Below are 226,237 nucleotides of genomic sequence, written 5' to 3'. Positions count from 1 at the left end.
GTGTTCCCGTCGTCTGCGCCGTCGCCGTCCGCTTCCGTTTCTCGTCCCAGAAGCTCGTCGCGTTTCTTCTCGCGGATGGATTCGAGTTCGTCGTCGCTCATCGCTCGTCGTTTGGGGTCCCACCGATTTAACCGTTGTGCGAAATCCACACAATACCGGTTGCGGCGGATTCGACTCGGATTCGTCCCGGGAGCGCGGGAAAAGAGGTGGGCTTAACTGCCGCCGCCGACACCCCCCGCTAAGGGATGGAGACCGAGCACCTCCGCGCGGCGCTGGAAACCGCCGGCCTGTCGCAGTACCAGGCCGCCGCGTACATCGCGGTGCTGGAACTCGGCAAGGCCTCGGCGGTCGAGATCGCCGAGGCCTGTTCGGTGCCGCAGGCCCGCATCTACGACGTCCTCCGGGACCTCGAAGCCGCAGGCTACATCGAGACGTACGAACAGGACAGCCTCCACGCCCGGGCCCACGACCCCGGCGAAGTGCTCGCCAACCTCCGCGAACAGGCCGCGACCTTCGAAACCGCGGCCGACGAGATCGAAGAGCGCTGGGAGCGCCCGCCGGTCGACGACCACATGGTGAGCATCGTCAAGCGCTTCGACACGGTGCTCGACCGCGCCCGCGACCTCGTCGCCGACGCCGACAACGAGGTCCAGTTGTCGGTGTCGCCCGAGCAGTTCCGGGCGCTCCGGCCGCAACTGGAGCGCGCTCGCGAGAACGACGCGGTGGTGAAGGTATCGATACACACCACCGACCCCGCGACGGTCCCCGACCGGGACGCCTTCGCCGACGCGGTGAGCGAGGTCCGTCACCGCAAACTCCCCTCGCCGTTTCTGGCCATCGTCGACCGCACGAAGGCCTGCTTCGCACCCCACGACCGGTCGGTCAACCAGTACGGGGTGCTGGTCGACGACTACACGCTCACCTACGTCTTCCACTGGTTCTTCCTCACGTCGCTGTGGGAGGTCTGGGACGTGGTGTACTCTTCGCGCTCGACCGAACCGCCCTTCGAGTACACCAACATCCGGGAGTGCGTCCGCGAACTGAACTCGCTGCTCGCCGACGGCGCGACCGTTCGGGCGACGGTTCGGGGGTACCGGACCGGCGGCGGCGACCCCTGCGAGATTTCGGGCACCATCACCGAGGCCACCTACGCGGGCGTCTCGACCGACAGCGAAGAGGGGATTCCGCTGGCCCAACTGGCCGGGAAGGTGACCGTCCACCTCTCGGGCGACGACGGCACCGAGTACACCGTCGGCGGATGGGGCGCGTTCGTCGAGGACGTCGAAGCGACCCGAATCACGGTCGAGTCGGTCGAGACGCCCGAGTGAGTCGCCGCGTCCGGGGGCGAGACGAGGTTCGGAAACGATGTTGACGTATGTGTGGGAAGAAGGCAGAAAACCCGCGATCTTAACGCAACTTCCCCAGAAACGACGAAATAACGCGGGGAAAACGCCGGTAATCCTGCCGTTTCTCGTCGGTACGTGCCGGCTATAGTCGGCCGGCAATTTCTGCCGGCCGTTGACCGGCGAATAACAATGTATCGTTCGGTGGTTGCGGCGTTCATGGTAGGGATAGCGGGCGGAACGACGACCGGAGACGCCCTCGCGTCGATGGCCGAGGACCTCGACGACGAGGAGTGGTACGAAACCGAGCGTTTCGAACGCGGAGACGCCGGACTCGCGCTGGTCCACCACGGCGAGAAGGACCCCGGCGGCCACGCGACGTGGGAGGGCAAGGCCGGCGCGGGGGTCCTCTACGGCGCCGTCTCGAACCACGACCGCCTCGGACTGTCGGTCGCCGACATCTTCGAGCGCGTGCTCGACCGTCCCACGGTCGTCCTCCCGAAACTCAGCGGCCCATTCCTGCTTGCGGCGGTGGACCGCGACGGCGAACTGCTGGTCGCCTCCGACAAGGTCGGCACCCGGGAATGCTACTACGCCGAGACGCCCGACGGCCTCGCGGTGAGTTCGGACCTCGGCGCGGTGCTGGCCCGACTCGACGACTTCGAGGTCGACGCCCGGACCGCTTCGGACCTGCTCTCCTTCGGCTTCGCGTTCGGCGACAAGACGCTCGCCGAGGAAGTCACCGCGCTCTCGCCGGCGTCGATGCTCCGCTACCGCGACGGCGACCTCTCGGTGAACCGCTACTGGGAACCCACGTTCGCCCGACTGCCGGAGGAGGGGTACGTCGACCGGACCGTCGAAACGTACCGTCAGGCGGTGAGCGACGTCTCGGACACCGTCGACGGGAAACTCGGCCTTTGGCTGTCGGGCGGACTCGACAGTCGGACGATGGCCGCGGTGCTCCGGGAGGAGTACGGTCCCTTCCGGACGTTCACCTACGACTCGAACCCGCCCGACGAGTCGAACCTCGAACCCGCCCGGCAGGTCGCCGACGCCCTCGGGGTGGACAACGACCTCGTGCTCGAAACGCCGGACGGCTTCGAGCGCGACTACCGACGGTCGGTCCGGGCGACCGACGGGATGGTACCCCACCAGAATCTGGTCGCGCCCGCGTTCGTCTTCGACGACCTCCACAGTAAGGTGGACGTGATGATGGAGGCCGCCCCGCAGGGCGAGTTCCTCGGCGAGGAGATCTGGACCTCCCACCTCGACGCGCCCTCGGCGACGAAGGCGTTCCTCTCGACGCTGGAGTTCCGCCGCCAGTCGCCCGCGACGGTCCGGTCGCTCCTCGCCGACGACGTCGACCCCGACCGCTCGGTCCGGGCCGCCGTCTCCGAGAGCACCAAGTCGTCGGTTCCCGGCCGCATCATGGACACTTGGTTCCGAAACTTCCCAAAGAACAGCCACTTCCGGGGCAACAAGCCGGTCCGGAGCCAGGTCGGCATGCGCGTCCCGTTCGCCGACGGCGACTTCCTCGACCAGTCGGCGAGCATGCCCTTCGAGCGGTTCCGCCGGGGGACGGTGCCGTTCTCGGGCGGTAGAATCCCGCGGTCGATGTCGCCATTGAAGCGCGAGGTGCTGATGAAACTCGACCACGACCTCGACGACATCCGCTACGAGCGCACCGGAATGGCGCCGTCGCGGCCCCTTCCGCTCCAGGACGCGGGGTACGTCGCCAAGCAACTCCGCTGGCAGTTCCTGACCGGCCGGCCGGCCCGCTGGTCCGAGTGGTCCCGTCGGAACGGCGACGTCCGCGACACCGTCAACCGGTGGCTCGACTCGGCGGCCGACCGCGACCTGTTCGACGGCGACGCCGTCGAGGAGATTCAACGCGCTCACTTCTCGGGCGAGGACAACGAGTGGGGCGCCATCTCGGGCGTGCTGAACCTCGAAGTGTGGATGCAGGAAGCGCTGGACTGACGGTCGAGCGTTCGCTCGAACAGGGAATTTCCGAAAACCCCGCCCGTTCGCGACGAAACGTACTCGCGGTAAACGTCTAACGCGACCGCAACCACAACCGCGACTGCGCACACCAGGAGTCCGGAGGCTTTCGAGGTGGTCCTCGTCTCGTCGATTCCCGAAACTGATTAACAGCGAACCGAACCTTCCCACCGACCCATCTAGATTGCTCGTGCCCGTACGTTCATGACGCCCGACGACAACCACGGTCCTATGCCCGAACCACTCGAAACGGAGGACTTCTACGACCTGCGCCGGCCCGTCGACGTCGCCGTCTCACCCGACGGCGACCGCGCGGCGCTGGTCGTCCACGAGTTCGACGCCGAGGCCGACGAGCGTCGGTCTTCGCTGTTCGTCGTCCCGACCGATGGCTCTCGCCCGCCCCACCGCCTCTCGCGGGCGTCCGACGCGAGCGCCCCGAAGTGGAGCCCCGACGGCTCGAAACTCGGCTTCCTCGCCGCTCGCGAGACGGACGCCGAAATCGACGTATCTCGACCTCCGGCCGACGCCGAGAACGCGGGCGAGGACGGAGACGCCGGCGGGGACGAAGACGAGGGCGAATCGGACGAGAACGACGCGAACGGAGCGAACGGTCCCGACGACGACCCCAAATCCCAGGTCTGGACGTTCGACCTCGAACTCGGCGGCGACGCCAGCCAGGTCACCGAGTTCGAGGAGGGCGCGAGCGACTTCGACTGGGGACCCGACGGCGAGCGCGTCGTGGCGGCGGCCCGCGACCCGACCGACGACCAGCGCGAGTACCTCGAATCCCGGCGCGAAGACGACGGTCCGGTCGTCACCGAGCGCCTCCAGCACAAGTACGACGGCCAAGGGTACCTCGACGACGTGACCACCTACCTGTTCGTCGTCGACTGCGAAACCCGCGAGGCCGAGCGACTCGACGACGCCCACGCCGACCGCGGGGCGTGGCTCCCGGCGTACGGGATGCAACCGCGGTGGTCGCCCGACGGCTACCGCATCGCGTTCCTCTCGAACCGGACCGAGCGACCCGACGACAACTACGTGCTCGACGTCTACACCGTCGCGCCAGACGGCTCCGACTGCCGGAAACTGACCGACTCGACGCTCACGGCCTCGGGAGTTCGCTGGCACCCGGAGGGCGGCCGCCTGGCGTTCGCAGCCAAGGACGCCGAGAATCGCTACCGCCCGGCCGAAGTGTACGCGAACCGGAATTCGGAACTGACCGACTACGAGTCGCGGTCGGGCGACCTCGACCGGACAGTCGCGGGCTTCGGCGCTCTCGCGTGGGACGGCGACGACGTGCTCGCGCCCGTCGGCGACGAGGGGCTGACTCGCCTCGTTCGATTCCACGAAGACGGCAACCCCGAGCGCGTCTTCGAGGCCCAGGGCCGCGACCGGACCGTCGTCGGCTTCGACGCCGCCGGCGGGACTGCGGTCGCGCTCCTCTCGGACCCTCGCGAGGGAGTCGACGCCTACGCGGTCGCGGTCGACGCGCTCGGCGGTGAGGAATCGGAAGATGGCGAGAACCACTCGGAGCCGACCCGACTCACCGAACTCAACGCCGACCTCCTCGCCGACCGCGCCCTGCCCGAGTGTCGGCGAATCACGTACGAGTCCGACGGCGAGGAGATAGAAGCCCTCGCGTACCTGCCGCCGGAGTTCGACCCCGACGAGGACGACCCCAGACCGCTGGTCGCGTCCATCCACGGCGGCCCGGTCGCCTACGACGCGCCCGAGTTCAAGTTCGAGTACGCCTACTTCGCCGGGCAGGGCTACGTCGTCCTCCGGCCCAACTACCGCGGGAGTTCGTCGTACGGCCGGACGTTCAGCGAGCAAATTCGCGGCGAGTGGGGACCCCGAGAAACCGCCGACGTGCTCGCGGGCGTCGAGGAACTGGTCGACCGCGGGTGGGCCGACGGCGACCGCTGTTACGCCACCGGTTTCTCCTACGGCGGCATCACCACCGGTTACCTCGTGGCCGAAACCGACCGCTTCGCGGCGGCCGCGGCCGAACACGGCGTCTACGACTTCCGCTCGGCGTACGGCACCGACGACTGTCACGTCTGGTGGGACAACGACTACGGCGTGCCGTGGGAGAACCCCGAGGCGTACGACGCCTCCTCCAGCATCACCGACGTGGGCGACGTCGAGACGCCGCTGCTCGTGACCGCGGGCGGCGAGGACTGGCGGTGTCCGCCCTCCCAGTCTGAGCAGTTGTACGTCAGCGTCAAGAAACGAGGCGTCCCGGCGAGACTGGTGGTCTACCCCGACGAACACCACGCTATCGGCGACCCCGACCGCGCGATTCACCGCCTCGAACAGCTATCGGAGTGGTTCGAGCGCTACGACTGACCGAAAATCCGTCTCAGTCGTCGAACGGCCCGAGGCCGAGGTCCCGCTGGAGTTTCACTCGTCGGAACTCGACGAGGTGGTACTGGGTCGCCAGCACCGCCGCGGCCGCCATCACCACCGCAAACATCCCCGTCCGGGTCACGGGGACGCCGTGGACGTAACCGTTCACCAACTGTGCCGCACCGATGAAGACGGGGAAGAAACTCGCTAACGCGGTCCGGACCGGCAGTTCGCGGAACATCTCCCAGAACGTGACGTTGTTCTCGACGGCCATTCGGTAATCGCTCCTTGACCGAGTCATCGGCCGCGGTCACATCATCTTTCCGCATCCGCGTTCTGACCGGTCATCCGCGAGTGACGACACACCGCCGGGGAATCTCCCGGCGGGAGGGTTCGACCGGCACGCCGGCCGTCCGCGGGAGCGCCGGGGCGCTTACGGCAGTCCCATGGGCGAAGTCGTCGTCGAGGGGGTCCGCTCGGGTCCGTAGACGAGGTGACAGCCGTCGGCGTGAACCTCGACGCGACAGCCCTGGACGTCGAAGACGACTCGCCCGCCGGTGCGGGGCGCACCGTCGTGACGGTCGGCGAACAACTTGTCGAGCGCGTCGGGGTCGACGGCGTCGTAGAGCGTTGGGCCCTCTCCGACCGGGTCGCAGTCGCTGATCTCCGAGACGGCGGCGACGATGGCCGCCGTCAGGTCGAGGTCGTCGGTCGTCTCGACTCGGTACGCCGCTCGGCCGTCTCGGTCGAACTCCGGCACTCGCTCCGTGAGTGTTGCGTCGTCGTGCATGGTTTCTCTCGAACCGTTTTCCGCGATCGGTTTACGCGTGAGTCGGAGTTATGAAATAAATAATTCACGATTCGAGGTCGACCGAGCCCCTCTCAGACGCCGTCAACGCCGTCGTTCGGCGGCTCCCGGGCGACCGACCTCGGAAACGACCGATTTCCCGTCGGACGATTTGGAGGTTCGGCGATCCGTCTCGCCCAGCCTCGATTCGCGTTCGCCCGGGGTCAGCGTCGCTCCCGTCGATAGTCCGGGAGCGTGTCGTCCTGCAAGACCGCCGTGCGGCCGCCGTCGACCAGCAGGTTCGTCCCGGTGACGTAGCCGGCGTCGTCGCTCGCGAGGAACGCGACGGCCCCGGCCACGTCCTCGGGGTCCCCGAGGCGGCCGACGGGGTGGACCGACTCGAGTTCGGCGCGCTCCTCGTCGGTCAGGTCGCTCTCGGTGCGGTCGATGGCGACCCAGCCTGGGTTGACGGTATTCACCCGGATGTCGGGACCCAGGTCGAGCGCCATCGCGCGAGTCATCCCGTCGATACCGGCCTTCACGGCGTTGTAGGGGAACATCTCGGGCATCGTCAGGAGAGCGTGGTTCGAGGAGACGTTGACGATGGCTCCCTCGTCCATGTGCGCGACCGCGCGCTTCGCCGCGAGCCAGTAGGCCCGGAAGTCGGTTTCGACCACGAGGTTCCAGTCGTCGAGAGTCGCCTCGGTCACCGAGGTGTTCGTCTCCACCCCGGCGTTGTTCACCAGCACGTCGAGTCGGCCGTACTCCTCGGCGGTGGCGTCGACGAGTGCCGCGATGTCGTCGGGGTCGCGCATGTCGGCCCTGACGAACGTCGCGTCGCCGCCGTCGTCCCGGATTTCGGCGGCGGTCGCCTCGCCGTCTTCCTCGGTGCGGCCGGTGACCACGACCGACGCCCCTTCGCGGGCGAATCGTTTCGCGATACCCTCGCCGATGCCCCTGGTCGACCCGGTGACCAGCACCGCGGAGTCGTCGAATCGGTTCATATACTCTCGTCTGTAACTCTCCGGAGCGGCGTGACGTAAAAGACGGTGTTTGCGTGCACGAGACGGGATGTCCTCGTGAGCATCTTCGCGGAGTTACAGACGAGAGTACACTCGCACCTCCGCGGCCCGGGGTTTCACTCCTTCGTCCCGCCGCGCGCTCGGGCCGACCGGCGTCGGGCTATCCGACGCCGGTCGGCCCGAACACACGCTATTCGGAATCGCTCACTGCCCGCCACGCTCAGGGCCGCTTTCCGCCGGAGCGACGAGACGAACTCGAACCGCCGCCTCCGCCGCGGCTACCGCCGGTGCTTCGACTACTCCGTCTCGGACTCCCACCACCGTCCGGACTGGCGCCCTTGCGACCGCCGGCGGCTCCCCGACTACCTCCGCTTCCGCGACCTCCGTCCCCTCGACCGCTACCGCCGGACCGACCGCCTCTCGACCCAGGCCGCGTCACCGCGAACGTCGACCCCCGACGCTTCGTCGGACCGCCCGCCGACTTCGCGGCGTTCGCCCCGCCGCGTCCGGTTCCGGACCCCCGTCCACCGCGTCCGGCCGCAGGTTCCCCGCTTCCGGATTGCGAGTCCGGCCCCACGTCGCCGACCGGAACGACCGCCCCGCCCGACGAGACGTTCGAGGCGATCCAGTCGAGGAACGCGTCGGGGCTCCGCGACTGGGTCCAGATGGCGCCCGGCCCCTCGAACTCCACGACCAGTCCCTCGCCGCTCAACAGCGTCGACTTCAGCCCGCCGACCTGCCGGACCGAGTAGTCGACCGAGGCGTCGAACGCGACGACGTGGCCGGTGTCGACGGTGTACCGGTCGCCTGCGGCCAGCGGAATCCGGTCGATGGCGCCGAAACTTGAGAGGAACGCGGTGCCGGGGCCGGTCAGCCTGAGTAGGAACAGCCCCTCGCCCGCGAAGAAACTCCGGAAGCCGCCGAACTTCGTGTCGAGTTCGACGCCGGGCGTCCCCGCGAGGAACGAACTCGACTGAACGAACACCGACTCCTGGCCCAGTTCGCGCTCGACGACGTCGCCGGGGAGTCGGGGCGCGAACGTCACCGACCCCGGCTCCCTGGCCGCGAAGGTGTTGACGAAGAACGACTCGCCGCCCAGCACGGTGCGTTTGAGCGACCCCAGCAGGCCGCCGCCAGTCCCCGTCTCGAGGTCGATGCCGGCGGTGTGGCCGAGCATGGCGCCGGATTCGGCTCGAATCGCTTCCCCGCGGTCGAGCGCGACCTTCAACTGCGCGAAGGTCGGTCGGTACGAAATCTCGTGTCGCATCGGACGCGGTACGACCGCGACCGCCGTTACTGTGGTGGCACCCCGGAGTCGACGAACCCGGAGCGCCCGTCACTCCCGCGTCAGAATCATCGCGGCGTCGTCAGCCGGTTCGCCGACGCTCGCCTCGAACTGGGCGGCGTGGGCGGCCTTCAACCTCGTCAGTTCCGCCTCCGAGAGGTCCATCCGGTCGCCGAACTCGTCCCAGACGTGGTCCCGAACCGAGAGGTAGTAGGCCGTCTCGTCCCGGGCCACCTGCGGGTCCTGGTGGAACCTCGTCCGGTACTCGTAGACCAGACCGTCGACCGACAGTCCCTCGAAGTCCTGGACCGCGCGCTGGTGGCGCGCCACCAGCGCGCGGTCGTCCTCGTCGGTCACGTCTGGGAACGCCGCCAGCGGGTCGTCGGGCATCTCACCACTCCGCGACGCTTCCGTCGGCGTGGCGCCAGACGGGGTTGTGCCAGTTCACCTCGCCCGCGCGCTCGCGGACGACGTCCTCGTCGATTTCGATGCCCAGCCCCGGCCCGTCCGGGAGTTCGACGTACCCCTCCTCGTACTCGAAGACGGCGGGGTCGGCGAGGTAGTCGAGGACATCGCTACCCTCGTTGTAGTGGATGTCGAGGCTCTGCTCCTGGATGAGCGCATTGGGTGTGCAGGCGTCGACTTGCACGCAGGAGGCCAGCGCGATAGGGCCGAGCGGGCAGTGGGGCGCGAGCGCCACGTCGTAGGCCTCGGCCATGCTGGCGATCTTCTTGACCTCGGTGATGCCGCCGGCGTGGCTCAGATCGGGTTGGATGACGTCGACCGCGCCCGACTCGAACACCTCCTTGAAGTCCCACCGCGAGTACATCCGCTCGCCAGTCGCGATGGGCGTCGTCGTGTGGGCGGCGATCTCGGGAAGGGCGTCGTTGTGTTCCGGCAACACCGGCTCCTCGACGAAGAACGGCTCGTATGGTTCGAGCGCCGCCGCGAGGCGCTTGGCCATCGACTTCGCGACCCGGCCGTGGAAGTCGACGCCGATGTCGACCCGGTCGCCGACCGCCTCGCGGACCTCCGCGATTCGCGCCTCGGCCTCGGCGACCGCGGCCGGCGAATCGACTCGCTCCATCTCGGGCGTGGCGTTCATCTTCAGCGCGGTGAAGCCGGCGTCGACCTTCTCGCGGGCGGCCGCGCCCACGTCGGCGGGTCGGTCACCGCCGATCCACTGGTAGACCCGCACGCGGTCCCGGGCGCGGCCGCCGAGCAGTTCGTAGACCGGCGCGCCGAAGTGCTTGCCCTTGATGTCCCAGAGCGCCTGGTCGATGCCCGCGATGGCCGACATCAGCACAGGACCGCCCCGGTAGAACCCCCCGCGGTACATCGTCTGCCAGTGGTCCTCGATGCGGAGCGGGTCCTCGCTGAGCAGGTAGTTGTCCATCAGTTCCTCGACGGCCGCCCGGACGGTGTGTGCCCGACCCTCGACGACCGGTTCGCCCCAGCCGACGAGGCCGTCGTCGGTTTCGACGCGCAGGAAGAGCCAGCGCGGGGGCACCTCGAACAGTTCGTAGTCCACGATCTTCATCGTCCCGGGCTACGTACCCCCTATCGGTAAATCCCGGTGATGACGCGTCGATTCGCCCGACTCGAACGACTCGCCTCGGCCGGCCGCGAACGGACACAATTATAACTCCGCCAAGTGAAAATTACAATCGATGGACAAGCTTGAAGGCGTCTCGAGCGAGACCCTGCGGGAGAAACTCGCCGCGGCCGAGAGCCCGAAGGCTGCAAAGCGCCTGATGGTCGCGCTCGCGTACAAGGACGGCGTGGCCGTCACGACGCTGGCCGACCGCTACGGCATCCCGAAGTCGACGCTCTACTACTGGCTCGACCGCCTCGACGAGAAACCGCTCGACGCCGCCGTCGAGGACGACGAGCGACCGGGCCGACCGTCGGAACTCGACCGCGAGCAACGACGCGAACTGTTCGACGCGGTCGCCGACGACCCCCGGGCGTACGGCTACGACGCGGCCGAGTGGACGCCCGAACTCGTCCGGCACTACGTCAAGCGCGAATTCGGCGTCTCCTACTCCGTCGGGCACATCCGGCGACTCCTCCGGGAGGAGGACGTCAATCCGGCGTAGTTCGGTGTAGCCCGGCGTAGTTCGGCGTAACCTTGCGTATTCCGGCGAACTTCGGTCGTCTCTCTGCGCTTCGGTCGCCCCGCTCCTCTCGTCCCGTTCCGCTTCCGCGGTTTCACCGTCGCCCGATTCGTCGGCCGCCGACCAGCGCGGCCGCCAGGAGCGCGACCAGCGCGGCCGCGACGCCGAATCCGGGCACGCCGCCCGCGGTGCCGCCGCTGGCGGTCGCGGTTTCGGTGTCTCCGTCGAGGGCGTTTGCGGTCGTCCCGCTCGTCGTTTCGGCGCCCGCGGTTCCGCTCCCGTTCGCCGACACGAATGGTCCGACCCGGACCAGCCAGCCGTCCTTGCCCGCCGCGCCGTCGCCGGAGGTCTGGCCGGCGAGCACGTAGCCGCCGTCGTGGGCGCGAACGTGGGGCCACGGCTTGTCCCACGAGTCGGTGCCGACGTAGGTCGACGCCCGGGCGTTGCCCTCGGCGTCGGTCGCGAGCAGGTAGCCGTCGGCGCCGCCGACCGGCCCGGCGGTCGAACTCCCGGTGAACAGGTAGCCCGAGTCGGTCCGCATCGCCGAATCGAGCCACTGGACGCCCTCGCCGCCATGGCGGCGCTCCCACGCCTTCGTCCCGTCGCCGTCGAACTTCACCAGCCAGCCATCGCGCGGCCCGGTGCTGTTCGATTCGGTTTCGCCGACCACGACGAGTCCGGAGTCGGCGGGCGCGGCGGCCCACACGTCGTCCCTGTTCGCGCCGCCGGCGGTGGCGCTCCACGCTTTCGCACCGTCCGCGCCGACCTTCAGCGCCCACGCGTCGTCGCTGTCGCCCTCGATCTTGCCCGCGAGGTAGTAGCCCGCCGAGTCGTTCGCGGGGACCACGTCGCGGACGTAGCCCGCGTCGTAGCCCTCGGGCGGCGCGTAGCTTCGCGCCCACGCCCGCGAGCCGTTCCGGTCGAGTTTCATCGCCCAGCCCTCTGTCCCGTCGCCGCGGGTCCACCCCGCCAGCACGTACCCCGAGTCGTCGGCTTCGAGCACGTAGAACGCGCCCGGCCCGGGCGTGCGCTCGCTCCGGCGCTCGCCGCCGGGGCCGAGTTCGAGGATCCAGCCCTTCGCGCCTCCCTCGCGGTCGGTGCGGCCCGCCAGCACGTAGCCCGAGTCGGTCTTCGCCACGCCGTAGAAGCGGTCGGTGCCCGACCCGCCGAACGTCTTCGCCCACTGCCGGTGGCCCTCGGCGTCGACCTTGACGACCCAGCTGTCGCGGTCGTCGCCGCCCTTCCATCCCGCGAGCAGGTAGCCGCCGTCGTCGGTTCGCACAACGTCGGCGAAGATGTCGTCGCCGCTCCCGCCGTAGGTCCGGCGCCACCGCTCGGTGACGTTCTGCGAGACCGCGTCCGTCACCGCCGGCATTTCGCGGAGCGCCTCTCGCTCGGTGGCCTCGCTCGACGCCGTAACTTCGTTCGACTTCGTGGCCTCGTTCGACTCCGCGGCCTCCCCCGTCGAGACGGGCGCGTTCGCGGCCGCGGCCGCGAACGCGCCCGCTCCGGCGACGCTCCCGCCGACGAGGAGCGCCGCCAGCAGAAGGTGTACGTATCTTTTCATGACCTGTTCGCGTTTCGGGCCGGAAGCGAGTTTGTTATGGGCCGACTGTCGTACGCCTCGGGGCGCCTGCCCGGTCCGTCCGGCGGTGCCTGTCGCGGCGTAGGCTCGGCCTGACGCCCCTGCGGGGCGCCGAGCGGTCGCCGTCGAATTCGAAGGCGGTAAATCCGCCGCGGGCGACGGTCGGGACGTGAACCGGACCGTGCTCCTGCTGGCCGGCGTCGGCATGGTGTCGTGGGGCGTCTGGGCGGTGTTCGCGGAGTTCGCCACCGAGACGCTCGCGCCCGAGGTGGCGATGGACGTCTCCTACGTCGCGGGCGTCTCGGTCGCGGTCGGATACATCCTCGCGCAGGGGTACGCGCCGACGCTCTCGGGCGCGGGCGTCGGCTACGCCGTCGCCGGCGGCCTGGCCTCCGGCGTCGGGTCCATCGCCTACTACACGGCGCTCCAGCGCGGGTCGACCGCGCTCCCGACCACCGTCACGGGCCTCTACTTCGTGGTCGCGGTCGGCATCGGCATCGCGCTCCTGGGCGAACCCGTCGACGCCCGCGACCTCGCCGGCATCGCGCTCGCGGTCGGCGCTGTGGTGTTGCTCTCGTCGTAGCGCCTTCCTTCATTTTGGGTGGGACGTCGTTGCTGTGCGCTGTCGACTCACACTCAACGTTGAGGGAGGAGAGACCGAACGCAACCGGAATCACAACTGCGACCGTGGCCGCTCTGACTGCGACCGCCTAGACTGCGACCGCACACTCTACATATGAGAACCGCAACCGCACCGCGACCGCCACACGCCTCCCCAGCCGATTCCTTCGCGCCTTCGTCGCTCAGTCATCCCTCGCACGGTCGCACCCTGCCGGGTGCGCCTTCGCGCGCCGAAAGTACCATCGAAGGTGCGCGAAACTGGCTTTTGACGTGGCGCGCGGAAACGCGGCGCCTCGCGCCGCGTTCGCGTGAGGGACGACCGAGAGAGCGCCTCGGAGAGGCGCGAACGAGGGAGTCGGTTGGGGAGGCACGTGGCTGCGGTCACTCATTTGTGGAGTGTAAGTAGCGGCCGTATTCCTCTTAGACAAGTCGTGTTCCTGGCGGTCGTATTCTTTCTAACCAAGTCGCGGTCACTCATTTGCATCACGATTAGCTAGCGTCGCACGTCGGTAGAACCTGAAGTTGCTACCACTAAAGAGAAAGACCGCGTGACGGCTTCTCGACCCGAGACGTGGTTTCGCACCGTCTTCTCGTACCCTCCGTTTCCTAGTCCCGTTGCCAGGCCGGGGGCGCGCGCCCGATGCGACGAAGTAGCGCCGGATAGCCGAACGCGACCAGGAGCGCGACCCCGACCCGCAGAACCAGGCTGTCGATGCCCAACTGGATGAGGACGATGACGATGAGGAAGTACAGCAGCATCATCACCAGAAACTGCGTCACCAGTTGTCGCCACGCGATGGCCATGCGGGAACTGACGTTCCGGGGATAGATAAGTGTGCAGTGCGATAGCGATGCGCTTCGACGGCGTCGAGGGTCCGGTCACGTCGTCACGCCGAGGTGGCGGTCCATCACCTCCTCGTCTTCCCGGAGCTGTTCCGAGGTGCCGTGGTAGACGATTTCACCCCGGTCGAGGACGTAGTGGCGGTCGGCGAGTTCGAGCGCGACCTGAACGTTCTGCTCGACCAGCAGCACCGAGATACCCTCGTCGTTGAGGTCGGCGACCAGTTCCTCGACCCGCCGGACGACGTAGGGCGCGAGTCCCTCGGTCGGTTCGTCGAGCATCAGCAGGTCGGCCCCGCCGACCAGCGCCCGCGCGATGGCGAGCATCTGCTGTTCGCCGCCCGAGAGCGCGCCGGCGAGCCTGTCGGGGTGCTCGCCGAGGTTCTCGAAGGTCGCGAGCACCTCATCGATGGACCTGCGCTCGGCGGTTTCGCCGCCGCCGAGCCGACCCACCCGGAGGTTCTCGCGCACCGTCAAGCCGGGGAACACCCGGCGCTCCTCGGGGACGAACGCGACGTTCCTGCGGACCGTCTCTTCGGGCGAGAGCCGGGTCACGTCCTCGCCGCGGAAGGCGACCCTGCCGGCCGTCGGTTCGACGCTCCCGAGAATCGACCGCAGCGTCGTGGTCTTGCCCGCGCCGTTGCGCCCGACGAGCGAGACGATCTCGCCCTCGGCGACGCAGAGCGAGACGCCGTGGAGCACCTCCGTCTCGTCGTAGCCCGAGACGAGGTCGGTCACGTCGAGGAGCGGGTCGTCGGGGCAGGCCCCCGCGTCGAGGCGCGAGCCCCGCCGGTTCTCGCCCGTCATTCTCGGACACCTCCGAGGTACGCCTGCTGGACCGCGTCGTCGTCGGCGATGGCCTCGGGCGTCCCGGTCGCCAGCACCTCCCCGCGGTTGAGCACCGTGATGGCGTCCGAGACGCTCATCACGAGATCGATGTCGTGCTCGATGAGCAGCAGGGTCCGTCCGGCCAGCACGTCGTCGATGAGTCGCATCGTGCGCTGGGTTTCCTCGCTGCCCATCCCCGCTGTCGGTTCGTCGAGCATCACGAGGTCGGGGTCGGTCGCCAGCACGAGGCCGAGTTCGAGTCGCCGCCGGTCGCCGTGGGCCAGCGCGTGGGCGTACTCGTCGGCCCGGTCGTCGAGGCCGATTTCGGCGAGCACCTCGTCGGTCCGTCTCTCGACCGACTCGAACCGCCGGGTGGGCGTGAGGAACTGCCGGACGAGCGGGATGTCGTCGTCGGCGACCGACTGGGCCGCGAGCCTGACGTTCTCCCGGACCGACAGGCCGCCGAAGACGGTGCTTATCTGGAACGACCGGCCGATGCCCCGTCGCACCCGGTCGTGGGGCGCGACGTCGGTCACGTCCTCGCCCTCGAAGAACACCCGGCCCGCCGAGGGGACGAGCGCGCCGGTGATGCAGTTGAACAGCGTGGTCTTGCCCGCGCCGTTGGGGCCGATGACGCTCCGGAACTCCCCGCGCTCGACGGCGAGGTCGACGCCGTCGAGCGCGGTGAAGTTGCCGAACCGCTTGGTGAGGCCTTCGGTCCGGAGGACGGGGTCCTCCGGGTCGGCGGCGGTCGGTTCGGCGACCGCCGCCGAACCATTCCCATCGGCCGGGTTCGCGTCGGCCTCCTCGTCGCTCGCCGCCATCACTCGTTCACCTCCTCGGCCAGCGTCTCGTCGCTCCGCGAGTCGCCGGGTCGGGGCCGACGACCTGCGACCTCGAAGACCTTCTCTGGCAGCGACACCAGTCCACGCGGGAGCGCGACCACGAAGACGACGAAGACGGTTCCCAGCACCAACTGCCAGTGGCCGGTGTACGACGACAGCACGTCCTGGAAGCCGATGAACACGCCCGCACCGACCATCGGACCGTAGAGGGTGCCCATCCCGCCGAGCACCGTCATCACGATGACCTCGCCCGAGTTGGTCCAGTGGAGCAGCGACCGCGCGACGTAGCCGTTGTGGATGCCGAAGAGGCCGCCGGCGAGTCCCGCCAGCGCCCCGCTGACGACGAAGCCGCGGCGCTTGTAGGCGGTCACGTCGTAGCCGATGAACTCGGTGCGGCGCTCGCTCTCCCGGATGGACTGGAGCACGCTCCCGAACGGCGCCCGCATCATCCGGCGGGCCAGCAGATACGACCCGACCACGACCACCAGCAGGAAGTAGTAGAACAGCGCGTCCTCGCCGACGACCGGTATTAGCTCGGCGATGTCGTCGAGTTCCATGGCGACGCCGCCGATACCGTAGACGACGTCGGCGCCGAACAGGCCGTCGCTCCCGCCGGTCCACTCGAACTTCACGACCGCGTTGTAGAACAACTGGGCGAACGCCAGCGTGATCATCGAGAAGTAGACGCCCGAAACCCGGATGGAGAAGTAGCCGATGACCCACGCGATGACGGCGCAGACCGCCACGGCGGCCGCAAGCGCGACGAACGCCGAGGTCGTGACGTGGAGCAACACGAGCACCGCGGCGTACGCGCCGGTGCCGTAGAACAGCGCGTGACCGAGCGAGACGAGTCCGGCGTAGCCCATCACGAAGTCGAGGCTGAGCGCGAACAGCGCCCAGATGAGCACGTCGGTCATCAGCGTCACGGCGTACTCCGAGTAGAGTACCTCGGTTCCGAGCGGGACGAGCGCCAGCAATCCGACCACGGCGACGCCGAGGCCGAACCGCTGGCGGTCGGTGAGCACACCGCCGCCTCGCCCCGTGAGTAGTTCGCCCTCGTCCTCGCCGCCGTCGCTCTCGCCGAACAGCCCCTCGGGCCGGACGAGCAGGACGAGAATCATGAGCAGGAAGACGACCAGACCCTCCAGGAAGGGGACGTACGTCCGCGCGAGCGTCTGGACGACGCCGACGCCGAGGCCGCCGACCACCGCGCCGCGGAAGCTACCGAGGCCGCCGAGCACGACGATGACGAACGCCGGGATGATGACCGAGTTCCCCATCCCGGGGTTGACGTTCTGGTGGGCACCGAGGACCACGCCCGCCGCCGCGGCCAGCGCCGCGCCCGCCGCGAAGACGAGGGTATAGTAGCGGTCGATGTCGATGCCGAGGTTCCGGACCATCTCGCGGTCCTCCGAGCCGGCCCGGACCACGAGGCCGAACCGGGTGTTCTCCAGCGCCCACCAGGTGGCGAACGCCAGCGCCGCCCCGAAGGCGATGATGAAGTAGCTGTACAGCGAGTTCGTCACGCCGAACAGGACCACCGGCCCGTCGAGTATCGCGGGCGCGGCGAACGACTTGGCCTGTTTGCCCCAGACCAGCGTGATGAGGTCGTTTACGATGAGCACCAGCCCGAACGTCAGCAGGATGTGGTAGAGCGGGCTCCGGTCGTACAGCGGTCGGAGCGTGAACCGCTCGATGACCGCGCCCACGACCGCCACCAGCAGCGGCGCGACGAGGAGCGCGACCCAGAAGCCCAACCCGCCGAACGGCGCGGCGACGGCGAACGCGAAGTACGCCCCGAGCGCGAACAGTTCGCCGTGGGCGAAGTTGATGACGTCCATCACGCCGAAGATGACCGAGAGGCCGGCGGCTATCAGGACGTACACCATCCCGATGGTCAACCCGTTCAGCAACTGCTCTGACAACCCCGTGAGGCCGACCATGTTAGAGGTCGCAGTTGACGCTGTCGCAGGGCGGGATGGCGTTCTTGCCCTCTATCTTCGAACGGAGCTTCACGTCCGCCATCTTCCCCGAACTCGATTCGACGAGTTCTCCGGCCCACACGGGGTTCAACGCCTGGTGGTCGCACTTCCGGAACTGGTTCTGGCCGAACAGGCTCGGCACTTGCAGTCCCGGAAGCGCGTCCTTGACCTCCTCCGGGTCGTTCGACCCGGCCTCCTTGATACCGTGGGCGGTCATCCGGATGGAGTCGTAGGCGACCCGGGCGAAGTTGTCGGGCTCCGACCCGTACGCCTCCTTGTAAGCCGAGACGAAGTCCTGGTTGTCGCCGGTGTCTATCTTCGGGACGTACCGCACGCCGCCGTAGGTGCCGACGGCCGCCGGCCCGAGCGCCCCGCGGACGACCTGGAACGTCATCGTCGGGCTCATCAGCTTCACGTTCTGCTTGAGCCCCTGGTTGGCGGCCTGCTTGACGAACTTGATGAGGTCGCCGCCGGTCATGCCCAGCACCGCGACCTCGGCGTCGGAGTTCGATATCTGGCTGATGTACGACCCGAAGTTGCTCGCGCCGAACTGCGACTTCGAGACGCCGGCCTCCGTGAAACTGCTGTTGGCTTTCTTCATCCGCGAGCGCCACTCCCTGAGCACCGAGTTGCCGTAGGCGTAGTCGGCGACGTGGAACCACACCTTCGTCCCGAGGTTGTTCACCGTCCACGGCGCGACGCCCTCCGCGACCTGGGCGGTGTTGGTTTCGGCCCGGAAGACGTACTCGTTGCACTTCTCGCCGGTGATGGGCAGGGCGGCCGCGCCGGGGTTGTAGATGACCTCCTCCTTGGCGGCGAAGGAGTTGAGCGCCAGCGCGGTCGAACTCGAGATGGCGCCCATGATGTACTGGACGTCGTTCTGGTCGACGACTTTCTGGGCCTTCCGGGTCCCGACCGCCGGTTTGGCCTCGGTGTCGTCGTAGACGGCCTTCACCTGGAAGCCGAACTGGTCGCTCTGGTTGACGTGCTTCACCGCGAGCTTCGCCCCCTGGCGCTGGCCCTGGGCGAGGCCGCCGTACGGGCCGGTCATCGGGCTGAGGACGCCGTAGTTCACCGTCCCGATGTCCTGCGCGGTTCCGGACCCACCGACGCATCCGGCGAGTCCGCCGACTCCGACCGCCCCCGCGAGGCGAAGGAAGGTCCGCCGCGATCCGATCGTGTTCGTCCGTCCATCGTTACCGCGGCACGTGGTTTCGTGACCCATACCGGTAAGGCGGAATACTGCATAATAAATCATCGGCTCGAATGTGACGGTAGGTCTACCTTACAAGAAGTCCGAATCGGACGGCAGGAAGGTTCTCTGTCGGTGTGAACGCGGTCGGCTTCAGGGCGAAGATGTACCGCCGACGACGGACGAGCGAGGAACGTCGCTCACTCGAAGTGCGGCACGACGTCCTCGCCCAGTCGCTCGACGCACTCGACCATCGCGTCGGTGCCGATGCCGGGGTGGTAGGTCCGGAAGACGAAGTGGATATCGTCGCCCAACGCCTCACGGTACTCCTCCAGTCCGTCGATTACCTGCTCGGGCGTGCCGTAGATGGCCTGGTCTTTCAGTTCTCGCACGCGCTCGTCGGGCAACTCCTCGACTTCCTCGCCCGAGAATATCTCGGCGTAGCGCCGCTGGATGTAGAGGTAGCCCTCCTTCATCGCCTCCCAGGCGTCCTCCTCGGAGTCGCCGACGAAGCCGTGCTGGAGCACGTAAATCTGGAAGTCGTCGTCCGCGTCGCCGGCCTCGTCGGCGTCCACGCGCAACCCTTCCTCCGCGCGGACGTTCCGGATGTCCTCGACGCGCTTTCGGACGCCCTCGACCGAGAGCGCGGAGGGCGCACACCACGCGTCGGCGACCCGGGCGGCCCGGCGGACCGCGGGTTTGGCCGACCCGCCGTACATGACGGGAATCTCCGAGTCGGGCTTGGGGGTCACCGTCGCGTCGGGCGAGACGTCGTGGAACTCGGCGTCGTAGTCGAGCGGGCCGGGCGACCACGCCGCCCGGAGCAGGTCGGTGGTGTCGGCCAGTCGCTCGACGCGTTCCTCCCGGGGGACGCCGAACTGCTCGAACTCCTCGGGGTTCGAGCCGATGGCGAGGCCGAGCGTGAGTCTCCCGTCCGAGAGGAGGTCGACCGTCGCGGCGTCCTCGGCGAGTCGCACCCCGTCGTACAGCGGCGCGAGCGCGATGCAGGTGCCGAGTTCGACGTTCTCGGTTTCGGCCGCCAGCGCCCCGAGCGCCGGCATCGTCGCCGAGAGGTAGCCGTCCTCGGCGAAGTGATGCTCGGAGACCCACGCGCTAGCCAGTCCCGACTCGTCGATGGCCCGCCCGAGGGCCAACATCTCGTCGTAGAGTTCGGCCATCGAGCGGTCGTCGTCGGGTCGTCGCTGACAGGTGAACAGGCCCGTCCCGATTTCCATACCGGAACGTCGGCCGGCCGGGCCTTAATGCTTTATAAGGTATGAGTCGGCGGAGCGGGAAACTCGCCGACGGTGACGAAGTACGGACGTCCGAGAATCGGCTCTCACGACCGGCGTTCGGTTTGACTGTCGCCCCACGCAGTTCCTACAAGCGAGTAACCGATGACGAGGAAAGCGAACGAAAGTATCCCTGCCGACAGCAAGAACAGGGTGCTGACCATCCCCAGTTGAGTCGGAACCCGGACCACGGGAAGAAACCCTACTCGTTCGATGGTCCACTCCGGCCTGCGGACTAAACGCGGGTTCGTCCGCCAGGCGTTCCACAGTACGAAGAGAAAACCGCTCGTGGTCCAGAGGGCCGACGCGACGAGCCAATTCTTGACGTAGCGGTAACTGAAGACGAACCGCGATACGCGCCGTATCCCCTCCGTAGAGACTGCGGTCCCGCGGTCGGCGTAGTAAGCCATCATCGCGGGCGTGAGATACAGTCCGAACAGTAGCGAAGCGACGTACGCCAACCGCAGTCCCCCTTCGATGCCGTGTGGGTCGCCGGCTAGGTACGCGGACGGAACCGTGTTCGTTGCGACGGCGACGTCCTGCAGGATTCGGAGGAGGTCCCGGGAGACACCGCCCGCTCCGCCGATTCCGATTCCCAACCAGTCCACGAGAGCGGTGAAGTAATCCTCCGAAAGCGCGTCGATTCCGAAGAGGTCGAACAGCGAAACGAGGTAACTGTCCGAAGCCGACTCTCGGAAGCCGTCAGTCGTGATGAAGAACACTTCACCCATGTAAAACAGGGTGAGCAACGCCGGTAGGTGACACGTCGTCCATATCGCGAGGCCCGCGAGTCCGTCGACTGTCAACTCTTTCAACCCCCCGATTTCGGGGACGGACGTTCGGCGATTCGCGTTCACCTCTACGACCTTGACCAGGTATCCGACGACGAAGAAGACGAAGAGGACGTTCCCGGTCGTGACGAGAAATCCGCCGAGGAGTAGCGTTCTCGCTTTCGCAGAAAACTCGGCAGACTCCGAAATCAGCCGTCGGCTCATCCTTCGTCTCCGACCGCGTCGGACTCGCTTTCGGTCTGGATGGTGGCCCACACTCGTCCGATTATGGTGAAAGATGCGACCAGGAAGCAGAACGAGAAGATAGAGAAGATGGTGACGATAGCTTCGGCAAACACGTTGCCCAGTCCGAGAAACCCGTATCTTCGGCCCGTACTCCAGACGGCATTCGAGAGGGTGTTCGCCGTCAGCGGAAGGAACAGGTATCCGACTAGCCAACTGAGGAGAAAGAACGGCCACGCGAGTACGTACCGTCTGTCCGTGAGGATGGTACGGAGCGAGGTGAAGTCGAAACCGTCGAAGAAGTTACTACGGGTGGACAGTTTCATCAACGCCGCCGGAGTGACGTACCAGACCAACAACAGTAACAGGAAGCGGTCCCACTGAACTGCGATTTGGTCGAAAATGGGTCCCGGAATTTCGTCGCGTTTCTGACCGATGATGCCCAGCGCTTCACCTCCGTACGGGACCAGAATCGCCAGTATACCTCCACCCGCGAGCAGCACCAAGAACGCGGCCATGATCTTCCCGCTTTCTACCGTTCCCCGCTCTTCGAGCGTGATGCTTATTATCGGAATAGAGAGGTACACCGACCAAATGCCGTACGCCTTCACTCCGTCCCAGAACATCACACGCCACTCCGAGAACGACGGGTACCCCTTCTCCGCTCGCGTCGAACGACGGAGAACGCCGATCAGGTACCCCCAGACGAAGATCAACGGGACGACCGTGACGGTCCCGTAGTACCAGAGGAACCCCCCGAGCAGCGCAGTCTTGACCTGCTCCTCCAACTGCTCGAAATAAGGCGCAGGCGTTCGCCGGCCGTCTTCCCCCATCTCTCCCGACGTTCTGCTATAGAGCTTCGATTAGTCTTTTCGGCCGTCTTCTGACAGTTTGGGCGGCTTTCGTTTCCGCGCGGTTGCCCGGGCAAGAACCCCTTTTTCGCCGCGAGGTATCGCCGACGTCAGACGGCCCACCGGGGCCGACAGCGCCGTCAGTGCTCGATGGTCGTGATCTCCTCGACGGGCCACTGGCTCAGTATCTCGACGCCGTTCTCGCGGACGACGACCATCTCCTCGACCCGGACCCCCTGGCGGTCGGCCGGTCGCATCGTCTCGACGGCCATCGTCATCCCCTCCTCGATCTCGATGGGGTGGTCGGGCGAGATGCCCCGCCAGATGAGCGGCACTTCGTACAGTTGGAGGCCCAGTCCGTGGGCCCAGTGGTTCGTCGTCATCTCCCAGAAGTCCTCGGCGCCGTACCAGTCCATGTGCTCGCCCTCCTCGTCGGGGAACCCCTCGCAGATGTCGTCGGTGGTCGCGCCGGGTTCGATGCGTTCGAGCACGTCGTAGAGGTCGTCGCGGGCCTTCTCGTAGGCCTCCCGCTGGGCCGCGGTGGGTTCGCCGACGCTGAAGGTGCGGTAGTAACACGACCGGTAGCCCATGAACCCGATGTTGTAGAAGTCGGCGTAGACCAGGTCGCCGGGCCGGATGACGCGGTCGGTCGTGTTGGCCTGGTGTTTGGGCCAGGTGTTCGGCCCCGAGGTGACGTAGCCGCCCTGGACCATCGCGCCGAGACGCCAGAGTTCCTTGGTCGCCTCGCCCCAGACCTCCGACTCGCGCATGCCGGGCTTGGCGGTTTCGGTGATGCGCTGGAAGCCGGCCTCGCAGAGCGCCGCAACCATCCGCAGGCACTCGATCTCGTCGCGGGTCTTGACCTTCCGGGCGTCCTCCATCACCTGCGCGCACTCGCCGGGACGGACGTCGACGTCCCGGTCCTCGAACTTCGAAATCAGGGCCTGATTGCCCACGTCGATGCCCATCGGCTCCTTCTTCACGCCGTACTCGTCCATCGCTTCGACGATCAGGTCGGCCATCTTGCCCTTGAGCCAATCGCGGGCCGAATCTCGCCCGGAAGCGCGGGGGACGTTGCCCAGGCCCGGCGCGGCGTACCGAATGTCGTCGAGCCACGGACAGTTGAACCGCTGGTTGCTCGCGTGGTCGGCGGTGTCCCAGTGGACCACGTCGCCGTCCTCCGTGAGGAGGGTGTAGTGGTCGGCGCCGCTCCCGCCGGTCATGGCGAGGCCGGTCACGTACCTGACGTTCGGGTCGTTTATCAGGAGCATGCTGCCGAGGCCGGCCTCGCGCATCCGTTCGACGGCGCGTTCCTTGCGCTCGGCGCGCATCCGCTGGAAGTCGATGCGCTCCTCCCAGTCGACGCCCATCGTCCCGCGGGTACCTTCCATGAAGTCGCGCTGATAGAAACCCATGCACTCGGTTACTTCGAGAGCGATAATGAAAGTAGGTGAAAGACGGCGGGCGACGGACCGGGACGTTCGGCCGGACTGGGGTTACCGGAAGTGGTCGGCGACGCTCAGGAGGTACACCACGAGTATCACGTCGAGTATCAGCGCCAGGGGTTTGAACGTGACGAGGCTGAGGAACGCGCTGAGGCCGTAGGAGACGAGCGCCCACTTGTACCCCCAGTACTGGAGCGTCCAGAGGCCGTAGAGGACGAGTATCTTGGCGACGACCAGCGCGAGCATGAGCAGGCCGACGCCGGCGAACGGCCCGCCGCCCATCACGCCGAGCGCCTCGAACAGCGAGACGGTCGCGCCGAGGAACCCGATGACGCACAGAATCGTCACGCCGAGCGGTCGCGACCGCGAGCGTCTACCGTAGGTGGAGGGAATACGGTTGGATTTCCGAGGGGAACGTCATAAGTTTTCGGTCGGCGAGCGGTTCACTCCGGTGACGGGTCCTCCGGACGTTTTATGAACGTACCGCTCGACGCAACACGTACCATGTACAAGCACGTGGCCCTGCTCGTCCGCCAAGAAGGGATGTCCCACGAGGAGTTCGTGGACCACTGGCAGAACGAACACACCCCAATCGCCAGGGAGATAGAGGGCGTCGTGCGCTATCAGACCGTCCTGCCGACCGACCCCGAGAACGCCGAGTTCGACGGCCTCGCCGAACTCTACTTCGAGGACCTCGACGCGCTCCACGACGCGCTGGGGAGCGAGGGAAGTCGGGACTACGACCCCGAGAAGGGGAAGGCGAAGGAGGCCCGCGAGGACGTGAACAACTTCCTCGACATCGACCGCCGCCCGCGGTTCATCGGTGAGGAGGTCATCCAGAAGGACGAGGTCGACGGCGACACCGACGGCCTCTACAAGCACTCGGCGTTCCTCGTCCGTCAGGACGGGATGAGCCACGAGGAGTTCGTCGACTACTGGCAGAACAACCACACCCCCATCGCCCGGGAGATAGAGGGCGTGGTCCGGTACGCCACGGTCCTCCCCACCGACCCCGAGAACGCCGAGTTCGACGGTATCGCCGAACTCTACTTCGAGGACCTCGATAAACTGTACGACGCGCTGGGAAGCGAGGGGAGTCGGGACTACGACCCCGAGAAGGGCAAAGCGAAGGAGGCCCGCGAGGACGTGAACAACTTCCTGGCCATCGACGAGCGTCCGCGGTTCATCGGTCGGGAGCGACTGGTGAAAGACGAGACGAGCGAGTGAGAAGCGCGGGAACCGGCGAGTGAGTGCCGGGGCGTCTCAGTCGTCGTCGCCGGGAAGCGGGCGGAGTACCCCGTACCAGAGACGGTAGGCGACTTCCCCGAAACTCCCGCCGATCGAGAGGTTGCGACTCACGCTTTCAGATCGCGGGAACACTCGAAGGCTGACGATTCCCCACAACACGGCGATTATCACGCTGCGCAAGCGCTTCGTTCGGATGTCGCCGATGTCGCGGTCGTACGCCCAGGTGTAGGCGACCTGCAGTCCCATCCCCGCGACCAGCCACCGCGGGGAGAGCGGAACCGGTTCGCCGTCTTCGTCGGTGGTACGTCGCAACGGGACAGTTGGAACGGAAGCGCCAGAATCTCGCCTAAGAAGACGATTCGCGCCCACGTTCGTCGGGAAACCATACTGATTGTAGGACTTTTGACGATATAGCTGTTCTGTCGTCCGTCTCGTTATTCGGTCGTCCGGTCCGTTTCGTCCCCGTGGAGTGGCCGAACGAACGGAGTCGGAACGCTGCGGTCGGCCCCGGCGCGCCTCGTCAAAACCTCGCCACCGTTCACTCGCCCACCGACCACGTTCGGAGACGCGACCGCTCGGACCGCGAACGACCCCCGAAACGCGAACCATTACGTGCCGCGGCCGAGACGTTCGACCCATGACTGGCGACCGGCCCGACTACGAAACCCAGGTGCGCGAGGCGTTTCCCGAGATCGAGGACGTCGAGAGCGAGTCGCTCCGCGAGCGGATCGTCGAGGCGTGGGTGCTGGCGCTCGAACGCGGCGGTTGGCGGGACGTCCACGACGTTCCCTACGCCTGGAACATCCACGACGTGAGCAACGTCGAGCACGTTCGCGGGGTGACCCGAATCGCGGCGAAATCCGCGGAGGAACAGCGGGAGTTCCACGGCGCCGACCCCGACGAGGACGTGATACTGGCGGCCTGCCTGCTCCACGACGTGGGCAAGTGCTACGAGTACGTCGACCACGTCGACGACGAGAAACTGCTCGAACCGGACCCGACCTACGCCGCCGAGACGATTCCCCACTCGCTGTCGGGGTACGCGCTGGCCCACGAGGTCGGCTGTCCGCTCGCGGTCCAGCGCGCGATTCCGCACTTCCTCGGCGAGGTCCCCGAGCGCACGCTGGAGGCCGAACTGGTCAAGAGCGCGAACTCGGCGTCTTCGAACGCCATCACGCAGTCGGCGATGGGCATCACCCTCCAGGAGTGGGTCGAGCAGTACAGCCAGACCCAGTAGACGTTCGGGGCCGGCCCCCGAATCGGCCGGCGGTGGGGGCCGGCGGCGAGGACCGCCGCGCGGCGGTCCTCGCCGCCGACGAAGGGCGCGTTCGCGACGACACTTTTGGACGTGGCGCTCGTAGCCCGCACGGACCATGCGACCCAGCGAACTCACGACGTTCGTGGAGGGCCTGCTCCACGAGGAAACCCAGGTGACCGAGCGCGGCCTCGACCTGACGGCGGCCGAAATCTACGAGATCGCGGAACCCGGCCGGGTCGACTTCGGCGGCGGCGAACTCGAAGACGCGAGGCTCGAACCCCACGACAAGGAGTGGCGCGACGAGGACGACGACTACCGATGGTGGCACCTCGACGGCGGCCAGTACCTCTTAGAGTACAACGAGTCGTTCGCGACCGACCGACGGCTGACGGTCCAGACCCGCGACGAACTCCGCGAGCGCGGCGCGTTCCACCCCACGCTGGAGGTGCAGGAACTGCGGCGGGTGCCGCTCTCGGTCGCCGCCGGAGGTCTTCGCATCAAGGAGAACGCCCGCGTCTCGACGCTGCTGTCGCCCGAAGAGGGGGCCGAGTGATGTACGAGAAGACCAGCCTCTCGGACCTCGAAACGCGCGAGGTCGAGGACGTCGAACCCCGACTCAAGGCGGTGGGCTACGAACTCCGCCCGGAGAAGATGCGCCCGAGCGTCTGGGAGTTCGAGGCGGGCGAATCCAACAACCGACACCGCCAGCGCGAACAGGAGGAACTCTACTACGTCGTCGACGGCGAGTTCTCGATGACCGTCGAGTCCGAGGCGGGCGACCGGGATACCTTCGACCTCGACGCGGGGGACGTCGTGGTCGTTCCGCCCGAATCGTGGCGCCAACTGGAGGCGAAGGAAGCCGGGACCGTGCTGGTGGTCGGCGCACCGAACGCGAAGGACGACGCCGTCACGGAGGAGTGAATCCCGGAGTCGGTGAACGTCTCTGTTCGGGTCCGGACTCCGCTTCTACGCCACGAACCCGATGAAACCGTACCGCCACTGAGCGCGCCACGTCCGAGGTGCATTTCGACACTTCGTCCTCGGGTGTAGGCGCGAACCGGCGTCTTCGGGAGCGAAGCGAGTGAGCGAATCGGCTGGGAAGGCGTCTCGTTTACGTCTGCGACTCAGCCCTGGGTCGTCCCACAGTCGGTGCAGGTGAGTTCGAACCTGCCGTCTCCCATCGCGACGTCCTGGGTCGTCTCGGCCTCGCAGTCGGGGCAGTAGGCTCGCGACTGGAGTTCGTCCCAATCGTGGCTCGCGCCCGGAGCGCCGAGCGCCCATCCGACGACGGTTTCCTCGGCGTCGTTGTACCCCTTCTGGAACTCGCCCGGCGGGAACCGGATTAACCCGCCAGATTCGACCGTCACCGTCTCGCGGTCGAGGCCGACCTCGAACGTCGCAGTGCCCTCCTCGACGTAGAACACCTCCTCCTAGTCGTGGTGGGTGTGCAGGCCGCCCGAGAATGACTCGCCCGCCTCCAACTGAAGTAGTTCATCGCGAAGTCGTCGGTGCCGAGCGCCCGCGAGACGGGTTTCCGGACGCTGTGGATCTTCATCGGGTTGCGCTCGTTGTCGACCTCCTCGACGGCGACTTTCTCCATGGCCGCGATTTCGAGACTGTGAATGTAAGTGATTTGGGTCGAAGGGACGGTTGAGGTTCTCGACACTGTTAGACGACGCAACTACCATCTCGTTCGCTCCCTGCTAACTCGTTCTCGAAACCCTGCACGCTCACGTTCAGCGAACGCTTCAGCGGGATAGTCTCGTGCCTCGCTTCGCTCGGCGCTCCGAACGTCACGGACGACGTCACGGAGGAGCGAGTCCGAAAGCGGGTGGACGTCCGGGTCGGCCGAATTCGCGGTCCTCTTCGACGACTGCCGCGTCGAAATCTCTCGCGGCGAAACCGAAACCGCACTACGACGGTGAGTCGACGAGCGGAGACAGATTCAAGGCGGTTCCCCTGCCAGTACCGAGACGTGATACGGTCGTTCGACGGTACGACTCCGGAAATCGCGGACTCCGCCTACGTCGACGAGGCGGCGGTCGTCATCGGCGACGTCGTCGTGGCGGACGACGCCAGCGTCTGGCCGAACGCGACGCTCCGGGGAGACAGCGGTCGCATCGTCGTGGGAACGCGGGCGAACGTCCAGGACAACGCCGTGCTCCACGAGGCGGCCGCGCTCGAACCCGACGCGACGGTCGGACACAGCGCCATCGTCCACGACGCGACGGTCGCCGAGGGCGCGCTCGTCGGCATGAACGCGGTCGTCCTCGACGGCGCCCGGGTCGGCGAAGGGGCCGTCGTCGGGGCCGGAGCGGTCGTGACCGAGGGCACCGAGGTGCCGCCCACGACGCTCGTGACGGGGGTTCCGGCCGAACCGAAGGCCGAACTCGACGACCTCGATACGACCGCGACCGCGGCACACTACGCGGAACTGGCGAAACGGTACGAAGCGACGTCCGAACGTCTCGACTGAACCACACCGCCGCAACCTCAGTTCGGAGACGCGGGCGCACGGCCCGGCCGGGCCGTGCGCCCGATGTTTCGCAGTCCGAATCTCCGGTTTCCGGAACGACGCCGGACGCCGATTGAAGCGCTCGACCAATTACGACAGAACTAGCATAGCCACTCTACGCTCACTATCAATCGAATCGCTTGTCAATCCTTCGATTTCACGACTCGACTCAGGACGAGGCGGCCGGACGGCACAAACGCGGACGCCCGACGTGCTCGGCGTGCCGTGGCGACTCGACCCTCTGCCGTCGGTCAGACGATACCCGACGGGCCGAGGAGCGCCGCGCCGAGCGCGCAGGTCCTCGCCGTACAGCAGGCGGCGACCAGAATCGCGGTGAACGGGTAGGTTAGCAACATCTGGAACCGAACCGCCCGTTCCGTCGACACGGCGAGGCCGGCGACGCCGGCCAGCGCCGGAAACGCCGCGGCGGTCGCGGCGGCGGGCGGAAAGACGCCGACGGTGACGAACCCGCCCACCAGCACCGACGCGAACGTCAGGACGGCGGCAGAGGCGACGGCCGCGGTTTCCTCGCCGACCGCGACCGGCACCGTCCGCTTGCCGATGGAGCGGTCGAAGGCGTAGTCGAGGCGGTCGACCGAGATCTTGACGCCCGAGAGCAACACGACGAACACGACCGCGACGGCGGCGACGAGCGCCGAGAGCGTCGTCGCCTGGGCGAGATATCCGCCGACCAGGACGAGTCCGATTCCGAGGGGGTAGTCGGTCGTGACCGTGAGCGGGTGAACGTCGAGGTACGGCGCGTGAAACGCGGCCAGCAGCCACAGCGGCGCGGTGACGACCGCGGAGGCGGGTCCCGCCGTCGCCGCGAGTCCGCCGAGCGTGACCAGGAGAACGAGGGTGGTCGCGGCGACGGCCGACCGGTTCCCCCGGCGACTCAGCTTCGGTTCCTCTTCACCCCGCACGTGGGCGTCGACGTACCCGTCGTTCAGATGCGCCGCGTACAGCGCGAGGCCGACCGCCGCCGCGTGGAGCGCGGCCGGCAGGGGTTCGAAGGTCGGGGCCAACAGCCCGCCGACAGCCGACATCCCGACCGCCGGGAGCATGAACGCGGGCCGAACGTACGCCGCCAACCCGCGGAGCGTTCGACGTGACGGACTCGCGCTCATCGTGAACCCGCTCGAATCCCACCGACAAAAAGCCTGCTCTCGCTCGCGCGACCCGCCCGTCCTCCGCCGGACTTCGGTCGACAAAACCTTTAATATCGATTGAAGGAACTGTGACGTACTGGCAATGCGCATGGATTACAGGCGGGTCTTCGAGCGGACGGTCCGGAATCACGGGAGCGACACCGCGGTCGTCACGGACGACGGCCGCGAGTTCACCTATCGGGAGTTCGACCGCCGAACCACCCGGTTGGCGAACGTGCTCCAGGAGCGACTCGGCTCGGTGCCGTGCGCCGTCCTCGCGCTCAACGGACCGCCGGCGGTCGAGTCGATGCTCGCCGGCATCAAGCGCGGCGTCGAGACGGTCCAACTCCCCTTCCGGGGTCGCGCCGGCGAACTGGTGACCATGGCGGAGACGGCGGGCGCCCGCGGCCTGGTGTTCGACGACGCCAACGCCGACACCGCCGTCGAGATGCTCGACCGCGGCGAGTTCGACGTGGGCCTTCACGCCGGGGAGGCGACCGTCGAGCGCGACGACGTCGTCTCCTACGAGGCGGCGCTCGCCGACGCGGCCGACGACCTGGCCGACGAACTCCCGGTCGCCGACGATTGTGCGGTCTTCTACACCAGCGGGACGACGAGCGTGCCCAAGGCCATCTCGTTCGACCAGCGCCAGATGTGGCTCGGCGCGATGCAGGTGGTGATGGAGCACGGTATCGACGAGACCGACGTCGCGCTCGTGACGACGCCCTGGTACCACATGGTGACCTCCGACGCGTGGCTCTACCCCCACTTCCTCGCGGGGGCGACCGTCGTCCTCCACTCCAGTTTCGACCCGACGGAGGCGCTCGAACTTATCGAGGACCACGCCGTGACCGGACTGCTCGCGGTGCCGACCCAGTTGACCGCGCTCAACGACGTCCAGGCCGAGGCGGGCTACGACGTCGACTCGCTGACGTACATCCGGACGGGCGGCGCCATCGTCACCCCTGAACTCGTCGAACGGACGAAGCGGCTGCTCACCGAGGGCGTCTACAACACCTACGGCATGACCGAGGCCGGTCCGGACCTGGCGTTCGCCCATCCGTCGGCTCAGGACGACCACCCCGGCACCATCGGCAAGGAATCGTTCTCCTGGGAGATTCGGGTCGTCGAAGCGGCGCCCATCACCGAACACCCCGACCCGACCGCGACGGTCGACCCCGGCGAGCGGGGCGAGATCATCGCCCGCGGGCCGGGGATGGCCGAGGGGTACATCGACAACGACGAGGCCGAGCGCAAGAGCTTCTTCGACGGCTGGCTCCGGACGCGGGACGTCGCGCGGGTCGACGAGGACGGCTACCTCTACGTCGTCGACCGGGTCGACAACATGTTCACCAGCGGCGGCGAGAACGTCTACCCCGCCGAGGTCGAGCGGGCGCTGGAGGACCACGACACCGTCGAGGAGGCGTGCGTGGTGGGCGTCGCCGACGACCACTGGGGCAACGTCGTCAGCGCGGTCGTCGTCTGCGACGGGTCGGCCACCGCGGACGACTTCGAGGAGTTCTGCCTGGCCAACGACTCGCTGGCCGACTTCAAGCGCCCGCGCGAGTACGCCATCACCGACGAACCGCTCCCCCGAACCGACACGGGGACCATCAAGCGCGAACGAATCCGCAGCGAGCACTTCGAGTAATCCACCTCCGGGCGCGTGTTCCGCTTCCGTGCTCGCACTCCTTTTGGCTTCCCGTTTTCACGTCACCCGTTTTCGCGTCACCGTTCCGTTCCTCCCTCGACGCACGCAGACACCGCGGACCTCGGCGATGCGGCGCGGCTCCGCTTGAGGTAGGCTTATACCGCCGTGCCGAATACTACGTGCCAGACGATGACACTCCTCGAAGTCGACGGGATCGACGTCGCGTACGGAAACGTGCAGGTCATCTGGGACGTGAGCTTCGACGTCACGGAGGGCGAGACGGTCGCGCTCCTCGGGGCGAACGGCGCGGGCAAGACCACGGTGTTGAAGACCATCTGCGGACCGCTGGCGCCGACGGCCGGCGACATCCGATTCAACGGCGAGTCGATCGCCGACCTTCCCCAGGACGAGGTCGTCCCGAAGGGCATCACCCACATCCCGGAAGGCCGGGAGATCTTCCCCGACAGCACGGTCCGCGAGAACCTCAAACTCGGCGCCTACGCCAAGCGCCGGGGGATGGACGACCGACTCGAAGACGTGTACGACATCTTCCCGCGGTTGCAAGAGCGGATGAAACAGCGCGCGGGCACCCTCTCGGGCGGCGAACAGCAGATGCTCGCCATCGGCCGCGGCCTGATGAGCGACCCCGACCTCATCCTGCTCGACGAGGCGAGCCTCGGCCTCGCGCCGGTGCTCGTCGACGACGTGTTCGACGCCATCGAGCGCATCAACGAGACCGGGACGACCGTCCTGCTGGTCGAACAGGACCTCGAGAACGCCCTCCGCATCGCCGACCGGGGGTACGTCCTGGAGTCGGGTCGCATCTCGCTGACCGGCCCGGCCGCGGAGCTATCCGACGACGAGCGGGTCAGAGCCTCCTACCTGGGCGCATAGTTTCGGCCGGCGTCGAGATTCGAGGCGAGGCGCGAAACGGAGAAACGACCGCATTCTCTCGAAACCGAGTCGACTTCGCAAAAATCCAACCGCGGAGAGAGCGAACGCGAGGGAGAGCGCGGCTCAGTCGTCCGACGAGCGACCGTCGACCGACGGTTCGCCGGAGGCCGGCGGCCGCTCGTCAGACGTCCGGTCGCGGACGAACCCGTAGAGCCCACCGGGGAGGAAGATGACGAACAGGATGATGAGCGCGCCCTCGACGCTCGTGGCGAGTCCGCCGACGATGGAGCTGAGGAAGTTGTCGAGGACGATGAACAGCGCCGCCCCGAGGAGCGGGCCGGCCATCGTCCCCATCCCGCCGAGGATGACGACGACCAGCGTGTCGATGGTCCAGACGACGCCGAGCGTGGAGTCGGGACTGATGAACGCGGTGTACTGGGCGTAGAGCCCGCCGGCGAGGCCGGCGAAGAACGACGAGAGCACGAACGCGAACATCTTGTACTTCAGCGGGTTGACCCCGAGACTGCTCGCGGCGCTCTCGTCGTCGTGGATGGCCTTCATCCCCAGGCCGGGTCGGCTCTCGACCACCGCGTACGTGACCACGACGGTCACCAGCGTGAGCGCCAGCGCCACCAGGTACATCACGAGGTCGTCGGGACCGCCGGTGATGAAGTAGCCCGTCGACCCGCCGGTGTACTGGCGCTGGTCGACCAGGATGAGCTGGATGATGGTCGCGAGCGCGAGCGTTCCGATGGCGAAGTAGTGGCCGCGGAGCCGGAACATGATCGGGCCGACCAGCAGCGCGAGCAGCGCGGCGACGAGCGCGCCGACGAATATCGCGACCAGCGCCGGCTGGGCGATGCTCTCGGGCAACCCCGCGCCGCTGGGCGAGACCAGCCAGGCGGTGACGAACGCCCCGAGTCCGAAGAAGGCGGCGTGCCCCAGCGATATCTGACCCGCGTAGCCTGCCAGCATGTTCCACGAGACGCCGAGCATCACCAACACCAGCCCGGTGAGCACGATTTCGGTGATGTAGGGCGTGGTCACGAGCGGCACGGCCGCAAGCAGCAGGACCACCAGGGCGGCTCCGACCTTGCCGCGCCGGCCCGCCGCCGCCCATCGGTCGGCGACCGGGTCCATCATTCGGAACCACCGCCGGTGCCGAACAGCCCCTGGGGCCTGACGAGCAACACGAGCAGGAAGATGGAGAAGGTGATGATGTCGCGGTAGCTCCCGCCGAGGTACAGCGCGCCGACGTTCTCCGAGACGCCGAGGAAGAGTCCGCCGACCAGCGTCCCGATGACGCTACCGACGCCGCCGAGCACCACGACCGCGAACGCCTTCAGCAGGTACGACCACCCGACGTACGGGTCAACGGGGAACAACATCGATAGCAACGCGCCGGCCGCGCCGGCGAGCGCGGTCCCGACGCCGAGCGTTATCAGGTAGATTCGGTCGGTGTCGATGCCCATGTAGCGGGCGGCCGTCTTGTTCTGGGCGGTCGCACGGATGGCCTGGCCGGTTCGGGTGTACCGGAGGAACAGCCACGTGAGGAGGATGAGCACCACCGACACGACGAAGGTGACCGTCCGGGGAAACGAGAAGAACGCCCCGGCGACGGTGAAGCCCGAGCCCGCGATGCCGATGTCGGTCGACTGGGCGTCGCTGCTGAGGAAGAATTGGCCCAGGTTCTGCAGCACCAGTGCGAATCCGAAGAGGACGAGGATGGGCTGTTCCATCCCTTCGTCGACCACCCGGTCGAGCAGCACCTCCTGGAGCGCCACCCCGAGCGCGAACAGGACGACCATGGCCACGAACATCCCGACGAGCGGGGTGAGCCCGACCGACGAAAAGAGAATGACCGCGACGTACCCGCCGACCATTAGCATGTGACCGTGGGCGAGGTTCACGATGTCCATGATACCGAAGACGAGCGAGAGCCCGAGCGCGGCGACGGCGTAGATACCGCCGAGGAGAAGCCCGTTTACCACCGTCTGTGTGAGTAAGTCACCTGCAATCATATCTCATCGTCTACTGGCCATGTACTGACTCATACGTTAAAACAGTTGAGGTACGGTCGGCCTCCGCGGCGACGAACGGACGCGCCCGCGGCGACGCGTTCCGGTCACCGAAAGCCTCTAAGCCGGAACCCGTGTAGGTCCTTCGCATGGGAACGCCAGCGCGTATCCTCACGACTCACATCGGGAGTCTTCCGCGAACCGACCGACTGATGGAACTGTTACAGCGCCGGGACGCCGGCGAGACGGTCGACGCCGACGAGTTCGACGAGGCCGTCGAGGAGGCCACCCGCGACGTGCTCCGTCGACAGGCCGCGGTCGGTCTCGACGTCGCCAACGACGGCGAGCAGCGCCGCCCCGGGTTCAACATCTACGCCGAGCGGCGGATGGCGGGGTTCGGCGAGGAGGGAACCGCGCCCCGATGGGCCGACCTCCAGGAGTTCCCCGACTACGCGCGGAAGGCGTTCGAGGGCGTCAAGGCCGACGTCAGGCGACTCCCCAAGGCGGTCGAACCGGTCCGCTACGTCGACGACGGCCCGATTCGGGAGGAACTCGACGTCCTGTCGCGGTTCGTCGAGGCCGAGGACCTCGACTTCGAGGGGACGTTCGCGACCTCCGTCTCGCCGGGTCAACTCGCCGCGACGTTCCCGAACGACCACTACGACTCCCACGAGGCGTACGTCTTCGACGTCGCGGAGGCCATGGCCACCGAGTACGAACTGATCGGCGAGTCCGAGGCGACGCTCCAGGTCGACGCCCCCGACCTGCTGGGCGAGCGCCACCGCAGTTACCAGGACCAGTCGCTCGCGGAGTTCAAGGAGACGGTCCGGACCGGCGTCGAGGCCATCAACCGCGGACTGGCGAACGTCCCCGCGGAGAACGTCCGACTCCACGCCTGCTGGGGCAACTACGAGGGACCCCACCACCTCGACGTCGAACTCGAGGAGATCCTCCCGCTGCTCTACGAGGCCGACGTGGGCGCGCTCTCGCTCGAACTCGCCAACCCCCGACACAACCACGAGTACCGGGCGTTCGAGGAGCACCCGCTGCCCGACGACACCGTCCTGATTCCGGGGGTCGTCGACGTCAAGACGAACGTGGTCGAACACCCCGAACTCGTCGCCGAGCGAATCGAGCGGGCGGCCGACGCGGTGGGCGACCCCGCGCGGGTGATGGCCGCGGCCGACTGCGGATTCGGCACCCTGGTCGGCTGGCGGACCGTCGACCGCGAAATCGCGTGGACGAAGCTCGAATCGCTGGTCGAGGGTGCCGCCGTCGCCTCCGAGCGACTCTTCTGACCTCGACGCCCACCGGGCGTCGGGGTGACCCGTGTACTCGCACACCTGGGCATTCGCACCGACCGCTTCGTCGGCTTCCGCGACCCCTGGAGAGCGGTCCGTCCTTCGGCTGTCGACTGTTAGCCCTTCACACAACCGTTAAGGTTCACCTCGCAGACGTAACGGTATGCAGGACCTGCGAGCGTTCGACCGGGCGGTGACCCGCCACGGCGACCGGACCGCCATCGTCGCGGAGGACGGGACGACGTACAGCTACGCGGAACTCGACCGACGGACCGACGCGCTCGCGAGCGCGCTCGACGAGCGCGTCGGCGGCGCTCGCACCGCGTCGCTGCTACACAACGGGCCGGCGGCGGTGGAGATGATGCTCGCCGCCCAAAAGCGAGGCCAGGCCAACGCTCAACTGAGCTTCCGGGGGTCGGCCGGCGAACTCCGCCGGATGATCGAGTCGGCGGAGGCCGAGGCGCTGGTCTTCGACGCGGCCCACGCCGAGATGGCGCGGGCGGTCCTCGACGAGTCGGACCTCGAGGCGGCGCTGTCCGTCGGCGCGGCCGACTCCGCCCCCGAACGGCCGGCCGTCGACCGGTACGGGCGGGTCGTCGAGCGCGACGTCGACTACGACGCGACCGAGGACCCCGACGCCGAAACCGCGATTCTCTACACGAGCGGGACGACGCGCAGGCCGAAGGCCACGCTCCAGGACCAGCGGCGCGCCTGGCTGGGGGCCTCGCAGGTGGTGATGGAACACGGGCTCGAACCGAATGACGTCGCGCTCGTAACCACCCCCTGGTACCACGACGTCACGACGGTGGCGTGGATATACCCGCACCTCCAGGTCGGCGCCACCCTCGTTCTGCAGTCGTCGTTCGACCCGCCGGAGACGCTCGCGCTGCTCGACGAACGTGAGGTGACCGGGCTGCTGGCGGTGCCCGCACAACTCGACGCGCTCATCGAGGCCAAGAACGGTGGGTCCTCCGACCTTTCGGCGCTCTCGTACATCCGAACCGGCGGGGCCGTCGTCTCTCCGTCGCTGGTCGAACGGACGCGCGAGCACTTGACGGAGGGCGTGTACAACACCTACGGCCTGACCGAAGGCATCGCCAACCTCGCTCACGCCTACCCCGACCAGCAACTCGACAATCCGGGAACCGTCGGCCACGCCTCGTTCAACTGGGAACTGCGGGTGGTCGAGGCGGTCGGTCCCGACGAGACGCCCGACCCGTCCGCGACGGTCGACCGCGGCGAGAGCGGCGAACTCCTGGGACGGGGTCCCTGCGTCGACGGCTACCTCGATAGCCCGGAGGCCGAGGCGAAACTGTTCGTAGGCGACGGCGAATGGTTGCGGACGATGGACGTCGCGCGGGTCGACGAGGACGGCGGCCTCCACATCGTCGACCGGGTCGACAACATGCTGCTCAGCGGCGGCGAGAACGTCTACCCCCAGGAGGTCGAACTCGCCCTCGAAGACCACCCCGACGTGCGGGCCGCCGCGGTCGTGGGCGTTCCGGACGACGACTGGGGCGAACGCGTGGCCGCCGTGGTCGTCGGCGAGGGACTCACCGCGGAGGTGCTCGACCGCCACTGCAAGGACCACGACGACGTGGCGAACTTCAAACGTCCCCGCTCGTACGCGGTCACGTCGGACGACCTGCCCCGCACCGACACCGGGACCCTGAAGCGAACCGAGATACGCGACCGTTTCTTCGGCGACCCGTGACCGACCGGCCGCCGAAGAAACGGTCGCGATGACCGGCGGTCGGCCGTTCGACCGGGTTCGCGACGCACTTACACGAAAGAATGGGTAGGAAGGCGAAATTCTTATTATACGGCGAGAGTACTCTCGGATGGGTATGACATCTCATAGCAGGCGCAGGTTTCTGGCAGCGATGGGTGCTGGCGGCATCACCTACACGGCCGGTTGTACGTCGTTCGGCGGCAGCGGTGGTGGCAGTAACAAGATCACGATAGCGGCGACGGTTTCGAAGTCCGGGTCGTTCTCCTCGGCGGGCACGGACGTCGAGGAGGCCTACAAACTGGGTGAGAAGGTGATCAACGACAACGGAGGCATCCTCGACAAGGACGTCGAACTCCACATCGAGGACGACGAGAGTACCCCCGAAGGCGTCCGGAAGGGCCTCCAGAAGATCGTCTCGAACAACGACGTCGACATGATCTGGGGCACGTTCGGGAGCCTCCTGGTTTCGTCGGCGGCCGCCTACGCGGAGAGCCAGGAGATTCCGATGCTGAGCGCCAACTTCGCGTACATGAAGCCCCACCTGAAGGAGGGTTACGACTGGACGTTCGCGCCGTTCTCCAAGAGCCGGGACATGGCCAACAGCGCGCTCGCCATCGGCAACAAGGCGCCGAAGGGCCAGCGTCCGAAACGGGTCGGCATCTGGCAGACCAACACCGGCTGGGGTGCCGAACTCGGCGAGGTCTGGACCAAGAAACTCGAGAACAACGGCTACAAGGTCGTCCTCAACGAGAAGTACCAGCCCGGGTCGAACGACTTCTCCTCGCTCATCACCAAGTCCAAGAGCGCCAACGTCGAGTTCCTGCTCAGCAACCCGATTCCGCCGGGCGGAATCACGGCCATCAAACAGATGCGCTCGAACGGTTTCCTCCCGAAGATCGCCATCCTCGAACGAGCGGCGACGACGTCGAGTTGGCTCGACGCCACGGGCAAGGCCGGCCGAGAAGTCGTCTGCGGTCCCGGCTGGGTCCGCGGACTGACCGGCAACGGGAACAAGGAGATGCTGTCGGCGTACCGCGAGCAGAAAAACGTCGACTCGGGCGCGTACCCCTCGCCGACGGTCGGCTGTTCGTACAACGTCACCCAGACCGCGAAACAGGCCTACGAGGCCGCCGGGTCGACGAAGAAGTCCGACGTCCGCGACGCGCTCCGGAACAACAAGTTCCACACCGTTATCGGGGACTTCTCGTTCGACGAGAACGGGATGCCGGTCGAGGGCGACCTCGCGCCGCCGACGGGCCAGTGGCTCGACGGCGACCTCCGGTTGGTCCACCCGGACGTCGACAGCGAGGCCGCGGGCGACTTCAAGTACCCGTTCACCCCCTGGGGCGAGCGGTAACCGCACTCTTTCTCCAAGGCAGACTCCCGTCGTTCCCGCGCCCCGGCGCGACGTCGGCCGGCCCGCAGGCGACCGGTGCGCCCCGTCGTCGGCCCGTACGGGGTAAGTTTATGCGAGTGGGTGGTCAATTGCCGCCAAGATGGCACTACTCGAAGGCGAGCACCTTACCAAGCGCTTCGGCGGTATCGTCGCCGTCGAAGACGTCTCGTTCTCCGTCGACCGTAACGAGGCGGTCGGGCTCATCGGGCCGAACGGCGCCGGCAAGTCGACGCTCTTCAGGCTCATCACCGGGGTCCACGAACCCACCGAGGGACGGGTGACCCTCGACGGCGAGGAGATCACCGGGTTGGCGCCCTACGAGATCTGTCACCGCGGGCTGGTCAAGACCCACCAGATCGTCCGACCGTTCGAGAACATGTCCCTCCTCGAGAACGTGCGCGTAGGTGCGGAGTTCGGCGGCCGCGAACACGACGACCCCGAGGAGCGGGCGTACGAGTCGCTGGAGTTCGTCGGCCTCGAAGCGATGGCCCACGACGAGCCAGACGAACTCAGCGTCGGCGCGCTCAAGCGACTGGAGATCGCCCGCGTGCTGGCGACCGACCCGGACGTCCTGCTGTTCGACGAGGTCGCCGGCGGTCTCGACCCCGAGGAGACCGAGGACATCGTCGAACTCGTCCGCGACATCAGAGACCAGGGCAAGACCGTCTTCCTCATCGACCACGTGATGCGCGCGCTCATGTCGGTCAGCGACCGGGTGTTCGTCCTGGACAACGGTCAACTCATCGCGAAGGGTACCCCCGAGGAGATTCAGAACGACGAGCGCGTCATCGAGGCGTACCTTGGCGAGAGTGCACGCGACGACGCCGCGGACCCCGGCGCCGCGGCGGGGGACTGACCCCCGAGGAACACGCGTCGCGGTCGCGCCAGCGGCCGCGGTTGTCCATCGTCCCTTCCTCGTTTCGTCTCGTCCCGCGGGCGGTATCGTCCGGTTCGAAGCATCTTCCCATTCCCGAAACTACAAGACGCCTCCGTCGGTGCCTCAACGTAACGCCGACTCACCATGACGAACCTACAGGGTTTCCTCGACCGCTTCGCGCTCGACGTCGACCCGTCGTGGCTCTCGGTGCCCGTCGGCCTCCTCGCGATGGGCGCGGTGTTGCTCTACGCGCCACTTTCGGGCGACGCCGCGACGATGCTCGCCATAACCGTGCTGTGCATCAGCCTCTGGGTCGGCGCGCCCGTCGCGCCGTGGTTCACCGGCGTGGTCTGTCTCGGCCTGGTCGGCGCGACGTTCTCGACCGACCTCGCGCTCGTCGGCTTCCGCTCGCCGGCGACCTGGCTCGTCGTCTTCGGCATCCTGCTGGGCGAGGCGACCCGCCGGAGCGGACTCGCGAAACTGGTCGAACGACGGGTGCTCCGCGCCACGCCCGCCCGCGTCACGGGCGACGCCGTGGCGGTGTACCGGTACATGCTCCTGGCGCTCTCGCTGGCCGGGTTGGTCATGGTCGTGCTGGTCCCCTCCTCGCTCGTTCGGGTGCTCATCCTTGGTCCCATCCTCATCTCGGTCGGCGAGGTGTTCGACGAGCGGCGGCCCCGCGTCGGACTGTTCCTCGGGCCGCTGTTCGTCACCTACTACGCCGGTTCCGGCGTCCTCACCGGTTCGCTCGGCAACATCATCATCACCGGGCTGGTCGAATCGAACGCCGGCGTCTCCATCGGCTGGGTCCAGTGGTTCGTCTGGCTGGCTCCCGTGATGTGGATCGGCCGGGCGATCGCCGTCGTCGCCATCGCGTACGCGCTCTACCGACCGCGCAATGCGACCGCGCTCGGCACGACCGACGTCGACGCCGACCGGACCGTATCGACCGACGCGCGGCGCATGCTGGCGTTTCTCCTGGTCGGCGTGGCAATCTGGGCGACCGACTCGGTACACGGACTCCACCCGCTGTACGGCGCGCTCGCGGTGACGCTGCTGGCGTTCGCTCCCCGCATCGGCGTCGTCGGGCCGGACGCGGTTTCGGACGCCAACTTCTCCATCATCTTCTTCCTCGGGGCCATCTTCGCGGTGGCCGAGGGCCTCCGGCAGACGGGGTTCACCGACCTCGCGGCCCGGGCCGTCCTCTCGTCCCTCCCCCGGGACGCCTCGCTGGTCGTCGTGCTCGCGTTCGTCGTCGTCACGGCCATCGCGCTGACGTTCCTGATGGAGGGGTTGGCGGTCGCGAGCGTGCTGACCCCGGTGCTCGTCTCGTTCACCGCGAGCGCGGGCGTCCCGCTGGTCCCGGTGGCGATGACCGAGGCCATCGCGCTCAACACCTACTTCTTCCCCTACCAGTCGGCGGTGCTCGTCGGCATCCTCGGACTCGGCATGGTCGACGCCCGGGAACTGGTGAAGATGGCCGCCGCCTGCTCGCTGGCGACGCTACTCGTCCTGTTGCCGATCCAGATTCTGGCGTTCGCCGCCGCGTTCTGACCGCGGCTCGTTCCGTCCCGTCCTGGCCCGAGCGAAATTCGGCCGACGCGGTCGCCGCGTCGGCCGAATTTCGCTCGACCCGTGGGGAAGATATATGTGAACAGCAACCACACGATAGTTCATGGCGGCACTAGATAGCGACCAGTTCGCGAAGCGGCTGGGCCGAAAGTCCGAACGGGCGGCCAAACACCTCGTCGACCGGATGTACGACGACGACTCGCGGGTCGAGGGCGAGCAACTCGTGGGGATGCTCAGGTCGTTCATGTGGAACGAGTTTTACTTCGGCACCTACCCGCCGGCCAAGCAGATGAACGAGGTGTACGAGCGCAACGACCGGGACGTGAGTCGGGACATCGACATCGTCATCGAACTCGCGAACATGGCCCGCGACGAACTCAAGCACGCAAAGCTGTTCTCGAACCGCATCGAGGAACTGGGCGGCAACCCCGACATCCGCGACTACACGCCCACCGAAGCCCAGGTCGAGATGTTCCACCGGGTGTACGACCACGACGACCTGGTGAGCCTGGCGGCCTGCCAGCAGATGGGCATCGAGCGATTCGTCCCGATCATCTTCCAGGCGCTCGTCGACCACGACGTCGTCGACGACCGGACCAAGGAGGTGCTCCACTCCGCCGACCTGGACGAGCCAAACCACCTCAACGTCGGGCGGAAGATAATCCTGCGGTTCGCGGACGACGAGGAGGTCCAGCGCCGGGCCGACGAGGCCAACAGCGCGGCCATCGAGGCGATGTACGACATCTACGGGCTGGAGTACGACCCCGAGGTGGTCCACTGACATGGCCGACGACCCGTCGGAGTACGTCTACGTCGACCCCGAGAATCCGCCCGCGGTCGAACTCACCGGCATCGACGAGCAGTCGGCGCTCGGCCTGGCGAAACTCGCCGACCTCGGCGTCGTCGAGTTCGACACCGAGACCCGCGACGGCGAGGAGGTCATCACGGACTGCCGAATCAACGTCCGGTACCTCTCGACGATGGCGACCGAGTTCCACGTGGTCGAGCGACGCTACGGCGACCGCTGGGAACTGGGAAGCTGGGACCCCGAGATTCGCGTCCTCGACTGAGTTCCGCCCGAATCGCACCCGGCGGGACCGCCCGCCGGACTCCTCCGCCGACTGCTCGTCTTCGCTTCGGAACTACTCCTCTTCGCTCCGTAGCTTGTAGCGCATTATCTTCCCGCTGGGGTTGCGCGGGAGTTCCTCCAGGAACTCGTACTCGCGGGGGCGCTTGAAGTTCGCGAGACCGTCGTTGTCGAGACACCACTCCTCGAGTTCCTCGACCGTCAGTCCGTCGTCGGCGACGACGAACGCCTTCACGATTTCGCCCCACTCCTCGTCCGCGACGCCGACGACGCCCACGTCTCGAATCTTCGGGTGCGAGGCCAGGACGTCCTCGACGTTGGCCGGGTGGATGTTCTCGCCGCCGCTGATGAGCATGTCGTCGGCCCGCCCCGTGATGACGATGTTGCCGTCGTCGTTCTCGTAGGCCGCGTCGCCGGTGAAGAACCAGCCGTCGCGGATGACCTCGGCGGTCCGCTCGGGCTTGTTGAGGTAGCCGTCGAACGCGACCGGCGAGTCGGTGTTGACGATGAGTTCGCCCTCTTGGCCCGCTTCGACCTCGTCGTCAGGGTCGCCGTCGACGTCGACGATTCGGGTCTCGTAGAAGACGTTGGCGGGGCCGGTCGTCGACGGGTCGTCGTCCGGCCCCAGGCCCACGTACGCAGTCGTGCCGTACGCCTCCGTGGTGCCGTAGAGGTTCGCGATGTGGTCGGGGTCGAACGTCTCGACCACCCGGTCGAAGAGGTCCGAACTCATCGGCGCGCCCGAGTAGCCCACCGCCCGGACGCTGCTCACGTCGACCTCGTCGATGGCGTCGGTGCCGAGGTACTGGCTGAATATCGTCGGCGCCTCGTGGAGCGCGGTGACGCCCCACTCGGGAATGGCGCGGACGCACGTCTCGGGGTCGAAATCCGGCATACAGAGGTAGGTGCCCGAGACGCCGAGGGCGTCGCAGAGGACGCCGTGGAGCCCCACGGTGTGGTACAGCGGCATGACGCCGATTATCGTCTCGCCGAGGTAGTAGCGCTGGCCCATGGCGTTGATGAGCGCTCGCGCGGTGGTCGCGCGGTGGTCGAGCGGAATGCCCTTCGGGTCGCCGGTGGTCCCCGAACTGTAGAGGACGACGCTCGCGTCCTCGCTGGTCGCGTCGATCTCCGGTTCGTCGGCGGGCGCGTCGAGCAGCGCGTCGAACGGAATCGCCTCGGCCGACGTGTCGTCGCCGACGTAACACAGGTCGCAGTCGAGCGAGTCGGCCGCCGCCTCCACCGCGTCCCTCGAGAGGGCGTCGTAGAGCAGGAGGTCGGCGCCGGAGTCCCGGACGTGGTAGGTCACCCCGTCGGCCGCCACTCGGAAGTTGAACGGGACGGCGACGACGCCGACGAACTGGGTCGCCAGGAACGTCATCACGTTCTCGGGCCGGTTGCCCATGCAGACGGCGACCCGGTCCCCGCGTTCGACGCCGTGTTCGCGCAGGCCGTTCGCGAGCGCGTACACCCGCTCGGCGAGTTCGCGGTAGGTGAACTCCCGCTCCGAGCCGAGGTCCACGACCGCCGCCTTCTCCGGCGTCCGGGCCGCCGACTGCCTGAACAGTTGCGGAAAGAGCATACGTGGGTACAGAGAACACGTGTCACATAAAGTGCTGGGTTCGTCGGCGCGTCGATTCTCCCGCACGTCAACTTATTTAACCCCGGTCCGGGATTGGGGAAACATGGCAACCGGTCGATTTACCGACGGGACCGCCGGGTCGCTGTACGAACCGCCGGACGTCGACGACGAGACGGAGCGGCTCCGCCACGAGCGGGACTTCTGGCGCGGCCTGTTCGACGACCTGGCCGCCCAGTTTCCCGAACCCATCGTCGTCGTCGACGGCGAGGGGCGCATCACCCACTGGAACGACGAGCAGGCCGAGATCATGAGCCTCCCGCGGTCGGCGGCGGTCGGGAAGGCCGCCAACGAGGTCATCGGCACGGAGGACGTCGAGGAGACGCTGGCCGAGGAGATAGCCCGCACCGACCGGGTAGTCCGCGAGGAACGGATCCGCTCGGGGACCAATCCCGACGGCGAGCGCTGGCACGTCCGGGCCGCCGGCGTGCCGCTCCACGACCAGGAGGGCAACTCGGTCGGCGCCTTCGAGTTCGTCACCCGCGTGACGGAACTCGTCGAGCGCCGCCGCACCGTCCAGGAGACCCAGCAGCGCATCAGCGAGGAGGTCGAAACCGCGGTCGAGGGGCTGCTCGGCTCCTCGGAGGAGGTTTCCGACAGCAGTCAGTACATCGAGTCGACCGCCGGCGAGCAGGTCGAGACGCTCGCGTCGGTCCGCGACGAGGTCGAGTCGCTGAGCGCGACCGTCGAGGAGGTCGCCTCCCAGGCCCACGAGGTCAGCGAGCGGAGCGACGAGATGACCGACCACGCCGAGGCCTCCATCGACGCCACCGACGACGCGCTCGAACTGATGGACGACGTGGCGGGCGCGGCCGACGAACTGCAGGGCAACAGCCGCGAACTCGAAGACCAGGTCGACGAAATCGACGACGTGGCCGCGGTCATCGGCGATATCGTCTCCCAGATCAACATCCTGGCGCTCAACGCCAACATCGAGGCCGCCCGGAGCAGCGGCAACTCCGACGGCTTCGCGGTCGTCGCCGACGAGATCAAGGAACTCGCCAACCAGTCCCAGGAGGAGGTCGACGCCATCGACCGCACGCTCCGGGAGGTGGCCGAGATCGTCGAGCGGACCGCCGACAGCATCGAGACGACCACCGAGCGCATCGACTCGGCGACCGACAACGTCGCGGACGTCCGGGACCACCAGGACGACATCCTCGTGTCGGCCCGGGACACCGCCCGCGGGATGACCGAAATCGTGGAGGCGACCGACGAGCAGGCGGCCAGCGCCGAGGAAGTCACCGCCATGCTCGGCGACGTGCTGGCCGACATCCGGGAGGTCGTCGACGAAATCGGCGAACTCGCCGCGGCGAACGAAGCGCAAGCCGACCGGGTCCGGGACGTCCGCGACCGGGTTCGGGAGGTCGAAGCCGACCTCGACGAAACCTTCGAGTAGGACTGCGCTCGTTCTCGTTCTTGTTCTCGTCTGGTCGCCGTCTACGATGCGTCGGACGTCCCCGCCGAGCGAAAAGACGGTGACCTCGTCGAAGCCGAGATTCGGCGGTGGACCGTAACGCGCGACGCGCTGGTGAGCGGCGACGACCGGCGCGACCGCGCTGCGGACGAGGAGTAGCGACGGCGAACGGCTTGCCGTCGAATTAGGGGAGGTAGCCCAGCCAGTTGACGGCGTGGACGAACGCCGCAGCGATTGGGACGAGGATCGCCGTCCGCAGGAGGAAGAGCACGACGGTGTCCCGGAACCGGATGGGGACGTCGTTGAACATGTCCATCATCATCGGCGCCGAGGCGGCGAAGAAGATGATCTGGGAGATGGCCACGATGGCGACGAACAGCCGCGCGGTCGCGTCGGCGTTGGCGACGACCGCGGCCGCCGAAACCTGCTCGATGCCGCTGATGAGGATGGCCGACGCGACGAGCTGGGCGTCGGGGATGCCGAACGCGGCGATGACCGGCGCGATCGGCGTCGCGATCACCTGGAACACGTCGGTGGTCGCGATGAGCAGGAGGGTGGCCGTGCTGATCGTGAGCACCGTGCCGAGGATGACCGCGGTGACCTTGAAGCCGTCGACCAGCCCCTGGGCCGCCGTCGGGAGAATCCGGCCGTCCTTGGCCTCCTCCATCGCCTCGCTGATCGCGAACTGGAGGTAGTCGACCGGCGACCCGGAGAACGCCGCCTCCGGCGAGGGCTCGGTGACGTACTCGGTCGGGACGTTACTGAGCGGCGGAATCCGGACGAGGACGGCGCCCGTGACGACGATGGCGATCAGCCACCCCAACAGGATGATCGGGAAGATTTCGAGCAGGCCGAGCGTCGAGACGATGACGCCGACGAACCCGATGCTGACGGGGGCGAAGCAGGTGGCGATGACGAACACGTCGCGCTTGTGGTAGCCGCCGCGGTGGAAGACGTTGTACGTGACGTAGTAGCCGACGGTGAACGCCCCGATCCAGGAGGCGATAGAGTCGAGCGCCGCCCGGCCGGGCAGTCGGAAGAGCGGCCGCATGAACGGCCGGGCCAGCGTGCCGATGAACTCCAGGCCGCCGAGTTCGACCAGCAGGTTGACGAAGACCGCCCCGAGCGGGATGATGACGACGACGCTCAGCAGGATGGTCCCCCAGACTAGCCCGCCGACGGTGGGCTGGTGGAGGACGCTCGGCCCGAGTTCGAGGAACAGCACCACGCCTATCGGAATCGCCGCCACCCGCAACAGCAGGAACAGCGGCGACGTCTCCCAGTACCCCACGTCGAGCCGTTCGGCCGTCTCCTCGTCGAGCGACAGCAGGTCGCGACGGTGGAGCTCCGTCACGATAGACAGCCCGGCGCCCGCAGTTATCATGAGCAGGCCGACCACCCCGACCAGCGTCGGGAAGGCGGCCGTGATGGCGCTGGCGACGACGTCGAACGGGACGGTGACCTGTCCGTTCCACGTGACCGGCACGAGGAAGAAGAACACCCCGAGCCCGAACGCGATGAGGAACCGTATCCCCGGCAACAGTTCGAACTCGGTCGGGTCGACGTCGTTGATGGTCGTCACGTCTTCGAGCTCTTCGCCCGGCGTCCAGGTTTCCTGGTCCGGAGACTGCCATAATTGTTTATCGAACATACTCGCACCGTCTACGTACCGGAGTAAAAATTTTGGCCCCGTTCGAGGAAGGCGACGAACCGCGTGGCGCGAGCGCGGGCCCCTACGGCGACTCTCATCGACGCCCACCCCCGGTTTTATTATCGAGTGCGGGGAACTCTCGATAACGGATGAGCGACAGACAGACGAACGCGGAGACGCCGCTCGCGTCGGTTTCGCAGGGTGGCGGGGCGAGTTACCTCAGCCAGGACGACCTGGAAGTCCCCACCCACCGAATCGTCGCGCCGGACGGCTCGTACGACGAATCGGCGGTCCCCGACCTGGACGACGAACAGTTCCGCGACCTCTACCGCTGGATGGTGACCGACCGGGTGTTCAGCCGCCGGATGGTGAGCATCCAGCGCCGCGGGGAACTCGGGACGTTCGGCTCGACCAGGGGACAGGAGGGCAGCATCGTCGGCAGCGCCTACACCCTCGAACCGGACGACTGGCTGCTGGTCGGCCGGGCGTGGACGCCCACGTTCATGCGCGGGGCCGAGATGGAGGACATGATCAAGTTCTGGCGCGGCATCGAGGAGAGCCAGAAGGCGTTCGCGAAGCACAACTGCCAGGTCGCCATCTCCATCGGCTCGCACCTCCCGCTCGCGTCGGGCATCGCGTGGGGGATGCGGCTCGACGGCGCCGACGCCGTCACGACGGCGTTCCTCGGCGACGGCGCGACCAGCACCGGGGCGACCCACGAGGCAATCAACTTCGCGGGGGCGCTCGGCGTGCCGGCGCTGTTCTTCTGCCAGAACAATCAGTACGCCATCTCGACGCCGTTCGACCGGCAGACCGGCGCGAACACCGTCGCCCAGAAGGCGCTGGCCTACGGCATCGACGCCATCCGGGTCGACGGTCAGGACGTGCTCGCGGTCTACGACGCGGTTTCGACCGCGCGAGAGCGGGTCCAGCAGGGCGAGCCGGCGTTCGTCGAGTCGGTGACCTACCGGCTCGACGCTCACACGACCAGCGACGACCCCACGCGCTACCGCGAGGACGAGGAGGTCGAGCAGTGGGAGGACCACGACCCGATCGAGCGCTACCGGTCGTTCCTGCGGGCCGAGGGCCTGTGGGAAGAGATCGACCACGACGCCGTCGTCGACGAGATCGAGGCCGAGTTCGACGCGGCGCTGGAGGCCGCGAACGCGTTCGAGGAGCGCGACGTCGAGGAGATGTTCGCGCACGTCTACGACGAACTGCCGCCGGAGTTGCGTCGGCAGTTCGAGGAGTTCGTCGACCTCCTCGAGCGCCGCCCCGAGATGTACGACCACGTCGAACAGCGACCCAAGGGATGACCATGCAGGCAACTATCGTCGAAGCCGTCAACGACGCACTGCACACCACGATGGAGGCCGACGACCGGGTCCTCGTCTTCGGCGAGGACGTCGCCGAGAGCGGCGGCGTGTTCCGGGCCACCGACGGACTCCAGGAGTCGTTCGGCCGCGAACGGGTGGTCGACACGCCGCTGTCGGAGATCGCCATCGTCGGGGGTGCGACCGGGCTCGCCATGTACGGCTACCGGCCGGTCGCCGAGATACAGTTCTCCGGATTCCTGCCGCCGGCGTTCGACCAGCTGGTGACCAACGCCTCGCGCATCCGATGGCGGACTCGGGGCGAACTCACCGCGCCGATGGTGGTCCGGACCCCCTACGGCGCCGGCGTCCGGGCGCTCGAACACCACTCCGAGAGCCTCGAAGGGGCCTACGCCCACATCCCGGGCCTCCATGTGGTCGTCCCCAGCACGCCCTACGACACCAAGGGGCTGCTCGCGAGCGCCGTCCGCGACCCCGACCCGGTGCTGTTCATGGAACCCAAGCGCATCTACCGGTCGTTCCGCGAGGCGGTCCCCGAGGACGACTACGAGGTGCCCATCGGCGAGGCGGCGGTCCGCCGCGAGGGGACCGACGTGACGGTCGTCTCGTGGGGGTCGATGATGCCCCCGACGCTGGAGGCGGTCGACGAGTTGGGCGTCGACGCCGAAGTGATAGACCTCCGGACGATATCGCCGATGGACGCGGAAACCGTGGTCGAGTCGGTGAAGAAGACCGGCCGGGCCGTGGTCGTCCACGAGGGACCGCGGAGCGCCGGCGTCGGCGGGGATGTCGTCGCCCGCATCAACGACGAGGCGCTGTACTACCTCGAAGCGCCGGTCGAGCGGGTGACCGGCTTCGACACGCCGGTGCCGCTGCTGTCGATGGAGGACTACTACTTCCCGCACCCGCCGCGGATCGCCGACGGCATCGAGCGCGCGCTCTCGGCGTGAGACGCGAAGCCCGGACCGCGCCGTCTCTACTTCTCGCGGACGTTTCGGGTCGGTCGAGAAAGCGGAGTTCCGAGCGGTTCGAATCGACGGCCGACCGCCGGGGCTCAGTCCTGGCCGCCCTTCTGGACGTCGACGTCCTCGAACCGGACGTCGCGCTCTCGGACGTCGACGGTCATCGAGCCGACGTTCTCGATCGCTGCGTCGACGGTGTCGCCGTCGGAGAGCGCGCTCACGCCCTCGGGCGTCCCGGTGGTGATGACGTCGCCGGCTTCGAGCGTCGCGCCGATGGAGGCGTACTGGACGACGTCGGCGCAGGTGTACACCATGTCGCCGGTGTTCTCCTGCTGGCGGGTTTCGCCGTTCAACTGGAGTTCCATCTCGAGGTCCTGGGGGTCGCCGACCTCGTCGGGAGTCGCCACGCACGGGCCGATGACCGTGAACGTGTCGTAGGACTTGCGGTTCGAGCGGTCCTGGTCGCCCCGGACCGAGATGTCGAGCAGGACGGTGTAGCCGAAGATGTGGTCCCAGGCCTCCTCGGCGGAGACGTCCTTCACGTCGTCGCCCATCACGAACGCTAGTTCGATCTCGTGGTCGGTCCGGCGGTCCGAGAACGGCAGTTCGATGCCGTGGTCCGGCCCGACGACGCTCGACGGCGCCTTGAGGAAGTAGCCCTTGTCCTCGATGGTGAACCACTCCTCGGTGGTGATGTCGCGGTCCGACAGCGCCTCCTCGATGTGGTTCTCGTAGTTGAGCGGCGCGGCGATGACCTTCCCCGGCCGCTGGACCGGCGATTTGAGTTCGACGTCGCCGCGGTCGTGGTCGGGTTCGGCGTCCTCGTACTCGCTGGCGTCGTAGTCGCCGCGGATGTACTCGCGCAGCGGGTCCGAGGAGTCGATGCCGAGGCGGTCGGTCAGGTCGACGACGCCCGTCCCGTCGTCGGTCAGCAGTCCCAGGCGGTCCTCGTCGTAGTGGACGAATCGCATACCGACATATGCGCACAGCGCACACATAAAGGATGGCGTTCGGGCGACGGCGGCGGTCCGGGCCGGGTTCCGCGGTTCGACGCCCCGGCCCTTCCCGTCGAGTCGGCCCCTCAGAGCGGATACTCCCGGCGGTCGTGCTGGAGCGACACCCACCGCTCCTCGGTGAACTCCCGCATGATGGCCTCGCCGTTGTAGCGGCCCAGCCCCGACCCCTTCACGCCGCCGAACGGGACGTGAGGTTCGTCGTTGATGGGCTGGTCGTTGACGTGGACCATTCCGGCCTCGACGCGGCCGGCGACTCGCTTCGCCCGGTCGAGGTCGGCGGAGATGACCGACGCGGTGAGGCCGTAGTCGGTGTCGTTGGCGAGTTCGACCGCCTCCTCGTCGTCCGAGAACGGGATGACCGGCGCGATGTGGCCGAAGTGCTCGTTGCGCGCGACGGGCATGTCGTTGGTCGCGTCGGCGAGCACCGTCGGCTCGACGAACAGGTCGTCGCTGTCGCCGCCCGCGACGACGCGAGCGCCCGCCTCGACGCTCTCTTCGACGAACCGGAGCATCTCGTCGCGCTGAGACTCGTTGATGACGGGGCCAACGTCGGAGCCTTTCGCGGGGTCGCCGACCGTCAGCGCCTCGGCGCGGTCGGCGAGGCGCTCGACGTACTCGTCGTACAGCGACTCGTGGACCAGGTGGCGGTTGATGGAGATGCAGATCTGGCCCTGGTGGAAGAACGACCCGAAGACGCCCGCGTCGACCGCGAGGTCGAGGTCGGCGTCCGCCAGGACGAGTTGCGGGTTGTTGCCCCCGAGTTCCAGCGCCGGTAGCGCGAGGTTCTCGACCGCGTTCTGCGCCACGCGCTTGCCCACCTCCGTCGACCCGGTGAACGAGACGACGTTCGCGTCGGGATGGGAGGCGACCGCCTCGCCGGTTTCGGCGCCGTTGCCCGGGACGACGTTGAGGACGCCCGGGGGAAGGCCGGCCGCCTCGAACACCCGGGCGAGCGCCAGACCGCCGGCGATGGGCGTCTCGGGTGCGGGTTTGAGCACCACGGCGTTGCCGAGCGCGACGGCGGGCGCGACCGCCCGCATCGAGAGGTGGAACGGGACGTTCCACGGCGAGATGACCCCGACTACGCCGACCGGTTCGCGGTGAATCTCGTTCTCGCGGCCCGGGATGGTCGAGTTGGCGTGAGTGCCCTGCGCCCGTGTCGGGAAGGTCGCGGCCTCGGCCATCATCCCGGGCGCGAGCAGGTCGAGTTCGACGTGGGCCTTCGTCAGGGTGCTCCCGCCCTCGGCAACCAGGACGCCTTCGAGGTCCTCCTGGTGCTCCTCGACGACGCCCATCGCCTTCTGGACGACTTCCGCCCGCACCTGCGGCGGCTGGGCCGCCCACTCGGGTTGGGCCTCGCGGGCGGCCGCGTAGGCCTCGTCGACGTCGGCGGCCGACGCCTTCGGCACCGACGCGATTCGCTCCCTCGTCGCGGGGTTCTCGACGTGAATTCGGTCGTTGTCGGGTGCTCGCCGCCACTCGCCGCCGACGAAGAGTCGCTCCCAGTCGCCGTCCGTGTCGAATCGTGCGCTCGCTTCTTGCGCCATAGCGTCACGATGGGTGGTATACCTTATCAAACCTAGCGTTTCTTAGGTGAAGTCGCCGCGCTCCGCCCGACATCCCCGACGCCGGGCCGATTCGGTGTGGCGCGTGCGTGGTCCTCGCAAGGAAAATAACTAATACCCCGAACTCGTCGTTCAGAGTAGAATGAGTTCTGATAACGGTAGCAGCGAGGCTCCTGTCATCGTCGCCGGCGCAGGCCCGACGGGAATGACCGCCGCGCTCGCCCTGCAGGCTCGCGGCGTCCCGGTCACCATCCTCGAAGCCGACCCCCAGGACCGAGAACGCCCCGGCAGTCGCGCCATCTTCGTCCACGGGGCGACGCTCCAGACTCTGGAGCAGAACCACCCCGGACTGGGCAAGCGGCTCGCCGACGAGGGTATCATCTGGTCGACGCGCCGGACGCTCTGGCGGGGTAAGGAGGTCTTCTCCCGGACCTACTCCAACCCCGGCGGCTCCGGCGACCTCCCCCACTTCACCAGCCTCCCGCAGGTGTGGACCGAGGACTTCATGCTCGAAGCGTTGGAGGACGTGGGCGTCGACGTCCACTGGGACTCGCCGGTCGAGACCGTCGAGTCGTCGGCCGACGGCGTCCGGGTCGTGACCGAGGACGGCGAGGAGTGGGAAGCCTCCCACGTCGTCGGCGCCGACGGCGCGGGGTCGACGGTCCGCAAACAGATCGGCGCGGAGTTCGACGGCGAGGAGTCGAAGAACTCCTTCATCATCGCCGACGTCGAGGAGGACCCCGACGACCCCCGCGACCAGGAGCGGGTGTTCCACTACGACCACCCGGCGGTCGACGGGCGGAACGTGCTGCTCGTGCCGTTTCAGGGCGGTTGGCGCGTCGACATCCAGTGCAAGGAGTCCGACGACCCCGAGGCGATGGCCAGCGAGGAGAACGTCGCCGACCTCGTCGCCACCACGCTCGGCGAGCGCTACCGCGACCGCGTCACGTGGGTGTCGACCTACCAGTTCCTCCAGGTCACCGCCGACACCTTCGTCGACGACCACCGGCGGGTCCTGCTCGCCGGCGAGGCCGGCCACCTGTTCGCCCCGTTCGGCGCACGCGGAATGAACTCGGGCATCGCCGACGCCGTCGCGGCGGCGTCGGCCATCACGGTCGCCCGGCAGGCCCGGGTCGATTCCGTCGCCCGCGCCGAAGTCGAGGAGTACGCCGCCCGGCGCGAACAGGCGGCCGAGTGGAACAAGGACGCCGCCGGCCAGGCCCTCGAGTACCTTCAGGGCGACAGCCCGGTGACCAAGGCGAAAAAGCGCGCCGCCGCCGAACTGTCCGACTACATCGAACGCGCCGGCGAGTGGCTCGACGACGCGCCCTACGGTCCCCACGGCAGTCCGCCGACGTCGGTGGGTCAGTACTGACCGCTTCGCTTCGGTGCTGACTCCCTCTCGTTCTCCGTTTTCCGTTCTCTCCTTCTTCTGCACCCGTCTCGCGTGAGAAATGGCGGAACCGGCCAAAAAACGACGAGTGCCGCGACCGTGAGGACCGCCCGCGGGCGGTCCGGTTACGACGACGGCTGGGCTTCGGCGTAGAAGTTGAACGCCTCGAACACGGGGCGGTCGGTCATGCCGAGCAGGATGGCCTCGCCGTCGGGTTCGTGGTGGTGGACCTCGTCCGGCGGCACCACGAAGATGTCCCACTTGCCCCACTCCAGGGCCTCGTCGCCGACGTGAGTCGCGCCCTCGCCCTCGATGACGAAGTACACCTCGGTCGCGTTGTGGAAATGCGGGTCGGTCGCCTCCTGGAGCAACTGGGCCCGGAACGACATCGTCGGGAACAGCGGTTCTTCGCCCGTTGCGGGGTTGACGTACGCCAGACTGTAGCCGTCGTGGGGGTCGGGTTCGTCGTTGTCGGCGCGCTGGCGGAGCGACTCCAGCATCTCGTCCCAGCCGAAGCGGTACGGCGGCGTCGCCTCGCGGATGCCCTCGAACGGCCCCGGAATCGAGCCGTCGTCCTTCTCGTTCGCGGGTCGGCCGCGGCCGTACTGCGAGTCCCAGTAGCCCTGGGTCTTCGTGACCGGCTGGCGTTCGAGTTCGTGATTCTCGAACGCCTGGCGCTTGTTGAGCGAGTCCAGGAACAGCGGCAGGTCGAGCACGTCGAGCCACGCGGCCGTCTTGTCCGAGTCGTTGACGTGGTCGTGCCACTCCCACTGGGGCGTCGTGATGAGGTCGTTGTCCCGCATCGGGAACTCCTCCCCTGCGACGACCGTCTTCATCTCCTCGGCGCCGTCGATGGTAAACCGGAGGGCGTTCGCGGAGTGTCGGTGAGAGGGCGCCGTCTCGCCGGGCGAAACCGTCTGGACGCCGACGTAGATGGTGTTCGAGATGGCGTTGCCGATGGCGGTGTTGATGGGGACCGCCACTCGGCGCTGGAAGCCCGGCGGCAGGTCGGCGATGGGGACGTCCTCCTCGATGCTGTCGATGGCGGTCTGGATGTCGTCCCACTTCCAGATGTCGGGTTCGAGGTCGTCGATGACGTTCCCGAAGTCGTCCTCGACCTCCCACAGCGGGCGGAGGCCGTGGTCCTCGAGGATGCTCCGGGTTCCGGAACTCAACTCCAAGAGCTCCTCTGGGTCTTGCTGGGCCATAGTGAATAGTTTGCACACGTTCAACATAAGTGTAGTGGACACCCGCCGACGGAAGCGTCGTGCCGGCCGTTCGAACCCCCGACTTCGACCCGATCTGACCGTCGCGCTGCGGAGGCGTCCCCGCGGCTACGTCTGGGCGTCGAACACTTCGCCGGAGGGGAACACCGCCCGGCAGTCCTCGCACACCATCTGGCCCTGGATGGCGTACTCCCAGAGCTTCCCGCCGCAGCTCAGACAGTCGAAGTGGGCTCGGACGAACGGGTTCTCCTCGGCGTAGATGTTGTCGAATTCGGCCATGTACGTACGTGGCGCCGGAAGTCCCAAAAACGTGTCGTCCGCGTCAGCGTTCCGCCGTTAGTCGTCGGCGTACGCCGCCATCGCGGTCCGGAGGTCGTCGGGTAGCTCCATCGACCCCCCGCCGCCCGTCCGGGCGCAGACCCGCTGTTCGTACCCCGAAAACGCCACCTCGCCGTCGCGGCGGGCGACGTAGTCGAACCTGACGCTCCGGTCGCCGAGCGTCGGCGTGAGTTCGACGGTGACGCGGTCGCCGGCCTCTACGGGCTTCTCGAACTCGAAGTTCATCTCCACGAGCGGCAGGCCGAACTCCCGCTCGCCCGAGAGCTCCCAGAAGGGAAAGCCGATCTCCTCCATGAACATGTCCGAGGTTTCGTGGAGGGCGTCGACGATGCGCGGGTAGTGGGCGATGCCGAACGGGTCGGTGTCCGAGAACCGGACGGTCCAGACGCGGTCGTACATCTCAGGCCTCCTCCTCCAGCACCACGAGCGCGTCGAGCGCGACCGCGCCCTCTGCGGTGGCCAGCACCGGATTCACGTCGATTTCGGCCACGGCCTCGTTCTCGACGACGAGGTCGCCGACGGTCGCGACGACGCCAGCCAGCGCCGAAACGTCGGCCGGCGGCGTCCCGCGGTAGCCGCGGAGTAGCCGCGCCGCGGTCAGTTCCTCGATGGCCTCTCGGGCCTCGGTTTCGTCGACCGGCGCGAGTCTATGGCTGGTGTCCTCGAACAGTTCGGTGAACACCCCGCCGAGGCCGGCCAGCACGACCGGCCCGAACGAGGCGTCCCGCAGTCCGCCGACGATGACCTCGGTCCCCGCGTCGGTGTCGAGCGCCGCCTCGACCAGCACGTCGGCGTCGATGTCCGCGTCGGCGGCCGCCTCGAAGATGCGCTCGGCAGCCTCCCTGACCGCGTCCCGGGAGTCGAGGCCGACGGCGACGCCCGCGCCGTCGGCCCACTCGCTCTTGTGGGTGACCGCGGGCGAGGAAACCTTGACGACGACCGGGAAACCGAGGTCGGCGGCGGCGTCGGCCGCCGCCTCGGCGTCGCCGGCGACCGCGAACTCGGGCGTTCGGACGCCCGCGTCGGCTAGCAACGTCTTGGCCTCCGCCTCGGTCAGCGTCGTCCGACCGTCCTCGCGGGCGGCCGCGATAGGGTCGGACTCAGACATCGGCGCTCACCTCCTCGCTCCCGTCGGTCGAAGCGAAGTCGGCGAACCTCGCCAGCAGCGCCGCGGCGTCGGCGGCGCGCTCGGGCGACGTGAACGTCGGCACGCCCGCGTCCCTGAGCGCCCGGAGTTCGTCCTCGGTGGCGTCGACCGGCCCCTCGGTGGCGAACAGCACCGGCTTGCCGACCCGGTCGGCGAGGCCGTCGAGCGTCTCGACCGGGAAGCCGAGCGCCTCCTCGAACAGTTCGAAGACAAGCACCACGTCGACCGCGTCGTCCTCGGCGACCGCCGTCACGACCTCCCCGAACTCGGGCATCGGCCGGCCGGTGTCGACGGGGTTGCCGGCGTAGGTGATGCCCGGCAGGATATCGCCGACCCGCTCGCGGGTTTCCTCGCCGAGGTCCGGGAGCGTTCCGCCGCCGCGCTGGACGCGGTCGGCGACGATGATGCCCGGACCAGCCTGCGCGGTGACGACGCCGACGTTCCCGCCGGCGGGCGGTGGCGACTTCGCGAGCGCCTCGCCCGCGTCGAACAGCGCCAGCGTCGAGTCGACGGTCGGGACGCCGTACTGGGCGAATCCGGCCTCGTAGAGTTCGTGGTCGCCGGTCAGCGCGCCGGTGTGGGATTCGGCGAAGTCGCCGACGTCCGACTGCCCGACCTTGTATGCCGCGACCGGGGTCGTCGCTTCGCGGCACGTCTCCATTAGCTGGCGGCCCCTGTCGGTCCCCTCAACGTGGAGGACGATGGCTCCCGTCTCCTCGTCGCCGTCGAAGAACGAGACGGCCTCCTCGAAGCCGACGTTCGCGCGGTTGCCGAGGCCGACCATCGCCGAGACGCCGCGGCCCTCGCGCATCGCCTGGAAGGCGAGGGTGTGGGCGACGCCGCCGCTCTGGGCGACGATGGCGACGTCGCCCGGCGGCATCCGCTCGACGCCGCCAGCGAAGGAGGCGAACAGGTCGCGACTCGGGACGACGAACCCGCTCGTGTTCGGCCCCAGGAGGGCGAGGTCGTGGCGGGCGGCGATGTCGGTTATCTCGGCCTGCAACCGCTCGCCGTCCTCGTCGGCCTCGGCGAACCCGCCGGCGTAGATGACCGCCCCGCCGACGTCGGCCCGGCCGCACTCTTCGAGCACGTCCGGGACGACCGGTGCGGGCACGCACAGCAGCGCGAGGTCGACGCGGTCGTCGACGTCGGCGACGGATTCGACGAACGCTTCTCCGAAGACGGTCCCCGACCCCGACGGGTTGACGGGGTAGACTCGCCCGCCGAACTCGACGGCGTTGGCCATGGCCTCGTAGCCGATCTTCCCTTCTGTCTGGGAGGCCCCGATCACCGCGATACTCTCGGGCCTGAAGAGACGCTCAACGTTCACGCTTCACGGTATTCGGAACGCGACCATAACGTTTCCCCCGAGTCGGCCTATTCCGGGGGTGACCGCGGCCGGCCCTCCGCAACCGGCGTCAGTTCGGCTTCCCGGCGAACTCCACGAATCGTTCGAGTTTCTCGCTCGCATCCGACGCGACGCTCGACCCGTGGTAGACGAGGCCGACGTCGAACTCGTAGTCGAGCAGTCGCTTGAGGTTCGCGTCGGCCTCGTTCACGTCCTCGGAGAAGAAGCCGGGCGGGAGGACGAAGTACCCCTCGGGTAGCCCGCGGGCGTCGGCGCCGAACACCGCGTCGCCGAGCACCGCGACGCCGGCCGCCTCGTCGACGAGCACGTGGTGGTCGGACGTGTGCCCGGGCGTGTGGACCGCGACGAACCGGCCGACCTCGTCGCCGTCTCCGTACCGGCGGTCGGGGGCGTACTCGCCGCCGACCTCGGTCCCTTCGGGGACCCAGGTTTCGAGGTCGTACCGGTCGGCCAGGCCGGCGAGGCCGCCGACGTGGTCTGGGTCGCCGTGCGTCACGACGAGTCGCTCCGGCGCGACGCCGAGTTCGTCGAGTCGCTCGGCGACGACGTCGGTCGTGTCGTCGAACGCCGCGTCGACGAGCGTCGGGACGTCGCCGTCGAACAGGAACGTGCGGTAGCGACCGCCGTTGTGGTTCGCGATGCTCAGGTCGTAGACGCCGGGTGCGATCTCTTCGATCATCGTCGCGTGACTGCGTCCGCGAGCGCCAAAGCGTTTTTCGAACCGACGGTGCGTTCCGGCTCCGACGCGCGTTCGGACCGGTCGTTCGGCCTCGACGAACGGGTGTGCGATACGTTACCCGTACGCCAGGCTCAGTTCGATGTCGTTCGTCAGCGCCGACAGTTGTTCGATGAGTTCCGTCTCGCAGCGTTCGCGGGTCATCCGGTGGGCGGGGCCGGCGATCGCGATGGCGCCGCGAATCCGGTCTTCGAACAACAGCGGGACGCTCACCGCGTGGATCCCCTTCAGGTCCTCGCCCAGGTTGAGCGCGTACCCCCGCTCGCGGACCGCTTCGAGTTCCGCTTCGAGTTCGTCGCGGTCGGTGATGGTATTCGGCGTCCGCTGGGGGAGTCCGTGGCGTTCGAGGACGTACTCGAGTTCGGCGTCGGGGAGGTGTGCCAGGATGGCCTTGCCCGCGGAGTTGCTGTGCATGTACGCCCACGAACCGATGAGGGTGTTCTCGTCGATGTCGGTCTGGCCGGCACAGCCGTAGAGGTACATCACCTGGCCGTTCTCGTGGACGACCAGCCACACCATCTCGCCGGTCGTCTCCGCGAGTTCGTCGATGATGGGTTTGGCGGCCTCGTAGAGTTCGAACTGGTTTCGAACGTACTGTCCGTAGTTGAAGAACTCCAGACCGAGGTGGTACTCGTTCCCGCGCTTGACGACGAATCCGCGGTCGCGTATCGTCGAGAGGTGGTCGTGGACCGTGCTCTTCGCGACGTCGAGTCGGTTCGCGAGTTCGGTGACGCCCGCCCCGTCCGACGCGCGGAGCTGTTCGACGATGGAGAACAGAGTCCCGTCCGATTTCACCGTGCGCCCGCCACCGTGTTGTTCACCCATACCACGAACTGGTGCGGGACGGCTACTAAAATTGTCGGGAATCGCGGAGTCGACCGAGTCCCTGTCGCGCCCGACTAGCGAATCCGAACCTGGGACGAATCGCACGACGCCGGTCACTCTCGCAGAACGTTCGGTGACACCGAACGGATTTTCCCCCGCTACCATAACAATCCTAATGTTGTTATAGAAATCGATGATAGGGATAAACTCCGAAACTACGACGAATAATCATGCAGTCGCGGCGGTCGCCCCGTTCGGTGACACCGAACGCCTTCGCGGGTAATCGTCCAGCGTCGGCGCTCGAAGCAACCGGTCCTCGCCGAGGCGGAATCGGTGGCTACCGGTACCGACGTCACGGCGGTCTACCGTCCGACCATCGTTGCGGAATTGCGGCGTCGCACGTGACGCAGAACTCCAATCAGAAAGCTAAAGATGCAACTCCGAAGAAGTAAAATACGGCAAAGAATATAAAACTACGGGGGAGCCGTCGACCTGAAACGCGTCGCCACTTTCGGGTCCGTCGTTTCTCCGTCGTCCCGTTCGGACCTCGCTCCACTACTCTCGCAGAAGGAGTGCCGTCAGCGGAAACTCGCTCGCCTCGCTGCCAATCACTCCACGGGGTCCAGTCCGTTCTCCTCCCGCAGGACGTCGATGTACTTGCGGAAGCCGGCTTCGAGGTCCAACTCGGGGTCGTAGCCCAGGTCCTCCTGGGCGTCGGTCATGTCGAGTTTCTGGGTCCAGGGGAGTTCGCCCTCGTCGCTGACCTCGATGTCGGCGTCGGGCAGTATCTTCTGGACGGTTTCGGCGGCCTCCCGGATGGTCGCCGTCTCGCCGCGGACGTTGTAGATGCGCTGGCCGAGGTCGGACTCGGGCGCGAACGCCGCCTTCCGGAACGCCTGGGCGATGTCCTCGACGTGCTGCCAGTCGATGACCTGGTCGCCGTACTCCACCGAGAACGACTCGCCGAGCGCCGGTTTCTCGACGATGTTCGCGAGGAACGCCGACCCGCCGGTTTCGCGGTACGGGCCGTAGGCCACCGTCGGCCGCAGGCCGACGTGGCTCAGGTCGTGATCCTCGAAGTACACCTTCGCCTGGTGCTCGTTGTACTCCTTGGTCGCGCCGTAGAGCGTGTCGGGGTAGACGAGGTCCTCCTCGTCGACCCAGTCGTGGTCGTAGTTCGACGGCGGGGCGTAGACCGCGGCCGAGGAGGCCCACGCCACCCGCTCGACCTGGTCGTCGAAGGTCCGGGCGGCCTCGAAGACGTTGTTCGTCCCGAGGATGTTGACCTCCGCCGCGCCCCGGGGGTTCTCGCGGGCGAGCGAGGTCAACAGCGCCGCGAGGTGGACGATGCGGGTCGCCCCGCTCTCCTCGACGGCGCGGAAGACGCTCGTCGGGTCGGTGAGGTCGCCCCGGACGGCCTCGACGTCGTCGGCGACGCCGAGTTTCTCCAGGATGTGCGTGTCGGTCGAGAGGTCGAAGGCGACCACGTCGTGGCCCGCCTCGGCGAGGTCCTGGGCGACGTACGACCCGATGAAGCCTGTTCCGCCGGTGACGAGTACCGTCTCGCTGTCGGTCATCGCTCGCAAATGTGTCCGGCATCGTAAAAAAAGTGCAGTACCCTCGACCGCCGCCGCGTGGGGCGCGGCCGCCGTCGGCGGCCGCGCCCCGCGAAACCGCCGCGATGCGGCTCCTCACGACAGTTACGGCGAGAACGCCCGCAGCGAGGATTCCGTATCGAGGCCTTCAGAAACCGTCTTCTCCTCCCGCTGTTCCCGCGGCGTCGTCTGGGTGGCGAGCACGTATCGGTCCTCCGCCGGAACCGGCCCGCGGCCCCGGGTCCCCGTCCGGGTGAGCGTCCACTTCTCGTCGCCGGACTCCCAGTCGAGGGCGTGGACCGCGACGGTCTGCTCCGAGGGAGTCGTCCGGAGCGCGTGGACCGCGCCGTTCGCGACGACCGGAATCGTCCCCTGGACGAACTTCCGGGGGGCGAGGCGCGTCCGCCACGTCTCGGTCCCGTCGGCGAGGTCGAGCGCGAGGACCCGGCCTTCGAGGCCGGCGACGAAGACGGTGCCGTGGGCGACCGCCGGCCGGATGACCGCCTCGTCGATGCTGCCGTATTGCCACCGGTGCGTCCCGTCGCGCTCGAAGACCTCGACGCCGCCGAACGACGCCCGGACGAGTTCGTCGGCCGTGGCGACGACCACGCCGCTACTGACGCCCGCCCCGTCGTCCGGTTCGTGTCGCCACTGCTCCTCTCCGCTCGCCGCGTCGAGCGCGACGAGTCGCCCCGCTCCGGAGAACGACGCGTACAGCGTCCCGTCGGCGAGCGCCGGCTGGCTAATCCCGCCCGAACCGAGGTCGACGCTGCGTTCGGTCGTCGCCTTCTGTTCCGGGTATCGCCACCGCTCGGTGCCGTCGTGGTCGAGCGCGACGATGACGCCGTCGACGACGCCGCAGACGTAGACCCCGTGGTCGCCGACTATCGGCGGGTCGTTCACGGACGTCTCGACGGCCGTGTTCCAGAGGACCGCACCGGACCGCGCGTCGACCGCGGTCGCGCTCTCCCCGGTGGCCAGGTACAGCGTTCCGCGGTGGTAGACCGGCCGGAGGTTGTCGAACGGGGCGCTGAACTCGTACGTCGTCTCCAGCGAGGTCGACCACCGACGCGACCCCGACGCGAGGTCGTACGCCTCGACGGTCGCGACCGGCGCTCCGTCCGTGAGGTCGCCGCGGGTGACGTAGACGGTGTCGGCGACCACGGTCGGCGTCGTCAGCGGCCCTTCGAGTCGCTTCCGCCACTCCTCTGAGGGTTCGGCCGCCGGCGCGTCCATCGTCCGGTTGTACCCCGCGTGGCCGGCCGTCCGGCCGGGTTGGGCCCACGAGGATTCGGACGCCCGCGGACCGCTGGCGGGGTCGCGCGGTCGCGCCGCGGTCGTCTCCGAGCGCCGCGCGGTTTCGGTGGCCGTCGTCCGGCCGCCGGGGAGGGAGCCGACGCATCCGGCGAAGAGCGCGCTTCCGGCGGTAGCGATGACTGCTCGGCGGGAGGGCGTGCGGGGACACATATCTCAACCGATTCACAAGACCGGTAAGTGCTTTCTGGTAGCCCGCCCGCACTCACCGGTCGCTGACGTCTCGCCGCCGTCGACGGGCGGGCCGGTCGGTGTCACCCGTTTTTCCGGGAGCGAAGCCTACTTGTCGTCACCTCCGGCACTTCGAGACGAAACACCGTGGGGATCCTCGACACTCCCGGACGCGCGCTCGCCGACGAGGGCGTGACCCGCGAGACGCTGCTCGTCGTGGCGCTGGTCGGCGGCGCGGAGTTCGTCAACCACACCTACCTCGTGCTGTTCCCGCCCATCCTCACCATCCTCGCCGACGAGTTCCACGTCTCGCTCGCCGCGCTCGGCGTGGCGATGGGCGTCCAGGGCGCGGCCAACGCCGCGTTCCAGTTGCCCTTCGGCTACCTCTCGGACAACTACGACCGGCGACTCGCGTTCGGCCTCTCGCTCGCCCTCGGCACCGCGGGCGTCTTCGTCGTCGCGCTCGCGCCCACCTTCGCGGTGCTCGTCGCGGGCCAGGCCCTCCTCGGTATCGGTGTCGCCGGCCACCACCCAGCCCACTTCCCGATACTCGCCGATGCGACGCCCGAACACCTCCGCGCGCGGGCGTTCAGCGTCCGGGGCTTCCTGGGGAGTCTGGGCTTCGGCGCGCCACCGGTGCTCGTCACGGCGATGGTCGGCGTCTCCGGCCTGACGTGGCGTCACGCGGTCGGGGCGGTCGGCGCCTTCGGACTGATCTACGCCGCGGTCACGCTCGCCACCTTCCAGCGGTACGTGAGTCGGGACGTGACGGCGCCCGAAGTCGAAGCCGACTGCTCCGACCCCGACGCTCCTGGATTCGGGGAACCCGGACCCGGCGACCGCGACGGCGCGGCTGCGCCGTCGCGGTCGCCGAAACCCGCCTCGAAACTCCGCGCGGCGGCCCGCCGCGGCTACTCCGGCGCGCGGCGCGAACTCCGCGCCGTCCTGGCGTCCCCGGCCGTCCTCGCGCTCGCGGCGCTCGCGCTCGTCGCCTCCACCGCGAGCTGGGCCGTCACCTCCTACGCGGTGGTGTTGCTCCGTGACGGCTACGGACTCGGCCTCGACGCGGCGAACCTCACCCTCTCGGCGATGTTCGTCGTCGGCGCGGTGATGGTGCTGGTCGGCGGCGACCTCTCGGACCGCTTTTCGCCCGGCCCGCTCATCGTCGGTAGCTACGCCGTTGTCGTCCTCTTCGTCGGCGCGCTGGCGACGATGGCGATTCCGGCGCTCGCGGCGGTGGCGTGTCTCCTCGTCGTCGGCGGGACCCGCGCGCTCGCGGGTCCCGCCCGGTCGAAACTCGCCGACGCGGTGTCGGCCCGCGCCGACCTCGGCCGCAACTTCGCGGTCATCACGGTCGGCACCATGACCGGGAGCGCGCTCGCGCCGCCGCTGTTCGGCGCGCTCATCGAGGGGCCGGGGTTGCAGGTGGCGTTCGCCGCCATCGCGGCGATGACCGCGCTGGCGGTTCTCGTCACGCTGTGGGTGCTGTATCGGCACGGGGGCGGCCGAGCGCGGGCGACCGGAGCGACCGAGGCGGAGTAGCGCCTAGGTCCGTCTCCTGTACCGAATCGGGAGCGACTCGACGCCGTAGACGAACGAACTCCGCGTCGGCCGGAGTTCGTCGGCGTCGAGCCGAACGTCCTCGACGCGGTCCAGTAGCTCCGTGAGCCCGATCTTGGCCTCCAATCGCGCCAGCGGCGCGCCGAGACAGTAGTGGGTGCCGTGGCCGAACCCGAGGTGCTGGTTCGGCGAGCGGTCCGGCCGGAACGCGTCGGCGTCCTCGAACCGCCGTTCGTCGCGGTTGGCCGACCCTAGCCAGACGACGACGCGGTCGCCCTCCTCGACGGTTTCGCTGCGCATCTCCACGTCTTCTGTCGCGACGCGGGTCATCGCCTGCACCGGCGACCGATAGCGGATTACCTCCTCCAGCGCGTTCGTGGGTCCGCGCTCGTCGCCCCGGAGGCGCTCGAACAGGTCGGCGTCCGCGTCGGCGAAACACCGGACTGCGTTCGTGATGAGGTTCGTCGTCGTGATGTTGCCCGCGATGAGCAACAGGATGCACATGCCCAGCGCCTCCTGCTCGGAGAGTCGGCCGCCGTCGCTCAGCTCCGCGGTGACGATTCGGGACATCAGGTCGTCCCGCGGGTCCTCGCGACGGTCGGCGATCATCTCGAAGAAGTATTGGGCCATCTCCATCTGCGCCTGCTGCTGGCGCTGGACGTACTCCTCGTCGCCCTCCTCGTCGCTCGCCGCCTCGACGAGGGTGTCCGACCACGCCTTGAACCGGTCGCGCTCGTCGGCCGGAACGCCGAGCAGTTCGGCGATGATGGTCACCGGGAGCGGGTACGCGAGGTCGTCGACGACCTCCAGTCGGTCGCCGCCGCGCTCGACGGCGTCGTCCAGCAGGTCGGCCGCCAGTTCCCGGAAGTGGGGTTCGCGCTCGCGGAGCGCCCGGGGCTGGAACTCCTCGTCGACGACGCCGCGGAGTTCGTCGTGGCGCGGCGGGTCCTGGAACAGCATCGTGTCGAATACGAGGCCCTCGCCGGGGTTGTCCGGTTCCACGAAGTCGCTGGCGAGTCGGGGATTCACCGAGAAGGTTTCGTCGTCGTCCAGAATCCGCTTCACGTCGTCGTACCGGAACACGTCCCACGACCGGCGCTCGGGGTCGTACCTGACGGGGTCGTCCTCGCGCATCTCCCGGTACCACTCGAACGGTTCGAGCCAGGATTCCCGGCCCTCAAGTTCCTCGGGAAACGCCTGAAGCCCCTGCGGATTGGCGGAACTCATGCGCACGCCCTACGCGCTCGCGGGGCAAAACGGTCCGTATCGGTCGGGAATCCGAGCGTTCTCCTGGCGGTTTCCTCCCCTTCGGCGGTGGTCGCCCTTAACGCGGAGCGGCTCGCTTCGACGCGCTCGGGGTCGGCTCCGTTCGCGACGGCGACGCCTCGCGCCGGCGCGAGGCGTCGCCGTCGCCGCACTCCCGTCACCGCATTCCTGCCACCGCACCTTGCGGTCACCGCGTCCGTGGCATCCCGTCGTCCCTCGTTCGGACCGTCAGTCCCCGCCGTCCTCGCCGTCCGACTGGCCCGTCCCGCCGGTTTGGAGCCGCCGCTCGGACTCCGTGGCAATCTCCACGAAGGCGTCGTCGAACAGCAGCGGCTTGTACTCGAAGTCGCCGAACAGGTCGATCTGGTCGTCGTAGTGGTCGGCGGTCGTCCCGTCGGGCGCGACGTAGCCGTCGTTGCCCGGCGGGAGGACGTTCTCCGCGGTCGGGTCGTCGCTCAACTTGACGAAGTGGTTCTCGGTGCCGCGGTTGAGCCACGGCATGTCGCCAGCGTCGCCGACGCCGATGGGCATCCCGAACAGCGCGAGGTTGTCGAGTTTCGCGACGCGGGCAGGTTCGCGCCACAGCGGCGGCGGCCCGTCGAACTTCCCGTCGAGTTCCGCCACCGCCGACCGGAACGCGGCGACGAACTCGTCGCCGGGGTCGCCCTCGACGTAGTGGGCCCCCAGCGGGAGCGCCGTCTCCTCGGGGTGGAGCACCCGCATGAGCGTCCCCCGCCCGTAGTCGTAGTTCAGGAAGTAGGAAGCCGGCTTCCACGCCGTTCCGAGGGTGTCGGCGAAGACGTTCTCGAGCACTTTGGGGAACGTCGCGTTCCAGACGGTGTAGCCCGCGGGGTACTCGCCCATGTGGTCGCGGCCCGACCCCTGCCGGTAGTGGTCCCAGCGTTCGAGTTGGCGCTTGGCCTGCCGCTCGATGCGGTCTAGGTCGGCGCCCTCCAGCGCCGCCAGCAGGGCGTCTCGGAACCGGATGGACCGGAGGTCCACGAACGCGATGTCGTACACCACGTCCTTCAGGAACTCGTAGTCCAGGCTCCCCTCCTCGTCGAGGCGCCGCTCCACGAGGTTGATAATGCGCTGGACGCGGTGGTCGGTGCTCCAGGAGTAGCTCAGGTCGCCGTTGTTCCAGTCGGGCGCGGGCTTGTTGTTCCACTGGGCGGCGTAGCCCGCGGGCGGGTTGACGCTGTACGGAACCTCCCCGTCGGCCGCCCTGAGGTAGTCGTCGTCGGTCAACTCGTACTTCGTCCCGTCGGCGGGTAACCGCGTGTCCCACTCGACCGCCTCGGCGTCCGGATACCGGCCGAGGTGGAAGTAGCCGATATCGCCGCTCTTGCCGGCCCACAGGAAGTTGAGCGCGTAGTCGCACCGCCGGGCGGCGTCCCCGAACTCCTCGGCCGAAGACGCGAACTGGGCCTCGTAGAACGCCCGCCAGCAGTTCATGTGCCTACCCGCGTACGACTGAGTCTGGGCGACGGCTTCGCCTTTCTCTGGCTGCCACTGAGTCACGACGCCGTGTCTGGTGAGCCGAAGCGCGAAGGGGACGTCCTCGGCGCCCTTCACCGGAATCGTCTGCTCGCGGGTTTCGACCTCGTGGCTCTCGCCGCGGAACTCGTAAGTGGCGGGTCCGGACCCCGAGGCGTCTATCGACTCGACGAACGTCTGGATGCAGTTGTCGATGCCGGCGGTCGAGGTGAACGCGCCGTCGCGGTTGCGACCGAACATCACGAACGGGTAGCCCGCCACGGTGCTGCCGGCCACGTCGAAGTCCGGCCCGTGCAACCCGACCTCGTACATCACCGACGGCGTGTTGAACCCCATCTGCGGCCCGCCGAAGAGGAGCGCGTCGCCGCTCTCGGTGACCTCGCCCTGCACCGCCAGCGCGTTGCTCCCGTACTTGATGGGGAGGCCGAGGTCGTCGAGGCCGGTCGCCAGCGTCCGAATCCGCTCCATCTCGGCCTCATGGACGCCCTCGGCGTCGGCCGGAACTCGGAATTCGCCGCCCGTGAGCCGGTTGGTCGGCGCGTTCTGGCGACCGGTCGCGCCGCGTTCGGGGTGCTCTCTACTCGCCGCCCGCCCGCTCGGCTTCGATTTCGCGCCGCCGGCGGGGGTGTACGGCGGGCGGTAGACGTCCTCGGGTTGGACGGTGGACGTGGGCGCGCCGGGGTCGTTGCCCCAGTTCAAGTCGCCGAACAGCTCCATCGCCCGCCCGCGACTCCCCTTCTCCTCGGTCAGCGCGGCGACGACCTGCGCGCCGAGCGTCTCGAGCTGGAAGCCGCTGAAGAACGCCATGCTCGCGACGAACATCCCGGCGACGTCTTCCGTCTTGAACGGGTCGGGTTCGAAGCCGTTCTCCCGGAACCCCCTGTGGAACTCCAGCTCCTCGGATTCGCGGACCTCCTCGACGTACCGGTTGATGCCGTCCCGGAACGCTCCGAGGACCTCCCGCTGGTCGCCGGTCAACTGCTCCTCGAACTGCGCGTCGAGCGGCTCGCCCGCGGCGGTGTTGCGACGGGCCTCCTTGTCGAAGTCCACCCACTTCTCGCCGAGGACTGCCGACACCGTGCCGTGGTAGTACCGCCGGTACAGTTCCAGCTGGTAGAGTCGGTCCTCGGCGGTGACGTAGCCGTAGCCGAAGAACGTCGGCGCGCGGTCGTCGGCTCCCCTCGCGTAGACGTGCGGGACGCCGTACCCGTCGCGCCTGACGGTGACCGTGTCCGGTTCCGCTCCGTCCCGTCGCTCGTATCCGAGCGTCGTCTCGGCCACGGCCGCGGTCCCGGCCACCCCCGCGCCGGCCCGGAGCACGTCGCGCCTCGACACCTCGAATCGTTCGCTCTCACCGCCGTCGTGCTCCTCCTCGCCGCCGTCTCGCTCACCGTCGCCGTCCCTTGGCATGACATACCGGACCACGGTGTGCGGTAAATATCCTCGGACGAATGCGGGCGTTCGGACGGCGCGCTCGCCCGCTTACTCGTGGAGTCCGCCGACCTCCGCGTAGAACGACGACTGCAGTTTCTCGGCCATGTCCTCCTTACGGTCGATTCGCACGTCGATGACGGTCGGGGCGTCGTTGTCCTTCCCCTCGGCGAGCGCGACGGCGAGTTCGTCGGGCGTCGTCGCCCGGATGCCCTCCGCGCCGAAGCCCTCGGCGACCGCCACGAAGTCGGTGTCGTGGAACTCCACGCCCGCGATGTCGCCCTCGGACTCCTGCATCTGGCGGACCATCCCGAGGCTGGTGTCGTTGAGCACGACGAAGGTGGGCGCGACGCCCTGCTCGACGGCCGTCTCGACGCTCGTCATCGTCATCGCGAACCCGCCGTCGCCCGCGACGCCGATAACGTCTTTGTCGGTCGTGAGCGCCGCCGAGACGGCGGCCGGGGTCGCCCAGCCCATTCCGCCGACGCCACCCGACCCGAAGTAGGTCCGGATTCCCGGCGTCTGGAGGTAGTTCAGCAGCCAAAAGCGGTTGTTCCCCGAGTCGGCGGTGACGATGGTGTCCTCGTCGACGACGGCCTCTATCTCCTTGACCGCGCGCTGGGGCTTGATGGGCGCGGCGTCGGAGTCGCACTCGGGCGCGTGGAACGACTCGCGAGCCTCTGCGGCCCGGTCGCGCGCCCAGTCGTCGTCCGAACTCCCCGCCGCCTCGCGCGCGCTCTCGGCCGCGGCCGAGAGCGCGCGCAGGCTCTCCTCGGCGTCGCCGATGAGGCCCACGTCGGCGGGGTAGACCCATCCGGCGTTCCGGGTGTCGATATCGGCGTGGAGGATGGTCTGCTCGTCGGGGCGGATGAACGACGACGCCTGCCAGTTGGTGTCCATCGGGTTCATCCGACAGCCCACGACCAGCAGGACGTCAGCCTCGCTGACCACCTGGTTCGCGCCCTCGTGGCCGAACGAGCCGATGACGCCCGCCGCGAGGTCGTGGGTTTCGGGAATCGTCGACTTCCCGAGGTAGGAGGTGGCGACGACGGCGTCGTAGGCCTCGGCGACCTCCCGGAGTTCGTCGTAGGCCTGCGCGGCGTGGACGCCGTTGCCCGCGATTATCACGGGGCGGTCGGCGTCCGCGAAGGCTTCCGCGGCGGCCTCGACGTCCCGCTCGGTCGGCGCCGAGTCCCAGTTGCGGACCTGCTCGTCGGCGTCCCACACGGGCGGCATCGGGTCCTCGGGCACCTCCGCGGTGATGGCGTCGCCGTCGAAGATGACCGCGGTCGGGCCGGGCCGGCCCGCGGTGGCGTGCTTGAACGCCAACTGGACGCTCCGGAGCGTCTCGGTCGGCGAGCGGGGGAACCAGTGTTCCTTGGTCACCCCGTCGAGAATCTTGGGCAGGTCGAGGCCGCCGTAGTCGCCCCTGGCCTGCTGGTAGGGCGCGAGCGTCGAGTAGTCGCCGCGCTCGCTGGCCTCCGTGAGCACGACCATCGGCGACGACGACAGGCGGGCCTCCATCTGGCCGATGGTTCCCAGACTCCCTATCCAGGGTCCCTGTCCCGCGAGCACGCCCGGGTTCTGCGTGAGCCGACCGTGCATCTCGGCCATCACGCTCCCCTCGCGCTCGTCGCGCGGGCGGACGACCCGAACCTCGGAGTCGGGCAGTTCGTCCAGCAACTCGATGACCCGGCCGCCGGGGTAGCCGAAGACGAACTCGACGCCCAACTCCTCCAGTTGGTCGACGACGGCCTCGCTGGTTTCGGTCATCGGCGGGCCTCCCGGGCGAGCGCTCCGAACGCGGACGGTGGCGTGGGCATGGTTGTCTCCCTGAACGTCTCGGGCGGGCGACTTTGGTCTATCGCTTCCCGGAGGTGTCTCAGCCGCTCGGAGCGGTCGACGCCTCCGGGTCGAGTCGCGCGGCGAAGAACGTCCACGCGTCCTCATCGCCCCCCGAGTCGTCTCCTTCTGTGCGGTCGTCGCTCTCCTCGTCGTCCGATTCGAACGGCTCAGGGACGCCCCACTCCTCGACGACGTCGAACCCGGCGTTCCGTAACTGGTTCCGGGTCGCCCGTGCGCCCGCAATCTCCCACTGCATCTCGACCCCGCCGTCGAGCCAATCGGGGTTCTCGCCGACCCACTCCTCGGTCCCCTCGCAGAGCAGGACGCGACCGCCCGGCCGGACGACCCGCGCGAACTCCTCGACGACCGTCGGGTGGTCGGCTAGCGGGACGTGGATCAGCGACCAGTACGCGACGACGGCGTCGAACGCGTCGTCGTCGAAGGGGAGCGCCGTCATGTCGCCCCGGGCGAGCGAAGCGCCGGGGGCGTTCGTCCTCGCCAGCCGCAGTTGCTCGCGCGAGAAGTCGACGCCGACGGCGGGTCCCACGGCGTCGAGTCGGCGCAGGACCGGCGTCCCCTGTCCGCATCCGGCGTCGAGGACGCGGGGCGACTCGGGGAGCGAGTCGAGGAACTCCGCGAGAACTTCCGTCCCGCGACCGCCCTCGGACCGCTGTGCGGCGTAGGTTTCGGCCAACTCGTCGTACGCCCGGCGGACGGCGTCTCTCTCGACCATCGGTGACACGTACTGAACCGCCGCTGTTGAATCTTGCCCCGAGTCGGCCCTCGCCGGTCGTCCGTCGTTCGCTCGCCGGTCGTCCGTCGTTCGCTCGCCGGTCGTCCGTCGTTCGCTCGCCGGTCGCCCGTCGTTCGCCCGCCCGACGCTTCCGCCGGTTCGCCGACTTCGGGTAGGGTCGCCCGTCTCGACTGCGGAACCTAGGACTTACTCCGTGACGCCCTTGGGTGTGTCGCTCAGGGTCGGTTTCTCCCGTTTGATTTCCCCTTTGTGTGTCGACGACCTACAGTCCACCACCGATGCCCACTGACCTCTCGATAGACGCCGATTGGAACGCGCTGTACGTCGACGGCGAGTGGACCGACGCGCGAAGCGACGAGGCCATCGAGGTCGAGGACCCGTCCACCCGCGAGACGGTCACCCGCGTCCCGGCGGCTACCGAAGCCGACGTCGACGCCGCGTACGAGGCCGCGGCGGCGGCCCAGACGGAGTGGGCCGAACAGCCGCCCGCCCACCGCCAGCAGGTCGTCCAGCAGTTCCTGCAGGCGTTGCAGGACCATGATGACGAGATAATCGACCTCCTCGGCCACGAGGCCGGCGGCTCGCGACTCATGGGCGAGACGTCGATCCAGATCGCGTCCGACCACGCGAGCGAGGCGGCGACGCTCCCGCGCCGGATGCGGGGCGAACACGTCGACTCGAACATCCCCGGCAAGGAGAACCTCGTCCTGCGCGAACCGAAGGGCGTCGTCACCGTCATCTCGCCGTGGAACTTCCCGCTCAACCTCTCGATGCGGGCGGTCGCGCCCGCCATGGCCGCCGGCAACGCCGTGGTGCTCAAGCCCGCGACCAACACGCCCATCACGGGCGGCCTGCTCTTCGGAAAGTTGTTCGGGGAGGCGGGCCTCCCCGACGGCGTGCTGAACGTTGTCACCGGTCGCGGCTCCGACATCGGCGACCGCGTGGCCGGCCACCCCGAGAGCGACGTCGTCTCGTTCACCGGGTCGACCGAGGTCGGTCAGCACGTCGCCGGCATCGCCGCCGAGAACCTCGCCGTCCCGGCGATGGAACTGGGCGGTAACAACGCCTTCGTCGTCACCGCCGACGCCGACCTCGACCGCGCGATAGACGGCGCGACGTTCGGGTCGTTCGTCCACCAGGGACAGGTCTGTATCTCCATCAACCGTCACATCGTCCACGAAGACGTCTACGACGAGTACATCGAGAAACTCGTCGAACGCGCCGAGAGCCTGCCGACCGGGAGCGCCCACGACGAGGACACCGTCGTCGGTCCCATCGTCGACGAGTCCCAGCGCGACGAGATGCTGGAGTACGTCGAGGAGACGGTCGACGCCGGCGCCACGCTCGAAACCGGCGGCGACACGCTAGCGCTCGACGGCGTCGACGATTCGCTCGTCGTCGAACCGACGGTCCTCTCGGACGTAACCAACGACATGGCGGCGGCGTGCAACGAGCACTTCGGCCCCATCGCGCCGGTCATCCCGTTCTCGGACGTCGACGAGGCGGTCGAGATAGCTAACGGCACCGAGTACGGCCTGTCGGGCGCCGTCCACGCTGGCGACCTCGAAACCGGAAAGCGGATCTCCAAGCGCATGGAGACGGGGAACGTCCACGTCAACGACCAGCCCATCAACGACGAGGCCCACGTTCCCTTCAGCGGCATGAAGGCGTCCGGGATGGGTACCTACAACAGCGACGCGTTCCTCGAGGAGATCACCGAGATGAAGTGGATCTCCCTCCAGCACGAAGCGCGCGACTACCCCTTCTGAGGGGGTCGCGGGGAACCGGCCGGACCGAGCGACGATGGCTACCTTTTTCTCGCCGGAACGTCCGGCGATTCGTATGGCAGACGACGCCACCCTGACGCTCCTGCGCCACATCCGATTCCTCCTCGTCGTGCTCATCACGCTCGTCGGTGTCGAGGTCTTGGGCCCGCTCGGCGGGTTGGCCGTCCTCGTCGTCTCCGTGACGCTACTCGCGTTCGACTGAGTCGTGCGCCCGGGCGGAGATTTATTAGCTCCGCCTCAATTGTTGGAAAAGTGAGCATCGAACCTGTCGAACTGACGGTCGGCGACGAGACGTACGACGGACGGCTGAACGTCCGGGACGGGGACGCCGAGGAGGGCGTCGTCGTCGTCCCCGGGGCGGGACACGGGCCGTTCGGCGACATCTTCGACGTCGTCGCGTACGAACTCGCCGGCACCGGCAGGCGAGTCCTCCGGTACGAGAGTTGGGAGAACCACGAGCAACTGGAGCGCAAGACCCTCGCGGAACTGCACGCCGAACTGGACGCCGCGGTCGAGTGGTTGGTGTCGAACGGGTGTTCGACGGTTCACGTCCTCGCCAAGAGCTTCGGCGGCGGCGTCGCGCTGACCCACGTCCCGGACGCCGTCGAGTCGCTTATCCTGTGGGCGCCCGCAGTCAAGTTCCCGGTCGACCCCGCGGACGCCAACGACCCGGACGAGACGGTCGAGGAGAGCGGCAGCCTCCGGGTCGGCATCGCGAGCCTCGACCGCGTCGACGTTCCGGTGCGGATACTGTGCGGGACAGACGACCGGGGCGTCTCGCTCGACGACTGCCGGCGCATCGCCGACGCCGTCGCCGACGGCGACGTGTTCGAGATTCCGGGCGAGAACCACTCGTTCAACGAGAACCGCACCGAGGTCGTCGACCGGACGCTGGCGTGTCTGGCCGAGCGGTGAACGTCGCCGACGCCGACCGGCCCCGGGCGGCCGCCCGCGCCGCGAGCGAGGAGCCGATTCAGTCCCGGTGAGGGTCGGCTTCCGGGGCGTCGGACGAGTCCGACGCCCCGGAAGCCGACTCGGCGAGCGCCCGTAGGTCCGAGACGGTGTCGACGTCCCGCCGGACGCCGGGGTCGTCGACGTCCACCCGCGCCACCGGTTCGGACTCGACTAACCGCCGGCCGCCGCGGTCGCCCTCGACCGCCGCCAGCGCGTCGAAGTACCGGGCGTCGAACAGCACCGGGTTGCCGCGCTCGCCCTCGTAGCGCGGGACGACGATTCCCGGCTCCTCGCCGTCGGCCGCGCGCCCCTCGCGGTAGGCCGCGGCGAGCGCGTCGACGGTTTCGACGGACACGAGGGGCATGTCGCCGAGCGCGAACAGGACGGCGTCGGCGCCGCGCTCGCGCGCGAGCGCGGCGGCCCGCCGGACCGACGCGCTCTGGCCGCGCTCGTAATCCGGATTCGCGACGATTTCGACGCCGGACGGAAGCGCGGCCGCGACCCGCTCGCGGTCGTGGCCGACGACGGCCGCGACCGCGTCGAGTCGAGCGTTCAGGAGGGTCCGGGCGGCGCGGGTCACCACCGGCTCGCCGTCGAGGTCCGCCAGTAGCTTGTTGTCGGCCCCGACCCGGACGTCGGTGTCACCCTCGAACCGCGACCCGGTTCCGGCGGCCAACAGCGCGCCGAGTATCACGTCTTCGAGTGGGCGCCGGACGCTGAAAGGTGTTCTGACGGGCGGTGGGCGGACGCGTGGCCGTGCCGGGACTCAGACGCGCGACCGAACTACCTCGGCGACCGCCGCACTCGTCTCGGGCGTCGCCCGCGCTTGCGCCGCTATCTCGAAGTACCGGCTCAACTCGCGAGTCAGCCACTCGACGCGGACTCCCCCGTCCGTCCTGTTCTCGGCAGCTCTGGCGATTTCGCGGTCGGCGTACCCGATACCGTCCGCGACCTGGAGCGTGCGGCGGTCGAGCAACGGGTGGGACCGCGAGTCGCGGACCTCCTCGACCGCCGCTATCGCGGCCCGGCGAACCGCGCGCACGTCGTCGGCGCTCTCGACCGTGAGGCGCCCGCCGTTGGACGCGCGCTCTCGGAGGCGTTCGAACGCCCGGATGCGCACCAGCGTCTCGTGGACCGAGAGGACGACGCTGGCGCGCCGCCCGGTCGCCCGCTCGTCTTCGAGTCCGTCGGCGTAGTCCACGTCGCCGAGTTCGTCCAGGGCGTACGCGACCGGGGTTCCCACGACGGCCCGGTCGAGCAACGCGAGGAGGTTTCCGGAATCGCCGTTCGGGAGCCCCTCGCGGCGGTCGGCGAGCGTCGAAGTCAGCGCCTCCCCGGCGGCCTCCAGTCCCGAGCCGATCTGCCGCGGGTCGGCGAGCGACGCGAGGTACCGGTCGTACAGGTATTCGGCGTCGGCCAGCGCGGCGCGGGCCGATTCGACGTCGCCGGCGAACTTACCGACCGCGACCGGGTTCTCTCCGGCGCGCCGACCCGAGGCTCGCTCGTCCACGCGCCGCAGGCGATGGTTGGCGAACGCCACCAACTCCTCGACCTGCGCGTGGGCGACCACCGCGCGAACCGGTCGGTCGCCCACGTAGCGCCACCGGCGCTGGAAGGCGTCGAGGTCGGCACGGACGCGCGGAATCGTCGCCCGAACCTCGGCCGCGGCGAGCCCGGCGTCGATGGCCTCCCACGCCGCCGCCACCGCCCGGGCGCGTTCGCGGGCGCGGCGGAGTCGCTCCATCGTCTCGACCCGCGTCTGCTCGTCGAGCGCCGTCCGGAGTTCGGCAGTCGCCTCCTCGTGCATTCTCGTCAGCTCGGCCCGTATCGCGCCGTTGGGTACCTCCCGCGAGTCGAACGGCGCGGGCACCGAGGAGAGTTGCTCACGGACGCGGGCCGTCGTCCGGTCGAGGTACGAACGCTCGATCTCGACCGGCGCGGGCTCGGGTACCGTCGGCGCGTCGCCCGAGACCGCCTTCCGTAGCGCCGTAGCGTCAATACTCGCTCCTTCGTCGCCGGAGCCCCCGCCGAATCCACCGCACCCCGCGAGTGCGGCGCTCCCCGCGAGCGCGAGAAATCCGCGCCGGGTAGGAGCGGGGCGGTTCCGTGTCATCGCCCGTCCTCCGTGGGCTCGGTCGTGGTCGCAGTTCCGTTTGCGGGCGCGGTTCCGTTCACCGTTCCGCTCGGCGCTTTCGTCTCGTTCGCCGTTCCGGTCGAGTTCCCCGCCGACTTCGGGCCGAAGTGGGGCGCGTCGGCGGTCGTCTCGGATCGCTCCGGACGCCTCGACTGACACCCGTTGCTGCTCCACCCCGAACCGTGACTGCGCACGTTGCTGGGGTCGAGCGCTTCGGGGATTCGAATCAGCGTCGAGACGGTGTCCTTCGCGTCGGCGCGGCAGGAGACGTCGGCGGCCCGGTAGTAGCTTCCGTACTGGGTGTGGATGTCGTCGCTGGCCCACTCGACGTTGCAGAGTTCGAGCGTGAAACACTCCCGAACCGGCCGCGACTCGACGTACACCGTCTCGGTTCGGTAATCGGTTTCGTTCACGAACTGCTCGGCTTCCTCCGCTCCGTCGACGTCGGCGAACCGCAACCGCGCCGCGGTTTCGGCGTCGGCGACGAATCCGCGGTCGTCGCGTCGCTCCCGCTCGCCTCCGCTCGCCGCGCCTGCCGACGAACCGTCTGCAGACGCGGCGGTGGTTTCGGGGGCGAACCACACCGGCGGTCGCTCGACGGTGTTCCGGAGGACGAGGTGGTCGGGGACCGATTCGGCGTCCTCGCGGTCGGGCGGGACCGACCGCGTGGCGGTCGTCTCGCCGTGCATCGACCGACCGCATCCGGCCAACCCTCCCAGCAGGGCGGCCGCTCCGTGGAGGACGCATCGTCGCGTTCGGGGGACCATACTCCTCGCAGGTAGTTGACAGCCGATAACTCTTGGGTTCGGCGCCCGGGCGCCGCTAGGGGTTCGGCCGGACCGCGGTCCATTCGCGTCGATTCCGACACCGGTGCAGATTCAGGAGACGGAAACCGAATGCTGAACCCCCTGACCGCCGCGCTCCGAGTTTCGGAGCGCGACGAACCGTGCGTCGAAACCCTAGCTCCGTTACAGGTTCACAACGCTGAAGTACGGTCGATGACGACGCCGAGTATGGCAGGTACGCGACCGATGCTGTTCAGCATCGCCGTGATTCTCGTCAGCGGATTCACCCTCGTCCACGACCTGATTCGGTACGGGCGGGAGTACGGGCCGAACACCGAAATCGCCCAAATCGGCATGATGGCTGGCCTCCTCATCAGCCTTTTCGGAGTTCTCTACGGTGCCTCTGCCACTGGTTCCTCGGCGAACGGAGAACAGGGCGAGTAGGACATCACAGACTCCCAAATTCACCTTCCGGATGAATTGCTTCCGGAGAGCGGTCTTCAAAAGCCGATGTGCGACGTCGACCCCGGCATGTCGTCGTCCCGGTCATCGCCGTCGCCGTCGCCCTCGTCGATGCCGCCCTCGTGGACGAACTCGACGTCGTCGTCGGTCAGGTAGACGTTCCCGAGTTCGACGGTCACGTCGACCGAAACCAGCGTCGTCCCGGCCGCCTCGCCGTTGTCGCAGTGGCCCGAGCAGTTGTCGAACATCGACCCGTGCTTCGGGCAGACCACCTCGCCGTCGCGCACCGCCGCGCCGAACCCTCTGTCGAGGCGCTGGGCCTCGTGCGTGCAGCGGTTCACCCAAGCCTCAACGTCGTCCTCGCCGCAGGGCAACAGGATGACCTCGTCGGGTTCGTCGTACTCGTCGTGAATCGTGAACAGCCACGAGCGATTCTCGTGGACCGTTTCGACGGTCGTCAGGTGCGTTCGGTCGGTCACGGTCGTGCTAACGGACCAGGGCGATTAATTCCTGACGACCGTCGGTCGACCGGTCGGCGCACTCTCGGCGGGCACCGCTCCCGTTTCCGTTTACGTAAACGCAAACAGAGATTCGCCGAAGACGGTGGCGGAAGATGTCGGAAGCGTCACTTCGCGAACGATTTAAGCCGTCGCCCGACGTCCGTCCCGTCATGTCGAACGTGGACGACGAAACCCCGGACGGCGACGAGGACGACGGACTCACGGGCGCGGGAATCGGGGCCGGCATCGCGGTCGGGGCGGGTATCGGGGTCGCGCTGGGGGCGGCGACCGGTGATATGGGGCTGTGGCTCGCGGTCGGTATCGGGGTGGCGCTCGGCGCAGCCTTCTCACAGCAGAAGTAGCCTCAGGACGCGTTCCTCGCCCGCGACGTTCTGTTCTCGACCGAATGGCTTTAATGTTCTAGGGGGAATGGGGGTTAACGTGACCGGTACACCGATGTTCGGCCGGTACGCGGCCGCCGCGACCGTCGGCAGTCTGTTCGTCGCCTACGGACTTCGGGAGTTCCTCCGGGCGTTCGGCGGGGGGTACTACTGTTGCAACCACCTCTGGTTCGGGTTCGTGGGTACCGCCACCGCGCTCGTCGGGTGGGTGGTGCTCCTGCTCGCGCTCTACGGGCCGTACTACCGGACGAAGTCGTAGGCGTCCGGCAAAGACGGGCTATTCCGGCGCACTCGCGCCGAATCCCCGACCGCCGACCGTTCACTCCAGCGACGCGTCGGCGTCCGGTTTCGCTTCAAGTTTCGACTCGGCGGGTTGGCCCTCGCGGGCTTTCTCCTCCAGGTCCTCGAAGAAGTCGTTGACGAGTTTGTGGGTGACGCTCCCGAGCGCGCGCTGACCCAGGCTCGCGATCATGCCCGAAACCTCGGTCCTGGCGGCCCAGTCGACGCGAGTGCCGCCCGAATCGGTTTCGACCAGCGCCATCTCGGCGACGAGGTCGAAGGCGTTGCGCGAGGCGTTGCCGTCGGCCTGCATCTCCAGTAGTTCGGGCCGGTCGGCCTTCGTGACCACCGCGTCGACGTCGAAGGTGGGCTTGACGCTCCCGACGCCCACCGCGACGGTCGCGGTGAGTTCGTGGGGCGACCGCATCTCGATGCTGTCACACCCCGGCGCGCATTCTGCGAGCACGTCCGGGTCGGTGAAGTACTTCCACAGTTCCTCTCGGGGCAGGTCTGACTCGAAATCGCCGTCGAATTCCATCATCGTTGTCTGTCTCCGTTACGCGTCGCTGCGGGTCGAATCGCCGTCCGTCGCGCGTTCGTAGGACGTTTCGAGCGAGCGCTTCGCGTACTCGCCCGCGACCTCCTCCTTGAACTCGCGGTCGGCGTGCATCTCGGCTTCGGGGTCGGCGGCCTCGGTCGCGGCCGCGGCGGCCGCGTCGAGCGTCTCCTCGGAGAGCGGTTCTCCTTCGAGGGCCTCCTCGGCCGCCTCGACACGGAGCGGCACGTCGGCGGCGTTCGCCAGCGCGAGCCGAACTTCCTCGATTACGGGGTCGTCGGCGTCGGGGTCGTCGACCCGGACGACCGACGCCGCGCTCACGGTGGGCCAGGTCTGTGCGGCGGGCTTGAGTTCGAGGAACGCCATTCCGGTCCGTTCCGGCGGGAAGGGGTCGGTCGGCACTCGCGCGGCCGTGATGATCTCGTCCTCGCCGAGGTCGGTGAACATGTACGCGATGAAGTAGTCGGCGACGGGGACGCTCCGCGTCTCCTCGGCCGACGCGAGTTCGAGGGTCGCGTCGAGCGCGAGGAGCGCCGCGGGGTAGTTGCCCGCCGGGTCGGCCTCGCCGACGCTCCCGCCGAGCGTCCCACGGTTGCGGACGCTCGGGCCGGCGATCTGCGCTGCGGCCTCCGGCAGCATCGGCAGACGTTCGGCCAGCAGGTCCGAGCGCTCGATGGTCCGGTGGGTCGTCATCGCGCCGACGGCGATATCGCCGTCGGCGCGTTCCTCGATTCCGTCGAGTTCCTCGACGCCGCCGAGGTCCACGATGTGGTCGGGCGTCGCCAGTCGGTTCGCCATCACGATGCCGAGCGACTGGTTGCCCGCCATCAGTTCGGCGTCGCGGTGCTCGGCGAGGAGGGCGGTCGCTTCGGCGACCGTGGTCGGTCGGTGGTATTCGAACGGTGCCGGTTTCATGGGTGTGTCGGGTGGTAGTCGGCTGGCGGTTCGCGTGCGACCGGGAGCGTCGGTCCGGTCGCAGACGCCGTCGTCGAGACGATACCGGACTATCAGGTAGGGTCCTAATAAATGTTGGCGTGAGTTCACGTACCGAGGCGTCCCCCGGGGGGTCGGTTTTGCCGACTCGCGTCGAGCCGGATGCGGTATAAAGCCGGTCGAAGGAGAATCGTGCCCGCGACGGAGGGACAAAATTATATCTCGCCTGGCGAAAACGACCCCGTATGGCCGACCTCCTGCCCTCGAACCCGGACCCCGACGTCGGCGAGGACACCGACCCGCGGGTCATCGGCGTCGATAGCGACGACGCCGACGCCCTGCTGTCGGCGCTCCAGTCCGACACGGCCCGCGACATCCTCGCGGCGCTGTACGACGAACCCGCGACCCCCTCCGCCGTCGCCGAGGCGGCCGACACCTCCATCCAGAACGTCCGGTACCACCTCGAAAAGCTGGAGGACGCCGACCTCGTCTCGGTCGCCGACACCGTCTACTCCGAGAAGGGCCGTGAGATGAACGTCTACGCACCCGCGGCCAAACCGCTGGTCGTCTTCGCGGGCGGCGAGGACGACGCGCCGGGCCTGGAAGCCGCGCTCTCGCGACTGCTCGGCGCGCTCGGCATCCTGGGGCTGTCGAGCCTCCTCGTGCAGCGGCGGTTCGGCCGGCCGGGCGAGTGGCTGAACGTCGGTTTCACGGGCGCGAGCGGCGACGCCGCGAAGGTGACGACGGGTGCGGACGCCGGAGACTACCAGCTATCGAAGGGCGCGAACGCGACCGCCGACGCGACGACCGGCGCGAGCGGCGGTTTCGACGACCAGTCGGTCACCGTCACCGATATGACGCGGACCACCACCGAGCGGGGCGGCGACGCGGCGACGGAAACTGCGGCACGGACGACACAGGCGGCCACGGAGACGGCCGCGGAGGCGACGCGGACGGCGGCCGAGACGACGCGCTCGATGGAGGCGACGACGGTCGCCGACGCCGCGCGCGAAACCACCACCGCGATGGCCGACGCCGGCGGAACCGAGGCCCTGTCGTCGCTCCCGCCGGGGCTTGTGTTCTTCCTCGGCGGACTGGTCGTGCTCGTCGGGGTCGCGGCCGGAATCCACCTCCGCGGTCGCTGACACGTCCTCGTCGCCGCCCGTTCCCGGTCGCCACCCGACGCTCGCTTTCGGTTTCCCCGACGTTCGTCCTCTCCCGGTTCGGATATGTGGAGTGACACCACACTGTACGTCCGGAAACAGTGGCTATTTTATATTGGAACGCGGTAGATACGGATATGGCTCAACTGCTCGAGAGTCGGGAGAAGGGGAAGGACGTAGACCTTTCGCGAGAGGCCGAACGATTCGATTCGCGGCTCTTCTGCGGCCGGTGCGGCGAACGGTTCCAGTCCTCCGAGGCCACCGACGACGGCTGGTACTATCGATGTCCGAACGAGGACTGCGACGGCGAAGGCATCCACGAGGACCTCTACCCCGTCAAAGACGTCCTTCCGTCCACACACTGACGACGAACCGACGACCAACCAGAGGCTACCACACCGCCACGGCCCTGACGGGCGCTCCGTCCGCTCCCGACAGCGCGAGCGGGTAGGCTCGGACCTCGAAGCGGTCGGGCAGGCCGCCGAGGTCGCACAGATTCTCCACGACGAGTTGTCCCCCGCCGAGCAGTTCGCGGTGGGCCGGCACCCCGTCCGGTTCCGCCGACGATTTCGCTTCCGCTCTCTCCGTTTCCGACGTTTCGTTCCCGCCCGACGAGGGTGTGGGGTCGGGACTCAGCGCGTCGAGTCCCACGCTCAGGCCGCGGTCGGCGCACCACGCCGCCGCCTCCCTGTCTAGATACGGGTGGTCGAAGTAGCGGTCGGTGCCCCAGTGGGCGTCCCACCCGGTCCGGACGACGAGGAGGTCGGCGGTGCCGACCTCCTCGTCGTCCGCTTCCCCGTCGTTCAGTTCTCCGTCGTCGACCTTCGATTCCAGTTCATCGCGCCGAATCGGCTGGCGCGCGCCCATCCCCGAACAGTCGACGAGTCGCGCGTCGAACGCGAAGCGGTCGACCGCGAACTCGTCCAGGTCCTTCCCGTCGCGTTCGGTGTGGCTCGGCGCGTCGACGTGGGTCCCCGAGTGGCTGCCGAGGTGGAGGTCGGTGACCCGATAGCCGTCTTCGTCGTGGGTCGCCGCGGGCGAGAGTCGGACCGGCGGGTCGCCGGGGTAGACCGCGGTCGATTCGTCGAGCGGGTGGGTGAGGTCGCGGGTGGGCATCCGTGCGTGCGTTCGTGACTCTCTGCTTTCGTCCTTGGGAATCTGTGGAACGCCAGTACGTCTGTGTCTATCCTGCTGTTCGTTGTCGGTTCGTACAATGCGCCGATCGTAGACTAGGGCGACTCGAACGCTCCTACTCGCCGGGCCCTGTTGCAACCCTCACTTACCGATAGAATCGAACCGGTTGTACACAATTCATCGAGACGACTTATCGGTGGATTATTAACCGCCTTTTTGTCAGTTTCAGAGGTGACGGTTCAGAAAGCCCTCCTCGTCGAGTTGTTCGCGATCCTCTACGTCCTTTGGGTCGGAATCGGCCTGATAGAGGGACAGACGTGGACTTCGGAGACGGGATTCCATCTCGGATTCGTTATCGGCGTTCTCGGACTCTGTTATGGACTCGCCGATGGCGTACTACACTCGTGAGAATTACGGGAAGTCACATGATTCAAAAATGGAAACAGCGTCTCACAGGACTGGCTGAGTCGGCCAACGCTGTCACTGTAATCGGTGCGTTACTAACTACCGCCGTGCTTTGTGCCGGAATCGGATTCGGAATCGCCTCGTCGGGTATCCTCGATTCGCCGGACACCGGACACGCACCAAAACGAGCCCCGGAACAGGTTCTGAACGTCGAAGGCGGACAAGCCAACGTGACGGAAGACGAGACGGTAGCCAACCTCGACCTCGTTCTCTCGAAGGGGCGGAAAGGAGTCGACCTATCAGCGGTGTCCATAACGTGGAACGGGCCGAACGAATCGACCACGCTCGTCTCCGGGACGGAACGACAGATGAACGCCCGGAGTGCCTCGGTCAAGACCGGAGAGAGCCAACAGTTCTACATCTCGCCCGGCCGTGACACTGACAACTCGTTCCCCACGTTGAACGCAGACTCGGACCGATCTAGGCTCGAACTCAATGCGACTGCTATCCGAGGTCGACCGCTGACAGCGGGTCAGACCGTGGCGCTCAAATTCACCACCGCTGACGGTGGCTCCGTCGTCTATCGAATCGGACTTCCGAACTCGCTAGAAGGAAAATCGGACGTCGAAATTTAAGCCCTGAATATTTTCGGTCTTCACGAGAACGAGAACCTGGCCAAAATGATCGCTGAACTCACTTCGAAAGCGTTGGCAGCCGAGCAGGATGGAGAGTTAGAGACAGCAGCAAAGCTTTACGCGTTCTGTTCGTTTCGCGGGTTAGCCGAATCTAACTATCGTGATTGTCCGCAAATGCGTCGCGGATTGACTCACATGTTAGAGTCTATCAGCTCTGATGTTCGCACCAGCAATTTTCAACGGGCCCAGGTTCATCTTCGGATGACGGAGCCAGTCTTCTATCTTCTTCTCGAAACGTCTTCCGAACGGACTATCCAGGGATTAGCATCTGAGTGGCTCGGGGACGCCTATTTTATGCTGGAAGATGATGCAGCATTCGAACATTACGAACAAGCCCTAGAAATATTTCAGGAGATAAGCCTGCAGAACCGTCTCTTTTGGGGAGCGGAACCGGAGTTCGACAACGCCTATGGAGCTCTCAAGGAGTTTCTATCGAATTACGGAATCGAATATCCAAACGAGTACACGATAGAATTTGAACAACGTGTTCGAACGAAGATTGAGGCTCTGCAGACGGAATTTAATTCGTAACCACAATCCAACCGAACGTTGAAATTCCTCTATGTACCCTACTGATGCGTCAGGTGGTGTTCCTCAACCGTGTGCATCGTTCGTCGTGGCTGCAAGCCACTACGCGGTACTCGTTAAATTGGAACGCGGGAGAAGTGGACCGGCGCAGGTGCCATACCGGTCATGCTGGTCAGTGATATCAGACGATGATCAAATTTGACCTTGAAAACGAATGGGACGGTTGGAGCGGAATTGGAATTCCTGACGACCTGACCGTAAAGATACGTACTGCGTCTGAATCGCACGTGTTGGAGACATCTCTGATGGGATTGTTCGAACTATACGGATACGTCTTGCACGAAGAACCCGGTGAACTACTCGTCGGGACCGGTTCGACCATCCGGATTATCGGGGATGACTCAGGGGTAATATTCGAAGCAAATCGTCTGAGTGTCCAGACGACGTTCGGAGAACTGCGAGAAAATCTGAAACAACTGCTGAGAGAAGTGTTTGCAGCAAAAGACGTGAGAGAAGGCCCTGACGAGCGGGAAGACGCCATCCGATACGCAGAAAAGCAAGTCCACGATAAGGGCATCGGGTACGATGTCGGAGTACTCTACGAGCAACTGACGAGTTGACTAATCAGTAACGGTGCGGAATAAGTGGTCTTGGTGGAATCGATGACGATACGTCTGTGCCCATTCCGAACATGGAGAAACAAGGTCGTTCACGCCGCTGACCGAAGCCAAGGGACGGGAACAAACATGCGGGATGGGTTCAACGAAGCCCAATGCGACCCGTTATTGAAAAGTAGGGTAGTCAGGACCGATGGGTGAATTCGCGCTCTTCTCCCCGGATACGTTCAAATGCAGCTTCGAGACACCGGAGATCGAGCCAGTGGACGTGCGTACGAGGGCTTCCTCTTGGAGTTCTCGCGACGCTCCGAGTGCCGCCGACTCATCGACTTCCAAGATGCCACCCGGTATCGTCCATGCCTCCTGATAGGGAGACTGGGCACGTTTGACGAACAGAGCCCTGTCGCCGTCGAGGGCGACGACGCGGGCGACCGGAACTGGATTCTGAAAGATACACTCCTGGCACGTCGGACAGAATCGTCGCTCGCGTTCTTCGAACGATCTGGTTACGAGCACTGCCCCACAATACGGGCAGTAACTCGGCTTTCGTTTGGTCATCTAATTTGCTCGTGTAGACGTATCGGACTCCATGCTTAATTTCTAGGAATTCATGCTCGAGAACTGCCGAATGGGCCCGGGTACTCAGTAGAACTCCCAAAACCTATCACCTATTGATGGTTTCAACAAGGCCAATTAAGTAGTGATATGGAGAAAACGATAGAGTTTGATGAAGTCCTCGAGGAAATAGACGAGGGAGAAACGAAGTGAGAACACCGATGGTCGAATTCCAGCTAAAAAGAGTACTCGAAGTCGCAGATTGGGTTCGCGTGACGAGTGGCATGGCCCCCGACGAAATCGAGTACGTCATAAGAACACCCCAAGGAGTCAAAATAGAGAAATCTGACTCTCTCGTCGTCTTGACCAAGCTTTACGGTTGTGCACAGAAAGAAGTTCCCTCGGCGGAATATCCCGTTTCAGAATTCTACACGGTTGTCGAAGATGGGGACCAGATTGAAATCGGACGATGGGACATGGACGAACCGATAACTACGACCTACGAGGAACTCCGAACATCTTTAGAGCCGTTTCTAGCCGAGATATTTTCTACCTTGAATAGAAGAAACGGATGCCAGAAACGTCGGGAAGCGATAGAGTACATGAATAACCAGTCAGGGCTTGACTTCGGACAGCTCTACGAGCGGCTCATGAACCAAACAGGAAGGTAGTCTATGGTCAGAGAACAAATCCCTATGCATCGCGGTTCGACAAGAAATTCGGCCAAAATACTCTCTTAAAACCGGAGAACGACTCACATGATAGAGTTCGAGTTAAAGTCCATGTCATACGGATGGTACGGGTCAGATGTGCCCGATAACATCGAGTTTGTCATTCGAACGGAGGATGGCAGACAGTACGATATGAGTGCCTCATTGCAGCAATTAGCTGTCCTTTACGATAGTATCGTCAATCGAGCCGCGCGTAATTTCTTCATAGGAGCAGGTACATCTGTCGAAGTGCAGGACTTAGGAGAGAAACTTAAAGTCCAGATGGGGAGAACGACCCTGACAGGAAGTGAAAGTCTCCTCCGCGAGCGAATAGAGCACCTCCTGAAGGGGGTATTCAAAAACGCAGACCAGGAAGATCCGTCTGCTAGAGAGCGGAACCTACACCAGATAAACAATCACCTGCAGGAATTCTACGGCGGCTTCGACTTTGAATCACTCTATCAATCGCTCAGTAGTGGCAACTAAATTTAAAAATCTTCACACGCCGATTTCACGTTAGTGACATAACAGAGATTAGTGCGTGTCTGGAACAAAAGAAGACCTCCTCTCGTCGCTCTCGGAACTCGCTGTCCCGTTCCCCAACGCGGACGAACTGACGGCTACGGACCTGCCCGACGGGTTGCGCTCCCGGCTCGACGACGCGACGGTCATCGGACTGGGCGAAGCCTCACACGGTACGGAGGAGTTCTACGAACTGCGGTTCCGGCTTATCCGACTGCTCGTCGAGGAGTTCGGGGTCCGGGCGGTCGGCATCGAGGCCGGGTTCGACCCCCTGTGTCGGGTCAACGACCTCATCGTGTCTGGCGAGGGTGACATCCGATCGCTTCTCGTCGAGATCGACGACTACCGCACAGTGAAAACCGAGACGATGGCCGACCTCTTCGAGTGGCTGCAGTCGTTCAACGCCTCTCGCCCGCCCGAGGACCGCGTCTACCTCTACGGCTTCGACATGACGATCATCGAGAACGCGACAAACGGGCTCCGGTCGTACCTCGAACGCGTCGATGCTGACGTCGAGGAATCCATTCTCGCGGACCTCGACACCATGACGACCGGCTACGACTCCGACGACGAGCGCCAGGCGCTGGTCGAAAGTGCACGGCGAGTGCACTCGACGCTGAAGCCGATGCTCGACGCGAACGAGTCGGCGTGGGTCGAGGCGGATTCGCGTCAGGCGTACGAACGCGTCCGCCACCGGCTCCACCTCATCGACCGCCAGCTGGAGGCCCACGAGCGTGACCACGAGGGGCGGATGGCACTCAGAGACGAGACGATGGCCGAGACCGTCGAGTGGATTCACGACCGCTCGACGGGTCCGGTCGTCCTCTGGGGACACAACGGCCATCTCAACCGCGGCAGACACGTCCTCGGCGAATGGGAGGTGGACGTTCGGTCGATGGGGGAGTGGCTCGCCGACTCGTACGGGGAGAGATACTGTCCGGTCGGATTCGAACTCGGTGCCGGGACGGTGGTCGCGTTGGACGGCAGGACGGAGGACATCGTCGAGCATCCCATCCCCGACCCGCCATCGGGGTCGATTCCGGACGTATTGGGGCAAGTCGATGAGCCGCTGTTCTACCTGTCAGTCGACGACCTCTACGACGACTCGTCGATCGAAGAGTGGCTCCGGACGCGACCACGGCGACACGATATCTGGGGCGGGACTCCCGATGGCGACAATCCCGTAAAGTACCGCCCCTCCGACCTCGGCGAGTTCGATGGGTTGCTCTTCGTCCGTGAGACGTCGCCGCTTGTCCACTTGGACTGACGGACTACCAGTCGGCCGAATTTCGGACGTTACGCCTACGAATTACCTGCCGGGTTACGCATCCGTAGAGAACAAAGCTGACAAATTCGCACCACGCATCGCTCGCGTCGTCTACTGTCAGTCCTGAAGGGATTCGACAGAGCCACTCGCCGCGGACGACAGCAAAGGTGACTGCCTCGAACACCGGTGGTCTGTGCGACCGAGCGATTCCGGGGTGACCTGCCGGCGTTCGGTTGGGTACTGTGACAGGTCGCATAAACCGAAGACCGATGCAAAACCACCGCCGGTTAAGACCCCTCGGGCGAATCGACTCCACCATGCGACTGGAGAACAGCTTCATCGCCGCCAGCGGGGTGGGGACGAAGACCGAGCGCAAACTCTGGCGGCAGGGGGTCACCCACTGGGACGAGTTCGAAACGGGGTTGCTGGGGCCGAAGACGACCGAGAACGTCCTGGAGTTCATCGACGCCGCCCGCGACAGCCTCGACGCGGGCGATGCCGACTTCTTCGGCGACGCCCTGCCGAGCGACCAGTTCTGGCGGGCCTACGAAAACTTCGCGGACGACGCCTGCTTCTTCGACATCGAAACCACGGGCCTCGATAGTTCCCGTCACGACGTGACGACGGTGAGCCTCCACCGTGGGGGCGACACCCGAACCTACGTGCAGGACGAGGACCTCACCGCCGACGTCCTCCGCGAGGAGTTCGCCGAGTCGAGCATGCTCGTCTCGTTCAACGGCAAGCGCTTCGACCAGCCCTTCCTGGAGGATTGCCTCGACCTCGACGTGACGACGCCCCACCTCGACCTGCTGTACGCCTGCAAGCAGGTCGGCCTCTCCGGGGGACTGAAGAACGTCGAGAAGGCGGTCGGCATCGACCGCGCCGACGGCGACGTCGACGGCCGCGAGGCGGTCCGGCTCTGGCACCGTTACGACCGCAACGAGGACGACGCCGCACTCGACCGACTGGTGAAGTACAACCGCGAGGACGCCGAGAATCTGAAGGACCTCCTCGAACACGTCCACGGGCGACTCCGCGCCGACGTGTTCGAGGCGTACGTCTAACGGGAGTCGCTCGGGTTTCTTCGTTCGGAATCGTCTTTCGCGCACTCAGTCGTGGTTTTCGATGTGCCGACCGACCCGTTCGAGCCCCTCCTCGAGTTCGTCGGTGTGGAGTCCGAAGCCGATTCGGAATCGGTCGGGGTAGCCGAAGACGTCGCCGGGCGCGAGGACGACGCTCTCGGCCTCGAACAGCGACCGACAGAACTGCTTTCCGCTCTCGAACCCGTCGGGAATCGTCGGGAACCCGTTCACGCCCGTCGGCTCGAACCAGTCGAGGTCGTAGCGTTCGACGAACGCGACGACGCGTTCCCGGTTCGATTTCGCGTGGGCTCGGTTGGCTTCGAGAATCTCGGCCTCCTGGTCCCCGAGCGCCTGTCGAGCGACGTGCTGACCGAGTTTCGGGGGCGAAATCGTGGTGTAGTCCTTCCACTTGCGCACCGCGTCCGCGATCTCCGTCTCCGCGACGACCCAACCCAGGCGCGCACCCGCGAGGCCGTACGACTTCGAGACGCCCGCGGTCGAGATGGCTCGCGGCCCGAGCGAGGCGGCCGGAGCGTGAGGGTCGTCGGCCAGCATGCGATACACCTCGTCGACGAGCAGGTACGCGTCGTTCTCCTCGACGAGGTCGTACAGCGCCTGAATCGTCTCCGCCCCGAGGTACTTGCCCGTCGGATTGCTCGGATTCGTCAGGACGACCAACCGGGTGTCCGAGCGCATCGCCTCCGCCACGGCGTCGACGGAGAGTTCCCACTCCGGTGGCTCGGTTCGGACTTCGCTCACCTCGCCGACCGCGCCGGGCACGCTCGCGAGCGACTGGTAGGTCGGCGAGACGACGACGCTGTGGTCGCCCTCGTCTAAGAGCGCCATGAACGTGAGATAGTCCGCCTCTTGGGTTCCGCACGTGAGGACCACCTCCTCGGCGTCGCGGTCGTAGCGCTCGGCGATGTCGGCCCGGAACGCCGGTGATCCGTCGGTCGGGATGACGTAGCCGAGTTCGCCCGCGTCGAGGTCGAAACGGTCGGCGGGAAGGCTCCGAACGCCGCTTTCGGCGAGCATCAGGTCGGCGTCCGGTTCGTACTCGTCCAACCACCGTTCCAGTTCGAAAGGGGGCAACTCCATACGGAAGTACTCCCGCCGGCGAACGATATACTCCCCGTGTTCGGGACGCCCCTCGAATCGCCCGAATCCGACACGAATCGGCCGACTACTTGCCCGAAAGTTAGCGCACGACCTCGATTTCCCTCTCGTTCAGTCCGTACAGCCGACAGACGATCTCGTCGACGGCGTCCTCGACCGCCGCGATGGCGTCGTCCAGTTCGACCGCCCGCTCGCGGACCGCGAGGTAGTGCTCTCCGACTTCGGCGACGACCGCGGCGCTCGGCAGGACGAGCGCCCGCAGGCGGTCAAGCGGCGAGATGGTCTTCGTCGCCGTCGCGCGGACGCCGGCGAACCCCCCGCCGCGCTCGACGGCGGCCGGGACGAACGCCTCGACCAGCGCGGTCTCACGCCAGCCGAGGCCGTGAACGCACAGCGCGGCCACGGGGTCGGTTTCGACGTACCCCCACCGGTCGGTGTCGGCAGTACAGGTGTTGCTCCGTCCGCGGCTCTCGGGTTTGTACCGGGCGGTCGCCGACACCGCGAGCGCGCAGACGCCGTCACCGGCGACGGCGTCTGCGCGCACACGTTCCCCGGGCTGGCCGCACGCGCACCCCCGCTCGACGTCGACCCGGCCGATTCGGAGGCCCTCGCGGTCGGCCGCGGTCGCGGCCAGAATCGAATCGCCGACGCCGTCGGCCGGAATGCCGACCTCGCCCAGCGTCCGAGCGTTCCCGGCGCCGTCGGCTTCATCGGCGTTCACGGGGTCGGCGTCGAGGTAGTCGAGGAGGTCGAGGTCCAGCACCGCGCGCTCGTCGCCGAGTTCGCGGCGGCGCTGGACGAGCGCCGCCACGGCCGCGGCGGGGTCGTCGGGAATCCGGCGTTCGACGCCCGCGGCGGCCGCCACGTCGGGCGGCGACACCAGCGCGGGGTCGGGGTCCGGCACCGGAATCTCGGCGGCGAACGTCGGCTTGAAGCGGAGGTAGTCGCCGCTGACCCGAGTGCCGCCGTACACCTGCCGGAAGTAGCGCGCGACAAACGCCGAGTTGAACACCCCCAGCAGGTACCGGAGCGGCAGGTCGCTCTCCGGGCGGGATCTGACGCTGTAGAGGGTGTTGAGCGCGTAGTGGCCCTCGCCGTCGTACGCGCCGACGGGCCGGTCGCTGATGTCCCGGACGAGAAGTTTCTCGCCCTCGAACACTGCGGGGTCCCGGAGGTCGGCGTACTCGCCCGACTCGCGGTCGACGAGTCCGTCGTCGTAGCGCACCCGCCGCCCGCCCCAGTCGAGTCGGTAGCGACCGACCTCCGCGCCGCCGACCACCTTCCGGTGAGTCCCGTCGTCTCCGTTCCTCCGTCCGTCGCCCCGGCCGTCTGTCAGCAGTTTCTCGCGGACGTTGCCGGTGTGGACGCCCTCGGCGAACGTCGCGTGGTCGCCGAGGCGGTCGCAATCGGCCACCACGTCGGCCGCGAGGTCGGCGAACGCCGGGTCGAGACCGACCGGAATCACCCGTCCGCCGAGCGAGTCGACGAACGACCGCGGGACCGGGGTCGCCGGGGCCCCTGCGAGCGCGGCCGGGTCCTCGGCGCGCCTGACGGTTATCGAGTTCGTCTCGGTGGCTTCTCCGTCTCTTCCGGGTTCGTAGGTCGCGACCACGGGGTAGACGTCGGCGTCGGGGAACGCGTCCAGCGACGAGGCGTCGAGCACCTCCCGCAGGCCGAGGTCGCCGAGCAGTCGCGCCCGGAGCGTCCGGGCGTACCGGGTCGTGGTCCACTTGTTCGGGACGACGACCGAGACTCGCGCGCCGAGTTCGCCCGCGAGTTCGAGGAACGGCACGTAGAGGTCGAACGCCCCCTCGGCCGTCTCGTAGCGCTCCCGGACGTAGGACTTCAGGTCGGCGTCGAGGTTGCGACTCCGGACGTACGGCGGATTGCCGACCACGGCGTCGAAACAGGCGTCGGCCGCCGCCGACCCGTCGGCGCCGTGGAACACTTCCGGGAAGGCGAGTCGCCAGTGGAAGAATCCCCGCTCGGCGGCCGCCGACCGGACCGCCTCGAACCACCGGGTTTCCTCGACGTCCTCTCGGGCCGTGTCCGACTCGACGGCCTCGTTCGCGCGCTCGACGGCGTCCGGTGGCAGGTCGAGCCCCAACCGCTCGGCGGTTCGGACGTTCGCCGCCGCGGTCAGTCGGCGGCGACGTTCGTCGGCCGATTCGTCGTCTGGGGGCCGCGATCTCTGCGCTTTCCGCGCACTTCGCGCTCCCCGCGACCCCGCGGGCGCGTCGGCGTCTCCCGGGCCGACGCCCACCAGCGAGTCGCCGCGCTTTAGGTGGCGGTCGAGGGATGCCACCGGCCGGTCGGCGTCGGGTGCCCGGAGCCACAGCGACGCCGTCGCCAGTTCGACCGCCATCCCGTTCCGGTCGACGCCGTAGACGCACCGGCGGGCGACCTGTCGGCGCGCCCAGTCGACGCCGCGGCCGCCTTCGAGCGTCTCCGGGCCGAGTCGCTCGGCCTGCTCCCGGCGGGCCGCGGCGACGGCCCGAGAGAGGCGTTCGACCGCCGCGACGAGGAAGTGGCCGCTCCCCATCGCGGGGTCGAGCACCGAGAGGTCGAACACGCGTTCGGCGAACGTTCCGGCGTAGTCGGGGTCGGTCGGGTTGAGGTCGTCGCGAATCTCGGCGACGAGCGGGTCGAGCGCGCGCTCGACCACGTGGCGGACCACGAACTCGGGCGTGTAGTACGACCCGGTCGCCTTTCGCGTCCCCGTCCCGGCGGCGATGTCGGCGTCGCCCGGTTCGACGCCGGCGAGCGAGTCGTCGGCGAGTTCGAGGTCGTACTCCAGCAGGTCCTCGTAGATGCGTCCGAGGTGGCGCACGTCCAGCGAGGAGTAGTCGACGAAGGTCCGTTCGCCGCCGTCACCGTCGTCGCTCTCGCCACCGGCGTCTCCGTCGCCGTCGGCGTTTTCCCCGCGGCGCTTTCGACGGGCCAGCAGGTCGACGACCCGTGCGAGGTGGGCGTCGCCCACCTCGTTCGCGGCGAGGAACGCGGCGGTCCCGCCCGAGTCGGGGCCGGTAGCGAAGAGGTCGCCGTCGTAGGCCGGAACCGAGGGGTCACCCTCGTCCCCGCCGAGCGCCGCGCTCCCCCGGTCGACGAGTTCGAACAGGTCGCCGAGTCGGTCCCAGAGGGTCGTCCTCCCCGGCCGGAAGTCGGGGTCGCCCCCGTCGAGTTCGTCGGCGACCCGCCGCTTGAGCGCGTCGAGGCTGAATCGCCGGCGGTAGACCGGGTCGTCGACATCGAGCGGGCCGCGACCGCCGCTCTCGGCGTACAGCACGACGACGAGGCGGAAGAGGTAGGTCAGCGACGCCTCGTAGACGGCGGAGAGGTCGTCGGCGCCGAGGTCCGAGTCGGCAAGGAATCCCCGTGCGAGCGTCGACAGCGCCGCGGCGCAGTTCTCGCGGAGGTCGTCGCTCAGCGCCGCGGCGAAGGCGTCGCTCCGCTCGCAGACGTACTCGACGAAGGGTTCGTCCGCTCGCGCTTCCGCGGCGTCGGCGGCGTCTCGTTCGAGGGGAGGAAACGCTCGCCGTCGGAAGAAGAGGTAGAAGTACTTGAACCGCTCCGGGTCGCCGGCCGCCAGCAACGCGGGCAGGTCGACCTCGTAGTGTGCGTCGAAGGGTCGGTTCGCCGGTCGGTAGTAGAGTCGCCACCGCCGACCGTCGGTGGCGACGGTCGCGTCGCGGTCGGTCGGGCCGAAGTCGGCCGCATCGAGGTCGGCCGCGTCGAGGCAGCGAATCCGACAGTCCGGACCGCGACGGTCGCCGTCGGCTCGAATCGGCTCCTCGGTCCTCGGCGGGTACCCCAGCGCGTCGAACACGCGGTCGAGTAAGTCCGCCTCGGGCCGTCGCTCGTTGCCCTCCGCGGCGAGGTCGATTCGCCCGCGGTAGAGGTCCCGAATCTCCTCGTAGGCGTTCCGGACCGCGCCGTCGTCGACCTCGGTCCAGCGGTCGGTCCGCGGGAGGCGCTCGCCGAGGTAGCGATTCGAGAACAGTCCGCGGTTCGTCAGATACTCGGGAACGGTCGACATGGTTTCTGGGATGGACGGTCGGAATTACGTTCGCCCGCGCCGGACGAAAGGTTGGTAATGTTTCACTTACGGCTACCACGCTAAGGGACACACCGGGATGAGGGCTTCGCCTAAATCTCTCGGTCGGGCGACCGCGCCGATTCCGCGGTCCTCCCTTCGACGCGTTTCGTTCCCGCCTCACCTCTCCGATGTCGCCGTCGCGGTCCGGGAACGACAGCTATTCAACTGCACTGTCCCAAGCCCCGACCATGACCACAGGGGTCGTCCTGCTGAACTTCGGCGAACCCGCGGAACCGACGCGAGAGAAGGTCGTCGGCTACCTCGAACGCATCTTCATGAACAACCGCTCGCTGGAGGGTGACACCACCGAGGAGGAGGCCCGCGAGCGCTCCCGACAACTCGCCGAGCGGCGCGCGCCCGGCCTCATCGAGGAGTACGAGGGGATCGGCGGGTCGCCGCTCAAACCCCAGGCGGAGGCCCAGGCCGCGATGCTGGCCGACGAACTCGACGCCCGGGGCTACGACGCCGAAACCTACGTCGGCATGCAGTTCACCGAACCGTTCATCGGCGACGCGGTCGAGGCCGCCCGCGAGGACGGCGTCGACGAACTCGTGGGACTTCCCATCTACCCGCTCTGCGGCGCCTCCACGACCGTCGCAGCGCTCGACGAACTGACGGACGCGGTGGCCGACCGCGACTGGGACGTCCCGGTCGCCGAGATCACGGGCTGGCACCGCCACCCGCGCTACAACGCGCTCCGGACCGACAACGTCCGGCGATTCACCGACGCCCACGGCGTCGACCTGGCCGACCCCGAGACGGAACTGCTCTACTCCGCCCACGGCACGCCCACCCACTATCTGGACGAGGGGAGCCGGTACGACGAGTACGTCGAGGAGTTCTGCGACGTCGTCGCCCGAAAGCTCGGCATCGAGGGGTACACGCTCGGCTACCAGAACCACGAGAACCGGGACGTCTCGTGGACCGAACCCGACGTCGAGGACGCGCTCGAAACCGTCGCGGAGTCCGGCGCCGAACGCGTCGTCGTCGAACCGGTGAGTTTCATGCACGAGCAGAGCGAGACGCTCTCGGAACTCGACGACGAACTCCGCGAGGAGGCCGCGGAACTCGGCCTCGACTTCTACCGGGTGCCGATTCCCCACGACGACGACCGGTTCCCGACCGTCCTCGCCGACCTCGTCGAACCGTTCGTCGCCGGCTTCGACCCCGGCTACTACCAGTTCCGGCAGTGCCAGTGTTCCGACAGCCCCGGCGCGATGTGTCTGAACGCACCGCGATGACCGGCGCGAGCGACTCAGAAGCCGGACCCCGGGTCGGCATCGTCGGCGGCGGCGTCACGGGCCTGTCGCTGGCTCACTTTCTGGCCGAGCGCGGCGTCGAGTTCGAACTCTTCGAGGCCGCCGCCGACCCCGGCGGCGTCGTCCGGAGCGAGCGCGCGGACGGCCTGCTGACCGAGCGCGGCCCCCAGCGAATTCGCCGGACCGACCTGCTGAACGGTCTAATTCGCGACCTGGGCCTCGACGACGAGGTCCTGGTCGCCGACCCGGACCTCTCCATCCGGGTCTACGCCGACGGGGCGCTCCACACCGCGCCGTTCACGGTCGCGGAGTTCATGGCGACCGACCTGCTGTCGGCCGACGCCAAGCGCGAGGTGCTGGCCGAACCGTTCACCGACCCGGCCGGTCCCGACGAAACCGCCGCGGACCTGTTCACCCGGAAGTTCGGCGCGGAGGCCTACCGCAACCTCCTCGGGCCGCTGTTCGGCGGCATCTACGGCTCGGACCCCGCCGAGATGCCCGCCCGCCACGCGCTCGCCGGCCTGCTGAAACTCGAAGCCCGCGACGGAAGCCTGCTCAAGACCGCCATCAAACGCTCGGAGAGCGACCACGAGTCGCCGCCGGCAATCTCGTTCGAGGACGGACTCCAGCGCCTCCCCGAGGCGCTCGCGGCCGCCCACGCCGACCGGGTCCGCCTCGGGACGCCCGTCACGGCCGTCAGAGAGGCCGGGGCGGGTCCGGGGTACGAACTGGAGACGCTCGACGGCGCGACGGCGTTCGACCAGGTCGTGTTGACGACGCCCGCCGACCTCACTGCCGACCTCGTGGCCGGCCTCACGCCCGACTCGGCCGACGCGCTCCGCGAACTCACCTACAACCCGTTGGCGATGGTCTACCTGCGCGCGGACGTCGCGAGCGACGGCGACGTCGACCCGAACGCGCTCGGCTATCAGGTTGGCTACGACGAAGACGTCCGCACCCTCGGCGTCTCGTGGAACGACGCCATGTTCGACCGCGGCGTTCGCGCGAGCGAAGCGAGCGCGGGCTCGTCGCGAGCGGAGCGAAGCGACGGCGTCTACACCGCCTTCCTCGGCGGGATGCACGACCCCGAGATACTGGACGGGAGCGACGAGACGCTCGGCGATGTCGCCGCCGCGGAGTTCGAAACCGTCACGGGCGCGCCCGCCGAGGTCGTAGACGTCTACCGCGTTCCGCGGGGCTTTCCGGCCTACGACGCCTCGTGGGACGCCCTAGAGCGAGTCGAACTCCCGCCGGGAGTTCGACTCGCGACGAACTACACGGCCCGGATGGGCGTGCCGAGTCGGTTGCGGGAGGCCGAGCAGTTGGCCGCGGAACTGGCGGACGTCCGAGACGAGTAACCGTCTGTCGAACCGACGACCCGCTTTCTACCTTCGGTACGCCGCTCGCCGCGCTATCGGTCGACCTCCTCGTGGACCGACTCGCCCGTTCCGGGTTTTGATTCCCACTCCCACTCGTCTTCGACCCTGACGCGTCCGTCGCCGAGCAGTTCGACCCGTCCGACGGAGTGTCCCGTCGCCGTCTCGCCGCGCTCGTTCATCTGGACGTACCGAACGTCCCACCGCGAGCCGTCGAACGTCCCGACCAGGTGACCGTCGACGATTCTGCCGCCGGAGTAGTTAGCGTATATCCGCTCGCCGTCCTGTTCGAAGTGAAACTCGGTTTCCGCATTCACTTCGCCCGCTTCGTCGTTCGAGACGCCGGCGAGCGTCCGTCCGTCGAGCGATATCTCGTCGGTCATGGTCGAACGACTTCGGACGGACGAGTAACTGTTTCGACGGACGGACACTCCCGGAACGCCGGAGCATCCTCCCAGTTCCGCGACGCCAACCGTTATGTGGGATGGGGCGGGAACCCCCGGTATGTCGCTCCTGCTGGAGAACGCCCTCTCCGCGTTCCGGCCCGAGGAGGCCGCCCTCGTTCCGGCTGACGCCCTCTCGGACGACGGCGCGCTCGCCGCGCCGCTGGCGGTGGAAATCGTCGCGGGCTACGCCGACCACCACGACGACCTGTGCCACCCCGAGGCCGATGACTGGCTCCGCCTGCCGCTTCACGAGGCCGACTCGGCCGAACTCTCCGACGAGTACGTCGTCTACCGCGACCACGACCTCCGCGGCCCGCTGTTCGGCGCGGCGGGCGAGGACGGCGACGTCGAGTGGTCGGCGGCCGAGACGCTCGCCGACTCGTCGCTCGCGGCGCGGCTTCGGTTCTGGCACCCCGACCACGTCCCCGCCGAGATGCCCTCCTACCACGAGTCGCCGGTCGACCTGACCGAACCCGCTCGCAACCCGCTGTCGAGCGTCGACGAGTTACTCGACGGCCTCTGCGAGTTCGTCGCCGAGGAGCGGGCGGTCGAGCGCGAGGCGAACCGCGAACGCGCTGAGCGGACCTCGACGACCACCCTGTACCGCCGGGGCCACGACGTGATTCCCGCGCTCCGGTGCGACGGAGCCGACGACGGCGCACACGTCTTTCGCGTGCTCGACGCCCCCGAGGTCGGCCTCGAAGTCGACGCTGACGAGGTGAACCGCCGCCGGTACGTCCCCGACGAGTTCGGCGTCCACGAGGGCAACGAGGTGCTGATTCACGCGCCCGACGGCGCCGCCACCGAGGACTTCCCCGTCCGGGCCGCGGTCGAGTCGGTCCGCGGGACCGAACTACGGGTGGCGGTCGACTGGGACGAGGTGGACTCGCGCACCGCGGTCGGCGGCGTCCTCGGCCGACCGCGCGAGGGCTACGCCGTCTCCGGCCTGCTCAATCCGGTGCCCTACGACCGCCAGCGCGAGGCCATCGACGAACTCGGCTCTCGGGAGGGGCTGGGCGCGGTGCTGTCCGGCCGAGAATCGCTCACCTTCGACGACAGCGCGAAGGCCGCGAGCGAACCGCTCGACGACGAACTCAACCAGGACCAGCGGATGGCGGTCGACCACGCGCTGCTGGCCGACCGCCTCTTCTGCGTCCACGGGCCGCCGGGAACTGGCAAGACCCGGACGCTCGTGGAGTTCGTCCGGCGGTCGGTGAAGGCCGGCCGGGACGTGCTGGTCTGCGCCGACTCCAACCAGGCGGTCGACAACCTGCTCGTCGGCGCCAGCACCGCCGAACAGGCCGACCCCGGGTCGCTACACGCCTTCGGCCAGCACGGGACGGGCGAACTCGTCCTCGACCGGCGGAACGTCCGCCGGTCGAGCAACTCGCTGGTCCGCTCCTGCTACGGCGGGGCGGACGCCGGCGGTGAGCGTCCGGACGTGGTCGCGACGACCAACAGCAGCGCCGCCCGACTCGCCCGCGAGTTCGACGTGGCGGTCGTCGACGAGGCGACCCAGGCGACCTGCGCGGCGTCGTGCGTCCCGCTGGCCCGGGCCGAGAAGGTGGTGCTGGCGGGCGACCACCGCCAGTTGCCACCCTACAGCGCCACCGACGACCCCGCGGCGTCGAGTTACGGCCTCTCGCTATTCGAGCACCTCTACGCGGAGGGTGGCGTCTACGAGGGCGTCGGCGTCCAACTCCGCACCCAGTACCGGATGCACCGCGACGTGTCGTACTTCCCCAACCGGGCGTTCTACGACCGGTCGCTCCGGAACGGCCGGCGGGTTGACCCGCTGGCCGACCGCCCGCCCATCGTCGCCCACTCGCTCGGCGGCCCGGAGCGCCGCGACGACCACTCGTGGTACAATCCCACGGAGGCGACGCTGGTCGGTCTGCTCGTGAAGGACCTGCTGGGCAACGGCCTCGCCCCCGACGAGATCGGCGTTATCACGCCGTACCAGGCCCAGGTCGACGCTGTGCGCGACCGCCTCGCATCGGTGACCGGCGGCGACGCCGTCACCGTCGACACCATCGACGCCTTCCAGGGGAGCGAGCGGGAGGCCATCGTCATCTCGTTCGTCCGGAGCAACGACGACGGAACGGTGGGCTTCCTCGGCCGTCCGGAGGACGGCCTCCGCCGCCTCAACGTCGCGTTGACCCGAGCGAAGCGCCACTGCGCGCTCGTCGGCGACTGGAACACGCTTCGGGGACACCTGCGGGAGACGCCGACCCACGGCTGCGTCGAGACGTACCGCGGCCTCTACGACTACCTCGCCGACACCGGTCGGGTCGCGGAACCCGACCCCGCCCTGTTGCCTGCGCTGTAGGCGGTCGTCGGGGAGCGTCGCTCGTTCGGCTCGGCGCTGAACGCGCTGAGACTCCTCTTCGGCGAGAACTTTCTACATTCGGGCTCTCGTCACTTCGAGCATGACGACATCCTATCCGGCGGGAACCGGCGACCGCGGCGGCGTGGTGCTCGAACGGGTCGGCCGATACGAGTCGGGCAAGTTCGACGCCGACGCGGCCGAAATCGTCGCCACCAGCGCCGATTCGGACCACCTGTTCGTCGTCGACGCGGAGGCCTGCGCCGTCGACGTGCTCGACGTGACGACGCCCGCCGACCCCGAGCGAGCGGCCCAGATTTCGGTCGCCGAGGCGTGGCCCGACGCGGGCGAGGTGACCAACGTCGCCCTGAAGGACGACGTTCCCCTCGGCGACGGGACGACCACGGTGCTCGCGGTGTCGGTCGTCGCGGAGACGCCCCAGGAGCACGGTCGCGTCGTCTTCTACGACGCCCCGAAGCGCGCTCACGCGGCCACCGTCGAGGTCGGCGCGACGCCCGACGCGGTGAAGTTCACCCCCGACGGGAGTCGGGTGCTCACGGCCGACTCCGGCGAACCGAGCGACGACTACGAAACCGACCCGCCGGGGACGGTGAGCGTCGTGGACGTTCGCGACGGCGTGGGTGACGCGACGGTCGAACAGGCCGACTTTCGGGCGTACGACGGCCGGGAGGACGAACTCCGCGAGCGCGGCGTCCGAATCTTCGGCCCGAACGCGGCCGCCTCGACGAACTTCGAACCGGAGTATCTGACCGTCTCGGCCGACTCGACCACGGCCTACGTCGTCCTGCAGTTGAACAACGCGCTCGCCGAGGTGGACGTCGAGTCGGCGACCGTGACCGAGGTCCGCGCGTTGGGCTACAAGGACCACGACGCGACCGGGAACGAACTCGACGCCAGCGACGTCGACCGGTTGAACGTCCGGAACTGGCCCGTCTACGGGATGTACCAACCCGACGCCGTGGCGGCCTACGAGCGCGACGGGCAAACCTACCTGCTCACGGCCAACGAGGGCGGCGCGCGCGACGCCGAGGGATTCAGCGAGGTGACGACCGTCGCCGACCTCGACCTCGACCCCGACGCGTTCGACTTCGATTCGATGCCGGGCGTCTCGGACGTCGCCGACCTCCAGCGACCCGAGCATCTGGGCAACCTCCACACCACGACCGAGCGCGGCGACGTCGACGGCGACGGGCGACACGAGGAGATATACGCGTTCGGCGGCCGGTCGTTCGCCATCTGGAGACCCAACGGGACGCTGGTGTACGACAGCGGGGCCGACTTCGAACTCCTCGAAGCGATGCACCACCCCGAGTACTTCAACGCCGACGGAACGACGAACGCGCCGTTCGCCCAGAGCACCGCGAAGGGTCCCGAACCCGAGGGCATCGCCGTCGGCGACGTCGGCGGCCGCACGTACGCGTTCGTCGGCCTCGAACGCATCGCGAGCCTGGTCGTCTACGACGTGACCGACCCGACCGAACCGGCGTTCGTCCAGTACATCAACAACCGCGACTTCGACGTCGACCCCGAGCGAGACATCGAAGAAGGGCCGGCCGACCCGAGCGACGCGGGCGACCTCGGGCCGGAGGGCGTGACCTTCGTCCCGGCCGAGGCGAGCCCCGTCGACGCGCCGCTGGTCGCGGTCGGCAACGAAATCAGCGGGACGACGACGCTCTACCGGGTTCACGCGCTACAGGAGACGGGCGAGACGGAGTGAGAACGTTCGAGTTTCGCGGAGGCGAGACGGCGCGAACGGTCGCGCGACGAGGGCCCGAACGCGACGACGCTGACCCTACCACTCCCACTGCTTGGCCGTCTCCACGAACGCCTGCGCGTTCTCGACGGGCGTGTTCCGGTCGATGCCGTGGCCCAGGTTGAGGATGTGGCCCTCGGGGCCGGCCTTCTCGATGACCTCCGCTGTCTTCTCCCGGACGAATTCCTCGTCGCCGAGCAGGTAGGAGGGGTCGAGGTTGCCCTGCACGGGAGTTTCGCCCAGTTCCTCGCGGGTGTCGGCCATGTCGACGGTCCAGTCGAGGCCAACGACGTCGGCGCTCGCGTCGGCCAGCAGGTCGAGTTTCCCGCCGGGGTTCCGGACGAAGACGATGGAGGGGACGTCGACGGCTTCCAAGATTCGGCGGTGGAGCGGCTGGACGAACGTCTCGTAGTCGTCGGGGGTCAGCAGTCCGGCGTAGGTGTCGAACAGCTGAATCACCTCCGCGCCAGACTCCACCTGATAGCGGACGTACTCGACCACGACGTCGGTGAACCGTTCGAGCAGTTCGGCGAACGCCTCGGGGTGTTCGACCCGGAACTTCCGGACGGGGAGCTGTTTCTTCCCCGCGGGTTCGCCCGCGACGGCGTAGGCCGCGAGGGTGAAGGGACCGCCGGTGAAGCCGATGATGGCCGACTTCCCGCCGACGCTCTCCTGGAGGCGTTCGAGCAGCGCGCCGACGTAGTCGAGTTCCTCGCGCACGTCGGCGTGGCCCGCGGGTACGTCGGCGGGCGACTGGACGGGGTTCTCGACCACCGGGCCGACTCCGCTCTCGATGCGGTAGTCGAGGCCGAGCGGTTCGAGGACGGTAAGGATGTCCGAGAACATCACGAGGCCGTCGGGTTCGAACAGTTCCCAGGGCAGGAGCGTGATTCGCTCGGCGACCTCCGGGGTCGAGATGGCCTCCCTGAAGGTGTAGTCCTCGCGAATCTCGCGGTACTCGGGGATGTAGCGGCCGGCCTGGCGCATCAGCCAGACCGGCGGTCGCTCGGTGCGTTCGCCGCGGGCCGCCCGCACGAGGAGGTCGTTCATCGCCCGTGAGTTGCGGCGGCACCGGCTAATGGTTTCGGAATCGCGTTCGAGGCGCTCGCGCGCTCTCGGTAGTCCGCCTGCGTTCTCGGTCGCGCTTTCACAGGCGCACGTCTCGACCGCTCGCGGCGCGCTCTCGTCTCTCGAACGCCGTCGAGCGTTCGGCGTAATCGGTAAAAATATGGATTACGTCGGGAGTTTGATCGGAGAAGGAAACGATGTCTATGAACCGAAGGAGCGTCTTGTCCGCAATCTCCACCGGCGCTTTGGCCGGTTTCGCCGGTTGCGCCCGAATTCGAGGCGCACTCTTCGGGAGAATGCCCGAACGATTCGAACTCCGAAACGAAACCGCCGCTTCCGTGACGGTCGCCGTCACAATCGAGGCCGACGACAGGACCGTACTGGACGAATCGTACAGCGTCCCCGGGAACGGCGGTGCCTCGAAGCCGTGGCCGAAAGTGGAGGCGACTACGTACACAGTCTCGGCGGAGACGGCGACCGACGACTCGGCGTTTACGTTCGACCTGTCGGACTGGAAGGAACGAAACACCCCGCTGGTGGTACTCACGAAGAACGGCGTCGAGGTGTTCGTCGGCGAATGACTCCGTCGCTCGGGTACTCCGACAGACGGGTCGCCCGTGTTCGGGGTTCGCCCCCGTCGGTACGGATTCTCCCGTCCGCGCTCGAATAGTTCAGCGCTCCGAGGGCGCGAGATTCGGTCGTTCCGCTCCCCGTTCGGCGGCCCGCCGCGAGCGGCGGATTTCCCAGTTAGAATACGTGAAATTAGACACCGTTCCGGATTGTGTTACGTGGCCGCCACACCTATCAATACCGCGGTCGCGCCCGGTAGGTGGAGGGAAATCAGATGTCACAACAGTACCAACCGCAAGCGAGAGGCGTCCAGCAGTCCCAGTCGCTCGGCACTCCGACCCAGCAGGGCCAGCAATTCCAGCAGGACCAGCAGGTACAGCAGTTCCAGCCCGCACACTTCGACGAGGACCTCCGAAGCGAACTGCGGGCCGCGCTCGAAGACCTGAGTTGGCTCCGCAAGCAGACCAAGTGGGCGGCCGAGAGGGCTCACGCCACGTTCCAGGGTAGCGGTATCGAGACGACCCTGGAGGCCATCAGCGAAATCGCCGAACTCAACGAGGAACTCATCCTCAGCCGGTCGAAGTTCGTGCCCTACCAGGCCGACACTTTCCTGACGGTCGCCACAGAGGCCATCCGGGAACTCCAGCAGTTCGAACAGGAGCAGTTCGTCGGGGCGGTCATCACCGACCTGCTTCGGGCGATTCACTCCGTCGAGGAACTGCTCACCGTCTACCAGGGGTCGAACCAGCAGAGCGGCGCCCAGACCTCGGGACAGGGCCAGCCCCAGGGTCAGATTCCGACCCGGACCCGGAGCCAACCGCCGATGCAGAGCCAGCAGAGTCAGCCGTTCACCGGTTCGCAGTACTGACCCCGCCCGGATAGCCGCCGACGCACCGCCGTGACACCGCGACTCTCTTTCGGTCCGGCCGCCCGCTCCGTCGACGCACGGGCCTCGACACTCGAAGCCGCGGCCGACCGCGGTTCGTCCGCGGTCGACCGCGACCTCCCGGCCGAGACGTTGAAGGCGCTCGCACGCCTTTCGTTCCACGAGCGGAGTCGACGCCAGCAGTGACGCCGGCGTCGAACGGGGGACTTTCGATGCGCGTTCTGGTGATACCCGAACTCTACCGACCCGACGACCCGAGTGCGAACGGCACGCTCGCCGACGCCGCGACGTGGGTCGAGCGGTGGCTCGAACTCGACGACTCGCTGCACGTCTACTGGCTGGTGGACCCCGGCACGCCCGACGCGGCGGTGCTGGCCGACCGCGAGCGCGTCACCGCGATTCGAGCCGACCCGTTCGCCGCGGGCGAGTCGGAACTGTTCACCGAGGGCGGCTACGGGTGGGACGAACTCTCGGCCCTGAAGCGCGAGATATACGACCGCGGCGCGTACCTCGACTGCGTGGTCGACCAGCGCCGGACCGGCCGGTTCGACCTCTCCAAGTGGCTCCGCGAGCAGACCGACCACTGGGCGGCCGACGTCGACCCCTTCGACGTGATCGCCAACGTCCACGACCTCCAGGTGCCGTTCAAGTACCGCTACTGCTCGCACCGCGACGACTTCCAGAGCAAGATGGAGATGGCGAGCGCCGTCTTCTCGGACGGCATCTGGTTCAAGGCCGGCGCCGACGCCCGGCAACTCCGGGAGCGCGCGACCGACTTCCTCCGGCCCGAGGCGGTCGAGTCGGCGCTGGACGGGGCGCTCGAAACCGGCAGTCCCATCCACTTCTCTGCGTTCGACGAGCGCTACGCCGACGAACCGACCGCGCTCCACCTCGCGGGGTCGATGTGGGAGAAGAAGCGCGCCGACCGCCTGCTGGCGGTCGGCGAGCGCCTCCACGACGAGTTCGGAATCGAGACGCTGCTCACCAGCATGGACCCGATTCCGGACGCCTACGCCGAACCGGCGTGGGTCGACGCGTATCCCGAGGCCGACCGCGAAACCTACGAGCGCGCGCTCGCCGCGGGCGACCTCGCCGTCTGCGCCAGCGAGTACGAGACGATGGCCCGTACGCCGTTCGAGCAGGCCGCCAGCGGCCAGGTGCTGGTCCTCCGGGACGAGCCGTGGATATACGACTCGGTGCCCGACGACCACCCGCTGGTCGGCGACTCAGACGACCTCCCGGACATCGCGGCCGCGGCGGTCCGGAACTGGGACGAGGCGGTCGCGGCCAACCGCCACCTCGTCGCCCACGCCGAGCGAGTCCGGGACCCCGACCGGTGCGGGCGACGGACCTACGACGACCTCCGCGGCCGCGTCGAGGACAAGCGCGAGCGCTACGACCTCGACCGCTCGGACGCCCCGGTGCGGGCGGCGCTCGCGGCGGCCGTCGATTCGGACGGTGCGCAACGCTCGGAGCGCGACGCCGCCGCGCGCGGCGGCGTCGCGCTCGACGACCTCGCCGCGCTGACCGCCGAGTACACCGACGACGGCCGGCCGGTGACGGCCCGCGAGGACTACGCCCTCGCGGACCTCGTCTACGCCCTGCGGTCGTTCGGATTCGAAGACGCCGGCAATCCGGGGACGCCGGTCTTCCGGCGCGTCGACGACGCGCCGGAAGACGAAGACGGTCACACGAAAGAATCGGAACGCGCGGCGGTCGGCGAGGACCTCGTGGCCGAGTAGCCGGCCACGTTCGTCCGGGCGTCGCTCACGAGGAGGCCGACGACGACTCGTCCTCGTCGGAGTCGCCCGGTTCGCCCAGGTTCCGTTTCCCCAGCGAGGGGGCCGCGTCGACGTCCGGCGAGAGCTCCTCGCCGTGGATGAGGTCGGTCACGACGATGCGGACCGCCTGGATGACCAACACGAAGAACAGCGGGAGCAGGAAGAACCCGTACCAGCCGAACAACATCGGCCCGAGGATGTACGCGAACATCATGATGCCCACGTGGATCTGGTTGCCCGAGATGTACGGCTGGAGGAACGTCTGGGGCAGGATGTCGAGCACGAGGAACGACACGACCAGCAGGCCGACGGGGTAGACCATCGCCGCGCCACCCTGCCCGGACGCGACCCAGGCGAGGTACGCCACCAGCGGGACGTAGACGACCTTCCCGACAACGAGCGGGACGAGGCTCGCCACCCCGGTCAACAGCGCGAGCAGGATGGCGTACGGGATGGTGAGCGACGGCGGCGCCACGAAGTTGAACCCGTAGTAGACGATTGCCGAGAGTATCGCCATCACGAGCACGAACAACACGTTCCCGAAGAACACCGTCTCCAGTTCGTCGTCGACGGCGTAGGCGTAGGCGTAGCCGGTCGTCCCCTTCGGCGCCACCTCCTCGCGGAACCACTCCGCGATGCCGTCGTCGTCCCGGAGCAGGAAGAACGCCAGCCCGAACGACAGCGACACCAGGACCGCCGCCCCGACGAGTGCGCCGAGTGCGGACAGCGCGGCGGTCACCAGCTGTCGAATTCGGCCGGTCCCCAGCGACTGGACTCGCTGGGGGTTGTTCAGCAGCGTCTGGACGAGGTTCTGCTGGCTCGCGGTGAGCGACTCGACGTTCAGCACCGGCGCGAGCAGTCCCGTGACGCCCTCCGCCCCCGACAACGCCGCCGCGTCTCGGAGCGCCGCCAGGCCGACGTAGCCGAGGACGAACAGTACCGGCGTCACGATGCCCGCCAGCGTCAGGCCGGCCGCCAGTCCGTCGTTGTCGACGACTTCGTCGACACGGTCGCAGATGGGCCGGGCGGCGTAGTAGAGGAACACGCCCAGCACGAACATCCCTACGAACGAGTAGCCGACGTAGACGACGCCGACCCCGAGCGCGAGCAGGTAGAGCCACCATGCGATTCGGTTCCTGTCGTAGTCGACGAACTCTTGCCAGTTCACGAGCGAAAGCCTCCGAACGGTTTCGAATCGGTCGAATCGGTCTGTTTCGCGTCTTTCAAATCGCGGTCGCCCCCGCGGCCACGGGGAGCGCGATGCCGGTGACGTAGCGGGCGTCGTCGCTCGACAGCCACATGAACGCCGCGCTCACGTCCTCCGGTTCGACGATCTCACCCAGCACGTTGTCCGGGCCGGACTGCTCCGCGATTTCGGCCATCTCCTCGCCGATGGACTCGACGATGCCGCCCACCATCGCGGTGTCGACCGCGGTCGGACAGACCGCGTTGACCGTCACGTCGTGCTGGGCGAGTTCCATCGCGAGGTTCTTCGTCAGTCCGATGACGCCGTGCTTCGCGGCGCTGTAATGGCCGAGTCCCGGCGAGGCGACCATCCCGGCGGTCGAGGAGGTGTTGACGATGCGCCCGCCCTCGCCGCGCTCTATCATGTGCTGGCCGACGTACTTCGAGCAGAGCCACATCCCCTTGAGGTTCACGTCGAGGGCGTGGTCCCACGTCTCCTCGTCCAACTCCATCAGCCCCGAAACCGGCGCGACTCCCGCGTTGTTGGCGAGGATGTCGATGCGGCCCAACTCCGAGACGGCGTGCTCGACGCCCGCCTGCACCTCCGCCTCGTCCGAGACGTCCATCTGGACGCCCAGCGCGCGCTGGCCCCGCTCCTCGACCATCCGGACCGTCTCGTCGAGTTCGGTCTCGTCGCCGAGTTCGTACGTCGACTCGTCGGTCGTCTCGCAGATGTCGGCACACACCACGTCCGCCCCGTTCTCGGCGTACCGCAGGGCGTGCGACCGACCCTGTCCGCGCGCCGCTCCCGTCACCATCGCTACTTTCCCCTCGAAGTCGTATTCCGCCATGGTTGCCGAAGGATAGACGACAGCCAGCGGTAAAACGCTGATTGCCGTCGGTCCGGTCGCCGCCACTAAGCCCCCTCGACGCCTACGACGTACATGGTTAACGCCTTCTGGCTGGACCGCGACCTCGGGCAGGCGGTCCGGTGGCTGGTCGACCGCCACGTCACCTCGTCGGTCTTCGAGAACGCGATGGTGCTCACGACCGCGGTCCAGTTGAACGGCTACGCCGAAGGCGAACCGGAGGTCCGCGACGACCTCTACTTCACCCACCCGAACCACCCGCTCACGCGCTGGGCGGCCGCCCATCCGGACAACTGGGCGTACCTCTACGAGTACACAAAACTGGCCCACGAGGAGTGGAAACACCGCTGGGACCACCCGCCCGAGAAGGTCCACGGGAGCTGGGCGACCGTCCGGACGCTGGACGACGACGAAATCGCGGGCCTCGACTGGCCGGGCGACCCGGGCGACCCGCCGCAGGTGACCGACGGCTGGCACGCCGACGACTACGTCGACGCCTATCGGCTCTACTACGCCAACGAGAAGCGCCACCTCTTCGAGTGGTCGGGCGGCCGGACCAGGCCGCCGTGGATAGACGACTACGTGCGTTCGGAGACCGAGAAGGAAGAGCGGTCCGGCGCTTAATCGTCGCCCGAAGCGTCGGGCGCGACGCCCGACGCTTCGGCCGCGCTGAGGGTGGAGTACCCGACCGCGACCGCGTAGAGGCCGACGACGCCCAGGCCCGTGCCTGCGAGCACGCTCATCATCCATCCTGCGGGCGAGACGTGGAGGCCGGGGAGTCCGGCAGTCTCCCAGATTCCGTCGAGGAGGTGGACGGCGGCCGCCGCGAGGAACCACGCGCCCGCCGGGAGCGCCACGCGGGCGTTCTCGCGGAGGACAGGTTCGACGTCGCCCGTAATCGGCACCGACACCGACGGTGCCAGTACGACGCCGCGGACGACGACGTAGAGCAGCGCCATCACGGTACCGGCGCTGCGGACGGTACCGCCGATTGCGGGGTCGAGCGTGAACAGCCACGACAGGACGTTCCAGAACAGCAGTATCGCGGCGACCGGAATCGCTTCCTGCGCCCAGCGTTTGGCGGGGAGGGTCATGGCTTCGACTGTTCGCGGAGTTGTTAAAACTCTTTCACCGTCGGTCCGAGCCCGACGGTTTGTGCTCGCCTCGGAGCGACGAGTGCGTGCACCCGCAGAAGCGGTCTACCGATCAGTCGTCGCTCGAAGCGTCGGATGCAATGCTCGGCGAAGCCGACTCGCCGAGGGTGGCGTAGCCGACGGCGACGGCGTAGAGGCCGACGACGCCCAGACCCGCACCGGCGAGCGCACTCCCGAGGGCGACGGCCCCGGACGACGGGCCGTACGCGTACAGATTCCCGTCGCCGGCGTAGACGATTATCGCGCCCAGGAACCACGCACCGGCGAGGACGGCGAGGCGGGCGTTCTCGTGGAGCACCGCCTCGACGTCGGCCGCGACGGTCGGTTGCACCTCCGCGGAGAGCGAGACGCCGCGGACGACGACGTACAGCGCGGCCATGACGATTCCGGCGTCGCGAACCGGCCCGCCGACGTTCTGCATCTGTGCGACGACCGCGAGCAGGTTCCAGAACAGCAGTATCGCGGCGACGGGAACCGGTTCTCGCGCCCAGCGCTTCGGAGGGAGGGACATACCTCCGACTGTCCGCGGAGTTGTTAAAGTTCTTTCACCGTCGGCCGAAGAATAGTAGTCCGTCTCCGCCGTCTCTCGTACCCGATGCACGTGCTGGTCGCCGCGCACGACTTCTACCCGGACCCCGGGTCGGGCGGGTCGGGGCGGTACGTCCACGAAACCGCCAAGCGACTCGTCGACCGTGGCCACGAGGTGTCGGTGCTGACCCGCCGCCGCGGGGACGTTCCGGCCCGCGAAACCGTCGCGGGCGTCCGCGTGGCCCGCTACGACCTCTCGGTCGCCGAGGAGTCGGCGCCGCGAATCGCGGCCCAGTTGCCCGACGCGGTTCGGACGGTCTGGGACCACCTCGCGGCGCTCCCCGACCCCGATTTACTGAGCTTTCAGGGACCCGTGACCGGCCCGCTGCTCGACGCGCTGGCCGACGATTCGCTCCCGCGGAGCGCCACCTTCCATAGCCCCTGGCCCACCGAGTATCGCATCCGGACGGCGGGTTCGGACGACCTGTCGGGGCCTCGCCGCCGCCTCAACGTCGAACTCCGGCGGCGGGTCGAGCGCCGACTGCTGGCCGACTGCGACGCGGTCCAGGCGCTGAGCGAGTTCATGCGCGGGAAACTCCGCGAGACGTACGGCCCGGTCGCCGACCCGGCGGTCGTCCCCGGCGGCGTCGACCTGGACCGGTACCGGCCCGACGCCGGGGTCTACGGACCGATGGCGGGCGACTCGGCCTCTCCGTCCACTGAGTCGCCCGCCGAGACGACAACGGTGGCGAGCGACGGGTCGGGCCGCGACCACGGGGAAGCCGGCGGGACCGACTTCCTGACGGTCCGGCGACTCTCTCCGCGGATGGGTCACGGGATGCTCCTGCAGGCGTTCGCCCGACTCGCGCCCGAGCGCCCGGACGCCAACCTCTTCGTCGCGGGCGACGGCCCGCTCCGCAAACCGCTGGAACGGACCGCGGCCGAACTGGGCGTCGAAGAGCGCGTGACGTTCCTCGGCTACGTCCCCGACGCCGACCTGCCGAGCGCCTACGCCACCGCCGACTGCTTCGTACTGCCGACGCGGAAACTGGAGGGGTTCGGGCTGGCGACGCTGGAGGCGCTGGCCTCGGGGACGCCGGTAGTGGCCACGCCGGTCGGTGGCACCACGGAACTGCTCGACGGATTGGCGGCGGACGACCGCGTGCCCGAGGACCCGCTGGTCCCGTCGGTCGACGCCGAGGCGCTCGCCGACCGGATGGCGGCGTGGGCGGGACTGTCGGCGAGCGAGCGCGAGGCGGCGGGCCGAGCGTGCCGCGACCACGCCCGCGAGCACTTCACCTGGGAGCAGACCGTCGAGGAAACCGAGACGCGGTATCTAGAACTGGTCGGGTAACGACGATAACGACTCCAACGCGTAGCACTCCGCGACGACAACGACGGTACCGCCACCTCGCACGATTCGAATGAGTCCCGCACCCAACCGCAACCGTGACAGCCAGCACGACCGCGACAGCCAGCGCAACCGCGACAGCGACCGCCACTTACACGGTACAACTGAGTAACCGCCTCGCAACAGCCACGCGCCTCCCCAGCCGACTCCTTCGCGTCCTCCGGACGCTCAGTCATCCCTCGCGTGAGATGGTCGCGACACGAGGCACCGTCGGAGCTTCGCTCCGACGAGCTTGCGTTCGCTTTGCTCACGCAAACCGCGACCCCGCGCGCCACGCCGGCCGTGGAGATGCGCGAAACGAGCCTCGGGTCACGGCGCGCTCTGGCGCGAGTTCCTCCTGCGCCTCACACGTTCGAGATCAGTCCCCGCTCGCCGGTTGTTCCTTCGCCGTCTCCGCGGCAAGTTCGGCCTCCGGGACCCCCGCGGCCGGCCGGTCGAGCGCCTCCGCGACCACGCGGCGAATCTCGCGCCGGAAGCGGTCGCGGCCGAACCGGCGCTTCATCGCCTGCGGGCCGAACGGTCGCCGGAGTTCCCGCTGGAGGCCGCGGTCCGAGACGACCTCCGAAATCTTCTCGACGGCGTCGTCGGGGTCTGAGTAGGTGAGTTCCGGCCGGTCGTCGACGATGGCGTGCTGGCCGCCGGTTTCGGGGACGAACGGAATCGCGCCGCCCGCCGCGAGTTCGGCGACCGCCATCCCGAAGTGCTCGTACTGCTTGCCGTGGATGCCGTACTTGTGGTTGCAGATGCGCTCGACCAGTTCGTCGCGGGGAATCTCGCCCTCGAGGTGGACGTAGTCGCGGCCCGCCGCCTTCGCCTCGACCTCGGTGCGGTACTCCTCGTCGACCGTCGGGCCGATGACGTGGAGGTGGGTGTCGTGGCCGCGCTCGCGGGCTCCCTCGATCACCTCGATGAGTTCGACGATGCGCTTGCTCCGCTCGATGCGCCCGACCGTGACGAAGCCGTCCTCGCGCTCGTCCCACGGCCGGTTCTCGAACTCGCGGGTGTCTATCGGCGGGTGGAGCACCTCCGGGCGGGTGTCGTAGGCGTCCTCGACCACGTCGGCGGTCCACCCCGAGTTCGCCAGTAGTGCGTTCGACTGGATGTCGGCCCGGTCGACGCCCGCGACCCGGGTGGCGAACCGCTCGTAGAGCGAGTCCTCCTCGACGGTCGGGTGGAAGATGTGCTCGCGGTTCTCGGCGCTCACCGTCCAGTCGAACGGGAAGTGGATGTACTGGACCGAGTCGGCCTCCAGGCCGAGTTCGTTGATGGTGCTGACGAGCAGGTCGAAGTCGTCGGCCCGCCTGCTGGCGTACCGGCCCAGCAGCGCGTTCTGGAGGATGTAGTACTTCAGCCCGAACCGCTCGTTGAGCCACGGCGCGAGGCGGCCCGCCCGTTCGACGGTCAGGGCCGCCTCGTCGACGTCGGTGTCGAAGTAGTCGTTGAGTTCCTCCAGGTCCGGGTCGGTCAAGGTCAGCACCGTCACGTCGTGGTCCTCCTGCAGGGCTTCGAGGACGTTCATCGCGACGGCTTCGCCTCCACCTTTGGACATCAGATCCATGTGGATGACTGCAATTTCCCCCATCGTACCAGTCCCTTGTGAGGAAGTCGTCCCGGCCAAAGTTAGGCATATTGGGCGGAGAAGAACAGGTCACAGGCCGGGTACGAGCGCCCATAACGCGACAAACGTATTCTCGGAAGATGACGCGACACGTACTCTCGGCCGACCGACAGGCGAGCGCCACGGCGCGTCCGAGGTCGCCACCCGACGCGAGGGTTGGCACGTGAACAGACGGAACCGCCGAATTCCGCGGTGAAATTCCGAATACTCTCCGGAAAGAACGCGTTACTCGGCCGCTACGGCGGCGTTCAAGGCGCTAATCTCCGCTTGCAAAACTCTCGTTTCCCTCGAATCGCGGGGGTAGCGGAATACTAGCTCTTGAACACGATAACGGTCGGACGGGTTTTTGGAGGATGACGTTCCACCAGTGTGAAGTGAATTAGGCAATGACGGGCGCAAGTACCGCGTTTCGGGAGATGGGGGATTTCCTTGAAGACGTCGAACTACTAGGAACTAGTAACGACTGTGTGAACTTAACGACGGTCGTTCCTTACAGTAACGAGTGTTTCGACGGTGAACAGTTGAGCGTAATGCTCGGATTCGAGTTCCCGTTCGTTCGCCCCGAGACGGTTCCGAACGGCGTGACCCTCGTCCCGGACGACGTCCGATTGATCGACGACGGCTCGCTTCGCGTCGAATTCCGTGCCAGCGTCGACGCCACCGCCGACCGCGATGCCACCGCCGACCGCGCCGCGGCGACTCGCGGCGGAGGAGCGCGGTCGAATTCGTCTCGCTCCTCGCGGGCGGCGCCGAACGCGGAATCCTGGACGACCGTCGGAGCGGAAGACGCCGACCCCGACGACTCTCGAGAAGCCGACGACGACTCCGCGGCCGGCGGCGGTGAGCCGTCGGACCTCCCGGCGTACCGAAACCCCGAGCGCCTCCGCGAGGTATACGAGGCCCACGAGACGTTCGCCGAGATGACCGAGGCGCTCGACGTCGACGTCACCTCTCAGACGGTCCGTCGGTACATGATACAGCACGGCATCCACGAACCCGCGTCGCAGTCCGGACGCATCTCGGCCGATAGCCTGCTCAAGATGGACCCCGATTCGATTCCGGCGCTTGGCGGAGGGTCGAACGAGCGGGAATCCGAGTCCGAACGGTCGGCCTTCGGGTCGCCTCGACCGTCGACCTCGGACGTGATGGTGTTCGCGGCGGACGGAAACAGGGGTTCGAAGGACGCATCGCGGGAGGACGAGGACGCCGTTCGGCCGGCGGGGACGACGGACACCGAGGCGAGCGAGCCGACACCGTGCGACGGCGACTCGGTCGACGATTCGGCCGCCGATAGCGTCGTCGACCTCCCCGAGCACGTGACGCTCTCGCAGGTCAAGTCGGCTGCCCGAGACGCCAAGACGCTCTACGAGGTCCAACGGGTGTTGGACCTGGACCGGGACGACGCCCGTCGACTCCTCCGGGAGTTGAACCTGCTCGATCTGGTTCAGGGTCGGTTGGCGACGCGGGGACTGGAGGAGCGCACCATCGAGGATATCAATCGACGCATTCAGAGCGCGGCCGAGGCCGAGTCCGGCAACTGAACGCGCTCCACATCGGACGTTCGACGTCGGTCCAGGAGCGACCGGCGTCGCGGCCCAGAGCGAAAGCGACCGTTTGACCCGGCGGTCGGCGTCGTGCACGCCTCGAACGCTCTCGGCGGTGTCGTTCGGTCAGTGTCCGAGTCCGGTCGCGGTCATCCAGCGTCGAGCGGTATCCCTTCGGCCCGGTAGCGTTCGAACACGTTCCGGCCCCACGCGACCGCCCGCGGCGCGTCGTTGATGATCGCTCCTTTCAGCTGTCGGTTCGGGCCGTACACGACGAGACACAGGGTGTCTCTCCCCCCGGTCGAGAGCAGCAACAGGCCGTACGGGAGGTCCGGAACGACGTATCCCGAGAAGCAATCGCACGCCGTGGCGTCGGCCACCAGGTCGGGACGACGCTCGACCAGCGACTCGTAGACCCTCTCGTGGAGGACGAACTCCGTCTCCGTCCCCTCGACCAGAATCTTCTTTTCGAAGAGGTCGATTCCGACGAGCGACGTGTGGGCGTACGCCAGGCCCCGGATTCGGCTGGCGCCTTCGACCAACTCCGCGATGCGCGTGGCCGGCGTGTGGAGTCCTGGTTCGGCGACGACCTGGACCTCGGCGTCGAGGAGGAGGCTGAACTCGAAGTCGACGTCCGGGGGCAACAGCGCCAACAGGGGTTTCGCTCGCTGGACGTGTTCGGTCGTGTCGATGACGGACTCGAAGCACGCCAGGAGCGTCCGGCCGTAGAGGGTGATCTCGTACCGTCCGGCCTGCGTCGTCACTAGCTGGGCCGTCTCGAGTTCGCGGAGCGCTCGGTCGACCGTCGACCGCGAGACGTCGAGTTCGTCGACGAGGTCGCGCTTCGCGTAGACGGCCTCGTCGAGCGCGGCGAGAAACGCGTACCGCTGGTTCACCAGTCCGAAGAGTTCGGTTGGCGACTGCTGTTGCCCCGCCATTGGACGCGGGAGTGTGACGAGGTGTCGATGTATAATCGTACCAGTTCAAACCTATCCGACGCCCGTCGTGAAATCCCGTCGGCTCGTATGGACGACACGTTTTAGTATGAGAATCCAGCGCGTGGCGAGCACGTCACGCGATGACCCTATCCGGTTCATCGTCCGTGTGTTGGTGTACGTATGGAGGTGGGATTGATGGTGTCAAAAGGCGCGAGCCGAACTGGCCAGTCGAGAACCGAGTCGAACGATAGAACGTACCGCGGAGCGCGCCCCCGGAGGTGGCAGGATGGGTCGTGACCGCTTCCCGAAGGACGTCCGGGCGGCCGCCGTCAAGTGTATCGACTGTAACGCGCCGGCGGTCGAAACGGTCGAGTCGCAGTACGTGTGCGTCCGCTGCGGGTCGCCGACAGTATCGACCCAACCGTCTGCTGGGGTGACCAGGTAACATGGCATCCGAACCCCAGCACCGCGACGGCTCGGGACCGCTCCGGCGAGTCGTCAGGGAGGTCGTTCCCGATGCCGCGCAGGAGAGGACGCCCGGAAGCACAGAGCGCACATCTCCGACGCTGAGCGTGGTCCTGCCGACACGAAACGAGGAGAACGGCATCGCCGAGTGCCTCGACCGCATTCGCCGTGCCGGCGAAGTCATCGAGATGGACCTCGAAGTCATCGTGAGCGACAGTTCGACCGACCGCACGCCGGACGTCGCTCGGGAGTACGGCGCCACCGTCGTCAAACCGCCGGCCAACGGCTACGGCAACGCGTACAAGTACGCCTTCGAGCACGCCCGTGGCGACTACATCGTCATCGGGGACGCCGACACGACCTACGACTTCGAGGACCTCCCGAAGCTACTGCTGCCGCTGATACTGGACGAGGCCGACCTCGTCCTGGGCAGTCGCTTCGCCGGCGACATCAAACCGGGCGCGATGCCGGCGCTCCACCGGTACGTGGGGAATCCGCTGCTGACCGCGATTCTGAACATGCTGTTCGACGCGGGCGTCACCGACGCCCACTCGGGGTTCCGTGCGATTCGGCGGGACGCCCTCGACCGACTCGACCTCCGGAGCGGCGGGATGGAGTTCGCGAGCGAGATGATCATGGAGGCCGCGGCGAAGGGACTCCGAATCGAGGAGGTCCCCATCGTCTACCACGAGCGGGAGGGCGACGCGACGCTCCACAGCTTCCGGGACGGGTGGCGCCACCTGAAGTTCATGTCGCTGACCGCGCTGGATTACTCCCGCTCGAAGTCGGGGGGTGAAACCGATGGGTGAGTGGTCCGACGAGCGGGTCCTCGTCACCGGCGGCGCGTCGTTCATCGGCTCGCACCTGGTCGAGGACCTGGTCGCGGCCGGCGCCGACGTCCGCGTCGCCGACGACTTCTCCAGCGGGCGCCGCGAGAACCTCTCGGCCGTCGCGGAGGACGTCGAGATATTCGAGGGGAACCTGAAGGACGTGACCTTCGCCGACGAAGCTACCCGGGACGTCGACACGGTGTTCCACCTGGCGGCCGACCACGGCGGCCGCGGGTACATCTCGAACTACCCCGCGTTCTGCGCGACCAACATGGCGCTCGACAACGTCGTCTTCGAGACGGCGGCGAACAACGGCGTCGACAGAATCGTCTTCGCGTCGAGCGCCTGCACGTACCCCACGGACATCCAGCAGGAGAAGCGCCGGCTGAGCGAGGACATGATCAGCTTCGACGAGCGCGGCGGCGCCTACGCCGACGAGGTGTACGGCTGGGCGAAACTGATGGGCGAGCGGTCGCTCCAGGCTCACCACGAGCAGTACGGCATCGACGCCGCGTCGGTCCGCATCTTCACCGCCTACGGGCCGCGGGAGAACGAAACCCACGCCATCGTCGCGCTGATGGCGAAGGCCTACGCCGAGCAGGACCCGTTCCAGATATGGGGTGACGGCGAACAGACGCGCAACTTCACCTACGTGAAGGACATCACGAGAGCGCTCAGGCTCGCGGGCGAGAACATCACCGACGGGTCCGCGGTCAACGCGGGAATCAGCCGCTACGTGAGCATCAACGAGGCGGTCGAGGAGATATTCGACCACCTCGACTGGGAACCCGACAGTATCGACTACCTGACCGACAAACCCGTCGGGGTCCGACACCGCGCGGCCGACACGACCCGGGCCAACGAGCGCCTCGGCTGGGAGGCCGAGTACACGCTCTCGGACGGTATCGCGAACACACTCGACTGGTACACGAGTAACCGAGACAAGGAGTACGTCAGGGCGAACCTGGAGACGCTGCTCCACGAGCGATAACCACGATGTCGGACGAACACACGGAGTTCGTACTCGTCACGGAGTACTTCCATCCGGACACCGCGTCGACCGGCCAACTGATGATGGACCTCGCCGTGGGCCTTCGAGAGCGCGGACTCGCCATCTCGGTCTACACGGGCCAACCAAACTACCACAGCGGCGACAACGAACGACAGCCCCGGACGTCGTTCCACGAGGGTGTCCGAATCGAGCGAATCCGCGCGCCGCAGGTCCGCCAGTCGTCGCTCCCGCGGCGGCTGTTCAACTGGTCGGTCTTCACGATATGGACGTTCTTCGTCCTGCTGTTCGACGAGGCGCCAGAGGACCGCGAGGTGATATTCGTCTCCATCACCCCGTTGCTCCCCATCGCCGTCTCGCTCGCGTGCTGGATACGGGGCTGGGAGTACACATACGTCGCTTACGACCTCTACCCCGACCAGGCGACCGAACTGGGTTACCTGAAGGAAGGCGGCCTCCTCGACCGACTCTGGTCGCGGCTCACCGTCGCGTCCTACCGGCGGGCGAAGCACATCGTCTCGAACGGACCGCTCATGTCCGAGCGAATCCAGCGCAACGCCGACTACCGCCTCGACGCCGACAAGATCCGGCTCATCCACAACTGGGCCGACGAGGAGTTCATCACCCCGATGGCGAAGGAGGACAACTGGTTCTGCGAGCAGCACGACCTCACGGACTCCTTCACGGTGCTCTACTCGGGGAACATCGGCGAGTTCCACGACCTCAAGACGCTGGTCGAGGCGTCGACCCGCTTCGAGGACGAGGACGTTCGGTTCCTCATCATCGGCGAGGGCGACAACAAGGAGACGATAGTCTCGCTCGCCGAGCGCTACGGGGTCAGGGGCGACTCGGTCCGGTTCCTCCCGTATCAGGACTGGGAGGACCTCCCGTACAGCCTGACGGCCGGCGACGTGTCGGTCGTCGCCGTCCGGGAGGGGTTCGAAGGCGTCTGCGTCTCGAGCAAACTGTACACCGCAATGGCCGCGGGTCGTCCCGTGCTCGTCGTGGCTCAGCCCTACGACGACGAGTCGAAACTCGTCGAGAAGTTCGACGCGGGCCACCACGTCGCGCAGGGCGACGTCGACGCGCTGGTCGACACGGTTCGCCGGTGGCGAGAGAACCCGGCGCTGGCGAGCCGACAGGGGGAGAACGCCCGGGCCGCATTCGAGGAGCACTTCACGAAGGACGCCGCCGTCGACGAGTACTACCGGATGCTGGCCGGCGAACCGTCGCCGCGACGGCGGGTGGCCCCCGAAAGTAGCGGTCGCGCGTAGTCGGGGCGTCCCCGTCTCGCGCTCACGTCCTCGTCTTCGGCACGACTCTTTCGTCTACAGCACGGAGTTTTGCGGCACGCGTAGCCGTTCACGACACGTCCGTTCGTCCGCGGCGCACGTCTCGACTACTCGCCGACCGTCTCCGTAGCCGGTCGGCCGGCGGCGCTCGCGTTCGAGTCTGCGGCCCACAGCGTGAGCGCGCGGTACGCCGTCTCTCCGCTCACCTTCGAGGGCGGAGCGCCGCGGTACAACAACAGTCGGAGCCGCACGCGACCGCTCCCGTTCACCTCCGCCTGCGGAACGTCGTAGGCGCGCACCGAGGACGCTCCCGGTTCCACCGTCGTCCGGTACCGTCCGAGCGTTCGCGTCGTCCGCGGGACGACCCCGTCGTCGGTCACCGAAACGCGCTGGCGCTGCACTATGACGGTGTACGTCTCTCGACTCCTCTCGTGGTTCGCGATGCCGATTCGAAGCGTCCGCCGCTCACCGTCGCCCCCGCCGGCGAGGGACCCGTCGGCCGCGAGTTCGTCGGTGTCGTTCCCGTCGAGCACGTAGAACTCGGTGAACGACTGGCCGGTCGGGGAGAACGCCCCCACGTAACTCACGGTGGCAACGAGCGCGACGACGCCGACGACCACCAGGAGCGTCGCGGCGAAATCGGCGGCGGTGTCGGGGGTGCGTACCCCCGCTCGGACCGTTTCGAACCACGCTCTGAGCGGAAGCCGGAAGCGTTCGGCCGGGTCGAGCGCCAGCCGGCGATAGGTCGCCCCTGCCGTCGCGAGTAGCGTGAAACCGCTCAGCGACGCGACTATCGGGCGGAGCGCGACCTCGAACCCCGCGTACTTCGACGCGAGCACGACGAGGGGGACCAGCGCGAAACTGAGTCCGACCGAGAGCGCGACCCGGTCGACGCAGGCGGCCTCCGCGCGCCGGCCGCGACCGGCCGGAGGCTCCCGGTCGGTCCGCCGGGTCGGTCGGGACAGTCGGACATCGCCGCGTCTCGGGAAGAGCGCGGCGACCACCGCGTATCCCGGCGCGAACAGCGTGAACGGGAGGCCGACGACGAGGGGGAGCAACCGCCCGGGGGACTCCGGAACGAAGACGACGACGTTCGTGAGGACCACGAGCGACAGCACGCCGACCAGGTCGCTCGGAATCCTGGACGCCGTGGCGACCAGCAGCGGCCGGAAACGAGTCGATTTCATCGCGTCACCGCCGTGGCGTTCGATTCGACGCCCGGGGGTCGGGTGAGCGTCACCGACCCCGAGTCGTACACCGTGTCGCTGGCCGACCAGCACGGGATGGCGGTCGTCGACCGGTAGCGTACGTACCCGCCCTCGACGCTCGCCCAGTCCGTTAACGTCCGGTCGCTCGCCAGCGGCAGTATCAGGTAGCCTCGCTGCTCCAGTTCGCCGTTCCTGACCAGCATGGGCACGTCGCAGAACGAACTCGCGTTCTCGACCGTCACCACCTCGGAGCCGTACGACCGCCCGGTCTTCCGGCCGACGAGATCCGTGTACTCGAGGTAGCTCACCGTCTGTCGGTCGCTGGTGACTCGGTCGGTGTGCCGGAGCGCGAACTCGACCGCTTGGCGTTCGGACTCCGTGAAGTAGTTGCTGTAGGTTCCCGTCTGCTTGATCGGATTGTCGCGCGTGTACATGTCGTTGGAGTACGTCACCGTCCCGGCGAGCACCGCGACCACGAAGACGACGGCCACGAGGGTGCCCGAACGGGTTCGCACGAGCCCCACGAACCCGATGGCCGCGACCAGCGCGACCGGATAGAGGGCGTACTGTGCGACGCGCTGGACGCCGATTCTGAGCAGGAGGAACTGGAGCGGCCCGGGGAAGTAGAACGGCGCGAGGACGACCCCGCCCAGCGTCACCACGGCGACGCTGCGCCGCAGGTCGCCGGTCACCTTGAACGCGCCCGTCATCAGTAACGCGAGGACGAAACTACTCCCGAGAAACGTCGAGAGCAGGCCGTACGGCGACGCGAAGGCGAAGGAGCTCTCGCTGCTCGTGTCGCCCAACAGGCTCCCCAGATGGAGGTTCGCCTGCACCAGTTCCACGAAGTACGCGGGGAGGCCCGTCTGGAAGACGAGGTACAGTTGGATTCCCACGAGGACGACCAGCAGCGCCGCGGCGTTGTACAGGTACCGCGAACCGTCCGCTGCGTCGCCGAGGCGTCGGCCGACGACCCGGTCTAACACCAGGAACGGGGCGAGGACGAGGACGACCAGAAACGAGCCGACCTTGTGGTACAGGGGTATCGAAAGGACGAGGATTCCGGCCAGCACGTTGTACTGGAGGTTGAGTCCCGCCCGGCGGACGACCACGATGGCGATTAGTCCGACGAGCAGCAACGAGAGTTCGGAGACGATGGACCTGGGCAACGAGTAGAGTCCGATGTAGTGGAACTCGTAGGTCAGCGTCAGGACGTAGGCGGGGACGAGGGTGTACCGGGTGTCGACGATGTCCAGTTTGTCCGTCAGCCAGGTCAGTATCCAGAGGACCGCGACGTACATGACCGCAGACGTCACGAACAGCGCCGTCCTGGGCGAGAGCGACGTGACCTCTCCCACCACCTTCACGAGCACGAAGAAACTCGGAAACGAGTCGTACCCCGCGAGGGTCGTGAACTCGCCGCTCCGGGCCGATAGCTCGGCCGCCGCCCACATCCAGATCGTGTCCCCGGCGCCGATGAACAGCGCGTTCGTGAGCGTGGTCGACAGGTGGAAGACCAGGCTCGTCGCGGTGAGCGCGAGCAGCGGCAGCAGGACTCGGGAGCGGACGACGGAGTACGACACGGCGAGCGCGTTCACGAACGCGAGCGTGACGAAGAACGCCCGCGGTCGGGGTTCGGCCTTGGCCATCAACAGCGCGGCGCTGAGACCGAACAACAGGACGATGGCGAACGCGCGCCGGGAGAACCGTATCCGTCGTACCAGTTCGACGGGCGAGTCGTCGTTCGCGAACCTGTAGAGGACGGGGGCGAGACAGAGCGGGGCGGCGGCGTACGAGCCGAGGACGGCGAGTGCGGTCTGCCCGAGCAGGAGGAGCGAGACGATAGCGCCCGCTCCGACGACGGGCCCCAGCATCGCGAGGGTGCGGGTGACCGAGACGACCCGGTCTCGAGCGTCGCTCGTCGCTTCGGCGGTCACGGCTCTCAGTGTCGCCGAGTGTCTTAGTACCTCTTGTGCTTACAGTACCGAGGCGGACCGACCGGCCTTCCACGATACCATATAAAACTACTCCTTCAAATTGAAAAACACTAAGTACTGTAGTTCAGAATCGGCGCCTACTCAGGACGCAGTAAAAAGCGACCGAACAATCCTCAGAGAGTATCCGAACACGAAATTAGATGACGAACCACGAATACAACACGCCGCAGAAGGGGTCGGCCGACTGGCACGTCCCGCTCAACCGCAACTTCGAGAAGCTTGACACCGACGTCGAGATTCGGGATAGCGAAGCGAACAGAGACACCTACGCGCCGAAGGACGGCGCGAAATTCCTCGCGACGGACACCGGCACGGTGTACCTCGGCGACGGGACGAAGTGGTCCAGGCTGGGCGCCATCGGCGACGCCGCGAGCGGTCAACCCGTCCTCTCGTTCGACGAGTCGGCCGACGCCGCCGCGATAAACGCTCTCATCACGAACGCCCACGAAGACGTCGCGCCGATGGGCGTCGCCTACGTCGTCGGACCGCGCAGTACGGTCACCGTCTCCAGCCCGGTCGTCCTCCGCTCGAACGTCCACCTGATCGCCAACCTGAAACTCGCCGACGGGTCCAACACGTGCGCCGTCAAGTCCCGCGACTTCGACTCGCTGACCGGGACGAACACGTGGCAGGCGGGTACCGCGTCTGGCACCGTCCCGTACAACTTCGGATTCTACGGTCACGTCGACGGAAACCGGGCGAACAACACCGGCAGCGAAACCACCTCGGTCGACGGCCACCCTATTAGCGGTATCGCCTTTTACGGGAAGGGGTACTCCGTCGGGGGGCTCGGCGGTCGCCCGACGCAGGTCGACCGGACGCAGGGCGTGGCGTTCTACTCGGAGTGCGGGACGCAGGCCGGCGGGACGTGGGACTTCACCAACCTCCCGGAAGCGCAGGTCAAGATTCGGACGTGGCGCGCGAACGACCACGGAATCGTCTGGCGCGGCCCGCACGACTCCCAGATCTGGGCGATATCCGCCGACCACCTGAAGCGCGGTTGGATGAGCGACGCCGCGCCCGAGTGGAGCAACTACTACGACGACCTCTACCTCCACGGGTACAGCAGCGACTCGCCCCAGCTCCACGAGGCGAACGGCCGCGCGTCCTACATCTACGTCGACAACGAGGAGGCGGAAGTGACGGGCGAACTGCTCGCCGACCACGTGAAGGTGGCCGGGGGTCGCGCGCCCTCGTCGCTCCGAATCAAGGAGACCGCCCACGTCGGAAAGCTGTTCGCCCGCGGGCTCGGCAAGCGCTCCAACACCGGCCACACCGGCGTCGTGATCGACGGCGGACCGGTCACCATCGGAGAGCTGTACACCTCCGAGTGGAACGGGGACGGCGCGAAGCTCGACGGTCACGAGATCACCATCCACGCCGCGAACGCCAGCCACAACGGCGGGTACGGCCTGAACCTGGGTAGCACCTCCGAGTTCAAGGACTCGTACCTGGTCGCGACCGGGCTGAACGGGAACGGGTCGGCGGCCATCTCCTACGGGTGGGGCGCGAGGAACTACGTCTTCGCCCGGGGCTGGCTGGCGTCGGGGGTCACCGGCTGGGACCCCGAGAGCAACCCACCGCGCGACGGCGACTACTTCGACGTCTGCTTCAACGGCGGGTCGGCCGACCGGACGCTCACCCGCGGCACGACGACGGCGAGCGGCGACGGTTCGACGACCTCGTTCTCCATCGAACACGGACTCGTCGACGAACCGCGCTTCCCGCGGGTGATGGCGAAGACTCCGGCCGCGGGGCGCGTCGACCACCTGACGACCGACGGAACCGCCATCACGGTCCACTACGACGCCGCACCGCCGGCGGGCGCGAACAACCTGGAGTGGTCGTGGGAAGCGGTCCTGTAGCCGCGCGAGCGCCGACGACGGGCGACCGGCCCGCGAGGTCGGGTCCGACCCGACCTCCCTTTCGACTCGACGGTCGCGCGCGGCGCGCGTTGAGCGGTGTAACGGACCCGTGTTAGCAGACTCCTTTTGTAGGATGTCGGTGTAACTGAGACGGATGATTTCCGAATCGAGGGCGCTCTCTCCGCCGGATCGCGCGATCTCGCGCGTCCGGAGCTCGTCTTCGGACGCGACGACCGGTCGGGGGGGTGCGCGGCCAGGGCTGAGTGGGGTCAGAGCGACGAACGGCGACACTTCGCCCGGAGTCCGACCATGGACCTGATAAAGGCCGGCTTCAAGCTCTTCGGCGCGAAGACGGTCGGCGCGGTCGTCACCTTCGCGGGAACCGTCGTCGTCGCCCGCGAACTGGGCGCGGGGGTCCTCGGGAGCTTCTTCCTGTTCCAGGCGGTGCTCGGCATCCTGGCCACGCCCGCCGACTTCGGGCTCCGAGCGGCGGTCGAGAAACGTCTCAGCGAGGGGGAAGCCCCGGACGAGGTGTACACGTCGGGCCTCCTGCTCAAACTGGCCCCGCTGGCGGTGGTCGTCGCGGCCATCCTCGTCTTCCGGTCGACCCTCAACTCCTACTTCGGGGTACCGCTCGCGTACTACCTCGCGGCCACGCTGGTGTTGCAGGAACTCGCCGACCTGTCGCTCAGGGTGCTCCGAGGGGAACTGCGCGTCGGCGAAACCTACGCGCTCCAGTTCCTCCGCGACGCCGGCTGGGTCGTCATCGGTGTTCCGCTGCTGGCGGTGGGGTTGGACGTGTACGCGCTCGTGTACGGGCTCCTCCTGAGCTTCGTCGTCACGGTCGTCTGGGGCGCCTCCAAGACGACGCTCGGCTTCCGAAGACCGACCCGCCGACACGCCTCGTCACTCTGGTCCTACGCGAAGTTCGACGTCGTCTCGGGGATCGGGAAGCACTTCTACAGTCGGATGGACCTGCTGATACTCGCGGTGTTCCTCCCCAAGTCGGCGGTGAGCAGCTACGAAATCGCCTGGCTCGTCACGATGGTCGTGATTCTGGCGGGCGAGTCCGTCGCGCTGACCATCTTCCCCCAGGTGAGCGAGTGGAGCGCACAGAAGGCGACGGACCGAATCGAGTCGATACTCCCCGTCGCGCTCACGCCCGGACTGCTGATCGCCATCCCGGCGTTCGCCGGCACCGCGCTGTTCTCGCGGGAGATTCTGGGCATCGTCTTCGGCGAGGCGTACACCGTGGCCTCCGTCGCCCTCGTCATCCTGATGGGCGAGAAGGTGATACAGACCGTCCACCTCGTGTTCGGCCGGGCGCTCCGGGCCATCGACCACGCCGACCTCTCCGCGCGCGCGACGACCGTCGCCATCGTGGTGAACGTCGTCCTCAACGTCGTCCTGATAGCCGAGTTCGGCCTCGTCGGCGCGGCGATCGCGACGTCCGTTTCGTTCGGTCTGAACACGGTCCTCCACGCGATTTACTTGAATCGGTTCGTGACCATCGAACTGCCGCTCCGGGAGGCCGCCTGCGGGACGGTCGCCGCGCTCGGGATGGCCGGCCTGCTGCTCGGCGTCAAGCAGACGGTCACCATCCGGACGGTGCCGGTGCTGCTGGCCGTCGTGGGCCTCGGGGCGGTGACGTACTTCGGACTGCTGTTGCTGTTCCGTCCCATCAGAGAGGACGTGCTGGTCCAGGTCCGGCACGTCCTGACCGCGTAGCATCGGGCGACACCGAACGCCGCCGCGAGCGACCGGCCTCGCTCGGTCAGCCGTCCGTGTCGGTGAACCGTATCACGGCCGGCCCGGTGACCTCGATTCGCGTCACGTCGCCAGAGTACCGGTAGCCGTCCTTGCCGCCGACGACCTCCCCGCTGGCGGTGGACCCGGAGACGACGTCGTTCCGCTGGAGCGAGCCGAGTTCGCCGCTCTTCTCGACGCTCCCCGTGACGGTGACCGAGTACGTCGCCTTTCGGTTCGGCGTCCCGGTGCCGTCGACGACGAACGAGTTCGGGAGCGAACCGGCCGACGCGGAGTCGCCGTCACCGCCGCCGAGCGAGACGGTGAGCGCTCCGTCCACTCGAAGTTCCGTGAGTCCGCCGGTGAAGCGGTAGCCGTCCTTGCCGCCGTACACCTGTCCGCTCGCGGTCGCACCCGCGATGGTATCGTTCGCCTGGACCGAGCCCAGCGAACTGCTCTTCTTTATCTTCCCGCTCACCGTCGCCTCGTAGGTCGCCCGCTCGCGGGGCGCTCGGGCGCCGTCGACGACCAGCGTGCGGGGGTAGGTCGTCTCGCCGAGGTCGGCCGGGTCCACCCGCTCCCCGTCGAGGTACACGGCCGGGGACCCCGCCACGCGGAAGTCGGTCACGTCGCCGGTGAAGCGGTAGCCGTCCTTCCCGGCGAGGACCTCGCCGGAAACCGTGCTCCCCGAGACGGTGTCGTTGGCCTGGATCGACCCGAGTTCCGCGCTCTTCTCGACGTCGCCGCTCACCGCGAACGAGTAGTCGTTCAACGTCCCGGGACTCGCTCCGCCGTCGATGACGAGGGTGTGGCGCTTCGTCGCGAACGTCACCGTCGAACTCGCGGCCGCGTCGCCGTCGCTGGCGGTCGCGGTCGCCCGGTACTCGTAGTCCGACCCCGCCGCGAGTCCGGTGAGTCGCCGACCGAACGTGCCGGTCGCCGAGAGCGACTGTTCGGGGGTCGCCGTCCAATCTGTCGCCCCGACGGGTCGGTACTCGAACCGAACGGTCACCGACGTCGCGCCGCCGAGGTCGGAGACGACGCCGCCGAGCGTCGCGGCGGTCTGCGTGACGTTCGTCGCACCGTCGACGGTGACGGCGGGGTTCGCGTCGACCAGTTTGCTGCCGCCGTAGGCGACCAGTCCGTACCCGCCGCCGCCGTATCCGACGGTTTGGGCGGCCGCGGCGGTACCGCCGCCGGCGGTGACCGAGGTCGTCGAGAACATGCCGATACCAGCGAGTTTCAGATAGGTGCGCCTCGCTACGGGGTCGCGTGCCTTCTCGTCGCGTGCCATGCAGTTCGACAGCGTGCAAACGAGCGCTATAGTCTCTTGGATTCGCTCGGCTCACCGGTTGGAATTCCTGAAGATGTCTCGCAACTACCGCGTTCGGGCTCGAAATAGTAGGTCGAAGTTGCCGAGAGTCGACGACCGTTCGTCGGTGACCGTTCTCCCGTGGGCACTCGCCGGCGGTCTCGACCTCAGGCCGACAGCACTCGTCGGGCCCACTTCGGAATCGTTCTGAGGGCCCTCGCTCCGGGCGCTCCGTCGACCAGCCAGAGGAGCGTTATCGCGACGGCGAACCCCGCTTCGACCGACGTCAGCGACCCGAGGCTCAGTTCGCGGAAGTGGGCGACGAAGCTCTGTTCGGTCGGGTACTCGATGGCGGGAACCAGCGGCCAGCCGAGGAATCCGAGATGGTAGTAGTCGCCGGCGAGCACGGGGTCGAGCGCGTCGCCCACCAGGTGCGAGACGTAGCCGACGCCGAATGCCGCGGCCGCGGTTTCGGCGTTCCGTCGGCGGAGGACGGCCCAGACGACGAAGACGACGAACGCAGCGGTGAACGCCGAGTGAGCGAGCGAGCGTCCGCTCGGGAGGACGTCCAGCGACCACGCCAGCGGTTTGTCCACGAGGTCCGGAAACTGGGTGCCGACCGCGAGCGCGACGGTCGCCGCGTCACCCGGCGGTCGGCGGGTTCGAACGCGAACCAGCACCGAGTACAGCAGATAGCCGAACGCGAGATGCCCCCACGGCCACATGCCACCGGCTTCCGGTTCCGTTCGCATAGCCTCTTGGATTGTCGGTCGCGTCGCCCGCGGACCGAGCGCGCCATCACCGGACCAGAAAGCATACAACGGACGGCTCCTCGCGCCGACCCATGGCAGTACGACTCGGGGCCGTCGGTCTCGGCGGGCTCGGACGACTCGAACTCGGACTCTACGACCAGATAGACGGCGTCGAAATCGTCGCGGGCGCGGACGTCTCGCCCGACGCCCGCGAGGGCTTCGACGCCGCGTACGACGCGCCGTCCTACGAGGACCACGCGGCGATGCTGGCCGCCCACGACCTCGACGCGGTGAGCATCGTCACGCCCCACACCCTCCACTACGACCAGGCCATCGCCTGCTTCGAGGCGGGCGTCGACGTCTTCCTGGAGAAGCCGATGGTCACCGGCGTCGAGAACGCCGTCGACCTCGTGGCGACCGCCGAGGAGCGCGGGCGCGTCCTCCAGGTCGGCTACCAGCGCCACTTCGACCCGCTCTTCCGGGAACTCCGCCGCGTCATCTCGTCGGGTCGAATCGGCGAGGTCCACGCCGCCAACGCCTACCTCGGCCAGGACTGGATCGAACTGCAGCGGGGCACCTGGCGGACCGCGCCGGACCTCTCTGGCGGCGGCCAACTGTACGACTCGGGGAGCCACCTGCTCGACGCGCTGCTCTGGACGACCGACTCCACCCCGCGGAGCGTCGCCGCGGTCGTCGACGACCGCGGCGAGGACGTCGACGTCAACAGCGCGCTGGCGGCGGTCCTCGACCGCGACGGCGGGACGCTGACCGCCAGCGTCGCGGTCAGCGGCGACGGCACGAACGGCGAACCCGACGAGGGACTCGTCGTCTGGGGGACCGAGGGCCACGTCGAGTACGACGGGTCGAGCCTGACCGTCTGCGAGGACGGCGTCACCTACGAGGCCGATATCGCGGCCGACCGCGACTTCGAGACGCTCGCGCGCCGAAAGCTCGAGGACTTCGTCGGCGCGGTCGAGACGGGCGACGACCCGTCGGTGCCCGGGTCGTTCGGCCTCAGGGTGACCGCGCTGACCGAGGCGGCCTACGAGGCCGCCGAGACGGGCCGGGTCGTCGACGTCGCCGAGCGAATCGAGGCTGCCCGCGACGCGCGGGCCGCCGCCGACCCCGACCCCGAGGTCGCCGCCGACGACTGAATCGCGGGCCGCGACCGGGTTCGCACGAACCGTTTGATTCCGACGGCTCGGTCCCGGACGCGTGCGAAAACTGTTTCTATGCTGGACTGACAAACGAGTGATAATGCGCGAACTCGACGAAACCGACCTCGAAATCCTCCGACTGCTCGTGACCGACGGCCGCAGACCGTACAACGAGATTTCCTCGGCGGTGGACCTCTCTCCGCCGACGGTTTCGGACCGCATCGACCGGCTGAAGGACCTCGGAGTCATCCGGCGGTTCACCGTCGACCTGGACCGCTCGATGCTCGCCGACGGCGTGGCGGTGCTGGTGACCCTTCACGCCGAACCCGGCCGGGTCGGCGACGTTCGGGCGGGCGTCGAAGAGATAGAAGGCGTCGAGCACGTCTTCGTCACCGCCGACGGGCAGGTCGTCTTCCAGGCCCGCTTGCAGGAGGGCGCGGTCGAACCCCTGTTGGACGACGTGCTGGAGACCGACGCGCTCCGGGAGTACGACGTCCAGTTGCTCGTCGACTCGGCGTGGTACCCCCAGCCACGGAACGTGGAGTTCGCGATGGAGTGCGACGAGTGCGGCAACACCGTCACCAGCGAGGGCGAGTCGGCCCGCATCGACGGCGACCTCTACCAGTTCTGCTGTTCGTCCTGTAAGGGCCGGTTCGAGGAGCGCTACGAGGAGTTGCAGGAGGCGGCCTGACGAGACGGAACGATTTTCACTCGGCCCGCGAACGCGTCGGTATGGCAGACGCACTGGGCGTCCTCGTCGGACTCGCGATCACCGCGGGCGGACTACTCGGCGTCCGGCACGCCGAGGCGATCAGTCGCTTCGAGGAGCGACTCGACGCGCTCGGGAGTACTCGCGACCTCGGTGCGGTCGAACCCAGTCGGTTCTCCGTCGCGTCCACGAAGGTTCTCGCGGGCTGTCTCGCGGCGGCCGGCGCGTTCGTCACGCTGCTGGCGCTGCTCGGGTAGCCGGCGCGAGCGCTGGCCGAGTTCTTGAACTACTCCTTACAGGAATCGGTTTCAGCGAACCGTTTTGTGGGCTCGTGGGTATCGTTCGCACATGGCAACCGAGCAGTCCGACTCCGACCTTGTGAAGGTGGCCGACGCCGACGAACTCCGCGAAGAGGGGCGACTGATATCGCGGGCCGGCAATCGCGCGCTCGCGCTGTTCTACCACGAAGGGGAATTCCGTGCGGTGGACAACCGCTGTCCGCACATGGGCTTTCCACTCGCGGAGGGCACCGTCGACGAGGGAATCCTGACCTGCCACTGGCATCACGCCCGCTTCGAACTCTCCTGCGGCGACACCTTCGACCCCTGGGCCGACGACGTCCAGACGTTCCCCGTCGAGGTCCGGGACGGCGACGTGTACGTCGACCCGTACCCCGAACCCGACCTCCCGCCGGTCGAACACTGGAGCGACCGGCTCGAAACCGGGCTGGAGGAGAGCCTCCAACTCGTGGTCGCGAAGTCGGTCCTCGGCCTGGCCGATGAGGACGTGCCCTACACCGACCCGCTCCGGGCGGGCCTGGCGTTCGGCGCGACCTACCGGGCCGACGGCTGGAGTTCCGGGCTGACCATCCTGTCGGCGATGGCGAACCTGCTGGACGCCCTGCGGCCCGAGGACCGCAACCGCGCACTGTACGTCGGCCTCTCGCGGGTCGCCCAGGACTGCCAGGGCGAACCGCCGCGGTTCGACCAGCCCTCGTTCTCGACCCGGGACGTCTCGGCCGAGCGCCTCGAAGAGTGGTTCCGCGAGAGCGTCGAGGTCCGCGACGAGGACGGCGCCGAGCGGTGTCTCCGGACCGCCGTCGAGACGCTCGAACCCGAGCGGGTCGCCGACCTGCTCTACTCGGCCGCGACCGACCACCTCTACATGGACGCGGGCCACACCTTCGACTTCGTCAACAAGGCCTGCGAGTCGCTCGACCACGTCGGCTGGGAGCGCGCCGACGAGATACTGCCGAGCGTGATTCCCCGACTGACCCGGGCCACCCGCTCGGAGGAACTCTCCTCGTGGCGCCAACCCGACGACGTGGCCGAACTCGTCTTCGACGCCTACGACGAACTGCCGGACCTGCTCGAAGACGGCGCCGACGAAACCTGGGACGACCCGAACGGCTTCGTCGAAACCCTGCTCAGCGACGACCCCGAGGAGGTCGTCACCGCGATGAAGGCGGCGGTCCAGAACGGCGCGACCGCCGCGGAGTTGGCCGGCGAGGTCGCCCACGCCGCCGGCCGCCGGGTCGCGCAGTTCGGCACCTCCAACGAGTTCAGTGACTGGAACACGGTCCACCACACCTACAGCTACGCCAATGCGGTCCACAAGGCCGCGCTCCGCACCGAGTCGCTCGCCGCGGCGAGCGACTCGGAGACGGGCGAATCCGGCGAGTCCGAGAAATCGGGCGAGTCCGACGAATCTGCCGGAACCGCCGGGCTGGCGGCCTACCGCGGTGCGTTCGCGGGCGCGATGAGCGTCTACCTCGACCGGTTCCTCAACACGCCGCCGATTCCGATTCCGGACGGAAGCGAGGTCGACGCGCCCGACGACGTCCGGGAGGCGCTGCTCGACACCTTCGACGAGGAGGGCGAGGTCAACGCCGCCGGCCGACTCGTTGCGGCCCACCTCGCCGACGGCGGCGCCCCCGACGAACTCAAGCGAGCGCTCGGCGAGGCGCTCCTCCGGGAGGACGCGAACTTCCACACGCTCCAGAACGTCGAGGCGGCCTTCGAGCAGTTCGACCTCGCGGAGGACCCCGACCGGGCGCGGGTCCACCTCGTCGCCACCGCCCGTTACATGGCGGCTCACTTCCCGACGCGCCGGTCGGCCGAGCAGACCTTCTCCATCGCCTCGCGGCTGAACCACGGCGAGAAGGTCCACGAGGCGGGCGAGTGAGAACAAACTAACTTGCTCTTCTGAAACCTTAGTTGGAAAACTTTATCCGGGTCCGACCGAACAGTGGTGGGTACGGCCGGAGAGAATCCGACGGGAGACGGCACCGAACGGTCGATAGTGGCCACGCTGGCGATTTCGGCCCGGCGAAGAACGCGGCGGTGATACCCCGCGCCGGACGCGCCGAAATCGCCAGCGTCCCCGGACGCCGACCGAGCAGTGGCGACGCTGTCCCGGGTTCGGCCTCCCGTCCCCTTTCCGGCGAGGAGACACCATGAGTCAGACCACTACCGAGACGGAGACGGTTCGCGCGGTTCTCGACCGCGCGAGGACCAAGTGCGAGGACGCGCTAACCGACGACGCGCTGGACGAACTCGTCGCCGACGCCGAGCGGAGCCTCTACGCGGGGGCCTCGCTCTCGGAGGTGTACGACGCCGCCGTCGACGCGGCGACGGCGCGAATCGAGCGCGACCCCACCTACGAAGCGGTCGCCGCGGCTGCGTTCCGCGAGCGGTACGACCGCGAGGTCGCCGGCGAGTCGCCCGACGCCGAGGGGAAACTCGGCGAACGCCCCGACGACCGCGAGGCGGCCTACCGCGAGACGTTCGTCGCGAACGTCGAGCGCGGGGTCCGCGAGGACCTGCTGGACGAACGGATGCTGACGTTCGACCTCGACGCGCTGGCCGAGGCGCTGGTTCCCGCCCGCGACGAACTGTTCGACTACACCGCCCTCGACACGCTCTACCAGCGGTACTTCCTGAAGACGGCCGACGGCGAGCGCCTCGAACTCCCGCAGGCGTTCTGGATGCGGGTGGCGATGGGACTGGCCCTGCGAGAGCCAGTAGACGAGCGCCGAGCGCGCGCCGAGGAATTCTACGAGGTCATGTCGACGCTCCGGTTCGTCCCGTCGAGTCCGACGCTGTTCCACGCCGGAACCGTCCACCCGCAACTGAGTTCCTGCTACCTCACGACGATGCCCGACGACCTCGAAGGCATCTTCGACGGCTACCGGGGTCACGCCAAACTCTCGAAGTGGAGCGGCGGCCTCGGCAACGACTGGACGCCGATCCGGGCGTCGGGGTCGCTCATCGAGTCGACGGGCGTCGAGTCGACCGGCGTGGTCCCGTTCCTCAAGATAAGCAACGACGTGACCGCGGCCATCAACCGCTCGGGCAAGCGCCGCGGGGCGGCCTGCGCCTACCTGGAGTGCTGGCACCTCGACTACCCGGACTTCATCGACCTCCGGCGGAACACCGGCGACGAGCGGCGCCGGACCCACGACATGAACACCGCGGCGTGGATTCCGGACCTGTTCGTGAAGCGGGTGGAGGCGGGCGAGGAGTGGACGCTGTTCTCGCCCGACGAGGTGCCCGAACTCCACGAGACGTACGGTCGGGAGTTCGAGGAACTGTACAGAGCGTACGAGCGGAAGGCCGAAGCGGGCGAACTCCGCCAGTACGAGGTCGTGGACGCCGAGGAACTCTGGCGCAAGACCCTGACTCGGCTGTTCGAAACCGGCCACCCGTGGCTCACGTTCAAGGACCCCTGCAACGTCCGGTCGCCACAGGACCACGCGGGCGTCGTCCGCTCGTCGAACCTCTGCACCGAAATCACGCTCAACACGTCCGAGGACGAGCACGCGGTCTGTAACCTCGGCTCGGTCAACCTCTCGAAGCACGTGACCCCCGACGGTCTCGAGCGCGAGAAACTCCGCGAGACCGTCGAAACCGGGATGCGGATGCTCGACAACGTGGTCGACCTGAACTTCTATCCCACCGAGGAGGCCGAGCGGTCGAACGCGCGCCACCGCCCCGTCGGCATGGGCGTGATGGGCTTCCACGAGGCGCTGTTCGAACGCCGGATTCCGTTCGCCTCCGAGGAGGCGGTCGCGTTCGCCGACGAGTCCCAGGAGTTCGTCGCCTACCACGCGATTCGGACCTCCGCGGAGTTAGCCCGCGAACGCGGCGCGTACGACTCCTTCGAGGGGTCGAAGTGGGACCGCGGCATCTTCCCGCAGGACACCCTCGACCTGTTGGAGGACGAGCGCGGCCGCGAGATTCCGCTCCCCCGCGAGGAGCGCCTCGACTGGGACGCGGTCCGGGAACTGGTCGCCGACCACGGGATGCGCAACTCCAACACGATGGCGGTCGCGCCGACCGCGACCATCTCGACCATCGCGGGGACGACGCCCTCCATCGAGCCGATCTACTCGAACCTCTACGTCAAGTCGAACATGAGCGGGGAGTTCACGGTGGTCAACGACCGCCTCGTCGCCGACCTCCGAGACCGCGACCTCTGGGACGCCGAGATGTTAGACCGCATCAAGTTCCACGACGGTTCGGTCGGGGAGATAGACGCGATACCAGACGAACTTCGGGAACTGTACCGCGGGGCGTTCGAGATCGACCCGCGACACCAACTTCGACTCACCGCCCGCCGCGGCCAGTGGATAGACCAGTCGGTTTCGCACAACGTCTTCTTCCCCTCGACGGACGGGTCGCTGTTGGACGACGTCTACCGGACGGCGTGGGAACTCGGCGTGAAGACGACCTACTACCTCCGGACGCTCGGCGCGTCTCAGATCGAGAAGTCCACGCTCGACATGAGCGAGTACGGCAAGACCCAGACTCGGGGACGGCGGACCGTCGACGGCGGCGGGAGGGAAGGCGACACCGAGGAGGGCGATTCCTGCGAGGCGAACGGTGCGGAAACCGACCTTCCGAGCGTCGAGGACTCGACCTGCGACGCCTGCCAGTGACCATGATACTCGACGACGACAAGACCGACCCGAACAAGATCCTGCCGATAGAGTACGACTGGGCCCGCGAGTACTACCGTGCGGGCGTCGACAACAACTGGGTGCCCGAGGAGATTCCGATGGGCGAGGACGTCTCCCAGTGGAAGGGCGACGCGCTCACCGACCCCGAGCGCCGACTGGTCGAGTGGAACTTCGGGTTCTTCTCGACCGCCGAGTCGCTGACCGCAAACAACCTCGTGCTCGCGGTCTACGAGCACGTCACCAGCCCCGAGTGTCGCCAGTACCTCCTCCGGCAGGCCTACGAGGAGGCCATCCACACGGACACGTTCATCTACTGCTGCGACTCGCTCGGCCTCGACCCCGACTACGTCTACGGCATGTACGACGAGGTCCCGGCCATCGAGGAGAAAGACCAGTTCGTCGTCGGACTGACCGAGACGCTCCTGGACGACGACTTCGAACTGGAGAGCGACGCCGACGTGCGGTCGTTGCTCCGGGACCTGATCGGCTTCTACGTCGTGATGGAGGGCGTCTTCTTCTACGCCGGGTTCGCCATGATGCTCGGACTGAAGCGGCAGGGCAAGATGGTCGGCATCGGCCAGCAGTTCGAGTACATCATGCGCGACGAGTCGGTCCACCTCGCGTTCGGCGTCGACCTCGTGAACGCGATTCGCGCCGAACACCTCGGCGTCTGGACCGAGGAGTTCGGCGCGGAGATCGCCTCCCTCATCGAACGCGCGGTCGAACTCGAACAGGTGTACGCCCGCGAGGCCTGTCCGGACGAGATTCTGGGCATGGGTCCCGAGCAGTTCGCCGAGTACGTCGAGTACGTCGCCGACCGCCGACTCCGACAACTCGACCTCCCCGAAACCTACGGCACCGACAACCCCTTCCCGTGGATGTCGGAGGCGACCGACCTCAACAAGGAGACGAACTTCTTCGAAAAGCAGGTGACCGAGTACCGGTCGGGCGGGTCGCTGGACTGGTAGCGCCGGAGTCCGCCCGCTCCCTCGTGGAGGTCGACACCTCTTCGTGATGCACTCAGAATACGGGACGTCCTCGTCGTTTCGCCGACGCCGCGTCCCTCCGACCGCCTCGATTCGCGCGGGTTCACCGGCCGAACTCCGGAGAAGTCGGCCGCCCGAGGAGACGCCGAACGCCCGGAGCGAGGCCGCAGGCGGCCTCGCTCCGGAAGCCGAGCGCGTGCCCTGTTACCATCTCACGAATTTTATCGTCTCGACAGCGTCCTAATATAACCGAATAGATATTTACCTCCTTGTGTGTTAATCTGTCACAGCAGGGCAATGACTCGCCACACGGACGAAACAGACGGAGCGGAACCGGCATACGCACAGAAACTGACTGCGGGCGGTGTGAACCGGCGTCGCGTTCTCAGGTCGGGGGTGGCACTGGTCGGCGGAATCGGGCTCGCCGGCTGTACCGGCTCGCAAGACGGCGGTACCACGACGGACACCACCACTTCGGGCGGCGGGGGCGGTGGGGGCGGCGGCGAACCGACGAACGTCGCCATCGTCTCCAGTCCCGCCGGCTTCGGCGACAAGGCGTTCAACGACCTCGCGCTGGAGGGACTCCAGAACGCCGCCAAGAAGTTCAATATCAAGATACAGCAGGTCGAGGAGACCGACCAGTCCCAGTACGGAACGGTCCAGTCGCGGCTGGCCGAGAGCCGGAACCCCGACTACGACCTCATCGTGCTGGTGGGCTACAACCACACCCAGGCGCTCGAATCGAACGCCAGCCAGTACTCCGACCAGAAGTGGATGCTCATCAACGACTACGTCGACCAGCCGAACGTCGCCGGCTACACCTGGGCCAACCACCAGATGTCGTTCCAGGCAGGCGTCCTCGCGGGCACGATGACGACCCGACAGTTCTCACACGCCGGCAACTCGACGACGGCCGACAACCCCACGGTGGGCTTCGTCGGCGGCGTCGACGGTGCGCTCATCAACGCGTTCGAACGCTCCTACCGGGCCGGGGCGAAGTGGGTCAACCAGGACGTGAGCGTGAAGGTGGGCTACATCGGCAACTACACCGACACCCAGACGGCGAACAACATCGCCAGTTCCCAGTACGACGCCGGGGCCGACATCGTCTACCACGCCGCCTCGGCGGCCGGCCAAGGCGTCTTCCAGGCCGCCCAGAACGCAAACCGGTTCGCCATCGGCGTCGACGCCGACCAGTCGAAGACGCTCCCCAACTACGAGGACGTCATCATGGGCTCGGCGGTCAAGTACATCAACGAGGGGACCAACCGAGTGGCGTCGGCGGTCGCGCAGGGCAACTGGCAGCAGGTCAACGGCGAGAACGTCCTCGGCCTCGAACAGGACGCCGTCGCGGTGGTCCTCGGCCGGGTCATCGGCCCGAAGCTCCCCGACCTGGTGAACAAGAACCTCGAGGAGTCGCGCAAGGCCATCGTGAACGGCGACGTGACGGTGCCGTGTAGCGCCTCGGGCTGTCAGAACTGAGCGGTCGACCACCTCCTCACCATCCATGATACCCAACCGCACTCCGTGGCGATGAGCGACACACGAGCACCCGCCGTCCGACTCGACGGCATCACCAAGCGCTTCGGCGACGTCGTCGCCAACGACGACGTCGACCTCTCGCTCGGGAAGGGGACGGTCCACGCCCTGATCGGCGAGAACGGGGCCGGCAAGACGACCCTGATGAGCGTCCTCTACGGACTGTACGAACCCGACGCGGGCGACGTCTACGTCGACGGCGAGCGCCGGACCTTCGACTCCCCGCGCGACGCCATCGACGCGGGCGTCGGGATGATCCACCAGCACTTTCAGCTCGTCGACACCATGACCGTGGTCCAGAACGTCGTCCTCGGCCACGAACCGACGGAGAACGGGCTGGTCGACGAGGCGAGCGCCAGGGAGGACATCGAGGAGATCTGTTCGACCTACGGCTTCGACGTCGACCGGTACCTCGACACTCGCGTCGAGCGACTCGGCGTCGGCGTCCAGCAGCGCGTCGAGATCGTCAAGAGCCTCTACCGGGGGGCCGACACTCTCGTGCTCGACGAACCGACCGCGGTCCTCACGCCCCAGGAGGTCGAGGGGCTGTTCGAGGTGATGGACGAACTCACCGACCGCGGGCGCTCGCTCATTTTCATCACTCACAAACTCGACGAGGCGCTCGCGGTCGCCGACCGCATCACCGTCCTCCGGGACGGGAAGAACGTCGGCACCGTCGACGCGGCCGACACCACACAGGAGGAACTCGCCCAGTTGATGGTCGGCCGCGACGTGCTGTTCGACTACCCCGAGCGCGAGAGCGTCCCCGGCGAGGTGGCGCTCTCGGTCGAGGAACTCCGGGTCCGGGACGACCGCGACCTCGAACAGGTGAGCGACGTCGACTTCGCGGTCCGCGAGGGCGAAGTGTTCGGCGTCGCGGGCGTCGAAGGCAACGGTCAGGCCGAACTGGTCGAGGCGCTCAACGGCCTCCGGACCGTCGACTCGGGCACCGTCACCTTCGACGGCGTCGACGTCACCGACGCGAGTCGCCGCCGCCGCATCGAGTCGGGCATCGCCTACGTTCCCGAGGACCGGCAGGCCGAAGGGCTAGTCCAGGACTACGACCTGGTCCGGAACGCGCTGCTCGGCAACCAGACCGTCGAACCGTACGAACGCGGCGGCTTCATCGACTGGCGGGCGGTCCGCGACCACGCCGAGGAGATCGTCGACCGCTACGACGTCCAGCCCTCGGACGCGGACGCGGAGGCGGCGTCGCTGTCGGGCGGCAACCAGCAGAAGTTCATCGTCGGCCGGGAACTCGAACACCGACCCGACCTCGTCGTCGCGTCCCACCCCACGCGCGGGGTCGACATCGGCGCGATAGAGTTCATCCACGAGCGCCTGCTGGAGATGCGCGACGCGGGGATGGCGGTCCTGCTTGTCTCGTCGAAACTCGACGAGGTCCGAAAACTCGCCGACCGCATCGCGGTGATGTACGAGGGCGAGTTCGTCGACGTGGTCGACCCCGACGCGGTGACCGAGCGGGAACTCGGCCTGCTGATGGCCGGCGAAACCGTCGAATCGGGAGACGAGGCGGCCGACCGGAGCGACCGGACTGCCGAGTCGGCGGAGTCCGCGGACTCCGCCGACTCGGCCGCGGATTCCGAGGAGTCGGCCGAATCCGCGCGCGAAGGAGGCGTCGAGTCGTGAGTCGCGCCGACGCCGGCCGCGCGGTCGTCGACCGCGCGGCCGACCGGATGCTCCGTGCGACGGTGCTGGAGCGGTTCGCCATCGCCGTCGCCGCGACGGCGATGGCGCTGGCGCTCGGCGCGGTCATCGTGGCGGCCTCCGGCTACGACGCGGTCGAGTTCGTCTCCTCGCTCGTCTACGGCGCGTTCGGAAGCCGGGCGAACGTCGCGTTCACGCTCCGCCAGTCGACGATGCTCATCCTCGCGGGCGTGGCCGTCGCCGTCGCGTTCCGGTCGGGCGTGTTCAACATCGGCGTCCAAGGCCAGTTCGTCGTCGGCGGATTCGCGACCGCGGTCACGATACTGTTCTTGGCGCCCGTGCTGCCGACCGGCGCGGTCGGCGGCGCCCTGCTGGTGGTGCTCGGCGTCGTCGCCGCGATGGTCGCCGGCGGCGCGTACGCCGCGCTTCCGGGGCTGATGAAGGCCTACGCGGACGCGAACGAGGTCATCACGACCATCATGCTCAACTTTATCGCGTCGGGGGTCGTCTTCTTTGTCGTCGACCGCTACCTCCGGCCCGCGGGGGCCTCCGCGCCCAACACCGAGCAGTTCCCCGACTACGTCCAGTTCCCGTCGCTCGTGTTCGACAGCGCGTCGTTCTCGGTGATCGGACTCGGCGTGGCGCTCGCGACGGTGGTCGTCGTCTACGTCGTGATGGCCCGGACGCGGTTCGGTTACGACCTGGTCACCAGCGGCCACCAGGAACCGGCGGCCGCCTACTCGGGGGTCGACCCCAAGCAGACGGTGGTCGCCACGATGACGTTCTCGGGGATGGTCGCCGGACTCACCGGCGCCGTCTTCGCCATCATGATACTGGGCTACTACAGCGACCCGAGCACGTTCCCACGGTTCGGCTTCGACGCCATCGCGGTGAGCCTACTCGCGGCCAACAACCCGCTGGGGGTCGTCCCCGCCGGCCTGCTGTTCGGCGGTCTGGACGCCGGCGGCCAGTACATCGGCTTCACGCTCGACGTGCCGCCCGAACTGGTCGACGGCGTCGTCGGCCTCGTCGTGCTGTTCGTCGCCACGCCGGAACTGTTCCGGATGGCCGGCAAGCGCACCGGACTGGGGGGTGACGATCGATGAGCGTCGCCGACCGCGCGGCGAGGAACCGACTCGCCCTCGGCGTCTTCGCGGCGCTGGTCGTGGTGCTGGGAATTCTCACGGCGGCGCTGGACCTGCCGCTGGTCGAACTGTTCACCGTCGGCACGTTCGAGCGGGCGCTCCAGGCCGCCACGCCCATCGCGCTGGCGGCCATCGGCGGCCTCTACGCCGAGAAGAGCGGCGTGTTCAACATCGGTCTGGAGGGGTTCATGATATTCGGGGCGCTCACGGCCGCCGCCGCGGCCTGGTTCCCCTCCGAGGGAGCGGCGGTCACGCAGGCCCACCTCTGGTTCGGCATCGTCGCCGCGACGGTCGTCTGCACGCTACTGACCGCGATATTCGCCGTGCTGACGATTCGCTACGAGGCCGACCAGATCGTCGCCGGACTCGCAGTCTGGTTCATCGGCCTCGGGTTCGGCCCGTTCACCGCGACGGTCGTCTGGGGCGGCGTCTCCAGTCCGTCGCTGCCGAACATCGACGACCTCGCGGTTCCGGTGCTGGCCGACATCCCGGTGGTCGGCCGCCTGCTGTTCGACGCCTCGCCGCTCGTGCTGTTCACCGTCGTCCTCGCGGTCGTCGCGTGGGTCGTGCTCTACCGGACACGGTACGGCTACTGGGTTCAGGCCGCCGGCGAGAATCCCGAGGCGCTCGACACGGCGGGCGTCGACGTGAACCGCGTCCGCTACGCCGCAGTGCTGTTGTCGGGCGCGCTGGTCGGACTGGCCGGCGGCGTGCTCTCGGTCGGCATCGGCAGCGGCTTCACCGGCACCGGCGTGACGATGGTCGACGGCCGGGGCTGGATCGCCATCGTCGCCTACCTGTTCGGCAACTACAACCCGCTGGGCGCGTTCGGCGCGTCGCTGCTGTTCGGCGCGATGGACATGCTCCAGGTCCAGTTCCAGACCATCGGCATCTCGCTACCCGGCAGTATCGTGGGCCTGTTCCCCTACGTCGCCGTGCTCGTGGTGCTCGCGCTGGTCGGGTACACCCGGACGCCGTCGGCCGTGGGCGAACCCTACGACACCGAGGAGTAGGACCGCCCGAGCGCCCGCGTCCGGTTTCGGAACGACCCCGCGTCGGAAATCGAACTCGGCGACCGATTCGGTTCGCCGAACGAAAGTCCACGCCGTCGTTGCCGAACTATCTAAGAATTTCATCCTCAGGAGGCTGGGTTCGTAAGGGGAAAGTCGCTTTAAGATGGCTCCCCTAGATGTAGACAAGAGACAGACATGGCCAGGAAAACGCACCTCGAAATCCGAGGAATGAGCTGTGCCAACTGCTCGGGCACCGTCGAGGACGCCCTCGGGGAGTTGGACGGCATCGTCGAGGCGAACGTCAACTTCGCCACCGACGAGGCCACCGTCGAGTACGACCCCGAGGCGGTGTCGCTGGCCGACATCTACGGGGCGATAGAGGACGCGGGCTACGACCCCGTGAGCCAGCAGGTGACCGTCGGCATCTCGGGCATGTCCTGTGCGAACTGCTCGCAGGCCAACGAGACCGCTCTCGAAGAGACGCAGGGGGTCATCGACGCCGAGGTCAACTACGCCACCGACGAGGGGACGGTGCGGTACAACCCCGAGGACGCCGACCTCTCGGACCTCTACGACGCCATCGAGCGAGCGGGCTACGAACCCATCCGCGAGGACGACGCAGACGAGGACGGCGAAACTGCGGGCGACCGACGCGAGGACGCCCGACAGGCCGAGATTCGTCGCCAGCGGAATCTGACCCTGTTGGGCGCGGCGCTGTCGGCGCCGCTCGTGTTCTTCATGCTCGAACACTTCCTGTTCGACGGCCTGCTCGGCGACGCCGTCTTCGGAATTCCGCTCCCCTGGGTGATGTTCGGGCTGGCGACGCCGGTCCAGTACTTCCTCGGCAAGGAGTTCTACGAGAACTCCTACACCGCGCTCGTCAAGAACCGGACCGCGAACATGGACGTGCTCATCGCGCTGGGGTCGTCGACCGCCTACCTCTACAGCGTCGCGGTCCTGTTCGGCCTCTCGGGCGGCCTCTACTTCGAGACGGCCGCGCTCATCCTGGTGTTCATCACGCTGGGCAACTACCTCGAAGCCCGCTCGAAGGGCCAGGCCAGCGAGGCCCTGCGAAAACTGCTGGAGATGGAGGCCGACACCGCGACGGTCGTCCGCGACGGCGAAGAGGAGGAGATTCCGCTGGAGGAGGTCGAGGTCGGCGACGTGATGGTCGTCCGGCCCGGCGAGAAGATTCCGACCGACGGCGTGGTCCGGGAGGGCGACAGCGCCGTCGACGAGTCGATGGTGACCGGCGAGTCGGTGCCGGTCGAGAAGTCGCCCGGCGACGAGGTCGTGGGTTCGACCGTCAACGAGAACGGCATCCTCCGGGTCGAGGCGACGAAGGTCGGCTCCGAGACCGCGCTCCAGCAAATCGTCCAGCTAGTCAAGGAGGCCCAGAGCCGCCAGCCAGAGATCCAGCAGGTGGCCGACCGCATCTCGGCGTACTTCGTGCCGGCGGTCATCACCAACGCCCTGCTGTGGGGCGTCGTCTGGTACCTCTTCCCCGAGGCGCTGGCCGGGTTCGTGAGCAGTCTCCCGCTGTGGGGGCTGGTCGCCGGCGGGCCGGCGGTCGCGGGCGGCACCATCACCACCCTCGAGTTCGCGGTGGTCGTGTTCGCCTCCGCGGTGCTCATCGCCTGCCCCTGCGCGCTCGGACTGGCCACGCCCGCGGCGACGATGGTCGGCACCTCCATCGGCGCCCAGAACGGCGTGCTGTTCAAGGGCGGCGACGTGCTCGAACGCGTCAAGGACGTCGACACGGTCGTCTTCGACAAGACCGGCACGCTGACCCGCGGCGAGATGCAGTTGACCGACGTAGTCGCGCTCGGACCCGCCGCCGGCGGGTCCGAGCGCGCGGCGGCTGACGGCGGCGAACCGGCGGCCGACGGGGGTGCGATAGAGGCGTCCGAACCCGCGGCCGCCGACGAGGACTTCGTCCTCGCGGCGGCCGCCAGCGCCGAAAAGGGTAGCGAGCACCCGCTCGCGGAGGCCATCGTCGCGGGCGCGGAGGAACGCGGCCTCACCGTCGAGGACCCCGAAAGCTTCGAGAACGTCCCCGGACACGGCGTCCGGGCGACCACGAGCCACGGCGAGGTGCTGGTCGGCAACCGGAAACTGCTCGAGGACGAGGGCGTCGACGCCTCGGCCGCCGAGGAGACGATGGAACGGCTCGAACGCGAGGGCAAGACCGCGATGCTCGTCGCGGTCCGCGAGGCGCGAAGCGCCTCGGAACGGTCGAGCGGCGACCAGCCGCGAGACTACCGCCTCGCGGGCGTGGTCGCCGACAGCGACACCGTGAAGGAGAGCGCCGAGCGCGCCGTCTCCGACCTCCGCGAGTCGGGTCGCGACGTGATGCTCATCACCGGCGACAACGAGCGCACCGCCCGCGCGGTCGCCGAGCAGGTCGGCATCGACCCCGAGAACGTTCGGGCGGAGGTGCTGCCCGAGGACAAGGCCGACGCCGTCGAGGACATCCAGTCGGAGGGTCGCAACGCGATGATGGTCGGCGATGGCGTCAACGACGCTCCCGCGCTCGCCGCGGCCTACGTCGGCGCGGCCATCGGGAGCGGCACCGACGTGGCCATCGAGGCCGCCGACGTGACGCTGATGCGCGACGACCCTGCCGACGTGCTGAAGGCCATCCGCGTCTCGGAGGGAACGCTGTCGAAGATAAAGCAGAACCTCTTCTGGGCGCTTGGCTACAACACCGCGATGATTCCGCTGGCGAGCCTCGGCCTGCTCCAGCCCGTGCTGGCGGCCGCCGCGATGGCGTTCTCCAGCGTGAGCGTGCTGACCAACAGCCTGCTGTTCCGCAGGTACACGCCCGACCACGACTACGAACTGTTCGGATTCCTGAGGTAACGGCAGTCGGTAGCGCGGTTTTTTCTCCGGTCTTTACCCCGGAACGAGAACGCCGATTCGTCACGTCCGTGGTGCGAACGTCTCGTCTCCGAGGCTCGATGTACCGCCGTCAAGCATATGGATTTACATGTGGTACGGCGGGTACATGTCCTCCCCCGATCGTTTTCGACGGCGTGCAGTCCTCGCCAGCAGCGAAGTGAGTACTCGCGTGCAGGACGAACGTCAGCGGGCGACGCTCGACTTCCGAGACGTGGAGCCATCAAAAATGGCGAGTGGGAAGATTCAGACCGTTCGACTCGGCGTGGACTTCCGCCCTCGGGGAATCGATTTCCGACCCGTCCATCTCGATGAGCCGATGGTCCGGTGCGACGGTACTCGAACGGGGACGCAGGGGACGTGGGATTGACGCTCCGGACTACTCACGACCGGTGGTTACGGAGTGCGGAACACGGAGTATGCATACGGGTTGGACGCCGTCGTCTCGTTGATGGTCGCCTCCGTCACCCACGCAGGCCGGCGAACCGCCGTCGACCCGATTTCGACGTACCGCCGCCGCTCGGTTATCCGGGCGCGTTGGCCGTTCCACGTCGTCGGGTAGGTGACCGTATACTCGCGTACGACGCCGCTCGGTGCGACGTAGGCGGTCAGCGTGAAGTTCGATGCGTTCTCGGTAGCGACGGCTATGGACGCTCGGCCGGTCGAAACGATCTCGTACAGCGTCGTTCCGTTCCGCTCGACAGTCGATTCGACGGTCGCGTTCCCATCGGCGAACAACGCACGGAGGCGCTCGCCGCCCGTAGCGGCGTCTCGGAGGCGATCCACACCCGGTGGGTCCACTTCGTACTGGACGGTTCCGTCCGAGAACACGACCCTTCGAACCGTCGTCGTCTCGTTCGACCAGATACTCCGGGTAAATCGGACATCCTGGTCCGCCGACCCGTTGACGACGGTGGAGTTCGACCGAAACAGATAGCGCCCGTTCGACTGTGAAAATCGCGCTCGGGCGGTTCCCCGGACGACGACCGTGCCGTTCACCCGGGTAATCCGCTCCTCGACGACGGTAAACGACGTGTTATTGAGCGCCCGGCGGTGGGCTTCGACGAGCGCCGACGGCTCTTCGATTCCGTTCGCCGTCACTCCCGGCGGGAGCCGAGTGGTGTCGTTCGATGTTGTGGTCGGCTGTGTATTGGTTAGCTGTGCGGTAGTCGACTGTGTAATGGTCGGCCGTGTCGTGGTTATCGCATCCGGAGCGGCGGTCGTCGGTGACGAATTTCCTGCTCCGGCACACCCGGCTAAGACGACGGTGACGACGAGGAGGACGGCGAGAACACCGGTCTGTTTCGGTCGGTGCGAGGACATGGAGACGTATAGGAACTACAACAACTTTCAAAAGGTTTTGGGTGGTCGAACGTACTCGCACCGCTACTCGACGCGTGCGAAGGTTCGAAACCGGTGGCTCGCCCCGACCTACGTCGTCACGGCGGGGACCTCGACCCGGTCGAGCACGTCGTCGAGGACCGCCTCGCGGGTCACGTCGCGGACGAGCGCCTCGTCCGTGAGGACGAGTCGGTGGGCGAACGTCGGACCGACGGCGCGCTTGACGTCGTCGGGCGCGACGTAGTCGCGGCCGGCGACGACGGCCGTCGCGCGGGCGACCTCGAAGAGTCGCTGGACGCCGCGGGGCGAGACGCCGACCTCGACGCGGTCGTCGGTGCGCGTCTCGCGGCCGAGCGCGACGACGTAGTCGCGGAGTTTTCCGTCGACACGCACTGATTCGAGTACTTGCTGGAGGTCGGCGACGACGCTCCCGTCGATGACGGACGAGACGCTCGGCGCCTTCGAGACGCGACTCGCCCGCCGGTCGATGAGTTCCCGTTCGCCGTCGAAGTCGGGGTAGCCCATCGCGGTCTTGACGATGAAGCGGTCGCGCTGGGCCTCCGGGAGGCCGAAGGTGCCCTCCTGCTCGACGGGGTTCTGGGTCGCGATGACGAAGAACGGCTTGGGGAGTTCGCGGGTTTCGCCGTCGACGGTGACCTGGCCCTCGCCCATGGCTTCGAGCAGGGCGGCCTGGGTCTTCGGCGGCGCGCGGTTGATCTCGTCGGCCAGCACCACGTTCGCGAAGATGGGACCCGGGGAGAACCGGAACTCGCCTCGGTTCTCGTCGTAGACGTTCGACCCCGTGATGTCGGCGGGCAGGAGGTCGGGCGTGAACTGGATGCGGTTGAACGACAGGCCGAGAGCGTCGGCGAAACTCCGGGCGGTGAGCGTCTTGCCCGTTCCCGGCACGTCCTCGAGCAGGACGTGCCCTCGGGCGAGGACGCCGGTGAGAACCGTTTCGAGGAACGCCCGGTCGGCGATCACGGCCTCGCCGATCGCGTCGAGTATCTGCTCGCACTGCTTCGTCGCCGTCGACTGGTCCATGTTCGGTTCCTCTCAAAGGCTCGTTATGAATATTCTCCCTCGGCGACCGGGTTTCGTCCCGGCGTCGGAACCGACCGCTCGCTCTGTCGCTCGCAGGGCAGGCCACAACTACTTCCCCGATGCGCGTCGGAGGTGGCGCCACCATGGGGGACATCGACGTCGCAATCGGCGTGGACGCGGACTGCGTGGCCGGCTGGCTCGGCTCGTACGGCGGTGCGGACTCTCCGGCCGACCTCTCGCGCGGGCTGTCGGCCGGCAACGAGGGGATTCCGCGGCTCCTGCAACTGTTCGAGGACGAGGACGTCCGGACGTCGTGGTACGTCCCGGGCCACACGATAGACACGTTCCGCGACGAAATCGAGGACGTCGCGGCCGCCGGCCACGAACTCGGCGTCCACGGCTACTCCCACGAGAACCCGACCGACCTCTCGCGCGGACAAGAGGACGAGATTCTGGAGGTGTCCATCGACCTGATCGAGGAAGTCTCGGGCGAGCGCCCGGTCGGCCACCGGGCGAGTTGGTGGGAGTTCAGCGAGAACACGCCCGAACTCGTCGAGAAACACGACTTCCTCTACGACAGCAGTCTGATGGAGCGGGAGTTCGAGCCTGGGTGGATGCGCAAGGGCGACGAGTGGGCGCCCATCGACTACGACCAGGATGCCCAGTCGTGGATGGAGCCCTACGAGTACGGCGAGGAAACCGACGTCGTCGAGATACCCATCAGCTGGTACCGCGACGACATCCCGCCGATGCTGTTCATCAAACAGCCGCTCTACCACGCCGGCTACAAGGACCCGGAGATGATGTACGAGCAGTACTACAAGCGCCAGTTCGACTTCCTCTACAATCGGCGCGGGGCGGGCGTCTACACCTTCACCATCCACCCCGACCTCCACGGACTCCCGCACATGATCTCGCACCTGGAGGAGTTCATCCAGTACGTGAAGGGCCACGAGAACGCCGAGTTCACGACCCTGGAGGATATCGCCCGCAAGTATCAGGACGACCCGACGGTCTACGAGAGCGAAGGCGACTACGTCTGACTACTCGGCGAACGCCCCGCCGCGACGAGACCGTTGGCGCCGCCCTTCGTCCGGCGGTGAGTCCCGTTTCGCGGAACCGCCGTCACCTCGACAGCGCGCGTTCGATACCCCGCCGGATGCGCTCGGCGTCGGGCCGGTATGCCTCCTCGCGGGCGAACAGCGGGAACGGCACATCGTATCCCGTGACGCGCTCGACCGGCGCTTCGAGGTAGTAGAGCGCGTCGTCGTTGATGCGGGCGATTATCTCGGCGGCCAGCCCCGCGGTCCGGGGCGCCTCGTGGACCACGACGCACCGTCCCGTCTTCCGGACCGAGTTGAGTATCGTCTTCGAGTCCATCGGCGAGACGGTCCGCAGGTCGACGACCTCGGCGTCGGCGTCGAGGTCGCCGTCGTCGACCGCGCTCAGCGCTTCGGCGAGCATCGCACCCCACGCGACCACCGTCACGTCCTCGCCCTCGCGGACGACGTTCGCCTCGCCGAGCGGGACGGTGTGTTCGCCTTCCGGGACGGATTCCCGGGAGGCCCGGTAGCGACTCGTCGGTTCGAGGAACACCACCGGGTCGGGGTCCCGGACCGCCGACGTCAACAGCCCCTTGGCGTCGGCGGGGTTCGAGGGTACCACCGTCTTCAGCCCCGGCAGGTGGGCGTACCCCGCCTCGAAGCTCTCGGAGTGGAGTTCGAGCGCCCGGATGCCGCCGCCGTAGGGCATGCGAATCGTCATCGGGACCCCGAGCGTCCCGCGGGTCCGACTCCGCAGGCGGGCGGCGTGTTGCTGTAACTGGTGGAACCCCTGGTAGACGAAACTGGCGAACTGTATCTCGGCGACAGGCCTGAACCCGGTCGCCCCGAGGCCGACACCCAGCCCCAGGATGGCCGCTTCCGCCAGCGGTGCGTCGTACACCCGGTCGGGGTGTTCGTCGCGGAGTTCCTTGGTCGCCCGGAAGACGCCGCCGCTGACCCCCACGTCCTCGCCGTAGACGAGGACGGAGTCGTCGCGGCCCATCTCCTCGTCGAGCGCCTGACGGATCGCCTCCACCAGTCGAATCTCATTCGCCACGGCCCGACACCTCCCCGCCGCCGGCGCGCTCCTCGCCGCTCATCCCTTCCTCGGGGGTCGCCACCTCGCCGTCGCCCTCCTCGCGCTCGAACTCGGCCTTCTGGCGCCGGAGTTCGGGCGTCGGTTCGGCGAAGACGTAGTCGAACATCTCGGCGGGGACGACCCGCTTTTGCCCTTCCTTGGCCCGGTCTATCTCGTCGGCGATCAGCGCCTCGATGTCCTCGGCGATGTCTGCCGCCCGTTCCTCGTCGAGGATGCTCTCGGCTTCGAGGTACTGCTCGAACCGGACGATGGGGTCGCGAGCGTCCCACCCCGTCTCCTCCTCTTCGGTCCGGTAGACTCTGGGGTCGTCGCTGGTGGTGTGCATCGACCGCCGGTAGGTCAGCGCCTCGATTAGCACGGGGTCGCCCTGTCTGGCGGATTCGAGGGCGTCGCGGGTGACCGCGCGGGTACCCAGCACGTCGTTGCCGTCGACCTGCACGCCCTCGATGCCCGCCGCCACGGCCTTCTGGGCGATGGTTTCAGCGCGGGTCTGGCTCTCGCGCGGGGTCGAGATGGCCCATTGGTTGTTCTGACAGACGAAGACGACGTGGGCGTCGAGCGCGCCCGCCACGTTCATCGCCTCGTAGACGTCGCCCTCCGACGTGGCGCCGTCGCCGAAGTAGACCAGCGCGGCCTCCTCCTCGCCGGCTATCTCCTTGCCCCACCCGATGCCGGCGGCGTGGAGCGCCTGCGAGCCGACCGGAATCGACGGCGGGAAGTTCGGTCCGGCGACCTCCGCGCCCTCCTCCATCCCCATCGCGTACCAGAGGATGCGGTGAATCGGCGCACCCCGGGCGAGGAACGCCGCGCCCTCGCGGAACGACGGCACCATCCACTCCTCGGGCGCCAGCGCGGTCGCCGACCCGACTTGGGCGGCCTCCTGGCCGACGCCGGGGGCGTAGGTTCCGAGTTCGCCCCGGCGCTGGAGCGCGACCGCCCGCTCGTCCATCCGCCGCGAGAGTCGCATCAGTCGGTAGAGTTCCAGCAGTTCCTCGTCGTCGAGGTCGGGCGCCTCCGCTGAGTCGACCTCGCCGGACTCGTCCAGTGCCTGCACGTACTCGACCGAGAACTCGGCCACTCGTTCGCGGGTCACAGACGGCGTACCACGGCGTCGTACTTAGGTAGCGGTGGCGGAGTGGGCGGCGTTCGTCGGCCGTCTCGCGGGCGTCGGCGAACCGATTACGCCCGAAAGCCTCGGCTCCATCGGCGCCTGCGACGGCGGTGTGCGGTACGAATCGGCGATTCGCCCCCGTCGGCTCGTTCGTCGACGTGCGAGCAGTTTCGGGTACGGCTATCTCCGCAGAGGGCGGCGACCGCGAGGAAAAGGCGACCGGATTCGCGGCCGCGAACGGACGCACCCTTCAGGAGGACGTGGTGTCGAGATTCCACCCGGGGTCGTGGCCCGTGCGTTCGATGTGGTCGGAGCGGCACGCCGGGCAGTAGTCGGGCGTGGCGGTGACGTTCCGAGGAACGTAGACGCCGCCGCCACACTCCACGCACGCATCGGCGACGATGGTCGTGCAGTCGACGCAGAGGTTGAAGTCGTCGACCGTGAGTTCGCGCAGGGGTTCGAGTTGTTTGTCCAAGATGTACTCGTCGATGACCGCCTGACAGTTCTGGCACGATTTCATGTCGATGCCATTAGAACCATGATACCACTACGCATAGTACTACCGCCTCCGCGAAAAGTCGCCGCCGTTTCACTTCCCGTCCGAGTGCGACATTTGGTCGACACGCTCCGCATCGTTCGCGGTCCGTTCCGCCGGTCGACGACGGTCGCGACGAGGCCGAAGGGCCGCCTCCCGTACGTACCTTTAAATTCGATTGCACAGAATCGAACGCCATGAGCGAATTCGAAGAGCGGACCCGGCGGTGCCAGCGCCGACTCGCCGAGGCGGGCGCCGACGCGGCGGTCCTGTTCCCGAGCACGAACCTCTTCTACCTCTCGGGATTCCGCGAGGAACCAGCCGAGCGACACCTCTTCCTGCTGGTTCCGAGCGCGGAGCGCGGCTCCGCGGACGACGCGAGCGAGGACACCCCGCGAGCGGCCGACGGCGACCCCGCGTTCCTCGCGCCGGAGATGTACGCCGACCAGATTCGCGACGAGTCGTGGGTGATGGACCTGCGCCTGTGGGCCGACGGCGAGGACCCCACCGAACTGCTGGCCGATCTCGCCGACGAGATGGGCCTGCGCGAGGGCCACCTGCTCGTCGACGACACGATGTGGGCGCTGTTCACCCAGGACCTCCGCGAGACGCTCCCGGACGCGACGTTCGGCCTCGCCAGCGAGGTGTTGGACGACCTCCGAATTCGGAAGGACGACGCCGAGATAGCGGCGCTCCGGCGGGCCGGCGCGCTCGCCGACGAGGTGAGCGTCGAGATTCGGGCGCTCGGTGAGGAGGCCGTGGGAATGACCGAATCCGAACTCGCGGCCGAAATCGAGCGTCTACTCGGCGAACGCGGCGGCGACGACGTCGCGTTCGGCACCATCGCTGGGTCGGGGCCGAACGGCGCGAAACCCCACCACCGCCACGGCGACCGGGAGATCGAGCGCGGCGACCCCGTCGTCCTCGACTTCGGAGCGTACGTCGACGGCTACCCCGGCGACCAGACCCGGACGGTCGTCTTCGCCGGCGACCCGCCCGCCGAGTACCCCGAGGTCCACGAGGTCGTCGCCGAGGCCCAGCAGGCCGCGGTCGACGCGGTAGAACCCGGCGTCGCGGCCGAGGCGGTCGACCGCGCGGCCCGCGATGTCATCGAGGCCGCGGGCTACGGCGAGGAGTTCGTCCACCGCACCGGCCACGGCGTCGGCCTCGACGTCCACGAGGACCCCTACATCGTCGACGGAAACGACCTAAAACTCGAACCCGGCATGGTCTTCAGCGTCGAACCCGGCGTCTACCTCCCCGGCGAGTTCGGCGTCCGCATCGAGGACCTCGTGGTCGTCACCAACGACGGGTGCGAGCGTCTCAACGACTCGCCCCGCGGGTGGGAACCGCTCTGATTGACCGGCGCGGTTTCCGCGTCGATGCGCCGCGCCGAAGGCCCAGACCTCGAGGACGCCAATCGTTGCAGGTTCCGTGAGACGCCACCGTTCGTGCGGTCCGTCGGTGTGATGCGCCGGAACTGACATAACTCGACGGCGTCTCGTCACCGCCGACCACAGCGATGCGCGAACACAGGAGGCTGTGACGGGCGGACGTCCGTCCGCGAACCGGCTCAGAACGGCGTCCGAACACCGACGCCGGTCGAGCGCGTCCAGTCGAGGCGGTGGTCGTCCCCGTCGCCGAACCGGACCTCGCAGGCCCCGAGGAGGGGAACCGCGCCGGCGTGGAACCCCTCCCAGCGCGACCGGTAGCGGGCGTCGCCGTCGAGGCCCGTCCGGTAGGAGCCGTCCGGAACCGACACCGACCCGCCGGCGACGTCGACGCGCCCGCCGCCGGTCGACAGCGAGCGGTTCGCGGACAGTTGCTCGTCGCGGTCGGTCGCTACCGCGTGTTCGAGCCACGTGAACGCCGGGTCCTCGCGGTAGTAGCCCCAGGGGTCGACCTCGTACGCCTCGTCGAGAAGTCGCCCGGCGCTCCAGAGTCGAAGCCGATAACGGGCGTCGCCGAGGTGATGGACGAGGACGGCGGCGTCCTGCACCGCGTACCGTTCGCTCGGGACGACGTCCTCCCTCCGGGCGTACGCGCCCACGAACTCGCCGGCGAGCGACCCGGGGTCCGTCCACGGGACGCCGGCGTCTCCGTATCGTTCGCGCGTCCGACTTACGTACGCGGCGACGTCGGCCGGCGGGACGAACGTCTCGGAGTCCGGCGATTCGAGGTCGATACTCTCGTCGGAAGTGCCGCCGGCCTTGGTGCGGACGACCCCGTCGCCGAGGCGGTCGGCGGTCGCCGCGACTACGCCCAGGCCGGCGACCGTGCCGGCACGGCGGAGAAAGCTGCGTCTGGAGGGCATCGTCCGGACCGGGACGCGACGCGGTATAGCTCTTCCGTTCGTGTCGGCCACCCGACGCTCTCGGCTCCGGTCGCGTCCGTCGGTCCCAGCCGAATTTCGTTCGTTTTCGGCCGGTCGGGGTGCTGTCGGGCAAGCAACTTGAAGTGAAAGCGGGGTGTACTCGGCCGGGGGGACAACGGGGGATGCACGCAGGAAACGAGCCACGCACGGGGGCCGTACACGACGAACCCGTGGAGACGATGGGGCGGCGGCGATTCATGGATACGCTGAAAAACCTGGGGTTCGGCGCGCTGGCGGCGGGCCTGCTCACGGCCGAGGACGTGGCCGCGGCGGGCCCGGACCAAGTGCCGATAGTGTACGGGTTGACGCGCGACGGAGCGGGTGACGGCGGGACGGCCGGGGACGCCGGGGCGCTCCGGCCGCGCCGGCAGACCGTCCCGGCCGACTGGTACGACGACTTCCGGTCGGCGGTCGCCGCCCACAGGCGCCTCGACGTGACCGGACGGGACGGCGTCGCCAGTTCGGCGGTCGCGCCCGGGGAGTTCGGCGGCCGGAACTCGCGGATTCAGGTCCAGATAACCGACGAGAACGCTCGGGGGGTGCTTCCGGAGGCGATAGACCGCGTACCGGTCGACGTCACGCACGTCGGCCCGGCCGACGCGACTCCGCCCGAGTCGGCCGCGCCGGGCGGATCGGTTTCGGTCCGGACGGGGGTGCCCGGCGGTGTCGGAATCGCCAGCGAGGACCTCTACGGGACGCTCGCACCAGCGATGCGCGACCCCTCGGACGGGTCGGCGTACTTCGCCACGGCGAACCACGTCTTCGGCGGCCGGAACAACGGCGGTCGCCCGCTGTTCCTGGTCGACGACGGCAAGACCGAGATCGGGGCGGTCCGGGAGAGCTACCCGAAGGAGGACTTCGTGTGCGTCCGACCGAAGGCCGGCTTTCGCCCGGTCCACCGCATTCACGCCGACTCGTCCCGGCGCGTCGTCGGCCAGTTCACCAGGGACGGCCTCGCCAGTCTGAAGGCGGCGGGCGAACCCCTGGAGAAGATCGGCGTCCGGTCGGGCCACACCAAGGGCAAGATACAGGCGGTCGACGGCATCACCTGCGCCTACGGCGCCATCTGCAAGCGGGGCCAACTCAAGTGGGGGAGCGAGTCGGACTTCACCGACGGCGACAGCGGGAGCGTCAACTACCACGCCGACCCCGAGAACCCCGACCGGGGCGTCCTCGTCGGCGGTTTCAACAACGCCCGGACGTGGTGGCCGGGCGAGAACTACGTCTGGGGGACCGGCGCGTACCGGATCACCGAGCGCCACGGCTACACGTTCTGATCGCCCGCGCCGGCCGAACGCGCCGACCGTACGTCGGCCGCGCTCGGCCGGCGTTCGGGCACCGCCCGCGGGCGGTGCCCGAACGCGTCAGTCGTCGAGGAACGCGGTCAGCAACTTGCGCTCGCCGACCCGGAGGTGCTGGTGGAACGTCGGTGCCGACACGCCGAGCGTGTCGGCGACCTCCTCGCCGCTGGACTCGCGGGGCCACTCGAAGAAACCGGCGTAGTAGGCGGTCTCCAGCGCCGACCGCTGGCGCTCGGTCAGGTCGTCTTCGAGGCCCGCCCGGAACTCCTGAACCGTCTTGGCGGGCCGCTCGCGCTCGCGCTGGGCGACGACCTCCACGGTCGGGTAGGTGTCCTGGACCGCCTCGACGACCGTCCGGACGTCGACGTTCCGTGGGACCTCGCCGACGCTCCGTGCGCCGTTCTCGTCGAACGTGGCCTCCCGGAGCGTCCCGCCGTGGTCGGCCAGCGCCGACAGCGGCGACGGCCCGGTGTAGACGAACTCGAAGAGGTCGCCGTCGTCGTGTTCGTTGACCAGTCGGGCGCGCTCGACGTCGGGGTCGTCGGCGGCGAGTTCCTCGACGCGTTCGGGGTCGAGTCCCTCGACGGTCACGAAGTAGATGAACGACTCGCTCGACCCGATGGTGACCCCCTCCAGCGTGAACGTCGCGCCCTCCTCCTGAGGAACCCGGACGAAGAAGCCCTCGCCGCGGTCGGCCTCGAACTCGACTTCGACCACGCCGTCCGACAGGAGCGCCTTCTTGTTCTCGACGGCGTTGATGGCGTGGCCGATGGTTTCGCCGAGTTCGGCCAGCACCGCCGTCTCGCGGTCGTCGAACGCACCCTGCCGGTCGGCGTAGACCGACAGGGCGCCGTAGACGGTCTTGCGGTAGCGCAGCGGGATGGCGACCTCGGAGCGGTAGCCCCGCTCTAAGGCCTCGTCGCGCCACCCCTCGACGGTGGGGTCCTCGCAGAAGTTCTCGACGACCTGCACCTCGCCGGTTTCGACCGCTTTGGCCGGCGGCGACGGCGAACTCCGGTCGTAGCGCTCGTCGGCGGCGTCGAGGTAGCCGTCCTCGAACCCGGCCGAGGCGGTCCGCTGGAGGTCGGTCGACCCCGAGCGACTCGCGCCGGTCCAGGCGAACCGGTAGTGTTCGGAGTCGGCGAGGCGCTCACAGACCGCCTGCTCTATCTCCTCGCGGGTCGCGGCCCGGACGAGCAACTGGTCGATGTCGCGGATGACCGCATTGATGCGGTCGAGTTCGGCGAGTCGCTCGCGCTGGTCGGCGAGTTCGGCCTCGCGGGCGGCGCGTTCGAGCGCGACCTCGGTGTTGGCCGCCAGCACCCGCATGAGGTCGACCTCGTACTCGTCGAACGCGTCGGCCTCCAGCGAGGAGACGGCGATGGCGCCCCAGTCGCCGAGCGGGAAGACGCAGAACCCCCGAATCACGTCCGACCCCTCCGGGTGTTTGTCGGGCGACTCCTGGGCGTCGGCGAGGACGACGTCCTCGCCGCGGTCGAAGGCGGTGCCGACGACCCCCTTCCCCCGTTCGAAGGTCGGCACCTTCTCGACGGTCCGCGGGTCGGTGTCGGTCGTGACGAAGTTGGAGAGGTGTTCCTCGTCGTCGTCCCAGCGGAACACCGACGCGAGCGGCATGTCGAGCACGTCCCGGGCGGTTTCGATGACCGTCTCGCTTATCTCCTCCTCGCTCTCGGCGACCATCAGGTCGCGGGTCGCGCCGTGGAGCGCGTCGAGCATCTCCTCGCGCTGGACCTGCTCGGTCACGTCGTAGTAGAGTTCGACCCGCCCGCCCTCATACAGTCCCGACTCGATGGGTTGGCTGACGTGCTGGAGGTAGCGCTCCTCGCGCCCGTCACCTTCGAGGACGTGACAGACGAACTCCTCGGCGTAGGTGTTGTCGTCGTAGGTGGCCGTGATGGTGTCGACGAACGTCTCGGGGTCCTCGACGCCGCGTCGGATTCGCTCCTCGATGAGCGCCCGCTTGTCCCGGTCGAGGACCGACTCGCGTTCGAGTCCGAAGTACTCCTCGACCGTGCTGTTGACCCACGCCACGTCGAACGCGTCGTCGAGGATGAAGATGCCGACGTCGGTGTTGTCGAGCACGTCCTCGGTCATCGTCCGGTGGCGCTCCTCGCTCTCCTTACGCTCGGTGATGTCGGTGTAGATGACGTAGTTGCCGGCATCGCCGGGCACCTCGGCGTTGCGCAGGAGGAAGACCCTCTCGCCGTCGGCCGCCTCCCGGTGGACCTCGGCGTCGACGCGCTCGCCGCGCTGGACCCGTTCGTTCAGACCCTCGGCGTCCTCGCGGTGGGAATCGGAGACGATGAGGTCGTCGAGGTTCGCGCCGACCGCCTCGGCGGCGTCGTAGCCGAACACCTCCTCGAAGGCCTCGTTGACGGTCCTCACTATCGGCTCACCGTTCCGAATCTCGTAGTCGACGGTGGGTTCGGGGACGTTCTCGAACAGCGCGGCGAACCGGTCGCGCTCGGCCTGCAGGGCCTCCTCCGACCGGATGCGTTCGAGCGCCTGGGCGACGTGGGCCACCAGCAGTTCGGCGAGTTCGCGGTCGCTCTGGTCGAACGCGCCGACCTCCTTCGAGACGGCCTGGAGGACGCCCACCTCGCCGATGGGGACGGTGAGCGCCGACCGGTAGCCGCTCTCTGCGGGCACCACGTTCTCCGAGCGGAGGTCGTCGGTGGTGATGGACTCGCCGCGCCGGAACGCCCGGGCGGCGAGTTTGTCGTCGGCGTCGAGCGAGGTGGTGGTGTAGTAGCCGTCGGTCGGCACGCCCTTCGAGACGGCCTGGGGGACGAGTTCGCCGTCGACTACGGCGTCGGCCGCCGCGAGGTCGAACTCCAGGAGTTGCTGGGCGGTTTCGACCGTCAGCCGGTAGACCTCCTCGGCGGTCTCGCACTCCTCCAGCATGACCGCGACCTCGTGGAGTTCGGCCGTCTTACGCTTCTCGGCGGCGAGTCTGGCCTCCAGTCGCTTGCGGCGACCGATGTCCCGGACGATGCCCGAGAAGTACTGGTCGCCGTCGTACTCGGTTTCGCGGAACGAGATGGCCAGGGGCATCTCGCGGCCGTTCCGGTGGCGGCCGAGCAGTTCGACGTAGTCGCGTCGTATCTCGCCGGGTTCGGCCCGCAGTTCGCGAATCTTGCGCTCGAACGACTCGCGTCGCCGCTCGGGGAGTAGTTCGGTGACCGACTTACCGACCAGCGACGACGGTTCGTAGCCGAACACGCGGGTCGTCGCGGCGTTGGCGAACACCACGTCGCAGTTCTCGTCGATGGTGAGGATGGCGTCGGGCGACCCGTCGACCAGCGCCGAGAACCGCTCGGCGAAGTGCTCGTACTCGCGCTCGGCCCGGTGGCGGTCGACCGTCCGTTCGATTCGGCGCGCGAGTCGGTCCGGCAGGCTCTCGGCGGGGGCCGCCGAGACGAACGTCACGTCGGCCGGCGCCTCGTGGACCGACTCGCCGACGAGCAGTCGCGCGGCGTCCGGATACAACTCTCCGACCGCCGACAGCAGTTCCTCCCCGCGGGCGTCCGGCAGGTCCGACTCCACGACGACGCAGTCGACCGCGTTCGATTCAAGATAGGTGAGTGCCCCCGCACCGCTACGTTCGCTGGCGATGCGCGCGTCGGTGAGTCGCTCGGCCAGCGACGCCGCCCCCCGCTCCGCACCGACGTATACGATGCGTAACGCCTCGTTTCCCCTTGATGCAGGCTCCCCCGGCTGCTCTAGCATCACTTGGACTCACAAGACAGCGAGTCATTGTTAGCGTTTCGTCTCTGGCAGGGTTCGTAACCCGAGGTGGTGGCGGGGAGTCGATTCGTTGTTCTCCGGACGGCGCGGGTTTCGAACGGGACACCGTCGGGTGCGCTCGGGAAACTCTCGACTGCTCGGGCGCGCCCCGGCAGTATCGGTTCCAAGGTCGTCGTTTTTCGCGGACGTCGACCGTGAACGTGTCCGTCTCCGGTAATCGGAACCGCGAATGCGCCCGCTGCTCCGCAAGCCTGCTACTTCACAACGGCCGCGTCCGCCCGTCCTCCGTGACCCTACCGTACCGCAGACCGCCGCGCGCACGATTCGAGTGGAAAATCGTACCACGACCGCACGCGCCGGTTAGGCTGGTCGGTCCACGAAACGCCTCAATGGACGGACTACGAACCCCGACGCTCCCGTCTAGCCGCGCCGACCTGTTGAAGAATAGTTAAGAGCCGCGGGTGTCAGGACTCGCGTATGCGACTGGAGGAGTACTGGGGGGTCGGACCCAAGACGAGCGACCGTCTCAAGGACGCGCTCGGAGTCGAACGGGCGGTCGAGGCCATCGAGTCCGGCGAAGTCCGGGCGCTGGTCGAGTCGGGCCTGCCCCGCGGACGGGCCACCCGCATCCTCCGACGAGCCAACGGCGGCGAGGGGATGTCGGTGCTGGCGACCCGCGACACCCGATCGGTGTACAAGGAACTGCTCGACGCCGCGAGCGCCTACGCCGTCACGGCGTCGGCGGCCGACCGAATCAAGGTGCTGACGCCGCTGCTCTCCCGCGAGGCGGCCGAGGAGCGACTTGACCGGGTGACCGACGCCGCCGACTCGTGGCGCGCGCTCGACGGCGAAACCCGCCGGGCCGTCCTGGACGCCTTCGACGCTCACGCCGAGTCGGACCTGCGCGACGACGAGCAGGCCGCGGTGCGAACCGCGCTCGCGTTGCAGGACGCCGGCGTCGAGGGAGGTGCGTTCGACCGCGTGGCCGACATCGACCGCGCCGCCCTCGAAGCGGCGGCGAACGCCCTGGCCGACCTCGACGGCGGCGACGTCGCCGAGGGGGTCGACGACGAACTCGATGACCTGCGGGAGGCGCTCGACTCGGCCGAGGCGCTCTCGCGCGACGCGCTCGACGCGGTCGAGACTGTCCGCGAGGAGGCCCGCGCCGGCGCGGAGTTCAGCGAAGTCGTCGTCGACCACGTGGCGAGCGAAACCGGCGCCGGCTACAGTCGGGTCCGCGACGCCGTGCCCGACGACGCCGTCGACGCCGCCGACTTCGTGGGCGCGACGCTGCGCGGCCTGACCGCCGACCTCCGGGAGTCGGTCGAGGAGCGCGAGCGCAGCGTCGCCCGTCGGCTTCGGGGCCGTATCGCCGAGAGCCGCGAAGCAATCGACGCCGCCGACGCGGCGGTCGGCGACCTGGCCTTCTACCTCTCGTTGGCCCGCTTCGCCGAGGCGTTCGACTGCTCGCGCCCGGAGTTCGCGGACAACGGCTTCGCGGTCACCGGCGCGCGCAACGTCTCGCTGGCGACCGCGGTGGACGACGACGTCCAGCCGGTGACCTACGCGGTCGGCGACCACGGACTCGGCGACGCCGACTCCGCGAGCGACCCCGCACCCCCGACCGGCGACCGCGTGGCGGTCCTGACCGGCGCGAACTCGGGTGGGAAGACCACGCTGCTGGAGACGATGTGCCAGGTCGCGCTGCTCGCCCAGATGGGCCTGCCGGTACCCGCCGAGCGCGCGCAGGTTTCCATCTCGGAGGACATCGTCTTCCACCGCCGCCACGCCAGTTTCAACGCCGGCGTGCTCGAATCGACGCTCCGGAGCATCGTCCCGCCGCTGACCGACGGCGAGGACACCCTGATGCTGGTCGACGAGTTCGAGGCCATCACCGAACCCGGCAGCGCCGCCAATCTCCTCCACGGCCTCGTGCGACTCACGGTCGACCGCGGCGCGCTCGGCGTGTTCGTCACTCACCTCGCCGACGACCTCAAGCCCCTGCCGGAGAAGGCCCGCAAGGACGGCATCTTCGCCGAGGGCCTCGACGAGAACCTCGAACTCGAAGTCGACTACCAGCCCCGGTTCGGCACGGTCGGCAAGTCGACGCCGGAGTTCATCGTCTCGCGCCTGCTCGCGGGCGCCGACGACCGCGCCGAACGGGCCGGCTTCGAGACGCTGGCCCGCGCGGTCGGCGAGGAGGCCGTCCAGCGCACGTTAGACGATTGGTCGCCCGAAGCCAGCGCCGACGACTGAGAACGAATCGAGCGCGCAATAAACCAAGTATCGCTATACTATATCATCGCGATGCACGTGATTATCGATATGACTGCGGTGTACACGCTGTTGAGCGTCGACGGGTCCGTGGTCACCGCCGGTGCCGTCACCCTCCTCGTACTGGTCCTCGCGGAATTCGCTGGACTTCCGAAAATCGGTTCGAATCGGACGTAGGCGAGTGCTTCGAATCACGGCCGTCTGCCGAACGAGAGGTAGCGAGTCGAACTGGGCGAGCGGTCTACACCGTCCCCGAGGCCGTGCCGGAATCGACTCGCCCTCGCACCCGCCCGTCTCACCCGCTCAGAAGAACAGCACCCACGCGAGCAGTCCCATCGTGAGAATCGACATGATGGCCGGCAGTAGCGCCAGGCCGATGCTGGTGAGTTCGTCCAGCCGTCGCTCCTCGTCGACCGGGGCCAGCACTACGTAGCCGCAGTTGACGCACTGCTTCCGGTTCCGCTCGTGTTTTCGTCCGCAATCCTGACACTTCCATCGGCTCGGCCCCAGTCGCATCTGTGTGGTTCGCGTGGGACCACGAACTAGGGGGTGTTAGGTGTTGCGACCTGTCCGACGGCGGAGGTTCGGCCGACCGCCGCGGAACGCCGGTAGACGGCCGAAGGAACACTTATACGTCCGGCGAGTCTCCGCACTGTCGTACAGATGGGAGGACGGGAACGCCCGGAGAGCGGCGGAGACGCACCCTCCTCGCGCTCGGACGATGCGCCTGCGTCGTCCGAGCGCGAACGCGCCCGGCGGTTGCGCGAGACGGTCCGACGCCGGTACGGCGACGACGCCGACGCGCTGGCCGACCGACTCGACGCCGCCGACCCCGAGGAGCGCGCCGGAGCGGCGTGGGCGCTGGCCGAACTGGCGACCGAGGACCCCGACCGCCTGCCGGCCCGGACGGAACTCGCCGCCCTGCTCGAAGACGACCACCGGTGGGTCAGGCGCGGCGCGTCGTGGGCGCTGGCGGTCGCCGCCGAGTCGAACCCCCACTACGCCCGGCCGGTCGTCGCGGAGATCGCCGAGTCGCTCGATGACGACGACCCGCTGGTTCGGGAGAATGGCGTCCTCGCGCTCGCGGGCGTCGGCGCGGAGTACCCGCTCGCCGTCGAACCCGCGCTGTCTCGACTCGCGGAACTCACCGACGACGAGGACGACCTGGCCCGGCGGTACGCCGCCGATGCGCTCCGGAATCTGGTTGTGCGCCTCGACGAGGACGGCTTCCCGCGGACCATCGCGGCCGGTCCGGACCTCGCCGACGTACTGCCGGGCGACGCCGGCGTGGTGGAGGTGTCCGACGACCCCGACGACCGCGGGACGGTTCGAGTCCGACGCCCGAATATCGGCGACGCAGGACCGAGTGGAGGCGGCGACGAGACGGCAGACGAGGAAGACGAAGACGACGAACGCGGCCCGCCGGAACTGATTCCCGAACCGCCGGCGGTTTCGGCCGACTTCGGGTCGTTCGAGCGCCTCGCCGACCTCGGCCGGGGTCGATTCACCGCGGCCGCGAAGGCGCGAACGCCGGCCGACGGCGGCCGGCACGTCGTGGTGACGCTCCGGACGGCCCGGACCGACGCCGACGTCGACCCGGCCGCGCTGGCGCGGGCGTTCCGGACGTGGGCGAGCGTCGCCGACCACGACCACGCCGTGCCGGTGGTCGCCCGCGGGGAGACGCCTCGACCCTGGGCCGCGACCGAGTTCATGGACGGCGGGTCGCTACGGGACGCCGTCGGTCGGATCGGCCTCGAACGCGCGCTCTGGTACGCCCACTGCCTGACGCGGGTCGTCTGTTACGCCCACGCTCGCGGGGTCGTCCACGGTGCGCTCCGGCCGGGCGCGGTCGGCCTGTCGCGGACGCTCGGCGCGTGGCCGGTCCCGAAGGTCGGCGACTGGGGGTTCGGCGAGGTGGCGGCAGATGGCCCGCCGGGTCCGCCGGCGTTCGCCGCGCCGGAGCACCTCGCGCCCGCGGCGTTCGGTCGCCCGGACCACTCGACCGACGTCTACCAACTCGGCGCGGTCTGCTACGCGTTGTTCGCCGGTCGGCCGCCTTTCGTCGGCGATGCGAGCGAGGTGGTGCGGCGCGTCCGCGAGCGTGAACCTGCGCCGGCCAGCGCGCTCGCGGGCGAGGTGCCCGACGGACTGGACGACCTGCTGGCGCGGGCGCTCGCGAAGGAGAAACAGGCCCGGTACGAGACGGTCGAGGATTTCCGGCGCGCGCTCGAAGTGGTGCTCGACGAGCGCGCGCCGGTGTGGTGGTGAGGTGGGTTCGGCTTACCGCCGGCCCGCGGGCCCGCCGTCGTCGTGGAAGTAGACGACGCGCTCGCCTTCGCCGCAGGTGGTTTCGCGCTCGACGTCCTGGTGGGAGGAACACCGACGCCGGTACTTCTTGAAGAACGACAGGGGCTGGCCGCCGTAGATGTCCTCCCAGCGGTCGCCGCGCTCGACGACGATTCGCTGGTCGTACGGTCGGCCGCAGACGGGGCAGGCGTCGTCGTCGCCCGCGTCGGGTGCGCGCGAGTGCATGTGAACGAGTATCGGGGAGCGAGACGTTTCACACTGTCGGCTGTGAACGCTAACGGTTTCGCCGGGAATCCGCCGTACTGACCGTCGACGTTCCGTCTTCAGCGCTCTCCGTTCGGCGACCGACGACCGACGGTCGAGTCCCGCGGCGGGACCGCCGGCGTCCGCCTCCATTTAAGTACGTCGGGTACCATCTCTCGGAAAAGAGACATGCGACCGACGTCACTCGGCGCGGGCGAGGGCGCGCTGGCCAGCGCGCCCTCGCCCGCGTCCCTCGTCGCGCCCGCCGCCGACCCGAGCGCCGCGGTCGTGGCGTTCCTCGGGTCGGTTCTGGTCGCGACCTCGGCCGTCGTCTTCGGCTACTACGCGCTCTGGAACCTGCGGCTCAGCCGACTCGAATCCCAGGAGCCGTTCTGGCGCTACCTCGCGCTCGCCGGGACGGCCGCCGCGGTCTACGGACTGCTCGGCGCGGCGGCGGTCGTCGTCCGCTCGCGCGCGCTGACCGCGTTCGGTCACGGTGCGCTACTGTTCTGCATCGTCTTTCTGGCCTTCTCGATGCGGGAGGTGTACTACAACTCCGCACTGGCCCCGCCCGCCGACGAGGGAGTCCCGCTGGCCACCCTCCGGCGGGTCGAGGCGGCGTTCGTCGTCGTCATCGTCGTCGAGTGGCTGGTCGTCCTGCTCATCGACCAGGTCGGGGTGGCGCTCCTCGTCAAGGGGCTGGGAAGCGTCGCGTTCGCCTCCTACGGCGTGCTGTTCGGCGAGAAACTCGAAGCGATGGGTCGCGGGACGACCCTCGACACGCTACGGCGACACCTCATGCCGGTGCTGGTCTGTCTGGGCGTGCTCGGTCTGGCCGACCTCGGCGTCTACGTCGGCGTCGAGTCGCTGGTCGTCGAGGCGTTCGAGAGCGTGTTCGTCGTCCTCGTCGCCGGATTCTTCCTCACCGCGACGATTCGCCTCCAGCAGAACGTCGAGGGACTGTCGGTCGCGAGGTAGGTCGTCGCCTGTTGCTTGCCGCTCGGCGGTCGTCGCGTCGTGGCGTCATCGGGTCGTCGCGCCTCTCTCCGTTCGTTTCCTTTCGCCTACCTGTCGGTTAACTGAATCGCCGCGCGAGGTTCGTGGAGCCGGCAACCCTAAACGCAATTGTTAATTCGGATAGTTATTAAGTGTCGGGAGGTGTTTCACGTCGCCGGGGGTTTCGAACATGGGAACCGACGACGACGCGAGACTTTCGAGAAGAACGTACCTGAAGACGACCGGCGCCGCCGGCGCGGTCGGACTCGGCGGACTGTCGGGGCTGCTCGAACAGGGGTCGGCGCCGCTGGAGGTCCAGCACTGGTGGACCGGCGGCGACGGCGGCCGGGCCATCTCGGCGCTGTTCGAGGGGTTCAAGCAGAAGTATCCCGACGTCAAGGTCAACGAGAATCCGGTTTCGGGCGGTGCGGGACAGAATCTTCACACCGTCATCAAGAAGCGCGTACTGAACAACAACCCGCCGAGCACCTGGCAGGACTGGCCCGGCCAGAACCTCAAACCGTACACCGACGCGGGGGTGTTGAAAGACATCGAGCAGTCGGTCTGGTCGAAGAACGGGATGAAGGACGCCTATCTCGCCGGGCCGAAGCAGGTCGCCCAGCCGGCGGGGAACTTCGTGACGGTGCCGCTGAACATCCACCGACTCAACAACCTCTTCTACAACGTCGAGGTGGTCGAACAGGCGGGCGTCGACCCGACCTCGTTCTCGTCGCCGAGCGACCTCCTGGCCGCGCTGAAGACCGTCGAGTCGGAGACGAACGCGGCCGGGATGGCCCACCAGACCAAGTCGCCGTGGTCGACGCTCCAACTCTGGGAGACGGAACTCCTGGCCCGGCACGGGCCGAAGGTCTACCGGCAGTTCTACAACGGGAACGTCGGGCAGGTCCAGAGCCAGATCAAGGACGCCCTCCGCGGGGTCAAGCAGTACCGCCAGTACTTCAACGACGACGCGGGGTCGGTCGACTGGACGCAGGCGAACAACAAGATCATCAACGGCGAGGCGGCGTTCATCCACCAGGGCGACTGGGCCGCGGGCATGTATCGCGGCCAGCAGGGGTTCGCCTACGAGAAACAGTGGAATCAGGTGACCTACCCGGGGACGAACGGCCTCTACTCGCAGGTCATCGACTCGTTCCCGTTCCCGAAGAACAACCCGTCGCCCGACGCCACGACGAAGTTCCTGCAGTACGTCGGGAGCGTCGACGGCCAGCGCCGGTTCAACCCGAAGAAGGGGTCGATTCCGCCGCGGAGCGACGTGCCCAAGGACGCCTTTGGTCCGTTCCTGCGGAGTCAGATGGACGACTTCAAGCAGTCGAACGGCCAACCGCCGTCGACCGCACACGGCCTCGCGGTGCCGCCGGAGACGCTGACGAATCTGGAAGGTGCCTTCGCGTCGTTCAACTCGAACTGGAACGTCGACCGGACCTACCAGGGCATCAGTCGGGCGTTCCAGTAGTCCGGAGCGACGAGCGACGCCTCGCTTTCGCTCGGCGTCGCTCGAAGACACGAGGTAGTCGCGGCGAATCGCAGGATTCGGTCGGTAGGCGTCGCACACCGACCGAATTCCGTAGACGTATCCGACGCTACCGGTCAGCGATACGAAGTTCGTGCGGCGTCGGCGTCGGGGAAAAGTCGGTCGGTAGTCGAACGGGACGGGCGATAGCGTAACGCGAGCGCGTAGCGAACCGCCGCTACGCGGTCACCTCCGCGTCCTCGGGTCTGGCGACCGACAGCGGTTCGTAGATCCGTTTCCGGGCATCCTGGACGTACAACCGCTCTTCGACCAGCCCCTGGTCTTTGAGTTTGCCGAGTGCGTCGCGGGTCGTCCGGGAGGGCAGGAGCGCCCGCTCGCGTATCTGGCGCTGGGTCAGCGGGTCGCCGTCGGCTAACACTCTGTAGACGAGTTTCGCGCTCGGCGGAAGGTCGAGAAGTCGCTCGAATCGCTGCTCCGGAGTGGTCTCCGTTTCACTGCCCGTGACAAAAACGATCACTGGTCTTCGACATAGCCACGCTCGACTACACATTGCCGGTAGTTAGTTGTTGCGGTAAACTATCCGGAGAAAACGCCGCGTAAGGAAATCCCACTACGGCGCCGGGTCGACTTCCCAAAACATAACTAATTTACGACAAATTATATGACGGATATATTCTTTCCTCCGGGGTAACCACAAGATATAATACCGTCTTGTATCATGATTCAGTCACTGACCGGAACTGCGGACAAGTGACCGACCATGGCCCACGACCAATCGACCGTCCTCGTCGTCGACGACGAGCAAGACGTTGCAGACCTCTACGCGATGTGGTTGGAGGACGACTACCGCGTTCGGAGTGCCTACGGCGGCGAGGACGCCCTCTCGAAACTCGACGACTCGGTCGACGTCGTCCTGCTCGACCGTCGGATGCCCGGCCGGTCGGGCGACGAAGCGCTCGAGGAGATCCGCGCCCGCGGCGTCGACTGCCGCGTCGTGATGGTCACGGCGGTCAAGCCCGACTTCGACATCGTCGAGATGGGCTTCGACGACTACCTCGTCAAGCCCGTCTCGAAGGACGAACTCGACGACGTCGTCCAGCAGATGCTCACCCGGGTCGACTACGACGCCCAACTCCAGGACTACTTCTCGCTCGTCTCGAAGAAGGCCGTCCTCGAATCCGAGAAGGGCGACGACGCGCTCGCCGGCAGCGAGGAGTACTCCCAGTTGCGCGCCGAGTTGGACGAGGTGAAGTCCGAAGTCGATACGACCCGCGACGAACTGTCCGACCACGACGACTTCGTGGGCGCGTTCCGAGACCTCTCGAACTGAGTGGGGCGCGACCCCGACCGTTTTCTCACCGCGGCGCGACGAACTCGACCGGATGGCGAGTTTCGTCGTCGCGCAGCGCCGTCAACTGCTCGCAACACGACGTGCCGCTCGCCAGCACCGTCTCCTCCCCGGCGAACCCCTCGCGGAGGTCCTCGCCGACGTCGAGGCTGAGTTCGTAGTACTCGAGCTTGTAGCCGAAGCTTCCGGCCATCCCGCAACACTCCACGTCGGAGGTGACCACGTCGTAGCTCAGGCGTTCGAGGACCGCGGTCGTGTACCGCTCCAGCCCCAGCGTGCGTTGCTGGCAGTGGGCGTGGTAGGCGACGCGGTTGGAGGACGCGTCGCCCGCTCCGCGGGACGCGTCGGGGTCGGCGCTCCGGAGCGCGCCGGGGTCGGCGCCGTTCTCCAGCAGACCGTAGACGTACTCGAACAGTTCGTAACTCGCCTCGGCGACGCGGTCGGCGGTCGACTCTGGCAGGAGGTTGCGGTAGTCGGCCCGGAACATCGCCAGGTCGCTCGGTTCGACGACCACCACGTCCCGTCCCGCGTCGAGGTGGGGCGCCAGCGCGTCCGCCACCGCCGAGGCGCGCGCCTCGGCGGTGGCGACCATCCCCTGGGAGAGCGGTGCGCGTCCCGAAGCCGGGAGGTCGGGGACGCGCACCGACACGCCGAGGGCTTCGAGGGTGCGGACCGCCGCCTTCCCGCGCTCGACCGCGACGTGGTTCGTGTAGGGGTCGGGGTAGAGGACGGCCTCGCGGTCGGATTCGCCCGTCTCCGCGCCCGTCCGCGCGTCGCCCGTCCCGACACCCGCCCGCGAGTCGGCCGCGCCGGTGGCGCGGCCGACTCGCTCGCCTCTTCCGCGCGTTCGTCCACCGCGCGACTCCCAATTCTCGAACCACTTCCGTAACGTCTCCCTGCGGAACTCGGGCAACTCCCGGCGGGCGTCGACGCCGAGCGTTCGCTCGGCGAGCGCCCGCACGCCGGGCGCGCGGGCGAGCCAGTTCGAAACCGGCGCGGTCGCGCTCCCGAGTTTCGCCAGCGTCGGGAAGTTACCGAACAGTCGCTTCTGGAGGTCGAGGCCGCCGGATTCTTCGTCGGGCGTCAACCCCTCCACGAGAAAGTCGAAGTTCCCCTCCGCGCCGCGGTTCAGTCGGTCCCGGACCACCGTGTTTATCCACGGAACGTCTATCTTCACCGGACACTGGTTGACGCAGCGGGTACACCCCGTACAGAAGTCGTTGAACTCGGCCGCCGAGTCAAGGCCGTGGACGCCCGCCTCCCACCCGGTGGCGATGCCGCCCGAGTACGTCTCGCCGCCGAAGCCGTGGCCGCCGACGTGCTGGAAGTTCGCACACGAGTTCAGGCAGGCCGAACACCGGATGCAGTAGAGCGTCTCGCGCAACTGGTCGTCTTCGCGCATCGCCGTCCGCCCGTTGTCGACCAGCACGAGGTGGAACTCGCGGTCGTTCTCGCCTCCGACCTCGCTCGCCGCTTCGGTTTCCTCGCCCTCAAACTCCATCGTCGGCGCGTCGCCGGGCGGTGTCAGGAAGGTCACGTAGGAGGTGATGGACTGGCCGGTCCCCGACCGGCCGATGAGTTCGACGAACGGCGCCACGTCCTCGAACGTCGGGAGCAGTTTCTCCACGCCCGCCACTGCGACGTGGGTGTCGGTCGCCGCGACGCTCTTGCGGGCGTTGCCCTCGCTGGTCACCAATGTCAGCGTCCCGGTGTCGGCCGCGACGAAGTTCGCGCCGGTCATCCCCACGTCGGCCTCCCGGATCTTCTCGGCGAGGAACTCGCGGGCGAACCGGGTCAGGTCGTCGGCGGTTTCGAGCGGTTCCTCGGGGCCGAAGACCTCCTCGAACAGCGTCGCGATGTCGGCCTCCGACCGGTGGATGGCGGGCGCGACGATGTGGCTCGGCGCCTCGTCGGCGACCTGGAGGACGAATTCCCCGAGGTCAGTTTCCCACACCTCCGCGCCGGCCTCGGCGAGCGCGTCGTTGACCTCCAGTTCCTCGGTGGTCATCGACTTGCTCTTGACCACCGTCTCGGCGTCGGCGTCCCGGACCACCTCCCGGACGTACCGGTTGGCGTCGGCGGCGTCCTCCGCGAGGTAGACGGTGCCGCCGTTGGCCTCGACCGACTCGCGCACCCGCTCTATCAACTCCGGCAGTCGCTCTATCGCGTCCTCCTTGATGGCGCGGGCCTCGTCCTTCAACCCCTCGTAGTCCGACAGTTCCGCGACCGCCTCGTAGCGCCCGCGGTTGAACCCCTGGGTGTTTCGCTCGACGCTCTCGCCCTCGGTCGCGAGGAGTCGTCGAATGCGGGCGGCCTTCTCCTCCCTGCTCGCGGATTTCCCGCTCATCGGTCCTCCAGCACCACGACGCACACCTCGCGCGGGCCGTGAGCGCCCAGCACGAGTTCGCCCATGTCGGCGGTCGCGCTCGGGCCGGTCGCGAGCACGGCGTCGCCGCCCGCCCGAACGACGTCGCCCAGTCGCTCGATTCCGGCGGGCATGTCGGCCACCACGTCGCCGGCCGCGAGCACCGCGACGTGGCGGGCCGGAAAGAGGCTCGCGGCCTCCTCGCCCGCGGCCGTCGACTCGACCGCCACGGAGCCGTAATCGGCCACCGCGAACCGGACGGGGGTGACGCCCGTCGCGGCGGCTTCGAGGTCGGCGGCGGTCGGATTCGTCTCGACCGATTCGGGGAGTGAGACGCCGTCGAAGGGGAGCGGCGCGCCGACGGCTGGCGGTTCGAGGAGTTCCGAGACGACGTGCCGGAAGTTCTCAGCCGAGGTGCGTCGCACCTCGCACCCCGCGTCGGTCGCCTCGCGCTCGAACCGCCGGACGAGGTCGGTCGTGGTCATGGGTACCACGTGGTGGTCCCGGGACGTAATGGTGTGGGTGAGTTCGGCGAGGTCGCCGAAGGGGTTCGACGACGCGGCCGTCTCACCCCACGAGACACCGACCCAGCGCTTCCGTCTCGCACTCGCCGACGGCGACCAGCCGACCCTGGTTGGTGTTCACGAACGCGAGTCCCTCCACGACCGCGGGGGCGCTTCTGGCGTCCCGGTTCTCGCCCAGGGCGAACCGGGCGCGCTCGGCGCCCGTCGCGGCGTCGAGGACGAACAGTCGCCCGTACGTGTCGTCGGTCACCTTCGCGCCGTTGACGTAGACGGCGTCGCCGGCGACGGCGGGCGTGGTCCCGCCCTCGACCACCGTCGCGTTCTCGTTCCGGCCGTCGAACCGCCAGACGCGCTCGCCGGTTTCGACCCGCCGCGCCTCCAGGCCGAAGTCCGCCACGAGGTAGACGAGGCCGTTCGCCACCGCGAGTCCGTTGTCGGCGCGCTTCGGGCCGGTCGCCCGCCGCCACAGTCGTTCGCCCGTCTCGGCGTCGAAGGCGGCGAGGAAATTCGCCTCGCCGTTCGCACCTTCGAGCGGCAGGAACAGCCGACCGCCCGCGACGCTCGGCGGACCGTTCGCTCGCGCGGGCCGCCGCCACAGTTCCTCGCCGGTTCGAACGTCGAGCGCGACGAGGCCGCCGTCGTCGGCGAAGAAGGGGACGTAGACGACCCCGCCGGCCGCCGACAACTGCCACATTCCGAACAGGTCCGGAAATTCGAGCCGCCAGCGCTCGCGCCCGGTGGCGGGGTCGACTCCGAAGACGACCTCGGGTTTCGTCTCGCCATCGCTCGTCTCGCCGACCGAACCGTACGTCCCCGTCACCGCGACGCCGTCGGTCACGGCGGGCGGCACCACGTTGGGCCGCGGTTGCGGCCGCCCGAGGTTGTCGAACGTCCACCGGGGCGTGCCGTCGGCTCCGACGGCCTTTAACCCGGCTTTCGTCTGGACGAAGACGCGGTCGCCGTCGAGGACGAGCGAATCGGAGTGGTAGAAGTAGTGGAACTCGTCGGTCCGCCAGAGTTCGGTCGTCCACTCGGTTTCGCCGGTCGCGGCGTCGAACGCCTCCAGCCACGTGCCGCCCTTCCGGTCTCGCGCCTCCCGGGAGTACGCGAGGTAGAGTCGGTCGCCGCCGACGACCGGCGAGACGGTGGACCCGCCCCGGTCGGGACGGTCGCGGTGCCACACCTCGTAGAGCGCCCGGGTCGGCCCGGTCGTCGGCGAAGCGGCGGTGTGCTCTACGTCCGCTGCCCGTCGGGGCCACCCGCCGTCCGTGTCGGGGGTTCCGAACGAGACGCACCCGGCGAGCGCGACGGATGCGCCGCAGGCGGCCAGGAACCGTCGTCTGGAGGGCATCGACCGAGTGCTGTCGCGCTGCCGGGATAAGTTTTCTCGACTCCCCGACTTCTCGGATATTCGGTTCTCGACCCGGCCGCCCGTCCAGCGTTCTCGACCCGGCCGCCCGTCCAGCGTTCTCGACCGCAGTCGCCCGGCGGACAAATCGTATAGCGAAATACGATTTATTTATCGCGTACCGCCGTCTCGAACGTCCGTACAACCGCCGCGACCTGCGTCTCCAACGGGAGACTCGGCTGGACTTCGCCGCCCGCCGTCGCCTCGGCCTCGTGGGCCTCCGCCGCGGCCATCTCGGGAGTGAGCGGCAGGTGGACGAACCCCATCGGCACGTCCCGCGACTCTCGTTCGAGATGGGCTCGCGTCCGGTACAGCAGGTCGTTGCAGAGGTGGGTCCCGGCGGTGTTCGAAATCCGTGCCGGGATCCCCGCTCCGAGCAACGACTCGACGACTTCGACCACCGGGAGCGTCGAGAAGTACGCCGCCGGTTCGCCGTCGCCAGGACGGATTCGCTCGTCTCTCGGCTCCACGCCGTCGTTGTCCGGCACGCCCGCGCAGTCGGCGACGTTGACGCCGACGCGCTCGATGCTCACCGCAGTCCGGCCCGCCGCGAGTCCGGTCGCCACTATCGCGTCGGGGTCGTACTCCTCGATCAACTCGCGCATCTCCCCGCCCGCCCGGTCGAACTCGACCGGCAGGACGCGCCCGACGACGTCCCGGTCTGCAACCGTCTCGCCGTCGAGTTCTCGCGCCACCTCGGCGGTCGGGTTCCGTTCGCGGTCGCCGAACGGTTCGTAGCCGGTCAGGAGTAGCGTCATGGCCCGGCCTGCGCAGGCCGGCGACTTGGGTTTGCCGTATCCGGTGCTACGACGCCGACCTCGACGATGTCCGCGACTCCCCGCCCGAGGTTTCGATGCCGGTTACTGTCGGCAGAAAGCACTTGTAGCCGTTCCGAGTAGTCGCCGGCGATGCCCTCCTCAGTGAGACGCGAGTTCCTCCGGACGACCGTCGTCCTCTCGGCCGCCGGATTGGCCGGTTGTCTCGGCGGTCGCGAGTCGAGCGGAACCGCATCTTCACCGACGGCCGAGATGTCCCGCTCGCCGACCTCGTCGGTGACGACTGTTGCGTCCGACTCCGAGACGTCCCCCTCGCCGACACCGGCGGGCGAGGACGCCTCGCTCTCGGTTTCCGAGTCGTCGGTGAAGACCGTCGCCGGCCACCGGGTCGGCGTGACCGACCCGGTCGCGCGAAAGGCGGTCGCGTACGACTCCATCATGGGGTCGGGCGGCGTGCTCGCACGACAGGACCGACAGTTCGTCGTTGCGGCCGTTCAGAGCGTGACCGACTCGGCCGCCGACGCTGCGGGACCGCCACCGTACGACGCCTTCGACCTCGTCGTCGACGGCGACGCGTACCCGGCCGTCGCGATCGAGAAGCGAACCCGCGGTGCGTTCACCACGTCGCTCGCGGGACGAGGCGACGTCAAGTACGACGAACCCTACGCGCGACCGTCCGAGGACCGCGTCGGCTGGGTCGCCTTCGAACTCCCTTCGCCGCTCGCCGCGTCGTCGCTCGCAATTCGGTGTCGGTACGAGGGCGAGGCTGCGCGCTGGCGACTCCCCCGGAACGTCGCCGCGACGCTGGCCCGACGCCCGCCGTCGTTCGAACTCCGGTCGTTCGCGGCGGAGTCCCTCGACGCCGAATCGGTCGAACTGTCGCTCTCGGTCGAGAACGTCGCCGACGTCGGCGGGCGGTTCCTCGCCGCGGTCTACTGGCCGACGGCGATAGCTGACGACGACGAGAGTCACCTCGTTCGCGAGCGAGTTCCCGCGAACGGCCGCGTCGAGTGGTCGACGACCGTCGACGCGAAGTACGCCGCCTCGTCGAACGGCGAGACGACCGCGACGGTCGACGGCTGCGTCTCGGGGACGGCGACCGTCCCGCTCTCGGGAACGACCACCGCGTAACGCGGTGCGAACACGTGACGAGATGCAAATCGCCACGGTCAAGCACACGACGAATTTGGCGAACGCCGTGCCGTTCCAGATCCAGCCGGTCGAATTCGACAAGATAGCGTCGAAGTAGCGATTCGCCGGGCCGTACAGCACCGCCAACTGGAGCAGCGACGCCGCGACGAACTGTCGCAAGCGCTGAAAAACCCGGAGGTCAGGCGAGCAGTTTCGGCGACCCGGTTCGGTCACCGTCGCGCACTCCGCCGTCCGCGCTCGGATGCCCGCCCGCACCGTCGCCGTCGTCCCACGGTTCGTCGTCCTCGTAGCCGAGTCGCTCGGCGGCCTGCGGGTCGCTCGGTTCGGGGTCGTGGTTGGGTTCGCCGTATCGGAAGTGGAGGTCGACGAGCGCTCCGACCTCGTGCTGTGGCGGGCCGTACATCGCGTACTCGGTGTTCCTCCAAGTCATGGCTCTCCAGTACTGGACGACCGGAAGCGGTATAATACGCGCCTATCGTTCTCGCCGCCCAAGACCCCGTTGCCGTCGCCGTCGTTCCGGCCAACGTGCGCGTAAACGAAATCGTATGCGATTGCGAAAACGTAATCGGAAACGGACTCGATTGCGCGACGGCAACGTGTCGTCGCTCCGCGCGACGATTCTCCCTCCGACCGCCGGACCCGCTCGTCCGTCGAATCCGTTTACCGGACACGGAAACGGATGCGTCTCGCTTTCGCCGGAGCCGCGTCGGTTCGCGACCGGCCCGTGGTCGCTCGGGAGTCCGGACCGTCGAGACGAGCGCGGAGTTCCCGACCCTCGCGTTTACGACTCCGTTAACGTTAACGCAAACGCATTCGTGGCTTTCTTCAGCCGTTGCACGTACGTCCGCGACATCACCCGGATTGGCCGACCGATGCTTCGACCGTCCGGCCTCCCCGAAGATGATATCGAGGTCCATTCCGTCGATTCCGAAGCGGATGCCGTAAACGAACGCGTAAACGTTTGCGCTAACGGTGCCGGATTTGCTGACGGTGTGGACCCGGCCGCGAAGTTGGTCCGTCGACTCATGCGCGCGCGGTTCTCCTGGCTTCGGCGACGAAGTCGACCGAACCGTCGTCCATCGTAAACGTATACGCAAACGATCTCGGAAACGGCACCGCTGACCGCCCGTTCTTCGTCATCGAGCGATGCGACTGCCGATAGACGAGCTGCTATTCCGTAAACGGAACCGGGAAACGGTGGCGCAAACGAATCCAGAAACGAAATCGTAAACGGGCCTGGTCAGACGTTTCGGCGGGCGTACTCGCCGGATGCGTCGGCGAGCGCGTCGAGGTACTCGGGGGCGGCTTCGCGGAGTCCGAGGCGGACCGCGAGCCGAACGATCTCGCTACGGTCGAGTTCCGACGGCGCGGCGTCCCGGCCCAGCGCCTCCTGCAGGGCGGTCCCGACCTCGTGGCGGTCGTCCTCGCGGTCGGCGAGCGTCGTCAACAGCGCGGTGACCGAGGCGTCACGGGCGGCGAACGTCTTGGCTTGCTCGCCCGAGTCGATGGCCGCCAGCGCGTCGACCAGTTCCTCCACCAGGTCGTCGCCCCCGTCGTCGCTCGGGGCGGCCGGTTCGGCCAGGCGGTCGGTCCGCTGGGTCTGCTGGCGGAGTTCCTCGAGATCCGGGTCGCTCACGCCGTCTCACCTCCGGTCGTCACCGGCTTGGCCGACCGCAGGCGATCGGCCAGCGCCTCGGCGTTCTCCAGGAACGACTCGCGTGCGCGCATCGCCGTCCGGGACGGCTCTTCCAGCGCGAAGGCGGTTCGGCCCTGCTCGGCGGCGTTGCGGATGTCCTGGCTCACCGGGACGTGGGCGGGCGCGAACGCCTTGGGGTAGGCCGACCGGAAGGCGTCGAGGTACTCCTCGGCGAGCGTGGTTCGGGTGTCGACCTTGTTGGGCAGTACCATCGCTAGTTCGACGTCCACGTCGAAGTTCTCGGCGATCTTGTCGAGGTCGGCCCGGAGCGCCTCGGCCTGTTCGGACTCGAACGGCCCCATCTCGACCGGCGCGATGACGTTTCGCGCCGCCCAGAGGCCGTTGTAGCTGACGTTGTTCGTCAGGCCGGGGAGGTCGATGAGGACCGCGTCGTAGCCCAGCGGTTCGATGTACTCGTCGAGGAAGGAATCGAGTCGCGAGTAGCGGTCGTGGGCGTCGTCGATGTTGCCGAGTTCGGCGTCGAGGCTGTCCAGCCCCGGGTGGGCCGGGATGAGGTCGACGTTCTCGTCGGTTTCGATGACGAGGTCTTCGACCGCCGCGTCGCCCAACTTCTCGGCGATGGCGTCCCACTGGTCCTGGAACACCGTCGAGATGTTCGGCCAGTCGTCGTCCTCGGCGATCTGGCGCTCGACGGTCTCCCACTGTCCGAAGTGCTTGACCAGGTCGCCCTGTTTGCCCGCGAGGTCGATGAGCAACACGTCGTCGCCTCGTTCGGCGAGCGCCACGCCGAGGTGGGCCGCCGTCGTCGTTTTTCCGGTGCCGCCCTTGTCGAGGAAGGTGCAGGCGCGAATGGACCCGCTCATGATTTGCGTTTGCGCAAACGCAAACACCCTATTTAGTCCTTCGTCAGACGCGGCCGCGAAAAACGTCCGTTTACGATAACGGAAACGTTTTCGTAAACGATTCCCGAACCGAAAGCGGGTGCGAAAACGCTCTGGGAAACGTAGGCGTCTATGGCCACGCAAACGCCCTCCTACGGCGCTAACCAGTCGATTCTCTGCACTCGGCTCCGAACTCACGGCCACCGTCCCGAACCCCGGCCGGAATCGGGAAGGGACGCGGCCGCCTATTACTCGCCATGGATCTGCTGGTCGTCGCCGCGTTTGCGCTGCTGGTGGTCGGCGTTATCGGAAGCGTCGTGCCGCTGGTTCCCGGGGCGGCGCTGTCGCTCGCGGGTGTCTACCTCTACTGGTGGCAGTCGGGCTTCGCGAGCCCCGGCCTGCTCGCGCTCGCGGCGTTCACGGTCGTCGGCCTCTTCGCGGTCGTCGCCGACCACTTCGGCGGCGCGATGGCCGCGCGGGCCGGCGGCGCGTCCCTCCTGACCACCGTGCTCGCCAGCCTCGCCGGCATCGCCCTGCTGTTCGTCGCCGGTCCGGTCGGCCTGCTCGTCGGCGTGATGGGCGTCGTCTTCGCCGCCGAGTTCTACCGAACGCGGGACGCTCGCGGCGGAGCGCGCGCGGCGGTCTTCGCGGCGCTCGGCGTGCTCGGTTCGGCCGTGGTCCAGTTGCTCGTCACGCTCTCGATGCTCGTCGGCCTCGCGTTCGTCGCCGCGTAGGCAGAGCTTTTTGTTCCACCGCGGAGTAGTACCTTCGGTATGAGAGCGCACGCCGCAGTTCTACTCGTCGCGCTGGTGGTGCTCGGGGGCTGTCTCGGGGGCGCGTCCCTGGATTCGCAAGCCGAGACGACCACCGCCGCGCCGAACGCGTCCACCGCGACGTCGACCGTGCCCGGGACGACCGCCGACGGCTCGCAGCCGGCGCTAGTCCGTGAGGCCGAGGGGCACAACGAACGCCTGAACGTCACCCAGAACGCGACGTTCGTGGTCGACGACGGCTCGAACGTGACCGTCTCGATGGCGGTCGCCAACTCCGCCGAGGAGCGACGGCAGGGGCTGATGTTCGTGACGTCGCTGCCGCGCAATCACGGGATGGTGTTCGTCTACCCCGACGCCGAACACCGGACGTTCTGGATGAAGAATACCTACGTCCCGCTGGACATGGTCTTCGTCGCGCCGAACGGCACCGTCCTGAACGTCGAACACGCCGACACGCAACTCAACGCGTCGACGTCCGAACTCGACCGCTACAGCAGTGAAGGCGACGCCAAGTACGTGGTCGAACTCCCGCGCGGGTTCGCGAACCGCACGGGCGTCGGTCCGGGAACGCAACTGCGGTTCAACGGTTCGGCGCCCTCCGCGGAGTCGTCCGGGTGACGGTCGCCCGCTCCTAAACAGAAAGCATTTATATGATGGGTGTGACGCCCAAAATACCTCGGGTAGGGGTACACGAGGTACTTTCTTTCGAAGCCACTCCGATAGCGAGGCGTTTGCGGCGTCGGTTTCGATAGCGCGAGTCCCGTCCCTAGAGCGCTCACGCTGGTCGTTCCAGCGACTGTTACTGTCGTCGTCTCTTCTCACCTTCGCCGATCCCCTCACCCTACACGCATCTCGCGTCGCTCGACTCGTCGTTCTCCCTCCTGACCTGTCTCTCCTCGCGCTTCGCTTTCGTCTCTCGTCGTTTCCGAACTCCTCGCAACGCTTCGGAATCCGTCTGCGGAATCGTTTACGGATACGTTTGCGGAAACGTTAGCGCATTTCTGCCGTCGAATGAAAACCTCTATCACCGCTCGGACTCGCCGTGACGACGATGCAGACCCCGGCCACTTCCCGGCGACGCGCCGACGACGCCGAGGATGCGGACGACCGGACGCGAGCGAACGCGCTGGTGGTCAGGTCGCTATTACTCGTCGGTTCGGGCGTCCGTGGACTCTACACGCTAACGTTTCTTGCCTTGCTCGCTTCATTGGCGTTCTGAGGAGGTAGAGATTGATAAGTAATGACGCCGTACCTGCGAGCGTTCCGCATGACCGACCGCGCGCCGACCTTCGACATCCCGCGTCGACCCGAGCGCACCTACCCCCGAGACAGCGGCGTGGAGTACGAGGGCGGCACCGTCTTCCGCCTCGTGCCGGACCCGGCGTCGTCCGACGGGGAACTGGCGGCGCTCGTCGAGCGCATCCTCGACGGTGACGGCTACACCTACGGCGACTGGTTCGACCTCCCCGCGCCGGTCTACCTCGTCCACGACGAGCGCCGCCGGACCGTCTTCCGGATCGTCGTCCGCTACGGGAACGTCGAGTTCCACGTCCTCCCGGAGACGGCGTCGGCCGCGCTCCGGGGGATGTACCGGCGCATCTGCGATGCGAGCGACTGCGCGTGGAACGTCGACTGCGAGACGACCACCCCCGACTGACCGCGGTACGGCGAGTCCGACGCGACGAGTCGCGTCGGACTCGCCGTGGATTCGGGTCGGATTCGTGTCACACCCGCGGCGGTTCGCCGCGCCGCTCTTCTCCAACGCGCTCGCCCCGCCCGCACGGTAGCTTTTTGTTCCATCCCCGAAATCCCCACCGTAATGACCGTTCCGACGACCGAGACCGACGACTTCCAACTCCGGACGGCCGAGTCCGAGTCCGAGATGCTCGAACTCGCCGACGAGAGCGGCATCAAGGAAGCGCGGCTCTCCTACCCCAGCGGCTGGCTCCTGCTGGCCAGTGAAGGCCCGACTCGCGCGCTCGTGGACGCGCTCCGCGACGCCGACGCCGGTGCGCGCTACGGCACCGAGAACCTCGCGTCGATGGCCGACCTCGACGCCGACGCGGTCGAGGACGCCGCCGACACGCTCATCGCGCTCGGCGTGCTCGTCGCCGACGAGGGCGCGTACCGCGTCAACGAGTACAGCGGCGTCCGCCACGCCGCGAACGAACTCGGGGCCGCCGTCGAGGCGACCGGCGCGCCCGACGACGAAACCGGACTGCACTACCTCGCCCGCTTAGAATCCGTGCGACTGTTGCTCGACGCGCTAATAACCGCCGACGCCGGCCGGACGTTCACCCAGGAGGACTTCCACCGGATGACCGGCGTCTCCCGGAAGGCGGTGTGGGTCCACGTCGAACGGCTGGTCGAACTCTCAGTGTTAGAAGAGGACGGCGACGAGTACGTCCTCGCCGCTCAGAGTCCAGTCTATCGTTGGGCGCAGTCGCTCGACGCGGCCGTGGTCGGCGCGGCGCTCTCCTCGTCCCACCCCTGAGTCGACGTCACGCGGTGAGTTGCTCGGACTCGTGGTCGACGTACTGTGCCTCCCACTCGCGGCGGGCCTCGATTTCGCGCGTGCCTCGCCGGGTCAGCGTGTAGTAGTTGGTCCGGCGGTCGCGCTGGCCCTTCTCGACGAACCCCTTGTCGACGAGTGTGTCGAGGTTCGGATACAGACGGCCGTGGTGGATTTCTTTCTCGTAGTACGATTCCAGTTCGTCTTTGATGGCGAGTCCGTGCGGTTCGTCCAACCCCGCGATGACGTACAGCAGGTCGCGCTGGAAACCAGTCAAGTCGTACATCGTTTCCCCTGGAATAACAAAGTCATCCGATAGACAAAAGCATGATGGCCGCTCACACGCCGAGTACGTATCAGCGACCGGCGAGGTGGAAACCGCCCGCTGTCGGTCGGTTCAGGGAGTTAAGTGCTCCATACTCACGGTTTCGACCCAGCGCTCGGTGACCGTCGAGTCGCCGGTTCGCTTCGCGCGCGGGATGACGACCGTCCGCACCTCGTCGTCCGATTGGACCGTCCCCGCGAGGTCGTGTTCGAGGAAGGCGACGATGCGGTCGTCGCTCGTCTCGGCCCGCAAGTCCCGGAGTTCGACCGTCTGAGCGTCGACGTACTCGCTCTCCTCGGGGGCGAACGAGAGGTAGCCGACCGAACTGCACCGAGGACACTTGGCGTGCTCGCGGAACGACCGGCCCTGCTGGGGGACGCGCCTGGTCACCTGCTCGCACTTGGCGCACCGGAACGCCGCGACGACGACCTTCGGCCGGACCTCGTCGACGCCGGTGACCCGACAGCGCGCGGTGTGGAGTTCGTTCAGGTGTTCGGCCCGGAGGTCGGCGAGCGACACCTCGCTACGCTCGGGCAGGTCGTTCACGCGGAGGTAGACCGCGTCGAGGCCTCCGTCGTCTGAACCCTGAAGGAAGCGCCCGAGGGCCGCCCTGCCCGCTCGGAACACCTCGTCGGGATTCGACAGCAGCGGTCGGGAGAACTGGTAGTCGTGGCCGAACCGGTCGTAACTGACCGATAGCGAGCGCTCGTCGGGGTAGGTTTCGACGAATCGTCGCACGCGCTCTGCCCGCTCGCGGTACACGTACTCGTACCACTTTTCGGTCAGGTCGCTCGGACGGACGGTCATGCACGGCCAGTCTCGGCGGTCCGTCTTTGTTACGAGCCTCCTGTCGCCGCCCCGGGTGCTTTAGTGTACTCCTAGCGAGGCGACGCAGTGTCGCGGTTTCCACGCCGTTTACGCTTGCGTTTGCGAGCACGTTTACGGAAACGCGTACGTTCGGGGAAGCGACCCGTTCGCCTCCTCGGCGGACGTCGACCGCGGGCGAAAAGCGCCACTAGCGCGACGAACTCGCCGATAAACGTCCGTGAGTGCGTGATTTCTGAGACTCGACGATTTCCTCGGCGGCCCGCCGCGACCACGGTCAGCGGTCGCGCGGAGCGGAGGTCGCCCGCGGTCGGCGTCGACGCCGACGCCGACCGTAATTGCCCTTTTCCGACTCCGAAGTCACCCTCCACCGACCCCGAAATTAAAGCCTCTGTGCGTGCCATCCTCACCCATGTCGTCTCCGCCGGCCGACCGCCCCGATTTCGAGAGCTACCGGGCGTCGCTCGACCTCGACGCGCCGGACGACCCCGAACACGCCGCCCTCGCGGCCGACCTCCGGTTGGCCTGCGAGGGCGCGGTCCGCTTCGACGAGTACAGCCAGGTCCTCTACGCCACCGACGGGAGCATCTACCAGGCCCGCCCGGCGGGCGTGGTCTTCCCGACCGACGCCGACGACGTGGCGGCCGCGATGCGCGTCGCGGCCGCCCACGACGCGCCGGTGCTCCCCCGCGGCGCCGGGTCGTCGCTGGCCGGCCAGTCGGTCGGGCCGGGCTGCGTCGTCCTCGACTGCTCGCGGCACATGGACGCGATTCTGGACGTCGACCCCGATGCGAAGCGCGCGACGGTCCAACCCGGCGTGGTCCAGGACCACCTCGACGCCCGGCTCGAAGAGTGGGGCCTGAAGTTCGCGCCCGACCCCGCCTCCTCGAACCGCGCCACCGTCGGCGGCGGCATCGGGAACAACTCGACGGGCGCCCACTCGGTTCGGTACGGCATCACCGACGCCTACGTCGAGGAGTGCGAGGCCGTGCTGGCCGACGGCACTCGCGTCCGCGCGCGTGAGGTCAAGGTCGGCGGCCCGGAGTGGGAGGAGATCCTCGCCGAGGGAGGGAGGGAAGCCGAACTCTACCGCACCGTCCGGGACCTCGTCGCGGACAACGCCGATGAGATCGAGGCCCGATACCCCGACCTCAAGCGGTCGGTCAGCGGCTACAACCTCCACGAATGCGTTTACGAAAACGCAAACGGAAACGAATGCGTCAACCTCGCCAAACTGTTCGTCGGCGCCGAGGGGACCCTCGGCACCGTCACCGAGGCGACGCTCTCGCTGGTCGAGACGCCGGAGGCAACCGCGCTCGCGCTCTTCTGCTTCTCGGACCTCGTCGACGCGATGGAGGCGGTGCCCGAGGCCCTGGAGTTCGACCCGAGCGCGGTCGAACTCATGGACGAGGAGGTGTTCCGCCTCGCCCGCGACTCGGCGGAGTACGCCGAGTACGCCGAGCCGATTCCCGACGACGCGGCCGCGGCGCTGATGCTGGAGTTCGACTCGGACCTCCACGACGACCTGGAGGCGCCTATCGCGGAGGCGAGCGCCCACTTCGTCCACGCGGGCGCAGCGTTCGACGTGCTGGAGGCCTACGACGACGCCGAACAGGCGAAGCTCTGGAAGCTCCGGAAGGCGGCCATTCCGCTACTGATGAGCATGGAGGGCGACCCCAAGCCCTACCCCTTCATCGAGGACGCGTCGGTGCCGCCCGAGGAACTGGCCGAGTACGTCCAGGGGTTCATGGGCGTCCTGGAGGCCCACGACACCGAGGCGGCGTACTTCGCCCACGCCGGCAGCGGCACCCTCCACATCCGGCCGGTGTTGAACCTCAAGGAGAGCGAGGGCGTCGAGAAGATGCTGCCAATCGCCGAGGACGTGACGTCGCTGGTCCTCGACCACCGCGGGTCCTTCTCGGGCGAGCACGGCGACGGCCTCGCCCGCACCCAGTTCAACCCCAAGATGTACGGCCCGGAGCTGTGGGCCGCCTTCAAGGAACTCAAGACCGCCTTCGACCCCGACTGGCGGATGAACCCCGGGAAGGTCGTCTTCCGGGACGGTCCCGACGACGTCGGGCCGTCCGGCCCCGACGCCGACCCGAACCGCGGCGTCGGGGCCGACATGCGCGAGCACCTGCGGTACGGCCCCGCTTACTCGTCGCTCGAACCGACCACCGAGCAGGACTTCTCCGAGGAAGGCGGCTTCTCGCACCTGGTCGAACTCTGCAACGGCTGTGGCACCTGCCGGCAGACCGACTCGGACGTGATGTGTCCGTCCTATCGAGGGATGGAAGAGGAGATGGCGACCACCCGGGGCCGGGCGAACATGCTCCGGGCGGCCATCAGCGGCGAACTCCCCGAGGAAGAGATGTACACCGAGCGGTTCCAGAAGGAGGTGCTGGACCTCTGTCTCGGGTGCAAGGGCTGTCAGAGCGACTGCCCGACCGGGGTCGACCTCGCCAAACTCAAGGCCGAGGTCAAACACCGCTACCACGAGCGGGAGGGGTCGGGCCTGCGTGAGCGCCTGTTCGCCAACATCGACCGCGTCGCGGCGGTCGGGAGCGCGCTCGCACCCGTCTCGAACCGCCTCGCCGACCTGCCCGGCGCGGGCCTGCTCGCCGAGAAGGCGCTGGGTGTCGCCTGCGAGCGCGACCCGCCGACGTTCGCCGACCGGTCGTTCGCCGCGTGGTTCGAGGCGCGCGGTGGACCGCGAATCGCCGAACGAGACGCGACCGAACGCGTCCTGCTGGTGCCCGACACCTACACGAACTACGTCTACCCGGCGGCGGGACGCGCCGCCGTCCAGGTGCTGGAGGCGGCGGGCGTCCGGGTCGAAGTGCCCGACGCCGCCCCGAGCGGTCGGCCCGCCTACTCCGAGGGCTTCCTCGACCTGGCCCGCGAGCGCGCCGCGTCGAACGTCGCGCAGTTCGCGCCGAAGGTCCGGGAGGGCCGGTCGGTGGTCTACGTCGAACCCTCCGACGCGGCGATGGTCCAAGACGAGTACCTTGACTTGCTTCGGAAACCGAGTCGCCCCCCGAACCGAACCGGCGAGTCGGCGAGCGCGGTGCGCTCGCCGACTCGCTCGGGAGACGGGGTCGCCGGCACCGACGCGGAACCCGCGGCCACCGACGGCGGGGCCGCGGACGACGCCGAACTGCTGGCGGCCAACGCCTACGGGGTCTGCGAGTTCTTCGACCGCCACCGCCTCGACGACCGCATCGACTTCGACGCGCCCGGAGAGCGCCTGGCCTACCACGGCCACTGCAACGCAAAGGCGCTAGGCACCGACGGCCACGCCGCCGCCGTCCTCTCGCGGGCGGGCTACGAAGTCGACGCGCTCGATTCGGGCTGTTGCGGGATGGCCGGGAGTTTCGGCTACCACGCCGAGCACTACGACCTCTCGCAGGCCATCGGCGACATCCTCCGGGGACAGATATCCGACGCCGACCCGGACGCCGTGGTCGCGCCCGGCGCGTCCTGCCGGTCGCAGTTGGACGCCGAGCGGCCGACCCATCCCGTCGAGAAGTTGGCCGAGGCGCTCGCTCGCTGACGCCGCGGAAAACGGTCGCGCGAGCCCTCGGCAGGACCCCGCCGAACACGCCGATTCTCCTTTCTGATAACGCGAGCCATAGGTTTAACTCGTCTCGACGTGATTGCCCCGGTAGCGAATGCATCCGATGGAAGCGATCTACGTCATCCTCAGCATCTCGCTCGTCGTCGTCGGCCTCGCGCTGGTGGGGCTGTCGGCCCGGGCGTACATCCAGACCGACCGGCGGTCGATGCTGCTGCTGTCGGTCGGGTTCTCGTTCGTCGTCGCCGCCGCGGTGGCCACGACGTTCAGCGCGTTCCTCACCGACTTCACCCGGAGTCGCCTGCTGCTGACGGTCAACTACGCCGTCACGACGGTCGGCTACGCGTTCATCGTGCTCAGCGTCCGGGGCGACTGAGCGTCGGGTGGTCGCTCCTTCTCTCGCGGTTCGCCGCCTCGGAAACCTACTTGCCCCGGGACCCCGACGGTTTCCGCATGCCGACCGACTCCGATTTCAAGCGCCGACTCCGCGCCGGCGAACCGGTGGCGGGCCACTGGCTCTCCGTCGGCCACCCGGCGGTCGCCGAGTGCGTCGCCCCCGGTTCGGACTTCGTGGTCGCCGACACCGAACACGCGCCGACCGGACTCGAATCGCTCGCGAACGTCGTCCGCGCGGTCGAGGCCGCCGAGGGCGAGACCGCGGCGCTGGCCCGGGTCGCGTGGAACGACCCGGTTCGGATCAAGCGCGTCCTGGACACCGGCGTTTCCGGTGTCCTAGTTCCGATGGTCGAAACCGCCGAACAGGCGCGCGCGGCGGTCGAAGCGGTGCGCTATCCGCCCGAAGGCGTCCGCGGTATCGCCGGGTCGCGCGCGAACGGCTACGGCCGCACGCTCGACCGAGCGGTCGAGCGTGCGGGCGAGGACCTCGTGACCGTCGTTCAGGTCGAGAGCGAGACGGCGGTCGAAAACGCCGCCGACGTCGCGGCGGTCGAGGGCGTCGACGCGCTGTTGGTCGGGCCCGCCGACCTCTCGGGGTCGCTCGGCGTCTTCGGCGAGTTCGACGCCGACCCCTTCGTCGAGGCGGTCGACGACGTGCTCGCCGCGACAGGAGCGGCCGACACGCCGGTCGGGACGCTGGCGACCGACGCCGACGAAATCGAACGCTGGGCCGACTGGGGCTACGACTTCCAGATCGTCGGCGTCGACGCCGGCTACCTCGCGGCAGGGGCCGAGCGCGCGCGGCGGGCCTACGACGACGCGATGGAGTGACGAATCGGGAACGTCCTCTCTCCCCGACCGCCGGTCCTCACTCCGACTCCTCGGCGAAGATGAACTCCGCTATCTCCCGGCGTTCGCCGTCGGCGCTGTCGCTGTCGTACTTGTAGCGGACGCCCTCCTTCTCGTCCTCTGCGGCGCGGTGGGACCCGTCGCAGAAGGGGTAGCTGTCGGCGAGGCCGCAGAGGCAGACGGCGACGTCGCCCTTCTCGTCGTCCAGGTCCTCCTCGTCCAGCCTTAGCGGGCCGGTCGCGGTGTGGGTGACTTCGCGGGCCATGGCGACGGTAGGCCGCCCGAGGCAAAAGTCCTCTCGCTCGTTCTCGTTCGTCGGGGGCCTCGCGTTCACTCCCGGTCGTACGCGCCCTCTCGCGCCAGTCGTCCCTTCTCGGCCAGCACCTCGGGGGTCCGGCAGACTCCGCGTGCGCCGGTGACCTGCGGGACTGTGCAGTTGTTGCAGTTCTCGCAGACGACGCTCGCACCGTCCTCGTCCCTGCGGGTGTCTTCCTCGCTTCGGAGGAGGCGCGCCGGAAGTCTCGGTTCGGCGTAGAAGGGCCGGCCCATCCCCACCGCGTCGCAGGCGTCGCCGAGCAACGCGTCTATCTGCTCGCGGTCCCGGATTCCGCCCTCCAGCAGGACCGGAATCTCGACGCGCTCGCGGACCCGGCGCGCGAGGTCGGCGTTCCACCCGGGTTCGAAGTCGTACTCGACGGCCTCGATTCGGTTCAGCGCCGCGACCAGCGCCGCGCGCCACCGACTTCCGAACGCGGCGGCGTACCCCTCGCGGAAGCGGTCGTCGCGCCAGGCCGCCCCGGGGAACTCCCCGCGGACGATGCTCATGTCCCAGAAGGTCGACACCCGGACCGGGACGACGGCGTCGTACCCGACGGCGGCGAGGCGCTCGCAGGTCGCCACCGCGTCGTCGGCCCCGAAGCGGCGACGGACGAACGGCGGGGCCTCGGTTTCGGCGGGCACCTTTGCGACGAGCGGGAGGTCGCCGGCCCGCGCCCGAATCTCGTCGTGGACCGCCTCGAAGAACCGGACGCCGTCGGCGAACTCGTCGTCCCGGCGGTTGTAGAACGGCGAGAGGAACTGCTGGAGGATGCCCATGTTCGCCCCCGCGAGGTGAATTCCGTCGTAGCCGGCGTCGGCGGCGCGGGCGGCGCACCGGCCGAAGTCCGCGGCGAGTTCGTACACCTCGTCGGTCGAGAGGACGCGAGCGTCGTACTTCAGAAAGCCCAGGCGGTCGAGCGCGGCGAGCGGCCACGGCGGGTCGGAGACGGCGAGTTGGGTTAGGTCCGGGTTGGCCCGGCGGTACTCGGCGTGCCACGTCTCCAGCGTCCGGAGGCCGCCGTGGTCGAGTTGGACGAAGACGGTGCCGCCGTGGGCGTGAATCGCGTCGGTGAGTCCCGAGAGCCGGGGGGTGAACTCGGGGTCGGCCAGCGCGGTCATCGAGGGCGCGACCCGGCCGCCCTCCTCGCGGACCGGCGCCGCCCCCTGGAAGACGAGTCCGGCCCCGGCCGCGGCGGCGGGTTCGAGTTCGTCGACCAGCGCGTCGACCGCATCAGGTCCCTCCCCCGCGCACTCCAGGAGCGGCGCGCGGTAGAGCCGGTTGGGTAGTTCGAGGCCGCCGATTTCGAGGGAGTCTTCGAGAGTTGGCAATTCGTCGAGACGTACGACGCCGGGCGCCTAAACCGTTGGGCCGGCGCGCACCGCCGAGACGATGCGCGCCGGCCCGTCTGCGGCCGACGCTCCCGCACGTCGTGGCGCTTATAAATGCTCTCACCACGAATACGCCACTCTGACCGTCCGTTCGTCCCTATCTACGCTCGGTGGTTGGTCGGCCGCCGCGTCGCGGCGGCCGAGCGCCTACGCTTACGTTTTCGAACGGAGATGGCGTCTCAGAGTAGTGACGACGTTCTCGGACGCCGTCTACGTTTTCGCAATCGTAAACGACCGTCTGCGTTTCCGTAATCGCAAACGAAAACGTTTGCGCGAACGAGCGTCGTCTACGAACCCCCGGACGGGTGGCGGTTCCGCCGCCCCACGCTTAAGGCGCCGTTCGCCGTCTGTGATGGCATGACGGTGTACGAAACCGACGTCCCCGGCGTCGGCCGGAAGTTCGAGTACGAACTCGACGGCGACGACCGCCTCGTGGTGCTCATCCACCACGACGGCAGGCGGGAGGTGTTCCGCCGTCCCTCGGCCGACGCCGACGGGACGAAACTGTTCGAACTCTCCGACCGGCAGGCCCGGGAGTTCGGGACGATTCTGGAGGGGGCGTACTTCCAACCCGTCGACCTCGAACGCGTCGAGGTGCCGCTGGGCGAGGCCGTCATCGAGTGGACCGACCTCCCCGACGACTCGCCCTTCGCGGGCGAGACGCTTGCCGACGCCGAACTCCGCCACCGGACCGGCGCGTCGGTCATCGCGATACAGCGCGGCGACGAGACGGTCGCCAACCCCCGGCCCGAGTTCGAACTCCGGGGCGGGGACATCCTCGTCACGCTCGGCACGCGCGAGGAGCAGCAGGCGCTCGCCGACCTCGTCTGCGAGTAGATGGCCGGAGAACTCCTGGTGGAGGTGGGCATCGCGCTCACCGCGCTCGCGCTCGGGGGCGCGCTCGCGGTCCGGGCCGACCAGTCGGTCATCCCGATGTACATCGTCGCGGGCATCGTCGTCGGACCGAACGAACCCACCTCGATCGGGCCGATCCCGCTGACCCTGGTTTCGAACCACGAGTTCGTCGACGTGCTGGCGGAACTCGGCGTGGTCTTCCTCCTGTTCTTCCTCGGACTGGAGTTCAACCTCGAACGCTTCGTGACGGGGTGGGACCGACTTGTCGGCATCGGCGCCGTCGACTTCGCGGCCAACTTCGGCCTCGGCGCGGCGCTCGGGTTCGCCTTCGGATTCGGGCCGATAGAGACGCTGTTCGTCGCCGGCATCGTCTACGTCTCTTCGAGCGCGGTCGTCACCAAGTCGCTCATCGAGCGCGGGTGGATCGCCAACCCCGAGAGCGAGGCCATCCTCGGGACGCTCGTGTTCGAGGACATCCTCGTGGCGGTCTACCTCGCGCTCCTGTCGGCGCTGGTCCTCGGCGGCGGCCTGGACGACGCCGCGACGTCGGTCGGCGTCGCGTTCGCCTTCCTCGGCGCGCTCGTCCTGCTGGCGTGGTACGGCACCGACTACGTTGACCGGGCGTTCGCGGTCGACTCGGACGAACTGTTCCTGCTGTCGGTGCTCGGCGTGACCACGCTGGTCGCCGGCGCGGCGCTGACCGCGGGCGTGAGCGAGGCGGTCGCGGCGTTCTTCGTCGGCACCGCGTTCAGCGCCACCGACCACGCCCACCGCATCGAGACGGTCGTCGCCCCGGCGCGAGACCTCTTCGCGGCGTTCTTCTTCTTCGCCATCGGCCTGTCGACCGACGTGACAGTAATCGCGGGCGTCGCCGACCTGCTCGTCGCGGCGGTCGTCCTGACCCTCGTCGTCCAACTGGCCAGCGGGTTCGTCGGGGGTCGCATCTACGGCCTCGACCGCCGCCGCTCGCTCCGGGTCGGCGTCGGCCTCGTCCCCCGCGGGGAGTTCTCGCTGGTCATCGCCGCGCTGGCTACCAGCGTCGGGACGGGCGCGCTGGCCGAGGTCGTCCCCGCGTTCGCGGTCGGCTACGTGCTCGCGATGAGCATCCTCGGGTCGCTGTTGATGGGATACGCCGACTCGCTGACCGCCTACAAAGGCGGATTCTCGCTCGAAGAATAGGCGTTTGCGATTTCGTTAGCGAAATCGCAAACGGGGAATCCGGGCGTGGACCCGAAGCATTCGGTCGCGGTTTCGAAGAGTCCGGTCGCGGCTTCGAAGCATCTCTCGCGCCTGCGACCCCGGTTCGCCTACTCGTCCTTCCACTTGATGGAACACCCGCGAGAGGGCATGAACTCCAGGTCCACGTCCTCGCCCGCGAGCACCGCGTCGATGGCGTCGTAGACGTACACCTCCTCGGCCTCGTCGTCGGGGTTGAGCGCGTCGTCGAGGCGGCCGTGGTACGCCAGCGTGAAGGTGTCGCCCCGGTTTCGCAGGAGGAACGGGTCCGGCGTGCAGGTCGCGCCGTAGGCCTGCGCGACCTCCTGGGTGTCGTCGTGGAGGTAGGCGTCGTAGCCGACCCGGCCCTCCTCGACGAACTCGACCATCTTCTCGTAGGAGTCCTCCGGATACTCCTCGGCGTCGTTGGAGTTCACGCCGACCACCGCGACGTCGTCGTACTCGTCGGCGACGTCGCCGAGCAGGTCGAACTTCGCCTGAGCGTACGGGCAGTGGTTGCACGTGAACACCAGCAACACGGCGTCGTAGTCGGCGAAGTCCGCGAGCGTGTGGGTCCGTCCGTCGGTGCCCCGCATCTCGAAGTTCGGAACCGGGTCGTCGCGTTCGAGTTTCCGCTCGGACTCTCTCATCACCATGCGAGAACTGTAGGGCCGCGGGCGAAATGAAGGTTGGTACTCTCCGGGAAACGGCGTTTCGAGCGCGCGTTCGGGACGACCGAGACGTCACTGTGACCCCGCGTCCGGCGGAACCTATTACTCCTCCTGTCGCCCACGAAACCTATGAGCGACGACGCGCCGGACTCCGTCTCGGACGACGTTCGGTACGCACCCAGGGCGGTCGACGACGAGGAGTGGACGTCTGCGTTTCTGCGTCGCCGGCCAGCGGGCGTGCTGGGACTCGTCGACGACGGGGCGCCGTACGTGGTCACGCAGTTGTTCGCGTACGACGAGGACGAACACGCCGTCTTCTTCCACGGCGCGAACGAGGGTAAGACGAAGCGAATCGTCGAGCGGTCCGACCGGGCCTCGTTCACCGTCAACGAGATGGGTCGTCTCTTGCCGGCCGAGAAGCCCGTGAACTTCGACGTCGAGTACGAGAGCGTCGTCGCCTTCGGGCGAATCTGACTCCTCGAAGACGCCGAGTCGAAGCGCCGCGCGCTAGAACGGTTCATGGAGAAGTTCGCGCCGCACCTCGAAGCGGGGCAGGACTACGAACCGATGAGTCCCGCGTCGGTCGACCGGACCAGCGTCTACCGCCTCGACATCGAACGCTGGAGCGGGAAGCGACACGTCGTGGACGACGATTTCCCCGGCGCGTTCGCGTTCGACGCGGTGCGGGACGACGGGGGTTCGGTGCGCAACGACGAGGAGTGACCGCGGGGACCGGTCGAGTCGGGGCCGTCAGTCCTCGGAGAGTCGTTCGCGGTCGTGGGTCGCGTCGTAGTCGAGTTCGGGTCCTTGGGGCACGATTTGCCTGGGGTTCAGGTCGGTGTGGCTCCGGTAGTAGTGCTCCTTGATGTGGTCGACGTGGACCGTCTCGGCCACGCCGTCGGTCTGGTAGACGTCCCGGAGGTACGGCGCGAGGTTGTCGTAGTCGGCGATGCGGTGGACGTTGCACTTGAAGTGGACGTAGTACACCGGGTCGAAGCGCACGAGCGTGGTGAACATCGCCACGTCGGCCTCGGTGAGGCGGTCGCCGCAGAGGTACCGGCGGTGTTCGAGCAGTTCGTCGTAGCGGTCCAGCGCGTCGAACAGTTCGCCGACGGCCCGCTCGTAGGCCTCCTGCGTCTCGGCGAACCCCGCGCGGTAGACGCCGTTGTTGATGGGTTCGTAGATGTCCTCGATGGTTTCATCTATCTCCTCGCGGTAGCCCTCCGGGTAGAGGGTGCGGTCGTCGTCGGTGTTCGCGGTTTCACCGCTCGCGTTCGAGGCGCGAAGCGCCTCGCCGTCCTGGAACGCGGTGTCGAACATCCGCATGATCTCCTTCGACTCGTTGTTCACGACGGTTTCGCGCTCGGTGTCCCAGAGGACCGGCACCGTCACCCGCCCCGTGAAGTCGGGGTCGGCGGCGGTGTACACCTCCCGGAGGTAGTCGAAGCCGTTGACCCGGTCTTCGGTACAGCCGTCCTTCTCGGGGCTGAACTCCCAGCCGTCGTTCTCGCGGTAGGGGTCGACCACTGAGACGGAAATCGCGTCTTCGAGGCCGAGCAGTCGGCGGGTTATCAGCGCCCGGTGGGCCCACGGGCAGGCGTAGGAGACGTAGAGGTGGTACCGGCCGGCCTTCGCGGGGAACTCGGCGTCGGGATTGGCCTCGACTCGGTCCCGGAAGGCGGTTTCCTGACGCTCGAACTCCCCCTCCTCGTTGGTCGACTCGTAGGCGTCGGTCCGCCACTCCCCGTCGACGAGCATGTTCATGGTGTCCTGACTTGGGTCGTGAGTCCGTAAAGATTCACGGCCCCGGCAGGCCGGACCGCGTTCGCGGTCCGGCCCGCGCAGGTCACCCCTCCGCTCGCACGAAACTGGTCGCCAGTTCCGCCTCCGCGCGCCGGAGTCGGTACGACAGCGTCGAGCGTGCAACGTCCAGTTCGTCGGCGAGTTCCTCGACCGTCACCTCCCGGGGCGTCTCGTAGTAGCCGCGTTCGACGGCGGCGCGCATCGCCTCGTACTGGGCGTACGGAATCGCGGGCCGGCCGCTGTAGGCGGCGGTCCACGCCGTCTCGTCGGTGACCTGCTCGAGGTCGAAGCCGACGCCCTCGTCGCGGCCGGCCTGAATCGCGTCGTACAGCAGGCCGAGTTTGGCGTCGCTCGGCATCAGGATGCGCCACTCGTAGCGGTCGCCGTACCGTTCGGTGGAGAACAGCACGCCCGGCCCGAGGTGCATCAGCGCCAGATGCGGAACGGAGCGACACTCGCCGGTCCTCGCCCACTTGGTGTAGAGGATGCGACTCGTCGGGTCGCGGTGGAGGACCTCGAACCGGTGGTCGCGCCCGCACCCGCCCGACGCGAGGCAGTCGGCGGCGTGACCGTGGTCGGCGAACGCGTCCTCGGCGTCGATGACCGCCTCGGTCGGGCCGGCGAGGTGGTCGACGCGCCAGAGGTGGTCGGGTGTGACGACGACCGCCAGCGAGCGGCCGTAGAGGTCGCGGTGGCGGCGGAACGCGTCCGCGACGGGGTCGGCGTCCTCGTCGTACTCCAGGCCGAACGCGAACACGCGCATACCCCCGATTTGGCGCACGCCGACTTAGGGTGCGCGGCCGGACTGATTCCCGCAGCGAACGCCTCGGAGACTAAATCGGTCGCCGAATCGCCGGTCGAAAACCGACCGCGGGCGGGCCGACGTCCGCGAAACGGTCCCGCGACCAACACCGTTCGGCGCACGCCAACCCAGAGCCCACGTGGGTTTCCACCTTCAGTCCCCCCATGGTCGAAGCAGGGCAGATAGTACTCGCCGCCGTGATGGGCATCCTCCTGTTAGCCGTCGCCGCGTTCATCGCGCGCTTCGAGGACTGGCGGTCCTACACGCCGCTGACCAGCGGCGGCGGTGGCGCGTTCGGCGAGCAGGCGGAGGTGGGCCACGAGGAGAAACCGGGCGGGCTGATACGCTGGCTGACGACCGTCGACCACAAGGACATCGGGATGCTGTACGGTCTCTTCGCGCTCACGGCGTTCGCCTGGGGCGGCGTCAACATCATCCTCATGCGCTCGGAGTTGATGACGCCGGAGTCGGTCGTCATCGGGGCGAACTTCTACAACTCGCTGCTGACGAGCCACGGGCTGACGATGCTGTTCCTGTTCGCCACCCCTATCCTGTCGGCGTTCGGCAACTACTTCATCCCGTTGCTCATCGGCGCCGACGACATGGCGTTCCCCCGCATCAACGCCATCGCCTTCTGGTTGCTCCCGCCCGCGGCCATCCTCATCTGGGCCGGGTTCTTCTTCGCCCCGTTCGGACTCGGCATCCAGCCGTCCCAGACGGCGTGGACGATGTACACGCCGCTGTCGGCCGAACAGGCCAATCCGGGCGTCGACCTGATGCTGCTGGGTCTGCATCTCTCGGGTGTGTCGGCGACGATGGGCGCGATCAATTTCATCGCGACCGTCTTCACCGAGCGCGGCGAGGAGGTCGGCTGGGAGCGCCTCGACATCTTCTCCTGGACGATGATAACGCAGTCCGGACTCATCCTCTTCTCGTTCCCCCTCCTGGGAAGCGCCCTCGTGATGCTCATTCTTGACCGCAACTTCGGGACGACGTTCTTCACCACGGAGGGCGGCGGTCCCATCCTCTGGCAGCACCTCTTCTGGTTCTTCGGCCACCCCGAGGTCTACATCATCGTCTTACCCCCGATGGGGCTGGTGAGCCTGATACTGCCGCGGTTCGCGGGCCGGAAGCTGTTCGGGTTCAAGTTCGTCGTCTACTCGACGCTGGCCATCGGCGTATTGAGCTTCGGCGTCTGGGCGCATCACATGTTCGCGACCGGCATCGACCCGCGAATCAGGGCGTCATTCATGACGGTGTCGCTCGCCATCGCCATCCCCAGCGCCGTCAAAGTCTTCAACTGGATTACCACCATGTGGAACGGTCGCTTGCGCCTCGCCGCGCCGATGCTGTTCTGCATCGGATTCGTCCAGAACTTCATCGTCGGCGGGGTGACCGGTGTGTTCCTCGCGTCGATTCCGGTCGACCTCGTCCTGCACGACACCTACTACGTGGTCGGACACTTCCACTTCATCGTGATGGGCGCCATCGCGGTCGCCGGCTTCGCCGGCATCTACTACTGGTTTCCCATGTTCACGGGTCGGATGTACCAGAAGCGCCTCGCCCACTGGCACTTCTGGACCACCATGATAGGGACGAACTTGGTGTTCTTCGACCTGCTGCTGCTGGGCTACGGCGGGATGCCCCGGCGGTACGCCACCTACCTTCCGCAGTTCCAGGACCTCCACGTCATCGCGGGTATCGGGACGTTCATCATCGCGTTCGGCCAACTCGTCTTCGTCTGGAACATCGTGACCTCGTGGCTCGAAGGTCCGCGCGTCGAGAGTCACGACCCCTGGGACCTCGAAGACGACGGCCTGCTCACCAGGGAGTGGGAGTGGTTCGAGAGCAAGCGCGAAACCGCCATCACCACCGACGGCGGTGAGCCGAGCGAAGCGAGTCGGGACTCGTCGGACCGGAGGTCCGACGGCGGCGAGTCGGACGATCCGTCGACGGACGACTGACGCCACTCGACCGGTCCCTCCTGGGTAGCCGTCTCGTTTCGGGGCGTTCACCGAACGTCGAACGCGAAGCGCGCGCCGGTCGGCGCGCGCTTCGCGTCGCCGCTCCCGTCCTCGGCGTCGGGTTCCGCCCGCTCCGGTCGCTCGTACGTCGCCGCGCCCGAGTCGGTCGACGGCCGGTCGCCCCCGGAGACGCCGCCCGACCCTTCGAACCCGGCAGGCCGGCCGGCGGCCGGCCCGCCGGGTTCGTCGTCCTCGCCGCTCACCGACAGGTCCCAGCCGTGGGCGTCGGCGATGCCCTTGACGATGGAGAGGCCGAGGCCAATGCCGTCCTCCTCGGTCGAGTAGCCGTACTCGAAGACGTGCTCGCGCTCGTTGGCCGGAATCCCCGGCCCGTCGTCGGTCACGACGAATCCTGACTCGGTTGCGGCGACGGTGACGGTCACGCCGGCGTCGTCGGACGAGGTCGGACTGTCCGTGGAGCCGTGCTCCACGCTGTTCCGAAACAGGTTCTCGAAGAGGTTGCAGAGCCGAGCCTCGTCGGCCTCGACGGTGCCAGGGTCGCGCAGGTTCAGGGTCGCGCCCTCCGTCGCCACGTTCGCCCACGCCCGCTCGGCGACCGCAGCCAGCGACACCTCCTCGGTCGCACCGACCGTCTGGCCCTGCTGGGCGAGTTCGAGCAGGTCGTTCACCAGCGCCTCCATCCGGTCGTGGGCGTCGGCGACCACCTCGAAGCTCTCGTCACGGCCCGTCTCGCGGGCGAGTTCGAGGTGGCCGCGCGCGACGTTCAACGGGTTGCGCAGGTCGTGGGATACCACGCTGGCGAACTCCTCCAGCCGTTCGTTCTGGCGTTCGAGCGCCTCCTCGCGCTCGCGGAGTTCGCCTTCGCGCTCGGCCCGGTCGAGCGCCGCGCGGGCGTTCTCGGTCAGAATCTCGGCGAATCGCACCTCGGCATCGTCGAACGGTTCGCCGTCGTCCTTCGCGACGCTGAGGACTCCGTGGTCGCCCATCGGGACGTACATCGTCCGCTCGAACGCTTCGAGTCCCCACGACGAATCGGCACCCACTTCGTGGGTCACCGTCTCGCCCTCGCGGTACGCCCGGCCGTGCGGGGAGTCCTCGACGCCGAACGTGGGTCGCGAGTCGACGTCGCGGACGTACTCGCCGCCGAGTGCGACGTTGACCAGGGCGGCGCGGTCGGCGTCGTACAGTCGGACGCCGGTCCCCGGGAAGTCGAGCACCGTGTCGGCGACCTCGCAGACGATGTCGGCTATCTCCCGGTCGGTTTCGGCCTGCATGAGGTCGCGGGTCACGTCGTGGAGCGCGTTCAGCGTCTGGTCGCGCCGCCGGCGCTCGGTCACGTCCCGGAAGTACACCGACAGTCCGTCCTCGGCGGGGAAGACCTGCTCTTCGACCCACCGGCCCGGTTGGAACACCGACGCGGCCGTCAGCGTCACGGGTTCCTGCGTCTCGACGGCCTCGACGTAGGCGTCGTGGAACCGCTCGCCGACGCCCTCGGGGAACGCCTCGCGGATGTCCTCGCCGACCAGTTCCTCGGCCGACCGGTCGAGGAACTCGGCGGCCTGCTCGTTGACGTAGGTGAACCGCCACTCGTCGTCGAGCGCGTAGAAGGCGTCGGTGATGCGGCGGTACATCCGGCGCATCTGTCGGTTGGCCTCGGCGGCGCGGCGCTCGGCGCGGTGTTGCGCGACCGCGTTCTCGATGCGGTTCGCGAGCACCTCGTACTGGTCGGTTCCGATGCCCTTCTGGAGGTAGTCGGTGACGCCGGCGGAGATAGCCTCGCTGGCGATCTCCTCGCTACCCTTGCCGGTGAACAGTACGAACGGGAGGTCGGGTTCGACGTCCCACACCGCGTCGAGGAACTCGAGGCCGTCGGTTCCCGGCATGTCGTAATCGCTGACCACGCAGTCGATGGACTTGCTCCCGAGCCGTTCGATTCCGGTTTCGGCGTCGCCGGCGGTCACGACGTCGATGCCCTCGCCGGTCCGCCGGAGGTAGGTCGCGGTGAGGTCGGCGACGGACGGCCGGTCGTCCACCAACAACACCCGGATGTCGCCCATTACCAGTCCTTCATGACGGGTGGATACAATAACATTCTGCCGTTTATTATTCCTGAGAACTGGCCGCAAACACCGTCGTTCGGCGCTTCGGGCAAGTCCTCCGAGAGTGACTGGCGTGGACTTACCGTGATTTCTGATGAGTCACAATTTTGGCCAGTAATACGCCCGAATGCAGTCTTCCCCGAAGTCACGGTTGCTCCGATTCGTCGAGAATCGATTTCTTCGCTCGAGTGGAGATACGGTGCGCTCGTACGGTCACGCTACTGGCGGAAACAGTTCGTGAACTCATCCTCGCGTACCTCGGCCACCATCTCTACCGAGTCCTCTACCGATTAGACAGTACGCTCGCCGGTCACCACACTGCAGGCCGAGAGGAGATTCGCTGACCCAGCGAATTCGCGTAGGACTCATTTAATATGGGTGTGTAGGTCGGAATATGTCTCACGACACCTCCCTGAGTGCCCGCCTCAAAGAAGACCTAACAGAGAGTTTTACGGTTAGTCTCGTCGCTGTTCTGATGGCCCTTCTCGCCCTCCTCTCGCTGTTTAGAATCGAACTTTCAGTGCCGGAAACCGGCGGATTCTTGCTCGCGATCGCGGTGTTCATCCCGTACGCGTACGAGCACTACTGGCCGATCACGTACTCCGGTGGCGCTGCCGTCGTCTGGACCGTCTCGGCGGCACTCATCACGATGGGAATCTTCATCGGGGCCTACCAACTCGCCCACACCTACGTCTCGGTCCGATACGACGGGGGAATTGCGTTCCTCGTGACCGTGATCATTCAATACGGAATCGCCGCAGTGTTCGCGCGTGTCTATCGAAACTCGTGAACGTACAGCAATGGACGAATGATACGTTCCTGGAGTCCCCAACATGAATCTATCCGCGACGTCCCACCCGGTCGTTCGCCGCGAACGGCTACCAGGTCGCTTCGCACGGGGGAAGATACTCGTGACCGATGAACCAGATACCGACGAGATACTGGCTCTCCTCGATGACAGTTACTCCAAGGAGATTCTTCGACGGACGAGGAACACGGCGATGTCCGCAAAGGAACTCAGCGAGGATTGCGACGTCTCGATTTCCACGGTGTATCGCCGTGTCGAACGTCTCGTCGACTGTGGACTCCTCGCGGAACGACGGATTCCACAGCCCGATGGCAATTATTACAGTATGTACGAAGCGCGATTGGACGAACTCACCGTAAAACTCACCGGTGACGGGTTCGAGGTGACGATCTCCGAGAGGGCGACTGGACACCTCGCTGATCGCTTCACCGAGATGTGGGAGGGTCTCTGATGACCGCGATGCAGATGGGTAGCGTCCAGTCTCAGTCCGAGTATCTGCTACTGCTCTCGGTGACACTCGTTGCGACCGGGCTAGCGCTGTTCATCGTCTTTCACGCCTATTCGGGATACCGACGGAACGACAGCATCCGAATGCTGTATCTCGCAAGTGGGCTCTGCCTTATCACCGTCGTCCCGATGGCCCTCTCGATCGGCGTGAACTCGCTCGGCCAGGACGTCGGTTTCCGACCCCAAGTCTACGCGTTCTACCTTCCGCTGATCAGTAGAATCAGCGAGATCGTCGGTCTGTGCCTCCTGCTGTACTCCTTGCTCGTAGCGCCTGGCCAATCACAGAATCAGTAGATGCGCCGCCGGACCGACTCACGACCGGACCTACTCGACGGTCGTCATCGGACCGAACCCGTCGACTGGCGTCACCGAGTAGTCGACCGTGAGCGTGTCCTTGGTCGCCCGTATCTTGCCGACGAACGTCGAGATGTCGGCCAGCGTCCCTTCGAGGATGAACAGTTCCATGCAGTAGTGGTCGCCGACGTGGTTGTGGATGTTGGAGGTGACGAGTTCGTCGTGGTCGTGTCGCAGGTGCATCATCCGCTCTTCGACGCCGGTGCTCTCGTAGTCGAACAGCACCGTCACCACGCCCATCAGTTTGCGGTCCTCCAGTTTCTTGTCCTCGAACTCCCCGAGGAGGTTGCGCGCGGCCTCCCGGAACACCTCGCTCCGGCCGGTGTAGCCGTGTTCGCCGGCGAAGTCGTCCACGCGCTCCAGCAGTTCGTCGGGCATCGAGATACTGACGACGGTCACGTATTAAAACAGGCCGGCTGAGTTAATAGCCTTTATTATCGGCGTCGAACGTCCCGAGTCTGTACCACGTCGCCGCCCGTCACTGCTCTTCCTGTTCCGGGGTCGTAAACGGAATCGTCGCGGCGGTCCGCTGGGTGACGGTCGCGGTCCGGACGATGAACGCGAACAGCAACGCCAGCGGCAGAAAGCCGACGGTCACGGCCAGCGGGAGCGCGACGCGGTCGTACGGAATCTCGCTCGCAGTGCCGGTCATCGCGAACAGCATCGACACCGCGACGACTTCGGCGGGAATCCCGGCGTAGAGCAGGACCCGCGACAGCGACGAGAGTTCGTCCTGCAGGTACAGCGACTTGAAGTACTGGCGGGCCACGTCGATCCGCTGGATGCTCTCGATGAGGTCTGACAGCGCGTCCGTCGTCTCCTCGGAGAGGTCGCCGCCGTAGACCGCGCGAATCCGGCGGATGCGGTGTATCGTCTCGGCGTAGTTGGTGTTCAGCGTCACCGACAGCACCTCGAACGTGCTCGCGTCCTCGCCTTCGAGGAGTTCGAGCAGGTCGTCGAAGTGGTCGGTCAACTCCGTCACCAGGTCCTCGACGGACGACTGGACCTCGGCGTCGCCCTCGCGGACGTAGGTGACGAGGCCGCCGGCCCGCTGGGCCTCCTGTCGAGTCCCCTCGAAGACGAGGCGAAGGAATCCCAGCGGCTTCACCGGCGCGATCTCGCCGGTCGATTCCTCGACCTCCTCCCGGTAGTCGATGACGTTCTCTATCTGCGATTGGAGTTCGCCCGGCGACTTCAGTTCTCGACCGAGCAGGAGCTGGTTGATGGAGACGACGACGGTGATGAGCGTCAGGTTCCCGCTGACGAGCGAACTGAACACGTAGAACGTCGGGGTACTGCGCTCCAGCGGAAACCACTGGAACCACTCCGCCGCGAAGAAGAACGTCGCCACCGCCGCGAGCACCGCGCCCGTGACGGCGAGGCGGTTTCCGTCGAGAAGGACCCACTTCGTGACCCGCTCCGCCGCTCCGCCCGACGACCCGGCGAGGCCGACCGCCGGCGGGGACGCGTCCGCCCGGTCGTCGTCGACCCGCGAACCGCTCTCGCGGGTCAGATCGCTTCCGGTCATTCTCGACAGTCGTACGGGGGTGAAACGGAAAAAAGTACGTCGAAGGCCCGGTTCCGGAGCGGGCGCGACGGGCGAATCGCCGCCTCAGTCGCTCCGGTACCGCGCGAGGAGCGCGGCCGCGACCAGCGCGACCAGCGTCACGCCGACGCCGAATCCGGGGACTCCCGGCGCCACGGGGCCGTCGCTCTCCTGGTCGCTCTGGACCGAGAGGCTCCGTCGCTCGCCGTTGACGTCGACCGTGTACTCACCCGACGAGGCCACCTGCTGGACGAACCGGACCTGCTCGGTTTCGCCCGCGGGGACGGTGACGTTCTTCGTCGCCAACTGCTCGCCGAACAGCGTCAGCGTCACGGTCTTCGTGACCTCGACGGTGGCGGTGTTCTCGACGGTCGCGGTGATGGCCACCGAGTCGCCCGCCGAGATGGTCGAGGCGTTCAGCGAGAGGTCGGTCACGCCCGCCGCGTCTGCGGGCGGGCGCTTCTGGACCGTGAGCGACCCGAGGTCGGTGCCCGAAACCGCGACCTCGTAACTTCCGGTCGCAGGCGCGTCGGCCGACAGGGTAACGTTCTTCGTCTCGCCCGCGGCCACCGTCACCTGCTCGCTCGCGACGCGCTCGCCGCCGAGCGTCAGGTCGAGGGTCGCCGACCGCTCGGCGTCGGCGGCGTTCTCGACCGCCACGGTCGCCTCGACCGTGCCGCCCTTCGCGACGGTCGTCCGCGAGAGTTCCGCGTCGGCGACCGAGAGCGCGGTCGTCGCGCCGACCGCGAAGGTGCCGACGCCGTCGGCGCTCGCCTTCAGTCGCGCGGTGTCGCCCGACCGCTCGACGACGGTGGTGTTCAACCGCTCCCACGACCCGTCGGCGTAGCGGTACAGCGACGCGTCCTCGGTGCTCGCCAGACCGGCGAGTCGGCTCTCGTTCACCGAGAACTCGACTCGCGCGCGGTCGAGGCTCGCGTCGAGGTACTTCGAGTCGACCTCGAGGTACGCCAGCGCCTCGGCGTCCGAGAGCGCCGCCGCGCCCGTCGGCGCGTCGGCGGTGACCTTCGTCGGGAACGCCGCGTGACTGTCGTCGTCGCCGAAGGTGACCGCGAGCCGGTCGAAGGAGACGCCCGTCTCGGCGGCGACCGCCGATGCGGGGAGCGACCCGCCGACCGTCTTGCCCGCGCGGGCGTTCCGCACGTCGACGACCGCGGCGTTCGCCCCCTGCTTCTGGACGTCCGAGACGACCGACGGCGGTTCGGCGGTGCCGCCACCGCCGCCACCGCCGCCGACGAAGCCGCCGGACCCGCCGTTACCGCCGCCGGGGTCCGTGATGGCCTCCTTCTCCTTCACGACGACCTGCGCGGTGTCGGTGTCGCTGAGTCCGCTCTCCGTGTGGACTCGGACCTTCGCGGTGAACGTGCCGCCGTTCTGGTACGCGTGGGACAGGGAGGTGTTCTCCGCGCTCGTCTCCTCGTCGTACGTTCCGTCGCCGTCGAGGTCCCACTCGTACTTCGAGATCTCCCCGCCGTCGGGGGCGCTCGACCCGCTGGCGTCGAACGTGACCGTCTCGCTGGCGTTGACGATCTCGGGTGACGCCGTGAGGTTGGCGACCGGCGCGGCGTTCACCTCGACGCTCATCTCCTTTCTATCCTCGCGGCCGGCGGCGTCGCGCACCACCAGCAGCACCGACTTCTCGCCGGGTTCCGCGAACTCGTGGGTGACCTGCTTGCCCATCTTGGTTTCGTCGCCGGGGAACTGCCACTCGTAGGTGAGCGTCCCGTTGTCGCTCGCGACCGCTTCGAACGTCAGCCGAGTGCCGGCTTCGGTCGCGTTGCGCGGGAAGGTCGTGTTCTCGTGGTCGATGCTGGGCGTGTCGGCCGCGAACACGTCGACGGAGACGTTCGCGGTGTCGGTGTTGCCGTAGTAGTCCTCGACTGTCACCGTGGCGTTGTGAGTGCCCGACGTGTCGAAGTCGTGGGTGGCGTTCACGCCGTTCGCGGTGGCGCCGTCCTCGAACTCCCAGCGGTAGGAGGCGACGCCCCAGTTGTCGGTGCTCTCGCTGGCGTTGAAGGTGACGGGCGCGCCCGCCTCCAGGCGCGTCGGGGTCGCCGTGGCGCGAGCCTCGGGGTTCGTCCCGTCGGGTTCGTCGACCTCGACCTCCGTCGAGACGGTCCGCTGGTTGCCGACGCCGTCGGTGACGGTCACGCTGACGGTGTGCGTGCCGGCCTCGCTGAAGGCGTGGGTGAAGGTGTCGCCGCCGGTCCGGTTCTCGCCCCCGTCGACCCGCCAGACGTAGTCGCTGGTGACGCCGCTACCCTCGTCGGAGGCGTTGGCCTGGAAGACGAGTTGCTCGCCCACGGCGTGGTGTTCGGGCACGTTCTCGCCGTCGCCTTCGCTCACGCCGATGCTCGCCGAGGGTGGTTCGCTCGGCCCGACCGTCACCTCCGTGGACGCGGTTATCGTCTCCCCGTCGGCGGTGATGGTGACCCCGGCGGTAACGGTTCCGCTCGCGTTGTACGTGTGGGTGATCTGGTTCGACGTGGAGTTCGCGTCGACCTCACCGTCACCGTCGAAGTCCCACGCGTACTCGTCGCCGCCGCCCGACGCGGTGAAGGTGACCTCGCCGCCCGCCTCGGTGTCGCTCGGTTCGGCGCTCAGGTCCGAGTCGAGGCAGTTGCGTCCCTCCTCGATGGTGAGGGACTGGTCCATCTGAAGCGTCTTCATCTCGCCGTTCTCGGAGCCGTCGTTGGTCCGGACCTTCCACGAATTGACGTTGCTGAATCCGGGGTCGATGGTGAGCGCTTCGCCGTTGAGGTTCTGCATACCGCGGTAGGCGCCACCGTCTGTGCCGCCGTGGCCCCACTCCCAGTGCACGTCGAAGGTGTCCCCGTCCTCGGTCGGATCGTACGCGCGGAGCGGTTCGGAGGTGTAGTTGGCCTCGCGGTGGCCGTAGCGGGTCCCTGAGGTGTCGTTGTAGACGTCGTCCATGTCCGCGCGCCGGTACATATCGTCGATGTACGCCCACTCACCGCTCGGGAGGCCGTCGAACGTGAAGTCGGCCCGACCGCCGCCGGGCGACTCCTCGAAGAAGCCGTCGCCCGAGACGTTACCGTAGACGCCGTTGTACTTCCGGTGAGAGGCGATTCCGGTTTCCTCGTAGATCCGGTCGTGGCGGAGGACCATGCTCACGTCGCCGTCGGCGTTCTCGTAGAAGAACATGTGGCTTTCGCCGTTGGCCGACCAGTTGTACAGCCCGTAGGTGCCGTACTCCCACGGCTCGTAGCGGTACTGGTTGTTGAGGTACGGCGCGTAGTAACTGGTCTGGCCCTGGTCGCCGTCTCGGTAGCGGTAGTCCATGATGGACTCGATGGTTTCGGGACCGTTCCAGTCCTCGTCCTTGTACGGGCCGGTCACGTCGCCGACCGTGTTCGTCCCCCGAACGACGACCTCGGGGACCATCTTCGGATGGTCGGCGGGGAACGCCCGCACTTCCATACATTCGCCGCTCTGACGGATGGTGTACCAGTCGCCGCCGGGGTTGTCCGCCCTCGCGGTCCCGGTGAGTCCGACGAGTCCGGTCGGAATCGCGGACACGACGACCAGCAGCGTCAGCGCGACGCTCGCAATCGTTGCTCTGTTTACATTCATCGCACTCGTGGACCATCGTATTCCGGTATTTCCCTTTGTTATGCACCGTTTGTCGGGTTTCCGCGGTTTTCACGGGTCCAGTCAGGCGACGGATGAATTCATGTAGGACTATCGTACTCGTATTTCGGACCTGTCAGGCTCCGCTTACGCGATGCACGCCTCGCTCGCGCTCGGCACGCATCGCCGTCCCGGGGGCGTCGGCCGCGGGACGGTTTCGGTTCGCCGGCGGTCCCGGTCGGTTCCTCCGCGGTCGTCGGCGAGTGTGACGCCATGTAGGCCGCGGAACACCGTACCGATACGGAGCGCCGTATCGAGTGAGTTAGCGCGCAGCGCCCACGCCGCAACGCGGGCACCGCGCGCATGGGAAGTAATGAAAGTGCGAGGAGTAACGAAAGCCGGCGACGCGGCCGACCGACGCCCGGCCGTGAACCGAGGAGACGTCCGCCGGTCGAGGCGTTCACACGAAGCTAGGCGTTTGCAATCTCCTCACTTAAATAGCTTGCCCCGTCTGCCGTTAGATTCACGGGCGAAAGTGGTGTCCATTCTAGCGATGGGGAAACTAGGGTTGAAGGAAGCCGTAGCCATGGCGCTGGGGGGGATGATCGGCGGGGGCATCTACTCCGCGTTCGGCATCGTCGTGGCTATCGCCGGGAAGGTCGCGTGGCTCGCGTTTCTCATCGCGGGGGGAATCGCCATGTGCGCGGGGTACAGCTACGTCAAACTGAACGAACTCACCGACGACCACGGCGGCGCGCCGACCTACCTCGAGGACATCGTCGGCAACTCGACCATCGCCGGGATGACGGGGTGGACGCTGCTGTTCGGCTACATCGGGTCGATGGCGCTGTACGCCTACGCGTTCTCGTCGTTCTTCTCCGAGATGATCGGCCGACTCCACTTCATGGGCGTCCCGGTGGCCAACACCATCTCGGTCCTGCTCATCGCGGCGTTCGTCGGCCTCAACCTCATGGGGGCCTCCGAGACTGGCAAAGCCGAGGACGTGCTGACGTTCTTCAAGGTCGTGGTCATCGGCGGCTTCGGCGTCTGGGGCGTCTGGTACGCCTTCACCGCCGAGACGCTCACCTTCGGCTTCGGCTCGCTGGGCTTCTCGCCCGTCATCGGCGCGGCGATGTCGTTCGTCGCGTTCCAGGGCTGGCAACTGCTGATGTACGACCAGGACCAGTTCGAGAACCCCGAGGAGAACATCCGGAAGGCAATCTACTTCTCGATTCCGGTGGCGACCCTGCTGTACGTCCTCGTGGCGTTCACCACCGTCAGCATCCTCGAACTGTCGGTCATCGCGGTCGCTCCGGAGGTTTCGCTGCTGTACGCCGCGCTCCCGTTCATGGGTCGGGTGGGCGCGTTCATCATCGGACTGTCGGCGCTGTTCTCGACCGCCAGCGCGGTCAACGCCACGCTGTTCAGCGGCGCGCAGTTCTCCCGCGACCTCATCGACAGCGGACTGCTCCCCCAGCAGTTCCAGGGCGACGGCGACCAGGAGGTCCCCTCGAAGCTCGTGATCGTCCTCGGCGCGCTGTCGGCGGCGTTCGCCGTCTACGGGAGCCTCTCGTCGATAACGTCGTTCGCGTCGCTGGCGTTCATCGCGGTGTTCGGCGCGATGAGCTACCTCGCGTTCCGCGAGCGCGACGACATCGACGACCTGCTGACGCCGGTGCCGGTCGTCGGGATGGTCGGCACGGGGCTGTTCTTCCCGCTGTTACTCTACAACCTCTGGCTCAACGACCCGGGCACGTTCTACCTCGTATTGCTCATCAGCATCGTCGTCGTCGGCTCCGAACTGATCTACTTCGAGCGCGAGCCGATCGAACAGGCCGTTCCCGGACTCGAACACGACTGAACCATGACCGACGACACGCAGACGACCGAAGACGACATCGCGACGGGCGAATCGTCACGCGAGACGCTGAGCCGCCGGACGCTCCTGCGGGGAGCGGGCGCGGCGGGCGCGACGGCGGCGAGCGCGTCGCTGTCGGGTTGTGCGGAGGTGATGGGCAAGCAGGGCGCGAGCACGCTGCGCTACGCGCAGGTGCTCGCGCCGGTAACGCTCGACCCGGTGGTCGTCGACGACCCGTGGTCGGCCCAGGTGGCCTCGCTGGTCTTCCAGGGACTGTACGCCTACGACCGACAGATGAGCCTCGTGCCGGTCCTCGCGAAGGGGAAACCGAAGAAGAAGGCCGGCGGGAAGAAGTACGCCGTCGAACTCCGGAAAGACGCGACGTTCCAGGACGGCACGCAGGTCACCGCCTCGGACGTGAAGTACACCTACGAGGTCCCGGTCCGCCAGAACGAGGGCGGCGGCCGGGTGCCGACGGTCTGGCAGGTCGACATGCTGCAGGGGGTGACGGCGACGGGCAAACGCAGCGTCGAGTTCGAACTGAAGTACCCATATCCGGCGTTCGACCACGTGCTGACCCGCGAAATCGTCCCGGAGTCGGTCCGCCGGAAGAGTCCGCAGACGTTCGGTCAGGAGGAACCCATCGGGTCGGGCCCCTACGAGGTCGAGATACTCAAACCCGGCAAGTACGCCGTGCTGTCGGCGTGGAAGGACTACTGGGAGGGGACGAACCCCGCCGTCGAGAAGGTGAAGTTCGTGCCGAACCACGCCGGCCTCGCCCGCACGATGAGCATGAAGACCGGCCAGAACGACGTCGTCGAGCGGGTCGAGCCGAAGCTCTGGGACGCGACGAAGCAGTTCGGCGGGTCCCACCTCGCTCACGCGAAGAGCTACCACTACCACTTCGTCGGCTTCAACTGCAGCGACAAGCCGATGTCGTCGCCGAAGGTCCGGGAGGCGGTCGACTGCCTGCTATCGATGGACGATTTCGCGAAGCACATCGTCACGCCGCCGGGATTCGACCAGGTGGGACCGACCGGCGCGCGCCAGCACAGTCCGCTACCGAACCGCCTCGCCGAGCGGTGGAACATGCCCCTCGATAAGTGGAAGGGCATCCCCCGCCGGAAGAACGAGGAGGAGGCGAAGGTCCTCCTGGAGGAGGCGGGCGTCAGCACCTGGAACCCGCTCGTCGCGGTGCCCGGGACGAAGAGTTCGGGTGACAAGATGCGCGAGAAACTGGCCGAGTCCATCGTCCACGGCCTGAAGAAACTCGGCTTCCGGAAGGCCCGGACCAAGAAGTACCCCTGGGACCAGTTCCGCAAAATGGTCATGAGCGGCGACGAGTCCGATTACGCCATGTACGTCGGGTCGTGGTCGGGCTACCCCGACCCCGACACCTTCCTCTACCCGCTGTTCCACGAGGACATGGAGGGGCTGACCAACGGGACGTTCTACAAGAACGACGACGTGATGGCCAAGATCGACGAGGCTCGCCGGACCACCGACCGGAAGAAGCGCAAGCGCGCCTACGAGCAGGCCATCACGACGATTCTGGAGGACCGCGTCCACCTCCCGGCGTACACGCTCCACAACAGTTTCGCCGTCAAGGACCACGTGGAGGGGTTCCGGCCCCACCCGCTCTCGCAGGCCAACCCGCGACTCGTCTCGCCGAACGGGTCGGTTTCGTTACGGGAACGGTGACGGCCGCCCGACTTCGTTCCGAGGGAGCGACGCCGCGTCACTCGCCTCCCGCGGCGCTCCCCTCGTCAGGCTGACCGGTCCGGAGAGCATTTAAATACCTTTAGTATTACCGGCCTAAGCATACGGTGATAAGGTGAGAACGAACGGACAGTAAACGACCATGTCGGACGAAGTACTCGATAGAAGTTTCTCCGGGACCGCCGGACTGGACGAAGTCCCGGGTGGGGACCTGCGGGGCGCGTTGCGCGGGACGCCCGCGGCGGCGGACGCCGACGGGAGTGACCGATGACCGACGATTCGGGCAAAGCGGCGCTCATCCTCGCGTTGGGCCGCCAGAAGCGCAACCTCGAACTCCTCGCCCAGATGCTCCGCGAACGCGAGTACGCGGTCGAGATCGCCACCTCGATGCCCGAGTTCGACGGACTCGTCGAAACCCGCGACGACATCGCGCTCGCCATCCTCGACGTCGACGGCTTCACCGAGGACGTCTGGAAGCGGTGCGAACAGCTCCACGATCGCGGGATTCCGATGCTGGTGCTGGCGGCGTCCATCCCGCCCGCGATGCGCGAGGAGGCGCTCAGCCGGGGGGTCCACACCCTGCTGGAGAAACCGGTCGACAAGGCAGACCTCCAGGCGACCATCCGGGGGTTGCTGCGGTACATCCGACGGGCGAGCGAGTAGCGACCGGACCACGGAACTTCGCCGTCTGCCGGTACGTCAAATCGAATTTTCAGTTTACCGCGAACTTATCCGGTCGCCCCGCCCACTACCGCCAACGCCAGTTCCATGCGAACCCTCCCCGTCCTCCTCGTCGCCGGGGTCGCGCTCCTCGGCGCGACCACGCTGGTCGTGGCCGACTCGCCGTACGACTCGAACGTCGTCAGCGAACGGCCTCCGTTCGCCCCCGAGCGTCCGGCGACCCTCGACCGAACGACCGCCGCCGCGTACATCGTCGACTACGAGCGGATGCGTCTCCGCAACGACATGCTCTCCGCGCGCGGGCACACGCTGGACCGTCGAGACGAAGTACGAGCCACCTGCACCTCGACGTCGGTCGCGCCGACCGAGGCGGGCGGTTTCCGCGTTCAGCTCCGGTGTCGCGGCGACGTCAACGACGCCTACCGACTCTTCGAACCCGGCGGGTTCTCCTACGTGGTCACGTACCGAGTCGCCGAGAACGCGACGGAGCAACTCCGGATTCGAGGGTATCCGTACCGACACAGGGACGAACTCCGCCGGCAGCCGTCCTCGTGGTGAAACCGCCGGCGCAGTCCCCCGGCGAGGGCTCCCGCGCCGCCTCTCTACTCGCGCGTGACGTTCTCGCTCCCGCGTCGGACGACGACCGCGCGCCGGTTGTCGCGCAGGACGTTGTTCCGGAGCACCGTGCCGTCGGACGCCAGCACCGAGATTCCGCGCCGGTTCTCTGCGATTCGGTTGCCGGCCACGAGCGTTCGGTCGCTCGCTATCAGCAGGACGCCGTCGCGACTCCCGGTCACGCGGTTCTCGACGATTCGGTTGCGGTCGGCGTCCCGCAGGCGGACGCCGACCGCGTTGTCGGCGGCGACGTTCGACGCGACGACGTTGGCCGACGCGCCGTCCGAGAGCCAGACGCCGTAGAACCTGTTCGAGAGGCGCAGGTCGGCGACCCGGTTGCGGTCGGCCGCCGAGAGCCAGACGCCCGCGATTCGGTTGCGGACCGCCGCTCCGCCCGCGATACGATTCCCGTCGGCGCCGACGACCGCGACGCCGTACTCGTTGCGGCGGGCCGAGACGTTCCGGACGACGTTGTCCGAGGCGTCGGCCGCGAGGTGGACGCCGAACAGCGCGTTCTCGACGGCGGTGGCGTTCGCGACCAGGTTCCGGTCGCTGTCGTCGGCGAGCGAGACGCCGTGGACGGCGTTGTTTCTCGCGCGCACGCCCGCGAGGCGGTTGTCGCTGGCGTTCATCAACAGCACGCCGATTCGGTTGCGGGCGGCGGTCACGTCCGCGAGCGACCCGGCGTCGGCGTTCGTGAGGCGCACGCCGTCGTCGAACTCCGAGACGGTGAGGTTCCGAACCGTGACGTTCGAGACGCCCCGGCCCCACGACCCGACGGCGACGCCCGCGGTGCCGAAGTCGCCGCGACCGTCGATGCGGTGGCCCCGACCGAGAAGCGTCACGTCGCTCGCCAGGATGCGGAGACACCGGTCGGCCGAGACGTCCCGGAGGTCGGCGACGAGCGCGTATCTGCCGGGTTCGGTGATGGCCCGGCAGGAGTCGACGGGTCGCGGCGCCGTCGATACGGTCGCGGCCTCGCCGGCGGCGTTCGCCGCCGGCGAGGCCGCGGGAGACGCACCGAAAGCCGCGACCGACGGGCCGAAGGCTGCGCTCAGGACGACGATGGCGACCACGGCCGTCGCGACGGGTTCGGGAAGTCTCGTGCGCACGCGAGACGTGACGACTCCGGTTCACAAGGGTATTCGCCACGGAAAAGCCCGTAATCCGGATTACTCGCTGTCGGTGTGTCGACGCGCGCCCGCCGCGGTCACTCGCGCTCGCCGAGGCGGTCGCGGACGTCCGCGACCGCCTCGGCGTCGGCCTCGGTCACGCGGACGCCCTTCGCCGAGAGGTGGCGCATCCGCCGGCGGGCGTCGTCCTCCTCGCGGGTCCCGCGCGTGGCGAGGACGTACATCCGGGAGTTACCGGTCGGGCGCATCGTCCGGCCGGCCCGCTGGGCGCCCTGGCGGCGCGACCCGCCGAGGCCCGACGCCACGATGGCGAGACCCGCGTCCGGGAGGTCGATACCCTCGTCGCCGACCCGCGAGACGACCAGCGTGTCGCGCTGGCCCGACCGGAACTCCTGGAGGAGGTGCTCGCGGCGGGCGTGGCGCATCTCGCCGCTGATGAACGGGACGTTCAGTTCCTCGGCTATCGCCTCGCCCTGGTCGAGGTACTCGACGAATATCAGGGCCTTGGCGTGGGGGTGTTCGGCCAGCAGGTGGCGGATCTCCCGAATCTTCGCGGGGTTGCTCGCGGCGGCCTGTCGCTTCTCGTGGCCCACCGTGCTCCCGTACTCCTCGCGGTCGGCCTCGGACGCCCAGGGGACGTAGCGGATCTGGACCTCGGGTTCCTGGACGTAGCCCGCCTCGAACAGCGCGTCCCAGTCGGTGCCGATGGGCGGGCCGATGAGGGTGAAGATGTCCTCCTCCTTGTCGTCCTCGCGGACCGGCGTGGCGCTCAGTCCGAGGCGGTGTTTGCTTTGCAGGTCGGCCGACCGCCGGAAGACCCGGGACGGGATGTGCTGGCACTCGTCGTAGACGATGAGTCCCCACTCGCGCTGGTCGAACAGTTGGCGGTGGCGGTCCATCCCGGCGGTCTGGTAGGTCGCTATCGTCACCGGTCGGACGTCCTTCGTGCCGCCGTGGTACTCGCCGACCTGGTCTTCGGTCAGGTTGGTGTGCGCGAGCAGTTCCTCGTGCCACTGGGTCGCGAGTTCGCGGCTCGGCACCAGGATGAGCGTCTCGCCGCCGACCGCCTCGATGGCGCCCATCCCGGCGACGGTCTTGCCGCTGCCCGGCGGTCCCACCAGGACGCCGGCCTTCACGTCGGCGAACTCCGCGACCCACTCGCGCTGGTAGGGCCGCAGTTCGAGGCGGAGTTCGACGTCCAGCGCCTCGCCGGTTTCGAGGTCGCGTTCGTCCTGGACGGGGTAGCCCGCCTCGTAGAGGATTCGCTTGACCTCCGCCACCGACTCGGCGGCGACCCAGCTTTCGGTGTCGGAGATGGGCGCCCGCAGTTGGCCGTCGTCGAGTTTCTGGCGGGCGACGTTGCCCATCAGGTCCTCGCTCGCGGCTTCGAGGACGACGTAGCCGTCCTCGTGGGTCCGGAGGGTGAACTGGTGGGCGCGCTTCCACTGGCCTTCCAGCCACTCTTCGAGGTGAGGCGACCGCTCGGGGAGGACGTCTCTGACCGTCCCCAACAGCGACTCGAAGTCGTCGTGCGGGGCGTTCCAGACGTCTTCCTGGCGAATCTCGTAGAGGTAGCCGCCCGTCCGGGTCGTGTCGACCAGGTGGGCGAACTGCGACAACTGGGCGCGGGTGAACTGGCTGGGCTGGTCGACGACCAGTTCCCGGCGCTTCGGGAAGACGACCACGCGCTCGCGGTCGGCCAGCGCCCCCCAGTCGGTCGGATACCAGACGACGGGGTCGTTCGAGACGTCCACTCGCTCGACGCCCTCCCCGTCGGCCAGCGTCGCGAGCGCCTCGGCCGCGTCCGACTGCGAATGGTCGAGCGCGCGGGCGACCTCCTCGGCGGTGACGACGGGCCGTCCCATCTCCTCGACCGCGTCGTGGAACGCCTCCACGTCGAGGGGGTCGGAACTCGGTCGGGCGTCTCCGGCGCGCTCGCCGTCTTCCGGCCGTTCCTCGTCGGTCGCCGCTCCGCCGTCGGTCGTGTCTTCTGCTCGCTCGGTCACTGCGCCGGGCTAGGGGTGGGGCGAACAAACGACTTGTGTTCGCGGGCGACGGGGGATAGATAGTCGACAAACGGCCGAAAGGTTTATTCCTATAGGCTGACAAACAGGGTAAGCTTTGAGTACCCCCGGTTTGAGGGGCCGGTATGGACACGGAAATTTCGGCTATCGAGCGGTGTGCGTACTGCCGCGAGTACGTCCCCGTGACGTTCGTGGAAGTGAGTCCGGCTGACGACGGCGGGCAGATCACGGCGACGGTCGCCATGTGCGAAGAGTGTCGCACCGACAGCCTCTGAGGAGACGTCGACCGTGGCCGGCGCAGTGCGCCGGCCGCGGTCGGTTCGGGCGGCGTTGATGCGGTGCGGCGTTGGGACGGTGCTGTTGGTGCGGTCCGGTGTCGAGACAATGCGGTCGATGCGGTACGGTATCGCTACGACGCGGCTTCGGTACAGTGTGATAATCGATTTGGTTCGCTTCTGCGGTCGACGTTCGAAACGCCGATTCGACGACCGTCGGCTCGGTCACCGCCGCGCGGTCGGACGAGAGCGACCGCGCCGCCGTGCCCGCGTTTAGGTGGCGCTTAAATCGACGATTCGACCCGTTGTGAGATGGAACCGCCACGAGGCTATAACTGTCTCTCCGTAGATGGGGCGAGCATGAGAGTGAGTCCCCGCGACGCCCGCACCCTCGTGCTCGTCGCGCTCGCGGTCGTCGGCGTCGTCGCCGCGGTGCCGGCGGGCCTGACGGGCCCGGCCGACGCGACGAACGCGCCGACCCGCATCGACTCGTGTACGACCATCAAGCAGTCCGGCGAGTACGTCCTCACGAGCGACGTGAAGAACGGCGGGAAGACGCCCATCTCGAAGCCCTGCATCCGAATCGCGGCCGACGACGTGACCCTCGACGGGAAGGGCCACACGCTCGACGGTCGGGGCGTCAGCCACACGAAGGGCATCACCGTCGACGGCGCGACCGGCGTGACCATCCGGAACCTTGAGGTCAACGACTGGCACTACGGAATCTACGTCCGGAACGGCTCGGCGGAGATTCGCGAGGTCCGGACGTTCTCGAACGCCTACGGCGTCAAACTGGAGAACGCGAGCGGTTCGACCGTGGCGAACAACGTCGTCGAGGAGAACCTCATCGGCATCTACGTCGATCCCGGAAACGGCGTGAACGTCGAGAACAACGAGGTCCGGGGCAACGAAGTCGCGGTGAAGTACATCGACGGAGCGAACGCCGCCAGTAGCGGTTCGGGAAGTGCAGGTTCGGACTCCGGCGGTTCGGGGTCGAGCAACGAGAGCGCGTAACCGACTCCCGTCGCTTTCGGCCGACCTTTTTGGTTCCCGGCTTCGTACCGCGACCATGGTCGAGAGTCCGTTCGAGACGACGTTCCAGGTCGGCGAAGTCACCGATGCCGAGGCGTTTCCGGAGACGAACAAGCCCGAGATGGCGAAACTGTGGATCGACCTCGGCGACCGCGAGGTTCGGTCGGCGGCCCAGACGGGCTACAACTACGACCCTGAGGACCTGATAGGTAAGCAGGTGCTCTGTGCGACCGACCTCGGAACGGTCACCATCGCCGGCTTCAAGTCGGAGGCGCTGACCGTCGGCGTGCCCGACGCCGACGGCCACCCGGTGCTGGTCGGCCCGGACGACGACGTGCCACCGGGCGGGACACTGTACTGAACGGTCGAGGGACCGGAGGACCCACCGCCCGACTGGGTGGTGGAGTCTCCCGGTTCCCAGCCGTTCAGGCGTCCTTCCCGAAGGCGTGGCGCTTGACCTTCATCGCCCACTCGGGCCACTGTCGGCGCTGCGTTGCGTCCACCTTCGCCGACTCGCCCGACATCGCCTTGATGGCCCTGGCGTCTTCGAGGTTCCAGACCGCGCCGTCCTCGTGGAACAGACCGTTGATGATGCCGCGCTTGCGCATGTAGCGGACGTAGGCGGGTTTGACCATCAGCGACCAGAAGAAGCTCCCGACGCCGTGCTGGTGGATGACCGGCGCCAGCGAGGCGTAGTCGGGTTGCCACTGTTCGACGGTCGAGGCGCCGCCCCAGCCGAAATCGGCGACCCGCTGCCACTCGCTCAACAGGACCTGCTTGTCGAGGTCCTTCGAGAGCTCTTTCGCGTCTGGTAGCAGTTCGTGGTAGACCCGCTTGTTGTTCGGGAAGTTGTAGTGCATCTGGAGGACGTCGGCGCCCCAGTCGACGTACTCGGCGTTGTTGGCGAGGCTGGTCGACCCGACCGTCAGCGGCGCCGAACCGCGGTTCTGCGCCATCTCCTCGAACATTCCCTTCGCGAACCGCTTCATGGTCGGGAGCCACCCGGGTTCGTTCATCGCCTCGATGGCCAGCAGGCGGTCGTCGTCGCCGTAGCGGTCCATGAACCACCTGACGAACCGCTTCGGCTCGTCCCACTCGCCGCGGTTCTGGATGACCTCGCTCGACGGCGACTGGACCGGCGGGGCGGTCAGCGGGTCGTGGTTGTGGAGATTCTTCTCGGTCGGCTCCTTGCCGACGCTCTCGAACAGGCCGAGCAGGACCCGGATGCCGCGGTCCTCGGCGGCCCCGAGGAAGTGGTCGAGGTGCTTCTCCAATTTCTCGGAGTCTTCGAGCCACTGCTCGTAGCTCACCCACGTCCGGAGGGCGTTGATGTTCACCTGCTCGGCGTACCCCAGGTCGCGCTCGATGACCGTCTCGTCGTACTCGTGCCACATCTGGTAGGTGTTCCAGGCTCGCGAGGGGACGTAGAGCGCGCCGCGGACGTCGAGCGGGTCCAGTTGCTCGACCTGCTGTTCGGGCGTCATGGGCGTCTCGGGCCGGTTCTGTGGCGTCTTCGGGGTCTTCTCGCTCGAACCGCCGCTGGTTCCGCCGGTGCTCTGTCTCCCCCGCGGGTCGGCCGGAGCACCGCAACCGGCGGTGCCGAGTAGTCCGGCCGTCACGCCGGCCCCCAAGAATCGTCTGCGCGTGTACCGACTGGTCATTGGGACGTGCCACGTGACCGACGCGTGTAAAAGTGTAGTTACGTTTTGCGACAGGTCCCCGCGTAACAGCCGCTTTCGGCGTGCTTAGCCCTGAGAAACAGTTTCACACCGGCCGAGGCCCGTCGCGATTCGCCCGTCTCCGCGTCAGCCGTCGCTCGAAGGTTCAGATGGTCACTCAGATAACAGTTTCGTCCGATTGCACTCTCGTCGTCGTCACCGCTCGCCGCGGAGGACGATTCGGGCGCTGCACTCGGGGCAGTCGCCGCGACTCGCGTCGAACGTCGCGCGGCAGAACGCACAGACGTGTTCGCCGTCCCGGCCCGTAGCGGTTCCGTCCGAGTTCCGGTCGGTCCGACCCCGACCGCCGGCGTTCGCGTCCGCCGTCGTCTTGTCGCCTCTGTTCGTCGTCCGGCCGGACTCGCCGCGCTCGGCGGGGCGGCCGTCGCGTCCGTCGTCGTTCGCCGTCCGCTTCCCCGTGAGGTCGTCGAGCAAACTCATGTGACGGTCGTACCTCTGGCCGGCGTTTCCATTGTTATGGTCGTCCTGCGAACCGCGTAAGAAGGGCCTGTGGGTCGGTTCGGGACCGCTTACCCGCGGGTCGTCGGTCGGGGCCGGGCGACGACCCGGGCTACTCGCAGGGCGGCGACGGGCAGGGTGACTGCGGCCGCCGCAGGGGCGGCGGCCGCCAGCAGCAGCGCCAGCGGGTGCGAGAGCGCCAGCAAGGCCAGGACGACCGCGCTCAGGGCTATCGAACTCGCGGCCGCCGTCGCCGCAGTCGCGGCGACGGCGGCCGCGGCGGTTCGCGGTCGGCCGAGCGTCGGTGCGGCGGCGCTTCGGGTCGGTGCCGTCTCGGTACGAGACGGCGCGGGCGTGTGGTATCGCACGGTAGATTCGATAAGGTGGTGGTCGTGGTGCTGTACTGTGGCGACCGCCGGTGGTACGGCGCTCATCGAGACGGGCCGAGCGCAAGCGAGGCGCGTTGCGTCGCTCACGGGTCGTGCCGACCCGCTCGCGTCGTCCGAGGTCCGGTCGGCTTTCGCCTCCCGAACCTCGCTGTTCGCGGTTTCACTGCTCACTTATTCGAGACTCGCGCGGAGCGCTTCACGCTCCTCGCGAACCTCGCTGCTCGCGGCTCCGCCGCTCGCGTCGTCCGAGGTCCGGTCGGCTTTCGCCTCCCGAACCTCGCTAATCGATCGGACGCCGAACTGGTCGGCGACCGTCTCGCGGACGGCGGCGCGTTCGTCGTCGACGGACTCGTCGAGGCGAACCGTCAGGCGGACGGTGGCGTCCACCTGGAGGTCGTTCAGCGTCGGCTTGACGCCGCGGACGGCGGCGACTTCCGTGCGTTCGACCGCGGCGCTCCGGCGGAGCACGGCCGTGATGCCGTCCTGTAGCGTGCCGTCGCGGCCGCGCGGGACTTCGAGTTCGAGGTCGGCGGTCACGTGGATGGTTCGTGCGTGGATTCGTTCGTTCATGGTCGTCCTCCCTCCCGACGGGCGTTCGCCCGGCGCCGCGAGGCGGCGCTGTCGGGGCATGGATGTCTCTGTCCGTCGAATCCGACCGACGGAACGGCGATTCGGCTCCGGGCGTACGTGCGGCGGTCTAGGCGAGAATCCGGCGACCTCCCCGACCGACGCACGCTGGCCGCTTCCGTGAGGTGAGTGTCACGAGAAGCGGGCCAACCCGGCGCACTTGCGAGCGGGCGTCCGAAGGTCGTTCCCTCGGGGGCCGCGTTCGCAGTCGCCTACGCGGTCGGGGTGGTCCGAACTGGGCCATACGCGGTGTGCCGCGCATTGCCCACGGTGCCCACCGTTCCAATGTCCCCGGCGGACATCGGAATGCCGGACGCGCCGCTGTCGGCGAAAGTGCCAACGGCGGCCGGCGTCCAGTGAAGTGGGCTTTTCATCGGGTAACCTCCGGCCCGGACGGTCCGGGCCATCGACGTGTCAAATCGTTCAGGGGGTAGTATATTAAAGTTGTTTGAGCGATGGTAACGAATGACGAGCTTCGTCGGGCGAGGTGTGCGGCGACGCCGCCGGAACTGACGCGAACGTTTATGTTTGTTACTGTCTAACACATACGTTGGAAGTGATTCGTGTGGCGGTATCGACGTATCTGGCGAGTACGCTCGTGACCGGCCTACTGTTGATAGCGGTCTGGCTCTTCGTGGGCCGCATTGAGGATTGGCGTCGCGACGCCGCCGACGTGACCGCACCGCGGACGGAACACCCGGCGCGACTGACCGAGTCGCCCGCGGTCTGGACCGCAGGGTTCCTCTTCCTCGTGGTCGCCGTCGGCGGCGGCGCGGTGGCGCTCATCAGCGGAGTCGTCTCGGTTTCGGCGTCGTCGTGGGTCGTCGTCGCCGGCGCGCTCGGCGCGCTCCTCGTCTGCTACCTCGTCTGGGGCGTCCGCGGCACCGTCAGGTACCGCGGCTACGGAAACGCCTTCGCGACGCTCGCCGCGGCGTGGACCGCCGGACTGCTGCTCGTGACGGCCGTCGCGATTTCGCTGGTGATGGGTGGTTGAGGTGGCGGTCGATTCGACGGCCGACCCGAACTTTCGGGTTCCCGACGGCGAGACGCCCGCCCGCTGTCCCCACTGCGGTCGGCCGTTCCGCACCGATCGACTCCGGGCGCTCCATCTCGGCGTCGACCACCCCGAGTCGGTCACCGACGACCAGCGCGAGGCCTACGAGGCCGCCCGGGAGGCCGAAGCCGACGACCTGTTCGTCTACCACTTGAAGACCGTCGCCACGCTGGTCGCGCTCTACGCGTTCCTCCTGCTCGGCTACATGGCGGTGGCGGCGATGCAGGCGTCGGGGTAGGCGAGAATCGACTCGGGCGGAGACTCAGGCCGGGTCGAACGCGCACGCCCGGTCCGCGTCGGACCCCCGCGTCACGGTCAGCAGTGCCCCGTCGGCGACGGTCAGTCCGCCGGTCGGCCTGCCCGGGAGGTCGCGTTTCCACCGGGGCTTCGGTCCGTCGCGGAAGGGACCGTCGCCTCCGTCGAGAGGGTAGGCGACGATGTAGCCGCCCGTCGAGTCCTCGTTATCGCCGCCGACGTAGAAGGTGTCGCCCGCCGCGGCCGGCGCACAACTGGCGCCGCCGGACCGCGACCACTGCTTCTCGCCGTCCCGGAGTCCGATGCTCGCCGTCGAGGAGAGGTTCGTCCCGACGAGGCGGGACCGGGCGGCCGCGAAGTCGTTGGCCGTGAACTCGGCGCGCCACCGGTTCGTTCCGGCGTGGGCACCGTTCCGGAGGCGGTAGACGTAGTCGCCGAACACCGAAACCAGGACCGACCCGCCGTCCTCGACCGCGATGTCCTGGACGCCGCCCGCGACGCGGCGGCGCCAGAGCGGATAGAACGCGTCGCCGTCGTCGTGGAACTCGTAGACCTCGCCGCCGTTCGTGCCGACGACGACCGTCACCCGGCCCGCGGCGAGTGCGGTGACCTGACCGACGGCGTCGTAGGTGCGCTCGACGGTGCCGTCGGCGGCTCTCAGAACGTACACTCGACCGGTAGTGTCGCCGACGTAGACGCGCTCTCCGTTTCGACTCGGGACGACTTCGGCCTTCACCCGCCCGCGGGTTTCGACCGACCACCGAACGTCGCCCGACTCGGCGTCGAGCGCCCGGAGGCCGCGTTCGTCGGCGAACCCGGCGTAGACGGTCCCGTCGACCACCGTCGGCGAACGCGCCCACGACTGGTCGGAGGGCGAGAACGACCAGCGCCGGTCGCCGGACGCGACGTCGAGTGCGACGAGGCCGTCTATCGCCGGCACGAAGACGGTTCCATCGGCGACGACGGGCCGGTCGTTCGCACCCGGGATTTCTACCGTCCAGCGCTCCGTGACGCCGGTCCGCGGTGCGACCGCGTCGGGACTGTATGCGCTCGACCAGCGGTCGTAGTCGGGGAACCGCCACTCGGTCGCGTCGTCGGTACCGGGCGAGAACGACGATTTGGTGTCGACGCGGCCCGCACAGCCCGCGAGGGCTCCGGAGCAGGCGGCGGTGACGGCGAGGAACCGTCGTCGTGAGGAGGGCATCAGACGGAGGATTCCCTCGAAGAAGCAAAATCTTTGTGACACGCCGGGGCTGAATCCGGGACGATGCCGACGGTCGCGGGCCGGCTGAGGACCGCCGGTTCGGCCCCTCAGAGTATCGAATACGCCGCCGCCGTCGTCAGTGCCAGCGCGGCGAGCAATCCGGTCGCCATCACGAACGACACCGACCGGGGCTCCCAGCGGAGGTGCTGGTAGTAGACCGCCACGAGCAGCGCCTTGGCGAACGACAGCGCGATGATGACGGCGAAGGCGACGTCGTACGCCAGCCTCGCCGACTCGACGAGGAACTGGGCGGTCGCCATGACGAACAGCGCGACGTAGATTCCGACGTACAGTTTGAACCGTGACATGGTTGGGTGTTGGCGTTTTTCGGAACTCGCGATCAGAGGATGTAGAACAGCGGGAACAGGAACAACCACACGATGTCGACGAAGTGCCAGTAGAGGCCGAAGTACTCTATCGGCCGGTCGTCGTCGAGGTAGGCACCGTTCCACGCCCGCGCGAGGAGGTAGAGCGTGACGATAAGCCCCGCGATGACGTGCAGGCCGTGGAGCCCCGTCGTGAGGTAGAACGTCGAGGACGCGACGTTGGTGCCGACGTCCCACCCGTGGGGGAACGCCTCGGTGTGGACGTGGAACAGGTGGAGCCACTCCAGGGCCTTGTTGACGAGGAAGGCGACGCCGAGCCCGAAAGTGAGTCCGAGCGACCCGATCAGCCCCCACCGGCTCCCTCGCTCGGCGGCGACGAGCGCGAGCACGACGCTGAAACTGCTGGTGAGCAGGATGTAGGTGTTGACTAGGCCCGGGAACGGCACGTGGGCCGCCGGAATCAGGTGGTGCCAGTCGGTCCAGCCCTCGGCGACACGGATGAACGCGTAGGAGCCGATGAACGCGCCGAACAGCACCACGTCCGACGCGAGGAACAGCCACATGCCGAGCTTCCCGTTCTCGACCGCCTCGAACGGCCAGCTCTCGCCGAACGGCCCCGACGGGCCGACGAACCGCTCGCGACCCATCGCCACCAGCGCCGCCAGGACGACGACGAGGCCGCCGACCGACAGGCCGACGTACGCCGCGCCTTCGAGTCCCGACGGGAAACTGGCGTTCTGCATCCCCGAGAGGCCCAGCAGGGTGAGGAACGACCCGACGCCGACGACGAACGGCCAGACGCTGGCGTGGCTCTCCGCTTCGTGGTGGCCGTCGTGGTCGCGAGGTTCGGCCGCGAACTCCCGGCTCGCCTGGACCGCACCACCGTCGGTCGAGGTGCCGCCGTCGGCGACTTCGACGTCCGGACGCTCGCCGCCTTCGAGTGCGCGGTCGGTTCCCGGCCGGAGGAACTTCAGCGCGCCGCTGGTGAACGTCGGCCTGCCGGGGAAGTTCTCCAGGGGCGGCGGCGAGGGAATCGCCCACTCGACCGTCCGGGAGTACTTCCAGGGGTTGTCGCCGGCCTCCTCGCCGACTTTGAGGCTCTTGGCGAGGTTGTAGAACATCACGAGGAGCGAGAGGCCGAGCACGAACCCGCCGACGGTGGCTAGCTGGTGGAGCGGGACGAATGCCTCGGGGTAGGTGAAGTCCCGGCGGGGCGTCTCCCAGGCGACGAACATCGGGAAGTACAGCAGGTTGAACCCGACGAAGTACAGCGCGAAGTGGACCCGCCCGAGGAACTCGTCGTACATTTTGCCGGTCATCTTCGGGTACCAGTAGTAGAGGCCGCCGACCAGCGCGGTGACCCCGCCGACCATCACGTAGTGGAAGTGCGCGACCACCCAGTAGGTGCCCCGGAACTCGTAGTCGAGCACGACCGCGCCGAGGAACACGCCCGTGATGCCGCCGATGATGAACAGTACCAGCGCGCCGAACGAGAACAGGAACGGCGTGGTGAACCGCACCCGGCCCTTGACGGTGGTGTAGATGAGCGCGAACACCATCAGGTCGAACGGCAGCGAGATGCCGATGGTGGTCGCCATGAACAGCGTCTTGACCTCGAGGTTGATGGAGGTCAGGAACATGTGGTGCATCCAGACCAGGAAGCTCTGGAGCGCGACCAGCACCATCGCGGCGATGAACCACTTGCGCCCGACCAACTGGCGGCCGGTGAACGTCTGGAAGCACTCGGCCATCACGCCCAGCGCCGGGAAGAAGACGATGTACACCTCGGGGTGGCCGAAGAACCAGAAGAGGTGCGCCCACAGCAGCGACCCGGCGTGGCCGGTCGCCGCGAAGTACTGGGTGCCGAGCAGGCGGTCCGAGGACAGTATCATCAGCGCCGCCAGCAGCGCCGCGAACGCGAACAGCATCATCCAGGTCGTCAGCAGGATGGTCCAGGTGAAAAGCGGCATCCGCCGGAGCGTCAACCCCTCCGCGCGCATCCGGTGCATCGTCGTGAGGAAGTTCACCGACCCGACCGTCACCGACGCGACGAACAGCACGAGCGCCAGCACCGCCGTGCTCGCCCCGATGTCGGGGGTGTACACCGGCAGGTTCAGCGGCGCGTACATCGTCCACCCGCCGGCGAAAGTGCCGCCCTGGAAGAACGAGAGGCCGAGCAACAGGCCCGAGAAGAGGTAGAGCCAGTACGACAGCGCGTTCAGTCGCGGGAATGCCAGGTCCTTCGCGCCGATCTGGAGCGGGACGACGTAGTTGGCGAAGCCGAACGCGAACGGCGAGAGGAACCAGAAGATCATGATGAGGCCGTGGGCCGAAACCGCCTGGTTGTACCCCATCGGGCCGAGGATGCCCTCGCCGGGGGTCCAGAGTTGTACCCGCAACAGCAGCGCCAGTACGCCGCCGAACACCAGGAAGAACAGCGCGGTCACGGTGTAGAGGATGCCGACGTCCTTGTGGTTGGTCGTGACCAGCCAGCGCTTGAGGCTGTCGGCGGCGGGCAGACCGTGGTGGTCCTCGTCCGCGCCGTGGCCGACGTCGGCGGTGCCACCGTCGGAACGAAGGTCGTCGTCCGTCGGTTTCTCGGTCATCCGACCACCTCCCCGCGAACGGCGGACGCGTTCGCTCCGCCGGCAGAGCTACTGGAGTTGTTCGCCGTGCTGGCGTACCACCGGTCGAACGCCGACGGCTCCATCACCACGACGTCGGCGGTCATGTAGGAGTGACCCGCCCCGCAGAGTTCGAAGCACCGCGCCTCGTAGGTGCCGGTTTCTTCGCCGGTGAACCACGTGTCTGTCCACTGACCGGGAATCGCGTCGGTCTTCACCCGTAAACCGGGGACGCCGAACGTGTGGAACACGTCCTCGGAGGTGACCCGCAGGTTGACCGTCTCGTTGGCGGGCACTCGTAGCGTGCCCGTGGTCGTGTGGTTGTTCGGATAGACGAACTCCCAGCCGAACCGGTAGCCGCGCACCTCCACTTCGAACTCGTCGCCGTCCTCGGATGCGGCGTTGCCCTCGACGTACAGTAACGTTCCGTACGTCCAGAGGATGAGCGAGACGACGATGACCGTACTCAACCCGAACGAGACGAACAGTTTCCGGCCGCCCCCGCTCTCGGAGGGGAGTTGGCCCGGTCGCGAAGCCTGGACGTCGCCGCGCCCGCCCTCCTCGCGATACTTGTACGCGCTGTACACCATGTAACTGACGACGACGACTCCGACGAGCGTCCCCAGCACCAGGAACACCGTGAAAATCTGTCGGAAAACTACCACTCTCGACCCCGTCGGAATCAGACCGTCGGGACCGACCATCTGCGTCGCGACGCCGGCCGAGAGCGTGCCCGGCGGTACCATGATAAATGTCACCAACGTGCATTGACTTATCAGTTTCGTCGGTTCAGAGCCTCAGGAACCTTTTTGATTCTAGAAGTGGTAACATCTAACATGGATGGGGAAGAGAGAGACTTGGGCTCGGACATCGCCGTCAACGACCACGAAACCGCGGCGGCCGACCCCGACTTCGACAACCTCGCCGGCATCGTCACCGACGGACTCATCGGCGCGGTCGGCGGCCTGGTCGGGACCGGTGCGCTCACGGTGGGACTGCTCGTCGCGACGTCGCTGGGCGCGTTCGACCTCAATTCGTTCGCAGAACTCGCCGAACTGACCGGACTCGACGCGCTGATGGCGACGAACCCGGCGGCCGTCGGCTATATCTTGTTCCTGCTGACGGGGATGGTGATGTGGCCGCTCCTGTTCGCGTCGATCGGGTCGTACCTTCCGGGGAAGAAGTACGCGACGAAGGGACTGCCGTTCGGCGCCGTCCTCTGGACGGGATTCGTCCTCGCGTTCTACGAAGGCTACGTCGGCGTCGCCCTGGTGCTGTACGTCGTGCTGACGTTCATCGCCCACCTGTCGTACGGTTTCACGCTCGGGGCCGTCTTCGACTACCTCGGCGACCGCCCGGAGTCGCTGGTCTGACCCGCGGTCTGGGCCGGCGCGACGGAGAGGGAGATGTGAGACGACCCGGGTCGGGCCGCCGAGCGAGAAACCGACCGGCGCGGGTGGACGACGGGTGTAGAACCGACGGCGGGAGGCGCGATAACGTGTCGGTCGACTGGCCACTCTACGCTCCGTCTCGTCCGCGAGCTTCTTTTAAAGAGGCCCGCAACGTATATAGGGCGTTTCGACTTATTGAAAGAGGGAATGGGCCGGGGACTGGTCAGCGAAACCGACGACGAGAGCGAGAGCGACGGGGAGCGTCCGACGGCGGGAAAGGTCGCCGTTCCGGCTATCGACGTAGCGAGCAGTACGGCCTGCTTGCGGTCGCTCGGCCGACGGGGCATCGGAACCGTCGCCTTCTCCGAACGGACGAGTCCGCCCGGATTCAGTTCCAAGTACTGCGACGAGGCGGTTTCTGTCCCCGACCCGACGAACGACCTGGGGGCTTACGAGGACGCGCTCCTCGACCTCGCTCGACGTGACGACGTCGCGACGATAATCCCGCTCCGCGAGGCCGACGTCTACGTGCTGGCCCGGAACAAGGAGACGCTCGCCGACTCCATCCGCACGCCCTGGCCGTCGCTCTCCACGCTCCGGCGGGTCCAGGACCGGGTCGAACTCTTCGACGCCGCGGAGGCCGCCGGCGTCTCGACGCCGATTACGGAAACCCTCGACGACTGGGAGTTCTCCGCCGACCACACCATCGCGAAACCCCGGTACACGGTGCACGCGACCGAGTACTTCCCGGAGTTCGAGACGAATCGTGTCGAAGGCCACTCGACGGTCTACCTCCCGGCTGGCGACGACCCCGACCGCGAGAAGTTGGTCGCCGAGATGGGCCACGTGCCCCTGATACAGGAGTACGTCCCGACCGCCGACGAGTACGCGTTCATCGCGCTGTACGACCGCGGCGACCCCGTCGCGACGTTCCAGCACCGCCAGCGACGGGGACTGAAGTACTGCGGGGGTCCGAGCGCCTACCGCGAGACGGTCGACATCCCCGCCCTCGAAACCGCGGGGCTCGCGCTGCTGGACGAGTTGGACTGGCACGGCCTGGCGATGGTCGAGTTCCTGCGCGACCCCGACACCGGCGAGTTCGAACTCATGGAGGTCAACCCCAGAATCTGGTCGTCGCTTCCCTTCACCGTCCAGGCCGGCGTCGACTTCCCCTACCTCTACTGGTCGCTCGCAACCGACCGACCGATCGAGGGACCGATCGAGTACGAGGTGGGAACGGCGGGCCACCTCTTGCGTGGTGAACTCCTCCACCTGCTCAGCATCGAGTTCGAGGACTATCCCCTCGTCGAACGACCTTCCCTCGCCGGAACCGCGTTCGACATCGCCGCGTCGCTCGCTCGCCACCCCCGCTTCGACTACCTCGACCTCTCGGACCCCGGCCCGTTTATCCGCGACTGGCGGAACGCGCTCGGCCAGGTTCGAGGTATCGTCTCCTGACTCGGCGCGGTCCATCGTCGGTTCTCGGACGTTCCGTGCGGCCATCTTCCAGAACCCGGAGCACCGTCTTCGCCGTCTTTCGGTCGTCTTAGCTTCGAAATCGATGTCGAAGTCGAGATACCGCCGGCCCCGTGAACGAGCCCAGAGACAGCTCCGTGCCTCAGGAACTCTAGCCAGATTCCATATCGCTCTATGGAGTTTACGCGTCTACGCCGCTTCATTCGTGGGTCTGACAGGCCACAGCGGACCGTTAGTTCCACGAAACAGTAAGTACTAAGACACGTCGGCCGAGAGTGCCGAATATGGCCGCTGCGAAACCGGTATCTCGAAACGCGAGTCGCCTCCTCCCTCCTTCTCCCCGAAGAACGGCCGACCGCCGGCGTAAGGCGCCGGCGGTCGGCCGACGCCCGAACCGCTCGCCGGGGGGGTCGACGTGACGGCGACCGACTCGACCGCCGACGCCGACCCCTTCGCCGACGTCCGGTGGACGACCTGCTCGCTGGCCGACTTCCGAGCGCTGTACTGGGACGAGATCGCCCCGCGTCTCGCCGCCGACGGTCGGGACCCCGAAACCGACCGACCGACTCACCGGTGGTTCCGCGAGCGCGGCCTCCGGTCGTTCCTCGCGGCGCTCCGTCGCCACCACGACCGCTCTCTCGGAGATTTCTGGCGGGAGGACCTCGGACTCGGCGGCGAGGAGGGATACGAGTGGGCGACCGACCACGACCGCACCCGCGAGGCGCTGGAGACGTTCCTCGACCGTCGCCGGACCCGTCACGCGCTCAGCGAGTCGTCCATCGAAACCAAGCGCCGCCGGTTGAACCTCTACGTGCGCGCGTACCGCGAGGCCAACGGGACCGACGAACTCCTCGCGCCGGTCGCCCGCGACGCCGACGTGCCGACCTACGAAGCGGTCGACGCCTGCTACGCCGCGTTCGACTGGCTCAACGCCCGGGACTACGGCGCGCGGACGAAGATTCGCGTCCGGGGCGTCGTCGACGCCTGGTACCAGCACCTCGTCGGTCGCCGCCTCGCGGCGGTCAACCCCGCGACCGGCCTCTACGACGAGTTCAAGTGGCAGGTCGAGGACACGGACCCCTCGCCGCTGTCGGCCGCCCACGTGCGGGCGCTCGTCCGGGCCGCCGAGTCGACCCGCGAACGCCTCCTGGTCGTGGCGCTCGCCGGGTGGGGCCTCCGCGCAAACGAGGTCGCCGCCCTCCACGTCTCGCAGGTGGTCCGCGACGTGGCCGACGACGAAGTGCCCTACCTCGCCTTCGAGGAGCGCAAGAACGGACCGGGCGAGGTGAACGTCCTCTACGGCCTCGACGCGCTGGACGCTCGGCTCGCGGAACTCGCCGAGCGCGACGACTGGCAGGGGTACCTCTTCCCGTCGGCGCAGGGCGAGGACCCGCACGTCACCCGCGAGCGCATTTGGGCGTGGTTCCGCGACCTCGCCGACCGTGCGGGCCTACCCCAGGACATCGACGGCGAGCGGCCGAGTCCGCAGCTCTGCCGGCGATACTGGTACGACACCTACACCTCGGTCCTCGGCGCAGTGCTCGACGGCTTGGAGGACATCGCCGCCGAACAGGGCAGCGACGACCCGCAGGTCGTGATGACCAACTACCTCTCGGACGAGCGCGCCCGCCGGGTCCGACGGGAGTTCATGCGGGCGGAACTCGCCGAGGCGTTCGATGGAGCGGACTGACGGGTTTCAACGCTCTCCGGCGACAGATGCTCGAGCAGTAATTTCGTAGTAAACCTTGTGGCGCGATATCCATCTACCGCCCAGTCGTTGCGAATATGAGATGTTCGTCACACCAATCGTCCCTCCCTATCCCCCAAACCTCACCGAAAACACAGCTGTGAACGTGACGCTACCGGGGTGCGCTGAACAACGAACTAGCAAACACTCCCGTCCAGTTTCGCTGCCCCCGTTTCGTTTATCTCTACTCTGTGACGGTAACAACCTCCGGCTCTCCACTCCTTCGTCGAAGTTCGTCCATTGACGGAGAATTCGACGGTGTAGACGCCGTATTTCACGATATCCGTCAACTCGGTCCGAGAGTGAGGCCCGACTGTCCGTTCCCACGTGTACACCTCCTTCCCGTCTTTCAGAATCCGAATCGAAACGTGATGTTCTTCGTCATCGGTATTTTCTACGGGTAAGTCGTTCGCCTCTTTGTCGTGCGACTCTGCGGTGGGAGTCCGCGTCCTGGTTCGTAAACTGGTGGAGGGAAGCCGGCTTGCACATTCACTTCCAACACTACCAGCGAGAAGCGCGAAAAACTGCCGACGATTCATATCCTCCGTTCGAATGTTTGACGTATATCATTTCCGTGCCGCGAGGTTAGCGAACGTGACTTCTGGCAAAGTCCCGTTCTCCGGAACGACTGGTCGACCCTGAAATCAGGCACGTACTAGTTTCGAAGGAGTCCTCTACTCCGCGGTCTGCGTCATCAGAACGCTATTGCGTTATCAGCACAGACTGTAATTTAGTATGAGTGTGAGTTCGTTGCGCGCTGACGGGTGGCAGGACGTTGCTGCGCTCGTCGTGATGGCGACGGTGGCGGTGTTCTTCTGGTACACGCACGATTTGTACCTGAACTGGCTAGTCCTCGTCGCCGGCATCGCTGCGGGTCTGGTCGTGAACGTCGTATCCGATTTCGCAGCCGACCGCCCCGTGGCCGGCTTTCTGCCCGCGATGCTGTTCGTGGTCGTCACGACCGCGGCGATTATGATTAAATCGTTAGCTGCGGGGGTCGTCGCCGCGTTGACGGTTGCGACCGCGATCAAGGTACACGAAGTGTATCTGCAGTAGACGCGTTCGCCCGATTCGGAACCGGCGAGATACGACCCGGGCGGGCCGGATTCGGCCGACCGTCCGGCTATGCGCCTCTCTTCTGGTCGTCCTGCCACGACCGAACGTCGCTCCGCATGGCTCGCGGTCAGAGGGTTCCGTTGATGGCGTCCGCGACGGCCTGCCGGTCGAACAGTCGCTCCGCCTCGGGGAACTCCGGATACGGGCCGTCGTCGTACGTCTGCCACTCGCCGAACTGCTCGGGGTAGAGTTGTTTGGCCGTCATCTCCAACTGGAAGAGGTTGAGTATCGGTCCTTGGTAGCGCGCGCCTTGCGGGTGGACGCGACCGTTTTGCACCGCCGAAATCTCCGCGGCGACCGGGTCGGATTCGAGCGTCGACCGGAGTTCGGCCATGTTAGTTCCAGGCTGGAACCCCCCGAGGAACAGCAGCACGTCCGGGTCGGCCTCCAGCAGCGCCTCGAAGTCGACCACCGTCCCCGACTCGACCGTCCCGCCGAAGGCGTCGCGAGGCTCGAGCGGGCGGGTGTGAGAGGTCAGGAATCCGGGGTTGCTCGTCGTGTACGCCCAGATCTCCTTCTCGATGTCGGCCGAGGCGACCATCGCGACCGTCGGGCGTTCGCCCTTCTGCGGCAACTTCTCCTCGATGGTTCCGAGGAGCTCCGCCCGGACGCCCGCGAGCGCCTCGTAGCGCGCCTCCTCCTTGAACACCTTCGCGACCTTCTCGAACTGCTCCCACAGGCCGTAGTGCCGATACTCGTCGGCCCACTCCTTCGAGGGCTTCTGGTGGCGGTCGCTCAGAGAGTTGCCGAACCACGGCCCGATGTTCTCCGCCACCTCCTCGACGTCGGCGACGCTCCAGTTCCCGAGCCGGGTCACCCACGCCGGGTCGGCCAGGTGCACGTCGCTGTCGAGTTCGTAGAGCTACTCCTTGCTCGCCTTCCACGAGGAGTACGCCCCCGTCCAGTCGAGCGTGACCCCCGGCAGACGCGGCGTGAACTGGTTCCACAGCGCGTCGTAGTACTCGGGCGCGTGGAGCGCGTTGACGTCGTCGCCGCGGCCGAGTGCGAACGCCATCCCCGCGTGGTGGGTCAGCCGGGTGAAGACGCTCTCGGGGACCGACTCGAACTCGACTTCGCCCATCGGCGCCATCGTCACCGAGTACGGGCCGTCGGCCGCGGCGGTCGTCGTGGCGTCGGTTTCGGCTTCTGCCGCTCCGTCCGTCTCCGTCGTTTCGGGTCGCGCCGCGGATTCACCGTTGCCGGTACACCCCGCGAGCAGGCCGCCACTGAGGAGCGCGCCGCCGTACTTCACGTAGTCTCTGCGCGTCGGACCGGGTCGCCGGTCTGAATCGCCTACCATGATTTAGGCTCGCCTAAACGATACAAATTCCTTCCGATTTTTAGGCCGGCCAAAATCGGACCCGGTTGTTCGCGTCTCAGTTCGGGGCGGGCGCGGGGAGTTCGCGTCGCTTTGGCGGGCGGCGTCGGCTACTCCCGGTTCGGTGCCTCGCTGATCCGTCTCCGAACGAGTGGGCCGCCCGGCGCGCTCCCCGTGAGTCGACGCGAACGATGTGGAGATTCGGTGCGGCCGACCTACGGTTCGTCAGCCGACCGGGTGAGGTAGAAAACCGCCGAGACGAACAGCGCCCCGAACAGAACCAGCGGAACGTAGAACAAGTCGAAGGATACCGGCCCCACGTCGACGACACGCCGACCCGGACCGGCCAGCGTCACCGTCAGTACGAGCCCCGCGGCACCGACGACCGCGTTCCGCAGTTCGTAGCTTCGCATCCAGTCCATCTTCGACCTCTCTCGACGGTTGGTCGTCCGGGAGATTTGTGTCTACTGGTCGAGACGCGGTGCACTCGACTCGGAACCCGAGCGATTCACCCAAAAGAGAACGCGCCGCCCGGCCGCGGAAGTCGCGCCCGCGTTCACTCCTCGGGCGTGTCGAAGTCGTGGACCGGTTCGCCCGCCTCGTCGCTCAGAATCTGGATGGCGGCCGCGCCGCCGTCGCCCGCCGAGATGACCGCCTCCCACTTCTGGTCGCGGATCATCGACCCGACCGCGAAGGCGTTGTCGACGCTCGTGCGCATGTTGAGGTCGACGTCGACGAGGCCGCCGTCGGTCGTCTCGCAGCCG

The 226,237-nt window shown here is 67.7% G+C and carries 207 protein-coding genes and 3 pseudogenes (2 of these 210 only partly in view); 106 read left to right on the top strand and 104 right to left on the bottom strand.

Going from position 1 to position 226,237, the window contains the following annotated elements; all coding sequences use genetic code 11:
• Positions 1-101, bottom strand: the beginning of a protein-coding gene (gene trxA / locus NGM07_RS21975) for a thioredoxin (RefSeq protein WP_253520481.1). The gene continues 334 nt to the left of window position 1, outside the view; 101 of the gene's 435 nt are visible here — the first part of the coding sequence; the start codon lies at positions 99-101; its stop codon lies off the left edge, out of view.
• Positions 102-245: 144 nt separating this feature from the next.
• Between trxA and NGM07_RS21970 the strand changes: the two genes are divergently transcribed.
• The 3 genes from NGM07_RS21970 (at position 246) to NGM07_RS21960 (ending at position 5,696) form a co-directional block, all read left to right on the top strand.
• Positions 246-1,328 carry a TrmB family transcriptional regulator gene (locus NGM07_RS21970; RefSeq protein WP_253520479.1) on the top strand — a complete coding sequence of 361 codons (1,083 nt, stop codon included), beginning with the start codon at positions 246-248 and terminating at the stop codon, positions 1,326-1,328.
• Positions 1,329-1,562: 234 nt separating this feature from the next.
• A complete protein-coding gene (locus tag NGM07_RS21965) occupies positions 1,563-3,323 on the top strand; it encodes an asparagine synthase-related protein (protein ID WP_253520477.1) in 1,761 nt (586 codons plus the stop codon).
• Positions 3,324-3,575: 252 nt separating this feature from the next.
• Complete coding sequence (locus tag NGM07_RS21960) at positions 3,576-5,696, top strand: S9 family peptidase (protein ID WP_253520475.1); 2,121 nt, start codon at positions 3,576-3,578, stop codon at positions 5,694-5,696.
• Between the two features lie 13 nt (positions 5,697-5,709).
• Here NGM07_RS21960 and NGM07_RS21955 read toward each other — a convergent pair whose 3' ends face one another.
• From NGM07_RS21955 to dgoD, 6 genes and pseudogenes are all read right to left on the bottom strand, one after another.
• Positions 5,710-5,970, bottom strand: coding sequence for a hypothetical protein (locus tag NGM07_RS21955; protein WP_253520474.1), 261 nt, complete (start codon positions 5,968-5,970; stop codon positions 5,710-5,712).
• Positions 5,971-6,129: 159 nt separating this feature from the next.
• A complete protein-coding gene (locus NGM07_RS21950) occupies positions 6,130-6,486 on the bottom strand; it encodes a HalOD1 output domain-containing protein (protein ID WP_253520472.1) in 357 nt (118 codons plus the stop codon).
• Positions 6,487-6,707: 221 nt separating this feature from the next.
• Positions 6,708-7,487, bottom strand: a complete 780-nt coding sequence (locus NGM07_RS21945) for an SDR family NAD(P)-dependent oxidoreductase (protein WP_253520470.1) — start codon at positions 7,485-7,487, stop codon at positions 6,708-6,710.
• 640 nt (positions 7,488-8,127) lie between these two features.
• Positions 8,128-8,772: pseudogene (locus tag NGM07_RS21940) on the bottom strand (TIGR00266 family protein); the annotation flags it as partial.
• A gap of 69 nt (positions 8,773-8,841) precedes the next feature.
• Positions 8,842-9,180, bottom strand: a complete 339-nt coding sequence (locus NGM07_RS21935; RefSeq protein WP_253520468.1) for a DUF8048 family protein — start codon at positions 9,178-9,180, stop codon at positions 8,842-8,844.
• A gap of 1 nt (position 9,181) precedes the next feature.
• Complete coding sequence (dgoD, locus tag NGM07_RS21930) at positions 9,182-10,330, bottom strand: galactonate dehydratase (RefSeq protein ID WP_253520466.1); 1,149 nt, start codon at positions 10,328-10,330, stop codon at positions 9,182-9,184.
• A gap of 130 nt (positions 10,331-10,460) precedes the next feature.
• Here dgoD and NGM07_RS21925 point away from each other — a divergent pair, with 130 nt between their 5' ends.
• Positions 10,461-10,889 (top strand): helix-turn-helix domain-containing protein, encoded by a 429-nt coding sequence (locus NGM07_RS21925; protein WP_253520464.1) that lies wholly within the window; start codon positions 10,461-10,463, stop codon positions 10,887-10,889.
• Positions 10,890-11,001: 112 nt separating this feature from the next.
• Here NGM07_RS21925 and NGM07_RS21920 read toward each other — a convergent pair whose 3' ends face one another.
• Positions 11,002-12,474 carry a PGF-CTERM sorting domain-containing protein gene (locus NGM07_RS21920; protein ID WP_253520463.1) on the bottom strand — a complete coding sequence of 491 codons (1,473 nt, stop codon included), beginning with the start codon at positions 12,472-12,474 and terminating at the stop codon, positions 11,002-11,004.
• A gap of 187 nt (positions 12,475-12,661) precedes the next feature.
• On the opposite strand from NGM07_RS21920, the gene NGM07_RS21915 reads away from it, so the two are divergent.
• Complete coding sequence (locus tag NGM07_RS21915) at positions 12,662-13,075, top strand: EamA family transporter (RefSeq protein WP_253520461.1); 414 nt, start codon at positions 12,662-12,664, stop codon at positions 13,073-13,075.
• Positions 13,076-13,719: 644 nt separating this feature from the next.
• Here the strand turns inward: NGM07_RS21915 and NGM07_RS21910 are convergent.
• The 10 genes from NGM07_RS21910 to NGM07_RS21865 form a co-directional block, all read right to left on the bottom strand.
• The gene (locus NGM07_RS21910; RefSeq protein ID WP_253520459.1) at positions 13,720-13,917 is read right to left on the bottom strand and encodes a hypothetical protein; all 198 of its coding nucleotides are present in this window, start codon (positions 13,915-13,917) and stop codon (positions 13,720-13,722) included.
• Positions 13,918-13,992: 75 nt separating this feature from the next.
• The gene (locus NGM07_RS21905) at positions 13,993-14,760 is read right to left on the bottom strand and encodes an ABC transporter ATP-binding protein (protein ID WP_253520458.1); all 768 of its coding nucleotides are present in this window, start codon (positions 14,758-14,760) and stop codon (positions 13,993-13,995) included.
• A complete protein-coding gene (locus NGM07_RS21900) occupies positions 14,757-15,605 on the bottom strand; it encodes an ABC transporter ATP-binding protein (protein ID WP_253520456.1) in 849 nt (282 codons plus the stop codon). Before NGM07_RS21900 ends, NGM07_RS21905 begins: the two co-directional genes overlap by 4 nt.
• Positions 15,605-17,569, bottom strand: a complete 1,965-nt coding sequence (locus NGM07_RS21895; protein WP_253520454.1) for an ABC transporter permease — start codon at positions 17,567-17,569, stop codon at positions 15,605-15,607. Before NGM07_RS21895 ends, NGM07_RS21900 begins: the two co-directional genes overlap by 1 nt.
• Position 17,570: 1 nt before the next feature.
• Complete coding sequence (locus tag NGM07_RS21890; protein WP_253520453.1) at positions 17,571-18,833, bottom strand: ABC transporter substrate-binding protein; 1,263 nt, start codon at positions 18,831-18,833, stop codon at positions 17,571-17,573.
• A 167-nt stretch (positions 18,834-19,000) separates the two neighbouring features.
• A complete protein-coding gene (locus NGM07_RS21885; protein ID WP_253520451.1) occupies positions 19,001-20,035 on the bottom strand; it encodes an LLM class flavin-dependent oxidoreductase in 1,035 nt (344 codons plus the stop codon).
• Positions 20,036-20,139: 104 nt separating this feature from the next.
• Positions 20,140-21,087: a DUF4013 domain-containing protein gene (locus NGM07_RS21880; protein ID WP_253520450.1), complete on the bottom strand. Its 948-nt coding sequence runs from the start codon at positions 21,085-21,087 to the stop codon at positions 20,140-20,142.
• The gene (locus NGM07_RS21875) at positions 21,084-21,938 is read right to left on the bottom strand and encodes a DUF4013 domain-containing protein (RefSeq protein ID WP_253520448.1); all 855 of its coding nucleotides are present in this window, start codon (positions 21,936-21,938) and stop codon (positions 21,084-21,086) included. The genes NGM07_RS21880 and NGM07_RS21875 overlap by 4 nt, the downstream gene beginning before the upstream one ends.
• Positions 21,939-22,096: 158 nt before the next feature.
• Positions 22,097-23,371, bottom strand: coding sequence for a M24 family metallopeptidase (locus NGM07_RS21870; RefSeq protein ID WP_253520446.1), 1,275 nt, complete (start codon positions 23,369-23,371; stop codon positions 22,097-22,099).
• 81 nt (positions 23,372-23,452) lie between these two features.
• Positions 23,453-23,749, bottom strand: coding sequence for a hypothetical protein (locus NGM07_RS21865; protein ID WP_253520445.1), 297 nt, complete (start codon positions 23,747-23,749; stop codon positions 23,453-23,455).
• Between the two features lie 156 nt (positions 23,750-23,905).
• Here NGM07_RS21865 and NGM07_RS21860 point away from each other — a divergent pair, with 156 nt between their 5' ends.
• On the top strand, positions 23,906-24,628 hold the full coding sequence (locus NGM07_RS21860; RefSeq protein WP_253520443.1) for an EthD domain-containing protein: 723 nt from the start codon (positions 23,906-23,908) through the stop codon (positions 24,626-24,628).
• A 36-nt stretch (positions 24,629-24,664) separates the two neighbouring features.
• Here the strand turns inward: NGM07_RS21860 and NGM07_RS21855 are convergent, their stop codons facing one another.
• Positions 24,665-24,961, bottom strand: a complete 297-nt coding sequence (locus tag NGM07_RS21855; protein WP_253520441.1) for a DUF8097 family protein — start codon at positions 24,959-24,961, stop codon at positions 24,665-24,667.
• Between the two features lie 325 nt (positions 24,962-25,286).
• Between NGM07_RS21855 and NGM07_RS21850 the strand changes: the two genes are divergently transcribed.
• From NGM07_RS21850 to NGM07_RS21840, 3 genes are all read left to right on the top strand, one after another.
• The gene (locus tag NGM07_RS21850; protein ID WP_253520439.1) at positions 25,287-25,886 is read left to right on the top strand and encodes an HD domain-containing protein; all 600 of its coding nucleotides are present in this window, start codon (positions 25,287-25,289) and stop codon (positions 25,884-25,886) included.
• 136 nt (positions 25,887-26,022) lie between these two features.
• Positions 26,023-26,460, top strand: coding sequence for a dCTP deaminase/dUTPase family protein (locus NGM07_RS21845; RefSeq protein ID WP_253520437.1), 438 nt, complete (start codon positions 26,023-26,025; stop codon positions 26,458-26,460).
• Positions 26,460-26,828 (top strand): cupin domain-containing protein, encoded by a 369-nt coding sequence (locus tag NGM07_RS21840; protein WP_253520435.1) that lies wholly within the window; start codon positions 26,460-26,462, stop codon positions 26,826-26,828. The genes NGM07_RS21845 and NGM07_RS21840 overlap by 1 nt, the downstream gene beginning before the upstream one ends.
• Positions 26,829-27,031: 203 nt before the next feature.
• On the opposite strand, the pseudogene NGM07_RS21835 reads toward NGM07_RS21840, so the two are convergent.
• A pseudogene (locus NGM07_RS21835) lies at positions 27,032-27,507 on the bottom strand (cupin domain-containing protein).
• A gap of 375 nt (positions 27,508-27,882) precedes the next feature.
• On the opposite strand from NGM07_RS21835, the gene NGM07_RS21830 reads away from it, so the two are divergent.
• Positions 27,883-28,383: a gamma carbonic anhydrase family protein gene (locus NGM07_RS21830; protein WP_253520434.1), complete on the top strand. Its 501-nt coding sequence runs from the start codon at positions 27,883-27,885 to the stop codon at positions 28,381-28,383.
• Positions 28,384-28,673: 290 nt separating this feature from the next.
• Here NGM07_RS21830 and NGM07_RS21825 read toward each other — a convergent pair whose 3' ends face one another.
• Positions 28,674-29,549, bottom strand: coding sequence for a UbiA family prenyltransferase (locus NGM07_RS21825; protein ID WP_253520432.1), 876 nt, complete (start codon positions 29,547-29,549; stop codon positions 28,674-28,676).
• Positions 29,550-29,679: 130 nt separating this feature from the next.
• On the opposite strand from NGM07_RS21825, the gene NGM07_RS21820 reads away from it, so the two are divergent.
• Together NGM07_RS21820 and NGM07_RS21815 are read left to right on the top strand one after the other, a co-directional pair.
• Complete coding sequence (locus tag NGM07_RS21820; RefSeq protein ID WP_253521200.1) at positions 29,680-31,221, top strand: class I adenylate-forming enzyme family protein; 1,542 nt, start codon at positions 29,680-29,682, stop codon at positions 31,219-31,221.
• Between the two features lie 189 nt (positions 31,222-31,410).
• Positions 31,411-32,115: an ABC transporter ATP-binding protein gene (locus NGM07_RS21815; RefSeq protein ID WP_253520430.1), complete on the top strand. Its 705-nt coding sequence runs from the start codon at positions 31,411-31,413 to the stop codon at positions 32,113-32,115.
• Between the two features lie 123 nt (positions 32,116-32,238).
• Here the strand turns inward: NGM07_RS21815 and NGM07_RS21810 are convergent, their stop codons facing one another.
• Both NGM07_RS21810 and NGM07_RS21805 read right to left on the bottom strand, forming a co-directional pair.
• Positions 32,239-33,258: a branched-chain amino acid ABC transporter permease gene (locus NGM07_RS21810; RefSeq protein ID WP_253520428.1), complete on the bottom strand. Its 1,020-nt coding sequence runs from the start codon at positions 33,256-33,258 to the stop codon at positions 32,239-32,241.
• On the bottom strand, positions 33,255-34,136 hold the full coding sequence (locus NGM07_RS21805; RefSeq protein WP_253520426.1) for a branched-chain amino acid ABC transporter permease: 882 nt from the start codon (positions 34,134-34,136) through the stop codon (positions 33,255-33,257). Before NGM07_RS21805 ends, NGM07_RS21810 begins: the two co-directional genes overlap by 4 nt.
• 146 nt (positions 34,137-34,282) lie before the next feature.
• On the opposite strand from NGM07_RS21805, the gene NGM07_RS21800 reads away from it, so the two are divergent.
• From NGM07_RS21800 to NGM07_RS21770, 7 genes are all read left to right on the top strand, one after another.
• On the top strand, positions 34,283-35,431 hold the full coding sequence (locus NGM07_RS21800) for a cobalamin-independent methionine synthase II family protein (RefSeq protein ID WP_253520424.1): 1,149 nt from the start codon (positions 34,283-34,285) through the stop codon (positions 35,429-35,431).
• A gap of 166 nt (positions 35,432-35,597) precedes the next feature.
• A complete protein-coding gene (locus NGM07_RS21795; RefSeq protein WP_253520423.1) occupies positions 35,598-37,148 on the top strand; it encodes a class I adenylate-forming enzyme family protein in 1,551 nt (516 codons plus the stop codon).
• 133 nt (positions 37,149-37,281) lie between these two features.
• A complete protein-coding gene (locus NGM07_RS21790; RefSeq protein WP_253520421.1) occupies positions 37,282-38,523 on the top strand; it encodes an amino acid ABC transporter substrate-binding protein in 1,242 nt (413 codons plus the stop codon).
• A gap of 139 nt (positions 38,524-38,662) precedes the next feature.
• The gene (locus tag NGM07_RS21785; RefSeq protein WP_253520420.1) at positions 38,663-39,418 is read left to right on the top strand and encodes an ABC transporter ATP-binding protein; all 756 of its coding nucleotides are present in this window, start codon (positions 38,663-38,665) and stop codon (positions 39,416-39,418) included.
• Positions 39,419-39,583: 165 nt separating this feature from the next.
• Positions 39,584-40,993: an SLC13 family permease gene (locus tag NGM07_RS21780; RefSeq protein ID WP_253520418.1), complete on the top strand. Its 1,410-nt coding sequence runs from the start codon at positions 39,584-39,586 to the stop codon at positions 40,991-40,993.
• A gap of 121 nt (positions 40,994-41,114) precedes the next feature.
• On the top strand, positions 41,115-41,792 hold the full coding sequence (locus NGM07_RS21775; RefSeq protein WP_253520416.1) for a ferritin-like domain-containing protein: 678 nt from the start codon (positions 41,115-41,117) through the stop codon (positions 41,790-41,792).
• Position 41,793: 1 nt separating this feature from the next.
• The gene (locus NGM07_RS21770; RefSeq protein WP_253520414.1) at positions 41,794-42,081 is read left to right on the top strand and encodes a hypothetical protein; all 288 of its coding nucleotides are present in this window, start codon (positions 41,794-41,796) and stop codon (positions 42,079-42,081) included.
• Between the two features lie 72 nt (positions 42,082-42,153).
• On the opposite strand, the gene NGM07_RS21765 is transcribed toward NGM07_RS21770, so the two are convergent.
• Positions 42,154-43,680, bottom strand: a complete 1,527-nt coding sequence (locus NGM07_RS21765; RefSeq protein WP_253520412.1) for a class I adenylate-forming enzyme family protein — start codon at positions 43,678-43,680, stop codon at positions 42,154-42,156.
• Between the two features lie 103 nt (positions 43,681-43,783).
• On the opposite strand from NGM07_RS21765, the gene NGM07_RS21760 reads away from it, so the two are divergent.
• Positions 43,784-45,136 (top strand): methyl-accepting chemotaxis protein, encoded by a 1,353-nt coding sequence (locus NGM07_RS21760; protein ID WP_253520410.1) that lies wholly within the window; start codon positions 43,784-43,786, stop codon positions 45,134-45,136.
• Between the two features lie 202 nt (positions 45,137-45,338).
• On the opposite strand, the gene NGM07_RS21755 is transcribed toward NGM07_RS21760, so the two are convergent.
• Complete coding sequence (locus tag NGM07_RS21755; protein ID WP_253520408.1) at positions 45,339-46,805, bottom strand: YjiH family protein; 1,467 nt, start codon at positions 46,803-46,805, stop codon at positions 45,339-45,341.
• A gap of 149 nt (positions 46,806-46,954) precedes the next feature.
• On the opposite strand from NGM07_RS21755, the gene NGM07_RS21750 reads away from it, so the two are divergent.
• Together NGM07_RS21750 and NGM07_RS21745 are read left to right on the top strand one after the other, a co-directional pair.
• The gene (locus tag NGM07_RS21750; protein ID WP_253520406.1) at positions 46,955-48,121 is read left to right on the top strand and encodes a thiamine pyrophosphate-dependent enzyme; all 1,167 of its coding nucleotides are present in this window, start codon (positions 46,955-46,957) and stop codon (positions 48,119-48,121) included.
• Between the two features lie 2 nt (positions 48,122-48,123).
• Positions 48,124-49,089: an alpha-ketoacid dehydrogenase subunit beta gene (locus NGM07_RS21745; protein WP_253521198.1), complete on the top strand. Its 966-nt coding sequence runs from the start codon at positions 48,124-48,126 to the stop codon at positions 49,087-49,089.
• A 104-nt stretch (positions 49,090-49,193) separates the two neighbouring features.
• On the opposite strand, the gene NGM07_RS21740 is transcribed toward NGM07_RS21745, so the two are convergent.
• Positions 49,194-50,072 carry a fumarylacetoacetate hydrolase family protein gene (locus NGM07_RS21740; RefSeq protein ID WP_253520404.1) on the bottom strand — a complete coding sequence of 293 codons (879 nt, stop codon included), beginning with the start codon at positions 50,070-50,072 and terminating at the stop codon, positions 49,194-49,196.
• Between the two features lie 110 nt (positions 50,073-50,182).
• The gene (locus tag NGM07_RS21735) at positions 50,183-51,664 is read right to left on the bottom strand and encodes an aldehyde dehydrogenase family protein (RefSeq protein ID WP_253520403.1); all 1,482 of its coding nucleotides are present in this window, start codon (positions 51,662-51,664) and stop codon (positions 50,183-50,185) included.
• Between the two features lie 160 nt (positions 51,665-51,824).
• On the opposite strand from NGM07_RS21735, the gene NGM07_RS21730 reads away from it, so the two are divergent.
• Positions 51,825-53,057 carry an FAD-dependent monooxygenase gene (locus NGM07_RS21730; protein WP_253520401.1) on the top strand — a complete coding sequence of 411 codons (1,233 nt, stop codon included), beginning with the start codon at positions 51,825-51,827 and terminating at the stop codon, positions 53,055-53,057.
• Positions 53,058-53,200: 143 nt separating this feature from the next.
• Here the strand turns inward: NGM07_RS21730 and NGM07_RS21725 are convergent, their stop codons facing one another.
• From NGM07_RS21725 to NGM07_RS21685, 9 genes are all read right to left on the bottom strand, one after another.
• Complete coding sequence (locus NGM07_RS21725; protein WP_253520399.1) at positions 53,201-54,283, bottom strand: cupin domain-containing protein; 1,083 nt, start codon at positions 54,281-54,283, stop codon at positions 53,201-53,203.
• A gap of 126 nt (positions 54,284-54,409) precedes the next feature.
• Entirely contained in the window at positions 54,410-54,580 is a 171-nt protein-coding gene (locus NGM07_RS21720) for a hypothetical protein (protein ID WP_253520397.1), read from the bottom strand.
• A 57-nt stretch (positions 54,581-54,637) separates the two neighbouring features.
• On the bottom strand, positions 54,638-55,039 hold the full coding sequence (locus NGM07_RS21715) for an acyl-CoA thioesterase (protein WP_253520396.1): 402 nt from the start codon (positions 55,037-55,039) through the stop codon (positions 54,638-54,640).
• A 1-nt stretch (position 55,040) separates the two neighbouring features.
• A complete protein-coding gene (locus NGM07_RS21710) occupies positions 55,041-55,748 on the bottom strand; it encodes an acetate--CoA ligase family protein (protein WP_253520394.1) in 708 nt (235 codons plus the stop codon).
• Positions 55,741-57,117: an acetate--CoA ligase family protein gene (locus tag NGM07_RS21705; RefSeq protein ID WP_253520392.1), complete on the bottom strand. Its 1,377-nt coding sequence runs from the start codon at positions 57,115-57,117 to the stop codon at positions 55,741-55,743. The genes NGM07_RS21710 and NGM07_RS21705 overlap by 8 nt, the downstream gene beginning before the upstream one ends.
• Positions 57,118-57,205: 88 nt before the next feature.
• Positions 57,206-57,835 (bottom strand): MBL fold metallo-hydrolase, encoded by a 630-nt coding sequence (locus NGM07_RS21700; protein WP_253520391.1) that lies wholly within the window; start codon positions 57,833-57,835, stop codon positions 57,206-57,208.
• Positions 57,836-57,949: 114 nt separating this feature from the next.
• Positions 57,950-58,717 (bottom strand): IclR family transcriptional regulator, encoded by a 768-nt coding sequence (locus NGM07_RS21695; RefSeq protein ID WP_253520389.1) that lies wholly within the window; start codon positions 58,715-58,717, stop codon positions 57,950-57,952.
• 608 nt (positions 58,718-59,325) lie between these two features.
• Positions 59,326-60,294 carry an NAD-dependent epimerase/dehydratase family protein gene (locus NGM07_RS21690; protein WP_253520387.1) on the bottom strand — a complete coding sequence of 323 codons (969 nt, stop codon included), beginning with the start codon at positions 60,292-60,294 and terminating at the stop codon, positions 59,326-59,328.
• A gap of 123 nt (positions 60,295-60,417) precedes the next feature.
• A complete protein-coding gene (locus tag NGM07_RS21685) occupies positions 60,418-61,779 on the bottom strand; it encodes an outer membrane protein assembly factor BamB family protein (protein WP_253520385.1) in 1,362 nt (453 codons plus the stop codon).
• Between the two features lie 165 nt (positions 61,780-61,944).
• Here NGM07_RS21685 and NGM07_RS21680 point away from each other — a divergent pair, with 165 nt between their 5' ends.
• Entirely contained in the window at positions 61,945-63,339 is a 1,395-nt protein-coding gene (locus NGM07_RS21680; protein ID WP_253520383.1) for an MFS transporter, read from the top strand.
• Between the two features lie 3 nt (positions 63,340-63,342).
• On the opposite strand, the gene NGM07_RS21675 is transcribed toward NGM07_RS21680, so the two are convergent.
• The 4 genes from NGM07_RS21675 to NGM07_RS21660 all read right to left on the bottom strand — a co-directional run bounded on the left by NGM07_RS21675 (position 63,343) and on the right by NGM07_RS21660 (position 70,129).
• On the bottom strand, positions 63,343-64,584 hold the full coding sequence (locus NGM07_RS21675) for a cytochrome P450 (protein ID WP_253520381.1): 1,242 nt from the start codon (positions 64,582-64,584) through the stop codon (positions 63,343-63,345).
• 267 nt (positions 64,585-64,851) lie between these two features.
• A complete protein-coding gene (locus NGM07_RS21670; RefSeq protein WP_253520379.1) occupies positions 64,852-67,530 on the bottom strand; it encodes a penicillin acylase family protein in 2,679 nt (892 codons plus the stop codon).
• 72 nt (positions 67,531-67,602) lie between these two features.
• Positions 67,603-69,324 (bottom strand): thiamine pyrophosphate-binding protein, encoded by a 1,722-nt coding sequence (locus NGM07_RS21665; protein ID WP_253520377.1) that lies wholly within the window; start codon positions 69,322-69,324, stop codon positions 67,603-67,605.
• A 109-nt stretch (positions 69,325-69,433) separates the two neighbouring features.
• On the bottom strand, positions 69,434-70,129 hold the full coding sequence (locus NGM07_RS21660; protein ID WP_253520376.1) for a class I SAM-dependent methyltransferase: 696 nt from the start codon (positions 70,127-70,129) through the stop codon (positions 69,434-69,436).
• A gap of 299 nt (positions 70,130-70,428) precedes the next feature.
• On the opposite strand from NGM07_RS21660, the gene NGM07_RS21655 reads away from it, so the two are divergent.
• From NGM07_RS21655 to NGM07_RS21645, 3 genes are all read left to right on the top strand, one after another.
• A complete protein-coding gene (locus tag NGM07_RS21655) occupies positions 70,429-71,919 on the top strand; it encodes an aldehyde dehydrogenase family protein (protein WP_253520374.1) in 1,491 nt (496 codons plus the stop codon).
• Between the two features lie 73 nt (positions 71,920-71,992).
• Positions 71,993-72,139, top strand: coding sequence for a hypothetical protein (locus NGM07_RS21650; RefSeq protein WP_253520373.1), 147 nt, complete (start codon positions 71,993-71,995; stop codon positions 72,137-72,139).
• A gap of 50 nt (positions 72,140-72,189) precedes the next feature.
• A complete protein-coding gene (locus NGM07_RS21645) occupies positions 72,190-72,852 on the top strand; it encodes an alpha/beta hydrolase (protein WP_253520371.1) in 663 nt (220 codons plus the stop codon).
• A 58-nt stretch (positions 72,853-72,910) separates the two neighbouring features.
• On the opposite strand, the gene NGM07_RS21640 is transcribed toward NGM07_RS21645, so the two are convergent.
• From NGM07_RS21640 to NGM07_RS21630, 3 genes are all read right to left on the bottom strand, one after another.
• Complete coding sequence (locus NGM07_RS21640) at positions 72,911-73,585, bottom strand: nucleotidyltransferase family protein (protein WP_253520369.1); 675 nt, start codon at positions 73,583-73,585, stop codon at positions 72,911-72,913.
• 72 nt (positions 73,586-73,657) lie between these two features.
• Positions 73,658-75,004 (bottom strand): hypothetical protein, encoded by a 1,347-nt coding sequence (locus NGM07_RS21635; protein ID WP_253520367.1) that lies wholly within the window; start codon positions 75,002-75,004, stop codon positions 73,658-73,660.
• Positions 75,001-75,792, bottom strand: a complete 792-nt coding sequence (locus NGM07_RS21630) for a hypothetical protein (RefSeq protein WP_253520365.1) — start codon at positions 75,790-75,792, stop codon at positions 75,001-75,003. The genes NGM07_RS21635 and NGM07_RS21630 overlap by 4 nt, the downstream gene beginning before the upstream one ends.
• A gap of 246 nt (positions 75,793-76,038) precedes the next feature.
• Between NGM07_RS21630 and NGM07_RS21625 the strand changes: the two genes are divergently transcribed.
• Positions 76,039-76,254, top strand: a complete 216-nt coding sequence (locus NGM07_RS21625; protein WP_253520363.1) for a hypothetical protein — start codon at positions 76,039-76,041, stop codon at positions 76,252-76,254.
• A 56-nt stretch (positions 76,255-76,310) separates the two neighbouring features.
• On the opposite strand, the gene NGM07_RS21620 is transcribed toward NGM07_RS21625, so the two are convergent.
• Positions 76,311-76,751: a Rieske (2Fe-2S) protein gene (locus NGM07_RS21620; protein ID WP_253520362.1), complete on the bottom strand. Its 441-nt coding sequence runs from the start codon at positions 76,749-76,751 to the stop codon at positions 76,311-76,313.
• Between the two features lie 191 nt (positions 76,752-76,942).
• Between NGM07_RS21620 and NGM07_RS21615 the strand changes: the two genes are divergently transcribed.
• Together NGM07_RS21615 and NGM07_RS21610 are read left to right on the top strand one after the other, a co-directional pair.
• On the top strand, positions 76,943-77,134 hold the full coding sequence (locus NGM07_RS21615) for a hypothetical protein (protein ID WP_253520360.1): 192 nt from the start codon (positions 76,943-76,945) through the stop codon (positions 77,132-77,134).
• A 79-nt stretch (positions 77,135-77,213) separates the two neighbouring features.
• Complete coding sequence (locus NGM07_RS21610) at positions 77,214-77,432, top strand: hypothetical protein (protein ID WP_253520358.1); 219 nt, start codon at positions 77,214-77,216, stop codon at positions 77,430-77,432.
• A gap of 60 nt (positions 77,433-77,492) precedes the next feature.
• Here NGM07_RS21610 and NGM07_RS21605 read toward each other — a convergent pair whose 3' ends face one another.
• The gene (locus NGM07_RS21605; RefSeq protein ID WP_253520356.1) at positions 77,493-77,993 is read right to left on the bottom strand and encodes an SRPBCC family protein; all 501 of its coding nucleotides are present in this window, start codon (positions 77,991-77,993) and stop codon (positions 77,493-77,495) included.
• A 15-nt stretch (positions 77,994-78,008) separates the two neighbouring features.
• Complete coding sequence (locus NGM07_RS21600; protein WP_253520354.1) at positions 78,009-78,923, bottom strand: FAD binding domain-containing protein; 915 nt, start codon at positions 78,921-78,923, stop codon at positions 78,009-78,011.
• A 263-nt stretch (positions 78,924-79,186) separates the two neighbouring features.
• Between NGM07_RS21600 and NGM07_RS21595 the strand changes: the two genes are divergently transcribed.
• Both NGM07_RS21595 and NGM07_RS21590 read left to right on the top strand, forming a co-directional pair.
• Positions 79,187-80,086: an ArsR/SmtB family transcription factor gene (locus NGM07_RS21595; RefSeq protein WP_253520352.1), complete on the top strand. Its 900-nt coding sequence runs from the start codon at positions 79,187-79,189 to the stop codon at positions 80,084-80,086.
• Positions 80,087-80,241: 155 nt separating this feature from the next.
• Entirely contained in the window at positions 80,242-80,469 is a 228-nt protein-coding gene (locus NGM07_RS21590) for a recombinase zinc ribbon domain-containing protein (protein ID WP_253520351.1), read from the top strand.
• A 25-nt stretch (positions 80,470-80,494) separates the two neighbouring features.
• Here the strand turns inward: NGM07_RS21590 and NGM07_RS21585 are convergent, their stop codons facing one another.
• Positions 80,495-81,220, bottom strand: a complete 726-nt coding sequence (locus tag NGM07_RS21585) for a cyclase family protein (protein ID WP_253520349.1) — start codon at positions 81,218-81,220, stop codon at positions 80,495-80,497.
• Between the two features lie 249 nt (positions 81,221-81,469).
• On the opposite strand from NGM07_RS21585, the gene NGM07_RS21580 reads away from it, so the two are divergent.
• The 4 genes from NGM07_RS21580 (at position 81,470) to NGM07_RS21565 (ending at position 83,486) form a co-directional block, all read left to right on the top strand.
• The gene (locus tag NGM07_RS21580) at positions 81,470-81,646 is read left to right on the top strand and encodes a hypothetical protein (RefSeq protein ID WP_253520347.1); all 177 of its coding nucleotides are present in this window, start codon (positions 81,470-81,472) and stop codon (positions 81,644-81,646) included.
• Positions 81,647-81,873: 227 nt separating this feature from the next.
• On the top strand, positions 81,874-82,278 hold the full coding sequence (locus NGM07_RS21575; protein WP_253520345.1) for a hypothetical protein: 405 nt from the start codon (positions 81,874-81,876) through the stop codon (positions 82,276-82,278).
• Positions 82,279-82,323: 45 nt separating this feature from the next.
• A complete protein-coding gene (locus NGM07_RS21570) occupies positions 82,324-82,869 on the top strand; it encodes a P-loop NTPase family protein (RefSeq protein WP_253520344.1) in 546 nt (181 codons plus the stop codon).
• A 185-nt stretch (positions 82,870-83,054) separates the two neighbouring features.
• Positions 83,055-83,486, top strand: a complete 432-nt coding sequence (locus tag NGM07_RS21565) for an ETC complex I subunit (protein WP_253520342.1) — start codon at positions 83,055-83,057, stop codon at positions 83,484-83,486.
• A gap of 162 nt (positions 83,487-83,648) precedes the next feature.
• On the opposite strand, the gene NGM07_RS25495 is transcribed toward NGM07_RS21565, so the two are convergent.
• Complete coding sequence (locus NGM07_RS25495; protein WP_368410333.1) at positions 83,649-84,041, bottom strand: NUDIX hydrolase; 393 nt, start codon at positions 84,039-84,041, stop codon at positions 83,649-83,651.
• 218 nt (positions 84,042-84,259) lie between these two features.
• On the opposite strand from NGM07_RS25495, the gene NGM07_RS21560 reads away from it, so the two are divergent.
• From NGM07_RS21560 to NGM07_RS21545, 4 genes are all read left to right on the top strand, one after another.
• Positions 84,260-84,709: a hypothetical protein gene (locus NGM07_RS21560; protein ID WP_253520340.1), complete on the top strand. Its 450-nt coding sequence runs from the start codon at positions 84,260-84,262 to the stop codon at positions 84,707-84,709.
• An 87-nt stretch (positions 84,710-84,796) separates the two neighbouring features.
• The gene (locus NGM07_RS21555) at positions 84,797-85,234 is read left to right on the top strand and encodes a hypothetical protein (protein WP_253520339.1); all 438 of its coding nucleotides are present in this window, start codon (positions 84,797-84,799) and stop codon (positions 85,232-85,234) included.
• 55 nt (positions 85,235-85,289) lie between these two features.
• The gene (locus tag NGM07_RS21550; protein ID WP_253520337.1) at positions 85,290-86,537 is read left to right on the top strand and encodes an erythromycin esterase family protein; all 1,248 of its coding nucleotides are present in this window, start codon (positions 85,290-85,292) and stop codon (positions 86,535-86,537) included.
• Between the two features lie 317 nt (positions 86,538-86,854).
• A complete protein-coding gene (locus NGM07_RS21545) occupies positions 86,855-87,601 on the top strand; it encodes a ribonuclease H-like domain-containing protein (RefSeq protein ID WP_253520335.1) in 747 nt (248 codons plus the stop codon).
• 45 nt (positions 87,602-87,646) lie between these two features.
• Here the strand turns inward: NGM07_RS21545 and NGM07_RS21540 are convergent, their stop codons facing one another.
• Both NGM07_RS21540 and NGM07_RS21535 read right to left on the bottom strand, forming a co-directional pair.
• Entirely contained in the window at positions 87,647-88,717 is a 1,071-nt protein-coding gene (locus tag NGM07_RS21540) for an aminotransferase class I/II-fold pyridoxal phosphate-dependent enzyme (protein ID WP_253520333.1), read from the bottom strand.
• 100 nt (positions 88,718-88,817) lie between these two features.
• Positions 88,818-92,771 carry an Eco57I restriction-modification methylase domain-containing protein gene (locus NGM07_RS21535; RefSeq protein WP_253520331.1) on the bottom strand — a complete coding sequence of 1,318 codons (3,954 nt, stop codon included), beginning with the start codon at positions 92,769-92,771 and terminating at the stop codon, positions 88,818-88,820.
• Positions 92,772-93,019: 248 nt separating this feature from the next.
• On the opposite strand from NGM07_RS21535, the gene hemH reads away from it, so the two are divergent.
• A complete protein-coding gene (gene hemH / locus NGM07_RS21530) occupies positions 93,020-94,072 on the top strand; it encodes a ferrochelatase (protein ID WP_253520329.1) in 1,053 nt (350 codons plus the stop codon).
• The gene (gene hemG, locus NGM07_RS21525; RefSeq protein ID WP_253520327.1) at positions 94,051-95,448 is read left to right on the top strand and encodes a protoporphyrinogen oxidase; all 1,398 of its coding nucleotides are present in this window, start codon (positions 94,051-94,053) and stop codon (positions 95,446-95,448) included. Before hemH ends, hemG begins: the two co-directional genes overlap by 22 nt.
• Before the next feature lie 53 nt (positions 95,449-95,501).
• On the opposite strand, the gene NGM07_RS21520 is transcribed toward hemG, so the two are convergent.
• Positions 95,502-95,849: an avidin-fold protein gene (locus NGM07_RS21520; protein WP_253520325.1), complete on the bottom strand. Its 348-nt coding sequence runs from the start codon at positions 95,847-95,849 to the stop codon at positions 95,502-95,504.
• Positions 95,850-95,970: 121 nt separating this feature from the next.
• Between NGM07_RS21520 and NGM07_RS21515 the strand changes: the two genes are divergently transcribed.
• Together NGM07_RS21515 and NGM07_RS21510 are read left to right on the top strand one after the other, a co-directional pair.
• A complete protein-coding gene (locus NGM07_RS21515; protein ID WP_253520324.1) occupies positions 95,971-98,241 on the top strand; it encodes an AAA domain-containing protein in 2,271 nt (756 codons plus the stop codon).
• Between the two features lie 100 nt (positions 98,242-98,341).
• A complete protein-coding gene (locus tag NGM07_RS21510; RefSeq protein ID WP_253520322.1) occupies positions 98,342-99,976 on the top strand; it encodes a choice-of-anchor I family protein in 1,635 nt (544 codons plus the stop codon).
• Positions 99,977-100,051: 75 nt separating this feature from the next.
• On the opposite strand, the gene hemE is transcribed toward NGM07_RS21510, so the two are convergent.
• On the bottom strand, positions 100,052-101,062 hold the full coding sequence (gene hemE, locus NGM07_RS21505; protein WP_253520320.1) for a uroporphyrinogen decarboxylase: 1,011 nt from the start codon (positions 101,060-101,062) through the stop codon (positions 100,052-100,054).
• Between the two features lie 314 nt (positions 101,063-101,376).
• Here hemE and NGM07_RS21500 point away from each other — a divergent pair, with 314 nt between their 5' ends.
• The 3 genes from NGM07_RS21500 (at position 101,377) to NGM07_RS21490 (ending at position 104,278) form a co-directional block, all read left to right on the top strand.
• The gene (locus tag NGM07_RS21500; protein WP_253520318.1) at positions 101,377-101,661 is read left to right on the top strand and encodes an Ig-like domain-containing protein; all 285 of its coding nucleotides are present in this window, start codon (positions 101,377-101,379) and stop codon (positions 101,659-101,661) included.
• 263 nt (positions 101,662-101,924) lie between these two features.
• Complete coding sequence (locus tag NGM07_RS21495; protein WP_253520316.1) at positions 101,925-102,518, top strand: hypothetical protein; 594 nt, start codon at positions 101,925-101,927, stop codon at positions 102,516-102,518.
• A 230-nt stretch (positions 102,519-102,748) separates the two neighbouring features.
• Positions 102,749-104,278: a glycosyltransferase family protein gene (locus tag NGM07_RS21490; RefSeq protein WP_253520314.1), complete on the top strand. Its 1,530-nt coding sequence runs from the start codon at positions 102,749-102,751 to the stop codon at positions 104,276-104,278.
• Between the two features lie 25 nt (positions 104,279-104,303).
• On the opposite strand, the gene NGM07_RS21485 is transcribed toward NGM07_RS21490, so the two are convergent.
• Both NGM07_RS21485 and NGM07_RS21480 read right to left on the bottom strand, forming a co-directional pair.
• Positions 104,304-105,485 carry an AI-2E family transporter gene (locus NGM07_RS21485; RefSeq protein WP_253520312.1) on the bottom strand — a complete coding sequence of 394 codons (1,182 nt, stop codon included), beginning with the start codon at positions 105,483-105,485 and terminating at the stop codon, positions 104,304-104,306.
• A gap of 55 nt (positions 105,486-105,540) precedes the next feature.
• On the bottom strand, positions 105,541-106,353 hold the full coding sequence (locus tag NGM07_RS21480; protein WP_253520310.1) for a mycofactocin-coupled SDR family oxidoreductase: 813 nt from the start codon (positions 106,351-106,353) through the stop codon (positions 105,541-105,543).
• Between the two features lie 93 nt (positions 106,354-106,446).
• Between NGM07_RS21480 and NGM07_RS21475 the strand changes: the two genes are divergently transcribed.
• Positions 106,447-106,995: a hypothetical protein gene (locus NGM07_RS21475; protein ID WP_253520308.1), complete on the top strand. Its 549-nt coding sequence runs from the start codon at positions 106,447-106,449 to the stop codon at positions 106,993-106,995.
• On the opposite strand, the gene NGM07_RS21470 is transcribed toward NGM07_RS21475, so the two are convergent.
• Both NGM07_RS21470 and NGM07_RS21465 read right to left on the bottom strand, forming a co-directional pair.
• Complete coding sequence (locus NGM07_RS21470; RefSeq protein WP_253520307.1) at positions 106,992-107,465, bottom strand: hypothetical protein; 474 nt, start codon at positions 107,463-107,465, stop codon at positions 106,992-106,994. The two genes, NGM07_RS21475 and NGM07_RS21470, sit on opposite strands and share 4 nt — an antisense overlap.
• A 112-nt stretch (positions 107,466-107,577) precedes the next feature.
• Positions 107,578-108,036: a hypothetical protein gene (locus NGM07_RS21465; RefSeq protein WP_253520305.1), complete on the bottom strand. Its 459-nt coding sequence runs from the start codon at positions 108,034-108,036 to the stop codon at positions 107,578-107,580.
• Between the two features lie 84 nt (positions 108,037-108,120).
• Between NGM07_RS21465 and NGM07_RS21460 the strand changes: the two genes are divergently transcribed.
• Positions 108,121-109,407, top strand: coding sequence for a glycosyltransferase family 4 protein (locus NGM07_RS21460; RefSeq protein ID WP_253520303.1), 1,287 nt, complete (start codon positions 108,121-108,123; stop codon positions 109,405-109,407).
• Between the two features lie 415 nt (positions 109,408-109,822).
• Here NGM07_RS21460 and NGM07_RS21455 read toward each other — a convergent pair whose 3' ends face one another.
• Complete coding sequence (locus tag NGM07_RS21455; protein WP_253520301.1) at positions 109,823-111,046, bottom strand: glycosyltransferase family 4 protein; 1,224 nt, start codon at positions 111,044-111,046, stop codon at positions 109,823-109,825.
• A gap of 566 nt (positions 111,047-111,612) precedes the next feature.
• On the opposite strand from NGM07_RS21455, the gene NGM07_RS21450 reads away from it, so the two are divergent.
• Positions 111,613-112,623, top strand: coding sequence for a DUF8073 domain-containing protein (locus NGM07_RS21450; RefSeq protein WP_253520299.1), 1,011 nt, complete (start codon positions 111,613-111,615; stop codon positions 112,621-112,623).
• Positions 112,624-112,775: 152 nt separating this feature from the next.
• Here NGM07_RS21450 and NGM07_RS21445 read toward each other — a convergent pair whose 3' ends face one another.
• Positions 112,776-113,564, bottom strand: coding sequence for a helix-turn-helix transcriptional regulator (locus NGM07_RS21445; protein ID WP_253520297.1), 789 nt, complete (start codon positions 113,562-113,564; stop codon positions 112,776-112,778).
• Between the two features lie 446 nt (positions 113,565-114,010).
• On the opposite strand from NGM07_RS21445, the gene NGM07_RS21440 reads away from it, so the two are divergent.
• The 3 genes from NGM07_RS21440 to NGM07_RS21430 are packed head-to-tail and all read left to right on the top strand — an operon-like array spanning position 114,011 to position 117,142.
• The gene (locus NGM07_RS21440) at positions 114,011-114,838 is read left to right on the top strand and encodes a glycosyltransferase family 2 protein (protein ID WP_382193988.1); all 828 of its coding nucleotides are present in this window, start codon (positions 114,011-114,013) and stop codon (positions 114,836-114,838) included.
• On the top strand, positions 114,831-115,850 hold the full coding sequence (locus NGM07_RS21435) for an NAD-dependent epimerase/dehydratase family protein (protein ID WP_253521177.1): 1,020 nt from the start codon (positions 114,831-114,833) through the stop codon (positions 115,848-115,850). The genes NGM07_RS21440 and NGM07_RS21435 overlap by 8 nt, the downstream gene beginning before the upstream one ends.
• 5 nt (positions 115,851-115,855) lie before the next feature.
• Positions 115,856-117,142, top strand: a complete 1,287-nt coding sequence (locus tag NGM07_RS21430; protein WP_253521175.1) for a glycosyltransferase family 4 protein — start codon at positions 115,856-115,858, stop codon at positions 117,140-117,142.
• Between the two features lie 125 nt (positions 117,143-117,267).
• Here NGM07_RS21430 and NGM07_RS21425 read toward each other — a convergent pair whose 3' ends face one another.
• Positions 117,268-118,347 (bottom strand): DUF1616 domain-containing protein, encoded by a 1,080-nt coding sequence (locus tag NGM07_RS21425; RefSeq protein ID WP_253521173.1) that lies wholly within the window; start codon positions 118,345-118,347, stop codon positions 117,268-117,270.
• On the bottom strand, positions 118,344-120,305 hold the full coding sequence (locus NGM07_RS21420; protein ID WP_253521171.1) for a hypothetical protein: 1,962 nt from the start codon (positions 120,303-120,305) through the stop codon (positions 118,344-118,346). Before NGM07_RS21420 ends, NGM07_RS21425 begins: the two co-directional genes overlap by 4 nt.
• A gap of 200 nt (positions 120,306-120,505) precedes the next feature.
• Between NGM07_RS21420 and NGM07_RS25565 the strand changes: the two genes are divergently transcribed.
• Together NGM07_RS25565 and NGM07_RS21410 are read left to right on the top strand one after the other, a co-directional pair.
• Positions 120,506-122,230, top strand: coding sequence for a hypothetical protein (locus tag NGM07_RS25565; RefSeq protein WP_382193991.1), 1,725 nt, complete (start codon positions 120,506-120,508; stop codon positions 122,228-122,230).
• A gap of 309 nt (positions 122,231-122,539) precedes the next feature.
• Entirely contained in the window at positions 122,540-123,958 is a 1,419-nt protein-coding gene (locus tag NGM07_RS21410; RefSeq protein WP_253521169.1) for an oligosaccharide flippase family protein, read from the top strand.
• Between the two features lie 46 nt (positions 123,959-124,004).
• On the opposite strand, the gene NGM07_RS21405 is transcribed toward NGM07_RS21410, so the two are convergent.
• Entirely contained in the window at positions 124,005-125,270 is a 1,266-nt protein-coding gene (locus NGM07_RS21405; protein ID WP_253521167.1) for a fibronectin type III domain-containing protein, read from the bottom strand.
• Between the two features lie 185 nt (positions 125,271-125,455).
• On the bottom strand, positions 125,456-126,040 hold the full coding sequence (locus tag NGM07_RS21400) for a metal-dependent hydrolase (protein WP_253521166.1): 585 nt from the start codon (positions 126,038-126,040) through the stop codon (positions 125,456-125,458).
• 92 nt (positions 126,041-126,132) lie between these two features.
• Between NGM07_RS21400 and NGM07_RS21395 the strand changes: the two genes are divergently transcribed.
• The 11 genes from NGM07_RS21395 to NGM07_RS21345 all read left to right on the top strand — a co-directional run bounded on the left by NGM07_RS21395 (position 126,133) and on the right by NGM07_RS21345 (position 142,079).
• A complete protein-coding gene (locus NGM07_RS21395; RefSeq protein WP_253521164.1) occupies positions 126,133-127,194 on the top strand; it encodes a Gfo/Idh/MocA family protein in 1,062 nt (353 codons plus the stop codon).
• A gap of 103 nt (positions 127,195-127,297) precedes the next feature.
• Positions 127,298-127,888, top strand: coding sequence for an AsnC family transcriptional regulator (locus NGM07_RS21390; RefSeq protein WP_253521162.1), 591 nt, complete (start codon positions 127,298-127,300; stop codon positions 127,886-127,888).
• Between the two features lie 41 nt (positions 127,889-127,929).
• On the top strand, positions 127,930-128,163 hold the full coding sequence (locus NGM07_RS21385) for a DUF6199 family natural product biosynthesis protein (RefSeq protein WP_253521160.1): 234 nt from the start codon (positions 127,930-127,932) through the stop codon (positions 128,161-128,163).
• A gap of 91 nt (positions 128,164-128,254) precedes the next feature.
• The gene (locus NGM07_RS21380) at positions 128,255-130,090 is read left to right on the top strand and encodes a Rieske (2Fe-2S) protein (protein WP_253521158.1); all 1,836 of its coding nucleotides are present in this window, start codon (positions 128,255-128,257) and stop codon (positions 130,088-130,090) included.
• 271 nt (positions 130,091-130,361) lie between these two features.
• Complete coding sequence (locus NGM07_RS21375) at positions 130,362-132,845, top strand: ribonucleoside-diphosphate reductase subunit alpha (RefSeq protein ID WP_253521156.1); 2,484 nt, start codon at positions 130,362-130,364, stop codon at positions 132,843-132,845.
• A 2-nt stretch (positions 132,846-132,847) separates the two neighbouring features.
• Positions 132,848-133,834 (top strand): ribonucleotide-diphosphate reductase subunit beta, encoded by a 987-nt coding sequence (locus tag NGM07_RS21370; RefSeq protein WP_382193998.1) that lies wholly within the window; start codon positions 132,848-132,850, stop codon positions 133,832-133,834.
• A gap of 315 nt (positions 133,835-134,149) precedes the next feature.
• Positions 134,150-135,334 carry a BMP family lipoprotein gene (locus tag NGM07_RS21365; protein WP_253521151.1) on the top strand — a complete coding sequence of 395 codons (1,185 nt, stop codon included), beginning with the start codon at positions 134,150-134,152 and terminating at the stop codon, positions 135,332-135,334.
• A gap of 51 nt (positions 135,335-135,385) precedes the next feature.
• The gene (locus NGM07_RS21360) at positions 135,386-137,041 is read left to right on the top strand and encodes an ABC transporter ATP-binding protein (RefSeq protein WP_253521149.1); all 1,656 of its coding nucleotides are present in this window, start codon (positions 135,386-135,388) and stop codon (positions 137,039-137,041) included.
• Positions 137,042-137,088: 47 nt separating this feature from the next.
• Positions 137,089-138,165 carry an ABC transporter permease gene (locus tag NGM07_RS21355; protein ID WP_438267723.1) on the top strand — a complete coding sequence of 359 codons (1,077 nt, stop codon included), beginning with the start codon at positions 137,089-137,091 and terminating at the stop codon, positions 138,163-138,165.
• The gene (locus NGM07_RS21350) at positions 138,162-139,217 is read left to right on the top strand and encodes an ABC transporter permease (protein WP_253521145.1); all 1,056 of its coding nucleotides are present in this window, start codon (positions 138,162-138,164) and stop codon (positions 139,215-139,217) included. The genes NGM07_RS21355 and NGM07_RS21350 overlap by 4 nt, the downstream gene beginning before the upstream one ends.
• Before the next feature lie 195 nt (positions 139,218-139,412).
• A complete protein-coding gene (locus tag NGM07_RS21345) occupies positions 139,413-142,079 on the top strand; it encodes a heavy metal translocating P-type ATPase (RefSeq protein WP_253521143.1) in 2,667 nt (888 codons plus the stop codon).
• 432 nt (positions 142,080-142,511) lie between these two features.
• Here the strand turns inward: NGM07_RS21345 and NGM07_RS21340 are convergent, their stop codons facing one another.
• The gene (locus NGM07_RS21340) at positions 142,512-143,438 is read right to left on the bottom strand and encodes a DUF7537 family lipoprotein (RefSeq protein ID WP_438267722.1); all 927 of its coding nucleotides are present in this window, start codon (positions 143,436-143,438) and stop codon (positions 142,512-142,514) included.
• Between the two features lie 108 nt (positions 143,439-143,546).
• The gene (locus NGM07_RS21335; protein WP_253521140.1) at positions 143,547-144,500 is read right to left on the bottom strand and encodes an AAA family ATPase; all 954 of its coding nucleotides are present in this window, start codon (positions 144,498-144,500) and stop codon (positions 143,547-143,549) included.
• A 143-nt stretch (positions 144,501-144,643) separates the two neighbouring features.
• Here NGM07_RS21335 and NGM07_RS21330 point away from each other — a divergent pair, with 143 nt between their 5' ends.
• The gene (locus tag NGM07_RS21330) at positions 144,644-145,543 is read left to right on the top strand and encodes a polysaccharide deacetylase family protein (protein WP_253521139.1); all 900 of its coding nucleotides are present in this window, start codon (positions 144,644-144,646) and stop codon (positions 145,541-145,543) included.
• An 82-nt stretch (positions 145,544-145,625) separates the two neighbouring features.
• On the opposite strand, the gene NGM07_RS21325 is transcribed toward NGM07_RS21330, so the two are convergent.
• The 3 genes from NGM07_RS21325 to NGM07_RS21315 form a co-directional block, all read right to left on the bottom strand.
• On the bottom strand, positions 145,626-146,600 hold the full coding sequence (locus tag NGM07_RS21325; protein ID WP_253521137.1) for an alpha-ketoacid dehydrogenase subunit beta: 975 nt from the start codon (positions 146,598-146,600) through the stop codon (positions 145,626-145,628).
• Positions 146,590-147,735, bottom strand: coding sequence for a pyruvate dehydrogenase (acetyl-transferring) E1 component subunit alpha (gene pdhA, locus NGM07_RS21320; RefSeq protein WP_253521135.1), 1,146 nt, complete (start codon positions 147,733-147,735; stop codon positions 146,590-146,592). The genes NGM07_RS21325 and pdhA overlap by 11 nt, the downstream gene beginning before the upstream one ends.
• A 268-nt stretch (positions 147,736-148,003) precedes the next feature.
• Positions 148,004-148,273 (bottom strand): DUF7571 family protein, encoded by a 270-nt coding sequence (locus tag NGM07_RS21315; RefSeq protein ID WP_253521133.1) that lies wholly within the window; start codon positions 148,271-148,273, stop codon positions 148,004-148,006.
• 212 nt (positions 148,274-148,485) lie between these two features.
• On the opposite strand from NGM07_RS21315, the gene NGM07_RS21310 reads away from it, so the two are divergent.
• On the top strand, positions 148,486-149,646 hold the full coding sequence (locus NGM07_RS21310) for a M24 family metallopeptidase (protein WP_253521131.1): 1,161 nt from the start codon (positions 148,486-148,488) through the stop codon (positions 149,644-149,646).
• Between the two features lie 215 nt (positions 149,647-149,861).
• Here the strand turns inward: NGM07_RS21310 and NGM07_RS21305 are convergent, their stop codons facing one another.
• The gene (locus NGM07_RS21305; protein ID WP_253521130.1) at positions 149,862-150,602 is read right to left on the bottom strand and encodes a hypothetical protein; all 741 of its coding nucleotides are present in this window, start codon (positions 150,600-150,602) and stop codon (positions 149,862-149,864) included.
• 257 nt (positions 150,603-150,859) lie between these two features.
• Between NGM07_RS21305 and NGM07_RS21300 the strand changes: the two genes are divergently transcribed.
• Positions 150,860-151,939 (top strand): hypothetical protein, encoded by a 1,080-nt coding sequence (locus NGM07_RS21300; RefSeq protein ID WP_253521128.1) that lies wholly within the window; start codon positions 150,860-150,862, stop codon positions 151,937-151,939.
• Between the two features lie 87 nt (positions 151,940-152,026).
• Here the strand turns inward: NGM07_RS21300 and NGM07_RS21295 are convergent, their stop codons facing one another.
• Positions 152,027-155,713: a GAF domain-containing protein gene (locus tag NGM07_RS21295; RefSeq protein WP_253521127.1), complete on the bottom strand. Its 3,687-nt coding sequence runs from the start codon at positions 155,711-155,713 to the stop codon at positions 152,027-152,029.
• A gap of 495 nt (positions 155,714-156,208) precedes the next feature.
• Between NGM07_RS21295 and NGM07_RS21290 the strand changes: the two genes are divergently transcribed.
• Both NGM07_RS21290 and NGM07_RS25395 read left to right on the top strand, forming a co-directional pair.
• On the top strand, positions 156,209-157,987 hold the full coding sequence (locus NGM07_RS21290) for a MutS-related protein (protein WP_253521125.1): 1,779 nt from the start codon (positions 156,209-156,211) through the stop codon (positions 157,985-157,987).
• Positions 157,988-158,056: 69 nt separating this feature from the next.
• Positions 158,057-158,182: a hypothetical protein gene (locus NGM07_RS25395; RefSeq protein ID WP_256525562.1), complete on the top strand. Its 126-nt coding sequence runs from the start codon at positions 158,057-158,059 to the stop codon at positions 158,180-158,182.
• A gap of 126 nt (positions 158,183-158,308) precedes the next feature.
• On the opposite strand, the gene NGM07_RS25390 is transcribed toward NGM07_RS25395, so the two are convergent.
• A complete protein-coding gene (locus NGM07_RS25390; protein WP_256525560.1) occupies positions 158,309-158,431 on the bottom strand; it encodes a hypothetical protein in 123 nt (40 codons plus the stop codon).
• A gap of 237 nt (positions 158,432-158,668) precedes the next feature.
• On the opposite strand from NGM07_RS25390, the gene NGM07_RS21285 reads away from it, so the two are divergent.
• Positions 158,669-160,273: a protein kinase domain-containing protein gene (locus NGM07_RS21285; RefSeq protein WP_253521123.1), complete on the top strand. Its 1,605-nt coding sequence runs from the start codon at positions 158,669-158,671 to the stop codon at positions 160,271-160,273.
• A gap of 12 nt (positions 160,274-160,285) precedes the next feature.
• Here NGM07_RS21285 and NGM07_RS21280 read toward each other — a convergent pair whose 3' ends face one another.
• The gene (locus NGM07_RS21280; protein ID WP_253521122.1) at positions 160,286-160,537 is read right to left on the bottom strand and encodes a hypothetical protein; all 252 of its coding nucleotides are present in this window, start codon (positions 160,535-160,537) and stop codon (positions 160,286-160,288) included.
• A gap of 207 nt (positions 160,538-160,744) precedes the next feature.
• On the opposite strand from NGM07_RS21280, the gene NGM07_RS21275 reads away from it, so the two are divergent.
• Positions 160,745-161,533: a hypothetical protein gene (locus NGM07_RS21275; RefSeq protein WP_253521120.1), complete on the top strand. Its 789-nt coding sequence runs from the start codon at positions 160,745-160,747 to the stop codon at positions 161,531-161,533.
• Between the two features lie 208 nt (positions 161,534-161,741).
• A complete protein-coding gene (locus tag NGM07_RS21270) occupies positions 161,742-163,028 on the top strand; it encodes an ABC transporter substrate-binding protein (RefSeq protein WP_253521118.1) in 1,287 nt (428 codons plus the stop codon).
• A gap of 235 nt (positions 163,029-163,263) precedes the next feature.
• Here NGM07_RS21270 and NGM07_RS25560 read toward each other — a convergent pair whose 3' ends face one another.
• Positions 163,264-163,596 (bottom strand): MarR family transcriptional regulator, encoded by a 333-nt coding sequence (locus NGM07_RS25560; RefSeq protein ID WP_382194014.1) that lies wholly within the window; start codon positions 163,594-163,596, stop codon positions 163,264-163,266.
• A gap of 210 nt (positions 163,597-163,806) precedes the next feature.
• Here NGM07_RS25560 and NGM07_RS21260 point away from each other — a divergent pair, with 210 nt between their 5' ends.
• A complete protein-coding gene (locus tag NGM07_RS21260; protein ID WP_253521113.1) occupies positions 163,807-164,376 on the top strand; it encodes a HalX domain-containing protein in 570 nt (189 codons plus the stop codon).
• A gap of 25 nt (positions 164,377-164,401) precedes the next feature.
• Here NGM07_RS21260 and NGM07_RS21255 read toward each other — a convergent pair whose 3' ends face one another.
• The 4 genes from NGM07_RS21255 to NGM07_RS21240 form a co-directional block, all read right to left on the bottom strand.
• Positions 164,402-166,741 carry an LUD domain-containing protein gene (locus tag NGM07_RS21255; protein ID WP_253521110.1) on the bottom strand — a complete coding sequence of 780 codons (2,340 nt, stop codon included), beginning with the start codon at positions 166,739-166,741 and terminating at the stop codon, positions 164,402-164,404.
• On the bottom strand, positions 166,738-167,244 hold the full coding sequence (locus NGM07_RS21250; RefSeq protein ID WP_253521107.1) for an LUD domain-containing protein: 507 nt from the start codon (positions 167,242-167,244) through the stop codon (positions 166,738-166,740). Before NGM07_RS21250 ends, NGM07_RS21255 begins: the two co-directional genes overlap by 4 nt.
• An 82-nt stretch (positions 167,245-167,326) precedes the next feature.
• Positions 167,327-168,634: an outer membrane protein assembly factor BamB family protein gene (locus tag NGM07_RS21245; protein ID WP_253521105.1), complete on the bottom strand. Its 1,308-nt coding sequence runs from the start codon at positions 168,632-168,634 to the stop codon at positions 167,327-167,329.
• Between the two features lie 164 nt (positions 168,635-168,798).
• Positions 168,799-169,449 (bottom strand): pyroglutamyl-peptidase I, encoded by a 651-nt coding sequence (locus tag NGM07_RS21240; protein WP_253521104.1) that lies wholly within the window; start codon positions 169,447-169,449, stop codon positions 168,799-168,801.
• A gap of 150 nt (positions 169,450-169,599) precedes the next feature.
• On the opposite strand from NGM07_RS21240, the gene NGM07_RS21235 reads away from it, so the two are divergent.
• Positions 169,600-170,598 (top strand): hypothetical protein, encoded by a 999-nt coding sequence (locus NGM07_RS21235; RefSeq protein WP_253521102.1) that lies wholly within the window; start codon positions 169,600-169,602, stop codon positions 170,596-170,598.
• Between the two features lie 199 nt (positions 170,599-170,797).
• Here NGM07_RS21235 and NGM07_RS21230 read toward each other — a convergent pair whose 3' ends face one another.
• The 3 genes from NGM07_RS21230 to NGM07_RS21220 form a co-directional block, all read right to left on the bottom strand.
• On the bottom strand, positions 170,798-171,049 hold the full coding sequence (locus tag NGM07_RS21230; protein WP_253521101.1) for a hypothetical protein: 252 nt from the start codon (positions 171,047-171,049) through the stop codon (positions 170,798-170,800).
• Between the two features lie 810 nt (positions 171,050-171,859).
• Positions 171,860-172,255, bottom strand: a complete 396-nt coding sequence (locus NGM07_RS21225; protein WP_253521099.1) for a DUF8115 family protein — start codon at positions 172,253-172,255, stop codon at positions 171,860-171,862.
• A complete protein-coding gene (locus NGM07_RS21220) occupies positions 172,252-173,139 on the bottom strand; it encodes a ParA family protein (protein WP_253521097.1) in 888 nt (295 codons plus the stop codon). The genes NGM07_RS21225 and NGM07_RS21220 overlap by 4 nt, the downstream gene beginning before the upstream one ends.
• Positions 173,140-173,414: 275 nt before the next feature.
• Here NGM07_RS21220 and NGM07_RS21215 point away from each other — a divergent pair, with 275 nt between their 5' ends.
• From NGM07_RS21215 to NGM07_RS21195, 5 genes are all read left to right on the top strand, one after another.
• Positions 173,415-173,891: a DUF456 domain-containing protein gene (locus tag NGM07_RS21215; protein ID WP_253521095.1), complete on the top strand. Its 477-nt coding sequence runs from the start codon at positions 173,415-173,417 to the stop codon at positions 173,889-173,891.
• A gap of 39 nt (positions 173,892-173,930) precedes the next feature.
• Positions 173,931-174,548, top strand: coding sequence for a DUF192 domain-containing protein (locus NGM07_RS21210; RefSeq protein ID WP_253521093.1), 618 nt, complete (start codon positions 173,931-173,933; stop codon positions 174,546-174,548).
• A gap of 433 nt (positions 174,549-174,981) precedes the next feature.
• The gene (locus tag NGM07_RS21205) at positions 174,982-175,149 is read left to right on the top strand and encodes a hypothetical protein (RefSeq protein WP_253521090.1); all 168 of its coding nucleotides are present in this window, start codon (positions 174,982-174,984) and stop codon (positions 175,147-175,149) included.
• Between the two features lie 48 nt (positions 175,150-175,197).
• Positions 175,198-175,587, top strand: coding sequence for a hypothetical protein (locus NGM07_RS21200; RefSeq protein ID WP_253521087.1), 390 nt, complete (start codon positions 175,198-175,200; stop codon positions 175,585-175,587).
• Positions 175,588-175,749: 162 nt separating this feature from the next.
• Complete coding sequence (locus tag NGM07_RS21195; protein WP_253521085.1) at positions 175,750-176,424, top strand: helix-turn-helix domain-containing protein; 675 nt, start codon at positions 175,750-175,752, stop codon at positions 176,422-176,424.
• A 7-nt stretch (positions 176,425-176,431) separates the two neighbouring features.
• Here NGM07_RS21195 and NGM07_RS21190 read toward each other — a convergent pair whose 3' ends face one another.
• Together NGM07_RS21190 and NGM07_RS21185 are read right to left on the bottom strand one after the other, a co-directional pair.
• A complete protein-coding gene (locus NGM07_RS21190; protein WP_253521083.1) occupies positions 176,432-176,728 on the bottom strand; it encodes a PadR family transcriptional regulator in 297 nt (98 codons plus the stop codon).
• Between the two features lie 111 nt (positions 176,729-176,839).
• A complete protein-coding gene (locus tag NGM07_RS21185; protein ID WP_253521081.1) occupies positions 176,840-177,574 on the bottom strand; it encodes a minichromosome maintenance protein MCM in 735 nt (244 codons plus the stop codon).
• 430 nt (positions 177,575-178,004) lie between these two features.
• On the opposite strand from NGM07_RS21185, the gene NGM07_RS21180 reads away from it, so the two are divergent.
• The 3 genes from NGM07_RS21180 (at position 178,005) to NGM07_RS21170 (ending at position 182,393) form a co-directional block, all read left to right on the top strand.
• Positions 178,005-181,145, top strand: coding sequence for an FAD-binding and (Fe-S)-binding domain-containing protein (locus NGM07_RS21180; protein WP_253521080.1), 3,141 nt, complete (start codon positions 178,005-178,007; stop codon positions 181,143-181,145).
• 118 nt (positions 181,146-181,263) lie between these two features.
• Positions 181,264-181,542 (top strand): DUF7521 family protein, encoded by a 279-nt coding sequence (locus tag NGM07_RS21175; protein WP_253521078.1) that lies wholly within the window; start codon positions 181,264-181,266, stop codon positions 181,540-181,542.
• Positions 181,543-181,619: 77 nt separating this feature from the next.
• Positions 181,620-182,393, top strand: a complete 774-nt coding sequence (locus NGM07_RS21170; RefSeq protein WP_253521076.1) for an HpcH/HpaI aldolase family protein — start codon at positions 181,620-181,622, stop codon at positions 182,391-182,393.
• A 37-nt stretch (positions 182,394-182,430) separates the two neighbouring features.
• On the opposite strand, the gene NGM07_RS21165 is transcribed toward NGM07_RS21170, so the two are convergent.
• Entirely contained in the window at positions 182,431-182,676 is a 246-nt protein-coding gene (locus tag NGM07_RS21165; protein WP_253521075.1) for a CDGSH iron-sulfur domain-containing protein, read from the bottom strand.
• 65 nt (positions 182,677-182,741) lie between these two features.
• Positions 182,742-184,058: an oxidoreductase gene (locus tag NGM07_RS21160; protein WP_253521073.1), complete on the bottom strand. Its 1,317-nt coding sequence runs from the start codon at positions 184,056-184,058 to the stop codon at positions 182,742-182,744.
• Positions 184,059-184,475: 417 nt separating this feature from the next.
• Between NGM07_RS21160 and NGM07_RS21155 the strand changes: the two genes are divergently transcribed.
• Both NGM07_RS21155 and NGM07_RS21150 read left to right on the top strand, forming a co-directional pair.
• A complete protein-coding gene (locus NGM07_RS21155; RefSeq protein ID WP_253521070.1) occupies positions 184,476-184,955 on the top strand; it encodes a cation:proton antiporter regulatory subunit in 480 nt (159 codons plus the stop codon).
• Positions 184,956-186,152 (top strand): cation:proton antiporter, encoded by a 1,197-nt coding sequence (locus NGM07_RS21150; protein ID WP_253521067.1) that lies wholly within the window; start codon positions 184,956-184,958, stop codon positions 186,150-186,152.
• A 128-nt stretch (positions 186,153-186,280) separates the two neighbouring features.
• Here NGM07_RS21150 and NGM07_RS21145 read toward each other — a convergent pair whose 3' ends face one another.
• The gene (locus tag NGM07_RS21145; RefSeq protein WP_253521064.1) at positions 186,281-186,844 is read right to left on the bottom strand and encodes a thioredoxin family protein; all 564 of its coding nucleotides are present in this window, start codon (positions 186,842-186,844) and stop codon (positions 186,281-186,283) included.
• A 144-nt stretch (positions 186,845-186,988) separates the two neighbouring features.
• Here NGM07_RS21145 and NGM07_RS21140 point away from each other — a divergent pair, with 144 nt between their 5' ends.
• Positions 186,989-187,333 carry a pyridoxamine 5'-phosphate oxidase family protein gene (locus tag NGM07_RS21140; protein WP_253521062.1) on the top strand — a complete coding sequence of 115 codons (345 nt, stop codon included), beginning with the start codon at positions 186,989-186,991 and terminating at the stop codon, positions 187,331-187,333.
• Between the two features lie 45 nt (positions 187,334-187,378).
• On the top strand, positions 187,379-187,582 hold the full coding sequence (locus NGM07_RS21135; RefSeq protein WP_253521059.1) for a hypothetical protein: 204 nt from the start codon (positions 187,379-187,381) through the stop codon (positions 187,580-187,582).
• Between the two features lie 27 nt (positions 187,583-187,609).
• On the opposite strand, the gene NGM07_RS21130 is transcribed toward NGM07_RS21135, so the two are convergent.
• Positions 187,610-188,623, bottom strand: a complete 1,014-nt coding sequence (locus tag NGM07_RS21130) for a glutathione S-transferase family protein (protein ID WP_253521056.1) — start codon at positions 188,621-188,623, stop codon at positions 187,610-187,612.
• Between the two features lie 82 nt (positions 188,624-188,705).
• Positions 188,706-189,425: a helix-turn-helix domain-containing protein gene (locus NGM07_RS21125; RefSeq protein WP_253521054.1), complete on the bottom strand. Its 720-nt coding sequence runs from the start codon at positions 189,423-189,425 to the stop codon at positions 188,706-188,708.
• 239 nt (positions 189,426-189,664) lie between these two features.
• Here NGM07_RS21125 and ctaD point away from each other — a divergent pair, with 239 nt between their 5' ends.
• Positions 189,665-191,428, top strand: coding sequence for a cytochrome c oxidase subunit I (ctaD, locus tag NGM07_RS21120; protein WP_253521196.1), 1,764 nt, complete (start codon positions 189,665-189,667; stop codon positions 191,426-191,428).
• A 47-nt stretch (positions 191,429-191,475) separates the two neighbouring features.
• Here the strand turns inward: ctaD and NGM07_RS21115 are convergent, their stop codons facing one another.
• Positions 191,476-193,506 carry a hybrid sensor histidine kinase/response regulator gene (locus NGM07_RS21115; RefSeq protein WP_253521052.1) on the bottom strand — a complete coding sequence of 677 codons (2,031 nt, stop codon included), beginning with the start codon at positions 193,504-193,506 and terminating at the stop codon, positions 191,476-191,478.
• A 436-nt stretch (positions 193,507-193,942) separates the two neighbouring features.
• Here NGM07_RS21115 and NGM07_RS21110 point away from each other — a divergent pair, with 436 nt between their 5' ends.
• Genes NGM07_RS21110 through NGM07_RS21100 form a run of 3 tightly spaced genes read left to right on the top strand, consistent with a single transcriptional unit; the run spans position 193,943 to position 195,157 of the window.
• Positions 193,943-194,338 carry a hypothetical protein gene (locus tag NGM07_RS21110; protein WP_253521051.1) on the top strand — a complete coding sequence of 132 codons (396 nt, stop codon included), beginning with the start codon at positions 193,943-193,945 and terminating at the stop codon, positions 194,336-194,338.
• Between the two features lie 43 nt (positions 194,339-194,381).
• The gene (locus NGM07_RS21105) at positions 194,382-194,807 is read left to right on the top strand and encodes a helix-turn-helix domain-containing protein (RefSeq protein WP_382193948.1); all 426 of its coding nucleotides are present in this window, start codon (positions 194,382-194,384) and stop codon (positions 194,805-194,807) included.
• Positions 194,807-195,157 (top strand): hypothetical protein, encoded by a 351-nt coding sequence (locus tag NGM07_RS21100; protein WP_253521049.1) that lies wholly within the window; start codon positions 194,807-194,809, stop codon positions 195,155-195,157. The genes NGM07_RS21105 and NGM07_RS21100 overlap by 1 nt, the downstream gene beginning before the upstream one ends.
• Before the next feature lie 30 nt (positions 195,158-195,187).
• Here the strand turns inward: NGM07_RS21100 and NGM07_RS21095 are convergent, their stop codons facing one another.
• The 3 genes from NGM07_RS21095 to NGM07_RS21085 all read right to left on the bottom strand — a co-directional run bounded on the left by NGM07_RS21095 (position 195,188) and on the right by NGM07_RS21085 (position 200,375).
• On the bottom strand, positions 195,188-195,616 hold the full coding sequence (locus NGM07_RS21095) for a CopG family ribbon-helix-helix protein (protein ID WP_253521047.1): 429 nt from the start codon (positions 195,614-195,616) through the stop codon (positions 195,188-195,190).
• Positions 195,617-195,695: 79 nt separating this feature from the next.
• On the bottom strand, positions 195,696-196,745 hold the full coding sequence (locus NGM07_RS21090; RefSeq protein WP_253521045.1) for a DUF7972 family membrane protein: 1,050 nt from the start codon (positions 196,743-196,745) through the stop codon (positions 195,696-195,698).
• Positions 196,746-196,829: 84 nt separating this feature from the next.
• Positions 196,830-200,375, bottom strand: a complete 3,546-nt coding sequence (locus NGM07_RS21085) for a COG1470 family protein (protein WP_253521043.1) — start codon at positions 200,373-200,375, stop codon at positions 196,830-196,832.
• 583 nt (positions 200,376-200,958) lie between these two features.
• Between NGM07_RS21085 and NGM07_RS21080 the strand changes: the two genes are divergently transcribed.
• The 5 genes from NGM07_RS21080 to NGM07_RS21065 all read left to right on the top strand — a co-directional run bounded on the left by NGM07_RS21080 (position 200,959) and on the right by NGM07_RS21065 (position 205,188).
• A complete protein-coding gene (locus NGM07_RS21080; RefSeq protein WP_253521040.1) occupies positions 200,959-202,233 on the top strand; it encodes an APC family permease in 1,275 nt (424 codons plus the stop codon).
• A 3-nt stretch (positions 202,234-202,236) separates the two neighbouring features.
• Entirely contained in the window at positions 202,237-203,931 is a 1,695-nt protein-coding gene (locus tag NGM07_RS21075; protein WP_253521038.1) for an ABC transporter substrate-binding protein, read from the top strand.
• A 160-nt stretch (positions 203,932-204,091) separates the two neighbouring features.
• Positions 204,092-204,220, top strand: a complete 129-nt coding sequence (locus NGM07_RS25385) for a hypothetical protein (RefSeq protein WP_256525532.1) — start codon at positions 204,092-204,094, stop codon at positions 204,218-204,220.
• Positions 204,217-204,612, top strand: a complete 396-nt coding sequence (locus NGM07_RS21070) for a response regulator (RefSeq protein WP_253521036.1) — start codon at positions 204,217-204,219, stop codon at positions 204,610-204,612. The genes NGM07_RS25385 and NGM07_RS21070 overlap by 4 nt, the downstream gene beginning before the upstream one ends.
• Before the next feature lie 105 nt (positions 204,613-204,717).
• Positions 204,718-205,188 (top strand): hypothetical protein, encoded by a 471-nt coding sequence (locus NGM07_RS21065; RefSeq protein WP_253521034.1) that lies wholly within the window; start codon positions 204,718-204,720, stop codon positions 205,186-205,188.
• A gap of 44 nt (positions 205,189-205,232) precedes the next feature.
• On the opposite strand, the gene NGM07_RS21060 is transcribed toward NGM07_RS21065, so the two are convergent.
• Together NGM07_RS21060 and NGM07_RS21055 are read right to left on the bottom strand one after the other, a co-directional pair.
• Positions 205,233-206,357, bottom strand: a complete 1,125-nt coding sequence (locus NGM07_RS21060; RefSeq protein WP_253521032.1) for a right-handed parallel beta-helix repeat-containing protein — start codon at positions 206,355-206,357, stop codon at positions 205,233-205,235.
• Between the two features lie 98 nt (positions 206,358-206,455).
• Positions 206,456-208,384 carry a DEAD/DEAH box helicase gene (locus NGM07_RS21055; protein WP_438267721.1) on the bottom strand — a complete coding sequence of 643 codons (1,929 nt, stop codon included), beginning with the start codon at positions 208,382-208,384 and terminating at the stop codon, positions 206,456-206,458.
• Between the two features lie 143 nt (positions 208,385-208,527).
• Here NGM07_RS21055 and NGM07_RS21050 point away from each other — a divergent pair, with 143 nt between their 5' ends.
• The 3 genes from NGM07_RS21050 (at position 208,528) to NGM07_RS21040 (ending at position 210,070) form a co-directional block, all read left to right on the top strand.
• On the top strand, positions 208,528-208,677 hold the full coding sequence (locus NGM07_RS21050) for a hypothetical protein (protein WP_253521030.1): 150 nt from the start codon (positions 208,528-208,530) through the stop codon (positions 208,675-208,677).
• Positions 208,678-209,037: 360 nt separating this feature from the next.
• Positions 209,038-209,691 carry a right-handed parallel beta-helix repeat-containing protein gene (locus NGM07_RS21045; RefSeq protein WP_253521028.1) on the top strand — a complete coding sequence of 218 codons (654 nt, stop codon included), beginning with the start codon at positions 209,038-209,040 and terminating at the stop codon, positions 209,689-209,691.
• Between the two features lie 55 nt (positions 209,692-209,746).
• Positions 209,747-210,070: a tRNA-binding protein gene (locus NGM07_RS21040; RefSeq protein ID WP_253521025.1), complete on the top strand. Its 324-nt coding sequence runs from the start codon at positions 209,747-209,749 to the stop codon at positions 210,068-210,070.
• 64 nt (positions 210,071-210,134) lie between these two features.
• On the opposite strand, the gene NGM07_RS21035 is transcribed toward NGM07_RS21040, so the two are convergent.
• From NGM07_RS21035 to NGM07_RS21020, 4 genes are all read right to left on the bottom strand, one after another.
• Positions 210,135-211,370, bottom strand: a complete 1,236-nt coding sequence (locus NGM07_RS21035; RefSeq protein ID WP_253521023.1) for a glycoside hydrolase 5 family protein — start codon at positions 211,368-211,370, stop codon at positions 210,135-210,137.
• A gap of 213 nt (positions 211,371-211,583) precedes the next feature.
• The gene (locus NGM07_RS21030; protein ID WP_253521022.1) at positions 211,584-211,868 is read right to left on the bottom strand and encodes a hypothetical protein; all 285 of its coding nucleotides are present in this window, start codon (positions 211,866-211,868) and stop codon (positions 211,584-211,586) included.
• Positions 211,869-211,957: 89 nt separating this feature from the next.
• Positions 211,958-212,446 (bottom strand): hypothetical protein, encoded by a 489-nt coding sequence (locus tag NGM07_RS21025; protein ID WP_253521020.1) that lies wholly within the window; start codon positions 212,444-212,446, stop codon positions 211,958-211,960.
• Positions 212,447-212,845 (bottom strand): hypothetical protein, encoded by a 399-nt coding sequence (locus NGM07_RS21020; RefSeq protein ID WP_253521018.1) that lies wholly within the window; start codon positions 212,843-212,845, stop codon positions 212,447-212,449. It lies immediately after the preceding gene.
• 607 nt (positions 212,846-213,452) lie between these two features.
• On the opposite strand from NGM07_RS21020, the gene NGM07_RS21015 reads away from it, so the two are divergent.
• Both NGM07_RS21015 and NGM07_RS21010 read left to right on the top strand, forming a co-directional pair.
• Entirely contained in the window at positions 213,453-213,896 is a 444-nt protein-coding gene (locus NGM07_RS21015; RefSeq protein ID WP_253521016.1) for a hypothetical protein, read from the top strand.
• 1 nt (position 213,897) lies between these two features.
• On the top strand, positions 213,898-214,194 hold the full coding sequence (locus NGM07_RS21010) for a DUF7410 domain-containing protein (RefSeq protein ID WP_253521015.1): 297 nt from the start codon (positions 213,898-213,900) through the stop codon (positions 214,192-214,194).
• Positions 214,195-214,218: 24 nt separating this feature from the next.
• Here the strand turns inward: NGM07_RS21010 and NGM07_RS21005 are convergent, their stop codons facing one another.
• The 4 genes from NGM07_RS21005 to coxB all read right to left on the bottom strand — a co-directional run bounded on the left by NGM07_RS21005 (position 214,219) and on the right by coxB (position 219,171).
• Positions 214,219-215,415, bottom strand: a complete 1,197-nt coding sequence (locus NGM07_RS21005) for an outer membrane protein assembly factor BamB family protein (RefSeq protein WP_253521013.1) — start codon at positions 215,413-215,415, stop codon at positions 214,219-214,221.
• Between the two features lie 107 nt (positions 215,416-215,522).
• Positions 215,523-215,783, bottom strand: a complete 261-nt coding sequence (locus NGM07_RS21000) for a cytochrome C oxidase subunit IV family protein (RefSeq protein ID WP_253521011.1) — start codon at positions 215,781-215,783, stop codon at positions 215,523-215,525.
• A 32-nt stretch (positions 215,784-215,815) separates the two neighbouring features.
• Positions 215,816-218,407, bottom strand: coding sequence for a cbb3-type cytochrome c oxidase subunit I (locus NGM07_RS20995; protein WP_253521009.1), 2,592 nt, complete (start codon positions 218,405-218,407; stop codon positions 215,816-215,818).
• Positions 218,404-219,171 carry a cytochrome c oxidase subunit II gene (gene coxB, locus NGM07_RS20990; RefSeq protein ID WP_253521005.1) on the bottom strand — a complete coding sequence of 256 codons (768 nt, stop codon included), beginning with the start codon at positions 219,169-219,171 and terminating at the stop codon, positions 218,404-218,406. Before coxB ends, NGM07_RS20995 begins: the two co-directional genes overlap by 4 nt.
• A 90-nt stretch (positions 219,172-219,261) precedes the next feature.
• Here coxB and NGM07_RS20985 point away from each other — a divergent pair, with 90 nt between their 5' ends.
• From NGM07_RS20985 to NGM07_RS20975, 3 genes are all read left to right on the top strand, one after another.
• Positions 219,262-219,798, top strand: a complete 537-nt coding sequence (locus tag NGM07_RS20985) for a DUF6789 family protein (RefSeq protein ID WP_253521002.1) — start codon at positions 219,262-219,264, stop codon at positions 219,796-219,798.
• 225 nt (positions 219,799-220,023) lie between these two features.
• The gene (locus NGM07_RS20980) at positions 220,024-221,274 is read left to right on the top strand and encodes a carboxylate--amine ligase (protein WP_253521000.1); all 1,251 of its coding nucleotides are present in this window, start codon (positions 220,024-220,026) and stop codon (positions 221,272-221,274) included.
• Positions 221,275-221,707: 433 nt separating this feature from the next.
• Positions 221,708-222,982, top strand: coding sequence for a tyrosine-type recombinase/integrase (locus NGM07_RS20975; RefSeq protein ID WP_253520998.1), 1,275 nt, complete (start codon positions 221,708-221,710; stop codon positions 222,980-222,982).
• Positions 222,983-223,176: 194 nt separating this feature from the next.
• On the opposite strand, the gene NGM07_RS25620 is transcribed toward NGM07_RS20975, so the two are convergent.
• Positions 223,177-223,578 (bottom strand): Ig-like domain-containing protein, encoded by a 402-nt coding sequence (locus NGM07_RS25620; RefSeq protein WP_497007271.1) that lies wholly within the window; start codon positions 223,576-223,578, stop codon positions 223,177-223,179.
• 196 nt (positions 223,579-223,774) lie between these two features.
• On the opposite strand from NGM07_RS25620, the gene NGM07_RS20970 reads away from it, so the two are divergent.
• Complete coding sequence (locus tag NGM07_RS20970) at positions 223,775-224,095, top strand: hypothetical protein (RefSeq protein ID WP_253520996.1); 321 nt, start codon at positions 223,775-223,777, stop codon at positions 224,093-224,095.
• A gap of 127 nt (positions 224,096-224,222) precedes the next feature.
• Here NGM07_RS20970 and NGM07_RS20965 read toward each other — a convergent pair.
• The 3 genes and pseudogenes from NGM07_RS20965 to NGM07_RS20955 all read right to left on the bottom strand — a co-directional run.
• A pseudogene (locus NGM07_RS20965) lies at positions 224,223-225,455 on the bottom strand (ABC transporter substrate-binding protein).
• Positions 225,456-225,688: 233 nt separating this feature from the next.
• Positions 225,689-225,895, bottom strand: a complete 207-nt coding sequence (locus NGM07_RS20960; RefSeq protein ID WP_253520994.1) for a hypothetical protein — start codon at positions 225,893-225,895, stop codon at positions 225,689-225,691.
• A gap of 134 nt (positions 225,896-226,029) precedes the next feature.
• Positions 226,030-226,237 carry the 3' portion of an FAD-dependent oxidoreductase gene (locus NGM07_RS20955; protein WP_253520992.1) on the bottom strand. The gene runs 344 nt beyond the window's last position, so 208 of the gene's 552 nt are visible here — the last part of the coding sequence; its start codon lies off the right edge, out of view; the stop codon is at positions 226,030-226,032.

The sequence above is a fragment of the Halorussus vallis genome (genome assembly GCF_024138165.1).
GTDB classification, from domain to species: domain Archaea; phylum Halobacteriota; class Halobacteria; order Halobacteriales; family Haladaptataceae; genus Halorussus; species Halorussus vallis.
Note: the sequence above shows the minus strand (reverse complement) of the source record. Positions and strands in the feature narration are given on the sequence as shown.

What these genes read in the sequence shown, in the direction of transcription:
- NGM07_RS21110 (WP_253521051.1), top strand. Translation starts at nt 193,943, where the DNA reads ATGTCTCACGACACCTCCCTGAGTGCCCGCCTCAAAGAAGACCTAACA.
- NGM07_RS21465 (WP_253520305.1), bottom strand. Translation starts at nt 108,036, where the DNA reads ATGTCCCTCCCTCCGAAGCGCTGGGCGCGAGAACCGGTTCCCGTCGCC.
- NGM07_RS21700 (WP_253520391.1), bottom strand. Translation starts at nt 57,835, where the DNA reads ATGATCGAAGAGATCGCACCCGGCGTCTACGACCTGAGCATCGCGAAC.
- NGM07_RS21810 (WP_253520428.1), bottom strand. Translation starts at nt 33,258, where the DNA reads ATGATGGACCCGGTCGCCGACCGATGGGCGGCGGCGGGCCGGCGCGGC.
- NGM07_RS21785 (WP_253520420.1), top strand. Translation starts at nt 38,663, where the DNA reads ATGGCACTACTCGAAGGCGAGCACCTTACCAAGCGCTTCGGCGGTATC.
- NGM07_RS21380 (WP_253521158.1), top strand. Translation starts at nt 128,255, where the DNA reads ATGGCAACCGAGCAGTCCGACTCCGACCTTGTGAAGGTGGCCGACGCC.
- NGM07_RS21965 (WP_253520477.1), top strand. Translation starts at nt 1,563, where the DNA reads ATGGTAGGGATAGCGGGCGGAACGACGACCGGAGACGCCCTCGCGTCG.
- NGM07_RS21860 (WP_253520443.1), top strand. Translation starts at nt 23,906, where the DNA reads ATGTACAAGCACGTGGCCCTGCTCGTCCGCCAAGAAGGGATGTCCCAC.
- NGM07_RS21445 (WP_253520297.1), bottom strand. Translation starts at nt 113,564, where the DNA reads ATGGCGGGGCAACAGCAGTCGCCAACCGAACTCTTCGGACTGGTGAAC.
- NGM07_RS21880 (WP_253520450.1), bottom strand. Translation starts at nt 21,087, where the DNA reads ATGAGCCGACGGCTGATTTCGGAGTCTGCCGAGTTTTCTGCGAAAGCG.
- NGM07_RS21685 (WP_253520385.1), bottom strand. Translation starts at nt 61,779, where the DNA reads ATGTGTCCCCGCACGCCCTCCCGCCGAGCAGTCATCGCTACCGCCGGA.
- NGM07_RS25620 (WP_497007271.1), bottom strand. Translation starts at nt 223,578, where the DNA reads ATGAATCGTCGGCAGTTTTTCGCGCTTCTCGCTGGTAGTGTTGGAAGT.
- NGM07_RS21870 (WP_253520446.1), bottom strand. Translation starts at nt 23,371, where the DNA reads ATGGGTTTCTATCAGCGCGACTTCATGGAAGGTACCCGCGGGACGATG.
- NGM07_RS21190 (WP_253521083.1), bottom strand. Translation starts at nt 176,728, where the DNA reads ATGTACGACTTGACTGGTTTCCAGCGCGACCTGCTGTACGTCATCGCG.
- NGM07_RS21935 (WP_253520468.1), bottom strand. Translation starts at nt 9,180, where the DNA reads ATGCCCGACGACCCGCTGGCGGCGTTCCCAGACGTGACCGACGAGGAC.
- NGM07_RS21560 (WP_253520340.1), top strand. Translation starts at nt 84,260, where the DNA reads ATGGTCGAATTCCAGCTAAAAAGAGTACTCGAAGTCGCAGATTGGGTT.
- NGM07_RS21375 (WP_253521156.1), top strand. Translation starts at nt 130,362, where the DNA reads ATGAGTCAGACCACTACCGAGACGGAGACGGTTCGCGCGGTTCTCGAC.
- NGM07_RS21355 (WP_438267723.1), top strand. Translation starts at nt 137,089, where the DNA reads ATGCTCCGTGCGACGGTGCTGGAGCGGTTCGCCATCGCCGTCGCCGCG.
- NGM07_RS21970 (WP_253520479.1), top strand. Translation starts at nt 246, where the DNA reads ATGGAGACCGAGCACCTCCGCGCGGCGCTGGAAACCGCCGGCCTGTCG.
- NGM07_RS21370 (WP_382193998.1), top strand. Translation starts at nt 132,848, where the DNA reads ATGATACTCGACGACGACAAGACCGACCCGAACAAGATCCTGCCGATA.
- NGM07_RS20960 (WP_253520994.1), bottom strand. Translation starts at nt 225,895, where the DNA reads ATGGACTGGATGCGAAGCTACGAACTGCGGAACGCGGTCGTCGGTGCC.
- NGM07_RS21730 (WP_253520401.1), top strand. Translation starts at nt 51,825, where the DNA reads ATGAGTTCTGATAACGGTAGCAGCGAGGCTCCTGTCATCGTCGCCGGC.
- NGM07_RS21030 (WP_253521022.1), bottom strand. Translation starts at nt 211,868, where the DNA reads ATGAGTTTGCTCGACGACCTCACGGGGAAGCGGACGGCGAACGACGAC.
- NGM07_RS21955 (WP_253520474.1), bottom strand. Translation starts at nt 5,970, where the DNA reads ATGGCCGTCGAGAACAACGTCACGTTCTGGGAGATGTTCCGCGAACTG.
- NGM07_RS21180 (WP_253521080.1), top strand. Translation starts at nt 178,005, where the DNA reads ATGTCGTCTCCGCCGGCCGACCGCCCCGATTTCGAGAGCTACCGGGCG.
- NGM07_RS21755 (WP_253520408.1), bottom strand. Translation starts at nt 46,805, where the DNA reads ATGTTCGATAAACAATTATGGCAGTCTCCGGACCAGGAAACCTGGACG.
- NGM07_RS21510 (WP_253520322.1), top strand. Translation starts at nt 98,342, where the DNA reads ATGACGACATCCTATCCGGCGGGAACCGGCGACCGCGGCGGCGTGGTG.
- NGM07_RS21200 (WP_253521087.1), top strand. Translation starts at nt 175,198, where the DNA reads ATGACCGACCGCGCGCCGACCTTCGACATCCCGCGTCGACCCGAGCGC.
- NGM07_RS21945 (WP_253520470.1), bottom strand. Translation starts at nt 7,487, where the DNA reads ATGAACCGATTCGACGACTCCGCGGTGCTGGTCACCGGGTCGACCAGG.
- NGM07_RS21815 (WP_253520430.1), top strand. Translation starts at nt 31,411, where the DNA reads ATGACACTCCTCGAAGTCGACGGGATCGACGTCGCGTACGGAAACGTG.
- NGM07_RS21145 (WP_253521064.1), bottom strand. Translation starts at nt 186,844, where the DNA reads ATGGTGATGAGAGAGTCCGAGCGGAAACTCGAACGCGACGACCCGGTT.
- NGM07_RS21800 (WP_253520424.1), top strand. Translation starts at nt 34,283, where the DNA reads ATGGGAACGCCAGCGCGTATCCTCACGACTCACATCGGGAGTCTTCCG.
- NGM07_RS21695 (WP_253520389.1), bottom strand. Translation starts at nt 58,717, where the DNA reads ATGGGTGAACAACACGGTGGCGGGCGCACGGTGAAATCGGACGGGACT.
- NGM07_RS21260 (WP_253521113.1), top strand. Translation starts at nt 163,807, where the DNA reads ATGGCCCACGACCAATCGACCGTCCTCGTCGTCGACGACGAGCAAGAC.
- NGM07_RS21335 (WP_253521140.1), bottom strand. Translation starts at nt 144,500, where the DNA reads ATGGACCAGTCGACGGCGACGAAGCAGTGCGAGCAGATACTCGACGCG.
- NGM07_RS21540 (WP_253520333.1), bottom strand. Translation starts at nt 88,717, where the DNA reads ATGGAGTTGCCCCCTTTCGAACTGGAACGGTGGTTGGACGAGTACGAA.
- NGM07_RS21635 (WP_253520367.1), bottom strand. Translation starts at nt 75,004, where the DNA reads ATGACACGGAACCGCCCCGCTCCTACCCGGCGCGGATTTCTCGCGCTC.
- NGM07_RS21295 (WP_253521127.1), bottom strand. Translation starts at nt 155,713, where the DNA reads ATGCTAGAGCAGCCGGGGGAGCCTGCATCAAGGGGAAACGAGGCGTTA.
- NGM07_RS21925 (WP_253520464.1), top strand. Translation starts at nt 10,461, where the DNA reads ATGGACAAGCTTGAAGGCGTCTCGAGCGAGACCCTGCGGGAGAAACTC.
- NGM07_RS21890 (WP_253520453.1), bottom strand. Translation starts at nt 18,833, where the DNA reads ATGGGTCACGAAACCACGTGCCGCGGTAACGATGGACGGACGAACACG.
- NGM07_RS25560 (WP_382194014.1), bottom strand. Translation starts at nt 163,596, where the DNA reads ATGTGTAGTCGAGCGTGGCTATGTCGAAGACCAGTGATCGTTTTTGTC.
- NGM07_RS21410 (WP_253521169.1), top strand. Translation starts at nt 122,540, where the DNA reads ATGGACCTGATAAAGGCCGGCTTCAAGCTCTTCGGCGCGAAGACGGTC.
- NGM07_RS21150 (WP_253521067.1), top strand. Translation starts at nt 184,956, where the DNA reads ATGGCCGGAGAACTCCTGGTGGAGGTGGGCATCGCGCTCACCGCGCTC.
- NGM07_RS21155 (WP_253521070.1), top strand. Translation starts at nt 184,476, where the DNA reads ATGACGGTGTACGAAACCGACGTCCCCGGCGTCGGCCGGAAGTTCGAG.
- NGM07_RS21050 (WP_253521030.1), top strand. Translation starts at nt 208,528, where the DNA reads ATGGACACGGAAATTTCGGCTATCGAGCGGTGTGCGTACTGCCGCGAG.
- ctaD (WP_253521196.1), top strand. Translation starts at nt 189,665, where the DNA reads ATGGGCATCCTCCTGTTAGCCGTCGCCGCGTTCATCGCGCGCTTCGAG.
- NGM07_RS21545 (WP_253520335.1), top strand. Translation starts at nt 86,855, where the DNA reads ATGCGACTGGAGAACAGCTTCATCGCCGCCAGCGGGGTGGGGACGAAG.
- NGM07_RS21085 (WP_253521043.1), bottom strand. Translation starts at nt 200,375, where the DNA reads ATGAATGTAAACAGAGCAACGATTGCGAGCGTCGCGCTGACGCTGCTG.
- NGM07_RS21850 (WP_253520439.1), top strand. Translation starts at nt 25,287, where the DNA reads ATGACTGGCGACCGGCCCGACTACGAAACCCAGGTGCGCGAGGCGTTT.
- NGM07_RS21585 (WP_253520349.1), bottom strand. Translation starts at nt 81,220, where the DNA reads ATGCCCACCCGCGACCTCACCCACCCGCTCGACGAATCGACCGCGGTC.
- NGM07_RS21230 (WP_253521101.1), bottom strand. Translation starts at nt 171,049, where the DNA reads ATGACTTGGAGGAACACCGAGTACGCGATGTACGGCCCGCCACAGCAC.
- NGM07_RS21195 (WP_253521085.1), top strand. Translation starts at nt 175,750, where the DNA reads ATGACCGTTCCGACGACCGAGACCGACGACTTCCAACTCCGGACGGCC.
- NGM07_RS21175 (WP_253521078.1), top strand. Translation starts at nt 181,264, where the DNA reads ATGCATCCGATGGAAGCGATCTACGTCATCCTCAGCATCTCGCTCGTC.
- NGM07_RS21365 (WP_253521151.1), top strand. Translation starts at nt 134,150, where the DNA reads ATGACTCGCCACACGGACGAAACAGACGGAGCGGAACCGGCATACGCA.
- NGM07_RS21490 (WP_253520314.1), top strand. Translation starts at nt 102,749, where the DNA reads ATGCGCGTTCTGGTGATACCCGAACTCTACCGACCCGACGACCCGAGT.
- NGM07_RS21745 (WP_253521198.1), top strand. Translation starts at nt 48,124, where the DNA reads ATGCAGGCAACTATCGTCGAAGCCGTCAACGACGCACTGCACACCACG.
- NGM07_RS21895 (WP_253520454.1), bottom strand. Translation starts at nt 17,569, where the DNA reads ATGGTCGGCCTCACGGGGTTGTCAGAGCAGTTGCTGAACGGGTTGACC.
- NGM07_RS21555 (WP_253520339.1), top strand. Translation starts at nt 84,797, where the DNA reads ATGATAGAGTTCGAGTTAAAGTCCATGTCATACGGATGGTACGGGTCA.
- NGM07_RS21770 (WP_253520414.1), top strand. Translation starts at nt 41,794, where the DNA reads ATGGCCGACGACCCGTCGGAGTACGTCTACGTCGACCCCGAGAATCCG.
- NGM07_RS21885 (WP_253520451.1), bottom strand. Translation starts at nt 20,035, where the DNA reads ATGGAAATCGGGACGGGCCTGTTCACCTGTCAGCGACGACCCGACGAC.
- NGM07_RS21520 (WP_253520325.1), bottom strand. Translation starts at nt 95,849, where the DNA reads ATGACCGACGAGATATCGCTCGACGGACGGACGCTCGCCGGCGTCTCG.
- NGM07_RS21905 (WP_253520458.1), bottom strand. Translation starts at nt 14,760, where the DNA reads ATGACGGGCGAGAACCGGCGGGGCTCGCGCCTCGACGCGGGGGCCTGC.
- NGM07_RS21650 (WP_253520373.1), top strand. Translation starts at nt 71,993, where the DNA reads ATGGCAGACGACGCCACCCTGACGCTCCTGCGCCACATCCGATTCCTC.
- NGM07_RS21035 (WP_253521023.1), bottom strand. Translation starts at nt 211,370, where the DNA reads ATGACCAGTCGGTACACGCGCAGACGATTCTTGGGGGCCGGCGTGACG.
- NGM07_RS21255 (WP_253521110.1), bottom strand. Translation starts at nt 166,741, where the DNA reads ATGAGCGGGAAATCCGCGAGCAGGGAGGAGAAGGCCGCCCGCATTCGA.
- NGM07_RS21440 (WP_382193988.1), top strand. Translation starts at nt 114,011, where the DNA reads ATGGCATCCGAACCCCAGCACCGCGACGGCTCGGGACCGCTCCGGCGA.
- NGM07_RS21615 (WP_253520360.1), top strand. Translation starts at nt 76,943, where the DNA reads ATGTCGAACGTGGACGACGAAACCCCGGACGGCGACGAGGACGACGGA.
- NGM07_RS21760 (WP_253520410.1), top strand. Translation starts at nt 43,784, where the DNA reads ATGGCAACCGGTCGATTTACCGACGGGACCGCCGGGTCGCTGTACGAA.
- NGM07_RS21805 (WP_253520426.1), bottom strand. Translation starts at nt 34,136, where the DNA reads ATGATTGCAGGTGACTTACTCACACAGACGGTGGTAAACGGGCTTCTC.
- NGM07_RS21675 (WP_253520381.1), bottom strand. Translation starts at nt 64,584, where the DNA reads ATGAGTTCCGCCAATCCGCAGGGGCTTCAGGCGTTTCCCGAGGAACTT.
- hemH (WP_253520329.1), top strand. Translation starts at nt 93,020, where the DNA reads ATGACCACAGGGGTCGTCCTGCTGAACTTCGGCGAACCCGCGGAACCG.
- NGM07_RS21665 (WP_253520377.1), bottom strand. Translation starts at nt 69,324, where the DNA reads ATGACCGAAACCAGCGAGGCCGTCGTCGACCAACTGGAGGAGTTGGGC.
- NGM07_RS20970 (WP_253520996.1), top strand. Translation starts at nt 223,775, where the DNA reads ATGAGTGTGAGTTCGTTGCGCGCTGACGGGTGGCAGGACGTTGCTGCG.
- NGM07_RS21130 (WP_253521056.1), bottom strand. Translation starts at nt 188,623, where the DNA reads ATGAACATGCTCGTCGACGGGGAGTGGCGGACCGACGCCTACGAGTCG.
- NGM07_RS21845 (WP_253520437.1), top strand. Translation starts at nt 26,023, where the DNA reads ATGCGACCCAGCGAACTCACGACGTTCGTGGAGGGCCTGCTCCACGAG.
- NGM07_RS21780 (WP_253520418.1), top strand. Translation starts at nt 39,584, where the DNA reads ATGACGAACCTACAGGGTTTCCTCGACCGCTTCGCGCTCGACGTCGAC.
- NGM07_RS21840 (WP_253520435.1), top strand. Translation starts at nt 26,460, where the DNA reads ATGTACGAGAAGACCAGCCTCTCGGACCTCGAAACGCGCGAGGTCGAG.
- NGM07_RS25565 (WP_382193991.1), top strand. Translation starts at nt 120,506, where the DNA reads ATGACGAACCACGAATACAACACGCCGCAGAAGGGGTCGGCCGACTGG.
- NGM07_RS21480 (WP_253520310.1), bottom strand. Translation starts at nt 106,353, where the DNA reads ATGGCGGAATACGACTTCGAGGGGAAAGTAGCGATGGTGACGGGAGCG.
- hemE (WP_253520320.1), bottom strand. Translation starts at nt 101,062, where the DNA reads ATGAACGACCTCCTCGTGCGGGCGGCCCGCGGCGAACGCACCGAGCGA.
- NGM07_RS21715 (WP_253520396.1), bottom strand. Translation starts at nt 55,039, where the DNA reads ATGTACGACCGCGTCTGGACCGTCCGGTTCTCGGACACCGACCCGTTC.
- NGM07_RS21430 (WP_253521175.1), top strand. Translation starts at nt 115,856, where the DNA reads ATGTCGGACGAACACACGGAGTTCGTACTCGTCACGGAGTACTTCCAT.
- NGM07_RS21240 (WP_253521104.1), bottom strand. Translation starts at nt 169,449, where the DNA reads ATGACGCTACTCCTGACCGGCTACGAACCGTTCGGCGACCGCGAACGG.
- NGM07_RS21115 (WP_253521052.1), bottom strand. Translation starts at nt 193,506, where the DNA reads ATGGGCGACATCCGGGTGTTGTTGGTGGACGACCGGCCGTCCGTCGCC.
- NGM07_RS21660 (WP_253520376.1), bottom strand. Translation starts at nt 70,129, where the DNA reads ATGGTCGAGAGAGACGCCGTCCGCCGGGCGTACGACGAGTTGGCCGAA.
- NGM07_RS21395 (WP_253521164.1), top strand. Translation starts at nt 126,133, where the DNA reads ATGGCAGTACGACTCGGGGCCGTCGGTCTCGGCGGGCTCGGACGACTC.
- NGM07_RS21105 (WP_382193948.1), top strand. Translation starts at nt 194,382, where the DNA reads ATGAATCTATCCGCGACGTCCCACCCGGTCGTTCGCCGCGAACGGCTA.
- NGM07_RS21140 (WP_253521062.1), top strand. Translation starts at nt 186,989, where the DNA reads ATGAGCGACGACGCGCCGGACTCCGTCTCGGACGACGTTCGGTACGCA.
- NGM07_RS21305 (WP_253521130.1), bottom strand. Translation starts at nt 150,602, where the DNA reads ATGCCCTCCAGACGCAGCTTTCTCCGCCGTGCCGGCACGGTCGCCGGC.
- NGM07_RS21400 (WP_253521166.1), bottom strand. Translation starts at nt 126,040, where the DNA reads ATGCGAACGGAACCGGAAGCCGGTGGCATGTGGCCGTGGGGGCATCTC.
- NGM07_RS21590 (WP_253520351.1), top strand. Translation starts at nt 80,242, where the DNA reads ATGGCTCAACTGCTCGAGAGTCGGGAGAAGGGGAAGGACGTAGACCTT.
- NGM07_RS21220 (WP_253521097.1), bottom strand. Translation starts at nt 173,139, where the DNA reads ATGAGCGGGTCCATTCGCGCCTGCACCTTCCTCGACAAGGGCGGCACC.
- NGM07_RS21165 (WP_253521075.1), bottom strand. Translation starts at nt 182,676, where the DNA reads ATGGCCCGCGAAGTCACCCACACCGCGACCGGCCCGCTAAGGCTGGAC.
- NGM07_RS21000 (WP_253521011.1), bottom strand. Translation starts at nt 215,783, where the DNA reads ATGTCACGGTTCAAACTGTACGTCGGAATCTACGTCGCGCTGTTCGTC.
- NGM07_RS21910 (WP_253520459.1), bottom strand. Translation starts at nt 13,917, where the DNA reads ATGGCCATCGCGTGGCGACAACTGGTGACGCAGTTTCTGGTGATGATG.
- NGM07_RS21080 (WP_253521040.1), top strand. Translation starts at nt 200,959, where the DNA reads ATGGCGCTGGGGGGGATGATCGGCGGGGGCATCTACTCCGCGTTCGGC.
- NGM07_RS21020 (WP_253521018.1), bottom strand. Translation starts at nt 212,845, where the DNA reads ATGAACGAACGAATCCACGCACGAACCATCCACGTGACCGCCGACCTC.
- NGM07_RS21005 (WP_253521013.1), bottom strand. Translation starts at nt 215,415, where the DNA reads ATGCCCTCCTCACGACGACGGTTCCTCGCCGTCACCGCCGCCTGCTCC.
- NGM07_RS21435 (WP_253521177.1), top strand. Translation starts at nt 114,831, where the DNA reads ATGGGTGAGTGGTCCGACGAGCGGGTCCTCGTCACCGGCGGCGCGTCG.
- NGM07_RS21310 (WP_253521131.1), top strand. Translation starts at nt 148,486, where the DNA reads ATGAGCGAATTCGAAGAGCGGACCCGGCGGTGCCAGCGCCGACTCGCC.
- NGM07_RS21100 (WP_253521049.1), top strand. Translation starts at nt 194,807, where the DNA reads ATGACCGCGATGCAGATGGGTAGCGTCCAGTCTCAGTCCGAGTATCTG.
- NGM07_RS21630 (WP_253520365.1), bottom strand. Translation starts at nt 75,792, where the DNA reads ATGGTCCCCCGAACGCGACGATGCGTCCTCCACGGAGCGGCCGCCCTG.
- NGM07_RS21535 (WP_253520331.1), bottom strand. Translation starts at nt 92,771, where the DNA reads ATGTCGACCGTTCCCGAGTATCTGACGAACCGCGGACTGTTCTCGAAT.
- NGM07_RS21605 (WP_253520356.1), bottom strand. Translation starts at nt 77,993, where the DNA reads ATGATGGAATTCGACGGCGATTTCGAGTCAGACCTGCCCCGAGAGGAA.
- NGM07_RS21250 (WP_253521107.1), bottom strand. Translation starts at nt 167,244, where the DNA reads ATGACCACGACCGACCTCGTCCGGCGGTTCGAGCGCGAGGCGACCGAC.
- NGM07_RS21360 (WP_253521149.1), top strand. Translation starts at nt 135,386, where the DNA reads ATGAGCGACACACGAGCACCCGCCGTCCGACTCGACGGCATCACCAAG.
- NGM07_RS25385 (WP_256525532.1), top strand. Translation starts at nt 204,092, where the DNA reads ATGTCGGACGAAGTACTCGATAGAAGTTTCTCCGGGACCGCCGGACTG.
- NGM07_RS21475 (WP_253520308.1), top strand. Translation starts at nt 106,447, where the DNA reads ATGGTTAACGCCTTCTGGCTGGACCGCGACCTCGGGCAGGCGGTCCGG.
- NGM07_RS21205 (WP_253521090.1), top strand. Translation starts at nt 174,982, where the DNA reads ATGCAGACCCCGGCCACTTCCCGGCGACGCGCCGACGACGCCGAGGAT.
- NGM07_RS21460 (WP_253520303.1), top strand. Translation starts at nt 108,121, where the DNA reads ATGCACGTGCTGGTCGCCGCGCACGACTTCTACCCGGACCCCGGGTCG.
- NGM07_RS21470 (WP_253520307.1), bottom strand. Translation starts at nt 107,465, where the DNA reads ATGACCCTCCCCGCCAAACGCTGGGCGCAGGAAGCGATTCCGGTCGCC.
- NGM07_RS21655 (WP_253520374.1), top strand. Translation starts at nt 70,429, where the DNA reads ATGCCCACTGACCTCTCGATAGACGCCGATTGGAACGCGCTGTACGTC.
- NGM07_RS21385 (WP_253521160.1), top strand. Translation starts at nt 127,930, where the DNA reads ATGGCAGACGCACTGGGCGTCCTCGTCGGACTCGCGATCACCGCGGGC.
- NGM07_RS21450 (WP_253520299.1), top strand. Translation starts at nt 111,613, where the DNA reads ATGCTCGGATTCGAGTTCCCGTTCGTTCGCCCCGAGACGGTTCCGAAC.
- NGM07_RS21750 (WP_253520406.1), top strand. Translation starts at nt 46,955, where the DNA reads ATGAGCGACAGACAGACGAACGCGGAGACGCCGCTCGCGTCGGTTTCG.
- NGM07_RS21425 (WP_253521173.1), bottom strand. Translation starts at nt 118,347, where the DNA reads ATGAAATCGACTCGTTTCCGGCCGCTGCTGGTCGCCACGGCGTCCAGG.
- coxB (WP_253521005.1), bottom strand. Translation starts at nt 219,171, where the DNA reads ATGGTACCGCCGGGCACGCTCTCGGCCGGCGTCGCGACGCAGATGGTC.
- NGM07_RS21825 (WP_253520432.1), bottom strand. Translation starts at nt 29,549, where the DNA reads ATGAGCGCGAGTCCGTCACGTCGAACGCTCCGCGGGTTGGCGGCGTAC.
- NGM07_RS21345 (WP_253521143.1), top strand. Translation starts at nt 139,413, where the DNA reads ATGGCCAGGAAAACGCACCTCGAAATCCGAGGAATGAGCTGTGCCAAC.
- NGM07_RS21405 (WP_253521167.1), bottom strand. Translation starts at nt 125,270, where the DNA reads ATGGCACGCGACGAGAAGGCACGCGACCCCGTAGCGAGGCGCACCTAT.
- NGM07_RS20995 (WP_253521009.1), bottom strand. Translation starts at nt 218,407, where the DNA reads ATGACCGAGAAACCGACGGACGACGACCTTCGTTCCGACGGTGGCACC.
- NGM07_RS21215 (WP_253521095.1), top strand. Translation starts at nt 173,415, where the DNA reads ATGGATCTGCTGGTCGTCGCCGCGTTTGCGCTGCTGGTGGTCGGCGTT.
- NGM07_RS21125 (WP_253521054.1), bottom strand. Translation starts at nt 189,425, where the DNA reads ATGCGCGTGTTCGCGTTCGGCCTGGAGTACGACGAGGACGCCGACCCC.
- NGM07_RS20985 (WP_253521002.1), top strand. Translation starts at nt 219,262, where the DNA reads ATGGATGGGGAAGAGAGAGACTTGGGCTCGGACATCGCCGTCAACGAC.
- NGM07_RS21565 (WP_253520342.1), top strand. Translation starts at nt 83,055, where the DNA reads ATGATCAAATTTGACCTTGAAAACGAATGGGACGGTTGGAGCGGAATT.
- NGM07_RS21775 (WP_253520416.1), top strand. Translation starts at nt 41,115, where the DNA reads ATGGCGGCACTAGATAGCGACCAGTTCGCGAAGCGGCTGGGCCGAAAG.
- NGM07_RS21170 (WP_253521076.1), top strand. Translation starts at nt 181,620, where the DNA reads ATGCCGACCGACTCCGATTTCAAGCGCCGACTCCGCGCCGGCGAACCG.
- NGM07_RS21570 (WP_253520344.1), top strand. Translation starts at nt 82,324, where the DNA reads ATGATCGCTGAACTCACTTCGAAAGCGTTGGCAGCCGAGCAGGATGGA.
- NGM07_RS21455 (WP_253520301.1), bottom strand. Translation starts at nt 111,046, where the DNA reads ATGGGGGAAATTGCAGTCATCCACATGGATCTGATGTCCAAAGGTGGA.
- NGM07_RS21950 (WP_253520472.1), bottom strand. Translation starts at nt 6,486, where the DNA reads ATGCACGACGACGCAACACTCACGGAGCGAGTGCCGGAGTTCGACCGA.
- NGM07_RS21300 (WP_253521128.1), top strand. Translation starts at nt 150,860, where the DNA reads ATGGATACGCTGAAAAACCTGGGGTTCGGCGCGCTGGCGGCGGGCCTG.
- NGM07_RS21390 (WP_253521162.1), top strand. Translation starts at nt 127,298, where the DNA reads ATGCGCGAACTCGACGAAACCGACCTCGAAATCCTCCGACTGCTCGTG.
- NGM07_RS21235 (WP_253521102.1), top strand. Translation starts at nt 169,600, where the DNA reads ATGCCCTCCTCAGTGAGACGCGAGTTCCTCCGGACGACCGTCGTCCTC.
- NGM07_RS21270 (WP_253521118.1), top strand. Translation starts at nt 161,742, where the DNA reads ATGGGAACCGACGACGACGCGAGACTTTCGAGAAGAACGTACCTGAAG.
- NGM07_RS21765 (WP_253520412.1), bottom strand. Translation starts at nt 43,680, where the DNA reads ATGCTCTTTCCGCAACTGTTCAGGCAGTCGGCGGCCCGGACGCCGGAG.
- NGM07_RS21820 (WP_253521200.1), top strand. Translation starts at nt 29,680, where the DNA reads ATGGATTACAGGCGGGTCTTCGAGCGGACGGTCCGGAATCACGGGAGC.
- NGM07_RS21185 (WP_253521081.1), bottom strand. Translation starts at nt 177,574, where the DNA reads ATGACCGTCCGTCCGAGCGACCTGACCGAAAAGTGGTACGAGTACGTG.
- NGM07_RS25495 (WP_368410333.1), bottom strand. Translation starts at nt 84,041, where the DNA reads ATGACCAAACGAAAGCCGAGTTACTGCCCGTATTGTGGGGCAGTGCTC.
- NGM07_RS21625 (WP_253520363.1), top strand. Translation starts at nt 76,039, where the DNA reads ATGGCAGGTACGCGACCGATGCTGTTCAGCATCGCCGTGATTCTCGTC.
- NGM07_RS21285 (WP_253521123.1), top strand. Translation starts at nt 158,669, where the DNA reads ATGGGAGGACGGGAACGCCCGGAGAGCGGCGGAGACGCACCCTCCTCG.
- NGM07_RS21690 (WP_253520387.1), bottom strand. Translation starts at nt 60,294, where the DNA reads ATGACCGACAGCGAGACGGTACTCGTCACCGGCGGAACAGGCTTCATC.
- NGM07_RS21900 (WP_253520456.1), bottom strand. Translation starts at nt 15,605, where the DNA reads ATGGCGGCGAGCGACGAGGAGGCCGACGCGAACCCGGCCGATGGGAAT.
- NGM07_RS21720 (WP_253520397.1), bottom strand. Translation starts at nt 54,580, where the DNA reads ATGGCCGAATTCGACAACATCTACGCCGAGGAGAACCCGTTCGTCCGA.
- NGM07_RS21500 (WP_253520318.1), top strand. Translation starts at nt 101,377, where the DNA reads ATGCCCGAACGATTCGAACTCCGAAACGAAACCGCCGCTTCCGTGACG.
- NGM07_RS21920 (WP_253520463.1), bottom strand. Translation starts at nt 12,474, where the DNA reads ATGAAAAGATACGTACACCTTCTGCTGGCGGCGCTCCTCGTCGGCGGG.
- NGM07_RS21330 (WP_253521139.1), top strand. Translation starts at nt 144,644, where the DNA reads ATGGGGGACATCGACGTCGCAATCGGCGTGGACGCGGACTGCGTGGCC.
- NGM07_RS21245 (WP_253521105.1), bottom strand. Translation starts at nt 168,634, where the DNA reads ATGCCCTCCAGACGACGGTTCCTGGCCGCCTGCGGCGCATCCGTCGCG.
- NGM07_RS21275 (WP_253521120.1), top strand. Translation starts at nt 160,745, where the DNA reads ATGCGACCGACGTCACTCGGCGCGGGCGAGGGCGCGCTGGCCAGCGCG.
- NGM07_RS21350 (WP_253521145.1), top strand. Translation starts at nt 138,162, where the DNA reads ATGAGCGTCGCCGACCGCGCGGCGAGGAACCGACTCGCCCTCGGCGTC.
- NGM07_RS21340 (WP_438267722.1), bottom strand. Translation starts at nt 143,438, where the DNA reads ATGTCCTCGCACCGACCGAAACAGACCGGTGTTCTCGCCGTCCTCCTC.
- NGM07_RS21515 (WP_253520324.1), top strand. Translation starts at nt 95,971, where the DNA reads ATGTCGCTCCTGCTGGAGAACGCCCTCTCCGCGTTCCGGCCCGAGGAG.
- NGM07_RS21210 (WP_253521093.1), top strand. Translation starts at nt 173,931, where the DNA reads ATGAGAGCGCACGCCGCAGTTCTACTCGTCGCGCTGGTGGTGCTCGGG.
- NGM07_RS21725 (WP_253520399.1), bottom strand. Translation starts at nt 54,283, where the DNA reads ATGGCCCAGCAAGACCCAGAGGAGCTCTTGGAGTTGAGTTCCGGAACC.
- NGM07_RS20980 (WP_253521000.1), top strand. Translation starts at nt 220,024, where the DNA reads ATGGGCCGGGGACTGGTCAGCGAAACCGACGACGAGAGCGAGAGCGAC.
- NGM07_RS21495 (WP_253520316.1), top strand. Translation starts at nt 101,925, where the DNA reads ATGTCACAACAGTACCAACCGCAAGCGAGAGGCGTCCAGCAGTCCCAG.
- NGM07_RS21135 (WP_253521059.1), top strand. Translation starts at nt 187,379, where the DNA reads ATGGAGAAGTTCGCGCCGCACCTCGAAGCGGGGCAGGACTACGAACCG.
- NGM07_RS21595 (WP_253520352.1), top strand. Translation starts at nt 79,187, where the DNA reads ATGGCCGACCTCCTGCCCTCGAACCCGGACCCCGACGTCGGCGAGGAC.
- NGM07_RS21600 (WP_253520354.1), bottom strand. Translation starts at nt 78,923, where the DNA reads ATGAAACCGGCACCGTTCGAATACCACCGACCGACCACGGTCGCCGAA.
- NGM07_RS21090 (WP_253521045.1), bottom strand. Translation starts at nt 196,745, where the DNA reads ATGACCGGAAGCGATCTGACCCGCGAGAGCGGTTCGCGGGTCGACGAC.
- NGM07_RS21735 (WP_253520403.1), bottom strand. Translation starts at nt 51,664, where the DNA reads ATGGCGCAAGAAGCGAGCGCACGATTCGACACGGACGGCGACTGGGAG.
- NGM07_RS21790 (WP_253520421.1), top strand. Translation starts at nt 37,282, where the DNA reads ATGACATCTCATAGCAGGCGCAGGTTTCTGGCAGCGATGGGTGCTGGC.
- NGM07_RS21070 (WP_253521036.1), top strand. Translation starts at nt 204,217, where the DNA reads ATGACCGACGATTCGGGCAAAGCGGCGCTCATCCTCGCGTTGGGCCGC.
- NGM07_RS21045 (WP_253521028.1), top strand. Translation starts at nt 209,038, where the DNA reads ATGAGAGTGAGTCCCCGCGACGCCCGCACCCTCGTGCTCGTCGCGCTC.
- NGM07_RS21075 (WP_253521038.1), top strand. Translation starts at nt 202,237, where the DNA reads ATGACCGACGACACGCAGACGACCGAAGACGACATCGCGACGGGCGAA.
- NGM07_RS21670 (WP_253520379.1), bottom strand. Translation starts at nt 67,530, where the DNA reads ATGCCAAGGGACGGCGACGGTGAGCGAGACGGCGGCGAGGAGGAGCAC.
- NGM07_RS25395 (WP_256525562.1), top strand. Translation starts at nt 158,057, where the DNA reads ATGACTGCGGTGTACACGCTGTTGAGCGTCGACGGGTCCGTGGTCACC.
- NGM07_RS21960 (WP_253520475.1), top strand. Translation starts at nt 3,576, where the DNA reads ATGCCCGAACCACTCGAAACGGAGGACTTCTACGACCTGCGCCGGCCC.
- NGM07_RS21315 (WP_253521133.1), bottom strand. Translation starts at nt 148,273, where the DNA reads ATGAAATCGTGCCAGAACTGTCAGGCGGTCATCGACGAGTACATCTTG.
- dgoD (WP_253520466.1), bottom strand. Translation starts at nt 10,330, where the DNA reads ATGAAGATCGTGGACTACGAACTGTTCGAGGTGCCCCCGCGCTGGCTC.
- NGM07_RS21040 (WP_253521025.1), top strand. Translation starts at nt 209,747, where the DNA reads ATGGTCGAGAGTCCGTTCGAGACGACGTTCCAGGTCGGCGAAGTCACC.
- NGM07_RS21290 (WP_253521125.1), top strand. Translation starts at nt 156,209, where the DNA reads ATGCGACTGGAGGAGTACTGGGGGGTCGGACCCAAGACGAGCGACCGT.
- NGM07_RS21710 (WP_253520394.1), bottom strand. Translation starts at nt 55,748, where the DNA reads ATGTCTGAGTCCGACCCTATCGCGGCCGCCCGCGAGGACGGTCGGACG.
- NGM07_RS21280 (WP_253521122.1), bottom strand. Translation starts at nt 160,537, where the DNA reads ATGCACTCGCGCGCACCCGACGCGGGCGACGACGACGCCTGCCCCGTC.
- NGM07_RS21795 (WP_253520423.1), top strand. Translation starts at nt 35,598, where the DNA reads ATGCAGGACCTGCGAGCGTTCGACCGGGCGGTGACCCGCCACGGCGAC.
- NGM07_RS21740 (WP_253520404.1), bottom strand. Translation starts at nt 50,072, where the DNA reads ATGCGATTCGTCCACTACGACGAGGACCGCCTGGGACTGCTGACCGAC.
- NGM07_RS21875 (WP_253520448.1), bottom strand. Translation starts at nt 21,938, where the DNA reads ATGGGGGAAGACGGCCGGCGAACGCCTGCGCCTTATTTCGAGCAGTTG.
- NGM07_RS21065 (WP_253521034.1), top strand. Translation starts at nt 204,718, where the DNA reads ATGCGAACCCTCCCCGTCCTCCTCGTCGCCGGGGTCGCGCTCCTCGGC.